At 72.0% G+C, this 221453-nt stretch carries 214 protein-coding genes, 1 tRNA gene and 1 pseudogene (2 of these 216 cut by a window edge); 98 read left to right on the top strand and 118 right to left on the bottom strand.

Translation table 11 applies throughout. The annotated features are described in order from the left end of the window. The 7 genes from ACFVTH_RS05730 to ACFVTH_RS05760 all read left to right on the top strand — a co-directional run. Window positions 1–484, top strand: the end of a protein-coding gene (locus ACFVTH_RS05730) for an Nramp family divalent metal transporter (protein WP_387087585.1). Its footprint begins 950 nt before the window's first position; only the last 484 of its 1434 coding nucleotides appear in the window; its start codon lies beyond the left edge, outside the window; its stop codon occupies window positions 482–484. A 138-nt stretch (window positions 485–622) separates the two neighbouring features. Continuing rightward, window positions 623–1924, top strand: coding sequence for an ATP-binding protein (locus tag ACFVTH_RS05735; RefSeq protein ID WP_387087587.1), 1302 nt, complete (start codon window positions 623–625; stop codon window positions 1922–1924). A gap of 36 nt (window positions 1925–1960) precedes the next feature. Then, entirely contained in the window at window positions 1961–2662 is a 702-nt protein-coding gene (locus tag ACFVTH_RS05740; protein WP_387087589.1) for a metal-dependent transcriptional regulator, read from the top strand. Between the two features lie 131 nt (window positions 2663–2793). Then, complete coding sequence (locus ACFVTH_RS05745; protein WP_387087591.1) at window positions 2794–3198, top strand: RidA family protein; 405 nt, start codon at window positions 2794–2796, stop codon at window positions 3196–3198. Between the two features lie 127 nt (window positions 3199–3325). Beyond that, window positions 3326–4690: a serine hydrolase domain-containing protein gene (locus tag ACFVTH_RS05750; protein WP_387087593.1), complete on the top strand. Its 1365-nt coding sequence runs from the start codon at window positions 3326–3328 to the stop codon at window positions 4688–4690. Window positions 4691–4814: 124 nt separating this feature from the next. Further along, a complete protein-coding gene (locus tag ACFVTH_RS05755; protein ID WP_387087595.1) occupies window positions 4815–5609 on the top strand; it encodes an HAD-IIA family hydrolase in 795 nt (264 codons plus the stop codon). A 41-nt stretch (window positions 5610–5650) separates the two neighbouring features. Further along, the gene (locus ACFVTH_RS05760) at window positions 5651–6139 is read left to right on the top strand and encodes a hypothetical protein (RefSeq protein WP_387087597.1); all 489 of its coding nucleotides are present in this window, start codon (window positions 5651–5653) and stop codon (window positions 6137–6139) included. Window positions 6140–6166: 27 nt separating this feature from the next. Here ACFVTH_RS05760 and ACFVTH_RS05765 read toward each other — a convergent pair whose 3' ends face one another. Then, a complete protein-coding gene (locus ACFVTH_RS05765; RefSeq protein WP_387087599.1) occupies window positions 6167–7174 on the bottom strand; it encodes an aldo/keto reductase in 1008 nt (335 codons plus the stop codon). 107 nt (window positions 7175–7281) lie between these two features. Here ACFVTH_RS05765 and ACFVTH_RS05770 point away from each other — a divergent pair, with 107 nt between their 5' ends. Next, window positions 7282–8766: a PLP-dependent aminotransferase family protein gene (locus ACFVTH_RS05770; RefSeq protein WP_387087602.1), complete on the top strand. Its 1485-nt coding sequence runs from the start codon at window positions 7282–7284 to the stop codon at window positions 8764–8766. A gap of 66 nt (window positions 8767–8832) precedes the next feature. Here the strand turns inward: ACFVTH_RS05770 and ACFVTH_RS05775 are convergent, their stop codons facing one another. From ACFVTH_RS05775 to ACFVTH_RS05825, 11 genes are all read right to left on the bottom strand, one after another. After that, on the bottom strand, window positions 8833–9018 hold the full coding sequence (locus ACFVTH_RS05775) for a hypothetical protein (protein ID WP_387087604.1): 186 nt from the start codon (window positions 9016–9018) through the stop codon (window positions 8833–8835). A 68-nt stretch (window positions 9019–9086) separates the two neighbouring features. Further along, window positions 9087–9224, bottom strand: a complete 138-nt coding sequence (locus tag ACFVTH_RS05780) for a hypothetical protein (protein WP_387087607.1) — start codon at window positions 9222–9224, stop codon at window positions 9087–9089. 78 nt (window positions 9225–9302) lie between these two features. After that, window positions 9303–10007 (bottom strand): NUDIX hydrolase, encoded by a 705-nt coding sequence (locus ACFVTH_RS05785; RefSeq protein WP_387087609.1) that lies wholly within the window; start codon window positions 10005–10007, stop codon window positions 9303–9305. Between the two features lie 46 nt (window positions 10008–10053). Continuing rightward, the gene (locus tag ACFVTH_RS05790) at window positions 10054–10986 is read right to left on the bottom strand and encodes a nucleoside hydrolase (protein ID WP_387087612.1); all 933 of its coding nucleotides are present in this window, start codon (window positions 10984–10986) and stop codon (window positions 10054–10056) included. Then, the gene (locus ACFVTH_RS05795) at window positions 10983–11936 is read right to left on the bottom strand and encodes a ribokinase (protein ID WP_387087614.1); all 954 of its coding nucleotides are present in this window, start codon (window positions 11934–11936) and stop codon (window positions 10983–10985) included. Before ACFVTH_RS05795 ends, ACFVTH_RS05790 begins: the two co-directional genes overlap by 4 nt. Window position 11937: 1 nt before the next feature. Then, the gene (locus ACFVTH_RS05800; protein ID WP_387087617.1) at window positions 11938–15537 is read right to left on the bottom strand and encodes a septum formation family protein; all 3600 of its coding nucleotides are present in this window, start codon (window positions 15535–15537) and stop codon (window positions 11938–11940) included. Beyond that, the gene (gene pyrE, locus ACFVTH_RS05805) at window positions 15537–16097 is read right to left on the bottom strand and encodes an orotate phosphoribosyltransferase (protein WP_387087620.1); all 561 of its coding nucleotides are present in this window, start codon (window positions 16095–16097) and stop codon (window positions 15537–15539) included. The genes ACFVTH_RS05800 and pyrE overlap by 1 nt, the downstream gene beginning before the upstream one ends. Before the next feature lie 10 nt (window positions 16098–16107). After that, a complete protein-coding gene (locus ACFVTH_RS05810) occupies window positions 16108–17550 on the bottom strand; it encodes a threonine/serine exporter ThrE family protein (RefSeq protein ID WP_387087622.1) in 1443 nt (480 codons plus the stop codon). A 13-nt stretch (window positions 17551–17563) separates the two neighbouring features. Then, complete coding sequence (locus ACFVTH_RS05815; RefSeq protein ID WP_387087625.1) at window positions 17564–18919, bottom strand: anaerobic C4-dicarboxylate transporter family protein; 1356 nt, start codon at window positions 18917–18919, stop codon at window positions 17564–17566. Continuing rightward, on the bottom strand, window positions 18916–19656 hold the full coding sequence (locus ACFVTH_RS05820) for a Type 1 glutamine amidotransferase-like domain-containing protein (protein WP_387087628.1): 741 nt from the start codon (window positions 19654–19656) through the stop codon (window positions 18916–18918). Before ACFVTH_RS05820 ends, ACFVTH_RS05815 begins: the two co-directional genes overlap by 4 nt. A gap of 321 nt (window positions 19657–19977) precedes the next feature. After that, on the bottom strand, window positions 19978–20100 hold the full coding sequence (locus tag ACFVTH_RS05825; protein WP_281349888.1) for a hypothetical protein: 123 nt from the start codon (window positions 20098–20100) through the stop codon (window positions 19978–19980). Window positions 20101–20239: 139 nt separating this feature from the next. On the opposite strand from ACFVTH_RS05825, the gene ACFVTH_RS05830 reads away from it, so the two are divergent. Next, complete coding sequence (locus tag ACFVTH_RS05830) at window positions 20240–21157, top strand: LysR family transcriptional regulator (protein ID WP_387087631.1); 918 nt, start codon at window positions 20240–20242, stop codon at window positions 21155–21157. A 10-nt stretch (window positions 21158–21167) separates the two neighbouring features. Here the strand turns inward: ACFVTH_RS05830 and ACFVTH_RS05835 are convergent, their stop codons facing one another. Next, a complete protein-coding gene (locus ACFVTH_RS05835; RefSeq protein ID WP_387087634.1) occupies window positions 21168–21758 on the bottom strand; it encodes a dihydrofolate reductase family protein in 591 nt (196 codons plus the stop codon). A gap of 69 nt (window positions 21759–21827) precedes the next feature. Here ACFVTH_RS05835 and ACFVTH_RS05840 point away from each other — a divergent pair, with 69 nt between their 5' ends. From ACFVTH_RS05840 to ACFVTH_RS05850, 3 genes are all read left to right on the top strand, one after another. After that, a complete protein-coding gene (locus ACFVTH_RS05840) occupies window positions 21828–22667 on the top strand; it encodes a helix-turn-helix domain-containing protein (protein ID WP_387087637.1) in 840 nt (279 codons plus the stop codon). A 160-nt stretch (window positions 22668–22827) separates the two neighbouring features. Next, complete coding sequence (locus ACFVTH_RS05845) at window positions 22828–23601, top strand: enoyl-CoA hydratase/isomerase family protein (RefSeq protein ID WP_387087640.1); 774 nt, start codon at window positions 22828–22830, stop codon at window positions 23599–23601. Between the two features lie 110 nt (window positions 23602–23711). Beyond that, window positions 23712–24218, top strand: a complete 507-nt coding sequence (locus tag ACFVTH_RS05850; RefSeq protein ID WP_387087642.1) for a CinA family protein — start codon at window positions 23712–23714, stop codon at window positions 24216–24218. On the opposite strand, the gene ACFVTH_RS05855 is transcribed toward ACFVTH_RS05850, so the two are convergent. The 9 genes from ACFVTH_RS05855 to ACFVTH_RS05895 form a co-directional block, all read right to left on the bottom strand. Continuing rightward, window positions 24215–25708, bottom strand: a complete 1494-nt coding sequence (locus ACFVTH_RS05855; protein WP_387087644.1) for a CoA-acylating methylmalonate-semialdehyde dehydrogenase — start codon at window positions 25706–25708, stop codon at window positions 24215–24217. The two genes, ACFVTH_RS05850 and ACFVTH_RS05855, sit on opposite strands and share 4 nt — an antisense overlap. Window positions 25709–25733: 25 nt before the next feature. Beyond that, the gene (locus ACFVTH_RS05860; RefSeq protein ID WP_387087647.1) at window positions 25734–27056 is read right to left on the bottom strand and encodes an aspartate aminotransferase family protein; all 1323 of its coding nucleotides are present in this window, start codon (window positions 27054–27056) and stop codon (window positions 25734–25736) included. Window positions 27057–27129: 73 nt separating this feature from the next. Further along, on the bottom strand, window positions 27130–28281 hold the full coding sequence (locus ACFVTH_RS05865; protein ID WP_387087650.1) for an ABC transporter substrate-binding protein: 1152 nt from the start codon (window positions 28279–28281) through the stop codon (window positions 27130–27132). 18 nt (window positions 28282–28299) lie between these two features. Then, on the bottom strand, window positions 28300–29139 hold the full coding sequence (locus ACFVTH_RS05870; RefSeq protein ID WP_387087652.1) for an ABC transporter permease: 840 nt from the start codon (window positions 29137–29139) through the stop codon (window positions 28300–28302). Next, a complete protein-coding gene (locus ACFVTH_RS05875) occupies window positions 29139–30059 on the bottom strand; it encodes an ABC transporter ATP-binding protein (protein ID WP_387087655.1) in 921 nt (306 codons plus the stop codon). The genes ACFVTH_RS05870 and ACFVTH_RS05875 overlap by 1 nt, the downstream gene beginning before the upstream one ends. Next, window positions 30056–30937, bottom strand: a complete 882-nt coding sequence (locus tag ACFVTH_RS05880; protein WP_387087657.1) for an ABC transporter permease — start codon at window positions 30935–30937, stop codon at window positions 30056–30058. Before ACFVTH_RS05880 ends, ACFVTH_RS05875 begins: the two co-directional genes overlap by 4 nt. Beyond that, entirely contained in the window at window positions 30934–31950 is a 1017-nt protein-coding gene (locus ACFVTH_RS05885) for a TIGR03842 family LLM class F420-dependent oxidoreductase (protein WP_387087660.1), read from the bottom strand. The genes ACFVTH_RS05880 and ACFVTH_RS05885 overlap by 4 nt, the downstream gene beginning before the upstream one ends. A 45-nt stretch (window positions 31951–31995) precedes the next feature. Next, window positions 31996–33438: a dihydropyrimidinase gene (hydA, locus tag ACFVTH_RS05890; RefSeq protein ID WP_387087663.1), complete on the bottom strand. Its 1443-nt coding sequence runs from the start codon at window positions 33436–33438 to the stop codon at window positions 31996–31998. A 40-nt stretch (window positions 33439–33478) separates the two neighbouring features. Next, window positions 33479–34327: a nitrilase-related carbon-nitrogen hydrolase gene (locus ACFVTH_RS05895; protein ID WP_387087666.1), complete on the bottom strand. Its 849-nt coding sequence runs from the start codon at window positions 34325–34327 to the stop codon at window positions 33479–33481. Window positions 34328–34587: 260 nt separating this feature from the next. Here ACFVTH_RS05895 and ACFVTH_RS05900 point away from each other — a divergent pair, with 260 nt between their 5' ends. From ACFVTH_RS05900 to cofD, 5 genes are all read left to right on the top strand, one after another. Beyond that, entirely contained in the window at window positions 34588–35997 is a 1410-nt protein-coding gene (locus ACFVTH_RS05900; RefSeq protein ID WP_387087669.1) for a PLP-dependent aminotransferase family protein, read from the top strand. 95 nt (window positions 35998–36092) lie between these two features. Continuing rightward, window positions 36093–36482 (top strand): MmcQ/YjbR family DNA-binding protein, encoded by a 390-nt coding sequence (locus tag ACFVTH_RS05905; RefSeq protein ID WP_387087671.1) that lies wholly within the window; start codon window positions 36093–36095, stop codon window positions 36480–36482. Between the two features lie 82 nt (window positions 36483–36564). After that, the gene (locus tag ACFVTH_RS05910; protein WP_387088753.1) at window positions 36565–37626 is read left to right on the top strand and encodes a DNA polymerase IV; all 1062 of its coding nucleotides are present in this window, start codon (window positions 36565–36567) and stop codon (window positions 37624–37626) included. Window positions 37627–37653: 27 nt separating this feature from the next. Beyond that, window positions 37654–39813, top strand: coding sequence for a bifunctional lysylphosphatidylglycerol flippase/synthetase MprF (locus tag ACFVTH_RS05915; RefSeq protein WP_387087674.1), 2160 nt, complete (start codon window positions 37654–37656; stop codon window positions 39811–39813). A gap of 22 nt (window positions 39814–39835) precedes the next feature. After that, the gene (cofD, locus tag ACFVTH_RS05920) at window positions 39836–40849 is read left to right on the top strand and encodes a 2-phospho-L-lactate transferase (RefSeq protein ID WP_387087677.1); all 1014 of its coding nucleotides are present in this window, start codon (window positions 39836–39838) and stop codon (window positions 40847–40849) included. A 290-nt stretch (window positions 40850–41139) separates the two neighbouring features. Here cofD and ACFVTH_RS05925 read toward each other — a convergent pair whose 3' ends face one another. Further along, window positions 41140–41526 carry a VOC family protein gene (locus tag ACFVTH_RS05925; protein WP_387087680.1) on the bottom strand — a complete coding sequence of 129 codons (387 nt, stop codon included), beginning with the start codon at window positions 41524–41526 and terminating at the stop codon, window positions 41140–41142. An 87-nt stretch (window positions 41527–41613) separates the two neighbouring features. On the opposite strand from ACFVTH_RS05925, the gene ACFVTH_RS05930 reads away from it, so the two are divergent. The 4 genes from ACFVTH_RS05930 (at window position 41614) to ACFVTH_RS05945 (ending at window position 44492) form a co-directional block, all read left to right on the top strand. Next, window positions 41614–42354 (top strand): TetR/AcrR family transcriptional regulator, encoded by a 741-nt coding sequence (locus ACFVTH_RS05930; protein ID WP_387087683.1) that lies wholly within the window; start codon window positions 41614–41616, stop codon window positions 42352–42354. A gap of 239 nt (window positions 42355–42593) precedes the next feature. Beyond that, a complete protein-coding gene (locus ACFVTH_RS05935; protein WP_387087686.1) occupies window positions 42594–43076 on the top strand; it encodes a hypothetical protein in 483 nt (160 codons plus the stop codon). Window positions 43077–43121: 45 nt separating this feature from the next. Beyond that, complete coding sequence (locus ACFVTH_RS05940) at window positions 43122–44126, top strand: EamA family transporter (RefSeq protein ID WP_387087689.1); 1005 nt, start codon at window positions 43122–43124, stop codon at window positions 44124–44126. Window positions 44127–44249: 123 nt separating this feature from the next. Further along, window positions 44250–44492: a hypothetical protein gene (locus ACFVTH_RS05945; protein ID WP_387087692.1), complete on the top strand. Its 243-nt coding sequence runs from the start codon at window positions 44250–44252 to the stop codon at window positions 44490–44492. Window positions 44493–44540: 48 nt separating this feature from the next. Here ACFVTH_RS05945 and ACFVTH_RS05950 read toward each other — a convergent pair whose 3' ends face one another. The 5 genes from ACFVTH_RS05950 to ACFVTH_RS05970 are packed head-to-tail and all read right to left on the bottom strand — an operon-like array spanning window position 44541 to window position 48802. After that, window positions 44541–44888, bottom strand: a complete 348-nt coding sequence (locus ACFVTH_RS05950) for a hypothetical protein (RefSeq protein ID WP_387087695.1) — start codon at window positions 44886–44888, stop codon at window positions 44541–44543. After that, on the bottom strand, window positions 44885–45727 hold the full coding sequence (locus ACFVTH_RS05955; protein ID WP_387087698.1) for a hypothetical protein: 843 nt from the start codon (window positions 45725–45727) through the stop codon (window positions 44885–44887). Before ACFVTH_RS05955 ends, ACFVTH_RS05950 begins: the two co-directional genes overlap by 4 nt. A gap of 9 nt (window positions 45728–45736) precedes the next feature. Continuing rightward, window positions 45737–46600: an amidohydrolase family protein gene (locus ACFVTH_RS05960; protein ID WP_387087701.1), complete on the bottom strand. Its 864-nt coding sequence runs from the start codon at window positions 46598–46600 to the stop codon at window positions 45737–45739. After that, complete coding sequence (locus ACFVTH_RS05965; protein WP_387087704.1) at window positions 46597–47793, bottom strand: CaiB/BaiF CoA transferase family protein; 1197 nt, start codon at window positions 47791–47793, stop codon at window positions 46597–46599. Before ACFVTH_RS05965 ends, ACFVTH_RS05960 begins: the two co-directional genes overlap by 4 nt. Next, a complete protein-coding gene (locus tag ACFVTH_RS05970) occupies window positions 47783–48802 on the bottom strand; it encodes an alcohol dehydrogenase catalytic domain-containing protein (protein ID WP_387087707.1) in 1020 nt (339 codons plus the stop codon). The genes ACFVTH_RS05965 and ACFVTH_RS05970 overlap by 11 nt, the downstream gene beginning before the upstream one ends. Window positions 48803–49064: 262 nt before the next feature. On the opposite strand from ACFVTH_RS05970, the gene ACFVTH_RS05975 reads away from it, so the two are divergent. Both ACFVTH_RS05975 and ACFVTH_RS05980 read left to right on the top strand, forming a co-directional pair. After that, complete coding sequence (locus tag ACFVTH_RS05975) at window positions 49065–50144, top strand: ABC transporter substrate-binding protein (RefSeq protein WP_387087710.1); 1080 nt, start codon at window positions 49065–49067, stop codon at window positions 50142–50144. A gap of 217 nt (window positions 50145–50361) precedes the next feature. Continuing rightward, entirely contained in the window at window positions 50362–51216 is an 855-nt protein-coding gene (locus ACFVTH_RS05980) for a CPBP family intramembrane glutamic endopeptidase (protein ID WP_387087713.1), read from the top strand. A gap of 100 nt (window positions 51217–51316) precedes the next feature. Here ACFVTH_RS05980 and ACFVTH_RS05985 read toward each other — a convergent pair whose 3' ends face one another. The 7 genes from ACFVTH_RS05985 to ACFVTH_RS06015 form a co-directional block, all read right to left on the bottom strand. After that, complete coding sequence (locus ACFVTH_RS05985) at window positions 51317–51727, bottom strand: RidA family protein (protein ID WP_387087716.1); 411 nt, start codon at window positions 51725–51727, stop codon at window positions 51317–51319. Window positions 51728–51740: 13 nt separating this feature from the next. Beyond that, window positions 51741–52580, bottom strand: coding sequence for an ABC transporter permease (locus ACFVTH_RS05990; RefSeq protein WP_387087718.1), 840 nt, complete (start codon window positions 52578–52580; stop codon window positions 51741–51743). Beyond that, window positions 52577–53410 carry an ABC transporter permease gene (locus ACFVTH_RS05995; protein WP_387087721.1) on the bottom strand — a complete coding sequence of 278 codons (834 nt, stop codon included), beginning with the start codon at window positions 53408–53410 and terminating at the stop codon, window positions 52577–52579. The genes ACFVTH_RS05990 and ACFVTH_RS05995 overlap by 4 nt, the downstream gene beginning before the upstream one ends. Continuing rightward, window positions 53407–54246, bottom strand: a complete 840-nt coding sequence (locus tag ACFVTH_RS06000; RefSeq protein WP_387087724.1) for an ABC transporter ATP-binding protein — start codon at window positions 54244–54246, stop codon at window positions 53407–53409. The genes ACFVTH_RS05995 and ACFVTH_RS06000 overlap by 4 nt, the downstream gene beginning before the upstream one ends. A 135-nt stretch (window positions 54247–54381) precedes the next feature. Next, a complete protein-coding gene (locus ACFVTH_RS06005) occupies window positions 54382–55374 on the bottom strand; it encodes an LLM class flavin-dependent oxidoreductase (protein ID WP_387038338.1) in 993 nt (330 codons plus the stop codon). Between the two features lies 1 nt (window position 55375). Then, window positions 55376–56818: a dihydroorotase family protein gene (locus ACFVTH_RS06010; protein WP_387087727.1), complete on the bottom strand. Its 1443-nt coding sequence runs from the start codon at window positions 56816–56818 to the stop codon at window positions 55376–55378. After that, window positions 56815–57789: an alpha/beta hydrolase gene (locus ACFVTH_RS06015; protein ID WP_387087729.1), complete on the bottom strand. Its 975-nt coding sequence runs from the start codon at window positions 57787–57789 to the stop codon at window positions 56815–56817. Before ACFVTH_RS06015 ends, ACFVTH_RS06010 begins: the two co-directional genes overlap by 4 nt. A gap of 283 nt (window positions 57790–58072) precedes the next feature. On the opposite strand from ACFVTH_RS06015, the gene ACFVTH_RS06020 reads away from it, so the two are divergent. The 7 genes from ACFVTH_RS06020 to ACFVTH_RS06050 all read left to right on the top strand — a co-directional run bounded on the left by ACFVTH_RS06020 (window position 58073) and on the right by ACFVTH_RS06050 (window position 65523). After that, complete coding sequence (locus tag ACFVTH_RS06020; RefSeq protein ID WP_387087732.1) at window positions 58073–59092, top strand: putative F420-0 ABC transporter substrate-binding protein; 1020 nt, start codon at window positions 58073–58075, stop codon at window positions 59090–59092. Further along, window positions 59092–60219 (top strand): putative F420-0 ABC transporter permease subunit, encoded by a 1128-nt coding sequence (locus tag ACFVTH_RS06025; protein WP_387087735.1) that lies wholly within the window; start codon window positions 59092–59094, stop codon window positions 60217–60219. Before ACFVTH_RS06020 ends, ACFVTH_RS06025 begins: the two co-directional genes overlap by 1 nt. Beyond that, window positions 60216–61040: an ABC transporter ATP-binding protein gene (locus ACFVTH_RS06030; RefSeq protein ID WP_387087738.1), complete on the top strand. Its 825-nt coding sequence runs from the start codon at window positions 60216–60218 to the stop codon at window positions 61038–61040. Before ACFVTH_RS06025 ends, ACFVTH_RS06030 begins: the two co-directional genes overlap by 4 nt. 122 nt (window positions 61041–61162) lie before the next feature. Beyond that, on the top strand, window positions 61163–61642 hold the full coding sequence (locus ACFVTH_RS06035; RefSeq protein ID WP_387087741.1) for a hypothetical protein: 480 nt from the start codon (window positions 61163–61165) through the stop codon (window positions 61640–61642). Window positions 61643–61727: 85 nt separating this feature from the next. Continuing rightward, entirely contained in the window at window positions 61728–63563 is a 1836-nt protein-coding gene (ggt, locus tag ACFVTH_RS06040; protein WP_387087744.1) for a gamma-glutamyltransferase, read from the top strand. Between the two features lie 149 nt (window positions 63564–63712). Further along, window positions 63713–64954: a hypothetical protein gene (locus tag ACFVTH_RS06045; RefSeq protein ID WP_387087746.1), complete on the top strand. Its 1242-nt coding sequence runs from the start codon at window positions 63713–63715 to the stop codon at window positions 64952–64954. Window positions 64955–65028: 74 nt separating this feature from the next. Continuing rightward, entirely contained in the window at window positions 65029–65523 is a 495-nt protein-coding gene (locus tag ACFVTH_RS06050) for a hypothetical protein (RefSeq protein WP_387087749.1), read from the top strand. Between the two features lie 55 nt (window positions 65524–65578). Here ACFVTH_RS06050 and fgd read toward each other — a convergent pair whose 3' ends face one another. The 5 genes from fgd to cofE all read right to left on the bottom strand — a co-directional run bounded on the left by fgd (window position 65579) and on the right by cofE (window position 70128). Next, window positions 65579–66607, bottom strand: a complete 1029-nt coding sequence (fgd, locus tag ACFVTH_RS06055; RefSeq protein WP_387087751.1) for a glucose-6-phosphate dehydrogenase (coenzyme-F420) — start codon at window positions 66605–66607, stop codon at window positions 65579–65581. Further along, window positions 66604–67371 carry a 2-phospho-L-lactate guanylyltransferase gene (gene cofC / locus ACFVTH_RS06060; protein WP_387087754.1) on the bottom strand — a complete coding sequence of 256 codons (768 nt, stop codon included), beginning with the start codon at window positions 67369–67371 and terminating at the stop codon, window positions 66604–66606. The genes fgd and cofC overlap by 4 nt, the downstream gene beginning before the upstream one ends. Next, the gene (locus ACFVTH_RS06065) at window positions 67368–68366 is read right to left on the bottom strand and encodes a TIGR03557 family F420-dependent LLM class oxidoreductase (protein ID WP_387087757.1); all 999 of its coding nucleotides are present in this window, start codon (window positions 68364–68366) and stop codon (window positions 67368–67370) included. The genes cofC and ACFVTH_RS06065 overlap by 4 nt, the downstream gene beginning before the upstream one ends. Before the next feature lie 142 nt (window positions 68367–68508). After that, window positions 68509–69267: a GntR family transcriptional regulator gene (locus ACFVTH_RS06070; protein WP_387087760.1), complete on the bottom strand. Its 759-nt coding sequence runs from the start codon at window positions 69265–69267 to the stop codon at window positions 68509–68511. A 66-nt stretch (window positions 69268–69333) separates the two neighbouring features. Then, window positions 69334–70128 (bottom strand): coenzyme F420-0:L-glutamate ligase, encoded by a 795-nt coding sequence (cofE, locus tag ACFVTH_RS06075; RefSeq protein WP_387087764.1) that lies wholly within the window; start codon window positions 70126–70128, stop codon window positions 69334–69336. 107 nt (window positions 70129–70235) lie between these two features. Between cofE and ACFVTH_RS06080 the strand changes: the two genes are divergently transcribed. From ACFVTH_RS06080 to ACFVTH_RS06105, 6 genes are all read left to right on the top strand, one after another. Continuing rightward, entirely contained in the window at window positions 70236–70751 is a 516-nt protein-coding gene (locus ACFVTH_RS06080) for a DUF6328 family protein (RefSeq protein WP_387087767.1), read from the top strand. 81 nt (window positions 70752–70832) lie between these two features. After that, window positions 70833–71669, top strand: coding sequence for an exodeoxyribonuclease III (locus tag ACFVTH_RS06085; RefSeq protein WP_387087770.1), 837 nt, complete (start codon window positions 70833–70835; stop codon window positions 71667–71669). Between the two features lie 58 nt (window positions 71670–71727). Further along, window positions 71728–73068, top strand: a complete 1341-nt coding sequence (locus ACFVTH_RS06090; RefSeq protein ID WP_387087773.1) for a serine/threonine-protein kinase — start codon at window positions 71728–71730, stop codon at window positions 73066–73068. 80 nt (window positions 73069–73148) lie between these two features. Beyond that, window positions 73149–73589 carry a hypothetical protein gene (locus ACFVTH_RS06095; protein ID WP_387087776.1) on the top strand — a complete coding sequence of 147 codons (441 nt, stop codon included), beginning with the start codon at window positions 73149–73151 and terminating at the stop codon, window positions 73587–73589. Between the two features lie 76 nt (window positions 73590–73665). After that, window positions 73666–74484 carry an alpha/beta fold hydrolase gene (locus ACFVTH_RS06100; RefSeq protein WP_387087779.1) on the top strand — a complete coding sequence of 273 codons (819 nt, stop codon included), beginning with the start codon at window positions 73666–73668 and terminating at the stop codon, window positions 74482–74484. A gap of 102 nt (window positions 74485–74586) precedes the next feature. Next, the gene (locus ACFVTH_RS06105) at window positions 74587–74730 is read left to right on the top strand and encodes a hypothetical protein (protein WP_387087782.1); all 144 of its coding nucleotides are present in this window, start codon (window positions 74587–74589) and stop codon (window positions 74728–74730) included. Here ACFVTH_RS06105 and ACFVTH_RS06110 read toward each other — a convergent pair. Together ACFVTH_RS06110 and ACFVTH_RS06115 are read right to left on the bottom strand one after the other, a co-directional pair. Continuing rightward, window positions 74694–75533, bottom strand: a complete 840-nt coding sequence (locus tag ACFVTH_RS06110) for an SDR family oxidoreductase (RefSeq protein WP_387087785.1) — start codon at window positions 75531–75533, stop codon at window positions 74694–74696. The genes ACFVTH_RS06105 and ACFVTH_RS06110 overlap by 37 nt on opposite strands. A gap of 37 nt (window positions 75534–75570) precedes the next feature. Then, window positions 75571–76191 (bottom strand): TetR/AcrR family transcriptional regulator, encoded by a 621-nt coding sequence (locus ACFVTH_RS06115; RefSeq protein WP_387087787.1) that lies wholly within the window; start codon window positions 76189–76191, stop codon window positions 75571–75573. A gap of 71 nt (window positions 76192–76262) precedes the next feature. On the opposite strand from ACFVTH_RS06115, the gene ACFVTH_RS06120 reads away from it, so the two are divergent. Then, window positions 76263–77702 carry a DHA2 family efflux MFS transporter permease subunit gene (locus ACFVTH_RS06120; RefSeq protein WP_387087790.1) on the top strand — a complete coding sequence of 480 codons (1440 nt, stop codon included), beginning with the start codon at window positions 76263–76265 and terminating at the stop codon, window positions 77700–77702. Then, window positions 77702–78415, top strand: a complete 714-nt coding sequence (locus ACFVTH_RS06125; protein ID WP_387087794.1) for an NAD(P)H-dependent oxidoreductase — start codon at window positions 77702–77704, stop codon at window positions 78413–78415. Before ACFVTH_RS06120 ends, ACFVTH_RS06125 begins: the two co-directional genes overlap by 1 nt. On the opposite strand, the gene ACFVTH_RS06130 is transcribed toward ACFVTH_RS06125, so the two are convergent. After that, window positions 78397–79161, bottom strand: a complete 765-nt coding sequence (locus tag ACFVTH_RS06130) for a DNA alkylation repair protein (RefSeq protein WP_387087797.1) — start codon at window positions 79159–79161, stop codon at window positions 78397–78399. The genes ACFVTH_RS06125 and ACFVTH_RS06130 overlap by 19 nt on opposite strands. 96 nt (window positions 79162–79257) lie before the next feature. Here ACFVTH_RS06130 and ACFVTH_RS06135 point away from each other — a divergent pair, with 96 nt between their 5' ends. Continuing rightward, complete coding sequence (locus ACFVTH_RS06135) at window positions 79258–79758, top strand: GNAT family N-acetyltransferase (protein WP_387087800.1); 501 nt, start codon at window positions 79258–79260, stop codon at window positions 79756–79758. A gap of 97 nt (window positions 79759–79855) precedes the next feature. Here the strand turns inward: ACFVTH_RS06135 and ACFVTH_RS06140 are convergent, their stop codons facing one another. Then, a complete protein-coding gene (locus ACFVTH_RS06140; RefSeq protein WP_387087803.1) occupies window positions 79856–80380 on the bottom strand; it encodes a hypothetical protein in 525 nt (174 codons plus the stop codon). A 366-nt stretch (window positions 80381–80746) separates the two neighbouring features. Between ACFVTH_RS06140 and ACFVTH_RS06145 the strand changes: the two genes are divergently transcribed. Together ACFVTH_RS06145 and ACFVTH_RS06150 are read left to right on the top strand one after the other, a co-directional pair. Then, the gene (locus tag ACFVTH_RS06145) at window positions 80747–82201 is read left to right on the top strand and encodes a DUF6421 family protein (RefSeq protein ID WP_387087806.1); all 1455 of its coding nucleotides are present in this window, start codon (window positions 80747–80749) and stop codon (window positions 82199–82201) included. 99 nt (window positions 82202–82300) lie between these two features. Beyond that, a complete protein-coding gene (locus ACFVTH_RS06150; protein ID WP_387087809.1) occupies window positions 82301–82966 on the top strand; it encodes an SDR family NAD(P)-dependent oxidoreductase in 666 nt (221 codons plus the stop codon). A 54-nt stretch (window positions 82967–83020) separates the two neighbouring features. On the opposite strand, the gene ACFVTH_RS06155 is transcribed toward ACFVTH_RS06150, so the two are convergent. The 3 genes from ACFVTH_RS06155 to ACFVTH_RS06165 form a co-directional block, all read right to left on the bottom strand. Beyond that, the gene (locus tag ACFVTH_RS06155) at window positions 83021–83782 is read right to left on the bottom strand and encodes a hypothetical protein (RefSeq protein ID WP_387087812.1); all 762 of its coding nucleotides are present in this window, start codon (window positions 83780–83782) and stop codon (window positions 83021–83023) included. Window positions 83783–83910: 128 nt separating this feature from the next. Beyond that, window positions 83911–84579: a DUF4232 domain-containing protein gene (locus ACFVTH_RS06160; RefSeq protein ID WP_387087815.1), complete on the bottom strand. Its 669-nt coding sequence runs from the start codon at window positions 84577–84579 to the stop codon at window positions 83911–83913. A 105-nt stretch (window positions 84580–84684) separates the two neighbouring features. Further along, entirely contained in the window at window positions 84685–85977 is a 1293-nt protein-coding gene (locus ACFVTH_RS06165) for an MFS transporter (RefSeq protein ID WP_387088756.1), read from the bottom strand. An 88-nt stretch (window positions 85978–86065) separates the two neighbouring features. Between ACFVTH_RS06165 and ACFVTH_RS06170 the strand changes: the two genes are divergently transcribed. From ACFVTH_RS06170 to ACFVTH_RS06215, 10 genes and pseudogenes are all read left to right on the top strand, one after another. Then, entirely contained in the window at window positions 86066–86449 is a 384-nt protein-coding gene (locus tag ACFVTH_RS06170) for a phage holin family protein (protein WP_387087818.1), read from the top strand. Window positions 86450–86636: 187 nt separating this feature from the next. Continuing rightward, a complete protein-coding gene (locus ACFVTH_RS06175; protein WP_387087821.1) occupies window positions 86637–87479 on the top strand; it encodes a PIG-L deacetylase family protein in 843 nt (280 codons plus the stop codon). 43 nt (window positions 87480–87522) lie between these two features. Beyond that, window positions 87523–88173, top strand: a complete 651-nt coding sequence (locus ACFVTH_RS06180; protein WP_387087824.1) for an HAD-IA family hydrolase — start codon at window positions 87523–87525, stop codon at window positions 88171–88173. 82 nt (window positions 88174–88255) lie between these two features. After that, the gene (locus ACFVTH_RS06185) at window positions 88256–88735 is read left to right on the top strand and encodes a hypothetical protein (protein WP_387087827.1); all 480 of its coding nucleotides are present in this window, start codon (window positions 88256–88258) and stop codon (window positions 88733–88735) included. Window positions 88736–88801: 66 nt separating this feature from the next. Next, a pseudogene (locus ACFVTH_RS06190) lies at window positions 88802–88897 on the top strand (DNA alkylation repair protein); the annotation flags it as partial. A gap of 75 nt (window positions 88898–88972) precedes the next feature. Beyond that, window positions 88973–90364 carry a sensor histidine kinase gene (locus ACFVTH_RS06195; protein ID WP_387087830.1) on the top strand — a complete coding sequence of 464 codons (1392 nt, stop codon included), beginning with the start codon at window positions 88973–88975 and terminating at the stop codon, window positions 90362–90364. Next, window positions 90361–91122, top strand: a complete 762-nt coding sequence (locus tag ACFVTH_RS06200) for a response regulator (RefSeq protein WP_387087833.1) — start codon at window positions 90361–90363, stop codon at window positions 91120–91122. Before ACFVTH_RS06195 ends, ACFVTH_RS06200 begins: the two co-directional genes overlap by 4 nt. 219 nt (window positions 91123–91341) lie before the next feature. After that, entirely contained in the window at window positions 91342–91680 is a 339-nt protein-coding gene (locus ACFVTH_RS06205; RefSeq protein WP_386941246.1) for an ArsR/SmtB family transcription factor, read from the top strand. After that, entirely contained in the window at window positions 91677–92189 is a 513-nt protein-coding gene (locus tag ACFVTH_RS06210) for an SRPBCC domain-containing protein (protein ID WP_387087836.1), read from the top strand. Before ACFVTH_RS06205 ends, ACFVTH_RS06210 begins: the two co-directional genes overlap by 4 nt. Continuing rightward, entirely contained in the window at window positions 92189–92767 is a 579-nt protein-coding gene (locus ACFVTH_RS06215) for a dihydrofolate reductase family protein (RefSeq protein WP_387087839.1), read from the top strand. The genes ACFVTH_RS06210 and ACFVTH_RS06215 overlap by 1 nt, the downstream gene beginning before the upstream one ends. Before the next feature lie 28 nt (window positions 92768–92795). Here ACFVTH_RS06215 and ACFVTH_RS06220 read toward each other — a convergent pair whose 3' ends face one another. Beyond that, window positions 92796–93458 (bottom strand): dihydrofolate reductase family protein, encoded by a 663-nt coding sequence (locus ACFVTH_RS06220; RefSeq protein ID WP_387087842.1) that lies wholly within the window; start codon window positions 93456–93458, stop codon window positions 92796–92798. A 93-nt stretch (window positions 93459–93551) separates the two neighbouring features. After that, entirely contained in the window at window positions 93552–94952 is a 1401-nt protein-coding gene (locus ACFVTH_RS06225) for an MFS transporter (protein ID WP_387088759.1), read from the bottom strand. Window positions 94953–95183: 231 nt separating this feature from the next. On the opposite strand from ACFVTH_RS06225, the gene ACFVTH_RS06230 reads away from it, so the two are divergent. The 3 genes from ACFVTH_RS06230 (at window position 95184) to ACFVTH_RS06240 (ending at window position 98449) form a co-directional block, all read left to right on the top strand. After that, window positions 95184–96068: an ABC transporter ATP-binding protein gene (locus ACFVTH_RS06230; protein WP_387087845.1), complete on the top strand. Its 885-nt coding sequence runs from the start codon at window positions 95184–95186 to the stop codon at window positions 96066–96068. After that, the gene (locus ACFVTH_RS06235) at window positions 96065–97213 is read left to right on the top strand and encodes an ABC transporter permease (protein ID WP_387087848.1); all 1149 of its coding nucleotides are present in this window, start codon (window positions 96065–96067) and stop codon (window positions 97211–97213) included. The genes ACFVTH_RS06230 and ACFVTH_RS06235 overlap by 4 nt, the downstream gene beginning before the upstream one ends. A gap of 159 nt (window positions 97214–97372) precedes the next feature. Further along, window positions 97373–98449: a threonine aldolase family protein gene (locus tag ACFVTH_RS06240; protein ID WP_387087851.1), complete on the top strand. Its 1077-nt coding sequence runs from the start codon at window positions 97373–97375 to the stop codon at window positions 98447–98449. A 66-nt stretch (window positions 98450–98515) separates the two neighbouring features. Here ACFVTH_RS06240 and ACFVTH_RS06245 read toward each other — a convergent pair whose 3' ends face one another. The 4 genes from ACFVTH_RS06245 to ACFVTH_RS06260 form a co-directional block, all read right to left on the bottom strand. Then, entirely contained in the window at window positions 98516–99853 is a 1338-nt protein-coding gene (locus tag ACFVTH_RS06245) for a flavin monoamine oxidase family protein (protein ID WP_387087854.1), read from the bottom strand. A 71-nt stretch (window positions 99854–99924) separates the two neighbouring features. After that, on the bottom strand, window positions 99925–101451 hold the full coding sequence (locus ACFVTH_RS06250) for an APC family permease (protein WP_387087857.1): 1527 nt from the start codon (window positions 101449–101451) through the stop codon (window positions 99925–99927). Window positions 101452–101509: 58 nt separating this feature from the next. After that, entirely contained in the window at window positions 101510–102064 is a 555-nt protein-coding gene (locus ACFVTH_RS06255; RefSeq protein ID WP_387087860.1) for a TetR/AcrR family transcriptional regulator, read from the bottom strand. 114 nt (window positions 102065–102178) lie between these two features. After that, window positions 102179–103957, bottom strand: a complete 1779-nt coding sequence (locus tag ACFVTH_RS06260; protein WP_387087863.1) for a S8 family serine peptidase — start codon at window positions 103955–103957, stop codon at window positions 102179–102181. 202 nt (window positions 103958–104159) lie between these two features. Here ACFVTH_RS06260 and ACFVTH_RS06265 point away from each other — a divergent pair, with 202 nt between their 5' ends. Beyond that, a complete protein-coding gene (locus ACFVTH_RS06265; RefSeq protein WP_387087866.1) occupies window positions 104160–104753 on the top strand; it encodes a nitroreductase family protein in 594 nt (197 codons plus the stop codon). A 214-nt stretch (window positions 104754–104967) separates the two neighbouring features. Here the strand turns inward: ACFVTH_RS06265 and ACFVTH_RS06270 are convergent, their stop codons facing one another. Then, a complete protein-coding gene (locus ACFVTH_RS06270; protein WP_387087869.1) occupies window positions 104968–106437 on the bottom strand; it encodes an MFS transporter in 1470 nt (489 codons plus the stop codon). A gap of 143 nt (window positions 106438–106580) precedes the next feature. Here ACFVTH_RS06270 and ACFVTH_RS06275 point away from each other — a divergent pair, with 143 nt between their 5' ends. Beyond that, entirely contained in the window at window positions 106581–107087 is a 507-nt protein-coding gene (locus tag ACFVTH_RS06275; RefSeq protein WP_157423635.1) for a MarR family winged helix-turn-helix transcriptional regulator, read from the top strand. A 16-nt stretch (window positions 107088–107103) separates the two neighbouring features. Here the strand turns inward: ACFVTH_RS06275 and ACFVTH_RS06280 are convergent, their stop codons facing one another. Next, a complete protein-coding gene (locus ACFVTH_RS06280) occupies window positions 107104–108543 on the bottom strand; it encodes a cellulase family glycosylhydrolase (RefSeq protein WP_387087874.1) in 1440 nt (479 codons plus the stop codon). A 43-nt stretch (window positions 108544–108586) separates the two neighbouring features. Here ACFVTH_RS06280 and ACFVTH_RS06285 point away from each other — a divergent pair, with 43 nt between their 5' ends. Beyond that, window positions 108587–109144, top strand: a complete 558-nt coding sequence (locus ACFVTH_RS06285; RefSeq protein ID WP_387087877.1) for a hypothetical protein — start codon at window positions 108587–108589, stop codon at window positions 109142–109144. A gap of 18 nt (window positions 109145–109162) precedes the next feature. Here ACFVTH_RS06285 and ACFVTH_RS06290 read toward each other — a convergent pair whose 3' ends face one another. The 4 genes from ACFVTH_RS06290 to ACFVTH_RS06305 are packed head-to-tail and all read right to left on the bottom strand — an operon-like array spanning window position 109163 to window position 113011. After that, window positions 109163–109573, bottom strand: a complete 411-nt coding sequence (locus ACFVTH_RS06290) for a TIGR03667 family PPOX class F420-dependent oxidoreductase (RefSeq protein ID WP_387087880.1) — start codon at window positions 109571–109573, stop codon at window positions 109163–109165. Window positions 109574–109602: 29 nt separating this feature from the next. Further along, complete coding sequence (locus ACFVTH_RS06295) at window positions 109603–110652, bottom strand: zinc-dependent alcohol dehydrogenase family protein (protein ID WP_387087883.1); 1050 nt, start codon at window positions 110650–110652, stop codon at window positions 109603–109605. A 9-nt stretch (window positions 110653–110661) separates the two neighbouring features. Then, window positions 110662–111378 carry a TMEM175 family protein gene (locus tag ACFVTH_RS06300; protein WP_387087885.1) on the bottom strand — a complete coding sequence of 239 codons (717 nt, stop codon included), beginning with the start codon at window positions 111376–111378 and terminating at the stop codon, window positions 110662–110664. 55 nt (window positions 111379–111433) lie between these two features. Next, complete coding sequence (locus ACFVTH_RS06305; RefSeq protein WP_387087888.1) at window positions 111434–113011, bottom strand: carboxylesterase/lipase family protein; 1578 nt, start codon at window positions 113009–113011, stop codon at window positions 111434–111436. A 189-nt stretch (window positions 113012–113200) separates the two neighbouring features. Here ACFVTH_RS06305 and ACFVTH_RS06310 point away from each other — a divergent pair, with 189 nt between their 5' ends. After that, window positions 113201–116920 (top strand): discoidin domain-containing protein, encoded by a 3720-nt coding sequence (locus tag ACFVTH_RS06310; RefSeq protein WP_387087891.1) that lies wholly within the window; start codon window positions 113201–113203, stop codon window positions 116918–116920. A 43-nt stretch (window positions 116921–116963) separates the two neighbouring features. On the opposite strand, the gene ACFVTH_RS06315 is transcribed toward ACFVTH_RS06310, so the two are convergent. Beyond that, window positions 116964–117437: a heme-degrading domain-containing protein gene (locus tag ACFVTH_RS06315; RefSeq protein WP_387087894.1), complete on the bottom strand. Its 474-nt coding sequence runs from the start codon at window positions 117435–117437 to the stop codon at window positions 116964–116966. On the opposite strand from ACFVTH_RS06315, the gene ACFVTH_RS06320 reads away from it, so the two are divergent. Continuing rightward, a complete protein-coding gene (locus ACFVTH_RS06320) occupies window positions 117436–118797 on the top strand; it encodes an MFS transporter (RefSeq protein ID WP_387087897.1) in 1362 nt (453 codons plus the stop codon). The genes ACFVTH_RS06315 and ACFVTH_RS06320 overlap by 2 nt on opposite strands. A gap of 10 nt (window positions 118798–118807) precedes the next feature. Here the strand turns inward: ACFVTH_RS06320 and ACFVTH_RS06325 are convergent, their stop codons facing one another. The 3 genes from ACFVTH_RS06325 to ACFVTH_RS06335 form a co-directional block, all read right to left on the bottom strand. After that, window positions 118808–119275 (bottom strand): aromatic ring-opening dioxygenase LigA, encoded by a 468-nt coding sequence (locus tag ACFVTH_RS06325; protein ID WP_387087900.1) that lies wholly within the window; start codon window positions 119273–119275, stop codon window positions 118808–118810. Window positions 119276–119403: 128 nt separating this feature from the next. Beyond that, a complete protein-coding gene (locus ACFVTH_RS06330; RefSeq protein WP_387087903.1) occupies window positions 119404–122661 on the bottom strand; it encodes a M36 family metallopeptidase in 3258 nt (1085 codons plus the stop codon). A gap of 223 nt (window positions 122662–122884) precedes the next feature. Next, entirely contained in the window at window positions 122885–125113 is a 2229-nt protein-coding gene (locus tag ACFVTH_RS06335) for an ATP-dependent Clp protease ATP-binding subunit (RefSeq protein ID WP_387088763.1), read from the bottom strand. Between the two features lie 225 nt (window positions 125114–125338). Here ACFVTH_RS06335 and ACFVTH_RS06340 point away from each other — a divergent pair, with 225 nt between their 5' ends. Continuing rightward, on the top strand, window positions 125339–126364 hold the full coding sequence (locus ACFVTH_RS06340) for an LLM class flavin-dependent oxidoreductase (RefSeq protein ID WP_387087905.1): 1026 nt from the start codon (window positions 125339–125341) through the stop codon (window positions 126362–126364). A 21-nt stretch (window positions 126365–126385) separates the two neighbouring features. Here the strand turns inward: ACFVTH_RS06340 and ACFVTH_RS06345 are convergent, their stop codons facing one another. After that, window positions 126386–126970 carry a hypothetical protein gene (locus ACFVTH_RS06345; protein WP_387087908.1) on the bottom strand — a complete coding sequence of 195 codons (585 nt, stop codon included), beginning with the start codon at window positions 126968–126970 and terminating at the stop codon, window positions 126386–126388. A 120-nt stretch (window positions 126971–127090) separates the two neighbouring features. Here ACFVTH_RS06345 and ACFVTH_RS06350 point away from each other — a divergent pair, with 120 nt between their 5' ends. Beyond that, the gene (locus ACFVTH_RS06350) at window positions 127091–127798 is read left to right on the top strand and encodes a YceI family protein (protein ID WP_387087910.1); all 708 of its coding nucleotides are present in this window, start codon (window positions 127091–127093) and stop codon (window positions 127796–127798) included. A 16-nt stretch (window positions 127799–127814) separates the two neighbouring features. Here ACFVTH_RS06350 and ACFVTH_RS06355 read toward each other — a convergent pair whose 3' ends face one another. Next, window positions 127815–129224 (bottom strand): PLP-dependent aminotransferase family protein, encoded by a 1410-nt coding sequence (locus ACFVTH_RS06355; protein ID WP_387087913.1) that lies wholly within the window; start codon window positions 129222–129224, stop codon window positions 127815–127817. Between ACFVTH_RS06355 and ACFVTH_RS06360 the strand changes: the two genes are divergently transcribed. Continuing rightward, window positions 129223–130158 (top strand): DMT family transporter, encoded by a 936-nt coding sequence (locus ACFVTH_RS06360; protein WP_387087915.1) that lies wholly within the window; start codon window positions 129223–129225, stop codon window positions 130156–130158. The genes ACFVTH_RS06355 and ACFVTH_RS06360 overlap by 2 nt on opposite strands. 51 nt (window positions 130159–130209) lie before the next feature. Here ACFVTH_RS06360 and ACFVTH_RS06365 read toward each other — a convergent pair whose 3' ends face one another. Continuing rightward, a complete protein-coding gene (locus ACFVTH_RS06365) occupies window positions 130210–131583 on the bottom strand; it encodes an APC family permease (RefSeq protein ID WP_387088766.1) in 1374 nt (457 codons plus the stop codon). Between the two features lie 131 nt (window positions 131584–131714). Further along, the gene (locus ACFVTH_RS06370) at window positions 131715–132812 is read right to left on the bottom strand and encodes an alcohol dehydrogenase catalytic domain-containing protein (protein WP_387087918.1); all 1098 of its coding nucleotides are present in this window, start codon (window positions 132810–132812) and stop codon (window positions 131715–131717) included. A gap of 117 nt (window positions 132813–132929) precedes the next feature. On the opposite strand from ACFVTH_RS06370, the gene ACFVTH_RS06375 reads away from it, so the two are divergent. Together ACFVTH_RS06375 and ACFVTH_RS06380 are read left to right on the top strand one after the other, a co-directional pair. Next, window positions 132930–134366, top strand: coding sequence for a PucR family transcriptional regulator (locus ACFVTH_RS06375; protein ID WP_387087921.1), 1437 nt, complete (start codon window positions 132930–132932; stop codon window positions 134364–134366). Between the two features lie 96 nt (window positions 134367–134462). After that, window positions 134463–135176 carry a type 1 glutamine amidotransferase domain-containing protein gene (locus ACFVTH_RS06380; protein WP_387087924.1) on the top strand — a complete coding sequence of 238 codons (714 nt, stop codon included), beginning with the start codon at window positions 134463–134465 and terminating at the stop codon, window positions 135174–135176. A 9-nt stretch (window positions 135177–135185) separates the two neighbouring features. Here the strand turns inward: ACFVTH_RS06380 and ACFVTH_RS06385 are convergent, their stop codons facing one another. Then, window positions 135186–136085: a LysR family transcriptional regulator gene (locus tag ACFVTH_RS06385; protein WP_387087927.1), complete on the bottom strand. Its 900-nt coding sequence runs from the start codon at window positions 136083–136085 to the stop codon at window positions 135186–135188. Window positions 136086–136119: 34 nt separating this feature from the next. Continuing rightward, a complete protein-coding gene (locus ACFVTH_RS06390) occupies window positions 136120–136608 on the bottom strand; it encodes a DUF1877 family protein (protein WP_387087930.1) in 489 nt (162 codons plus the stop codon). 160 nt (window positions 136609–136768) lie between these two features. On the opposite strand from ACFVTH_RS06390, the gene ACFVTH_RS06395 reads away from it, so the two are divergent. Then, window positions 136769–137209, top strand: coding sequence for a nitroreductase family deazaflavin-dependent oxidoreductase (locus ACFVTH_RS06395; protein WP_387087933.1), 441 nt, complete (start codon window positions 136769–136771; stop codon window positions 137207–137209). 25 nt (window positions 137210–137234) lie between these two features. Here ACFVTH_RS06395 and ACFVTH_RS06400 read toward each other — a convergent pair whose 3' ends face one another. The 5 genes from ACFVTH_RS06400 to ACFVTH_RS06420 form a co-directional block, all read right to left on the bottom strand. Continuing rightward, entirely contained in the window at window positions 137235–138362 is a 1128-nt protein-coding gene (locus tag ACFVTH_RS06400) for an FAD-dependent oxidoreductase (protein ID WP_387087935.1), read from the bottom strand. Continuing rightward, complete coding sequence (locus ACFVTH_RS06405; RefSeq protein ID WP_387087937.1) at window positions 138355–139107, bottom strand: methyltransferase domain-containing protein; 753 nt, start codon at window positions 139105–139107, stop codon at window positions 138355–138357. Before ACFVTH_RS06405 ends, ACFVTH_RS06400 begins: the two co-directional genes overlap by 8 nt. 11 nt (window positions 139108–139118) lie before the next feature. Further along, on the bottom strand, window positions 139119–140258 hold the full coding sequence (locus ACFVTH_RS06410) for a type III polyketide synthase (RefSeq protein WP_387087940.1): 1140 nt from the start codon (window positions 140256–140258) through the stop codon (window positions 139119–139121). A 158-nt stretch (window positions 140259–140416) separates the two neighbouring features. Beyond that, complete coding sequence (locus tag ACFVTH_RS06415) at window positions 140417–140770, bottom strand: SHOCT domain-containing protein (RefSeq protein ID WP_387087943.1); 354 nt, start codon at window positions 140768–140770, stop codon at window positions 140417–140419. A 2-nt stretch (window positions 140771–140772) separates the two neighbouring features. Continuing rightward, window positions 140773–141207, bottom strand: coding sequence for a DUF6325 family protein (locus ACFVTH_RS06420; protein WP_387087945.1), 435 nt, complete (start codon window positions 141205–141207; stop codon window positions 140773–140775). 249 nt (window positions 141208–141456) lie between these two features. On the opposite strand from ACFVTH_RS06420, the gene ACFVTH_RS06425 reads away from it, so the two are divergent. Then, window positions 141457–143781 (top strand): arylsulfatase, encoded by a 2325-nt coding sequence (locus tag ACFVTH_RS06425; protein WP_387087948.1) that lies wholly within the window; start codon window positions 141457–141459, stop codon window positions 143779–143781. Between the two features lie 100 nt (window positions 143782–143881). Here the strand turns inward: ACFVTH_RS06425 and ACFVTH_RS06430 are convergent, their stop codons facing one another. From ACFVTH_RS06430 to ACFVTH_RS06460, 7 genes are all read right to left on the bottom strand, one after another. Continuing rightward, window positions 143882–145102, bottom strand: a complete 1221-nt coding sequence (locus ACFVTH_RS06430; RefSeq protein WP_387087951.1) for an AI-2E family transporter — start codon at window positions 145100–145102, stop codon at window positions 143882–143884. 73 nt (window positions 145103–145175) lie between these two features. Continuing rightward, window positions 145176–146336, bottom strand: coding sequence for an AI-2E family transporter (locus ACFVTH_RS06435; protein WP_387087954.1), 1161 nt, complete (start codon window positions 146334–146336; stop codon window positions 145176–145178). Further along, a complete protein-coding gene (locus tag ACFVTH_RS06440; protein WP_387087957.1) occupies window positions 146337–147008 on the bottom strand; it encodes a GAP family protein in 672 nt (223 codons plus the stop codon). An 11-nt stretch (window positions 147009–147019) separates the two neighbouring features. After that, entirely contained in the window at window positions 147020–147190 is a 171-nt protein-coding gene (locus ACFVTH_RS06445; RefSeq protein WP_387087960.1) for a hypothetical protein, read from the bottom strand. Next, window positions 147187–148845, bottom strand: a complete 1659-nt coding sequence (locus tag ACFVTH_RS06450) for a SulP family inorganic anion transporter (RefSeq protein ID WP_387087963.1) — start codon at window positions 148843–148845, stop codon at window positions 147187–147189. The genes ACFVTH_RS06445 and ACFVTH_RS06450 overlap by 4 nt, the downstream gene beginning before the upstream one ends. 25 nt (window positions 148846–148870) lie before the next feature. Beyond that, window positions 148871–150169: an ion channel protein gene (locus ACFVTH_RS06455; protein WP_387087966.1), complete on the bottom strand. Its 1299-nt coding sequence runs from the start codon at window positions 150167–150169 to the stop codon at window positions 148871–148873. Window positions 150170–150179: 10 nt separating this feature from the next. Beyond that, complete coding sequence (locus tag ACFVTH_RS06460) at window positions 150180–151022, bottom strand: mechanosensitive ion channel family protein (RefSeq protein ID WP_387087969.1); 843 nt, start codon at window positions 151020–151022, stop codon at window positions 150180–150182. Between the two features lie 257 nt (window positions 151023–151279). Here ACFVTH_RS06460 and ACFVTH_RS06465 point away from each other — a divergent pair, with 257 nt between their 5' ends. Continuing rightward, the gene (locus ACFVTH_RS06465; RefSeq protein WP_387087972.1) at window positions 151280–151681 is read left to right on the top strand and encodes an SHOCT domain-containing protein; all 402 of its coding nucleotides are present in this window, start codon (window positions 151280–151282) and stop codon (window positions 151679–151681) included. 60 nt (window positions 151682–151741) lie between these two features. Here the strand turns inward: ACFVTH_RS06465 and ACFVTH_RS06470 are convergent, their stop codons facing one another. The 4 genes from ACFVTH_RS06470 to ACFVTH_RS06485 are packed head-to-tail and all read right to left on the bottom strand — an operon-like array spanning window position 151742 to window position 154926. Next, a complete protein-coding gene (locus ACFVTH_RS06470; protein WP_387087975.1) occupies window positions 151742–152896 on the bottom strand; it encodes a DUF998 domain-containing protein in 1155 nt (384 codons plus the stop codon). A gap of 46 nt (window positions 152897–152942) precedes the next feature. Beyond that, on the bottom strand, window positions 152943–153446 hold the full coding sequence (locus ACFVTH_RS06475) for a DUF2017 family protein (protein ID WP_387087978.1): 504 nt from the start codon (window positions 153444–153446) through the stop codon (window positions 152943–152945). Then, window positions 153443–153733, bottom strand: coding sequence for an ATP-dependent Clp protease adapter ClpS (clpS, locus tag ACFVTH_RS06480; protein ID WP_387087981.1), 291 nt, complete (start codon window positions 153731–153733; stop codon window positions 153443–153445). Before clpS ends, ACFVTH_RS06475 begins: the two co-directional genes overlap by 4 nt. Window positions 153734–153789: 56 nt before the next feature. Further along, window positions 153790–154926, bottom strand: coding sequence for a class I SAM-dependent methyltransferase (locus tag ACFVTH_RS06485; RefSeq protein WP_387087983.1), 1137 nt, complete (start codon window positions 154924–154926; stop codon window positions 153790–153792). 105 nt (window positions 154927–155031) lie between these two features. On the opposite strand from ACFVTH_RS06485, the gene ACFVTH_RS06490 reads away from it, so the two are divergent. Together ACFVTH_RS06490 and ACFVTH_RS06495 are read left to right on the top strand one after the other, a co-directional pair. Continuing rightward, window positions 155032–157782 (top strand): cation-translocating P-type ATPase, encoded by a 2751-nt coding sequence (locus tag ACFVTH_RS06490; RefSeq protein WP_387087986.1) that lies wholly within the window; start codon window positions 155032–155034, stop codon window positions 157780–157782. 77 nt (window positions 157783–157859) lie between these two features. Continuing rightward, entirely contained in the window at window positions 157860–158588 is a 729-nt protein-coding gene (locus tag ACFVTH_RS06495; RefSeq protein WP_387087989.1) for a hypothetical protein, read from the top strand. Between the two features lie 49 nt (window positions 158589–158637). Here the strand turns inward: ACFVTH_RS06495 and ACFVTH_RS06500 are convergent, their stop codons facing one another. From ACFVTH_RS06500 to dnaK, 5 genes are all read right to left on the bottom strand, one after another. Further along, on the bottom strand, window positions 158638–159273 hold the full coding sequence (locus tag ACFVTH_RS06500; RefSeq protein ID WP_387087992.1) for a hypothetical protein: 636 nt from the start codon (window positions 159271–159273) through the stop codon (window positions 158638–158640). Then, complete coding sequence (locus tag ACFVTH_RS06505; protein WP_386941301.1) at window positions 159270–159692, bottom strand: heat shock protein transcriptional repressor HspR; 423 nt, start codon at window positions 159690–159692, stop codon at window positions 159270–159272. Before ACFVTH_RS06505 ends, ACFVTH_RS06500 begins: the two co-directional genes overlap by 4 nt. A 3-nt stretch (window positions 159693–159695) precedes the next feature. Next, window positions 159696–160691, bottom strand: coding sequence for a DnaJ C-terminal domain-containing protein (locus ACFVTH_RS06510; RefSeq protein ID WP_387087995.1), 996 nt, complete (start codon window positions 160689–160691; stop codon window positions 159696–159698). A 113-nt stretch (window positions 160692–160804) separates the two neighbouring features. Then, on the bottom strand, window positions 160805–161455 hold the full coding sequence (locus ACFVTH_RS06515; RefSeq protein ID WP_387087998.1) for a nucleotide exchange factor GrpE: 651 nt from the start codon (window positions 161453–161455) through the stop codon (window positions 160805–160807). Between the two features lie 2 nt (window positions 161456–161457). After that, window positions 161458–163329 carry a molecular chaperone DnaK gene (gene dnaK, locus ACFVTH_RS06520; RefSeq protein ID WP_387088001.1) on the bottom strand — a complete coding sequence of 624 codons (1872 nt, stop codon included), beginning with the start codon at window positions 163327–163329 and terminating at the stop codon, window positions 161458–161460. Between the two features lie 260 nt (window positions 163330–163589). Between dnaK and ACFVTH_RS06525 the strand changes: the two genes are divergently transcribed. The 4 genes from ACFVTH_RS06525 (at window position 163590) to ACFVTH_RS06540 (ending at window position 166756) form a co-directional block, all read left to right on the top strand. After that, window positions 163590–164750 carry a GTP pyrophosphokinase family protein gene (locus ACFVTH_RS06525; protein ID WP_387088004.1) on the top strand — a complete coding sequence of 387 codons (1161 nt, stop codon included), beginning with the start codon at window positions 163590–163592 and terminating at the stop codon, window positions 164748–164750. Window positions 164751–164819: 69 nt separating this feature from the next. After that, a complete protein-coding gene (locus ACFVTH_RS06530) occupies window positions 164820–165260 on the top strand; it encodes a pyridoxamine 5'-phosphate oxidase family protein (protein ID WP_387088007.1) in 441 nt (146 codons plus the stop codon). A 71-nt stretch (window positions 165261–165331) separates the two neighbouring features. After that, window positions 165332–165880, top strand: a complete 549-nt coding sequence (locus ACFVTH_RS06535; RefSeq protein WP_387088010.1) for a hypothetical protein — start codon at window positions 165332–165334, stop codon at window positions 165878–165880. 117 nt (window positions 165881–165997) lie between these two features. Continuing rightward, entirely contained in the window at window positions 165998–166756 is a 759-nt protein-coding gene (locus ACFVTH_RS06540; protein ID WP_387088013.1) for a sulfite exporter TauE/SafE family protein, read from the top strand. A gap of 16 nt (window positions 166757–166772) precedes the next feature. On the opposite strand, the gene ACFVTH_RS06545 is transcribed toward ACFVTH_RS06540, so the two are convergent. Next, window positions 166773–167390: a TOPRIM nucleotidyl transferase/hydrolase domain-containing protein gene (locus tag ACFVTH_RS06545; RefSeq protein WP_387088016.1), complete on the bottom strand. Its 618-nt coding sequence runs from the start codon at window positions 167388–167390 to the stop codon at window positions 166773–166775. 110 nt (window positions 167391–167500) lie between these two features. Between ACFVTH_RS06545 and ACFVTH_RS06550 the strand changes: the two genes are divergently transcribed. From ACFVTH_RS06550 to ACFVTH_RS06565, 4 genes are all read left to right on the top strand, one after another. After that, complete coding sequence (locus ACFVTH_RS06550) at window positions 167501–169015, top strand: M1 family metallopeptidase (RefSeq protein WP_387088019.1); 1515 nt, start codon at window positions 167501–167503, stop codon at window positions 169013–169015. Between the two features lie 28 nt (window positions 169016–169043). Beyond that, window positions 169044–169745 carry a class I SAM-dependent methyltransferase gene (locus ACFVTH_RS06555; protein ID WP_387088022.1) on the top strand — a complete coding sequence of 234 codons (702 nt, stop codon included), beginning with the start codon at window positions 169044–169046 and terminating at the stop codon, window positions 169743–169745. A 169-nt stretch (window positions 169746–169914) separates the two neighbouring features. Next, window positions 169915–170832 (top strand): serine protein kinase RIO, encoded by a 918-nt coding sequence (locus tag ACFVTH_RS06560; RefSeq protein WP_387088024.1) that lies wholly within the window; start codon window positions 169915–169917, stop codon window positions 170830–170832. 233 nt (window positions 170833–171065) lie between these two features. Further along, window positions 171066–172511 carry an MFS transporter gene (locus ACFVTH_RS06565; protein WP_387088027.1) on the top strand — a complete coding sequence of 482 codons (1446 nt, stop codon included), beginning with the start codon at window positions 171066–171068 and terminating at the stop codon, window positions 172509–172511. Between the two features lie 6 nt (window positions 172512–172517). Here ACFVTH_RS06565 and ACFVTH_RS06570 read toward each other — a convergent pair whose 3' ends face one another. Then, window positions 172518–173132 (bottom strand): MarR family winged helix-turn-helix transcriptional regulator, encoded by a 615-nt coding sequence (locus ACFVTH_RS06570; RefSeq protein WP_387088029.1) that lies wholly within the window; start codon window positions 173130–173132, stop codon window positions 172518–172520. Between the two features lie 152 nt (window positions 173133–173284). Between ACFVTH_RS06570 and ACFVTH_RS06575 the strand changes: the two genes are divergently transcribed. From ACFVTH_RS06575 to ACFVTH_RS06590, 4 genes are all read left to right on the top strand, one after another. Next, entirely contained in the window at window positions 173285–173878 is a 594-nt protein-coding gene (locus ACFVTH_RS06575; protein ID WP_387088032.1) for a hypothetical protein, read from the top strand. A gap of 211 nt (window positions 173879–174089) precedes the next feature. Then, window positions 174090–175991, top strand: coding sequence for a VWA domain-containing protein (locus ACFVTH_RS06580; protein WP_387088035.1), 1902 nt, complete (start codon window positions 174090–174092; stop codon window positions 175989–175991). A 91-nt stretch (window positions 175992–176082) separates the two neighbouring features. Then, complete coding sequence (locus tag ACFVTH_RS06585; protein WP_387088038.1) at window positions 176083–177333, top strand: sensor histidine kinase; 1251 nt, start codon at window positions 176083–176085, stop codon at window positions 177331–177333. After that, window positions 177324–177968: a response regulator gene (locus tag ACFVTH_RS06590; RefSeq protein WP_387088040.1), complete on the top strand. Its 645-nt coding sequence runs from the start codon at window positions 177324–177326 to the stop codon at window positions 177966–177968. The genes ACFVTH_RS06585 and ACFVTH_RS06590 overlap by 10 nt, the downstream gene beginning before the upstream one ends. Before the next feature lie 17 nt (window positions 177969–177985). On the opposite strand, the gene ACFVTH_RS06595 is transcribed toward ACFVTH_RS06590, so the two are convergent. The 4 genes from ACFVTH_RS06595 to ACFVTH_RS06610 form a co-directional block, all read right to left on the bottom strand. After that, on the bottom strand, window positions 177986–178783 hold the full coding sequence (locus ACFVTH_RS06595) for an ABC transporter permease (RefSeq protein WP_157423687.1): 798 nt from the start codon (window positions 178781–178783) through the stop codon (window positions 177986–177988). 11 nt (window positions 178784–178794) lie between these two features. Next, window positions 178795–179727: an ABC transporter permease gene (locus ACFVTH_RS06600; protein WP_387088043.1), complete on the bottom strand. Its 933-nt coding sequence runs from the start codon at window positions 179725–179727 to the stop codon at window positions 178795–178797. A gap of 70 nt (window positions 179728–179797) precedes the next feature. Beyond that, window positions 179798–180973 carry an ABC transporter substrate-binding protein gene (locus ACFVTH_RS06605; RefSeq protein WP_387088046.1) on the bottom strand — a complete coding sequence of 392 codons (1176 nt, stop codon included), beginning with the start codon at window positions 180971–180973 and terminating at the stop codon, window positions 179798–179800. 41 nt (window positions 180974–181014) lie between these two features. Continuing rightward, complete coding sequence (locus ACFVTH_RS06610) at window positions 181015–182109, bottom strand: ABC transporter ATP-binding protein (protein WP_387088049.1); 1095 nt, start codon at window positions 182107–182109, stop codon at window positions 181015–181017. A gap of 146 nt (window positions 182110–182255) precedes the next feature. On the opposite strand from ACFVTH_RS06610, the gene ACFVTH_RS06615 reads away from it, so the two are divergent. Next, window positions 182256–183017: a FadR/GntR family transcriptional regulator gene (locus tag ACFVTH_RS06615; RefSeq protein WP_387088052.1), complete on the top strand. Its 762-nt coding sequence runs from the start codon at window positions 182256–182258 to the stop codon at window positions 183015–183017. Window positions 183018–183138: 121 nt separating this feature from the next. Further along, the gene (locus ACFVTH_RS06620; RefSeq protein ID WP_387088055.1) at window positions 183139–183930 is read left to right on the top strand and encodes a cache domain-containing protein; all 792 of its coding nucleotides are present in this window, start codon (window positions 183139–183141) and stop codon (window positions 183928–183930) included. Between the two features lie 47 nt (window positions 183931–183977). Here ACFVTH_RS06620 and ACFVTH_RS06625 read toward each other — a convergent pair whose 3' ends face one another. Beyond that, window positions 183978–185240, bottom strand: coding sequence for a glycosyltransferase (locus ACFVTH_RS06625; protein ID WP_387088058.1), 1263 nt, complete (start codon window positions 185238–185240; stop codon window positions 183978–183980). Between the two features lie 37 nt (window positions 185241–185277). Then, on the bottom strand, window positions 185278–186150 hold the full coding sequence (locus ACFVTH_RS06630) for a type II CAAX prenyl endopeptidase Rce1 family protein (protein WP_387088060.1): 873 nt from the start codon (window positions 186148–186150) through the stop codon (window positions 185278–185280). Between the two features lie 160 nt (window positions 186151–186310). Between ACFVTH_RS06630 and ACFVTH_RS06635 the strand changes: the two genes are divergently transcribed. Next, window positions 186311–187045 (top strand): sirohydrochlorin chelatase, encoded by a 735-nt coding sequence (locus ACFVTH_RS06635; protein WP_387088063.1) that lies wholly within the window; start codon window positions 186311–186313, stop codon window positions 187043–187045. Window positions 187046–187052: 7 nt separating this feature from the next. On the opposite strand, the gene ACFVTH_RS06640 is transcribed toward ACFVTH_RS06635, so the two are convergent. The 4 genes from ACFVTH_RS06640 to ACFVTH_RS06655 are packed head-to-tail and all read right to left on the bottom strand — an operon-like array spanning window position 187053 to window position 190404. After that, entirely contained in the window at window positions 187053–187610 is a 558-nt protein-coding gene (locus ACFVTH_RS06640; protein WP_387088066.1) for a hypothetical protein, read from the bottom strand. Continuing rightward, a complete protein-coding gene (locus ACFVTH_RS06645; RefSeq protein ID WP_387088069.1) occupies window positions 187594–188400 on the bottom strand; it encodes a prolipoprotein diacylglyceryl transferase in 807 nt (268 codons plus the stop codon). Before ACFVTH_RS06645 ends, ACFVTH_RS06640 begins: the two co-directional genes overlap by 17 nt. Before the next feature lie 4 nt (window positions 188401–188404). Continuing rightward, window positions 188405–188785 carry a hypothetical protein gene (locus ACFVTH_RS06650; protein WP_387088073.1) on the bottom strand — a complete coding sequence of 127 codons (381 nt, stop codon included), beginning with the start codon at window positions 188783–188785 and terminating at the stop codon, window positions 188405–188407. Window positions 188786–188793: 8 nt separating this feature from the next. Further along, window positions 188794–190404 (bottom strand): radical SAM protein, encoded by a 1611-nt coding sequence (locus ACFVTH_RS06655; RefSeq protein ID WP_387088075.1) that lies wholly within the window; start codon window positions 190402–190404, stop codon window positions 188794–188796. Window positions 190405–190618: 214 nt separating this feature from the next. Here ACFVTH_RS06655 and ACFVTH_RS06660 point away from each other — a divergent pair, with 214 nt between their 5' ends. From ACFVTH_RS06660 to fdxA, 10 genes are read left to right on the top strand one after another with little or no spacing between them, the layout of a single operon-like run. After that, on the top strand, window positions 190619–192367 hold the full coding sequence (locus tag ACFVTH_RS06660) for a nitrite/sulfite reductase (RefSeq protein ID WP_387088769.1): 1749 nt from the start codon (window positions 190619–190621) through the stop codon (window positions 192365–192367). Further along, window positions 192364–193119: a phosphoadenylyl-sulfate reductase gene (locus ACFVTH_RS06665; RefSeq protein WP_387088079.1), complete on the top strand. Its 756-nt coding sequence runs from the start codon at window positions 192364–192366 to the stop codon at window positions 193117–193119. Before ACFVTH_RS06660 ends, ACFVTH_RS06665 begins: the two co-directional genes overlap by 4 nt. Further along, window positions 193116–194036: a sulfate adenylyltransferase subunit CysD gene (gene cysD, locus ACFVTH_RS06670; RefSeq protein WP_387088082.1), complete on the top strand. Its 921-nt coding sequence runs from the start codon at window positions 193116–193118 to the stop codon at window positions 194034–194036. The genes ACFVTH_RS06665 and cysD overlap by 4 nt, the downstream gene beginning before the upstream one ends. Continuing rightward, window positions 194036–195355, top strand: coding sequence for a sulfate adenylyltransferase subunit 1 (locus ACFVTH_RS06675; RefSeq protein ID WP_387088085.1), 1320 nt, complete (start codon window positions 194036–194038; stop codon window positions 195353–195355). The genes cysD and ACFVTH_RS06675 overlap by 1 nt, the downstream gene beginning before the upstream one ends. Before the next feature lie 31 nt (window positions 195356–195386). Next, on the top strand, window positions 195387–196478 hold the full coding sequence (locus ACFVTH_RS06680) for an ABC transporter substrate-binding protein (protein WP_387088088.1): 1092 nt from the start codon (window positions 195387–195389) through the stop codon (window positions 196476–196478). A 4-nt stretch (window positions 196479–196482) separates the two neighbouring features. Beyond that, window positions 196483–197226, top strand: coding sequence for an ABC transporter ATP-binding protein (locus ACFVTH_RS06685; RefSeq protein ID WP_387088091.1), 744 nt, complete (start codon window positions 196483–196485; stop codon window positions 197224–197226). Beyond that, window positions 197216–198139, top strand: a complete 924-nt coding sequence (locus ACFVTH_RS06690; RefSeq protein WP_387088093.1) for an ABC transporter permease — start codon at window positions 197216–197218, stop codon at window positions 198137–198139. Before ACFVTH_RS06685 ends, ACFVTH_RS06690 begins: the two co-directional genes overlap by 11 nt. Further along, window positions 198136–198906 carry a uroporphyrinogen-III C-methyltransferase gene (gene cobA / locus ACFVTH_RS06695; protein WP_387088096.1) on the top strand — a complete coding sequence of 257 codons (771 nt, stop codon included), beginning with the start codon at window positions 198136–198138 and terminating at the stop codon, window positions 198904–198906. Before ACFVTH_RS06690 ends, cobA begins: the two co-directional genes overlap by 4 nt. Then, on the top strand, window positions 198903–200336 hold the full coding sequence (locus ACFVTH_RS06700) for an FAD-dependent oxidoreductase (protein WP_387088099.1): 1434 nt from the start codon (window positions 198903–198905) through the stop codon (window positions 200334–200336). Before cobA ends, ACFVTH_RS06700 begins: the two co-directional genes overlap by 4 nt. Next, window positions 200333–200674 carry a ferredoxin gene (gene fdxA / locus ACFVTH_RS06705; protein ID WP_157423705.1) on the top strand — a complete coding sequence of 114 codons (342 nt, stop codon included), beginning with the start codon at window positions 200333–200335 and terminating at the stop codon, window positions 200672–200674. The genes ACFVTH_RS06700 and fdxA overlap by 4 nt, the downstream gene beginning before the upstream one ends. A gap of 195 nt (window positions 200675–200869) precedes the next feature. On the opposite strand, the gene ACFVTH_RS06710 is transcribed toward fdxA, so the two are convergent. Beyond that, entirely contained in the window at window positions 200870–201550 is a 681-nt protein-coding gene (locus tag ACFVTH_RS06710) for a TetR/AcrR family transcriptional regulator (protein ID WP_387088102.1), read from the bottom strand. Window positions 201551–201615: 65 nt separating this feature from the next. On the opposite strand from ACFVTH_RS06710, the gene ACFVTH_RS06715 reads away from it, so the two are divergent. Beyond that, window positions 201616–202557 (top strand): alpha/beta fold hydrolase, encoded by a 942-nt coding sequence (locus ACFVTH_RS06715; RefSeq protein WP_387088105.1) that lies wholly within the window; start codon window positions 201616–201618, stop codon window positions 202555–202557. 159 nt (window positions 202558–202716) lie between these two features. Here ACFVTH_RS06715 and ACFVTH_RS06720 read toward each other — a convergent pair whose 3' ends face one another. Both ACFVTH_RS06720 and dcd read right to left on the bottom strand, forming a co-directional pair. Beyond that, window positions 202717–203352 (bottom strand): hypothetical protein, encoded by a 636-nt coding sequence (locus ACFVTH_RS06720; RefSeq protein ID WP_387088108.1) that lies wholly within the window; start codon window positions 203350–203352, stop codon window positions 202717–202719. Window positions 203353–203483: 131 nt separating this feature from the next. Then, entirely contained in the window at window positions 203484–204089 is a 606-nt protein-coding gene (gene dcd, locus ACFVTH_RS06725) for a dCTP deaminase (protein ID WP_386941340.1), read from the bottom strand. A 101-nt stretch (window positions 204090–204190) separates the two neighbouring features. Between dcd and ACFVTH_RS06730 the strand changes: the two genes are divergently transcribed. Further along, window positions 204191–204261, top strand: a tRNA-Gly gene (locus tag ACFVTH_RS06730). A 71-nt stretch (window positions 204262–204332) separates the two neighbouring features. Here the strand turns inward: ACFVTH_RS06730 and ACFVTH_RS06735 are convergent. From ACFVTH_RS06735 to ACFVTH_RS06755, 5 genes are all read right to left on the bottom strand, one after another. Next, on the bottom strand, window positions 204333–204713 hold the full coding sequence (locus ACFVTH_RS06735; protein WP_387088110.1) for a hypothetical protein: 381 nt from the start codon (window positions 204711–204713) through the stop codon (window positions 204333–204335). A 65-nt stretch (window positions 204714–204778) separates the two neighbouring features. Further along, on the bottom strand, window positions 204779–206188 hold the full coding sequence (locus ACFVTH_RS06740; protein ID WP_387088113.1) for a UDP-glucose dehydrogenase family protein: 1410 nt from the start codon (window positions 206186–206188) through the stop codon (window positions 204779–204781). Between the two features lie 52 nt (window positions 206189–206240). Further along, the gene (locus tag ACFVTH_RS06745; RefSeq protein WP_387088116.1) at window positions 206241–207287 is read right to left on the bottom strand and encodes a right-handed parallel beta-helix repeat-containing protein; all 1047 of its coding nucleotides are present in this window, start codon (window positions 207285–207287) and stop codon (window positions 206241–206243) included. Between the two features lie 41 nt (window positions 207288–207328). Continuing rightward, window positions 207329–209143: a right-handed parallel beta-helix repeat-containing protein gene (locus ACFVTH_RS06750; protein ID WP_387088119.1), complete on the bottom strand. Its 1815-nt coding sequence runs from the start codon at window positions 209141–209143 to the stop codon at window positions 207329–207331. Beyond that, a complete protein-coding gene (locus tag ACFVTH_RS06755; RefSeq protein WP_387088122.1) occupies window positions 209140–210513 on the bottom strand; it encodes a glycosyltransferase in 1374 nt (457 codons plus the stop codon). The genes ACFVTH_RS06750 and ACFVTH_RS06755 overlap by 4 nt, the downstream gene beginning before the upstream one ends. Before the next feature lie 527 nt (window positions 210514–211040). Between ACFVTH_RS06755 and ACFVTH_RS06760 the strand changes: the two genes are divergently transcribed. Beyond that, window positions 211041–211352 (top strand): hypothetical protein, encoded by a 312-nt coding sequence (locus ACFVTH_RS06760; protein ID WP_387088128.1) that lies wholly within the window; start codon window positions 211041–211043, stop codon window positions 211350–211352. A gap of 335 nt (window positions 211353–211687) precedes the next feature. Here ACFVTH_RS06760 and ACFVTH_RS06765 read toward each other — a convergent pair whose 3' ends face one another. The 7 genes from ACFVTH_RS06765 to ACFVTH_RS06795 all read right to left on the bottom strand — a co-directional run bounded on the left by ACFVTH_RS06765 (window position 211688) and on the right by ACFVTH_RS06795 (window position 219897). Further along, the gene (locus tag ACFVTH_RS06765) at window positions 211688–212068 is read right to left on the bottom strand and encodes a hypothetical protein (RefSeq protein WP_387088131.1); all 381 of its coding nucleotides are present in this window, start codon (window positions 212066–212068) and stop codon (window positions 211688–211690) included. A gap of 57 nt (window positions 212069–212125) precedes the next feature. Further along, window positions 212126–214489, bottom strand: a complete 2364-nt coding sequence (locus ACFVTH_RS06770; RefSeq protein WP_387088134.1) for a glycoside hydrolase family 3 N-terminal domain-containing protein — start codon at window positions 214487–214489, stop codon at window positions 212126–212128. Then, entirely contained in the window at window positions 214486–215508 is a 1023-nt protein-coding gene (locus ACFVTH_RS06775; protein ID WP_387088136.1) for an ABC transporter permease, read from the bottom strand. Before ACFVTH_RS06775 ends, ACFVTH_RS06770 begins: the two co-directional genes overlap by 4 nt. Window position 215509: 1 nt before the next feature. Then, window positions 215510–216493 carry an ABC transporter permease gene (locus ACFVTH_RS06780; protein ID WP_387088139.1) on the bottom strand — a complete coding sequence of 328 codons (984 nt, stop codon included), beginning with the start codon at window positions 216491–216493 and terminating at the stop codon, window positions 215510–215512. After that, window positions 216490–217296 carry an ABC transporter ATP-binding protein gene (locus ACFVTH_RS06785; RefSeq protein ID WP_387088143.1) on the bottom strand — a complete coding sequence of 269 codons (807 nt, stop codon included), beginning with the start codon at window positions 217294–217296 and terminating at the stop codon, window positions 216490–216492. The genes ACFVTH_RS06780 and ACFVTH_RS06785 overlap by 4 nt, the downstream gene beginning before the upstream one ends. Continuing rightward, entirely contained in the window at window positions 217293–218174 is an 882-nt protein-coding gene (locus ACFVTH_RS06790) for an ABC transporter ATP-binding protein (protein ID WP_387088146.1), read from the bottom strand. Before ACFVTH_RS06790 ends, ACFVTH_RS06785 begins: the two co-directional genes overlap by 4 nt. A 64-nt stretch (window positions 218175–218238) precedes the next feature. Further along, window positions 218239–219897 carry an ABC transporter substrate-binding protein gene (locus tag ACFVTH_RS06795; RefSeq protein WP_387088149.1) on the bottom strand — a complete coding sequence of 553 codons (1659 nt, stop codon included), beginning with the start codon at window positions 219895–219897 and terminating at the stop codon, window positions 218239–218241. Window positions 219898–220151: 254 nt separating this feature from the next. Here ACFVTH_RS06795 and ACFVTH_RS06800 point away from each other — a divergent pair, with 254 nt between their 5' ends. Continuing rightward, window positions 220152–220790 (top strand): TetR/AcrR family transcriptional regulator, encoded by a 639-nt coding sequence (locus ACFVTH_RS06800; protein ID WP_387088151.1) that lies wholly within the window; start codon window positions 220152–220154, stop codon window positions 220788–220790. Window positions 220791–220829: 39 nt separating this feature from the next. Here the strand turns inward: ACFVTH_RS06800 and ACFVTH_RS06805 are convergent, their stop codons facing one another. Next, window positions 220830–221453, bottom strand: the 3' portion of a protein-coding gene (locus ACFVTH_RS06805; RefSeq protein WP_387088153.1) for a DsbA family protein. It continues 108 nt past the right edge of the window; only the last 624 of its 732 coding nucleotides appear in the window; the start codon falls outside the window, past its right edge; it ends in the stop codon at window positions 220830–220832.

Here is a 221453-nt window from a genome sequence, read left to right on the forward strand (position 1 = left end):
CCTCTGCATCCTGCTGCTCGCGGCGGTGAACCTCGCGGGCGTCGAGGGCACCGACAGCCTCGAGGGCGCCTACGCCGCGCTCGGCACGGCGCTCGGGCCCGTCATCGCGACGCTGTTCGCGGTGGGCCTCCTCGCCTCGGGGCTCGCCTCGACGTCGGTCGGCGCGTACGCGGGTGCCGAGATCATGTACGGCCTCCTGCACGTGCGCGTGCCCCTGATCCTGCGTCGGCTCGTGACGCTCGTACCGGCGCTCGTGATCCTGTGGCTCGGCTTCGACCCGACGCTCTCGCTCGTGCTCAGCCAGGTGGTGCTGTCGTTCGGCATCCCGTTCGCGCTCGTGCCGCTCGTCGCGCTCACGGCGAAGGCGGGCGTGCTCGGGCGGTGGCGCAATCACTGGGCGACGACCGCGGCGGGCGTCGCGGCCTCGGTGTTCCTCATCACGCTCAACGGCGTGCTCCTCTGGCTCGTGTTCACGGGGGCGTGAGGCGGCGCTGCCGCAGAACTGCCGCAGATCTTTCCGTCGGCGCAACACTCGACGTTCTTTCCTCCGCGGGCGACGTCACATGGCCGCCGGGCGCCGGGCGGTCACCTACGCTGCTGAAACCCACGGATGGAGGACATCATGACCGGCTGGCGACTGCGCGAGTTCCACAACGACGATCTCGACGGCATCCTGCACCTCTGGGAGGCCCAGCGGCAGTCGTCGCACGAGCCCGTGTACGACCTCAGCGAGGTCATCGCCTCGTGCCAGATGGACCACGCGATCGTCGCGGTGCACGCCGACGAGGTGATCGGCGCCGCCGTCGGCCGTGCCGCGCACGACCAGGGCTGGGTCGTCTTCTTCGCCATCGACGACGACTGGCGCCACCGGGGCATCGGCTCGGCGATGCTGGCCGCCCTCGAGAAGCGCATGGCGCAGCACGGCCTCACCAAGCTCTCGGCGCTCATCCCCGAGAACGAGAGCCGCGTCGACGCGTTCGCCAACCAGGGCTTCGAGCCCAAGCACCAACTGCGCTACTTCGAACGGCGCATCCCCGTGCAGCGCCAGGAGCTGAGCTCGCTCGCCGAGCTCGGCGGTCGCCTGCTGCCGCGCACGCTCTGGGAGTCGGTGGCCGGCATGCGCCGCGAGAAGGAGATCCTCGAGCAGCGCCTCGTGCTGCCGCTCGCCGAGCCCGACCTCGCCGACCGCTACGGCGTGGTGCCGCCGCGCGCCGTCGTGCTGTTCGGCCCGCCCGGCACCGGCAAGACCACCTTCGCGAAGGCGATCGCCTCGCGGCTCGAGTGGTCGTTCGTCGAGGTCTTCCCGTCGCGCCTCGCGGCCGAGCCGGGCGGCCTGGCCGGGGCGCTGCGCGACACCTTCACGAAGATCGCCGAGCTCGAGCACGCGGTCGTCTTCATCGACGAGGTCGAGGAGATCGCCGCCCAGCGCTCGGGCGAGCCCCCATCGCCGCTGCAGGGCGTGACGAACGAGCTCCTGAAGATCATCCCCGCGTTCCGCGAACAGCCGGGCCGGCTGCTCGTCTGCGCGACGAACTTCATCCGGGCGCTCGACAGCGCGTTCCTCCGGCACGGGCGGTTCGACTACGTGATCCCGATCGGCCTGCCCGACGAGGCGGCACGGCTCGCGATCTGGCAGCGCTACGTGCCCGAGCAGATCGTCGACGCGGTCGACCTCGACGTGCTGGTCGAGCGCACCGCCGGCTTCTCGCCCGCCGACATCGAGTTCGCCGCGCGCAGCGCGTCGCAGCGGGCGTTCGAGACGGCGGTGCGCAACGGGGCGAGCGACGACGGGGATGCCGCGGCGCACACCGAGGGACCGACCACCGCCGACTACCTCGAGTCGATCGCCGGCACCCGCACCACGGTGTCTGCCGAGACCGCCGACGCGTTCCTCGAGGACATCGAGCGGCTCGCACGCGTCTGACCCGGCGCGCGGAACGGCGCGGCTAGGCTGGGGCCGATGCCGGCCAGCAAGAACCCCGCGATCGAGGACTACCTCAAGACGGTGTACTCCCACACCGAGTGGCAGCCCGACCCCATCACGCCGAAGGCGCTCGCCGACAAGCTCGGCGTCGCCCCCTCGAGCGTCACCGAGATGGTGAAGAAGATGGCGGCGCAGGGGCTCATCGCGCACGTCCCGTACGGTCCGCTGCGGCTCACCGACGACGGCCGGGAGCGCGCCCTCGCCGTGGTCCGCCGGCATCGCCTGATCGAGACCTGGCTCGTGCGCGAGATGGGCTACGGCTGGGACGAGGTGCACGACGAGGCCGAGGTGCTCGAGCACGCGCTCAGCGACCGGCTGCTCGAGACGATCGACGCCCGGCTCGGCCGCCCCTCGCGCGACCCGCACGGCGACGCGATCCCCGCGGCCGACGGCTCCCTCGCGGTCGAGCGCTTCGTGCGGCTCGACGAGGCCGCCGCCGGCCACGCCGGCCGCGTGCTGCGCATCAGCGACCGCGACCCCGAGGTGCTGCGATCGCTCGCCGCCGCGGGCGTCGCACCCGGCATGGTCGTCGTCGTCGAACCGTCGGATGCCTCCGGCGAGCGCGTGCGCATCAGGTTCGCCCCGGGCGGCGACGGCGACGCGCACGCGGTGCCGGCCGAGGCATCCCCGATCGAACTGACCACCGAGGCCGCCGCCGAGATCTGGATCACCGGCTGAGCGCGACCCGCCGAACGTCGCTCAGGGCTGGTCCCCGTGCCGACACGTCGAGCCCGGAGCATCCCGATCGGCATGTCGACCTCGAGACCAGCTGAGACCGACACCCGTCCACCCTCGAACCAGGAGCCCGAATGACCGCCGTCACCCTGATCCGTTCCGACTCGCTCTTCGCCGGAGCGCCGTACGCGTACGCGGCGACGGCTCCGGCCGGTGCGCGGCTCGTGTTCCTCGCCGGGGCATGCCCGCTGGACGAGGACGGCTCGACCGCCGGCATCGGCGACGTCTCCGCCCAGGCGGCGAAGTGCGTCGAGAACCTTCGAACGGCCCTCACCGATGCCGGTGCACGCTTGGAGGACGTCATCAGCACCCGGGTGCTCGTCGCGTCGAGCGATCGAGCCGATCTCGGCACCGCCTGGGATGTCGTGCACGCGGCCTTCGGTGAGCACGAGGTTCCGAGCACACTGCTCGGCGTCACCGTGCTCGGATACGAGGGCCAGCTCGTCGAGCTCGAAGCAGTCGCCGCGGTTCTCGACTGAGTCCCGATTCGCCTCGTCTCCCCGGCGTCGTCGGCGATCGTCGAACTCGCACATCGATCGAGCCGTTCCGCCGTGGATTTCCCCAGTTGATGAGTGAAAACGGTGACGCCGCTGTTAGCATCCCGCGGTGCGCATTCTCCGCAGGACACTGGTCGTCCTCCTCGTCGTCGTGCTCGTCCTCGTGGCGGGAGCCGTCGCCGTCTACTGGTGGCAGCGTCCGATGCTGCGCACCGGCACCGGCTACGCCGCGCACAACGCCTGTGCGGTGACCGAGGTCGCGGGTCGCGACGACCCCGCGAGCGACCTGCCGTCGAACCCCCTCGTGCCGTACCTGCAGGTCGACGTCGACCGCGAGGAGGGCGTCACCACCGGTTCGCTGCTCGGCCTGCTCGCCGCGCAGAAGGCCTGGTTCACGCCCGGCTTCGGCTGCACGCTCGCCGAGGAGGCGCCCGAGCTCGGCGAGGCGTCGACGGTGTCCGGCGAGGGCAACCCGTTCACGGATGCCGCGGCGCCGGCGCCGTCCGACGAGCTCGACGCCGCACTCGCCGCCGCCTTCGGCGACGAGCTCTCCGAGGCCGATGCCGCGGCGCTCGGCACCCGGGGCGTCGTCGTCGCGAAGGGCGGCGAGCTCGTCGCCGAGCGCTATGCCCACGGGTTCGACGCCGAGACCCCGCAGCTCGGCTGGTCGATGTCGAAGAGCGCGACGAGCCTCATCGCGGGCATGCTCGCGCAGCAGGGCGAGATCGCCCTCGACGACGCGGGCCTCCGCCCCGAGTGGAGCGACGAGCGCGCCGACATCACCGTCGAGCAGCTGCTGCGCATGACGAGCGGCCTCGAGTGGGACGAGACCTACGACCTCGGCACGCCGATCACGCAGATGCTCTACAACGAGGGCGACATGGCGGGCTACGTCGCCGGCCTCCCCCTCGAGAGCACGCCCGGCACGGTGCAGGAGTACTCGAGCGGCTCGACGACGCTGCTGTGCTCGGTCCTCGCCGAGCGCACCGGGCTCGGAGCCGACCTCCCGCGGCAGACGCTGCTCGGCGCGCTCGGGCTCTCGTCGGCGACGTTCGAGCCCGACGCGGCCGGCACGCCCGTGTGCTCCTCGTACCTCTGGGCGACGCCCCGCGACTGGGCCGCGATCGGCCAGTTCGCCCTGCAGAACGGCGAATGGAACGGCGAGCAGCTGCTGCCCGCCGACTGGATGGCGAAGAGCCTCGAGGTGCTGCCGGTCGACGCGACCGACGACCCCGGGTACGGCATGGGCTGGCGCGTCAACGTGCTCGCCGACGGCAGCCTGCGCTGGCCCGAACTGCCCGAGGACACGTACTACGCATCCGGCCACGACGGCCAGAAGGTCATCGTCGTGCCGTCGGAGGACCTCGTCGTCGTGCGCATGGGCTTCACCCCTGAGGCCGACGACGAGCCGAGCGAGGTGCAGCTCGTCGCAGACGTGATCGCGGCGCTCGGCACGTCGCCCGCCGCCGGGTAGCGCCCCCGGCAGTGCCCTCGGCAGCACCCTCGGCGGGCGTGCCGAGACCGGCCGCGGGGCATCCCGCGCGGTCTCGTCACCGGGCCGTCATCGGGGCGTGACATGCGCGGCCTAGGCTTGACCCATGGGACGACGTGACGAAGTCGAGTGCTGGCTGACCGACATGGACGGCGTGCTCGTGCACGAGAACCACGCCCTGCCGGGCGCCGCCGAGCTGCTGCAGCAGTGGGAGGACGCGGGCACCCCGTACCTCGTGCTGACGAACAACTCGATCTTCACGGCCCGCGACCTCTCGGCCCGGCTGCGTTCGAGCGGGCTCAACGTGCCCGAGGACCGCATCTGGACGTCGGCGCTCGCGACGGCCGACTTCCTCAAGCAGCAGCTGCCGCGCGGCTCGGCCTTCGTCATCGGCGAAGCGGGCATCCTCACGGCGCTGCACGACGCCGGCTACATCATGACCGAGACGAACCCCGACTTCGTCGTCGTCGGCGAGACCCGCAACTACTCCTTCGAGGCGATCACCAAGGCGATCCGCTTGATCGACAGGGGCGCGCGCTTCATCGTCACCAACCCCGACGCCACGGGGCCGAGCATCGACGGGCCGCTGCCCGCGACGGGGGCGATCGCGGCGCTCATCACGAAGGCGACGGGCAAGGAGCCCTACGTCGTCGGCAAGCCGAACCCGATGATGTTCCGCTCGGCGCTCAACAAGATCGGCGCCCATTCCGAGAACACGGCGATGATCGGCGACCGCATGGACACCGACATCGTGGCGGGCATCGAGGCGGGCCTGCACACCGTGCTCGTGCTCACGGGCATCAGCGACCAGGCCGAGATCGAGAAGTACCCGTTCCGGCCCGACGAGATCCTCTCGGGCGTCTCCGAACTCGTCGGCGAGCCCGCCGAGACCGAACTCTGACCGCCGCCGTCTCCGAACCGCTTCTCCCGAAGGGCAACGCCATGATCGAACTCACCGACATCGACCTCGACGACGACGGCGAGCTCAGCGCCGTCGTCTCCCTGCCCGGCGACCGCCAGGTGGCCGTGCTCTTCGCGCTCGACGACGACGAGCAGCTCGAGACCCCCGTCATGCTCGCGACCGCGCAGCGCGCGCTCACCCCGCTCACGGCCGAGCAACTCGACCGCCTCGAGAACGAGATCGTGCGCGAGCTCGTCGACTCGGAGTTCGAGGGCGAGGAGGAGTCCGCCGGCGACGGCGACTACGCCCTGCTCGCCGACGAGCTCGAGTTGCAGGGGGCGATCGTCTCAAGCGACGCCACGCTCGTGCTCGTCTACGAGGCCCCGACGCAGTACGCGGGCCTCGTCATCTACGCGCAGCTCGACGAGGACCTCGAGATCGAGGTGCTGAGCGTCGCCGACACCGGCGACGACGAGGACGAGCTCGACGACGAGGTCGATGCCGACGAAGAGGTCGAACAGGGCGACTGACGCCCGCCCGACCCCTTCGCACCGCGTCTACGCCGCGAGCGGCGCCTCCTCGGGGTCGGCGTCGAGCCGCGCCCGCACCTCGGGGTCGAGGTCGAGCTCGGCGGCACCGAGCACCTCCTCGAGCTGCGCGACGCTCGACGGGCCCGCCACCGGGATCACGGGCACCTCGCGCCCGAGCAGCCACGCGAGCGCGACCTGGTTCGGCGTCGCGCCGGCGTCGTGGGCGACCTCGCGCAGCAGGGCGATGCGCGCGTGCGTCGTCGGGTGGTTCACCCCGCCCCACAGGTTCTTGTCGCTGCGCGTGAACGCGCCCTGGTGCAGCGGCGAGTAGGCGGTCACCGCGAGCGGCGGCCGGCCGTCGACCCCGGTGGATGCCGCGTACGAGAGCAGCTCGGGCGTCACGAAGTTCTGCCGGCCGAGCTTCGGCGCCGGGTAGACGTAGCTGTACTGCTGCTGCACGAGCCCGTAGGGCGCGATGCCCTGGCGGATCGCCTCCTCGCGCGCCTCGACGATGCGCCAGAGCGCCACGTTCGAGATGCCGGCGACGCCGATGAGCCCCTCCTCCTGCAGCGCGCCGAAGGCGCCGACGGTCTCGGCGAGCGGGGTCTCGAGGTCGTCGACGTGGCCGTAGACGACGTCGAGGTGGTCGACCCCGAGGTGCTTCGCACTCTCGCGCGCCTCCCAGTCGATCGTCGACGCACCGAGCCCCTGGAAGTTCGTCGGCGCGGTGTTCGAGAGCGGCAGCGCCGGATCGGCCTTGGCGGCGCCGAGCTTCGTGGCGATGCGCAGCCGGTCGCGCCCGCCGCGCGATGCCAGCCAACGGCCGAGCAGGTCCTCGCTGTCGCGGCCGTACCCGCCGTCCCAGAAGCTGTAGTTGTTCGCGGTGTCGATGAAGGTGCCGCCGGCCTCGACGAAGCGGTCGAGGATCGCGAACGAGGTCGCCTCGTCGATCTTCGTGCCCATCTGCATGGTGCCGAGGCAGATCGTCGAGACGTCGAAGCTCGTGCGGCCGTTGCCGATCGTGCGGTATCGCATGGATGTTCCTCCGTTGGTGTGGGTGACGGTTTCGAGCGTAGGAATCGATCGGCTCGGGCGTACACTCCAATCAGCCCGTAGTTCACCAGACCAATCGAGACGACCCGATGCCACGATCCCGCCCCGCACCGGGCCCCGCCCTCGCCTGGGAGACCCTCATCGACCTCGGCTCCGGGCCCGAGCCGCTGCGCGACCGGCTCGAGCGGGCCCTCCGCGACGCCGTCACGAGCGGGCGGGCCCCGGCGGGCGCCGCCCTGCCGCCGAGCCGGGGTCTCGCCGAGTCGCTCGGCGTCTCGCGCTGGGTCGTCACCGAGGCGTACGGACAGCTCGTCGCCGAGGGGTTCCTCGAGGCGACGGTCGGCTCGGGCACGCGGGTGCCGGCCACCGCCGTCGCTACTGCAGGAGATCTGACGCGAGGCGGCCCCACAGCAGACCATGGAGCCCAATTTCCTGCAGAAGCAGCGCGGGGCTCCGGGCTGCGGCCCGAGTACCGGCGACCGCCGTACGACCTCGGGCCGGGCGTCGCCGACCTGCGCCACGCGCCGCGCGCCCGGTGGGCGGCCGCCGTGCGGCACGCCCTCGAGACGTTGCCCGATGCCGAGCTGACCGTCGTCGATCGGCTGGGGCATCCCAGCGCCCGCACCGCCGTGGCCGACTACCTCGCTCGCTCGCGCCGGGCGGTCGCCGCGCCGGGCGACGTGGTGATCACGCACAGCGCGACCGACGGCATGGCCGCGGTGGTCGCGGGACTCCGCGCGGCCGGGCACCGATCGATCATCGTCGAGGACCCGAGCTGGTCGCGCCTGCGCGAGGTCGCCGCGGCCGCGGGGCTCACGCCCGTACCCGTCCCGGTCGACCGCGACGGCATCGACGTGGACCGGCTCGTCGACGCCGGGGCGCGCACGGGCGCGCGTGCGGCGCTGCTCACCCCCGCCCACCAGTTCCCGCTCGGGGCGGCGCTGTCGCCCGCTCGGCGCGAGGCCGTCGTGCGCTGGGCGCGCGAGGTCGACGGCGTGCTCATCGAGGACGACTACGACGCCGAGTTCCGATACGACCGACGGCCCATCGCCGCACTGCAGAGCCTCGCACCCGAGCACGTCGTGCTCGTCGGATCGCTCTCGAAGTCGATGGCTCAGGCCTACGGACTCGGCTGGGCGCTCGCCCCGGCGACGCTCCGCGAGCGCGTGCGCCTCGCCGAGCGGCCACGGCCCTCGACGCTCGAGCAGGCGGCGCTCGCACGATTCATCGAGTCGGGCGACCTCGAGCGGCACCTGCGAGCGGCACGCGGCCGGTTCAAGCGGCGCCGGGCCGCCCTGCTCGCCGCGTTCGGGCGCGAGCTGCCCGAGCTCGAGGTCACGGGCATCGCGGCGGGCATGCACGCGGTACTCGCGCTGCCGCCCGGGGTGGGGGCGGCCGAGGTGTCGGCGGCGGCGTCCGAGCACGGCGTCGCGGTCTCCGACCTCACGCGCTACCGGGCGACGGGCGCGCAGCCCCTCCCCGAGGCGCTCGTCGTCGGCTACGGCAACCTCTCCGACGCGCTCGTCGACGAGGCCGTCGCGCGGCTCGCCCGGGTCATCCGGTCGCTCGGGTGAGCGCGGGCGCGGTCGCACGTTCACGCGGTCGCGCGGTCGCACGGGCGCGGCGCATCGTCGCCGCGCTCAGCCGCCGAACGTCGTCCAGAACGTTCCGCGCGCCTTGCCGCGCTCGACCTCGAGCATGCCGTCGGAGGCCTCGCGGTCGCGCCCACGGATCTTCTCGGAGGCGCGCCGCAACGAGAACGCCCATTGCGTCACGACCCACGCCACGACGACGAGGCCGATGAAGACCCATCCGGTCCAGTCCACGATGCCGCCCTTCCGTCGACGTCCTCCGACGGTACCGGGCGGTGCGCTCACCGGTGTTCTCGGGCGATTCACGGCCCGTCGTGCGGATGGGCCTCGGGTGCACGGCCGCGTGCACGCTCCGACTCGCGCCCGCGTGCGAAGGCCCACCGGGCGGCCGGCCAGATCACGAACAGCACGCCGACGCCGACCCAGAAGGTGAACTCCATGGCGATCACCCCTTTCGCGCCACGGTACGCCGGCCCCACGGCGACGACAACGAGGGATCGTCGTTTGAGGGACGAGTGTCAGGGCGTGAGCTCGTACTCGTGTGCCCGGTCCCACGGCTCGGCCCAGCCGAGCCGGTCGAGCATGCGGTCGAGCACCAGGGCCGTGAACCCCCAGACGAGGTGCCGACGGCCGCCGACGGTCGGCACGAAGCCCGGGCCGCGCCATTCGTCGCCGTCGCGGCGCGCCACGGTCGTGTACCGGTTGGCCGGGTCGACGAGGTCGGCGACCGGCGTGCGGAACACCGCCGACGACTCCGCGACGTCGACCACCCCGACCGGCGACGGCGCACGCCACCAGCCGAGCACGGGCGTCACGAGGTGCCCCGAGTACGGCACCGGGATCGACGGCAGCGCGCCGAGCACCTCGACGCCGTCGGTGTCGAGCCCGGTCTCCTCGCGGGCCTCGCGGAGCGCCGCGTCGACGGGCCCGCGATCGCCGGGATCGACACGCCCTCCGGGGAACGCCACCTGGCCGGCGTGCGAACGCAGCGTCTCGGCGCGGGCGAGCAGCAGCACGTCGAGGTCGCGCGAGACGGCGCGGTCCTGCGCCGCGTGATCGCTCGGCAGGTCGTCGAGCACGCCGAACAGGATCAGCACGGCAGCGTCGCGGAACTCGACGTCGCCGAACCGTTCGTCGTTCGGCCAGTCGGCGAAGAGTTCGGCGTCTCGCGCGAGCGCCTCCAGCTCCACGCGGGCGGCTCCGACTCCGGCAGGTGCAGTCACCCTCCCGAGGCTACCCCTCGCGGCGTCGGAGACGGGCGATGCGGCCTCAGGCGAGGTTCGCGACCGCCGCCTCGACGTGATCCCAGAACCGTTGGACGTCGAGGTCGACGGCGACGAGGGCATTGGGCTCGCGGCGGAGCATCCCGTCGAAGTCGACGCTCGTCGCGCCGAGCGTCTCGGTGCCCGTGAGCTCGATGTCGAGGCGGGTGCGCCGGAGGGTCACGACGTCGGGGGCGACGAGCACCGCGACCGCGACGGGGTCGTGCAGCGGGCCCTCGGGCATGCCGAAGACCTCGTCGTTCGTGCGGCAGAAGAACTCGAGCAGCTCGTCGCCGAACGCCGCGGTGCGCAAGCCGATCGCCGCGAGGCGGTCGCGCACCGCCTGCGTCACGAGCGCCCGGTGCGTGACGTTCAGGCCGACCATCGTGAAGTCGACGCCGCTCCGCACCACCAGGTCGAGCGCATGCGGGTCGACCCAGGCGTTGAACTCGGCATACGGGGTCGCGTTGCCCCGCTCGGTCGATCCGCCCATCCAGACGATCCGGCCGATGCGCGGCGCCAGCTCCGGGCGGTCGCGCAGCAGGATCGCCACGTTCGTGAGCGGCCCCGTCGCGATGATCGCGACCGGCACGTCGGCGGCGAGCAGCGTGTCGGCGATGAGCCCGGTCGCCCCGCGGGGGTCGAGCGGCACCGTCGGCTCGGGCAGCTCGGGCCCGCCGAGCCCGTTCTCCCCGTGGATCCACTCGGCCGTCTCGAGTTCGCGCTCGAGCGGAGCGGCGGCGCCCGCCGCGACCGGCACGCCCGTGACGCCGGCGACGGTGAGCGCGACGCGTGCATTCCGGCTCGTGTGCTCCAGCGCGACGTTGCCGCCGACGGTGGTCACCGCACGAAGATCGAGGGCCGGATGCCCCGCGGCCAGCCACAGCGCGAAGACGTCGTCGTGTCCCGGGTCGCAGTCGATGATCACGGGCAGGGTCATGCGGGCGGCGCTCCTTCGTCGATCCGCGCGGCGGCGAGGATCGCCGTGCGGGTGGCGTACGAGTCGACCGTGCCGCGCGCCTGCACGGCGTGCGCACCGGCCGCGACGGCGATGCGCATCGCCTCGGCGAGATCGCGGCCCTCGGCGAGGAACGCCGCGAGCGTGCCGGTGAAGCAATCGCCGGCGCCGGTCGTGTCGACGGCGACGACCTCGGGAGCCGCCTCGGCCCAGTCGCCGTCGGGCGACGCCGCGACCGCGCCCGACCCGCCGAGCGTCACCACCACCGAGCGGGCGACCCGGCCCACCGCGGCGGCGGCGTGCGCGCGCCACTCGTCGAGCGAGGCGCCGGCCGCGACCTCCGTGCCGATGCCCGCCGCCCGCGCCTCGTGCTCGTTGACGACGAGCGGATCGCACACCGCGAGCGCTGCCGCGGACACCTCGACCGGCGGCGCGAGGTTCACGACGAGGCGAACGCCGAGCTCCTCGCAGTGCTCGGCGAGCCGCTCGATCGTCGCGACGGGCAGCTCGCCCTGGGTGAGCACGAGCGCGGCCGCGGCGAGGTGCGCTCGCTCGGAGTCGAGCGCGTCGGCGTCGAGCGCAAGGTTCGCGCCGCCCGTGACGATGACCGTGTTCTCGCCCGAGTCGGCGACGGTGATCTGCGCGACGCCGGTCGGGGCATCCGCGACCCGCCCGACGCCCTCGGTCGCGAGGCCGAAGCCCTCGAGCGCACCGAGCGCGAGCGCGGCGTTCGCGTCGTCGCCGACGCGGGCGACGAGCTCGACGTCGGCGCCGGCCAGGTGCGCCGCCACGGCCTGGTTCGCCCCCTTGCCGCCGAGGGCGGTGCGGAAGGCGCGCGACGTCACGGTCTCGCCCGGCTCCGGGAACCGCTCGACGTAGCTCGTGGCGTCGACGTTCAGCGAGCCGACGACGACGACCGCGCCGCGTGCCAACTCAGGCCGCCGGACCGGGGCCCGCGATGCTCGCCGTCAACGGCTCGCCGCCCGAGCGGTTGGCGAAGCAGTAGTAGTCGCGGGCACCGGCCTCCCACTGGGCGGCCTCGGCGGGGTAGGAGGCCTGGACCTGCAGGTCGTCCATGCCGGAGGCCGCGGCCACGTCGATGACGCCGGCTGCGGTGCACAGGAGGTTCATCTGCGTGGCGAGCTCCGCCTCGCCCGGGTACGGCGCTGCGGCGTCGCCCGGAAGCGTGCCGCGGTAGACGAGCTGCGCGGCGTGCGGGGTGGCGCAGTCGACGACCGTGTACTCCTCCTGCCAGGCGTCGGTGAACGGCTCGAGGCACTCGCCGCCGAAGAGGGTGTCCCAGGCGTGGACGCCGACCGGCTGCGGGGCGGTGGGCGCAGGCGGCGGCGTCTCGCTCGCGCTGGCCGACGGGGAGCCGCTCGGTGCATCGGCGGCACTGCCCTTCGTGAACGTCGTGCCGAGGAAGAACAGCCCGACGAGCACGAGCAGGGCGACGAGGCCGCCCGCGATCCAGATGAGGGGGCGGATGCCGCCCTTGTCGCCGCCGTTGCCGTTGCCCGAGGAGCCGCGACCGGAGCCGTTGCCCGGGCCGGACGGCCCGCGGCCGGAGCCGTTGCCCGGACCCGACGGACCGCGGCCGCCGGGGCCCTGGCCGCCGCCCGGGAAGCCTCCGTTCGCGCCCGAGCCGGCCGCGAAGCCGCCGGCCCCGGTACCGGCGGCGCCGCCCACGCCGGCCCCCGTGCCGGCCGCGGCGAAGAGCTGCGCGGTGGCGCCCGTCTGCAGCAGCGCCGTCGCCGGGTAGGCCTCGGCGGGTCGGCCCGCGGAGGGGTCGACGAGACGGAGCGGGCCCGTGGCCGTCACGCTGCCGAACAACGCGGCGAGTCCGTCATCGGCCTGATCGTCGGACTCGGGGGCCGCGCCGAAGGGCTGGTCGCCGAGCACCGGCTCCGCCGACCAGGGGTCGGGGTCGACGCCGAAGCGGTCCGTACCGAAGGGGTCGGCGCCGAAGGGGTCGGTACCGAAGGGCTCGGTGCCGGAATCCTCGGCGACAGGCTCGGCGTCGAACTGCGGTTCGAACTCCGCGGTGCGCGGGGCGAACGCGTCGAAGAACCGGTCGTCGCTCGTGGTCTCCGCGGAGTCGGCGGCGAGGTCGGGCGCCGGCTCGGGCTCGGCGGCTGCGGGAGCGAACCGCACGAGCGAGCCGAGGCCGCTGCTCATCGGCTCGTCGTCGACGGCGGCGGTCGCGCGGCTCGCCGGCGCACCGCCGGCGAGGATCGCCGACACCGACCCCGGCGACTCGGCACGGGGGTCCTCGGCGGTCGGATCGGGCCGGAGGTTCCAGAGGTAGCCGACCTCGTCGGAGGCATCGTCGGACTCGTCGTCGGCGTACTCGTCGTCGGCGTCGGCGGGTTCGGTCTGCGCGACCCGTCGCTCGTTCCAGAACGGTGCGCGGCGCACCGGCTCCTCGTCGCGGTCGTCGGCGGCGTCGCCGTGGTCGTCGCCGTGGTCGTCGAAGACCAGGCCGAGGCGGTCGAGGCCGTCGGTCTCGGTGGACACGGCCGGGGCTTCGACACCGGCGGACGCACCGGTGAACGCTGCGGATGCCGCGGCGGGCTCGGGCGCGACGGCACCTCCGCCGAGCGCGGCGAGCAGGTCGTCGACCGGCGGGACCGACCCGAACGGCGACGGCTCGGGCCGGGGCGCCGCAGCGGCGAACGCGGGGAACGGCGCTCGCGGCGCAGCGAGCACGCCCTCGGCCTCGTGGTCGCGCTGCACCGGCAGCGCGGCGGTCGCGGGGTCGGATGCCTCGGCATCACGCCCATGGAACGCCTGGACGTCGACGGCCGGCTCGACGACCGGGCGTCGCTCGGCCCGCGGGGTCCATTCGAGCTCCTCGGCGAAGGCGTCGAACCGGCTCGAACGGCGGGCGACGGGCTCGGCAGCCGCGAGCGGCTCGGGAGACTCGGGCTGGAGCGCGGGGAATCCGACCGTCTCTTCGGCCTCGACGGGTGCCTGCGCGGTCTCGACGTCGGCGCCCGCAGCGAACGCGGCGGACGGCGCCGGTTCGCGGTACTCGAACGATGCTGCCGGCGCGGCGGGCGTCGCCGGGGACGGATCGGGCTCGGCCGTCGGGCCGAAGCCGGCCGTCGCCTCGGGACGCGCGGTCGCGAAGTCGGTCCACGCACGACCCGGCGTCCACGAGGGGGTCGCCGGCTCGACGTCGGCAACGGAGGCGGAGTCGGCGGAGAATGCCGGGGCGGCTGCGGGCGGCTCGGGCATCACCGATGCCGAGGGTGCGAAGGCCGCTGGTTGCGCCGGCTCGGACGTCACCGGCGCCGCCGGCGTGAATGCCGTCGGCTGCGCCGGGGCGGGCTCGGGCTCGTTGAGTGCCGCCCAGAGTTCGTCGTCGTAGCTCGCGGTGCGGGGCGCGGGTGCCTCGCCCCACCCTGCGGGCGCCTCGGGCGGCGCGGTCGGGTGCGGCTCCTGGATCGGGATGCCGCCCACCGGGGTGAACGAGCTGCGCGCCACCGCGGGCGCGGAGAACCCGGAGAACGGAGCGTCGCCGGCCGCCGGCTCGGCGAGTGCCGGATCGGGCGCGGCCGTCTCGGCGACGGGCGACTGCGGTGCAGCCGCGGGGGCTGTCTCGCCTGCCGGCAGCCCGATCGAGGCGGAGCTGTCGGAGAGCTGCTGGAATGCCGCACGCAGCGCGGCCTCCGACTCGAGCTCCTGGTCGCCCCAGGTGAGCGCGAACGATGCGGCCGGCGTGACCGGTCCGGGCGGCGCGACCGGCACGGTCGGCTCGACGGGCGCGGCGGGCGTCGTCGGTGCGGGCGGCGACGCCTGCTGGTACTGCCAGGCCGCGGCAGCGGGCTCGGCGGGAGGCATCGGGCTCGCGTCGACGACCGGGGCAACCGGAGCCGGGGCGGGCGCCGCGGGAGCGCCCCCGACGGGCGGCTCGACCTCGGTCAGGCGCACGGTCGGTGCGGGCGGTGCGACCGTGAACGGCGGGGTCCAGGCCGGAAGGCCGGATGCGGCGGGCGGCAGCGGGGTGGCACCCGGCGCGGTCGCGCCCGGAAGCGCACCGGCGGCTGCCCCGACCGCGCTCGCGGCCCCGGCGGAAGCGGAAGCCGACCCCGCGCCGGTCGCGAACCCGGCGTCGCTCCACTGCGGCGGCTGGGCCGACGCCTGCGGCGGAAGCGGGTGAGCTGCTGATGCGTCGGGTGTCATCGACGGCGTGCGGCCGGGCTCGCCGATGACGGGGAGCGCCCGGGTGGCCGTGTCGTCGCGCGCGGGCGGCTCGGCGAGCGAGAACCAGTCGAGCACCTCTTCGTGCCGCGAGGCACGTGCCGGGGCGACGGGCGCGGCGGGCTGCGCCGACGCCGGAGCGGCGGGCGGCGGGGACGCCGGAGCGGCGAACGGCGAGGCGGGGGCGGCGGGCGCGGCGAACGCCGAGGGTGCCTGCGGCTGGGATTGCGGCGGGGACGCCTGCGGCGCGGAGCCCGTGGCTCCGCCGCCCGCGAGCTGCGCGAGCAGCCAGTCGGCGCCGTCGTCGAATCCCTGCCGCTCGCTCATCAGGCCAGGCCCAGGTCTTCCAGGCCGATCGCGTACAGGTAGGGCACGCCCTCGGCCTCGATGATCTCGCGGGCACCGGTGGCGCGGTCGACGACGACCGCGACGGCCACGACCTCGGCGCCGACCTTGCGCAGCGCCTCGATGGCCTTGATCGGCGACCCGCCGGTGGTCGAGGTGTCCTCGAGCACGATCACGCGCTTGCCGGCGAGCTCGGGGCCCTCGACCTGCTTGCCGCGGCCGTGGTCCTTCGGCTCCTTGCGCACGACGAAGGCGTCGTACGCGAGGCCGCGGGCGGCGCCCTGGTGCAGGATCGCGGAGGCGATCGGGTCGGCGCCCATCGTGAGGCCGCCGACGGCGGCGACATCGGGGATGTCGGCGATGACGTCGAGCATGACCTGCCCGATGAGCGGTGCGACGCGGTGGTCGAGGCTGACCTTGCGCAGGTCGACGTAGTACGTCGCCTTCTTGCCGCTCGTCAGCGTGAAGTCGCCGTGGAAGACGGCGTCGGCGGAGATGTAGTCGATGAGCCTGCGGCGGGCGTCGGAGTCGTGCGTGGTCACCCGCAATACTTTACGGCCCACCTGCCTGAGAGGAAGGGGTGGAGCCCTCGGCCTCCTCGTCGGCGGTCCGCTCGGAGTCGTCACGGGTCCGCTCGTCCTCCCGTTCCCCGCGGTCGCGGCGCCGGCGCCCTCCCCACAGCGAGCGCGGGGTTCCCGGTACGAGTCGCGCCCAGAACGGCGGCTCCTTCTCCTCGGTGAGCGCGGCCGGCACGTCGATGTGGAAGTCGGCGAGCTCCTCGGCGCCGTGGTGGACGACCCGGTAGAGCGCCGTGCCGATGAGCACGCCGAGCGCGATCGACATAATCGAGGTGAGGGCGTCGGCGAAGTCCTCGAGCCCGTGCGTGGTGCCCATCGCCTCGGTGAACCCCACGAGCCCGGCCGCGCCGGGCACGAGCAGCCAGAACCCCGGCAGGAAGGTGAGCTGCGACGGTGCGCCGTGCCGCAACGACGCGATCCACAGCACGACCGGGGTCATCGCGAGGGCCCCGATGAACCCGCTCACGGTCGAGCCGATCAGCGCGGTGCCGAGCGCCTGGCCCGTGTACGCCACGACGAGCACGAGGAGGACCCAGCCGAAGGTGCGCCGAGGCGCCGAGAAGTGCAGGTAGTTGCCGACCGCGAACAGGAGGACCCCCACCATCGGGCTCCACCACGGGAAGGGAGTGGATGCCTCGAGCGGCGAGTAGCTCGAGCTCTCGACGCCGACCAGCGTGCCGGCGGCGAGGATCCCGAATGCGAGGAGTGCGAGCTGCACGAGGCCGAAGACGAGTCGCGAGGCACCCGAGAGCATCTGGCCGACCGCGAGCTCGGCGACGGCCGTCGTCAGCACGCCGCCGGGCAGGAACGTCGCGAGCGGCGCGATGAGCAGCTTGAGCGGGTCGCCGATCTCGACGTACGGCGCGATGAGGAACACCGCGAGCGCGCAGGCGAATGCCGCGAAGACCGGGAACACGAGCTGCAGCGTCGGCGACCGCACGAGCTTCGCGAGGCCGACGAACGCCCCGAGGCAGAAGGCGATGACCGCGCCCTGCCAGGTCGGCGACAGCAGCAGGGCCAGCCCCGCCACGAGGAGGGCGTGCCCGAACGTGCGCACGAGCCATCCGTGCCCCGGTCGCATCGCACCGATCTCGTTGAGGCGGTGGATTCCGTCGAGCGGGTCGATCTCGGCGCGCTTCGCCTCGCCGACGAGCGTGTACAGCGCCGCGATCTGGTCGAAGCGGAACGAGACGTTGACGGCCGAGCGGACGGCGACATGGGCCGCCTCGCCGTCGCCGGTCTGCACGATGACCACGGTGGGCATCACGACGACGTCGGTGTCGTCCCGGCCGTACGCCCGGGACACCTCGACCAGCGTGCTGTGGATGACGTCGACCGACTCGGCGGCCGCGTTCATGCCCTCCGCGAGCCCGAGGAGGAACTGGCGGAGGAGTGCGCGATCGGCGGTCTCGGCCATCGGCGCGCCCGGATCAGACCACCACGAACGAGAGCAGCACGCCGACGATCATCGCCGAGACGACGTACACGAGGTTCGGCAGCTGGAACGAGTGGTCGAACACGTACTTGCCGAGCTTCGTCGTGCCCGTCTGGTCGAAGGCGGCCGTCGCCACCTGGGAGCCGTTGGCCGGCAGCGTGTACATGCCCATCGCCGAGGGCCAGAGGCCGACGATGAGGGAGGCGGGCAGCCCGATCGCGAGACCGATCGGCACGATGGCGTTCGTCGCACTCGACTGGCTCGTCGTCAGCATGGCGACGAGGAAGAGCGCGAGGGCGAAGAGGAGCGCGCCGACGAACGCCGTCGACCCCGAGACGAGCGAGCCGAGGCCCTCGACGATGAGGTCGTTGTTGTTCGCGACGAAGGTGTTGGCGAGCCAGGCGATGCCGAAGAGCGCGAAGGCCCCGACCATGCCGGCGGGGAACGTCGACTGCTTGGGCACGTCGGCCGACTTGACCTTGCAGAACACGAAGATGAGCGCCGCGATGACACCCATCGTGACCTCGATGATGATCGTCACCGAGACGCGCACCGGGTCGCCGTTGTCGTCGGTGCCGATGATCGGGCGGAGGTTCTCGAACAGGCCCATGAGGACGATGAACGCGACGCCGGCGAGGAAGATCGACGCCGACAGCACCGCGGTCTTGGGCAGCTTGCGTTCGGTCGTGTCTTCGGCGGGCGGCTTCACGAGGTGCTCGGCGAGTCGTCGCTGATACTCGGGATCGTCCTCGAGGTTCTTGCCGTGCCGCACCATGACGAGCGCGGCGAGGAAGAGCCCGACGATCGAGGCCGGCCACATGATGAGCAGCACCTGGCCGAGGTCGACGCCGCTCGGGGCGAGGAGCACGACGAGCGACGCGGTCGCCGCCGAGACCGGGCTGCAGAGGATGCCGACCTGCGAGGCCACGGCGGAGACCGACAGGGCCCGCTCGGGACGGATCTTCTGGTCGTACGAGACGTCGTAGATGACGGGCAGCAGCGGGTAGAAGATGTTGCCCGTTCCCGCACCGACGGTGAAGAGGAACGACATCGCAGGGGCGAGGAAGACGACGCTCTTCGGCCTGGACTTGATCGCCTTGGCCGCCACCGACACCATCCAGTCGATGCCGCCGGCGGCCTGCATGACGGAGGCCGCCGTGATGACGGTGAGCACGATGAAGACCGCGTCGACCGGCGCGTTGCCGGGGGCGGTCTGGAAGCCGAACACGAGTACGGCGACGCCGACGAGGCCCCAGACGCCGAGCCCGATGCCGCTCGTGCGGGTGCCCATGAAGATCGCCAGGACGACGACGATCAGCTGCGCGACGAGGATCCAGACGTTGTCGTTCATGCGCTCGGCCCCTTCACGATCGGGCCGGTCGCCTCGAGCACCTGCACGGGCAGCGGCGTCTCGACGATCCGGCCGTCGATCGCCTCGACCCGGAGCGCGAGTGCGGGGTCGACGGGGCTGATCGCCGTCACGAAGTCCTGGTTCTCGAAGTGCAGCGACTGCAGGTTGCCGACGGCGTAGCCGGTCGCGAGCTCGCCGCTCTGCAGCGCGGCGTGGAAGAGCGGCTGCCGCTGGTCCTCCGCGTCGTAGTGGGGGCAGAAGCTGCCGTGCAGGAAGCCGAGCCCCTCGGGCAGCACCTGCAGGGTCGGCCCGTAACTGTCGGTCGTGCCGCCCTCGAACCAGCAGATGCCGCCGGCCGAGCCGCCCGTGAACACCACGTTCGAGCTCGGGTCCTGCCACATCTCGCGCATGATCTCGTCGAGGCCCTGTCGCTTCCACACGTCGAGCATGTTCGCCGTGTTGCCGCCGCCGACGTGGATCACGTCGAAGCCCTTCACGAAGCCCGCGAGGTCGTCGAGGTCGCGATGGAAGAGCGTGAGGTGGTGCGGCGCGCAGCGATCGGAGTCGTAGGTCTTGTAGAAGCTCAGCGTGTAGGCCTGCTCGTCACCCGTCGCGGTGCCGACGAACAGCACCCGGGGGCGCTCCTTGCCCGTGAGCTCCAGGATGTAGTCGTGCGTCGGATCGGCCCGTCGCTCCATCATGGCCTTGCCGGCCCCCGTCGCCACCACGTGCGCCATCGTTCCCCCTCGTCGCGATGTACCCCTCGCGGTCACGCTATCGGTCGGCGAGGAACGGTGTCGAGAGGTGCGTCAGCCGTGTCGTCGCGGCCGGCTCAGGCCGCCGGCGCGCCGGCCGCGGGGCATCGCGATCCCCCCAGGCTCATCTCGATGCGCTCGTCGACCGGACGCGACGGCACAGAGGAAGGGCCGCCCCGCGGGGTGTCCCTCCCCCGCGCGGCGGCCCTTACAGGGGGCCGCGCCTCATGGTTGGAGGGGTGTCCCTCCCCCGTGCGGCGGCCCTGCAGTCCCGGAGAACGGACCTCCGGGGATTCGCGGCACTCAGACGGTGCGCGCGAACGTCTCTCGCGGCTGGCGGCGGTAGCCGTCACGAGCGGTGACGACGATCGCACCGGCGACGGCGGCGACGGAAACGGTGCCGAGAAGCACGATGATGCTGATCACGATGGATCCTTTCGACGAAGACGGTGCGGGCTGGTCGAGCGACTTTGCGCCGTTGCACGTGTTCGACATGCACTATTCTTCCGCGTCGAAACATTCAGCACAAGCTCACGATCCTACAAGCACGATGTAGCATTACTACATGGATGTCCGACGGCTCGACCTGCTCCGCGAACTCGCCGAACGGGGCTCGGTGACCGCGGTCGCCGAGGCGACCGGGCGCACCCCGTCCGCGGTCTCGCAGCAGCTCAAGGTGCTCGAGCGCGAGGCCGGCATGCCGCTCACCGAGCGCAGCGGCCGCGGCGTCGTGCTGACGAGCGCGGGGCATGCGCTCGCCCGCAGCGCGACCGACGTCGCGATCGCCCTCGAACGCGCGACCTCCCTGTGGGACGAGTTCCGCAACGACCCGAGCGGCGAGGTCACGTTGATGACCTTCCCGACCATCGGCGCGGCGCTGCTTCCGGCCGTGCTGACCGAGCTCTCGCAGGTCGCGGGCCTCGTCGTGCAGGCCACCGACCTCGACCCCGAGCTCGCCGAGTTCGCCGACCTCACCGCCGACTACGACATCGTGCTCGCCCACACCATGCCGGGCGTGCTGCCGTGGGGCGGCCGCGGGCTCAGGGCGGTGCCGCTGCTCACCGAACCGCTCGACATCGGCCTGCCCGCCGACCACCGGCTCGCGGGCCGATCGCACCTCACCCCCGGCGACCTCGTCGACGAGACGTGGCTCGGGGTGCCGCCGGGCTTCCCCTTCGAGCGCATCCTCCACGCGATCGAGCAGCAGACGGGCCGCCGGGTCCAGGTGAGCCAGCGGTTCAGCGACATGCGCATCATCGAGGCGTTCATCGTGGCGGGCCTCGGCATCGCCTTCGTGCCGCGGTTCACGAGCGGCGCCGTCCCCGACTCGATCGTGCTGAAGCCGCTCCGCGGCGTGGCATCCTCGCGCCAGATCGTCGCCCTCGTGCGCCCCGACGTCGCCGAGCGCCTCGCCGTGCGCACCGTGCTCGACGTGCTGGTGTCGCAGTCGGCCCGGCTCGAGCGCGAGCACCTGGCCGACTAGTCGGCGAGCCTCATCCGTCACGCTCGAGGTCGTAGGAGAGCACGAGGCTGCCCGCCGCCGTCGTGTCGAACGCCGTGAGCACCAGGGGGCGCGGCGACTCGAGCTCGCCGAAGAGCCGCTTGCCCGAGCCGAGCAGGAGCGGGTGCACGAACAGCCGGAATCCGTCGACGAGGTCCGCCCGCAGGAGCGAGCGCACGAGGACCCCGCTGCCGAGGATCGCGAGGTCGCCCTCCCCGGTCCGCTTCAGGGCGCGCACGCCGTCGGTCGTGTCACCGGCCAGCGGTCGCGTGTTCGCCCAGTCGAACGTGGTGAGGCTGCGGCTGGCGACGTACTTCTCGGTGGCGTTCAGGTGGGCGGCCATGGGGTTCTCGTCGGGTACCGACGGCCAGAAGGCCGCCATCTTCTCGTAGGTCTTGCGGCCGAACAGGTAGGCCGTCGTGCGGCCGAGCCCCTCGGCGACGGTGGAGGCGTGGATCGCATCGGCGTATGGTGCTCCCCAACCGCCGTGCTCGAAGCCGCCCTCGCGGTCCTCGTCCGGCGATCCCAGTCCCTGCATGACTCCATCGACCGAGAGGAACTCGATCGCGATCAATCTGCGCATCAGGTTCTCCTTTCACACTCCATGCTGCGCCGCCCGGGCGGAGCAGTGCTTGAAGGAAATCGATCGGCGATGACGAACGACGCACGTCCCGAGGCATCCGCACCCGGCCCCGTCCTGGTGCGGCACCCCGTACGTCCCGAACTCGCCGGACTCGTGGCGGGCATCGTGGGCCATCACGAGCTCGTGGACCGCCCGATGGTCCGCCGGCAGGTCGCCGGGAGCCTGATCCCCCTCGTGCTCTCGTTCGGCACCCCGCTCGACGTGCTCGACCTCTCGGCCGGCGAGGGGCGCGGTCGCCGCACCTCGTTCGTCGCGGGCATCATGCCCGGCCATGCGACCACCTCGTTCGAGCACGAGCAGCACTGCCTGCAGATCTACCTCACTCCGCTCGGCGTCATGCGCCTGCTCGGCCTGCCGGGCCGCGAGCTCGCGGCGCGCGTCGTCGATCTCGCCGATGCGGTGCCCGCGTTCGACGAACGGTTCGTGGAACGGCTGCACGAGGCTCACAGCTGGCCGCGCCGCTTCGAACTGGTCGATCGGGTGCTGCTCGACCTGCTCGGGCACGGCCGCCCGGTCGAGCCCTTCGTGGGCTGGATGTGGCGGCAGATCGAGCGCTCGGGCGGGCGGGCCAGGATCGGCGAGCTGGTCGAGCAGACCGGGTGGAGCCACCGCCACGCGACCGCGCGCTTCACCGAGGAGGTCGGCATCCGGCCGAAGACGGCGGCGAGCGTCGTCCGTTTCGAGCGCGCCCTCGCCGAGCTGCGGGATCGCCCGGCCGCCGACGTCGCGGCCGCCGTCGGCTTCGCCGATCAGAGCCATCTCGTGCGAGAGTTCCGCAGGTTCGCGGGATGGTCGCCCACCGAGCTGCTCCGCACCGAGCCCACGACCGCCCAGGCCGCCATCGGCTGACGACGCGGCGACGAGCCGATCTGGAGATGGGATCCGACGAGCCGATCCATCGACGGGATTGGCGATCGGCCACCACCGGCGCGCGCAGCCCGCCGCCGCCGCGAGAGGGGGTCGCCAAAGACCCGCCCGCGCCGCGCCCGTCGCGGTAGGCTCCGGCACCATGGCCGATGACGCGATCCTCCTCGACGTGACCGACGGGCTCGCCCGCGTCACCCTCAACCGCCCCGCCCGCCTCAACGCGGTCGACCCCGACGCGATCACCCGCTGGCAGTCGATCGCGCACGAGGTCGCCGAGCGCGACGACATCGGCGCGGTGCTGCTGGATGCCTCGGGGCGGGCCTTCTGCGCGGGCGGTGACGTCGTGGCGATGTCGGAGCTCGCCGCCGCGGGCGGCGACGCCGCGACCGTGATCACGGAGCTCGCCGACCGCATCCACGACGGCCACCTGACCCTCCGCGAGAGCTCCAAGCCGATCGTCGCCGCGGTGCAGGGGCCCGTCGCGGGCGGCGGGCTCGGCTTCATGCTCGTCGCCGACTTCATCGTGGCGAGCGAACTGGCGACGTTCTCGAGCCGCTACAGCGACATCGGGCTGACGCCCGACTGCGGCGTGAGCACGCTCCTGCCCGAGGCGATCGGCCCGCGCCGCGCGCTCGAGCTCACCCTCACCCCGCGCACGATCACCGCGGCCGAGGCGCTCAACTGGGGCCTCGTCACCGAGGTCGTGCCGCACGAGGAGGTCGCCGCGCGCGCCCACGCGATCGCGCGTTCGTGGCTCGACGGCGCGACCGGCGCCTTCGGGCAGGCGAAGCGGCTGGTGCGCTCTGGGCTCTCGCGTTCGTTCGCCGAGGCGCTCGACGACGAGGCGCGCACGATCGGCGCGGCCTTCGCGACCCCCGAGGCGCAGGCCCGCATCGCGGCGTTCACGCGCCGCTGACCCGCGGCGCGGTTCCGTCGCCGTCCTCAACCCTGCCTCGCCGTCTGCGCGCTGCGGGAGGGGGTTGGCTGCGCCCGATCGACCGGAGCAGAATCGAGGCGGAGGCACAGATGCAGGATCCAGCTGACGAGTTCGCCGCGATCGCCGAGGAGGTCGCCGAACGCGCCCGAGCGGCGGGCCTCACGGTCGGCGTCGCGGAGTCGCTCACGAGCGGCGCGATCGCGAACTCCCTCGGCGCCGCGCCCGAGGCATCCGAGTGGTTTCGCGGCGGCGTGGTCGCCTACACCGAATCGGTGAAACGGCGGGTGCTCGGGGTCGAGGCCGAGCTCGTGGTCTCCGCGCAGTGCGCGAGCGAGCTCGCGACGGGCGTCGCCCGCCTGCTCGACGCCGACGCGGCCGTGGCCGTCACCGGCGTCGGCGGGCCCGATTCGGCCGACGGCGAGCCGCCCGGCACCGTCTTCGCCGCGGTCGCCGTGCGGGGCGAGGTGCACGGCGCGCGCTTCGCGTTCGACGGCGACCCCGCCCACGTCGTCCACCAGACGGTGGGGGCTGCACTCGAACTGCTGCGCGCCGCGCTGCCGCCCGCTGCCTCCTCCCAGCCGGGACCGCCGGGCTAGTCGTGCTGCGGGAACCCCAGGTTCAGCCCGCCGTGGCTCGGGTCGAGCCAGCGCGAGGTGATCGCCTTCTCCTGCGTGAAGAAGTCGAAGCCCCGGGCGCCGTAGGCCTTCGCGTTGCCGAACAGCGACGCCTTCCAGCCGCCGAACGAGTGGTAGGCGACCGGTACCGGGATGGGCACGTTGATACCGACCATGCCGACCGTGACCTCGCGCTGGAACCGCCGCGCGGCGCCCCCGTCGTTCGTGAAGATCGCCGTGCCGTTGCCGTAGGGCGAGTTGTTGATGATCTCGAGCCCGTCCTCGTACCCGTCGACGCGCACCACCGAGAGCACCGGCCCGAAGATCTCGTCGCGGTACACGGCCGACGAGGTCGGCACGCGGTCGACGAGGGTCGGCCCGAGCCAGAACCCGGCCGAGTCGCCGTCGACGACCGGGTCGCGGCCGTCGACCACGAGGCTCGCCCCGTCGGCCGAGGCCACCTCGAGGTACCCCGCGACCTTGTCACGGTGCTCGCGGGTGATCAGCGGGCCCATGTCGCAGCCGCGCGTGCCGTCGCCGGTCGTCAGGCGCGACATCCGCTCGGCCACCTTGGCGACGAACTCGTCGGCGATCGAGTCGACCGCGAGCACCGCCGAGATCGCCATGCAGCGCTCGCCCGCCGAGCCGAAGCCCGCGTTGACGGCGGCGTCGGCCGCGAGGTCGAGGTCGGCGTCGGGCAGCACGAGCATGTGGTTCTTCGCACCGCCGAGCGCCTGCACCCGCTTGCCGTTGGCGGTGGCGGTCGAGTAGATGTACTGCGCGATGGGCGTGGAGCCGACGAACGAGATCGCCCGCACGGTCGGGTGGTGCAGCAGCGCGTCGACGGCGACCTTGTCGCCGTGCACGACGTTGAGCACGCCGTCGGGCAGGCCGGCCTCCTGCATGAGTCTCGCGAGCCAGACCGCGGCCGACGGATCCTTCTCGGACGGCTTCAGCACGACCGTGTTGCCCGTCGCGATCGCGAGCGGGAAGAACCACAGCGGCACCATCGCCGGGAAGTTGAACGGCGAGATGATGCCGACGACGCCCACCGGCTGGCGCAGCGTGTAGACGTCGATGCCGGTCGACACGTTCTCGCTGTACTCGCCCTTGGTGTAGCCGGGCATGGCGCAGGCGAGCTCGACGACCTCGATGCCGCGCGCGATCTCGCCCGCGGCGTCGCCGAGCACCTTGCCGTGCTCGCTCGTGAGGATCGCGGCGAGCTCGTCGGTGCGCCCGGCGAGCAGCTCGCGGAACTTGAACATCACCTGCTGCCGCCTCGCGATCGAGGTGTCTCGCCACGCAGGGAACGCGCGCGCCGCGGCCTCGACCGCCGCGTCGACGTCGTCGGTCGAGGCGAAGTGCACCCGCTTCTGCTCGACGCCGAGCGCGGGGTTGTAGACGGGGCCGCTGCGGGCGGGGTCGCCGGCGACGGATGTCCCGTCGATCCAGTGCTCGATGAAGTCGGTCATGATCTCCTCTTTCCTCGTCGGAAGTTCAGTCGCCGGATGCGACGGTCGCCAGCACGTCGTCGTAGATCGGCATTGCCTCGGCGACCTCCTCGGCCGTCACCACGCACGGCGGCACCACGTGGATGCGGTTGTCCTGGATGAACGGCAGCAGCCCGCGTTCGACGAGCGCGGACTTGATGCGGCCCATCGCCGCGGCCGGCAGCGGCTCCCGGGTCTTGCGGTCGGCGACGAGCTCGATCGCCCAGAAGACCCCCTCGCCGCGCACCTCCCCGATGACGGGGTGCCGCTCGGCGAGCTCCTCGAGGGCGGGCCCGATCGACTCGGCGCCGATCTCGCGCGCATGCTCGACGATGCCCTCGGCGGCCATGGCGTCGATCGTGGCGACGATCGAGGCCATCGCGAGCGGGTGCCCCGAGTAGGTCAGCCCGCCCGGGAAGACCCGCTCGTCGAAGGTCGCCGCGATCTCGTCGGAGATGACCACGCCGCCCGCGGGCACGTAGCCCGAGTTCACCCCCTTCGCGAAGGTGATGAGGTCGGGCCGCACGTCGTAGCCGTCGAAGGCGAACCAGCGCCCGGTGCGCCCGAAGCCGGCCATCACCTCGTCGAGGATCAGCAGGATGCCGTGCTTGTCGCAGAGCGCGCGCATGCCGGCGAGGTAACCCGGCGGCGGCACCAGGATGCCGGCCGTGCCGGGGATCGTCTCGAGGAGGACCGCGGCGATCGAGGCCGGCCCCTCCGACTCGATCACCCGCGAGAGGTGGCGCAGCGCCCGCTCCGACTCCTCCTCGGGGGTGGCGGCCCAGAACTCCGAGCGGTAGAGGTAGGGGCCGAAGAAGTGCACGTGCCCGCGGGCGAACTCGTTGGGCACGCGACGCCAGTCGCCCGTCGCGACGATCGCCGCCCCCGTGTTGCCGTGGTACGAGCGGTACGTCGAGAGCACCTTGTCGCGCCCCGTGTGCAGGCGCGCCATCCGCACGGCGTTCTCGTTGGCATCCGCGCCGCCGTTCGTGAAGAACACCTTCTCGAAGCCGGCGGGGGCGCGCGCGACGATGCGCTTCGCCGCCTCGCCGCGGGCGAGGTTGACCGTCGACGGGGCGATCGTCGTGAGCAGCTCGGCCTGCTCGCGGATCGCGGCGACGACCGAGGGGTGCTGGTGGCCGATGTTGACGTTCACGAGCTGGCTCGAGAAGTCGAGGTACTCGCGGCCGCCGTGGTCCCAGACGCGCGCGCCGCGCCCGCTCGCGACGACGAGCCCCGACGGGTTCGCCTGCGCCGACCAGGAGTGGAAGACGTGCGCACGATCGAGCTGCCGCGCGATGTCGTCGAGGTCTTCGAGGTTCTCGCTCATGGGCTTCACTGCCTTTCGCTGGGAGTTCCGGGATGCTGCGCCGCCGTCGGCCGGCGGCGCAGCATCCGCATTGCTAGTTGCCGCCCTCTTCGAGGGTGACGTCGATGGGCGACCAGTCGGCACCCGTGAGGTCGAGGTCCTCGCCCTCGAGCTCCGCGAGCGCCTTCTCGATCCACTCGTTCGTCCAGGCCGACGCGGGCGGCGCCTCGGTGATGAGGTGGTCGCCAGCCTCGTTCACCGCGGCGAGCGCGCCGGCGACCGTCTTGTCCCAGGCGGCCTCGTCGATCATGCCGATGCCGTCGTCGGAGGGCCAGATGAGCTTGTTGGTCTCGTTCACCATCCAGAGCTCGTGGCTCGGGCCCCAGCCCGACCCGGCGGCGATCGTGATGTCGGCCGCATCTTCGGGGTTGGCCGCGGCGAACGCCCAGCCCTTGATGACGGCCTTCAGGAACTTGACCGTCGTCTCCTGGTAGTCGGTGTCGCTCTCGAGGCGTTCGGTGTCGGCCCAGATCGCGTCCTGCAGCATGGCCCCCTCGGTGTCCTCGTACGAGATAACGTTGAAGTCCTCGGGCTGGTAGAGCTCGCCGGTGTCGGGGTTCGGCGTCTCGAGCAGCTGCGCGTACTCGTTGTACGTCATCGCCTGCGCCGCGTCGATGTCGCCCTGCAGGAACGCGTTCATGTTGAAGTCCTGCGTGATGATCTCGACGGTGGTCGAGTCGAGGCCCTCCGCCGCCATCGCCGCGAAGATCTCCCACTCGTTGCCGAAGCCCCACGAGCCGATCTTCTTGCCCTCGAAGTCGGCGACCTCCTCGATGCCCGAGTCGGCCCACGAGACCTGCAGGGTGCCCGAGCGCTGGAAGATCTGGGCGATGTCGGTGAGGTTCGCGCCCTGTTCGATCGAGCCGAGCACCTTCGGCACCCACGCGATCGCGTAGTCGACGTCGCCGTTGGCGAGCGCGTCCTGCGGCACGATGTCGCCGCCCGAGGGGATGATCTCGACGTCCAGGCCCTCCTCCTCGAAGAAGCCCTGGTCGGCGGCGGCGAAGTAGCCGGCGAACTGCCCCTGCGGGAGCCACTGGAGCTGGAGCTTCACCGGGGTGAGCTCGCCGTCGGCGGAGTCGCCCGAGCTGTCGCCCGAGTCGCCGGACGAGCAGGCGGCGAGGATGAGCGCCGCCGTGACGGCGAACGCTCCGGCCGCGAGTCCGCGGCGTGTGCTGTGCTTCATGTCAGTCCTTCCCTGTTCTCAGTGCGAAACGGTGGTGCTGGTCGTGCTGACGGTGCTGGTACTGGTGGTGCGGGTTCCTGGGGTGCGGTCGGCGGGCCTGCGTCCGCGCAGCACGAGCCGCTCGAGCGCGAGCGTCGCGAGGTAGAAGAGCAGGCCCAGTGCGATGGATGCCACGACGTACGCCCAGGCGCGGGCGTACGCGCTCGACGCGGCCGAGGTCGAGATCAGGCTGCCGAGGCCGCCGCGCGGTCCGCCGAAGTACTCGGCGACGAGCGCGGAGATCACGGCGAGCGAGGAGGCGATGCGGATGCCGGTGAGGATGAAGGGTCGTGCGGTCGGCAGGGTCAGCGAGCGCAGCACCTGCGCGGGCGTCGCCGCATAGGCGCGCATGAGCTCGCGGTGCACGGGGGTCGTCTGCCGGAATCCGCGCAGCGTGTTGAGGAACACGGGCACGAATGAGGCGATCGCGGCGATCGCCTGCCGGCCGAACTGGCTGTCGGCGCCGAACATCGAGTTCAGCACGGGCGCCAGGGCGACGATCGGCACCACGGCGAGCGCGGCGATGACGGGGGCGCTCATCCGGTCGACGGCGCGCCACCTCGCGGCGAGCGCGGCGAGCGCGATGCCGAGCACCGAGCCGACGACGAGTCCGATGAGCGCGTTCGTGCCGGTGATGATGGTGGCCTGCACGATCGAGTCCCACGAGGCGATGAGGGCCTCGACGATCGACGCCGGGCTCGGCAGCAGGTAGTCCGAGACGCCGACGACGCTGACGAGGAACTGCCAGATGCCGAGCACGATCAGCCCCACCGCCACCGGTGCGACGATGCGCAGGGTCGTCTCGGTCCGCGGGCTCATCAGCGCGTCTCCACTCCGCGGGCGCCCGTGGCCACGGGGGCGCCGTGCAGCGCCTCGCGTACGGCGGTGACCATCTCGAAGAAGGAGCGGTCCTCGCGGAGGCCCTCGGTGCGGGCGGTCCTCGTGGCGACGGGTGCGCCGGCACCGGGAGCAGCACCAGCTCCCTCGGCCGCTCGGGCGCCTGCGCCCGCGCCGCCGAGCCGCATCGGCACGATCTCGCGGATGCGCCCGGGGCGCGGCGACATCACGACCACCCGGTCGGAGAGGAACACCGCCTCGGGGATCGAGTGGGTGACGAAGACCACGGCCGCCCCCGTCTCGCCCGCGATGCGCACGAGATCGGCCTGCATCTTCTCGCGCGTCATCTCGTCGAGCGCGCCGAACGGCTCGTCCATGAGCAGCAGCCGGGGCTGCTCGGCGAGCGAGCGGGCGATCGCGACGCGCTGCTGCATGCCGCCCGAGAGCTGGTCGGGGTAGCGCTCGGCGAACTCCGCGAGGCCGACCATGTCGAGCAGCTCGTCGACCTTCGCCCGCCTCGCGGCCTGGGCGACGCCGTGCAACTCGAGCGGCAGCGCGATGTTCGCGGCGACGGTGCGCCAGGGCAGCAGGCCCGCCTGCTGGAACGCGATGCCGTACTCCTGGTCGAGCCGCGCCTGCGTCGGCGTCTTGCCGAAGACGGCGATGCTGCCCGCCGTCGGCCCGTCGAGATCGGCGATGAGCCGCATCAGGGTCGACTTGCCGCAGCCGCTCGGGCCGATGAGCGAGACGAACTCGCCGGCCGCGATCGTGAGGTCGATGCCCTCGAGCGCGTGCACCCGGCCGCCCTGCGTCTCGAACACCTTGTCGACGCCGCTCACCTGCACTGCGGTAGCGGGTGCGGCGGTCGCGCCGGGGGCGGCAGTCGTCTCGGGAGCGCTCATGCGGCTTCCTCCGTTCGTCGGTAGTTCTTCAGGATCACGCCGAGCAGCGCCACCGAGCCGGCGGCCACGAGGCCGAGCACCACGGCGCCGAAGATCGGGCCCCAGGCCTTGGCCGGGTCGCCCGACGCCTGCCCGGCGAATTGGATGAGGAGTCGCCCGATCCCGCCCTGCAGGCCGGTCGACACCTCGGCGACGACCGCGCCGATGACGGCGTTGGCCGCGCCGAGCCGCAGTGCGGGCAGCAGGTACGGAACCGCGGCGGGGAAGCGCAGCTTCACGAGCGTCGCCCAGTAGCCCGCGGCATAGCTCTGCATGAGCTCCTCGTGGATGCGGTCGGGCGACTGGAGCCCCTTCAGCGCGCCGATCGCGATCGGGAAGAACGCGAGGTAGCTCGCGATCAGCGCGACCGACATCCAGTCCTGCCACTCGAAGGCGCCGATCTCGACCCGCGAGCCCCAGCTCTTCACGATCGGGGCGAACGCGATGAGCGGCACGGTCTGGCTGAGCACGATCCACGGCAGCAGGCCCCACTCGGCGATCCGCCAGCGCTGCATCACGAGGGCGAGGCCGACGCCCACGACCACGCCGACGAGCCAGCCGGCGGCCGCGATGCCGAGCGTGGTGAGCGCGCCGAGCAGGATCACGACCCAGAGCGCCTGCGCCGAGGGCGAGCGGGTCACCGGTTCGGCGAGCCGGGCGAACATGTCCCACACGTGGGGCATCGCGAGGTCGGTGGTGCGCGGCAGCACCCGCGTCTCGCCGATGAGCACGCCGTCGGCAGGAGCGAGCAGCTTGTAGCCCTCCCACAGCGCGACGAGCAGCAGTACGCCGGCCACGCCCCATCCGACGACGGCCGCTCGGCGCGCTGCGGTGCTCATGCCTTCGCCGTGATGTGCTCGGTGAGCGCCGGGATCACGGTCTCGCCGTAGACCCGCAGCGTCTCCTCCTTGTTGTCGTGCTGGAGGTAGCCGGCGAACTGGTCGACGCCGAGGTCGGCGAGCTGCTTCAGCTTCTGGATGTGCTGGTCGGCCGAGCCGAGCACGCAGAATCGCTCGACGATCTCGTCGGGCACGAAGTCGACGTGGTCGTTGTCGGCCTTGCCGTGGGTGTTGTAGTCGTAGCCCTCGCGACCGCGGATGTAGTCGGTCAGCGCATCGGGAACCGTGCCGTGCGCGCCGTACTTCGCGACGATGTCGGCGACGTGGTTGCCGACCATGCCGCCGAACCAGCGCGACTGGTCGCGCATGTGCGCCCAGTCGTCGCCGATGTACATGGGCGCGGCGACGCAGAACTTGATCGACATGGGGTCTCGACCGGCGGCCTCGGCGGCGTCGCGCACGGTCCTGATCATCCACGCGGCGATGTCGACGTCGGCGAGCTGCAGGATGAAGCCGTCGCCGACCTCGCCGGTGAGCTTCAGCGCCATCGGGCCGTAGGCGGCGACCCAGATGTCGAGCTCCGATCCCTTCGACCACGGGAACTGCAGCTGCGAGCCCTTGTACTCGACGCTGCGCGAGTTCGCGAGCTCGCGGATCACGTGGATCGACTCCCGGAGCTCGGCGATCGTGGTGGGCTTGCCGTTCGTGACGCGCACGGCCGAGTCGCCGCGGCCGATGCCGCAGATCGTGCGGTTGCCGTACATCTCGTTGAGGGTCGCGAAGATCGACGCCGTGACCGTCCAGTCGCGGGTGGCCGGGTTCGTGACGAAGGGGCCGACCTTGATGCGGTGGGTCTCGGCGAGGATCTTGCTGTAGATCACGTACGGCTCCTGCCAGAGCAGGTGCGAGTCGAACGTCCACGCGGTGCTGAAGCCGTACTGCTCGGCGAGCTTGGCGAGGTGCACGGTGCGCGAGGCGGGCGGGTTGGTCTGGAGGACGACGCCGAAGTCCATGTCGTTCCCTTCTGTCGATCGTGGGGGCTCGGTCGGTCGGGATGCTCAGATGAGGTACTGGCTGAGGCCCCGCTTGAGGTACTTCCCGTCGCCCTTGGTGCCGAGGTACTGGTCGCCCTCGACGATGACCTTGCCGCGCGAGAGCACGGTGTCGACGCGGCCGTCGATCTCGTAGCCCTCCCAGGCGGAGTGGTCCATGTTCATGTGGTGCTTGCGCCCCTCGCCGTAGCCGATCGAGGTGTGCCCGTTCGGGTCGTAGACGACGATGTCGGCGTCGGCGCCGGGCTGGATGACGCCCTTGCGGCCGTAGAGCCCGAACATGCGCGCCGGCGTCGTCGACGTCAGCTCCACCCAGCGCTCGAGGGTGATCTCGCCGGTGACGACGCCCTGGTACATGAGGTCCATGCGGTGCTCGATCGAGCCGATGCCGTTGGGGATCTTCCGGAAGTCGCCGAGCCCGAGCTCCTTCTGGTCCTTCATGCAGAAGGGGCAGTGGTCGGTCGAGACCATCTGCAGGTCGTTCGTGCGCAGCGCCTGCCACATCGAGTGCTGGTGGCCCTCCGCCCGCGAGCGCAGCGGCGTCGAACACACCCACTTGGCGCCTTCGAAGGCGCCCCATTCATCGCTGGATGCCCCGAGCTGATCTTCGAGGGAGAGGTAGAGGTACTGCGGGCAGGTCTCGCCGAATACGTTCTGCCCCTTGTCGCGCGCCCAGGCGAGCTGCTCGACGGCCTGCTTCGCCGACACGTGCACGACGTAGAGCGGAGCGCCGGTGAGCTTCGCGAGCATGATCGCGCGGTGCGTCGCCTCCTCCTCCATCTCCCAGGCGCGGGCGATGCCGTGGTAGTACGGGTCGGTGTTGCCGGCGTCGACGAGCTGCTGGGCGAGCACGTCGATGGCGGGGCCGTTCTCGGCGTGCATCATCGTGAGCATGCCGGTCTCGCGCGAGACCTGCATCGACTTGAGGATCTGCGCGTCGTCGGAGTAGAACACGCCCGGGTAGGCCATGAAGAGCTTGAAGCTCGTGATGCCCTCGTCGGGCAGCCGCTTCATCGCGGCGAGCGAGTCGTCGTTGACGTCGCCCACGATCTGGTGGAACCCGTAGTCGATCGCGCAGTTGCCCGAGGCCTTCTCGTGCCAGGCGGCCAGGCCGTCCTCGATGCGCTGGCCGTAGGTCTGCACCGCGAAGTCGATGATCGACGTCGTGCCGCCGTGCGCGGCGGCTCGGGTGCCGGTCTCGAAGGTGTCGGAGGCCTCGGTGCCGCCGAACGGCAGCTGCATGTGGGTGTGGGCGTCGATGCCGCCGGGGATCACGTACTTGCCGGTGGCGTCGATGACGCGGTCGACGCTCGCCGAGACATCCGTGCCGAGCAGTTCGCTGCCGGATTCGATGACGGCGACGATGCGCTCGCCGTCGATGAGCACGTCGGCCGCGGCGCGGCCGGTGGCGCTCACGACGGTGCCGCCGCTGATGAGGGTGGTGGTCATGGTCTCGATACGCTCCTTCGTCGCTACTCGATCGGCAGGGTCACGGCTTCGCGATCTTCGCGTAGGAGTCGGGCCGGCGGTCGCGGTAGAACTGCCAGTCGTCGCGCATCTGCTGCACCATGTCGAGGTCGAGGTCGCGCACGAGCAGCTCCTCGTGCTCGCTCGAGCCGCGGTCGCCGACGAAGTTGCCGCGCGGGTCGATGACCTGGCTCGTGCCGTAGAAGTCGACGGCGAGGTCGCCGTACTCGTTGTCCTCACGGCCGACCCGGTTGGGCTGCAGCACGAAGTAGCCGTTCGCGACGGCGGCGCACGGCCCCTCGACCTCCCACAGGCGGTTCGAGAGCCCGGGCTTGGTGGCGTTCGGGTTGAAGACCAAGTGCGCATCGTTCAGGCCGAGCTCGCGCCATCCCTCGGGGAAGTGCCGGTCGTAGCAGATGTACATTCCCACTCGGCCGACCGCGGTCTCGAAGACGGGGTAGCCGAGGTTGCCGGGGCGGAAGTAGAACTTCTCCCAGAACCGGTCGAGGTGCGGCAGGTGGTGCTTGCGGTACTTGCCGAGGATGGTGCCGTCGGCGTCGACGAGCACCGAGGTGTTGTAGTAGACGCCCGTCTCGGCCTCTTCATAGATCGGCAGCACCATGACGGTGCCGAGCTCCTTCGCGACCTCGGCGAAGCGCTGCACGATGGGCCCCTCGGCCGATTCGGCGAAGCGGTAGTACTTCTGGTCCTGCGTGATGCCGAAGTACGGGCCGTAGAACAGCTCCTGGAAGCAGACGACCTCGGCGCCCTGCGCCTTCGCATCGCGGGCGAACTGCTCGTGCTTGTCGAGCATCGAGGACTTGTCGCCGGTCCAGGTGGTCTGCGTGATGGCCGCTCTGACGATCGTCATGAATGTCTCCTGAGTCGGGCGGCGCCATTGCCGTGCACTCGAGGATCGCCTGGCGTGGTGCTCGTGTCAGGTGATCATCGGCTGCTGCTGCGACGCCGAGATGTACCGATTGAACTGCCGGTGGAACTGCCGAACGGTGTGACGAACCCGGGGCTTGTGGCCCGTTCTGTTATTGTTCGGCTTGAACATTTCTCTTCTGTTTCACTCTGTGACGCTGTGGTTACATATCTTGTCCCTTGCGCGGTTCGGAGGCAATGGTGGTGTCAGGTATTCGAATGGATGCCTCGCGATTGATCGAACTCGCCGAGTTCGCCGATGCCTCGCCGCGCACGATCGCCGGCGACGTCGCCCGGCTCGTGAACGGCGGCGAACTCGCCGCAGGCGACCGGCTGCCCACCGTGCGCGAGCTCGCCGCCGCGCTGAGCGTCAGTCCCGCGACGATCAGCCAGGCCTGGCAGGCCCTCGCCCGTGCGGGCGTCATCGAGAGCCGCGGCCGCGCCGGCAGCTTCGTGCGCGGCGCCGAGGCGCTGCGACTCGCCCCGCGCATGCGCGGCATGGCCGCCCCCGACGACCCGGTGCGCCTCGACCTCTCGCGCGGCACGCCCGACCCGCTGCTGCTGCCCGCCCTCGGCCCGGCCCTCTCGCGCGTCTCGACACGCGCCGAGACGGGCAGCTACCAGGCCGAACCCGTGATCCCCGCGCTCGCGCGCGCCCTACGCGACTCGTGGCCGAGCGACGCCGAGTCGCTCATGGTCGTCGACGGCGCCCTCGACGCGATCTCGCGCACGCTCGAGGAGCTCGTGCGCTTCGGCGACCGGGTCGTCGTCGAAAGTCCCGGCTTCCCGCCCTTCCTCGACCTGCTCGACGTGCTCGGCGCGGTCGCGGTGCCGGTGCGACTCGACGAGCACGGCATGGTGCCCGAGGCACTCGCCGTCGCCCTGCGCAAGCGGCCCGTGGCCGTGCTGCTGCAGCCGCGGGCGCAGAACCCGACCGGGGCATCCATGACGCCCGAGCGCGCCGAGGCGCTCGCCCGCACCATCGCGAACGCCGAGCGCATCGACGACCTCGTCGTCATCGAGGACGACCACTCGGGCCTCATCTCGATCGAGGGCGACGTCACGCTCGGCACCTGGCTGCCCGGCCGGGTCGTGCACGTGCGCAGCTTCTCGAAGTCGCACGGCCCCGACCTGCGCATCGCCGCCCTCGGCGGGCCGCGCGAGCTCGTCGAGCACATCGCCGGGCGGCGCATGCTCGGACCCGGCTGGACCTCGCGCATGGTGCAGACGATCCTGCTCGACCTGCTCACCGACGGCGCCTCGATCGACGCCGTCACCGAGGCGCGACGGCAGTACTACACGCGCCAGCGCATGCTCGGCGACGCGCTGCGCGAACGGGGCGTCGCCGTGCAGGAGGCCGACGGCATCAACCTCTGGATGCCGGTGCTCGGCGAGCGCTCGGCTCTCGTGCAGCTCGCCGTCGCGGGCATCAGGGTCGCCGCCGGCTCCCCCTTCCTCGCCGCCGCGAACGGCACGGATGCCCCGGGCGCGGGCCGCACGCGACGCCCGGGCGAGTTCGTGCGGGTGACCGTCGGCATGGTGCGCGACGACGTCGACGGGGTGGCCGACGCGCTCGCGACGGCAGCGAAGCACGTCGTGGCGGGCGGGTACTGAGGCCTGAGGCAGGTTCGGCGCGCTGAGGTCGGCTCGAAGCTTCCGCAGCGCGCCGAACCCACCTCCGCGACGGTGGTGCGACCTAGGCTCGGGGCATGGCCCAGCTCGACGACGTGCGACGCATCGCCGCCCGGCTGCCGGGCAGCGAAGAGCGGGCCATGACCGGCGGCGCCGCATGGTTCGTGCGCAACAAGCTCTTCGCGTGGGAGTGCCACCCCTGGCCGAGCATCCCCGAGGACATGCGCGAGGTCATCGCCGCCGAGCTCGTCGTCGGGGTGAAGGTCGGCGACCCCGTCGACGCGCTCGCGCTCCGCGAGATGCAGCCCGAGGTGTTCTTGCGCGCGACGACCCGGTGGGGAGAGCCGAAGATCGCGTTCCGCATGGCGGGCATCGCCGACGACCACCTCGAGGAGCTCGTGACCGAGGCGTGGCGTGTACAGGCGCCGAAGTACCTGCGGCGCGAGTTCTTCGGCGACGACGCGTAGGCGCGCCGCTCCACGATTCCATGCGGCATTCGCCGCGCAGTCGAGGCAGACTGGCCCCGTGAGCCAACGCAGCCACGGGTGGGTGCTGCACGTCGACCTCGACCAGTTCATCGCGGCGGTCGAGGTGCTGCGGCGCCCCGAGCTCGCGGGCAAGCCGGTGATCGTCGGCGGTCGGGGCGACCCGAACGAGCGGGCCGTGGTGTCGACCGCCTCGTACGAGGCGCGGGAGTTCGGGGTCGGGTCGGGCATGCCGTTGCGGATCGCGGCGCGCAAGGCGCCCGAGGCGGTCATCCTGCCGGTCGATCACGAGGCGTACACCGCGGCATCCGAGGCGGTGATGGCGACGCTGCGCGCGCAGCCGGGCGCCACCGTGCAGGTACTCGGCTGGGACGAGGCGTTCGTCGGCGTCGAGACCGACGACCCCGAGGCCTACGCGCACGCCGTGCAGGCCGCCGTGCTCGAGCGCACGAGGCTGCACTGCAGCGTGGGCATCGGCGACACGCTCGTGCGAGCCAAGGTCGCGACGGGGTTCGGCAAGCCGCAGGGCGTGTTCCGACTGACGGCCCAGAACTGGCTCGAAGTCATGGGCGGCCGCCCGACGATCGAGATGTGGGGCATCGGCTCGAAGATCTCTCGACGTCTGGCCGCGCTCGGCATCACCACGATCGGCGAGCTCGCCGCCGCAGACCCCGAGTCCGCGGGGCTCATGGCCGAGTTCGGCCCGCGCATGGGCCCCTGGTACGCCCAGCTCGGCCGGGGCGAAGGTGCGCGCGTCGTCGACGACACCCCCTGGGTCGCGCGCGGCCACAGCCGCGAGACGACCTATCAGCACGATCTCGTCGAGGCGTCCGAGATCGAGGGGGCGATCCGCGAGCTGGCCTCGCAGGTGCTCGCGGATGTCGCGGCCGAGGGCCGCCCGGTCGTCGGCCTCGCACTCAAGGTGAGGTACGCGCCGTTCATCACGAAGACCTTCACGAAGAAGATCGCCGAGACGGGCGACCACGAGGTCGTGCTCGCCCGCATGCTTGAGCTCGCGAACCGCATCGAACCCGGCCGGCCGGTGCGGCTGCTCGGCCTGCGCGCCGAGATGCGCATGCCCGACGAGGCGCGCGACGGGCACACGCCGACCCGCAGCGGGTGGTGAGCGAACGCCGCATGCCAGACTCGCGGCATGACGGACCGCGATCGCCCGCCGGCCCCCGGCGCTGACTCGCCCGCCCCGCCCCCGGCCGGCACGGCGAGGCGCGCCATGCACCTGCTCCGGCGCATCCCGGTGACGATCTCGGTGCTGCTCGTCCTCGTCGTCGCCGGCCTCCTGAGCGGCGGCTTCACGAGCCCGAGCGACCAGGCCCCCTGGTACGAGACCTTCGCCTACGGCCTGCCCTCCTTCGCCGACGGCCGGTGGTACACCGTCGCCACGGGTACGGTGCTCGTCGCAGTGCCGCCGGGGTACCTGCTGATCCTGCCGCTCGCCGCGCTGGGGCTCGGCTGGCTCGAGCTGCGACGCGGATCGGGCGTCACCGCCGCGACCTTCCTGATCGGGCAGGCGGTCGCCGTCATCGGCACCGCGTTCATCGTCGCCGGGTTCGCGGCGTTCGGCTCGCCGTGGGCCGACGAACTCGCGACGCAGCTCGACGTCGGCGCCTCGGGCGGCGTGTTCGCCGCGATCACGATGGCGGCGTTCTCGCTGCGCTCGCCGTGGGCGGGACGCGTGCTGCTCATCGTGTTCGCCGTGGTCACGATCGGGGTGCTCTTCATCGGCACGCTCGCCGACATCGAGCACGCCGTCGCCGTCGTCGCCGTGATGCTCGTGCAGGCGCGCGCGTTCAGCCGCCCGACGCTGCGCGAGCAGCGCTTCATCACGTGGACCGTGCTGCTCGCGGTCGGGGCTGCGCAGGTCATCCTCGTGCTCGTGCCGGCCTTCGGGCCGTTCGGCGCGAGCGACCCGGGCGGCGCCCAGTTCGTCGACGTCGCGATCGATGCGGTGATCGTGCTGCTGCTCGCCGACGGGCTGCGCCGGGGCATCCGGCTCGCTTGGATCGGCGCCGTCGTGCTGGGCGCCCTCAACGTGCTCGGCGGCGTCCTCGCCTTCCTCCTGCTGACCCTGCTCGACGCGCTCGGCTCCGACTCGGACGCCGCCGCGCTCGCCGACTCGGAATCGCGCGACGCGCTCACGCTCGCGATCACGACCTCGGTGCTCTGGCTCGGCATCCTCATCTGGCTCGTGATCACCCGGCACGCCTACCGCGCGCGGCTGCGCCGCCGCCTGCCCGGCGCCCGCGACGCGCAGAGCCCCGGCGCCCTCATCGAGACCGCGCGCGAGCTGATCCGCGAGACGGGCGGCGGCCCGCTGTCGTGGATGGCGACGTGGCCCGACAACCGCATCTTCCTCGGCTCCGACCCCGCGACCGCGGTGGCGTACCAGACGCACCAGGGCGTCGCGATCGCCCTCTCCGACCCGATCGCCCCCGACGGCCGCGTCGGCGAGACGCTCGTCGAGTTCCTCGACACGGTCGAGCGCGCCGGCTTCACGCCGTGCGTGTTCGGCGCGACCGAGCGGGCGCGAGCCGTGATCCCCGAGGGGTGGCGTGCCGTGCAGATCGCCGAGGACACGATCGTCGACCTGCCGGGGCTCGAGTTCACCGGCAAGGCGTGGTCGCCCGCGCGGCAGGCGCTCAATCGCGCCGAGCGCGAGGACGTCGCCTTCCGTATGGGCGCCCTCGCGCAGCAATCACGGCGGGTGCGTGCGCAGGTCGACGAGATCTCGGCGCAGTGGGTCGGCGAGAAGGAGCTGCCCGAGATGCGCTTCACCCTCGGCACCGTCGACGAGGCCCTCGACCCCGAGGTGCGCATGGCGTTCGCCGAGCGCGACGGGCAGCTCGAGGGGTTCCTCAGCTGGCTGCCGGTGTACGGCGCCGACGGGGCGGTCACCGGGTGGACGCTCGACCTCATGCGACGGCGGGCGGGCGGCACCTTCCCCGCCGTCATGGAGTTCCTGATCGCGTCCTCGGCGCTCGCGTTCCGCGATGAGGGGGCGGCGTTCCTCTCGCTCTCGGGCGCGCCGCTCGCCCGCTCGACGCCGGCGTCGGCCGATGAGCTGAGCCCGATCGACGGCTGGCTCGACCACCTCGGAGCGATGCTCGAACCGGCGTACGGCTTCCGTTCGCTGCACCGGTTCAAGCAGAAGTTCCGGCCGCGGGCCGAGCCGCTCTACCTGCTCTTCGCCGACGAGGGCGATCTGGCGCGCATCGGGCTCGCGCTCGCGCGCGCCTACCTGCCGGATGCCTCGATGCCCGAGCTCGTGCGCATGGGGGCGTCGCTCACCCGCTGAGCGCACGGCTAGCGTGGGAACCGTGAAGATCACGGTGCTCGCCGGCGGAGTCGGCGGTTCGAAGTTCGTGCGGGGCGTCCGCGAGGAGTGCGCGCGGCGGTGGCCGAGCGCCGACGGCGAGGCCGGGGCATCCGGCGCCGAGATCACGGTGGTCGTGAACACCGGCGACGACCTCTGGCTCTCGGGCGTGCGCCTCATGCCCGACTTCGATTCGCTGCTCTACGCGCTCGCGGGCGTCAACGACACCGAGCGCGGCTGGGGTCGCGCCGGCGAGACCGAGCGGGTCGCGGCCGAGCTGCGCGAGTGGGGCGTCGGCTGGCCGTGGTTCACCCTCGGCGACCTCGACCTCGGCACCCACCTCGCCCGCACCTCGTGGCTTCGCGAGGGTCTGACGCCGTCGCAGATCGGCGAGCGGCTGCAGCAGCGCTGGCCGCTCGGCGTCCGGCTCATCCCGGCGACCGACACCGAGGTCGACACCTGGGTGCGCGTCGCCGACGCCGAGGCGCCCGGCGGCGAGCGCGAGATGCACTTCCAGGAGTGGTGGACCCGCCACCGCGCGGCCCTGCCCGCACTCGCGTTCACGCAGCGCAACCTCGACCGTGCGTGCCCGGCGCCGGGCGTCGTCGAGACGATCGCCGAGGCCGACGTCGTGCTCGTCGCCCCGTCGAACCCGGTCGTCTCGATCGGCACGATCCTCTCGATCCCGGGCATCCGCGAGGCGCTCGCGGCGACCGCGGCCCCGGTCGTGGGGGTCTCGCCGATCATCGGCGGCAAGGTCGTGCGCGGCATGGCCGACGTGTGCCTCCCGGTGATCGGCGTCGAGACGAGCGCCGAGGGCGTGGGTCTGCACTACGGCGCGCGATCGGCCGGCGGCCTGCTCGACGCGTGGCTCGTCGACGAGACGGATGCCTCGGCCCTCGCCCCGCTCGGCGAGGCCGGCCTGATCGCCGCGGCCGCCCCGCTCTGGATGCGCGACCTCGACACCTCGGCCGCCCTCGCCGGCGCCGCGCTCGACCTGGCGGAGTCGGTCGGGTAGTCCGGCCGGGCCGGCTTCCGCTCGTTCGCTGCTCGAGCAGCTCGACTTCGCGGCCTCGAGGCAGTCACTGGGTGAGGACTCGAACGGGGAGCTCCCTCGGCGAAGGTGTGGTCGTGTGGTCATGTGGTCGCGAGCCGTGTGGTCGTGTGGCCATGTGGTCCTGCGCGCTGAGGGATCGACTCGCCCGCGCGGCGAGTCGCAGGAGCATCCGACCCGAGCGTGACGCCATCTCGGCGTGCCGCCCGAATCGTCCTGCGACTCGCCGCATCAGGAAGCGGCGGTCGAGCGGATCAGGGTTCGGCGACCCATTCGACGAGCTGCCAGATGAGGCCGTTGGGATCGGCGAACTGGCAGTAGCGCTCGCCCCAGGGCTCGGTCTCGGGCGGCGTCACGACGCGGGCGCCGGCCGCCTCGATCCGTGCGAACTCCTCGTCGAGGCGTTCGACGACGAACACGAGCAGGAGTCCCTGGCCGGCGCTCCCGGCGATCTCGCCCGGCTTGAAGGTCGACAGCCCCGTAGCGAGGAAGATCAGGTTGGTGCTCGAGGCGGCGTGCGTGAGCGAGACGAACCCGTCGGCGGCCATCGCCTCCTCGTAGCCGAAGTGCGCCTTCGCGAAGCCCGCCGAGGCCTCGACGTCGGGCACGTTGAGCGAGACGGCGGTCTGGGTGATGTTCATGGAGTCTCCCGTCGAGTTATCTCTGTACGTTGTATAGTTCAATGTACAACGTACAGTTATAGCGGATGTTCCCGAGGAGGTCCCGCCTTGCCCGAATCACTGCTCGACCTCCTCTGGCGCGACCGCGCTGCCGCGCCGACCGGCCGCCGCGGCCCCAAGGCGCGCCACACGACCACCGAGGTCGTCGCGACGGCGATCGCCCTCGCCGACGAGAGCGGCCTCGGCGCAGTCACCGTGCGCGCGCTCGCGCAGCGGCTCGAGTTGACGCCGATGTCGGTCTACACGCACGTCAACAGCCGCGACGACCTGCTCGTGCTGATGGCCGACCAGGCGCACGCGCAGATGGCGTCGACGCCGTTCGGACGTGCGGCCTGGCGCACGAACGTGCGCCGCGTCGCCGCCGACAACCTCGCGCTGCTCCGCGCGCATCCCTGGCTGCTCGACGTCGACGACCCGCGAACGGCCCTCGGCCCGGGCACCATCGCGAAGTACGACCGCGAGTTGCATGCCTTCGACGGCACCTCGCTCGGGGACGTCGCGCGCGATGCCGCGCTGACCTTCGTGCTCGACTTCACCCGCTCGGCGGCGGACAGGCTCGTCGAGCGGCCGACGACCGGGGAGTTCGGCGAGCTCTGGGCGCAGTCGACGGCGGGCCTCGCCGCCCACCTCGGCGACGACCACCCGCTCGCCCAGCGGGTCGGGCGGGCTGCGGGCGAGGCGATGGGCGGCCCGTACGATGCCGAGCGAGCCTGGGAGTTCGGTCTCGCCCGGGTCATCGCGGGGCTCGCCGACCTCGAGGGCATCGACCCGGCCCCGCATCTCGGCTGACATCGTGGGAACCGGATCGCCTCGACCGGACATACAGGTATGGCAGGGCACTCGACTGCGACCCCCAGCAGGCGGAAAGGAACCGACGATGACTCCACCCGGGCCGACCGATCCCGAGGCACGACCGATCGAGCCGACCAAGCCGATCGACTTCACGGACTTCCTCCCCGACCCGGCCGATGAGCCGACGGGCTGAGCGGTGCGTCGACGCCTCGAACGTGCCGGATCGAGACGCAGCGTTGAGTCGACCGCGCACGCTCGCGCCGCTCGTCGTCGCCTGCACGCTCATTCCGCTCCTGGCCGGATGCACCCCCGGAGATCCAGCGGCCACGGCCGCGACCGCCGCGACCACATCGCCGCCCGTGCTCGAGCTGACCGACGCCGAGGCGTGTGAGCAGCTGAGCGCGCCGATGTCGATGATCTTCAACGCGCAGGTGGCACCCGAGGGCGCGATGAGCGCCGAGACCGCGGGTGGTCTCTACTCCACGGCGTCGTGGGAGTTGAGACGCATCGACGCCGCGCTCGACGATTCCGAACTCGACGCCCCGGTCACGAGACTGGGTGAGGCGGCCACGACGATGAGCGCGCGCGTGGAGGCCTCGAGCGACCCGGCGAGCTGGGCGGACCAGCTCGAGAAGATCGAGACCGCCAACCAGGAGATCACCGCCGCGTGCAACGCAGCGGGCACCGAGCTCGTCGTTCTCGGCTGGTACGGCGGGTGAACTCGCACACTGGTTGAGGTCGCCGGTGTACGGCAGCATTGACGCGTGATCGCGATCGTGGCGCTCGCACTCGGTGCGGCACTGGCGTACGGCATCGCCGACTTCCTCGGCGGGGTCGCTGCGCGGCGTTCCACCGTGTTCGCCTCGACGACGGTGAACTACGTGTTCGCCGCGGCGCTCCTCGTGGTCGCCGTCGCACTGACCGGCGGAGTCTGGTCGACGCAGGCCGTCGTGGGCGGGCTCGTCGCCGGAGCCCTCGCGCTCGTGGGCTTCCTCGCCTTCTTCGCGGCGCTCGCCGCGGGGCCGATCTCGCTCGTGGCGCCCGTCATCGGACTGCTGAGCTCGGCGGTGCCCGTCGCGTCCGCGGTCGTGCTCGGCGACCGCCTGAGCCCCATCGCCTGGGCCGCCATCGCGATCGCCGTGGTCGGCGGAGTGCTCATCGGCATGGAGCACCGTGTGAGCGTCGCGGGCCTGAGCGCCCGCACCGTCGTCTTCACCGTGAGCGCGGGACTCGGGTTCGGCTTCGCGACGGTCGCACTCGACCGCGTGCCCGCCGACGCCGGGCTGGTCCCGGTGCTCCTCGACTCGGGCCTCGGCGCCGCGGGCCTGCTCGCCGCGGCCGCGCTCCGACCGTTCAGCGGTGGGCTGCGCCGGCTGCTCGCGCTGCTCGACCCTCCGACCCCCGCCACCGAGCCCGGGTCCGAGCCCGGGTCCGAGCCCGAGTCCGAGCCCGGGTCCGAGCCCGACCTCTCGCCCCAGGCCATGTCCGCGCCCGCCCCCTCCCCCGTGCCGACGACCATGCGCTCCCGCCTGATCACCCCGGCGTTCCTGCTCGCGGCGACCGCCGGCATCCTGACCGGGATCGCGAACGTGCTGCTCATGCTCGGCCTGCACGCCGGCTCGGTCGCGGTCGTCGCCGTGCTCACGAACCTGTACCCGCTCGCGACGATGGTGCTCGCCTGGATCGTGCTGCGCGAACGCCTCTCGCGTGTGCAGCTGCTGGGCGCCCTCTTCGCGCTCGCAGCCTCGGTGCTGCTCGGCCTCGCCTGAACCCGCTGTCAAGCCCGTTGCCGTGCGGGCGGCGCCCTGCGAGCGTGGCAGGAACGAGATCCGACGAGCAACAACACGAGATCCGACGAGCACGACGAGCAATCCGACGAGCAGGAGGCTGCCATGACCTCGATGAACGATCCCGAGACGACCGCCGACACGGAGGCGCGGCGAGCCGCCGACGAGCGCGCCGAGCGGCAGACCCTCCGCGAGGAGGAGCGCACCGGCGAACACCGCGGCGACGAGGAGCGCAGCCTCGAGGAGCGCGAGTCGGCCGCCACGCCGGGTGCCCCCGGCAACGACGAGCCGATGAGCGACTCGACCGACGGCGGGCTCTCGGGCGGCGACCCCGGCGTCGAGGAGTGAACCGGCGCGGCCGATCGAGCCGGCGGGCCGGCCGGGACTGCCGGCCCGCTACGGGATGTAGTCGACCAAGCCCTGCGGCCCGACCGCCGCACGGTACCGCTCCACGAGTTCGCGCCACCCCGCCTCGGGCGTGAACTCGTGCGCGTGGACCGCCTCGGTGAAGTGCCACAGCAGGTACGGGTGCGTGCCGAGCGCGTACAGCGCCGCGTAGTCACGCGCGGCGAACGCCGCCCGCTCGGCATCGGTCAGCGAGCGGTCGTCGGTCGCGGCCTCGGGTCCGGGGGCGGCCCCGAGCCATCCCTCGACGTACGCGGCCGGGTCGGCGACGTAGGCGGCGACCCGCTCGTCGCTCAGCTCGACCCAGCGCATGAACTTGTCGACCATGTACTTCGTCATCGTGTGCTCCACAGGAAGAACGGGCTCGACGCGAAGCGCGACTCGGCCACGTCGACGAAGTCGGCGGGCCGCCCGCCCATCGCGGCGAGCGCGGTGATCGCGTTGAGGTACTGGTAGGTCATGCAGCCGGCGTCGAGCAGGCGCTCGAAGTCGCTGCAGACTCGTATCGCGCCGTCGAGGTCGCCGTCGCGCATCCATTCGGCGGCGGCGCGGTCGAACTCTGGGTCGGGCGAGCCCGCGAAGGTGCGCGGGCCGCCGACGTCGTTGGCCATGTGGCCCGAGGTCAGCAGGGCGACGCGGGCGTCGGAATCCCATGACGAGATCGCCTGCCGCACGTGCTCGCCGAGGGCGATGAACCTCCGCACCGAGGGCACGGGCGGCATCGACGCGTTCGTGTGGATCGGCACGACCGGCAGGTCGAGCTCGGGCCTGACGTATTGCAGTGGGATGACGAAGCTGTGGTCGAGGCGCCACTCGAGGCTCACCGAGAGGTCGATCGTCTCGGGGAGCACCGTGCGACCCGTGAGCTCGTCGGCGAGCTCGCGGTGCCCGGCGACCTCGACGTAATCCATGCCGAAGGTGCGCACCTCGTTCTCCCACGTGCCGTGGTACGACTCCGCCTTGCCGACGACGAACGCCGGCGAGTTGTCGTAGAAGAACTGCCGCAGGTGGTCGGTGCCGATGACGACGATCGCGTCGAGCTCGTGCTCGGCGAACGCCCGTCGGATGTGGGCGAAGCCCGCGGCGACGCCGGCGAGGTCGTCCGGCATGGGATTGCGCATCGAGCGCCAGAGCAGCGGGTTGTGCGGCGTGGCGGCCGCGAGCACGAGTTCGGCCATGTCGTCCTCTCAGATTCCGAACAGCTTGCGGGCGTTGTCGAGCAGGATCTTCTGCCGCGACTCGGGCTTGAACGGCAGCTCGGCGAACTCGTCCATCCACCGGTCGACGGTCATCACGGGCCAGTCCGATCCGAACAGCACGCGGTCGGTGATGAGCGAGTCGGCGTAGCGCACGACCTCGGGCGGCAGGTACTTCGGCGCCCACCCCGAGAGGTCGAGGTAGACGTTCGACTTGTGCCACACCATCGCGAGGTTCTCGAGGTGCCAGGGCCAGGCCGGGTGGGCGCTGATGATCTTGAGCTCGGGGAACTCGGCCGCGACGTCGTCGAGGTAGGGAATCGGCCGGGCGTTCTCGAGCCGGTACCCGCCGCCGCCGGGGGTGCCTGCCCCGGCGCCCGGGAATCCCGAGTGGAACATCACGACGAGCCCGAGCTCGGTGCACGCCTCCCAGATCGGGAAGAAGCGGCGGTCGTTCGGCAGGAACTTCTGCCGCGAGGCGTTCAGCTCGCCGACGCCCGCGATGCCGTACTCGGCGTGCATGCGGCGGATCTCGGCGATCGCCGCCTCGCCCTTCCACGGGTCGATGCCCGCGAACGACAGGAACACGTCGGGGTGGTCGAGCTGCGCTCTGCCCAGCAGGTCGTTCGGCGCCCCCTTGATGCCCGAGGTCGTCTCGGAGTCGGAGTTCACGATGACCGCCATCATCTTGCGCTGGCGGTACTGGTCGGCCTGCTCGGCGAACGAGACCGCGGGCCGCTCGCGCCCGAAGTGCTTCGCCATCTGCTGGTGGCGCTTGCCCATCGCGGCAAGGAACTCCTCGGTCTGGGGGTGGGTGTGCACGTCGATCGCGACGAGCTCGTCGGGGCGGGTCATGCGCGGCTCCCTTCGGTGACGGTGACGGTGCCGGTGTCGAATTCGATGAGCTCGGATGCTCCGCCGAGCAGTTCGGCGTCGTGCTCGCCGAGCCCGGGGGCGGCGTGGATCGTCGGGCGTCCGCTGCGGCTGAACCGCGTGCTCGGCACGGGAACCCGCAGGGCCGTGCCGTCGTGTCCGGTGATCTCCTCGACGAGGTCCATCGCCGCGATCTGCGGGTCGTCGAACAGCTCGGCGACCGTGTTGAGCGGCCCGTGCGGGATGTCGTGGGCGGCGAGTCGATCGAGCCAGTACTGCCGAGGCATCCGCGCCGTGATCGCCTTCAGCTCGACGTCGAGCGCGTCGTAGTTCGCGACCCTCGCCTCGCGGCTCGCGAAGCGGGGGTCCTCGGCGAGCTCGGGGTGCTCGAGCACCTCGAGCAGGCCCGTCCAGAACTTCTCGGGCACCGACATGTGGATGACGAAGGCGCGCCCGTCGGAGCCGCGGCAGGCGTAGGCCTGCGCCCGGCGGGGCCGGGAGTCGGGCCCGGCGACCTGACCGGTCTCGAGGTAGGTCGACGCCGCCTCGGTGAGGAAGTCGATGAGCGAGCCGACCATCGAGACCTCGACGTGCTCGCCGAGGCCCGTCGCGTTGCGGGCGTGCAGCGCCGCGAGCACCGCCTGCGCGGCCTGCATTCCGCTCAGCAGGTCGGAGAACGCGGGGCCGAGCGGACGCAGGATGTGCTCGGGCACGACCTGGCTGTACATGCCGCCGACCGCCGAGATCACCGTGTCGTACGCGGGCCGGGCCGCGTACGGGCCGTCCGCGCCGAAGCCCGTGATCGCGCAGCTCACGAGGCGGGCGTTGCGCTCGCGCAGCACCTCGGGGCCGAAGCCGAGACGCCGGGCGACGCCCGGCCGGAAGTTCTCGATGAGGACGTCGGCGTCGTCGGCGAGGCGCAGCAGCTCGGCGAGGCCGCCCTCGCTCTTGAGGTCGAGCACGACGGCGCGCTTGCCGCGGTTGTACGCCGCGAACTGCGGGCTCATCGTGCCGTGCCCCTCCCAGCGGCGCATGGGGTCGCCGCCCGGCGACTCGACCTTCACGACGTCGGCGCCGAGGTCGGCGAGCAGCTTCGCGGCGTAGGGCCCCGAGATGTACTGGCCGAGTTCGACGACGCGGATGCCCGCGAGCGGGCCGACCTGTTCAGCTGACATCGATGATCACCTTTCCTGGGGGCGAGTCGGCGAAGCCGCGGTAGGCGCGGCCGATCTCGGCGAGCGGGTGGCGGACGCCGACGAGCGGGGCGACCGCACCCGACGCCACGAGGTCGAGCGCGCGCCGCACCTGGGCGTAATCGGCGCTCGCGACCCCGATGAGGCGCTTGCGGCGCAGGTAGAACTCGAGGGTGTCGAGCTCGAGCGTGCGATCCGAGACGGCGGCGCAGAACACCGCCCGTCCGCCCCAGGCGAGCGCGGCGACCCCGGCACCGAGCGTCGGCCCGTGGCCGCTGACGTCGATGACGACATCGAATCCGGCGGGGTGGCGCTCTGCGAGCTGCGCGCGGAGCGCGGAGGCATCCGTCGCGGCGATGCTCGTGACCCCCTCGGGCAGCTCGGAAGCCTCGAGCGATGAGCGCGACGCGGCGACGACCTCGGCGCCGAAGTGCGCCGCGAGCGCCGTCGCGGCGCGCCCCAGCGTGCCGCCGGCGCCCGTGACGAGCACGCGGTCGCCCGCGACGACCCCCGCGGTCTCGATCGCGTTGAGCACGATGGGCAGGCTGTGCACCGCGGCGGTCGCGATGGCGGCGGGGATGCCCCCGCGGGCGAGGGCGTTCTTCGCGGGCACGGCGACGAGCTCGGCCGCGCCGCCGTCGCGGTGCACGCCGACGACCGTCTGCGCGGGGCAGTCGGCCTCACGACCGCGAGCGCACGCCGCGCACGCGCCGCACGCGATGTTCGGCTTCACGACGACGGGCTCGCCGAGGCGAGCGGGGTCGACGCCCCGGCCGACGGCGACGACGACGCCCGCGGCGTCGAGTCCGAGCACGCGGGGCAGCTTGGCGGCCGCGCCGGGGCCGCGCCCCGCGATGACGTTGAGGTCGAGCTGGTTCACGCCCACTGTCTCGACGCGCACGAGCACCTCGCCCGGGGCGGGGGCCGGATCAGGGTGCTCGACGACGTCGAGCCCATCGACCCCGTGGCTCGAGAGAACCGCTGCGCGCACCGCCTGCCTCCCTCCCTCGTCGTCGAGCCGCGGGCCGTCTCCGCGATGTCTCCGGAAACGGTACCCATGCCTCCGGTGAACGGGCTAGCGCTCTGCCATGCCCAATCGGCTCTGGGTTATGCCTCTTCGCCGCCGAATCTCACCCGGCTCTGGACAAAACCATAGACACTTCCACCCGTTTTGGATACCGTATCCAGCAATTCGCGATGAGGCGAACGCTCCACGGGAGCCTCAGCGCACCACCCGTCAGGAACGGAGCATCATGCGCAGATCCATCCCCCGCTCGGGCCGCGCGGCGATCGTCGCCGTGGCATCCCTCGCGCTGCTCGCCGGCTGCGCCGCATCGAGCGGTGCCGACCCGGCCGAACCCGTCGAGCTCGCCGCCGGCGAGCCCGGCGCGGCAGAGGACACCGACATCACGGTGGCCATCCCATTCCCCGACATCACGATGTACTCGATGTACGTGCTCGCGACCGACCTCGGCTACTACGAGGAGGAGGGCCTCACCGTCGAGGTCATCACCGCCGACAACGTGACCGCGGCCGTCGCCTCGGGCAGCGCCGACATCGGCGTCGAGTCGACCGGCACCGTCATCGAGGCGATCCGCGGCGGCGTCGAGGTCGACCTGGTGAGCGGCCACTACTGCCGCCAGAACTTCGACTTCGCCGTGCAGCCCGACGTCGAGAGCGTCGAGGACCTCGACGGCACCTCGGTCGTGCTCGCCGGCACGCCCGGCGACCCCGCCGAGTTCCAGCGCAAGCGCGTGCTGAAGGAGGAGGGCTGGGACCTCGACACGGTGAACGTCGAGGTCGTCTACCCCGGCCCCGGCTCGGAGTCGTGGACGGAGTTCTTCGTCAACGACAAGATCAGCCTGCAGCCGTTCTACGGCGACGACCGGCCCGCGCTCGAGGAGCACGGCGCCGAGTTCCCCGTCGAGGCGCTGCGCAACTGGGCCAACGACGTGATGGTGTCGGGCAGCTCGTACGTCGCCGAGAACCCCAACACGATGGTGCGGTTCCTGCGCGCGACGCTCAAGGCGACCGACTACATGACCGCGCCCGCGCCCGGCGAGTTCCCCGAGAACGTCGACTCCGTGCTCGACATCTACGAGGCGAACGACTTCGACGTCTCGGCGCTCCGCGGCTCCGACAGCGTCTGGGTGCTCGACGGGCACCTCGCCTGCCAGAACCTGTACTTCGGCACCGAGGCCTGGGACACGACCGTCGAGACGCAGGAGCTCCAGCCCATCGAGTTCGACGAGTCGCAGCTCGTCTACCTCGAGAAGGCGCAGGAGCTGCTCGGACTCGACAACGAGGGGCCCGAGACCCTGCCCTACCCCTGAGGGCGGGCGGCCCCGGGCCGCACCTCGCCTCGCGACTCGAACCTCGCACCGAGAGCCCCCGCCGCAGCGCATGACGGCGGGGGCTCTCGCGCGCCGGACGGGGCGCCGGATGCGGGCTTGATAGCGTCGAACGCGACGAATTCCCACGGAGCTGGAGGACCTGACCGGTGCTGAACCTCGATGCCATCGCAGGCCCCTCGATCACGGAGCGACCCGCGTGACCGGCGTCGACCCTTCGGCGATCACGAACGAACCCGAACGCGATGCCGAGGCGGCCCCGCGGGTCGCGCGGCGTTTCTGGGTCGGCCTCGTCGCCGTCGTCGTCTACGTCGCCTTCGCCGCGGGTGTCGCGAACCTGCTGACGGCGTGGGTCGACCCCGCCGACCCGGCCGCGGCGTACGCGCTGGCGCACGTGCCGGTCCTCATCCCGCTGATCGTCGCCGGCGGGCTGTTCGTCCGCTGGGCCGGATGGAACGCCGACGTCTGGCGGACCCCGAACGCCTTCGAGGTCGCGCCGCGGCGACGATGGATGCTCGTGGTCCCGCTGCTGCTGCTCGTCCAGCCGGTCCTGACCCTCGCCTCCGCCCCGTGGAGCGCGTGGGAGGTCGCGCCGGTGCTGCTCGCGCTCGTCGTCACCGCCATGGTCGGGTTCGGTGAGGAGCTGTACTTCCGCGGCATCCTGCGCGCCTCGCTTCGCGAGAGGCACGGCGAGACCGTCGGCCTGCTCGTCACCTCGATCGCGTTCGGCCTCGCCCACTCGTTCGGCGGCTTCATCCACGGCGAGCCCCTCGGGTTCATCGCCTTCCAGGTGTTCGTCACCGCCCTCGCCGGTGCCGCGTACTACGCCGCCTTCCTCGCGACCGGGCGCCTGTGGGTCCCGATCGTCCTCCACGGGCTCGGTGACTTCTCGCTGCTCATCGGCGGCGGCGGATTCGGCGGTGCGAGCTCGGACGCGGATCCCTCCCCGGCGAACATCGTGATTCAGGCGGTGCTCTGGGGCCTCACCGCGGTCGTGCTCATCAGCTGCATCCGAGGGGACGTCCGCGCCCGGCGGAACCGCACCGCTCGGTGATCGACCCCGCAGGCCGATCGCACGGAGCCGGCCCCCGTCATCGCGCATGAGACGGGGGCCGGCGGTCTCCGGGTCTGGGCGGTGGTCTCGATACGCTGCGCTACTCGACCGACTGACGGGGCGGGACGGCGGCGATCGCCTCGATCTCGAAGCGGTACTCGGGCGAGGCGAAGCCCGCGACCTGCACGAGCGTCGAGACCGGGAAGTCGTGCGTGAAGTACCGCGCGCGGATCTCGCGCACGTCGTCGCGCAGGAGCGCGAACGACTCCCCGACGAACACGTTCACCTTCACGACGTCCGCAGGCGTCGCGCCCGCGGCATCCAGCACCTTCGCGAGGTTCGCGAACGCGAGCTCGACCTGCTCGCGCGTGCTCGACGGCATCGAGCCGTCGGGCCGCATGCCGATGATGCCGCTCACGAACACGAGGTCTCCGCCCGAGACGCGGATCGCCTGGCTGAAGTCGGCCGTCGGCGGGTAGACGCCCTCGGGCCGCACGACCTGCTTCAGCACGACGACTCCCGGCTCACGACGCCCCCGCGATCTTGCGGTCGTCGTACCAGGGCGCGAGCCGGCGGCGCAGCGTCGAGATCAGCAGCAGCGTGAGGTTCGCGATGATCACCATCACGATGACCATGGCGATCGCCTCGGCCATCTCGAACTGGTACGCGGCGTACTCGAGCAGGTGCCCGAGGCCGCCGGTGCCGCCGAGGAACTCGCCGAGCACCTCGCCCGTGAAGCCGAGCGCCGCACCGCGCTGGATGCCCGAGAGGCTGTAGGGCAGCGTCGCCGGGAAGATGACCTTCCACCCGAGCGCGAGGCCGTTCACCCCGTAGACCCGGCCCGCGTTCACGAGCGAGGGGCTGACCGTGACGGCGCCCTCCATCGTGTTGAGGATGATCGGGAACACCGCGAGCAGGAAGACCAGTGCGATCTTCGACTCGCTGCCGAGACCCAGGCCGAGGATGAACAGCGGGGCGAGCGCGACCTTCGGCGTCGAGTAGAGCAGCCAGAGGAACGGCGCGACGGTGAAACGTAGCACCGGCGACCAGCCGACCGCGAGGCCGACCACGACGCCCACCACGACGGCGAGCACGAGGCCGATCGCGACGTTGCTCAGGCTGTACGCGAACGCCGCCCAGAACTCGGGGTCGACCATGAGCCGCGCGAAGGACGCCGCGACCGCCGTGGGCGGCGGCAGGAACGCCTCGGGCACGAGGTGCAGCCAGCTGACCGCGGCCTCCCAGACGAGCAGGATGGCGGCGATGACGACGACGAGCAACCAGGTCCACTTCGCCTCGTCGCGGCGCACGACGCGGCGGGGCCGCACGATGCGCATGGTTCCGGTCGCGCTGGTGACGCTCATCGCCGGCCCTTCCTCGTCCACGGGGCGACCCATCGTTCGACGAGGGTCACGAGCTGGGCCATGCCGACGCTCCACACGACGATGATCGCGATCGCGGCGAAGGCCTGGTCGGTCTGGTACGTGTTGACCGACTTGATGATGAGGGCGCCCATGCCGATGGCCGAGCCCGAGAGCTCGGCGACGACCATGCCGATGGTCGCGAGCACGACCGCCTGGCGGAGGCCCGCGAACAGGAACGGCACCGTCGACGGCAGGTACACCGAGCGGTAGAGCTGGGTGCGGCTCGCGCCGTACACGCGCCCCGCACGGATGATCGACGGGTTCGTCGTACGCATGCCCGCCGCCACGTTGAGCAGGATGGGGAACAGCGCGCTGATCGCGACGAGGAAGACGACGGGCCCGATGCCGAAGCCGAACCACGCCTTCGCGAGCGGCTGGTACGCGATCGAGGGGGTCGCGTAGATCGTCCACGCGATGGGGCCGACGACGCGGTCAACCGGGAGCGAGGTGCCCATCAGCAGCCCGAGCGGGATCGCGATGACCGCCGCGATGACGAAGCCGATGAGCCACGCCTGCAGCGAGATGAGCAGGTTCGGCCAGAGCACGCCGCTCGAGACCAGCTCGACGAAGCCCTGCCAGATCGCGGTGGGCGGCGGCAGGAAGACCGGGTTGATCCACCCGAACACGCCGACGACGAGCTGCCAGACGACGAGCATGACGACGACCTCGACGGCGAGCACGCCGGCCTTGCCCGCCGGACTGAGCCCGGCGAGCCATGCGCCGACGCCGCCGCGGCCGAGGTTCGGCCCGCTCGCGAGGAAGGTGCTCATTTCGAGACCGCCGCCGCCGTCGCCTCGCCCTGCAGGGCGTCCCACAGGTGGTCGCGCAGCTCGAGGAACCGCGGGTCGTGCTGCACGCTGCGCTCCGAGCGCGGCCGCTCGAGGCCGGTCTCGATGACCTCCTTGATCGCGCCCGGGTGGCTCTTGAACACGACGATGCGGTCGCCGAGCAGGATGGCCTCCTCGATGGAGTGCGTGATGAACAGCACGGTCTTGCCGGTCTTCTGGATGAGCTTGTCGATCTCGTCGCGCATCACCTCGCGGGTGAGGGCATCGACGGCGCCGAGCGGCTCGTCCATGAGCAGGATGCGCGGCTCGGCGACGAACGCGCGGGCGAGACCGACGCGCTGCTGCATGCCGCCCGAGAGCTCGCGCGGGTACGACGACTCGAAGCCGGCGAGGCCGACCATCTCGATCGCCTCCTGCACCCGGTCGCGCCAGCCCTCGCCCTTCAGCCCCTTCTGCATCTCGAGGCCGAACTTCACGTTGTCGAAGACGGTGCGCCACGGCAGCAGCGCGTAGTCCTGGAACACGACCGCGCGATCGGGCCCCGGCCCGGTCACGGGCGCGCCGTCGACGTGCACCGTGCCCGTCGTGGGCTTCACGAGCCCCGCGACGACGTTCATGAACGTCGTCTTGCCGCACCCCGACGGGCCGAGCACGGTGACGAACTCGCCCTCGTGCACATCGAGGTCGACGCCCTCGATGGCGATGAGCCGCTTGCCGGTGCGGGCCACGTCGTAGCTCACCGAGAGATCGCGCACCGAGATCAGTGGGGCCGGCGGGGATGCCTCGGGGCTGCGTGGTTCGGTCGTCGGGGTCGTCATTCGCTCCTCCTCGTTGAGGTCTCGTGTCGATCTGTTCGGTCGGTGGTCGAGGAGCGAAGCGTATCGAGCCTCGTGACGGGTCTCGAGACGCCCGCTCCGCTCGCTCCTCGACCACCGGGAGTCGATCAGCGGCGTCTACGCCGCGGCCTGGCCCTGGCGGAACTTCGGCAGCACCTCGGTGCCGAGCAGCTCGATCTGCTCGAAGAAGCGGTCGAACTTGAACCGGAAGTCGAACACGAGGTGCTCGACGCCGAGCGCCTCGAACTTCCGGATCTCCTCGACGGCCTGCTCGGGATCGCCCACGATGAGCTGGCCCTCGAGGTCCTCGACGGTCTGGAAGCTGCCCGACTCGGGCTTGACCGTGAAGCGCGCCTTGTTCGCCCAGGCGAGCAGGCCGGGGATGTTCACGTGCTTCAGCGCCTCCTCGCGGGTGTCCTCGATGGAGGTCGGCGGGATCACGGCGACCGTCGGCATGGGGCGGCCCGAGGCATCCGTCATGTCGCGCATCGTGGCGATGCGCTTCTCCATCGTGCGCAGTGAGATGCGCCCGGGCATCCAGCCGTCGGCGTACTCGGCCGCGAGGCGGGCCGAGGCCGGCGTCGCGCCGCAGTACCAGAAGGGGATGCGCCCGCCGACGGGCTTCGGCTCGATCGTGACGTTCTCGAAGGAGAAGATGCCGTCGTCGTAGGTCACGTCGTTCTCGGTGAACACGCGCTTCAGGATCTCGGCGTTCGAGCGCACCATCTCGACGCGGTTGAGGTCGCCCCAGCCGACCGCCTCGAACTCGTGGTCGAAGGTGCCGGCGCCGAAGCCGAGGATGAGGCGCGGGCCGACGAGCTGGGTGATCGTGCCGGCCATGAGCGCCGTCACGAGCGGGTGGCGGAACGGGATGAGCGAGCCCGTGCCGAGTTCGAGCTTCTCGGTGACGGCGCCGATCGCGGTGAGCGTCGTGAGCGCGTCGTAGAAGGTGCGGTTCGGCTTCTCCATCTCGCCGTGCGGCTCGAACACCAGGTGGTCGCGCACCCAGACCGAGTCGAAGCCCTTGTCCTCGGCGAGCTTCGAGCCCTCGAGCAGCTTCTCGCGACTCGCCTCTTCGCCGAAGTGGGGCAGCAGCAGTCCGAACTTCATGTCAGTTTCCTTCCTGCGCGCCGCCGACGGCGAGCGCGACGCCTGCGGCCGCAGCCGCCGATTCATCGGCCCGAGCGGCCGCGAGCTTCCCGTCGCCGGGCTTGCCGACGACGACGCCGTCGGCGTAGACCTCCCGGCCGCGCACGAGGGTGCGCTCGATCCGGGCGGAGATGGTGCGGCCGTCGTACGGGGTCCAGCCGATCTTCGACAGCACGTCGTCGTTCGTGATGGTCCACTCGTGGGCCGGGTCGGCGATCACGATGTCGGCGTCGGCGCCGACCTCGAGCGTGCCCTTGACGCCCGCGAGGCCGAACTTCTCGGCGGGGATGCGGGCGACCATGTCGACCGCGCGCTCGAGGGTGAGCTGGCCGCGGTTGACGGCGTCGAGCATGAGCTCGTAGTAGTACTGGATGCCGGGGGTGCCGGTGTGGGCGCTCCACATCTCGGTCCAGCCGATCTCCTTCTCCTCGCGCGTGTGCGGCGCATGGTCGGAGCTCGCGATGTCGATGGTGCCGTCGCGCATGCCCTCCCAGACGGCGGCGCGGTTGTCGTCGGGCACCCAGTACGACAGCGCGTACGGGCCGAGCGTCTCGACGTCGTTCCACGTGGAGAGGAACGGCGCCCAGTGGTTGACCTCGCACGTCACGTCGACGCCGGCGGCCTTCGCGCGGCGCACCGCGTCGATCGAGCGGCGGGTCTGGATGTGCGCGATGTGCACGGGGCATCCGGATGCCTCGGCGAGGCGCAGCACGACGTCGATCGCCGTGTCCCAGATGACGCCCTCGCGAGCCGCGTACGCCGAGGCGTAGCCCTGCGGCGTGTTCTCGCCGCGGGCGAGCACCTCGCCCTCGATGTAGTCCATGAGGGCCTGGTCGTGCGGGTGCACGATGAAGCGCTTGCCGGTGGTGGCGATGCGGTCCATGATCTGCAGCAGGTGGCCGTGGTCGTGGATGCCGGTGCCGGCCGGGTGCGGGTAGGTGCGCCCCGTGTCGACGACCATGTAGATCTTGTACGCGCAGATGCCCATCTCGGCCATCGGCACGATGTCGTCGAACTTCGTCGGGGCCGGGTTGTGGTTCCAGTCGACGATCGAGCTCGCGGTGTAGCGGTCGAACACGTCGCGCAGGGTCGTCACGTCGACCGTCGGCGGGTTGAGGTTCGGCATGCCGAACATCGTGGTGACGCCGCCGGCGGCGGCCTGCTGCGAGGTGGTGAGGATGTCGTCCTTGTGCTCGTAGCCGGGCTCGCGGGTGTGCACGTGCACGTCGACCATGCCGGGCAGCACGAGGCGGCCGGATGCGTCGAGCTCGCGTGCCGCCGCGACCTCGACGCCGGGCGCGACGAGGCCGGCGATGCGCCCGTCGTCGCCGACGAGCAGATCGGCGGCGACCGGGCCGCTCGGGGTGACGACGATGCCGCCGGAGATTCTGAGGTCGATGCTCATCGCACGGCCTCCGTTGCTGCCTGCATGGGGGACTCCAGTCGATCGGTGAGCTCGCCCAGTCCGGGCGAGCGGGTGGTGCGGACCACGACGTCGCTCGGCCGCACGTAGCGGTCGAGCCAGTCGACGATCAGCGGGGTGGTCTCGGTCCAGTAGCGGTCGTAGGCCGCGTAGTGGGTGGTGTGCCGCTGCATGACGAGCTGCTTCGGCCCGCGCGCGGCGGCGTAGAGCTGCTCGGCGTGGTCGGTGGGGGTGGTGGCGTCGCCCTCGACGCCGATCACGAGGAGCGGGGTCTCGAGCCGGGCGGCGGCGTCGATCGGACGGTACGCGAGGATCTCCTCGGCGCACGAGAGCGGGATGGCGCTCGGGATCCTGTCGTCGACGTCGGCCTTGATGTTCGTGGCCCGGCGCTCGGGGGTCGGCACCATGATCTCCTCGCGGGGGTGCACGAGCCGACCTGCGCCGGTGGTGACGCGGAGGCGCCGGTCCTCCTCGAGGCCCGCGAGGAACGCGAGCCACTCGTGCTCCTGGCGCATGCGGTGCAGCCAGTCGGTGCCGTCGGCGACGGGCACCTGGCTCACGGCGGCCTTCACGCGCGGGTCGGCGTCGGCGAGCAGCACGGCGTTGCCGCCGCCCGTGCCGCCGGTGCCGAAGACGCCGATCGCGTCGGCCGCGACGTCGTCGCGGGTGGTGAGGTAGGTGACGGCGTTCACGAGGTCCTGCAGCTGCCGGTTCGGCGAGAGGATGCCCCGGTCGCCGCCCGAGTCGCCGAAGCCGCGGTAGTCGAAGACGAGCACGGCGAAGCCGGCGGCCGTGAGGGCCTCGTGGTAGCGCACGTAGAGCTTGGCATCCTTCAGGCCCAGCCAGCCGGGGCCCTGCACGATGGCGCGGTACGGGCCGGGGGTGTCGGGCGTGCGCCAGATGGCGGCGATGCGATCGCCCTCACTGTGGAACTCGACCTCGGTGTGCTTCATTCTTCGGGTCCTCCCGGATCTCGACGCTGCGGTGCGCACGGGCCCGGGACGGCGGGCGAACCATCGCCCCGACCCGCTTCGAATCACTCGATCCGGGCCCGCGAGGCCATCATCACTCATTTTGGATCCAGAATCCAGTATTGATTCGAAACTCGCTCCGGCGTTATGCTGGCGACGACCACCGGGCTCGATCTGCCCGGTTCGTGGTGGCCCGGGATTGGGCCGCGAGTCGCCGACCTCGTCGGAGTTGCACCCTGCACCCATCCCCGGAGGAACTCTGCCCATGCGCACCCACGCCACCCGACCCCTGCTCGCCGTCGCCGCCCTCGGCGCCACCGCCGCCGTCGCCCTGCTCGCCGGCTGCGCGAGCACCGCGGGCGCCGACCCCGCCGCCTCCCCCGCGAACGGCGCCGGCGCCGAGGCATCCGCCTACCCGCTCACGATCGACAACTGCGGTACGGAGGTGACCTTCGACGCGGCCCCCGAGCGCGTCGTCACCGTCAAGTCGTCGACCCTCGAGCTCATGCTCGCGCTCGGCCTCGAGGACACGATCGTCGGCACCGCGTTCGCCGACGGCCCCGTGCCCGAGCAGTACGCCGACGACGCCGCCGGCCTCGAGGTGCTGAGCGACAAGGTGCCCTCGCAGGAGGCGACGCTCGCCGTCGAGCCCGACCTGATCTACGCCGGCTGGGAGTCGAACCTCTCGGCCGAGGGCGCAGGCGAGCGCGACTCGCTCGCCGCGCTCGGCGTCGCGAGCTACGTCGCGCCGGCCGCCTGCAAGGGCGAGGGCTACATGCCCGACCCGCTGACCTTCGACGAGGTGTTCCGCGAGTTCGAGGAGGCCGGCGCGATCTTCGGCGTGCCCGACCGTGCCGCCGAGCTCGTCGCGTCGCAGCGCGCGGCGCTCGAGGCGATCTCGCCCTCGCAGGACGGGCTCACCGCGCTCTGGTACTCGTCGGGCGACGACCAGCCGTTCGTGGGCGCCGGCATCGGCGCACCGCAGATGATCATGGATGCCGCGGGGCTCGACAACGTCGCCGCCGACGTGCACGACACCTGGACGGCGATGTCCTGGGAGGCCGTCGTCGAGGCGGACCCCGACGTGATCGTGCTGGTGGATGCGCCGTGGAATACCGCCGACGCGAAGATCGCCGCCCTCTCGTCGAACCCCGCTACCGCCGCACTGCCCGCCGTGCAGGGCGAGCGCTACGTGATCGTCGACTTCCCCTCGACCGAGGCGGGCGTGCGCAACGTCGACGCCGTCGCCTCGATCGTCGAGCAGCTGGACGCGCTGGAGGGCTGATGTCCGCCGAGAACCCGCTGCTCGAGGAGCGCCCGACGCAGGAGGACGCGTCTGGAGACCGTGCTCCCACTGCTCCTCGCCCGGCGGGTTCGGCGCGCGTGCTGCTCTGGGGCATCGGCCTCACCGCGGTGCTCGCGGTCTCGATCGTCATCGCCGTCACCATCGGCCCCGCGGCGCTCTCCCCCGCCGACGTGCTCGCGAGCGTCGCCGCGCACCTCGGATTCGGGGAGCCGACGCTCTCGCCGCTCCGCGACGGCATCGTCTGGCAGCTGCGCATGCCCCGGGTGCTCACCGCCGCCGCGGTCGGCGCGGGCCTCGCGCTGTGCGGCGCGGTGCTGCAGGCCGTCACCCGCAACCCGCTCGCCGATCCGTACCTGCTCGGCCTCTCGTCCGGCGCCTCGGTCGGGGCGGTCGTCGTGCTGGTGCTCGGCTGGGCGCTCGTGCTGCCGCTCGCGGCATTCACCGGCGCGATCGTCGCGCTGCTCGCCACCCTCGGGCTCGCGCTCGGTGCGAGCCGGGCGGGCGGGGCCGCCGGCACGAGCGGGGCCCGCCTCTCGCCGACGGCGACCGTGCTCGCGGGCATCGCCGTGTCGAGCGTGTTCGGCGCGATCACGAGCCTCGTGATCTTCTGGAGCGCGACGAACGACAGCTACCGCGAGATCCTCAATTGGCTGCTCGGCTCGCTCTCGGGCACCGACTGGCTGTCGGTCGCGATCGCGGGCGGGGCGCTCCTCGTCGTCGGGATGCCGCTGCTCGCGAGCGCCCGCACCCTCGACGCCTTCGCGGTCGGCGAGTCGGGCGCCGCGGCCCTCGGGGTGAACGTCGCCCGCAGCCGCGTGCTGCTGCTCGGCGGCACCGCGCTGCTCACCGGAGCGCTCGTCGCGGTGAGCGGGTCGATCGGCTTCGTCGGGCTCGTGCTGCCGCATGCCGTGCGACTCGTGACCGGCCCGGGCCACCGCGCACTGCTGCCGCTGTCGGCGCTCGCCGGCGCCGTCTTCCTCGTCTGGGCCGACACGGGCGCCCGCACGCTGTTCGACCCGCGCGAGCTGCCCGTCGGCATCCTCACCGCCCTCATCGGCGGCCCGGTGTTCGCCTGGCTGCTGCTGCGCAGAAGGAGCCTCGCATGAGCCTCGACCTCTCCCGGGTGCGGTTCGACCGTGCCGGCCGCACGATCATCGACGGCGTCGACGCGACCCTGCCGGGCGGCGGACTGACCGCCCTCGTCGGCCCGAACGGCGCGGGCAAGTCGACGCTGCTGCACCTGGTCGCCGCGATCGAGCGCGCCGACGCCGGCGAGCTCGACCTCGACGGCCGATCGATCGCCCGGATGCGGCGCCGCGAGCGCGCCCGCCTGGTCGCCCTCGCCGAGCAGCAGGCCGAGGTCGACCCGCAGCTCAGCGTGCTCGCCGCGGTGCTCATCGGGCGCACGCCGCACCTCGGGGCCTTCGCCGCCGCCGGCGACCACGACCGCGCGGTGGCCGAGCACTCGCTCGCCGCGGTCGGCGCGCTCGAGTTCGCGCCGCGCCCGATCGGCTCGCTCTCGGGCGGCGAGCGCCAGCGCGTCACCCTCGCCCGCGCGCTCGCGCAGGAGCCCGAGCTGCTGCTCGTCGACGAGCCCACGAACCACCTCGACCTCGCCGCCCAGCTCACGGCGCTCGAACTGCTCTCGGGCCTCGCCCGCGACGGGCTCACGGTCGTCGCCGCGCTGCACGACCTCTCGCACGCGGCCGCGTACGCCGACCACGTGATCGTGCTCGCCGCCGGGCGCGTGGTCGCCGCGGGCGACCCGCGCGAAGTGCTCACCGCGTCGCTCGTCGAGCACGTCTACGGGGTGCGCGCGGAGGTCGTCGAGCACCCGCTGACGGGGAGGCCGCTCATCGCGGTCGCGGCGCCGGGCACCTCGTCGCGCGAGTCGGCGCAGGCCGCCGGGGCCTCCACCCGCGCCTGACCTCGCCAGAACTTCGGAGATCACCACGACGTCGGATCGGATCACCGCGCTTCGCCCGAGATCGTGGCGATCTCCGAGGACGTGGCGGCGCGCCGGCCCTGCGCCGGGCGTAGCCTCGAGACATGAGTCCGATCCAGACCGGGCCGCAGCCGACGATCGAGTGGGTGGCCGAGGAGTTCCTGCACAACGCCCGCCGCGGGCGGCGTCTCGTGGCCGTCGAGGGGGCCGACCCCGTGGCATCCGCCCGCCTCGCCGACGAGCTCGCCGCGGCGATCGCTGCGCGCGGCTCGAGCGTCGTGCGTCGCAGCCTCGGCGCGGTCGACGAATCGCAGCTGCGCACCGGGCTGATCGACCCGTTCCGCGCGGGCGCACTCCCGGGCGCGGAGGGCGACGACACCGTGCTCGTCGCCGACGGCGAGCACCTGCTCGACGACGCGGTGCGCGGCGTGTGGCACTTCACGGTGTGGACGCTCGCGGGCGACGAACTGCCCCACTCCGGGGCATCCGTCATCGTCGACGTCACCGACCCAGACGCGCCGACCCGTTTCTACTACGACTTCTGCGCGATCCCGTCGAGCGTGAACCGGCCCGGCCTGCACTGAGCGCTGCGCAAGGGGTTGCCGCGCACCCCACCCGGGTCTACGGTGAGCACCGAACGGGCAGGTGTCACCACTTCGGGGGGTCTCCATGGTCAACGTCGAGCGGGGCCGCGTCAGCGCGGGTCGCAGCATCATCGCCATCGTCGCCGCCGTCTCGCTCGCGGCGTTCGCCGCGCCGACGGCCGCATCGGCAGGAAGCACGGCGGCCGGCTCGGCCGCAACGGGACGCCCGGCGCCACCCGCGCCGTCGACCTCGACCGGCTTCGGGGGCGCGGTCTCCTCGGTGGATGCCTCGGCCAGCGCCGTCGGCCTCGAGGTGCTGCGCGACGGCGGCAACGCCGTCGACGCCGCCGTCGCGACCGCCGCCGCCCTCGGCGTGACCGAGCCGTACAGCGCCGGCATCGGCGGCGGCGGCTACCTCGTGTACTTCGACGCCGAGAGCGGCGAGACGACCACGATCGACGGCCGCGAGACCGCGCCCGCCGCGATGCCGAGCGACGCGTTCATCGATCCCGCGACGGGCGCACCCTACGCGTTCGCCGACGCCGTGTCGTCGGGCCTCTCGGTCGGCACGCCCGGCACGCTCGCGACGTGGGAGGCCGCGCTCGACGAGTTCGGCACGACGTCGCTGCGCGACGCGCTCCAGCCGGCGATCCTGCTCGCGACCAAGGGCTTCGTCGTCGACCAGACGTTCCGCGACCAGACGCTCGCCAACCAGGCGCGCTTCGCGGCGTTCCCCGACACGGCCGAGCTCTTCCTCCCGGGCGGCGACGCCCCGAAGGTCGGAAAGGTCTTCAAGAACCTCGACCTCGCGCGCACCATGCGGCAGATCGCGCTCGGCGGCACCGAGGTGTTCTACGAGGGGCCCATCGCCGATGAGATCGCCGCGGTCGCGCAGGAGCCGATCGTCGACGCCGATGCGACCCTGCCGGCCTACCCGGGGTACCTCACGGCCGACGACCTGGCCGACTACGAGGTGCTCGAGCAGGATCCGACGCACATCGAGTACCGCGGCCTCGACGTCTACGGCATGGCGCCCTCGTCGTCGGGCGGAACCACTGTGGGCGAGTCGCTCAACATCCTCGAGAACTTCGACCTCGCCGGCGCCGACCCGGTGCAGGCGCTGCACCTCTACCTCGAGGCGACCGCGCACGCCTTCGCCGACCGCAACGCGTACCTCGGCGACCCGGCGTTCGTCGACGTGCCGACCGAGACCCTGCTCAGCCAGGAGTTCGCCGACGCGCGGGCTTGCGTGATCGACCCCGAGGCCGCGTCGGCGAAGCCCGTTCCTCCCGCACCGCTCTCGGCGTCCGGGTGCGAGACGGCCGCGGCCGCCGAGCGTGCCGACACCGAGAACATCTCGACGACGCACCTCTCGGTCGTCGACCGATGGGGCAACGCGGTGGCGTACACGCTCACGATCGAGCAGACCGGCGGCTCGGGCATGACGGTGCCGGGGCGCGGGTTCCTGCTCAACAACGAGCTCACCGACTTCAGCTTCGTGCCGAACCCGGCCGACCCGAACATCGTCGAGCCGGGCAAGCGCCCGCGTTCCTCGATGTCGCCCACGATCGTGCTCGACGACGGCGACGTGCGATTCGTCGTCGGCTCGCCCGGCGGCTCGATGATCATCACGACGGTGACGCAGGTGCTCGTGAACCGCATCGACCTCGGCATGACCCTGCCCGAGGCGGTCGCCGCACCGCGGGCATCGCAGCGCAACACCGCGGCGGTCGCGGCCGAGCCGGGGTTCCGAGCGGCGTACGAGGCGGCGCTCGTTCCGTACGGGCACACCTTCTCGACCTCGGCCGAGATCGGCGCCGTGGCCGCGATCGAGGTCGACGCCGACGGGCTCATGACCGCGGTGGCCGAGCCGGTGCGGCGCGGCGGCGGCACCGGTCTGGTGGTCGAGCCCGCCGACTGACGGAGGATGCGCGAGCGAGCGCTTGCGCGTCGTCGCGAACGCTCACGCGTGATCGTGAGTTCGCGCGCGGTTGCGGGCGTTCGCGAGCACCCCCCGAAGGTGGCGGCGCCCTTGCGGACCCGGCGGGGCGGTCGTAAGGTGTGGCGCGTGTGACCGGGAGCTACTGGGGGGCAGCTATGTGGTCGATCATCAGGGGTTTCGCCGGCGCGGCTGCGCTCGGCCTGGGTGTGGTGCTCGCGGTGCCTGGCTCGCCGCCGACCGTCGTGACGGCGTTCGACGAGGCCGCCGCACTCGCGGGCACGGGCTGGGCGGTGCAGCCTGACGCGACGGCAGGGGCGACGCAGCAATTCGTCGAGGGGCCCGCGACGCCACCTGCCGGGCGGGGCAGCCTCGAGCTCGGCGTCGCCTCGACGAGCGACCGCGCCCGGGTGTTCAGCGCACCCGGGTTCAGCGACAACCCTGCCGAGACCTTCATGCCGTGGGACGGCCTCAGCGGTTCGTTCTCGACGTTCACGTTCACCGCGACGAACCCGGGCGACAGCCTCCCCGCGCTGCAGTTGGTCGGCTATCAGCTGCTCGACCCCTCCGCCCCGCTGCCGCAGGATCGCCTCGTCGGCTTCACCACGCTCAATTTCGAGCCGCGGTCGAACCAGCAGTCGCCCGCCGTGGCGGGCGAATGGCAGGAGTGGGTGCTCGACGCCGACTCACTCGTCTGGCAGACGAACACCTCCTCGGGCTTCTGCGTCCAGGCCACCCGCTGCACACTCGCCGAGTTCGCCGCCGAGTACCCCGACGGCGGATGGGGCGTCATCCAGCTCGGCCTCGGCAGCGGCGTCGCCGCCGACGGGCGATCGTTCGCAGACGACGTGATGGTGCGCAACGGCACCACCGACGAGTTCGCCTTCGACTTCGAGGTCGCCGCAGATCTCAACTCCACCGCAGCAGTCGCGCCCGGCGCCGCGACGGACACGGGCGGCACGGCCATCGTGACGCTCGACGCCTCGGCGGTCGCCGCCGACAGCGTCGTGTTCACCATCACGACGACCGCGCCCGACGGCTCGGTCGAATCGATCGAGGTGGAGGTGCCGGCAGGTGCCTCCGACGCGGTCGAGGTCGCGGTGCCGCACGGCACGAGCCGGGTGGCAGTGTCGGCGCAGGGCGTCGAGCTCGCTGCGGCCGACGTGACCTTCACGGCCGCGACGCCGACGCCTCCGCCGTCGCCGTCGGAGCCCGCCGCTCCGGCCGGCTCTGGCTCCGGCGATGAGCTCGCCGAGAGCGGCTTCGAGGGCGGCGCGCTCATGGCCGGTCTCGCACTGCTCATGGGCGGCGCGACGGCACTCGCCGCGTCGGCGGCCACGCGGAGGCGGCGCGCCACCGCGCACGTCGGCTGACGGGCGACCGCGGCTGCATCTCGGCGGCGCCGCGAGGCGCTATCGTTGCTCGACCGAACCCGACGGGAGCAACGATGCGCCGACTTCTCGACCTCAGGATCCCCCGCTGGGGCTGGAAGCTCGTCTATGTGGTCGCGGCCTACGTGATCGGCACGATGCCTGCCCAGCTCGGCTTGGCCCTCGGCGCCTACGAACTCGGGTTCGTCATCGGGGCCCTGGTCCGAGTCGGCTTGTTCCTGTACGCTGCGCGGATCTTCCGCGGTCGAGGCGAAGCCGTCGAACCGGCGAGACCGTGGTGGCAGATGACCGCGCGGCCGACGCTCTCACGACGCCTCGGCATCCTCTTCGCGATCCTCCTGGCACTCGACCTCCTCGGCTCGGCGCTCGCGGCGGCCGGCCTCTACGACTCGGGCGCGCTCCCGCTCGTGGTGTCGATCGTCAGCGTTGTCGAGACCGGCCTCATCGCCTTCCTCTATCTCAACTCCGCCGTGCGGCTTCGCCGGGCCGGAGTCGGGTCGACCGAACCAGTCCGACCCACCTTCAAGCCGAAGAGGCTCAAGGTCGACTGAGCGGCCGACCGCCGCCGCGGGCCCGCCCGACACAGCGGGCCCGCGCCGCCCCGTACTACCCGCGCGCCCGCAGCCGCGGCGCGAGGTCGCGCTCGAACAGCTCGAGGAACCGGCGCTGGTCATGCCCCGGCGCGTGGAACACGAGGTGGTTGAAGCCCCAGTCCATGTACTGGCCGATCTGCTCGACGACCGCGTCGGGGTCGGTGCCGACGATCCAGCGCTTCGCGATCTGCTCGATCGGCAGGGCGTCGGCGGCGCGCTCCATCTCGACCGGGTCGGTGATGTCGTGCTTCTGCTCCTTCGAGAGCGAGAGCGGCGACCAGAACCGGGTGTTGTCGAGGGCGGTGTCGAGGTCCTCCTCGTACGAGAGCTTGATCTCGATCATGCGGTCGTACTCGTCGAAGGTGCGGCCGTCGTCGCGGGCGGCGAGGCCCTCCTTGACCGCCGGCATGAGCTGGTCGGCGTAGAGCTCGGCGCCCTTGCCCGAAGTGCAGATGAAGCCGTCGCCGGCGCGGCCGGCGTACTTCGCCACCTGCGGCCCGCCGGCGGCGATGTAGACCGGCACCGCGACATCCGGGCGGTCGTAGATCGAGGCGTCGTGCGTCGAGTAGTACTCGCCGTCGAAGCTGACCTGGCCCTCGTCCTTCCAGAGCGCGCGCATGAGTCGCACCGACTCGCGCAGGCGCGCGTAGCGCTCGCGGAACTCGGGCCACTCCTGCTCGCCCGCGCCCTGGAATCCGGTCGCGATCTCGTTGAGCGCCTCGCCCGAGCCGAAGCCCGCGATGATGCGGTCGGGGTAGAGCACGCCGAGCGAGGCGAACGCCTGCGCGAGCACGGCGGGGTTGTAGCGGAAGGTCGGCGTCATGACGCTCGTGCCGATCTTCACGGTCGAGGTGCGCTCGCCGACCGCGGCCATCCACGCGAGCGAGAACGGCGCGTGCCCGCCGGTGTGGCGCCACGGCTGGAAGTGGTCGCTCGTGAACACCGACTCCATGCCGTGGCCTTCGGCGGCGACGGCGATCTCGACGAGCTCGCGCGGGTCGAACTGCTCGGCGCTGGCCTTGTATCCGAGGGTGAGGGTCATGGGTGGCTCCTTCTTCGAGGGTCGGTGGGGTGAGTCGGCGGGTTCTGCGAGTTCGACGGGTTCTGCGGGCTCGACGGGCTGAAGGCCGTGTGCGGCAGCGCGCCATCGGCCAGGGCGGCGACGGTCTCGGCGGTGCGCGCGCCGACGCCGAGTCGCAGCGACTGTTCGAGCGCCTCGATCGTGTCGACGTCGCGACGGAGGCTGGCGAAGGGCGCATCGCCCGCGAGGTCGGCGAAGCCCGCCTCGCGGTGCCGGGCTGCCGACTGCTCGCCGAAGGCCGGGCGCATCGGCGCCCCCTCGGCGGCGGTCGCGAGCGTCGTGCCGGTGCCGTCGGCGTCGGCGATGAAGGCGAGCGGATGCCGCGACGCGGCCTCGAGCGCGAACTCGAGCTCGCTCGTGCGGAGCGAGGGCAGGTCGCCGAGCAGCACCGCGACGGGCACGAGGCCGCCGGCACGGGCGACGCGGATGCCGTCGTCGATCGCTGCGGTGAGGCCGCCGGGGCCGTCGCCCACGCCCGGGGCTTCGCGCACGAGCTCGACGCCGGCCGGCAGCGGCGAACCGAGGTCGACCTCGCCGGTGACGACGATCACGCGCTCGACGCCGCGCGCGGCGCGCGCCGCGGTGATCGTGTCGAGGGCGAACGCCCGGGCGAGGGCGGCGCGGGCCTCGGCGGGCACGGCCGGGCCGAGACGGGTCTTCGCCGCGGAGAACGCCTTCACCGGCACGACGAGGGTCCAGCCGATCGCCCCGGCGCCGCCCGTCATGCGCGCAGCCCCGGCAGCACCTCTCGACCGAAGACCTCGATCCACTCGGCCTGGTTGCGGCCGACGTTGTGCAGGTAGATGCGGTCGAAGCCGAGGTCGAGGTGCCGCTGGATCTCGGCGCGGTGCCGGTCGGGGTCGGCCGAGACGACCATGCGGCCGTCGAAGTCCTCGGGGCGCACGGTGCGGGCGAGCTGCTCGAACTCGAACGGCGAACGGATGTCGCTCCGCCCGAACCGCATGCCCGCGATCGGCCACTCGGTGAGCGCGTTGCGCATGGCCTCCTCGTCGGTCGCGGCCCACGAGAGGTGCAGCTGGAGGATCTTCGGCATGCGCCGCACGTCGCGGCCGCCGTCACGCGCACCGTCGGCGAAGCGGGCGAGCAGCGCGTCGAGGCGTTCGGCCGGGCCGCTCGTCGTGATGAGGCCGTCGGCGACTCGGCCGGCGCGGCGCGCGGTCACGGGGCCGGCGGTGGCGACGTAGACCTCGGGGGCGACGGCCGGCATCGTCCACAGGCGGGTGGTCTCGAGCTTGAAGCTCGGCCCCGAATGACGCACGTCGCGCCCCGCGATCGAGGCGGCGAAGAGCTTCTTGATGAGCTCGACGGCCTCGAACATGCGGTTGATGCGGTCGGGCGCCTCGGGCCAGTACTGGCCGACGACGTGCTCGTTGACCGCTTCGCCCGAGCCGATGCCGAGCCAGTGCCGCCCCGGGTACATCGAGGCGAGGGTCGCGCTCGCCTGGGCGACCACCGCGGGGTGGGTGCGGAAGGTCGGCGTGGTCACGCCCGGACCGAAGTCGCCCCGCGTGCGCTCGGCGAGGGCGCCGAGCACGCTCCAGACGTGCGACGCCTGCCCGAGGCGGGGCGTCCACGGCTGGAAGTGGTCGGTCGCCATGACCCCGGTGAAGCCGTGCTGCTCGGCGAGCGCGGCGAGCGCCACCGCCTCGGCGGGAGGGAACTGCTCGAGCATCGCGGCGTAACCGATGTGCACTGACACTCCTCCATCCTCCCTGCTCGGCGGGGCGCCGTCACCTCGACGGAATCGAGCCGCGGCGCCGCCTTCACATTATTTCGGATACTGGATCCAAAACGCAAGCAGACCGCGGTGCTCCGGTGATCGAGGGCGGATGCCTCGGGCGTCAGCCGCGCGACGCCGACCCCGCGGACCCGGCCGCCTCCGCCTCGACGAGGAGTTCGAGCACCCCGTCGCGCACCCGCTCGAGGTGCGACCGCAGCACGCCGGTCGCATGCTCGACGTCGCCGCCCTCGACGGCGGAGACGAGCTGCTCGTGGGAGTGGCCGTGCTCGGCCCCGTCCACGAGGCGCCAGCCCAGCACGTAGCGGCCGACCTTGAGCCGCAGCTGCTCGATCATCTCCCACAGCACCGGGCGGTGCGCGGCGCCGTAGAGCTCGGCGTAGAACTCGGTGCGGGCGTCGACGAAGTCGGCGCCCTCCTCCTCGGCGTCGGCCGTGCGACCCAGTTCGCGCAGCCGGGCGACGCGCTCGGCGGTCATCTCGGCCATCGAGAGGCGCAGCGCCTCGACTTCGAGCAGCGTGCGGATGTCGTAGACCTCGCGCGCCTGGTCTGCCGAGAGCGACTTCACGACGGCACCGCGACGCTCATGGAACTCGACGAGCCCGTCGGCCTCGAGCTGGATGAGGGCAGAACGCACCGGCAGTCGCGAGACGCCGATCGACTCGGCCAGGGTCTCCTGGCGCAGTTTCTGCCCGGGCGGCAGGGTGCCGGTGAGGATGGCGTCCTTCAGGATGTCGTAGACCATCACGCCGACCGAGCGATACCCGGTCTGGTGCTTGCCCGCCAGCTGCTGCAGCGCGTCGGAGTTCAACCCTGACCCGACGGATGCGCGGCGCGCGCCCTCGGCGATCTGTTCGCTCATGGCACCCGAATGTACCGTCAAACCCCGCTCGTGGCACGCATTCTGGATCCAAAAATCGAAGCGCGGCTACTCGAAGTCGCTGGTCTCCCGCAGCGGCCCCTCGGCCTGCGCCTCGTCGAACCCGGCGCGATAGCCGTCGTCGTAGGCCTCGTCGGCGCCCTGGCGGAACAGGTCGCGCTCGCTCGGTCGCTGGATCGACCGCGCACCCGGCAGGTCGAGATCGCCGACGTAGCGGCCGAGCCCGCGGACGATCGCGAGCGGCACGCCCGACGACTTGCCCTTCACGAGCTCACCCGCTCCGGCGATCTCGTCGGCCACGCACGGCATCGTCACCGAGAGGGGCTTGCCCGAGGCATCCACCCCGCCGCGGAGGTCGTCGAAGACGTGCACCCCGGCCGCGCCGATCGCGATGTCGGTCTGCCCCTCGCGCCACGGGCGGCCGAGCGTGTCGGAGAGGATCACGCCGACCCGCACGCCCGTCAGGGCGCGCAGCCCGGTCGCGAGGTCGCGCGCCGAGGCGTCGGGGTCGACGGGCAGCAGGAGCACGGTGCCCTCGGGAGCGTTCGAGGCATCCACCCCGGCGGCGGCACCGACGATGCCCTGCCGGTTCTCGACGATGCGCGTGACGCCGCCCTCGTACTCGCGCGTCGCGATGACGCGCACCGTCTCGGCGGTGATCGCGTCCTCGCGATCGGATGCCCGGACCACGCGCCCCTCGGCCTTCGAGACGATCTTCGAGGTCACGACGAGGATGTCGCCGTCGACGAACTCCGCGGCGCCCGCGATGATCGCGGCGAGATCGTCCCCGGTCGAGATCTCGGGCAGGCCCTCGACGCCTACGACACTGAATCCTGCGGCCATGATGCTCCCCTGTTGAACACGACGGGCTCCATTCTGGCAGCTACGACGGGTGTGCGGCGGGTGCGCAAGCCCCCGGGGCGGCGCAGGGAGCGGCGGTACGATCGCGTATGGCCACCGACCCAGCCCCGCAGGACATGCCGGCCGACGCCGATGCCGACGACCGCAGGGACGGTCGCGACGAGACCCGCACCGAACGCCTCGACCGCAACTGGGGCGACATCCTGCAGGAGCTCCGCGCGGTGCAGACCGGCACGCAGATCATCACCGGCTTCCTGCTCGCCGCGGCGTTCCAGCCACGTTTCACCGAGCTCGACGCCTACGAGCTGGGCCTCTACCTCGTGCTCGTGTCGCTCGCGGGACTCGCCACCGTGCTGGGCTTCGCCCCCGTCATCCTGCACCGGCAGCTGTTCGGGCGGCAGCAGAAGGACCGCCTCGTGCACATCGCGAATCGCATGCTCTTCGGACTCCTGGTGGTCGTCTCCCTGCTCGCGGCCGGAGTGACGAGCCTCATCTTCGACGTCGCCGTCGGCCGCACGGCGGGCTACATCGCGCTCGGGGTCGCCCTCGCCGTCGTGCTCGCCGTGTGGATCGTCGTGCCGGCGATCGCACGGCGCAACCGCTGATCGGACGGATGCCTCGCGGCCGACCGCCGGACCTCCGCCGCCGTGCTCGGGGTGTCGTCCGCCTGACCTACGCTGGATCCCATGCGCATCGCCACTTGGAACGTCAACTCGATCCGCACCCGCGTCGGCCGCGTCGTCGACTGGATGGTGCGCGAAGACGTCGACGTGCTGGCCATGCAGGAGATCAAGTGCAAGCCCGAGCAGTTCCCGCACGAGGCCTTCGAGGAGGCCGGCTACGAGCTCGCGATCCACGGGCTGAACCAGTGGAACGGCGTCGCGATCGCGAGCCGGGCGCCGATCACCGAGGTCGAGACCGAGTTCCCGAACATGCCGGGGTTCCTGAAGGGCCATGACGGCCCCGACCTCCCGAAGGAGGCCCGTGCGATCGGTGCGACCGTCGACGGCGTGCGCGTGTGGAGCCTGTACGTGCCGAACGGCCGTTCCCTCGGCGACCCGCACCTCCACTACAAGCTCGACTGGTACGCCGCGCTCACCGACTACGCCCGGGCCGAGACGACGGCGCACCCCGAGCGCCCGTTCGCCCTCATGGGCGACTTCAACGTCGCCCCGCTCGACATCGACAACGGCGACCCGACCGTGGTGGTCGGGCAGACCACGCACGTCTCCCCCGAGGAGCGCGCCGCGTTCTTCGCCCTCGAGAACGCCGGCGTCACCGACGTCGTGCGCGCCCGGGTGCCCGAGGGGCTCTACACCTACTGGGACTACAAGCAGCTGCGCTTCCCCCGCAACGAGGGCATGCGCATCGACTTCATCCTCGGATCGGCCGCGTTCGCGGAGGCCGTCACCTCGGCGTCGATCCACCGCGACGAGCGCAAGGGCGACGCCCCGAGCGACCACGTGCCGGTGCTCGTCGAACTCGCCCTCGGCGACGACGACGACCGGCCCATGATCTTCTGAGTCGGGCGGCGACGCAACCCCCGGCTCGATCCCAGCCCGGCGGACTACCCTCTGAGGGGTGACGAGCATCTCCGATCGCGATCGCACCGAGCCGACCACCGGTCGGACTCTCGGCGGGCGCTACCGACTCGACGCGCTCATCGGGCGCGGCGGCATGGCGAGCGTGTATCGCGGATTCGACGAGTCGCTCGGCCGGCCGGTCGCGGTGAAGGTGTTCAGCGAGGCCGCCGAGGGCATCGACGACGCGGGCCGGCGCGCCTCCGAGATCGCGCTGCTCGCGAGCGTCGAGCACCGGGCGCTCGTGCGCCTCTACGACGCCGCGCGCGACGCCGACAGCGACCGCGAGTACCTCGTGATGGAGCTCGTCGAGGGGCACGACCTCCGTGTCGCACTGCAGCACGGCCCGCTGGACGCCGCCGACGCGGCCGGGCTGCTCGCCGATGTCGGCGAGGCGCTCCACGTCATCCACTCGCGCGGCATCGTGCACCGCGACGTGAAGCCGGCGAACGTGCTGCTCGAGCCCGCGCACCTGCCGAGCCGGCGCTGGAACGCGAAGCTCGCCGACTTCGGCATCGCGCGGCTGATCGACGACGCGAGGATCACCCGGACCGGGCTGCTGGTCGGGACTCCCGGCTACCTCAGCCCCGAACAGGTGAGCGGCGTCGCCCCCGGCAGCGCGGCCGACGTCTACTCGCTCGGACTGCTCGTGCTCGAGGCGCGCACGGGGCGGCGAGCCTTCCCGGGCCCGGCCGTCGAGGCCGCGAGCGCGCGGCTGGTGAACGATCCCGAGATCCCCGACGAGCTCGGTGCGGCCTGGGCCGAGCTGCTCACCCGGATGACGGCGCGGGAGCCCGGTGTACGGCCGACGGCGCTCGAGGTCGCGGTCGCCGCCGCCGCGCTCGCAACGGCGCCGGAGGGCTCGTCGCCGGCCTCGGCAGCGCCGTCGGCCCCCGCTTCGGCCTCGGCCTCGCCGACGCCGTCGCTCATCGCGGTGAACGACCCTGCGCCCACGGCTCCTCACTCCGGCGACTCGACGGCTGCGCTCGGAGCGACCGCCCCATTCGGCGTGCTGCCCGATCGCGAGCCCACCGCGCCCACCCGGGTCCTCCCCGCCGACGGAGCACCGATCGGCACGCCCGACTCCGATCCCCCGGCGACCGCGCCATCGGGCCCCGCCCCGGCCACGAGGCGCCGTGCTCGTCGCACGACCCCCGCCTCCCGAGGCCCGCTGCTGGTCGTGCTGCTCGCGATCGCGGCGGTCGCCGTGGTCCTGGGGGCGCACGCCGCGATCACCGCGGTCACCGACAGCGGGTCCGAGCCCGCACCGCTGCCCTCGATCCCCGCCGAGCTCGATCCGCTCGGCGAACACCTGCGACAACTCGACGAGGCGGTGCGATGATGACCGGCCACCGCGCACAGCGCCCGCCCGCGCAGTGCCCCCCAGCACGGCTCCGCCCCGCATCGCGCCGCCTGCGCTCCATGGCACTCGCCGCGGTCATCGCCCTCGGAGCCGGGCTCGGACTCGCCGGCTGCGCGACCGACGACGGCACCGGCACCGCCGACGCGCTGCACGCGTCGGTCGTGCGCGTGGCCGAGCGCTCGGCCGACGAGGACTTCGCGGGCGCCCTCGCCGCGCTCCTCCTCCTCGAACGCGACGTCGACGACGCGGTCGCCGCGGGCGAGGTCGCCGCCGCGCAGGAGTCCGAGATCCGCACCGCCATCGAGCTCGTGCGCGCCGACCTCGAGGCCGCGCAAGCGCGCACCGACCCGGCATCGACCCCGACTCCGACGCAGGCCCCCGCAGACGACGACGGTGACGACGACGGTGACGGTGACGGTGACGACGAAAACAGCGGCCCCGGCAATAGCGGCGGCAATCGCAACGACGGCGACAAGGGCAAGGGGAAGGGCGAGGGCTGAGCCGGCTCCGCCCGCCGGTGCGCAGGGCCCGACGTCGCGTCGTCGCCGGCAAGCCGAGAGTGCGTAGTCTCGTGACGTGCCCCACCTCGACCTGCCCGGAGCCGAGCTCTACTACGAGACGTCCGGCCCCGCCTCCGCGCCCGCCCTGCTGCTGATCCCCGCCGGCATCGCGACCCTCCGCATGTGGGACGAGCACGCCGAGACGCTCTCCGCCGACCGCTTCGTCGTGCGCTTCGACCCGCGCGCCTTCGGCGGCACCCGGCACGACGAGTCCGCGCCGTTCTGGAACCACCGCGACGCCATCTCGCTGCTCGACCACCTCGGCGTGGCACGCGCCACCGTGATCGGGGCGAGCCGCGGGGGCGCGATCGCGATCGACGTCGCACTCCACGCGCCCGACCGGGTCGCGGGGCTCGTCACCGTGTCCGCACGCGTGGGCGGCCACCACGAGGTGCCGCTCGACGCCGCGACGCAGGCGCGGTTCGACGAGGTCGAGTCGGTCGATCCCGCCGTCGACGCGGCCGGGATGCTGCGGCTCGAGACCGACCTCTTCGCGATCGGGGCGGGGCGTGGGGCCGAAGCGGTCGATCCGGCCTTCCTCGCCCGCGCCCGCGAACTCGCGCTGCCCAACATCGCGCACGCCCTCGACGACGGCGACATGCGGCCGCTCGAACCAGCGGCCGCCGGCCGACTCGGCGAGATCGGGGCGCCGGCGCTCGTGCTGGTCGGCGAACACGACCTGGCGCCCTTCCTCGTGCAGTTCGAGACGCTCGCGGCATCGCTGCCCGCGGCGACCGCGCACCGGCTGGCCGGCACGGCGCACCTGCCGAGCGTCGAGCGACCAGGCGAGTTCTCACGGCTGCTGCTCGCCTGGCTCGCCGAACACGGGCTCTGAGCCGGCTCGCCGAACACGAGCTCTGAGCCGGGTCGCCGACCCCGGGGCATCCTGTCGGTGTCTTCGGGGCGCGCGCTCAGGCTTCCGGGCTACGGTCGTCGCATGACCACGGAACTCTGGCTCTCGGTGCTCTGCCTGTCGGGCATCGCCGGTCCGATCGTGCTCGGCCTGCTGGCGCAGCGCCGCCGTGCGCTGCAGCCCGTCCGGGTTCAGCGCCGCCCGGTGAACCGCTGCATCGAGCGGTAGACGCCGAGGCCGTCGCCGACGACGCGGTCGAACAGTCGCGTCGGCAGCAGGGCGCGCAGCACGCGCGAGAATCGCACGCTGCCCGGCAGCTCGACGAGCGGGCGCCCGGCGAGCATCGCCTCCCAGACGCGGTCGACGACGTACCCGGGCTCGAGCACGGGAGCCAGGGCCGGTCCGCGGGCACCCGCGAACATGCCGGTCGCGACGTAGCTCGGCGTGACGGTGGTGACCGCGACGTTCCGGTGATCGGCCTGCTCGAGTTCGAGGCGAAGCGAGTCGCTCCAGGCGATGAGGGCCGCCTTGGATGCCGCGTACACGGCCATGCGCGGATTGCCGAGGGTTCCCGCGGCCGAGGCGAGGTTGACGATGCGGGCGGGACGGAACGCGTTGGAGATCATGCCCGGGAGGAACTCGCGCGTGACGTACATCGGGGCGAGCGCGTTGACCTGCATCGTCGGGCGGGTGTCCTCGCCGTTGTCGGACTGCCAGAAGTAGCCGTTGCCGCGGACGATGCCCGCGTTGTTGATCAGGACGTCGGGGTTGCCGAGCTCACGGCGCACCCGCTGCGCCGTCTTCGCGATCGCACCGAGGTCGCCGACGTCGACCACGAACGACTGCACCCTCGTACGGCCTCGCGAGACGGCGCCCAGCTCGTCGACCGCGCGGGCGAGTCCAGCCGCGTCGACGTCCCAGAGGATGACCGAGGCGGCGCCCTCGGCGACCGCCCGCTCGGCGAATCCGCGCCCCAGGCCGCCGGCGGCTCCCGTGATGAGCACCCTCGCGCCGCGCACCGTTCTCGTCATCGTCCAATCCTCGCCCACCGGGCGAAGCCCGGATGCCTCACCAGGGTTCGTCGGCGCCGGGCAGGAGCGTGCGCACCTGCTCGACGGCCCCCGGGAAGCAGGTGTCGAGCACCTCGGTCGCCGAGACCTCGTCGCCGTACGCGCCGGTGAGGCGCAGCCCGACGACGGCGTTGATGAGCATGCCGGTCGCGAAGAACTCACGCGCTGCATCGGGGGCGAACCCGGCCTCCTCGCGGAGGAAGCGCCAGATCGCACTGAATCCTCCGCGAGCCACGCGCCCGATCTCGGGTTCGCCGCCGAGTGCCGTGGAGTGCGCGATCACGGGAAGCATGCCCCGTTCGGCGAGCAGAGCGGTGTACGCGGCGCCCATCCGATCGATCCGAGTCTCCTCGGGCCCCGGCATCGCGCGCCGGAACTCGTCGATCACCCGGTCATAGGCGCGCTCGACCACCGCGATGAAGAGCTTCTCCTTCGTGCCGAAGAGGCGCACGACGTACGGCTGGCTGACGCCCGCGGCGCGCGCGACCTCGTCGGTCGTGGTGCCGACGTAGCTCTTCGCCCCGAACACGGCCGTCGCGGCGGCGAGGATGAGCTCGCGGCGATCGGCGGCCTTCATCCGGGTCGCCGTCGCCGGTGCGATGATCTCTTCGGCCGACATGCTTGACATGTTATCAGCGGATAACTAACTTACGAAGTAATCATCCGATTACAACTTCTCTGGAGATCGTCATGTCGACCACACTCGCCGCACCGGGCGCCGCGGGCGCCGCCGAGCGCGGGCCCCGCCGCACCCCGCCGCTCTGGCTCGTGCTCCTGGCCACCGCACTGCCGATGTTCATGGCGACGCTCGACAACCTCGTCATGACGAACGCGCTGCCCGTGCTGCACACGGAGTTCGGGGCATCCGTCGAAGAGCTGCAGTGGTTCATGAACGCGTACACGCTCGCCTTCGCGAGCACGATCCTCATGGCGGTCGCCCTCGGCGACCGCTTCGGCCGGCGCACCGTGTTCCTCGTCGGCATCGCCGTGTTCACCGCGAGCTCGGCCCTCGCCGCGCTCGCCGCCGACCCCGGCCAGCTGATCGCGGCGCGCGCCGCCCAGGGTTTCGGTGCCGCCGCCATCATGCCGCTCTCGCTCACGCTGCTCGCGGGCGCCGTGCCGCTCGCCCGCCGGCCCCTCGCCATCGGCATCTGGGGCGGCGTCGCCGGCCTCGGTGTCGCGACGGGCCCGCTCGTCGGCGGCGCGGTCATCGAGGGCTGGGCCTGGCAGGCGATCTTCTGGATCAACATCCCGGTGGGGCTCGCGTCGATCGCGCTCGCGCTCGCCGTCCTCCGCAACGGCTTCGGTGCGCGCCTGCGCGCCGACGTGATCGGACTGCTGCTCTCGGGGCTCGGCCTGCTCGCCCTCGTCTACGGCATCGTGCGCGGCAACGACGCCGGCTGGTCGAGCACCGAGGTGCTCGCCGGGCTCATCGGCGGCGGCGTGCTCCTGATCGCGTTCGTCGTCTGGGAGTCGCGCACGGGTGCGCCGCTGCTGCCGCTCCGGCTCTTCCGCGATCGCAGCTTCACCGTCGCGAACGTCGTCGGCTTCGGGTTCAGCTTCGGCGCGTTCGGCTCGATCTTCATCCTGATCCAGTTCCTGCAGCTCGTGCAGGGGGCGTCGCCGCTCGAGGCCGCGGTGCAGACCTCGCCGTGGACGCTCGCCCCGATGATTGTGGCTCCGCTCGCCGGCCTCATCGCGCCGCGGGTCGGCACGCGGGCGCTCATCGTCGCCGGGCTCCTCGCGCTCGGCGCCGCACTCGCCTGGCTCACGCCCCTGCTCGATGCCGGCACGGAGTACTCGGCCTACCTGGCCCCGTTCATCCTCGCGGGCGTCGGCATGGGACTCGTGTTCGCGCCGTCGTCGACCGCGGTGCTCGCTCGCATGGCGCCCGACGATCATGCCAAGGCGAGCGGCACGAACTCGATGCTGCGCGAGGTCGGCGTCGCGCTCGGCATCGCCGTGTCGACCGCCGTCTTCACCGGCGCGGGCGGCACCCTCACGCCGACGGGCTACGTCGAGGGCGCGCAGCCCGCGGTGCTCGTGGGCGCGGCCGTGCTGTTCGGCTCGGCGCTCGTCGCACTGCTGCTGCCCGCGGGGCGCTCGCAGGAAGCGGCGGGTGCGCACTGATGGCGCGGACCCTCGTGATCATCGGCCATCCCCACCGGGGCAGCTTCACGCACGCCCTCGCCGAGCGGTACGTCGCGGGCGTCCGCCTCGCCGGCGTGCACTCGGCCGGCGCTCGCTCGGCCGATGACGAACCCGACGTGCGGGTCATCGACCTCGCCGAGCGCGAGTTCGCCCTGATCCCCGACGGTCGCGAGATGCTGCGGGCGCCGGGCGGCGAGACGGGGCATCTCGAACCGGCCGTCCGCGGATTCGTCGACGACGTCGCGTGGGCCGAGCACCTCGTGTTCCTCTTCCCGCAGTGGTGGGGCACCTACCCCGCCGTGCTGAAGGCGTTCCTCGACCGGGTGATGCTCTCGGGCACGGCGTTCGCGTACGGGCGCGGGCACGTCTCGACGCGCCTGCTCGGCGGCCGCACCGCGCGCATCGTGATGACGATGGACTCGCCGCTCGCCTGGAACCGCCTCGTGTACCGCAACGCCGCCGAGACCTCGCTCGCGCGTGCGACGCTCGCCTTCTGCGGGATCCGCACGATCGGCATCTCGCGGTTCACGCCGGTGCGGTTCTCGACCGCGGAACGGCGGGCGGCATGGCTCGCCGCGGCGCAGCGGCTCGGCGAGCGGGATGCCGCGCGGCTCGCCCGCAGCCGACGACGTCGGGTGCGGCGCACGGGGGCCTTGGCGGCACGGGGGCCGGCTCAGCACATCGCGCGGTAGCGCGCCCGGTCGGCCGGGTCGAGGTGCTCGGTCGCGTAGCTCAGCATCGTGCGCGGCATGCGCGCCGCGTGCTCCTCGAGGAACCCCGTGAGGGCGGCCCGGTCGACGCGCTTGCCGACCTCGCGCAGCATCCAGCCGGCGGCCTTGTGCAGCAGCGGCTCGGGGTCGTCGAGCAACCGCTCGGCGACCGCGAGCGCCGGGCGCGGGTCACCCGCCTTGATCGCGGCGAAGGTCGAGATGACGGCGACGCGACGAGACCATAGCGAGTCGGATGCCACGAGCCCGGCGACGATCGCCGGTTCGACCTCGTCGACCGGGGCGGACGGGAACACCACCTCGCCGAGCAGGACCTCGGCGGTCGCGTCGACGAGATCCCAGTTGTCGACGTGGCCGGCCCGCACGGCGTCGAGGTAGCGCTCGTGCTCGGCCGCCCGCATGGCGTCGTCGCGAGTTCGCGCCCGACCGGCGCGGCGGAAGCGCTCGACCATGACAAGCAGCCCCGCGAGGCGCTCCTCGTGGATCGGGCTCGCGACGAGTTCGGCGACCTCGCTCGGCGGCAGCGAGAGCGAGCGCCCCACGATCGACCGGGTCGCCGGCACTGCGACCCCGATGAAGACGTCGCGCTCGGCGTAGCCGCCCGGCCCGGTCTTGAAGAACGCGGCGGCACCGCCGGCGCGTGCGGGGTCCGCCGCCGCGGCGAGCGCGGCCCGCACGTCGGCGGCGGCGTGCAGTTCGGGGTGGCCCATGGCGGTGACACTACCGGGCGGCGCCCGCGGCGGTCGCGCCGGACGGGATCGAGATCCGCCCGTGCGTCGGCGCGGGACATCCGCCAACATGGGGTGATGACCGACGACACCGCGACCGCCGAGACCTCGCCGACGGGCGACCTCGCCTTCGTGCCGATCACCGGCGACGACCTCCTGATGTGGCTGCCCGAGTCGATGGCGTATTACCAGGCGTCGAGACTGCGCGCCGGCGACACCCCCGAGCAGGCCGAGGCCGCGGTGGAGGCCTCCCGCGACCGCTTCTTCACCGACGGCGTGCTGCACCCCGAGCACGTGCTGCTCGCGATCGTCATCGACGGCGAGGACGCGGGCTGGCTGTGGCTCGGCCCCTGGGCCGAGGGCGGCGATGCGTGGTGGGTGTGGGACGTGCACGTCCGCGAGCCGTTCCGCCGGCGCGGGCTCGGGCGCGCCGCGATGCGGCACGCCGAACGGGTCGCGCGCGAACACGGGTCGCCGACGCTCGGCCTCAACGTGTTCGCCTACAACGTCCCGGCGATCGAGCTCTACGAGAGCCTCGGCTTCGAGGCGGCGTCGCTGCACATGGCGAAGTCCATCTGAACCGCGCGCCCCGACGGCCCCGGGGTGCGCGTCTCCCCCGGCGCACGCGAATCGAGAGCGGGGCCGCCGTTCGGCGTACCCCGCTCTCGTGTGGTGATCATCGGTTGCGCGGTGAGATCGGCCGGGGCTGGGGCGTCGGCGTGGGGTCGCCGTCGTCCTGCGACTGACTGAACTGCTCGGCGTACTCGGCGAGGCGCTGACCCTGGACCTCGGCCGCCGACGGGTCGACGGATTCGGCCTGCTTGGTCGCTCGCACGGTCTCCTGGACCTGCGTCGAGTTCGAGCGGGCGGCCTTCTGCGCCGCATACTCGGCCTGCTTGACGGTTCGCAGCTGCTCCTGCACCTTCGCAGAGCGTGCGGCCGACTCGACGCGCTCGGTGCGCTCGGCCTCGCGGAGGATCTCCTGCAGGGTGGTGCCCTGCGGCGAGAACTCGGGCGAGTGAGCCCGGCTGCGCTCGAGCGCGGCCTCCTTGCGAGCCGAGTCCTGCTGCGACTGCAGCGAGGTCACGGCCGCCGATCCGGCTCCGCCTTCGAGCTGGGACTGCACACCGGCGCAGCCGCTGATCGTGACGAGGAGTACGACGGCACCGATCACTGCGGCGCCGGTCCTGTTGGTGTTCATGGCCCTCTCCTGTTCATGTGGGGTTCTCGGGGATTTGAACAATCCTCAAATTAGGTTCGGCCGCGGGTGCGCGTCATCGGGACCGGCACCGGTGTTCTCCTCGGTGCCCGCCTCGCCGCGCGGTCGGGCTGACGTGGAGTGCCATCCGGGCATACGCTGAGGTATTCTCGGCTTCCAGTCGATTCGGGGGCGTGCGCATCATGCGCGATCTGCGGCGCGGTTTCGAAGCCGAACGCAAGATTCCCGCGCGACAGTGCAATCAATCGCGAGCGGATGCCTCGTAGCCTTGACTTGTACGGCGATTCCCGCCGCGCGCGGCACGGCCGCGAGCCCGCATCGACCCCTCACAGAGGAACGGAGGTTCACATGTCGAACATCACGATCGACCCCATCGTCGGAGAACCCGAGGTCCTCGAGGACACCGTCACCGCGGCCGACATCGCCCTCGCCGAGGGCGTCGAGACCGACCCGGCATGGCTCCGCCTGAAGGAGTCGGCGACGAAGCTGCAGTCGCTCCAGGTGAAGGACGGCTCGGTCCCCGCGGAGGGCGACAAGGGCGAGGCATCCGCCCTCGTCGACGCCATCGTCGAGTCGGTCGCCGCGCTCGCGCCGCGATTCCCGCACGAGGCCGCCTACCTCACCGCCCTCCAGGCCGACTTCCGCAAGTGGCAGGCCGCGGGCCTCGAGGTGCCCGACTTCCTCGACTCGCTCGTCGAGTTCCAGCCGCAGCGCCACCGCATCGACGGCATCCGCCACCTCGTCGTGTTCCCGATGTACACGCAGAACGGCTCGCTCGACCGTCACGTCGAGGCGCTCGTCGTCGAGACCATCTGGCCCGAGTTCATCGCCGCCCTCGAGGCCGGCGACTACGGCAACAAGCTCTTCGTGAGCCTGCGCCTCGTCGACTTCACGCCCGGCTACGACACCAACTCGGCCGTGCTGTTCCCCGAGACCGTCGCGATGCGCGAGATCCCGACCTTCACCTGGGGCGCCATCTTCCAGGACCGCGAGGCCGCCCGCTACCGCAAGGTCGTGCGCGCCGCGAGCGACATCACGAAGCTCGTGCTGCCCGACGACGCGGCCGAGATGCTCACCGACCAGGAGCTCACCGAGCGCACCTTCGTCATGTGGGACATCATCCACGACCGCACGCACATGCGCGGCGACCTGCCGTTCGACCCGTTCATGATCAAGCAGCGCATGCCGTTCTTCCTCTACTCCCTGGAGGAGCTGCGCTGCGACCTGACCGCGTTCCGCGAGTCGGTCAAGATCCAGCGTGCGCTCGACGCCCGTCTCGCGAAGGGCGAGGAGCTCACCGACGTCGAGGAGCAGATGCGCTCGACCGGCAAGCTCGTGCAGTACGCCGTCATCTTCGACCGCATCTTCCGCTTCTCGATCACCGGCTCGCGCGTGCGCAACTACGACGGTCTCGGCGGTCAGCTGCTCTTCGCGTGGCTCCACAAGAAGCACGTGCTCGAGTGGCGCGACGTCGAGCTCAGCTTCGACTGGGACAAGGTGGCCGACGCGGTCGTCGAGCTCGGCGACGCCATCGACCTCCTCTACTGGGAGTCCATCGACCGCCCGAAGACGGTGCACTGGCTCAAGGCGTACGAGCTCGTCTCGTCGGTCGTCACGCCGAACCCCGCGTCGGTCTGGGCCGAGGGCCTGCCCCGCGAGGTGCTCGCCGGCCCGCCCAAGGGCTACACCGACCTCGTGATGGACGACGAGTTCCCGCTCTCGATGTTCTTCGAGGCGCTCGACAAGAAGATGAAGCCCGTCATCGAGTCGACGGTCGGCATCGCCGGCACGACCGAGGCCTGACCCACCGTTTCAGGAAGACGTACGCTGCTCAGGGCGGAATCGGCGATTTCGTCCTGAGCAGCTTTCTTTTTCCTGAATCCAGCTCGAGGAGGAGCACCCATGACCGACCACCCCACCGGCGCCGCGGGGCGCACCGTGCTCATCGCCGGCGCCACGAGCGCCTCGGGCCGAGCCGTCGCCCGCGCCCTGCTCGAGGCGGGCGCCCGCGTCATCGCGGTGGGCACCGATCGCGGCCGTCTCGGCGAGCTCGCGGCCGAGCTGCCCGGCGTGATCACCGAGCAGGCCGACCTCACCGACCAGATGCAGGTGTGGCCGCTCGCGATGCGCGTGCACGGCAGGGTCGGCGACGTCGACGGCATCATCCACCTCGTCGGCGGCTGGCGCGGCGGCGGCGGGATCCCCGGGCAGACCGAGGAGGACTACCGGGTGCTCGAGCGCTCGTTCTCCGCGCTCCGCCACATCAGCCGCGCCCTCTGGGACGACCTCGTCGCCTCCCCCGCGGGCCGCATCGCCATCGTCTCGTCGACGGCCGTGGAGCGCCCGCTCGCGGGCGGCGCGAACTACGCCGCCGTGAAGGCCGCGAGCGAGGCGTGGATGCAGTCCCTCGCGCACGGGCTCGGCAAGGAGGGCACGACCGGCGCGGCCGTGACCTTCCGCGTGACGTCGCTCGCGGGCCTCGAAGAACGCCTCGCGAACGAGGTCGTCGCGCTCTGGTCGGCGGATGCCTCGGAGCTGAACGGGCGCGTCGAGACGCTGTCGGCCTGAGCCGAGCAGCAGTCGACCCGAGTCGAGGCGCACTCGATCCGAGCGGGGTGCCGCTCAGCCGGCCGAGCCGCCGACGTCGGTCGCGGTGGCGTCGGGCGGTGCAGCCTCGGGCTCGCTCGCGTCGGTGAGACCCTCGGGTTCGAGCGCCTCGGGTTCGGCCCCGGTCGCATCCTCGGGACGCTGGAGGCTCTCGTCGTCGGGCGCCGGGGTCGACGGCTCCGGTGACGGCGCGGGCGGGGGAGCCGACTCCCCGCGATCCTCCTCGGCGGCGCGTGCGAGGCATCCGGTGCCGTCGAGTCCCGGACCCTCGAGCGCCGCATGCCACGCGGCCTGCTCGTCGGGACCGAGTCCGTCGGGCATCGCCGGCGCCGTCGAGTTCGGGTTGCGCGGCTCGGTCGTCCACCACTCCCAGTGGAGGTAGTCGTACCCGGCCTCGACCATGCAGTCGCGCACCGATTGCTGGAACCCGAGCCACGCCGCCTGTTCCTCGGCGGTGGGGACCGGGTCGGCCGGCGGCGTCGAGGGCGTCGGAACCGGGGTCTCCGCGGGAGGGGCGCCGTCGGGCGGCGCCACCGGATCGGGCGACGGCGTGGGAGGCGATGCCGCGCCGTCGCCGTCGTCGGCACCGTCGGAGGTGCCGGGGGCGGTCGTGTCGGCACCGGCCTCGGGGTCGAGGTCGTCGGCGGTGCTCGCGGACTGCGGCGAGCGCGCGTCGTAGAAGACGGGTGCACCGGTCAGCGCTGCGGCGACGCCGATCGACAACGAACCGAGGAAGAGCACGGTCGCCGCACCGACCAGGACGAGGATCTTGCGCATGCCGATCCTCCTCGTCTCCCGAGGGGTTCGCTCGGGCGTTCGTCGTGCGGGCGTCCGGCAATGGTACGTGACCCCCGAAGAGGGGGCAACCCTGTGGGCCGGTTTCAGCCGTGGGTGCTCGGGGGCGTTCAGCCGGCGACGAGCGGTGAGATCCGCATCGTCGCGATCGCACCGTCGCACACCGTGATCGCGTACGGGGCGTCGATGCCATCGCCTGCTCCGTCGGAGGCGAGACGCGCGCGCAGGCCCGTCGCCTCGATCGGCGTGCAGCCGTGCGCACCCGCCTGCGAGGCACGCACGTGCGCTCGCGTGACGCCGCCGTTCGCGTCGATCACGACCGGCGAGGTGGCGGCGGGCTCGACCTGCGCGGGCCATCCCACCTCGGCGCCCTCGTCATCGATGGCGATGAGGCCCGGCCAGCCGTCGAACACGCAGGGCTGCGCCCCGGTGTTCGTGAAGACCAGCTCGAACCCGAACGACCCGGCTCCCGACTCGTCGGGCAGCGGGGTGACCGCGAGCTCGAACTGCGTGTCGTCGCAGGCGAGCCCCGCACCGTCGACGGCGTCGTCGGCGAACGGCTCCTCATCGCGAGGCGCGACCGATCCGTCGCCCGCGGGGGTCGCGCCGGCGTCGGGCGCCGCCGCCTCGAGACCGGTCGACGCCGTCGGAGAAGCGGAGGGCGAGGCATCCGGCGTGGCCTGCGACCCCTGAACCGCCGGCGAGCCCGACGCGCAGCCGCTGAGCGCGAGGGCGAGCAGCAGCGCCGCCGCCGTGGCCGTTGCACCCGCACGCACCATCGAAGCCTCCTCGTCGCGCCGGACCGTCGACCCATCAGGCTATGCCCGGCCTCCCCCGTCGCGGAAGAGGGCCTGCACCGAGGCGCTCGCACCGGGCGCCGAGCGTCAGTCGATCGGCGGCACACCCTGGACGTCGTCGGACTCGCGGCGCTCGTCGGTGACGCCGGTCGCCACGTCGGCGGGCGAATGCTGTCGCCGGCTCAGCCAGAGGAACGGCACCGCGAGCACCTGGAACCCGCTGCTCACGATGAGCGATCCCGGATACCCCCAGAGGTCGGCCGACCGCCCGAGCACCGGCTGGATCACCGCTCCGCCCGTGCTGCCGAGCAGCGAGTCGAACGACAGCACGGTCGCCCGCTGGGCCGACGGGATCATGTCGTTGAGGTACGCCTGCTGCACCGGGCCCGCCGCCGCGTCGACGAGGCCCCAGAGCACGAGGAGCACGAGGGCGAGCCAGAAGCTGCGGTTGAATCCCAGCGCGAGCAGCACCGCGGTGCTGACCACGAGGCTCAGGAGGATCGTCGTCGTGCGCCGGCGGAACCGTCGGCGCACCCACGGTGCGCACAACCCGCCGATGACCTGCGCCCCCGAGAGGATCGCCGCGGCGAGGCCCGCGATCGAGTAGGCCTCGGCGTCGCCCCAGAGCTCGACCAAGTACGGCTGCAGTGCGTAGAAGACGTAGAAGCCGACGCCCGAGGTGAAGAACGAGGCGAACATCACGTAGCGCACGGCCGGCCGGCCGAGGCCGTACCGCAGCGAGGACTGGAACACCTGCTTCGTCGCCCGGAGCGGATGCGCGCGGCCCGCCGGCGTGAAGCCGAGATCGCGCATGAGCACCGCGGCGACCACGAACATGACGATCAGGATCGCGGCGCGCAAGAGGAACGGCACTCCGAGGTCGGTCGCCTGGGCGACCACGCCGCCCGCGATCGAGCCGATGAACATCGCCGCGCCCGAGAGTGCGAGCCCGCGCCCGAAGACGCGCTCCAGGCTGCCGGTGTAGCCGGTCGCCGTCAGCGCGTCGACGAGCCACGCCTCGGTCGCGCCCGAGAAGAACGTGAAGCCCAGCCCGAGCAGCACGGAGACGACCGCCCAGCCCCAGAAGGGCGCCTCGATCACCCAGAGCCAGTAGTAGAGGAGCGTCGTGACGGCGAGCGTGACCGTGCCGAGCAGGTACGACACGCGGCGCCCGAGGGTGTCGGCGACGACGCCCGTCGGCACCTCGAAGAGCACCATGCCGATCGAGAAGAACGCGTTCGCAGCGAAGGCCTCGAGGTTCGAGAGCCCGGCGTCGAGCAGGAAGAGCGTGTTGACGCCCCAGATGAACGACGCGGCGAGCGTGTTGCCGATGAGCAGCGTGAAGTAGACGGACTGCACCCGTCGTGCCGCATGGTTCACCGCCGTCGGCTCGCTCACCCGCCCATCATCCTCCCGACCGGCCGCGCACGGAAGCGGTGGCGCGGCACTGAGGCGCTACGCTCGCGCCATGGTGCGCTTCCTCATCCGTCTCGGCGTGTCCCTCGCGCTCGCCGCCCTCGCCCTGGCCATCGCCGCGCTGCTCGTTCCGGGCATGCACCTGCACTGGTCGGGATTCCTCGTCGCGATCATCGTGTTCGCCGCCGTGCAGGCGCTCATCGAGTGGCTGGTCGAGACCCTGTTCCATCGCGGCGCCCCCGCGGTCGCGGGCGTCGCGGGCCTCATCTCGACCGCGGTCGCCCTCTTCGTCGCCTCGCTCGGCGAGGGCATCACCTTCGACGGCATCGCGCCGTGGGTGCTCGCCGCCGTCATCGTCTGGATCATCACCGCCCTGGCCGCCTGGCTCTCGGGCAAGTACCTGCTGCCGCGCATCGCGCCCGCGAAGCAGGGCTGAGCGCGCGGATACCTCGGGGCCGGCCCCGAGGCATCCGGCCGGGCAAAACCGAGCCGGATTCGGCAACGCGGAGCGAGCGGGTTAGCATGCTCGCACCCGAAACGGCGTGCGAGCCTCCCGACCCGCGCGCCACCGCCGTGCCCGAGCGAACCCGCGCTCGAGGCATCCGAACCCGAAGGCACCACCCATGCGCAAGCGCACCGTCGCGCTCATCGTCGTCGCCGCCGTCCTCCTCGCCGTCGTCGGCGGACTCTACTGGGCCGGCCGTCACCTCTTCCACGAACCCACCGCGAAGGGCGTCGACTCGGTCGTCGACGAGCTCGGCGGCACGCGAGTGCTCGGCGTGTTCGCCCACCCCGACGACGAGCAGACCGTCAACGGGCTGTTCTGGCACGCGCACGAGGGCGGCGCGTACACGGCGATGATCACCGCGACGCAGGGCGAGGCCGGGCACCAGACGCCGGTCGTCGCACGGCAGGACGACCTCGGCGACATCCGCAGGGCCGAGGCGCTGAAGAACAGCTTCAACCTCGGCGTCGACCGACACGTCGTCTGGGACTACCCCGACGGCGGCGTGCCCGACGTCGACGAGGACGAGCTGGTCGACCGCGTCGCCGACGAGATGCGCCGGGTGGAGCCCGACGTCGTCGTCGCGTTCTGGCCCGAGTCGGGCGCGACCGGCCACGAGGACCACATGCGGATGGGCGAGGTCGCCGAACGCGCGATCGCGGAGATCGAGGCGGAGGGCGGTTCGTACACCGGCCCGAAGCACCTCGTGTACACGATCAGCCCGTCGGGCGCGCTCGCGGCCTTCGGCGGCGAGACCGGCGCGTTCGTCGTCGCGAACCAGCCGAAGCCCGAGGTCGCGATGGATGCCGCGGTGCAGAAGAAGCACGAGGGATGGACGATCCACGCCTCGCAGGCGAATTTCATGCAGGAGTCGTACATCCTGCCGACGTGGCTCATCTACCTGCTCTGGGACCAGGAGTTCTACCACGTGCGCGACCTCGAGGCCGAGCCGCTGGGGTAGCGGCACCGGGCGAGCGCAGAGGTCGCGCGTGTAGCCTCCCCTGATGACCACCACCATCTCGGCCGCCGCGATCCTGCTCGACATGGACGGCACGCTCGTCGACTCGTCGGCCGTCGTCGAACGCGTGTGGACCGACTGGGCCGCGGAGCACGCCCTCGACCCGGCCGAGGTCATGAAGGTGATCCACGGCCGGCAAGGGCATGCGAGCATGGCGATCCTGCTGCCGGGACGCGCGGTCGAGGAGAACCTCGTCGACAACCGCACCATGCTCGAGCGCGAGACCGCCGAGACCGAGGGCGTCGTCGCCATCGCCGGTGCGGTCGGGCTGATGCAGGCGCTCGCCGACCTGCCGCACGCCCTCGTCACCTCGGCGAGCCTCCCGCTCGCGACCGCGCGGATGGCCGCAGCGGGGCTCACCACGCCGCCCGTCGTGGTGACCGCCGAGAGCGTGACCGCGAGCAAGCCCGACCCCGAGGGGTTCCTGGCCGCGGCCGAGGCGCTCGGCGTGCCGGCGCGCGACTGCGTGGTCTTCGAGGACTCCGAGGCCGGCATCACGGCCGCCCACTGTGCGGGGATGCGCGTCATCGGCGTCGGCCCGCTCGCCGGGCCGCACGGCGCGGATCACCTCGTGCACGACCTCGCCGCCGTGCGGGTCGCAGCTGACGGCGACACGCTCACGATCACGCTGGAGTAGGCGCGCGCACGCTGCGCGCCATCGCGAGCCGGGCGAGCCGGGCCGGAACGGAGGCCCCCCTCCGATTCACTAGGCTGTCGCTGTGAATCGCGCTCTCGCACGCGGCCTCGGTGCCGCGCTCCTCGTCTCGACCCTGACGTTCGCCCTCTCCGCCTGCTCGCCCGCGGGCGGCGGCTCCTCCGAGGCATCCGGCTCGTCTGAGCAGCCGGTGGCGGCCTCCGAGGCGCCGAGCGGCCAGTCCGAGGCGCTCGACGGCTACGTCGCGGCCGTGCAGGAGCAGATGCCCGCACTCCTCCAGCAGTTCGACGGCATGTACTCGGCGATCTCGGCCGAGGCGGTCGCGCCCGACACCATCGACTACCGCTACACCTTCACCGAGGCGGTCGACCCCGCCACCGCCGTGCCGACCTTCGAGCAGATGAAGCCGTCGCTGCAGCAGGTCTGCGACGACACGCTCTTCCCCGAGATGGAGTCCTACGGCATCACCGCGCCGAAGGTGACGTACACGTACCTCAACCCCGACGGGTCGGAGGTCTGGGCGAACACCTTCGCGTCGGAGTAGCGCGCGAGCCGGTGCGGCCCGCGGTTCGTCGACCTAGGCTGGCCGACGAGCCCGAGCACACTGGAGGAGGTGCTGAAGGACTACCCGACGCCCCCGAACTGCACCTCGCCCTACGCCCCGATCTGGATCGGCGAGATGGTGCGGCGGCAGACGGCGACGTAGGCGGCGGCCGCACCGACGCCCGATCTCCACCGCACGGCGGATCCCCGCCGTGCGGCGCGTCGCTAGCGTGGAGGGATGCCCGAGACCACCAGCGCCCCGCCCGTCGTTCCGGGCGTCGAATGGGTCAGGCCGCGTCCCGGGCGGCGCGGCTACCGCAACGACCTCCTGCTCGCCCTGGTGCTCGCCGTGGGCACGGCGGCGAGCGTCGTGCTCTACCGCGCGACCGGCTGGGGCGAAGGCACCCCGTGGTGGGGCGCAGCACTCTGGACGGCCGGGATGACCCTGCCCCTCGCCGCGCGGCGCCGCTGGCCCGAGATCGTCGCGCTCGTGGCATCCGCCGTCTTCATCGTCGGCGCCGTCGCCGTCGTCGGCGAGGCGCTCTTCTCGAACATCGCGCTCTTCGTCGCGATCTACACGGTCGGCGCGTGGGGCCGCAGCCGGCGGGTCGCCACGATCGTGCGCGGCGCGATCGTCGTCGTGATGTTCGCCTGGCTGTTCTGGGGCCTCATCTACTACTCGGCGATGGCCGACCACCTGCCCGAGCTCTCGCGCGAGGGGCTGCTCTCGCCGTACCTCGCCTACGGCTTCATCAACGTGCTCACGAACCTGCTGTACTTCGGCGGCGCCTGGTACTTCGGCGACACCGCCTACCGCTCGGCCCGGGCGAGGGCCGAGCTCGAGCAGCGCACCGCCGAGCTCGCGGCCGAGCGCGAGCGCACCCGGGTGCAGGCGGTCGCGATCGAGCGGCTGCGCATCGCGCGCGAGCTCCACGACGTCGTCGCCCACCACGTCTCGGTCATCGGCGTGCTGGCGGGGGCGGCGCGGCGGGTGCTCGCCAAGGACCCGGCGGCGGCCACCGCCTCGCTCTCGGCGATCGAGTCCAGCGCGCGCGAGGCGGTCGATGAGCTGCACGGGCTGCTCGGCACGCTCCGCGGCGACGGCGACACCGGGCCGATCGTGCTCGAGGACGGCCCATCGTCGGCGGGCGCGGCGACCACGAGCACCTCGACCCGCGGGATCGCCCGCCTCGACGAGCTCGTCGCCGAGTCGGCCGACGGCGGGCTCCCGGTGACGCTCGCCGTCGTCGGCGAGGCACGGCCGATCTCGCCCGTCGTCGAACTCAGCGCCTACCGCATCACGCAGGAGGCACTGACCAACGTGCGCAAGCACGCCGGTGCCGCCGCGACTGCGGAGGTGCGGGTGCGCTGGACCGACACGGCGCTCGAGGTCGAGATCACGAACTCGGGCAACGCGACGTCGGTCGCCGGCACGGCGCGGAGCGCCGACGGCTCGAGCGGCGGTCTCGGCCAGCTCGGCATGCGCGAGCGGGTCGCCGCCGCGGGCGGCACGATCGAGCTCCGCCCTCGCGCACGGGGCGGCTACCTCGTGCGGGCGAGCTTCCCGCTCCGCCGCGACGACGTGGCGCGGGCCGTCGCGACCGCCCGGTCCGCGGAGGCGGGCGCATGAGCATCCGCGTGCTCGTCGTCGACGACCAGAGCCTCGTGCGCGCCGGCTTCCGCACCATCCTCGACTCGGAGGACGGGATCGAGGTCGTCGGCGAGGCCGCCGACGGGCAGGCGGCGATCGACCAGGTCGCGGCGCTCGCGCCCGACGTCGTCTGCATGGACGTGCAGATGCCCGGGATGGACGGCCTCGAGGCGACTCGCCGCATCACCGGCGACGCGGCGACGCAGGCGGCCGTACTCGTGCTCACGACGTTCAACCGCGAGGACTACCTGTTCGCCGCGCTCGACGCCGGTGCGAGCGGGTTCCTGCTGAAGAACTCGAGCCCCGAGCAGCTGATCGAGGCGGTGCAGGTCGTCGCGCGCGGCGACGCCCTGCTCTCGCCGGATGTCACGCGCCGCGTCATCGAGGCGGCCGCGGGCCGCTCGGGGCCGGGCGCACCGGGCGGGCACGGGGCATCCGTCGCCGCACCCGGCCCGGACGGCGCGGCACCCGGCGCTGAACCCGGCACCGCAGCTTCGCCCGGCACCGCCGCCTCGCCCGCACCCGCCGAGCTCGCGACGCTCACCGAGCGCGAGCGCGAGGTGCTCGAACTGCTCGCGCTGGGCATCTCGAACGCCGAGATCGCCGAGCGGCTCTGGGTCGGCGAGGCGACGGTGAAGACGCACGTCTCGAAGGTGCTGATGAAGCTCGGCCTCCGCGACCGGGTGCACGCGGTCGTCTACGCGTACGAGCACGGCGTGGTGCGTCCGCGCGGGTGACCGCCGAGCCGCCGACCGACTCGCCCCGTCCGTTTCCCATGACGAGTCGTCGGCACGCTCGGCCGACACGCCGTTCGGACGCCCGGATATGCGGCGTGTCGCCCACCGTCTCCGACGACTCGTCGATATCGGCGACGATCCGATCCTCCGAAGAGGGGTTGACGAGGCCGATCGGCCGACCTATGGTTAAGCAATTCATTAATTAAGGAGTTGCTTACATTGGGTGATGCGCAGGACGAGCTGAGCGCGGTGTTCCAGGCGCTCGCCGACCCGACCCGCCGTGCGATGCTGTCGCGCCTCCGGGTCGGGCCCGCGACCGTCGGCGAGCTCGCCGAGCCGTTCGCCATGAGCCGCCCCGCGATCTCGCAGCACCTCAAGGTGCTCGAGCGGGCCGGGCTCATCGAGCGCACCGCGACCGCGCAGTGGCGCACCTGCACACTGCGCACCGAACCCCTCGACGAGGCATCCGCCTGGGTCGAGCACCACCGCGGCGAGTGGAACGAGCGCTTCGACCTGCTCGCCGAGCACCTCCGCACCATGAAGGAGAATCCGGAATGACCGAGCACGACACCGCGACGTCGCCCGCCTCCGCGGACACGACGCACGCACCGCAGTTCACCATCACCCGCATCTTCGACGCCCCGCGCGAGCTCGTCTGGCGAGCGTGGACCGAGCAGGCCGACGCCGCCGCCTGGTGGCACCCGCGCGACATCGAGATCAAGCCCGGCAGCGTCGACCTCGACACCCGCGAGGGCGGCAGCTACCGGTACACGATGGTGGCCCCCGACGGCAGCGAGTACCCCACCGCGGGCACGTACCGCGAGCTCCGCGAGCCCGAACGCCTCGTCATGACGTGGGGTTCGCCCGGCGACGACGACGATCGCGTGCCCGTCATCACCATCACCCTCCGCGAACTCGACGGCGGCCGCACAGAGATGCTGTTCCACCTGCTCGGCATCGACGCCGCCCCCGGCGACGACGACGTCTACGACGGCTGGAGCTCGGCCTTCGACATGCTCGACGAGCACCTGGCCGCGACGGCCGGGGGCCCGAGCGAGGTGCGCTGATGGGCCGGCTGATCGTCGAGCAGGTGGTCACCGCCGACGGCTACGCCGCCGACCCCGACGGCGGCATCGACTTCTTCGAGGCGCTCGTGCGCCCCGACGAGCACGGTGCCGTCGACTTCAACGACGCCGAACAGCTCGAGTACGTCTCGCAGGCCGACGCGATCCTGTTCGGCGCGACGACATATCGGATGTTCGCCGACTACTGGCCGGGCGTCGATCCCGAGGTCGAGCACGTCGCAGAGCTCATCAACCGGGTGCCGAAGTTCGTCGTCTCGAACACGCTGGAGGACGCCCCGTGGGGCGGCGGCACCATCGAGATCCTCCGCGGCGACGGGGCCCAGCAGGCCGCCGCGCTGAAGGAGAGGTTCGGCGCCGTCATCGTCTGGGGCAGCCTCGTCCTCACCGACGCGTTGTTCGCGGCCGGGCTCGTCGACGCGCTGCACCTGCGGGTCGTGCCGACCCTCCTCGGCGACGGGCGGTCGTTCACGCCCCCGCAGCTCGGCGAGGGCCGGCTCGAGCTCGACCGCGCCTCCGCCCGGCCGGGCGGCGTCGTGAGCCTGCGCTACCGGATGGGGTGACACCGGCCCGGCCCCGGGCCCCGGTGGGTCACCGCCGGAAGGTCACGTGGACGACCCCGCTCTCGGCGGTCTCGCTCGAGACGGTGTACTGCTGCTCCAGGCCGCGCAGCTCCTGCCAGAGGTTCTGGCCGCGCCCGAGCAGGATCGGCGCGATCGCCACGTGCAGCGCGTCGACGAGTCCCGCCGCGAGGAACGAGCGCACCGTGCGCACCCCGCCGCCGATGCGCACGTCGGCACCACCCGCCGCGGCGGTCGCCTCGGCGAGCGCGGCCTCGGGCGAGGCGTCGCGGAAGTGGAAGGTCGTGCCGCCGGTCATCTCGATCGACGGTCTGGGCGCGTGCGTCAGCACGAAGACCGGCACGCGGAAGGGCGGTTCGTCGCCCCACCAGCCGCGCCAGTCGGGGTCGTCGGCGTTCAGGTGCAGCCCGAACATGCCCGCGCCCATGATCTCGGCGCCGATGTTCTCGAAGTACGCCCGGGCGTACGCGTCGTCGACGCCGGTCGTTCCGGCTCCGGAGGTGTCGCCGAACACCCGCTCGCGGAAGGTGCGCGTCGCCGAGTAGGCACCGGTCAGGCGGAACCAGTCGTCGCCCATCGGGTTCTCGGCCGTCTGGTCGGTGGTCGAGGCGTAGCCGTCGAGGGAGATGTTGAGGTCGGCGCGAACGGCCACGGGCGGAGTCCTTCCGGTCATCGATCACGACCCGGTCGGGCCGCGACGCCCACTCTTCCGGTGCTCGGGCCGACGTCGAAGGGTTTCGATGGAGATCGAAACTTCGGCCCGCGCTCAGTCGGCCTGCCGGCCTGCCTGCCCACTCGAGGCCGACTCGGCGACGGCGTCATCGGCACCCGCCGGCCCGTCGGCACCGCCGGCCACGCTGCCGGCCGCGGGAACCACGCCCTCACGGAACTCGGTCGACAGCATGCGGTACGAGCGGGTCGTGAACGCGGCGAGCGCGAGCGCCACCATGATGAGCCCCGAGAACAGGAACACGAGTGCGATGCCGCGCGCCTCGCCGTCGCCGAGCAGCCACCCCCACGTCGCCTGGCCGCCCGCCGACTCCATGTAGGGGATGATCCAGAACTCGGCGAGCGGCGCGATGAGAAACGCCGTGACGGGCGCCGCTGCGGCCTCGAAGGCCTGGGCGAAGCCGAAGACGCGCCCCTGCGTGCGGTACGGCACGACCTTCTGGATGACCGTCTGCTCTGCCGCCTCGACCACGGGGATGAGGCACATGTACGCCCAGATGCCGAGCGCGTAGAGCAGCCACCAGTCGCGGATCGTGAAGAGCGCCCCCAGCAGGCCCATGACGATGACGACGAGCAGCATCGTGCGGATGGGGTTCTCGCCGAGCCCCCACTTCGCGATCACGAGGCCGCCGATGATGAAGCCCGTCGCCGTGACGCCGAGCACGACGCCCCAGATCTCGACGGGGAACAGCTCGAGCCCGTACGGGTCCATCAGGGCCATGTACACGCCGCCGATGAGGTTGTTGAAGGTCGAGAAGAGGATGAGCGCGAACAGGCCGGGGGCGGCGCGCACCGCCGTGATGCTGCCGCGCAGGTCGATCATCGGCGCCCGGTCGGCGTCGACGACGGGCTTCTCCTCGGGGATGCGCACGAAGAGCAGGTGCACGAGGGCGACGAGCGTCAGCGCGATCGCGATGACCAGGGTCCACCCCATGCCGACGAGCCCGATCGCGAGGCCGCTGAACACGCTCGTGACCATGAACGCGAGGCCCTGCACGGTGCCGACCATGCCGTTGGCGTTGGCGTGACGCTCTTCGGGCACGAGCAGGGTGACCGTCGTCGAGAGGGCGATGTTGCGCATGTTCTCGACGACCGCGCCGAAGAGGATGACGCCCGTGAACACCCAGAACCACGGTCCGCCGAGGTCGAGCAGCGCCGCCTCGGGCTGCACCGCGTAGAGCACGCCGGCGATCGTGAACGCCGCGAGCGAGACGACGCTCGACAGCACCATGACCCGGTGCTTGCGGTGCCGGTCGACGAGCGTGCCGAAGACCATGCCGAAGAGCGCGATGAGCAGCATGTACGCGCCGCCGATGATTCCCGTGGCGAGCACGGAGCGGGTCTCGAGGTACACCCAGAAGGTGAGCGCGAACCACAGGAAGCTCGTGGTCACGTTCGCGATCATCGTGTTCGCGAGCACGTGGAGGAACGTGCGCATGCCGTTCGGCGGCGGCACGACCGTGCCCGCCTGCGGCGCGCGCGCCCCAGGCTGCCCCGCCCCCGTCGGATCGAGCCCCTCGCTCATCCTGCGAGGGTAACCGCGACCGCCGACATCCATAACCCCTGGCGAGCCCATCGGCTCTCGCCCGCCTCTCCCCCGCAGGGCGGAGCCCCGAAACCCGTCGCCCGGCGGATGACGCCGGCCGCGCGGCATCCGTACCGTGAGGGCATGCTCGAACTCAACGACGTGACCAAGCGCTACGGCGAGCGTCTCGCCCTCGACGCGGTCTCCTTCGCGGTCGGCGACGGCCGCCTCACCGGCTTCGTCGGCGGCAACGGCGCCGGCAAGACCACGACGATGCGCATCATCCTGGGCGTGCTCGCGGCCGACGGCGGCCGCGTCTCGCTCGACGGCTCGCCCATCACCGCCTCCGACCGCCGCCGCTTCGGCTACATGCCCGAGGAGCGCGGCCTCTACCCGAAGATGAAGGTGCTCGAGCAGGCCGTCTACCTCGCCCGCCTGCACGGCTGGGCCCCGGCCGCCGCACGCCGCAACGCGAGCGAGCTGCTCGAGCGCCTCGGCCTCGGCGAGCGCTTCGACGACACGATCGAGTCGCTGTCGCTCGGCAACCAGCAGCGGGCGCAGATCGCGGCGGCGCTCGTGCACCACCCCGAGGTGCTCGTGCTCGACGAGCCGTTCTCGGGCCTCGACCCGATCGCCGTCGAGACGGTGCAGGGCGTGCTCGCCGACGTCGCCGCGGGCGGCGTGCCCGTGCTCTTCTCCTCGCACCAGCTCGACATCGTCGAGCGCCTCTGCGACGACCTCGTCATCATCGCGGGGGGCCGCATCGCCGCCTCCGGTCCCCGCGATGCGCTCCGCGACGAGCACGGCTCCGAGCGCTGGGAGCTCCTGACCGACGGCGACACCGGCTGGCTGCGCGAGCGGCCCGGCATCACGGTCGCCGAGTTCGACGGCGGCTGGGCGGTCTTCGAGGCCGAATCGGATGCCGCGCGGCAGGCGGTGCTCGCCGAGGCCGTCACCCGCGGCGAGGTCGTGAGCTTCACCCGCGAGCACACCACGCTCGCCCAGATCTTCAAGGAGGTCGTGCGATGAGCACGCAGTCCCCCCAGGCGCCCTCGGCCCGCTCGGCCGAGGCACGGCCGGCCGAGGCACGGCCGGCCGAGCCGCGCTTCATCGACAGCGTCTCGCTCGTCGCGGGCCGCGAGATCACGATGCGGCTGCGCAGCAAGGCGTTCCTGATCTCGACCGGCATCCTCATGCTCGCGGTGCTCGCCTCGGTCGTGCTCGGCAGCCTCTTCGGCGGCCAGTCAGACCCCGCCAAGGTGGCCGTCGTCGGCGCGGCGGCGAGCGCGGTCGAGGGCAACCCGGCGCTCGACCCGGTGCCCGTCGACGACGAGGCGGCCGGCGAGCAGCTGCTGCGCGACGGCGAGGTCGAGGCGGTGATCAGCCCCGAGGCATCCGACCCGCTCGGCATCGCCGTGACCGGCCTCGACCAGACGCCGTCGGGCGTCGTGCAGGCGCTCGCGGTCGTTCCGACCGTCGAACTGCTCGAGCCGGCCGCGGTCGACCCCGGCCTCGCCTACCTCGTCGCCTTCGGCTTCGGCATCGTGTTCTTCATGTCGGCGATCACCTTCGGCTCGACGATCGCCCAGTCGGTCGTCGAGGAGAAGCAGACCCGCGTCGTGGAGATCCTGCTGTCGACGGTGTCGGCGCGGGCGCTGCTCACCGGCAAGGTGATCGGCAACAGCGTGCTCGCCTTCGGGCAGATCGTCGCGATCGCGGTGCTCGCGATCGCCGGGCTCATGCTCACCGGGCAGAAGGTGCTGCTCGGGGGGCTCGGCGACTCGGTGATCTGGTTCGTCGTGTTCTTCGCGGTGGGCTTCGTGATGCTCGCCGCGCTCTTCGCCGCGAGCGCCGCGATGGTCTCGCGCGCCGAGGACATGGGCTCGGTGACGACGCCCGTGACGATGCTCGTGATGATCCCGTACTTCCTGGTGATCTTCTTCTTCGACGACCCGACCGTGCTCGGCATCATGAGCTACGTGCCGTTCTCGGCCCCGGTCGGCATGCCGGTGCGCATCTTCCTCGACCAGGCCGAGTGGTGGGAGCCGATCCTCTCGCTCGCGATCCTCGTCGCGACGACGGCCCTCGCGGTGGCGCTCGGCGAGCGCATCTACCGCAACACGCTCCTCAAGACCGGGTCGCGGGTGCCCCTCGGCGAGGCGCTGCGCGGGTAGCGCGGCGCCCAGCCATCGAGCTGCGGGCGGATGCCACGGGTGGGGGACCCGGCATCCGCCCGCTTTCGCGCGTCAGACGTGCGTCCGCGGCACATATACGGCGAATCCGTGCGCCCTGCGTCACGATGTCTGCCAGCCGCCGGGTGCGAGGATGGTTCGGTGAACTCAGCGCTCCACGACACGACCTTCCGCGGCTTCGCCTCCGACAACTACTCGGGCGTGCACCCCGAGGTGCTCGCCGCCATCGCGACCGCCAACGACGGTCACCAGGTGGCCTACGGCGAGGACGTCTACACCGAGCGCCTGCAGCAGGTGTTCGCCCACCACTTCGGCGAGGGCGTCGAGGCCTTCCCGGTGTTCAACGGCACCGGCGCGAACGTGACGGGCCTGCAGTCGATGCTCCCCCGCTGGGGTGCGGTCGTCTCGGCGAAGACGGCGCACATCAACTCCGACGAGGGCGGCGCGCCCGAGCGCGTCGGCGGCATCAAGCTGCTCACCGTCGCCGCGCCCGACGGCAAGCTCACCCCCGAGCTCATCGACGAAGAGGCCTGGGGCTGGGGCGACGAGCACCGCGCGCAGCCGCTCGTCGTCTCGATCACGCAGACCTCCGAGCTCGGCACGGCGTACACCGTCGAGGAGGTGCGCGCGATCACCGAGCACGCCCACTCGCTCGGCATGAAGGTGCACATGGACGGCGCGCGCCTGTCGAACGCGGGCGCCTCGCTCGGCGTGCCGCTGCGCGACTTCACGCGCGACGCGGGCGTCGACGTGCTCAGCGTGGGCGGCACCAAGAACGGATGCCTCGGCGCCGAGGCGATCGTGGTGCTGAACCCCGAGGCATCCGAGGGCCTGAAGTACCTGCGCAAGCTCAACATGCAGCTCGCCTCGAAGATGCGCTTCGTCTCGGCGCAGCTCATCGCGCTCTACGAGGGCGACCTGTGGCTGCGCAACGCCACGCACGCCAACGCGATGGCCTCGCGCCTGCGCGACGCGCTCGACGCCGGCATCGCCGCGGGCGAGCTGCCCGGCCTGGGCTTCTCGCAGGAGACGCAGTCGAACGGCGTCTTCGCGACCCTGCCGCAGGGCATCGCCGACAAGCTGCGCGACCGCGGCTTCAAGTTCTACGACTGGGACGCCGCGCGCGGCGAGGTGCGCTGGATGGCCTCGTTCGACACGAGCGAGGACGACATCGACGCGTTCGTCGCGGGCATCCGCGAGGAGCTCGCCGGAGCGTGACCGCTCCGTCGGTCGAGGAGCGACGCAGGAGTATCGAGGCCACTCAGCAGGTCTCGATACGCTCCGCTACTCGACCGGCTGTACCAGCCGCTCGAGCGGGATCGTCTCGCCGAGGATGCGCTCGGCGGCGCGGTGCCCCGAGAGGAGCGCTCCGTTGACGGTCGCCGGGCAGTCGCTCCAGGTCGCCTCGCCCGCGAAGTGCAGCACCCCGTCGACCGGCGTGGCGATGAGGTCGTGGTCGTCGTACGAGGCGCCGCGGGCGACGTACGAGTACGAGCCCAGCGAGAACGGGTCGGAGCCCCAGCGGGTGATCCAGTGGCCGGTGGGCTCCGGCACCGCGTCGCCGTAGAGGCCCCGGAGCCCGTCGAGCACCGAGGCGACGATCTCGTCGTCGGGCATCCGCTCGACGCGACGAGCCCAGTCGCCGCCCGCGAAGGTGAGCAGCATCGGCGTGCCGCTCACGACGGACACGTCGTACCACGAATGCCAGGGCACGCCGTCGGCACCGAGCCGGCGGATCGCGTAGGCGCCGTCCTGCCAGAAGCGCTCGGGGAACTGCAGGAACACCTTGTCGAAGGTGCCCATCCCGACGCGATCGATCGCCCCGGACACCGCCTCGGGCAGCGCCGGCTCGAAGGCGATCGACCCCGCCTTGAGCACGCCGAGCGGCACCGTGACGACGACGTCGCGGGCGTCGAACGACTCCATGGCAGTGGTGACCCGCACCCCGCCATCGGCGTCGGCGCGCGACCGGTCCACCGCCGTGACGACCTGGCCGAGCCGCACGTCGAGCCCCTCGGCGAGCGCCGTCGCGAGCGCGTCGTAGCCGCCGGGGAAGACGACCTCGTCGCCGTCGATCGCGTCCTCGTCGAGCCCGTGGGCGTCGACGTCGGGGTTGTCGGCGCCGCACTGCTCCTCGGTGCGGTGACGGTGGAACGCGCGGGCGCGCTCGGCGCGCGGGCCGCTCCAGCCGAGCTCGTCCAGCACCCGCTCGACGACGTCGGCGTAGCTCTCGCCCTCTCCGGCGGCGTCGGCCGCCGCCGCGAGTCGGTCGGCGACCGCCTCGGCATCGGCGAGCCAGGCCTCCGTCGCCGCCGCGTCGAGCTCGCGGCCCGCCTCGTCGTAGTTCGCGATCGGACGGCCGCCGGCCTGGAAGCTGCCGACGGTGAACTCGGCCGACGCCATGCCGAAGGCCTCGACGAGCCCGGTGAGGGGGTTGCCCTCGATGCCGTGGATCCACGAGGCGCCCCGGTCGACGCTGAAGCCCGGCGAGCGATCGGTCCAGGTGCGCCCGCCGATGCGGTCGCGCGCCTCGAGCACCACGACGCTGCGGCCGGCGGCCCGCAGCAGCCTGGCCGCGGTCAGTCCGGCGACGCCGGCTCCGACGATGACGGTGTCGAACATGGGCTTCTGATCCATTCGTTCGGGAGGTGTGGTCGACGGCACGGGATGCCGGCGAGGCATCCGGCCGTGGCTCACTCGGGTGCGAGCACCTCGGTGTCGCGGTTGAGCGAGCGCTTCTGGAAGTAGTCGCGGGAGCCGGGGAACATCGCCCAGACGAACATGAGCACCACGCCCAGCAGGAGCGAGCCGATGCCGACGATGAAGGCGCCGCCGACGCCCGCGACCTGCGAGTAGCCGTACTCGGGATTCAGCATGTCGATCGCCGACTGCACGAACGCCCACGTCATGAACAGGCCGCCGAGCAGCGGGAAGAGGAAGCGGTAGAAGACGTTCCGGCGGCTCGCGAAGAGGGTGCGACGGAAGTACCACACGCACGCGAAGCTCGCGATGGCGTAGAAGAACGCGATGGCGAGGCCCATCGAGAGCAGCGAGTCGGCGAGCACGTCGGTCGAGACGAGGTTCATTCCCGCGTAGTAGACGATCGCGATGACGCCGACGAGCGTCGTCGAGAAGGTCGGCGTCTTCGAGGCCTCGTGCACCTTGGCGAAGCGCGCGGGCAGCGCCTGGTAGACGCCCATGGCGAAGGTGCCGCGTGCGGTCGGCAGGATCGTCGTCTGGGAGGAGGAGAGCGCCGAGATCGCGACCGCGATCACGAGGAACCAGCCCATCGGCCCCATCGCCATGCCGGCGAGCACCGAGAAGACGTCATCGGCGTTCGTCTCGTTCGCGAGACCCGTACCCGTGTCGCCGAGGCCGGCGAACATCATGGCGACGACGGTGATGCCGACGTAGGTGACGAGCAGGATCACCGTCGTGAGGGTGGCGGCGCGGCCCGGGGTGCGGCGCGGGTCCTTCGTCTCCTCGGTGAGGGCGAGGCAGGTGTCCCAGCCCCAGTAGATGAAGAGCGCGAGCAGGATCGCCTGCACCATGCCGGTGCCGTCGGCGAGGAACGGGTTGAACCAGTCGAGCGAGACCGGGGTCGCGTCGGGGGCGTTGCCCGAGAAGTAGCCGACGAGGCAGCCGATCACGAACACGGCCATGGCGAGGTACTGGATCGCGAGCAGCACCTGCTGCATGCGCTCGCCGATCTCGACGCCGCGGAGCGACACCCAGGTCATGACGGCGATGATGAGGCATCCGAACGCCGTGACGATGACCCGGTTCTCGGCGAGCGAGCCGTCGCCGAGCAGGCTGAGCAGGTAGACCGAGGCGATCTCGGCGAGGTTCGCCATGACGAGCACGCCGGCGACGGCGATGCTCCAGCCCGCCATCCAGCCGGTGCGCGGGCCGAAGGCCTTGGCGGCCCAGGTGAACACCGTGCCGCAGTCGGGCACGTCGTTGTTCAGCTCCCGGTAGGCGAAGGCGGTGAAGAGCATCGGCACGAACGCGAGGATGAACGCGACGGGCGCCTGCGCGCCGACGGCGATGATCACGTAGCCGAGGGTCGCGGCGAGCGAGAACAGGGGCGCGGTCGAGGCGATGCCGATGACGGTCGAGCCCCAGAGCCCGAGCTTGCCGATGGCGAGGCCCTTGGTGGGGGTTCCTGCGCCGGGGGTGGGGGTGGGGGAAGCGGTGTCTACCGCACGGGTGGTGCTCACGGGGACCTGCTCGTCGTCGAGGGGTGGGGGATCGCGAACATCCTACCTCACCGACCGACTAGTCGGTCGGTACTCGTCGACGCATCGCCTCGAGCGTCGCGATGAGGCCGTCGACGTGCGCGGACGTCAGCACCCCGTCGCCCTCCGGCGGGCTCATCAACGCGTTGTGGTTCATGCCGTCGCCGATGAAGAGCACCATGCGGGCGAGCCCTTCGTCGCCCGTCGCCGAGACGAGCGCCTCGAGCCAGTCGTCGCGGCAGGCGCGCAGCGCCTCGAGCGCCGCCTCGTCGCCGGTCTGCGCGACGCGGTAGCCGGCATCGATGAGCCGCTCGAGCTCGCTGTCGCGATCGAGCGACGACACGAGGTAGTAGCGCACGGCCGCCTCGGGCGCGGAGCGCATCTCGTCGGCATCGCGGCCGGCCTGCGCCCGCATCTCGACGAGGAGCGCGGCGCGCAGGGCCCCGACCGACCCGAAGTGGTGCAGCAGGCCCGACTTCGACAGGCCCGCCCGGCTCGCGATCGCCTCGAGCGTCGCCCCGCGGATGCCCCGCTCGACCAGCAGGTCGGTGTACGCGGTGAGGACTCGGGCGGCCTGCCCATCGACGGTGATCATCTGCACATCGTACGGGCGGCGGCACGACGAGGGCGCGGCACCCGTTCGTGAGAACGGATGCCGCGCCCGAGGTGTCGCGTGGCGGCTCGCGCCGTCACCGGCGCCGTGCGTGGACTACCGGCCGACGGCCCGCAGCGCGTTCACGATGCCGTCGCCGAAGAAGCCGTTGGTCTTCTTGGCGCTCTCGCACGTGTGGGTCGCCGTCGCGGTCTGCCCGGTGGGCAGGTGGCGCGTGTAGGTGAACTCGGCCGGAACCGGGCACGCCTCGTCGACCGCGGTCTTCAGCAGCTTGCTCTCGACCGCGTTCGGGTTCATGCGCAGGCCGCCCTTCAGCGGGTCCTTCGCGCCGTACTGGCTGACGATGAGCGCCGCGACGCCGGCGGCGTGGGGCGAGGCCATCGAGGTGCCCTGGATGAACTGGTAGTAGCCGCAGGTGCCCTCGTCGTCGCAGCTCTTCACGACGTTCGAGACGAGCGGGTCGCCGTTCTCGTCGATCTGGCCGTTCGCGATCGCGAGCGACTCGGGGTAGGCCGCGAGGATCGTCTTGGTGACGTCGCGCGTGCCCGCCGGGGTGTCGTACGAGTCGCCGCCGGGCGCCGCCACGTCGATGTACCCGTTGCCGTAGCTCGAGTAGTACGCCTTGCGCTCCGAGATGCCCGTGCTCGAGACCGAGATCACGCCGTCGCCCTCGGCCGGCATCGAGACGCACGAGGCCGGGTCGAGCAGGTCGCGCACGTAGGCGGCCTCACCGGGCACGCTCGCGAAGTCGGGGCTGCCCGCGTCGGTGACCGCCTTGGTGTAGTCGATCGCCTCGTTGCCCGCGGCGGCGACGAGGGTCACGCCGTGGCCGCGAGCGTAGTCGAGCGCGCGCTGCATGGCCTCGATGATGACGGCCTGCTCGGCCTGGTCCTCGGCCGAGTCGGCCGGGTGGCTCGTGCAGTTGAACAGCCACGGGTCGACGTAGTAGCTCATGTTGACGACGTCGATGCCGTTGTCGCCCGCGTAGGTGAGCGCGTCGATCGAGGGCTGGAGGAAGAAGTAGCCCGAGTCCTGACCGGCGCGGAGGTTCACGAGGGTCACGTTCGGGGCGACGCCGGCCATGCCGAGGCCGTTGATCGGCGAGCCGATCGTCGAGGCGACGTGGGTGCCGTGGCCGTTCTCGTCGACGTCGGCCGCGTCCTCGCAGGAGCCGTCGGGGTCGTCGGCGCAGGCGCCGTCGACCTCGTCGCCGTTCGCGTCGACGGGCACGTCGACCGTGAAGTTGCGGCTCAGCTCGGCGTCGAAGTTCGGTGCGATGTCGGGGTGGCTGCCGTCGACGCCGGTGTCGATGATGCCGACCCGCACGCCCTTCGAGCCCTGCTGGCGGGCGTACGAGCCGTCGGCGGTCGCGTCGATCTGCTGCATGTCCCACTGGAGGTCGGCGAGCGGCTCGGCCTCGGGCGCACCCGGACGGTGCTTCTTGCCCGAGTTCGCCGTCGCGTCGCCCTTCGCGCTGCGCGGCCCGTCGGCCAGGCCCGCCTCGCGGGTCTCCTGCTCGACGGCGTCGAGCTTGCGCGCCTCGCCGTTCGCGGCGCGCGACTCGGGAACGTCGCCGATCACCCGGTTCTCCGCGGTGCCCTCGATCGCCGCCTGCGCGTCGGCCGCAGCGGCGAAGCCGGCCCCGGCGGTGACGGTGGCCACGCCGACGGCCGCGTTCTCGGCCACGACGGTGCCGCCGGCGGCCTCGACCGCGGCGAGCGCGTCGGCGCTCGAGACGCCCTCGGCGAAGAGCACGACGTACTCGTGGTCGCCGCCCGCCTCCGCTCCGATGGCGGCGCCCGCGGGTGCCGCGGCGAGCGCGGTCAACCCCAGCGCGAACACGGAAGCTGCTGCGATGGATCGCATCTTCAGCATTGAGATTCCTTCCTCATTGATGGAACTTGCCCGGCCATGCTGTCACAGCCCGATGCCCCTCGGATAGGGGGCGCGCGGAGGGCGCGGGGCCCGGGCGGACGGCCCCCAGCGGATGCTCGGGGAATGCGGCGTAGCATCCATGCGTTTGCATTTTTCGGGGCAACGGCGACCCGGCACATCACTCGATCCAGAAGGCACCACCATGACCCTCGTCACCGATCTCACCTCGCGCAAGGCCGACACCGCCGCACCGCTCATCGACCCGCTCGCCGACCGCTGGAGCCCCCGCGCGTTCGACCCCGACGCCATCGTCGACGGCGAGACCCTGCGCACCATCCTCGAGGCGGCCCGCTGGGCGCCGTCGGCGAACAACTCCCAGCCGTGGCGCTTCATCGTCGCGCGCCGCGGCACCGCCGCGTTCGCGAAGCTGCACGACGCGATGGCCGGCTTCAACCAGGCCTGGGCCGACTCGGCCGCGGTGCTCATCGCGAACCTCGCCGAGACCGTCGACGCCGAGGGCCGCGAGCGGCCGTGGGCGCGCTACGACCTCGGCCAGGCGGTCGCGCACCTCACCGTGCAGGCGCAGCACGAGGGCCTGCACACGCACCAGATGGGCGGCTTCGACGCGAAGGCCATCCACGAGGCGTTCGACCTGGCCGACTCGCTCGAGGTCGTCTCGATCACCACGATCGGCGCGCTCGGCGACGTCGACCGCCTGCCCGAGGTGCTGCGCGAGCGCGAGGTCGCGCCCCGTCAGCGCAAGGCGCTCGACGAGTTCGTCACCGTCGGCGAGTAGTCGCCCGCGTCAGCAGAGACACGGATGCCCCGGGGTTCCCCCGGGGCATCCGTCGTCTCCGCGCGTCGCCCGCCGTCGCTGGAGCCGGTGGGAACGGCCGGCGTGACGAGTCGCAGGACGATCCGGCCGACACGCCGCGTGACCGCGGCGCGGCGCCGATGCGCTCCGACGACTCGTCAGCGCGCGAGCGACCCGGCCCGACCTCGGCCGAGGACTACGCGCGCACGAGGTCGACCGGCGTGGTCGGCGGCTCCTCACGCACGATCACGGCGGCGTCGGGCAGGGCGACGTCGGGCCCGGTGGCGTCGGGCCCGGCGACGTCGGCGGCCTCGACGGCATCCGCCGGCTCGGCACCCGCGTCGGCCGGCATCGGCGCCGAGTCGAGCGCCTTCTTGATGCGCCACGCCGCGAAGACCGCGAGCGCGCTCACCGCGACGTGCATGCCGAGGAACACGTCGGTGAGGCCCGCGCCGAGCAGCACGCCGGCGACGAGCGGGCCCGCCGCCGAGAAGGCGGTCTGCAGCGCGGCGATCGTGCCGAGGGTCTGGCCGACCATGCCCTTCGGGGCGAGTTGCGCGGTGAGCGGGTTCAGCACGGGGCTGTAGATCGTCTCGCCGACGGCGAAGATGCCGTAGGTCGTGACGAACAGGGCCGTGGCGATGCCCGGCGAGAACTGCGCTGCCGAGAGGATGAGCCACGACACCACCCAGATCGAGCCGACCGCCATCAGCAGTGCCGGGGCGCTGCGCTTCGCGGTGAGCTTCACGACGATGACCTGCAGCGCCACGATGACGAGGCAGTTGATCGCCGCGGCGAGGCCGATCGCAGAGGGGTCGACGTCGAGCACGGTGATGCCGTAGGCGGGCAGGCCCGACTCGAACTGCGCGTAGAAGCCGAGGGCGAGGGCGATCGTCACGACGGCCGTCCAGCGCATCGCGGGCTGGGCGAAGATCACGCGGAGCGCACCGCGGGAGCGCGCGGCGCCGTCGGCGTGCCCGTCGCCGTCGAGGTCGACCGCGGCGATGGCCCCGGTGGCCGCGTCGATCGCCCCGATCGAGCCGGTCGCGGTCGAGACGGAGGCGGGGCCGCCGGCCACGGCAGCCGCCCGCGCACCGCCCGCGAGCCGTCCGGCGAAGGTCAGCCGACCGGCGAGCGCGATGATCGCCGACGACAGCACGAAGCCGCCCGCGGCCATCATGAACCCGATGTCGAGCCCGTCGGCCCGGTCGAGGTCGACGACGAGCCCCGCGAGGAACGCACCCGCCGCCATGCCGAGCGCCTCGCCCGTGAACTTGTAGGCGAAGACCTTGCGACGGTCGTCGCTCGACGACCAGTTGAGGGCGAGCACCTGCTTCGCGGGCACGGCGGCCGAGAGGCCGAGCCCGAAGACGAGCATGCCCGCGAGGAAGAGCGCCGGCACGTCGGCGAAGACGAGCGAGGCGACGCCGGCCGCGCCGAGCAGCTGGGCGATGACGGCGACGCGCACCGGGTCGAAGCGGTCGGCGAGGCGACCGGCGAGCGGCGCGGCGACGAGCGCCCCGATCGAGAACAGCGACGAGGCGCCCGCGGCGACGAGGGCGCCCCAGTCGCGGGTGTCGGCCGCGTAGGCGTACTGGTACGGCAGCACCGCGCCCCAACCGAGCGAACCGATGGCACTGGCCAGGATGAGCAGTCTCGCGCGCATGATGGTGTCCTCCTCCCGAGGTCTCGACGAGCAGAGGGATGCCCCGGGCCGACGCCGGCCGCGAAGCATCCCTCTACCCTTCGAATACGAAGTCTTCGATATCGAAATATTAGCAACCGAATGATGCGTGAGAGAATTCCCGTATGGCCAAACGCACCCCGAGCGCCCAGGAGCTGCACCGGCGCGCCGTCGCGACCTACGTGAAGGCGGGCGGCGAGGAGTCGGTGCAGCGGGTCATCACCGCCGTGCAGAGCCTGACGAAGAAGCTCGACCAGTGGTACGCGCGCCAGCTCGTCGACCTCGAGGTGACGGCCGGCGAGTGGGCCGTCGTGACCTCGCTCGCGAAGGCCGGCGAGGCGCTCACGCCGAGCCAGCTCGCCGAGCTCACGAACGTCGCCCCGTCGTCGATGACGCATCGCCTCGACAAGCTCGCCGAGCGCGGCCTCATCGAGCGCACGCCCGACGCCGAGAACCGCACGCGCATCTACGTCAGCCTCACCGACGCCGGGTGGCAGCTGTTCAGCGTCGCCATCCGCGGCTCCGACGTCGTCGAGTCCGACGTGCTGCAGGACCTGAGCGACGACGAGCGGGGCGAGCTCGCCCGCCTGCTCGAGGTCGTCATCGCGCGCCTCGACGACATCGACGCGTAGAGACGCCCCCGTGGCCTCACCGCGGCGTGATGACCACCTCGGTCGCGCCGGGATCGATCTCGAACGTGAGCACTCGCGTCGCTGCATCCCACCCGACGACCTCGCCGCCGTCGACCGCGCCGCCGTCGGGGAACGCGCCGGCCGGCAGATACGCCTCGCTCGGCCCGGATGCCGCGCCCTCACCCGCGCCCTCGCCGTCGTCCGCCGCGACATCGATCACGAGCCGCTCGGGCTCGGAGTCCCAGCCGACGAGCCCGCCTGCGACTGCACGCGGGTAGGGGCGGTCGAGCGCGCCGATCAGGTTGCGCGGCGTTCCGTCGGCCTCGTACGGCCCCCAGCTGCCCGGGTCGCGAGACCAGTACGCGACGCCCATCCCCGAGGCGTCCGCCGTCTCGTAGACGAGGTCGACGTAGTCGAGCGCGCCCGGCAGCGTGGTGTCGAGGCCGAACTCGCCGAGGATGATCGGCACCCCGCCGAGCCGCTCGGCGGTGCGCAGCACGTTCGATCGCCACGCCGCGACCGTCCCCTCGACGAGCTCGCGGGAAGTGCCGCTGAAGCCGTCGCCGAGATCCATCGGCAGCGGGTAGAGGTGCGGGCAGAACGCGACGCGCGGCTCTCCCTCGCGCGGGTCGTCGACCCTGCCGAGCCCGCTCGGCAGACCCCAGTTGAAGCCCATCGCCTGCGGTTCGAGGCAGACCCACGTGTTCTCGTCGACCTCGCGGATCTCGTCGGTCACCTCCTGGTAGAGCGTCGTCAGCGGCCCCGCCTCGAACGCCGGCCCCTGCACGGTGCCGCCGTACGGCTCGTTCATGAGGTCGTAGGCGACGACCGTCGGGTCGTCGGCGAAGCGCTCGGCGACGACGCGCCAGGCGCCCGCGTAGTGCTCGGCGAGCTCGGGGTGGGCGCCGGTCGTGTTCCAGAAGTTGTCGAACGCGCGGATGACGCCCGGCTCGAGGTAGTAGAGCTCCCACATGTCGTGGTCGGCGACCGGCAGGCCGTCCAGGTACGTGGCCCACGCGGGCGCGCCGTTGCCACTCATGCCCGAGGGCGTGATCGCCGAGCCCCAGAGATCCTGGTGCATGTCGAGCATGACGTGGTAGCCGCGCTCGGCGTACCAGTCGACGCGCTCCTGCACGCCGTCGAGGTACTCCTCGGAGTATTCGCCCGGCTCGGGCTCGACCGAGCGCCACGAGATGAGGAACCGCACGAAGTTCGTGCCCATGTCTTCGACCTCGACGTCGAGCTCCTCCTCGTCGAACTCGGGGAACCCGTCGGGCGTCGACTTCGCGCTCGACGCGGTCGAGAACCCGTGCTGCACGAGGGCGCGCCCGTCGTCGTCGGTCATGAAGCCCGCGGCCGTCGCGGGGCCGGGCGTGCGCAGTGCGGCGGCGATGCCGCCGGCGACGAGGGCGAGGCCGAGCAGGGCGGCGATTCCGGCGCGGGCGGAGATCTTCATGGTCCTCCTTGACTCACGTGGTCGAGAGGCTAGCATCGATCCCATGTCGACTAGGACAGTTGACCCACTTTCGTTCCGACGGGTCCCGATCACCGTGTTCGCGCTCCTCGCGCTCACTTCCGTGCTCGCCGGTGTCTGGCCGATCGCCGGCCTCCTCGCGACGTGGGCGCCGGCGCTCATCGTCCCCGAGGCGGCGGGCCTGCCGTCCCTCATCCCGCCGCTGCGGCTCTGGCCGCTCGGCGAGACCACGTGGGCGTTCTGGCTCTCCGACACCATCGGCGCACTCGTGATGCTCGCGATCGCCGCGCTGCAGCTCCGGGCCGCTGCGCGCATGCGTCCCGATCCCGGCCCGGGTCGCGCGTTCGGCACCGCGGTCGGCGTCACGACCCTCGCGGTCATCGGCGGCAACCTCGTGCGCAGCGTCTTCCTGAGCTTCGCGGTGAGCGCCGATCTCGGCACCTACCTCGGCCAGGTCGTCGCGGGCGTCGCAGTGTCGGCGCTCACGGGCGCGCTGCTCGGATGCCTCGTCGGCGCCGTCGCGGCGATCGTCGCCGCCGTGCGCCGCGCACCGGCGACCGCGGCGGCACCGGCGGTCGAGTAGCGGAGCGTCTCGAGCCCCCTACCAGGCCCTGACCCGCTCCACCGTGACGCGCACCGGCACGGAGTACTCGGCGATGTAGCTCTCCGCCGTGAACCCGACGCGCACGATCGCCTGCGCGTACTTCTCGGCGTACTGCGCCCACTCGGGCGCATCGCCGATCTCGCCGATGCGTGCCGAGCCCGTGAACACCGCGACGTCGTCGCCCTCGGCGTCGGTGTTGAAGTGCAGCGAGGTGCGCGGGTTGCGCGCGAGGTTCGCGAGCTTCGGCGTGCCGGGCTGCGAGAGCAGCATGAGCTCGCCGTCGTTCCAGACGAACCACACGGGCGTCGGCACGGGCGTGCCGTGCCGGTTCACCGTGGTGAGCCAGATGGTCTCCTCGGCGGCGAGCCGTTCGCGCACACGGTCGCTGAGCTGCAGTTCGTCGGCCACGGACGCCCCTCCTCGTCGCTCGCCCCGCCCTACGGGCGGAGCAGCACCTTGATCGCCCGGCGCTCGTCCATCGCGGCATAGGCCTCGGCGGCCTCGGCGAGCGGCAGCTCGAGGTCGAACACGAGCCCCGGCTCGATCGCCCCCGAGAGCACGTCGGTCAGCAGCTCCTCGATGTAGCCGCGCACGGGCGCGACGCCGCCGTTGACGCCCACGTTCGTGTTGAACAGCTGGCGCACCGGCAGCTCGGGGCCGCCGTTGGGCACGCCGACGTAGCCGACCATGCCGCCGGGACGCGCCGAGCGGATCGCCTGGTCCATCGACTCCTTCGTGCCGACGCACTCGAGCACCCGGTCGGCGCCGATGCCGCCGGTGAGCTCGCGCACCCGCTCGATGCCCTCCGCGCCGCGCTCGGCGACGACCTCGGTGGCGCCGAAGCGGCGGGCGAGCGCCTGCCGCTCGGGGTGGCGGCTCATCGCGATGATCGTGCCCGCACCGAGCCGCTTCGCGGCGATGATCGCGCAGAGCCCCACGGCCCCGTCGCCCACGACGGCGACGGTGTCGCCGGGGCCCACCCCGGCCGAGACCGCGGCGTGGTGGCCCGTGCCCATGACGTCGGAGAGGGTGAGCAGCCCCGGGATCTGCTCGTCGCGCACGGGACCGGGCACGACGGCGAGCGTGCCGTCGGCGAGCGGCACGCGCACGCGTTCGCCCTGGCCGGCGTCGGCGAAGGCCCCCTTGCGGTCGTCGCCGCCCCACCACCCTCCGTGCAGGCACGAGGTCGAGACGCCGTTGCGGCAGTTCACGCAGGTGTTGTCGCACACGTAGAACGGTGCGATCACGAAGTCGCCGACCTGCACCGAGACGACCTCGTCGCCGACGGCCTCGACGACGCCGACGAACTCGTGGCCGATGCGGTGCGGCTCGTGCGTCGGGGTGACGCCGCGGTACGGCCACAGGTCGGAGCCGCAGACGCAGGCGGCGACGACCTTCACGACGGCGTCGTCGCCCGTGGTGATGGCGGGGTCGGGCACGGTCTCGACGCGGATGTCCCGGGCGGCGTGGATCACGGTGGCGAGCATGCTCCGAGCCTATGCCCCGTCGGCGCCGGCCTCGCCGCCGGGTTCGGCCTCGCCGGCGGCGCGGCCCGGCCGGCGCTCGAACGCCCGGCTCGCCAGGGTGTGCAGCGGTGAGACCAGCAGCAGCAGGAACATCGCCCAGTAGCCGATGGCCGGCACGGTGATCGAGATCACCAGGGCGAGCGCGAACAGCCCGGTCGAGATGGCGTCTGCGAGGATGCCGCGGCGCAGGCGCAGCGGCGCCGTTCCGTGCAGGCGGGGGTGGCGCAGCAGGTACCAGCGGAGCGCGAGCGAGACGAGGCTCGTCACGATGAGGCTGCCGACGTAGACGAGCTTCTGCGCGTCGTCCTCCTCCATCGACCCCAGCATCGCGGTGGGCACGGGCAGCCAGACGATCGTGAACATCCACGCGATGCTGAGCCAGAGCAGCGCGGGGGTGGTGCGCTCGAGCTGCGCGAAGACGCGATGGTTGGTGAGCCAGAACGTCGCGATGAGCACGAAGCTGAGTGCGAAGCTCATGAGCTGCCCGCTGTGCCGGTCGAACCACTCGGCGACGCCGCCGCCCTCGCCGCCGAGATCGGTCACGCTCTCCATGAGGGGCAGCACGAGCACGGTCATGGCGATCGCGACCACGGCGTCGGTGAAGGCCTTCAGCCGCTCGGCCGAGGCCTCGACCGGAGCACGGCCGTCGTCGGGCACGGGGGCCGTCGCGGGCGGCGAAGTCGACATGCGAGGAAGGGTAGCGAATCCGCCGGGGCGGCCGCGAGACCCGACCGCGCGGGGCTCACACGTGCGGCACGAAGCGCTGCCAGGCGATCCGGCGTTCCCCGCGCGGGTCGGCCTCGATGCGGTCGGGGCCGTCGAACACGAGGGTGAGCCGGCGTTCCTCGTCGTAGCGGGGCCAGTCGAGGCATCCGGCACCCTCGCCGCGCGGATCGCCGTGGTCGGCGAACGCGACCCAGTGCGCCTGCATGCGCCGCCCGACCGCGCGGAACATCCGGCCTCCGCCGAGCAGCGTGAGGCCGGCGCCGACGAGGGTGTCCGACTTCTCGAAGAGCGCGAAGAGCTCGAGCCCGTGGGTCGCGTCGAGGCCGAGCAGCCGTGCCGTGCGGGGCGCGGCGTCGAACCGGTACATGTACGTCGGCGCGAAGCGGGAGTGCCGCTCGGCGAGCTTCACGCTCGGGTACCAGAAGGTGAAGTCGCCGGCGAAGTCGGCCGCGGGCCGCCGCTCGGGCAGCCCCGGGTACTGCCGCTTGATCGCCTTGCGCGACTTCTTGCGCGTGTTCGCGAAGATGGCGCGGATGCGCGGCTTCGTCGTCGGGAGGATGTCGATGCGGCCCTCGAAGAGCGAGCCCTCGCGGTCGTTCGTGCCGATGACGAGCGGCACGCGGTGCGCCCGCCCCGCCTTGAACGCGTCGAGGGGCCGTTCGGGCAGGAACCCGCCGTCGATCACGGGCGCGAGGCTGATCGTGCCCGGGTTCTCGTCGGGGGTGCGCACCGCGAGCTCGGTGGTGGCCCGGGCGAGGAGCACGGGGTCGGCGGTGCGCAGCATGACCGACGCGTCCTGCGGCGCCTCGCTGTCGAGGTCGTCGTCGTCGACGATGCGGCTGAGGATGCGCACGTACTCCCCCGCCCAGGCCTGCGCGGTCTCGGCCGAGTAGACCGCGTTCGCGGGCGAGGACTGCGCGATCGCCCCGGCGAACAGGCCCTCGGCGGCGGGCACGGTCATGAGGGTCGTCACCGAGTTCGCCCCCGCCGACTCGCCGAAGAGGGTCACCCGGTCGGGGTCGCCCCCGAAGGCCCGGATGTTGCGGCGCACCCACTCGAGGGCGGCGATCTGGTCGCGAAGGCCGAGATTGCACTCGATCGGATGCCGCGCGCTCGCGTAGCGGCGCAGGTCGAGCCAGCCGAGCGCGCCGAGCCGGTAGTTGCAGCTGACGTAGACCACTCCGTGCCGGCGCACGAGCCGTTCGCCCTGGCGCGGGTACTCCCCCGAGGAGCCGACGCTGTAGGCGCCCCCGTGCAGGAACAGCATGACCGGGCGGCCCCGCGGCGTGGCATCCGGCTCGTCGGGTGCGATGACGTTGAGGCTCAGGCAGTCCTCGCTGCGCTCGAGCCTCGGGTGGGCGCCGATGAACTGGCCGCGCCGCAGCTGCGGGGCGACGGGCCCGAAGGCGACGGCGTCGCGCACGCCGTCCCAGCCGGGTGCGGGCCGCGGCGCTCGGAAGCGGCCGTCGCCCGCGGTCGACGCGGCGTACGGGATGCCGCGCCACAGCCTGAGGCCGTCGCGCCGGAGCCCGCGCACGGCTCCGACGTCGGTCTCGATCACCGTTCCGTCGTTCGTCGCCTCGCGTGTCGGCATGTTCGGAGCGTACGCCGCGCGGGTGAACGGCGGGCGGCGGATGCCCCGATCGCGCCTTGACGGCCCGGCCTCCCTCGGGTTACTCTGGCCGCACCAATCTGACAGCGTTGTCATTTCGAGTTCCCCAGATGTGACTCCTGTCGATCCGCACGCGGCACCCCCGTTGGCCCGCCGATTCCAGGAGACACCATGGCCCCCTCCGGCCCCATCACCGCTCGCTGCGCGAGCGCACCCCGACGGCGTCGCACCGTCGCCCTCGCCGTCGCGGCCGCCCTCGCCGCGCCGCTCGCCGGCCTCGCCCCGGCCGCCCTCGCACCCGCGGCCCCGGCATCCGCCGCCCCGTTCGCGACGACCGCCGCCTTCGGCGCCCCCGACGAGATCGCGGCCGACTACTACGCCGCCCTGCTGCGCCACACGCGGTGGGTGAACACGGTCTGGGATCCGGCGATCAACGCGTACCAGTTCAAGGACTTCAACTTCGCGGTCGTGCTCGGCAACGCCGTGATCGTCACGCACGGCGACTACGACGCCGAGATCACCGGCATATCGAAGGACGAGCTGACCCAGCGCACGATCGACACGATCCGCTACTACGCCGCCAAGAACCGCTTCGTCGACCCGAACGGCACCTGGGGCAAGCGGATGTTCTGGGACTCCACGTTCCAGTCGTACTTCCTCGACGCGGGGCGCGTGCTCTGGGATCGGCTCGACGCCACGACGCAGCAGAACCTCGAGACGATCGCCGTCGGCCAGTCGGCCTACACCTCCGACCTCGACCACGGCGACGACCCGCTCTCGGGCTCGTGGACGGCCGACTGGCCCACCGGCAAGCACGTGGGCGACACGGCGCAGGAGGAGGCGGGCGTGTACACCCAGGCGCTCGCCCCCGGTCTCGCCTGGGCACCCGACCACGCGGACGCCTCGCGCTGGTCCGAGCAGCTCGGCGACTGGGCGCGCAACGCCGCCGGCCAGCCCACCGCCGACCTCAACAACCCGGCCGTCGTCGCCGGCAAGCCGGTGTCGACGAACACGCTGCAGACGATCTACGACACGTACCTCGTCGAGAACCACGGGTCGTTCGGCCCGCACTACCAGTCCGACATCTGGCGCTCGGGCGGGCGCAACGCGATCCAGTTCATCCTGAACGACGAGCCGATCCCCGAGTACCTGAAGCACCAGCCGAACTCGGCCGAGCTCTGGCGCTCGATCGAGATGGTGATGTCGAACCAGGGCGAGCCGTTCATGCCGATGGTCAACGACCGCGAGTACCTCTACGGTCGCGACGTGATCCCGATGGCCTTCCTCGGCCAGGTGCTGCGCGACCCCGACGCCGTGCGCGCCGAGGCGAACATGGCCGCGTCGCTCGAGGCGTACCAGGCGTACAAGCCGGTCGACCGGCTCGCCAAGTTCTCGGGCGAGCCCAAGTACGAGCCCGAGGCGCGCGCCGAGATCGCGATCTCGTACCTGCTGCACGTCGAGGCCGCCGAGTCGCCGGAGGGCGTCGTCGAGCCCACCCCGCAGGACGAGTTCTTCGCCCGCCTCGCCGGCGTGCGCGACTTCGGCGCGGGGCCCGGCCTCTCGGTGCAGCAGTCCGCGAACGCGTGGGCTGCCGCATCCAGCAAGAAGGGCTTCGTGAAGTTCCCCTGGGTTCCGGGCCACGACTCGTGGCTGTTCGCCCTGTCGGGCGCCACGCCGTACCTCTACCCGAACTCGGCGGCGACCGTCGATGCCCGGAACACGAGCACCTACACCGGGCCGCGCGACGGCTTCGAGGGCACGACGTCGGTCTTCCGCATCGGCGACGAGTACGCGGGCCAGGCGACGCTGCCGAGCGGCGCGGCGCTGTACGCCACGACCGGTGCCGGCTGGCAGGACGGCACCGTCTCGGTGCGCAACCTCGACCTCGGCGGCTACAACGGCCTCGACGGCTCGCGCACCTACGCCACGGCGGAGGGATCGGCCACCGACACCCTGCCCGTCGTGACGCCGCCGAACCCGGCCGACGCGAACGCCGCCCGCATCGACGACCTGTCGTTCGCCCCGGTGCCCGCCCGCTATGTGCGCATCCAGGGCCAGCAGGGCAACGCCCGGTACGGCTACTCGCTGTACTCGCTGCACGCCTACGGGACGGGCGCCGAGGCCACGACCGACCTGGCCGCCGGACGCCCCGCGACCGCCTCGAGCGAAGACCCGGCTCGCCGGGCCTCGACCGTGACCGATGCCAGCCCGACCACCCGCTGGGCCGTCGCCGTCGCCGAGCGCACGCGCGCGGACTCGTGGATCCAGGTCGACCTGGGCGCAGAGCGGACCGTCGGCTCGGTGCGCCTGGCCTGGGAGGCGAGCGCCGGTGAGCGCTACCTCGTGCAGACCTCGGCGGACGGCGAGACCTGGACCACGCAGACCGCCTACACCGGCGGCGTCGACGCCAACGTCGCACGCCTCGACACGGTCGACCTGACCCCGGCCGGCGCGACCGCGCCGGCCCCGGTCGAGGCGAGGTTCGTGCGCATGCAGGGCGTGCAGGGCGACCCAGCCTACGGCTACTCGCTCTACACGATGCGCGCGCTGACCGCGGCCGGCGTCGACGCCGCCGCGGGCAAGCCGGCCACGGCGTCGAGCGCGGACTCGGGACGCGCCCCGTCGAGCGTGACCGACAGCGACCCCGCCTCGCGCTGGGCGGTGTCGCGCGCCGACCGCACCCGGGCCGACTCGTGGATCCAGGTCGACCTCGGCGCCCCCACCGCGATCGCGCAGGTGCAGCTGGGCTGGGAGGTCTCGGCCGGTCGCGAGTATCGCATCGAGGTGTCGGCCGACGGTGAGACCTGGCAGGATGCCGCGAGCTTCCGCTACACGGGCGACCAGGTCATCACGACCGAGGGGTCGTGGATCAACGTCGAGGGCACGGCCGGTTACGTCGTGCACGGCGGGCAGGCGCCGATCGCCGTCTCGAGCGAGAAGGAGGGGATCAACACCGTGCGACTCGGCGGCGGAGACGACCCGATGCTCGTCGAGATGGTGCCGGGCGACGCCGACGCGACGGCCGCGCAGGACGCCGCGCCGCAGCCGACCGCAGATGGGCTGCTCGTGAGCTCGCTCGACGGCTACCTCACCGCCTTCAACCTCACCGGCGCGGACGTCACGGCCGACGTGACGATCCCGTACTCCGGCGACGCCGTGGCGCTGTTCGCCGGCGACCAGGTGCTCGGGGCGGATGCCTCGACGCTCACCGTCACGGTGCCCGCCGGCGACGCCGTCGTGCTCGCCCCCCGCGCCACGGTGCCCACCGCGGCCGCGCAGGCGGCCGGCGTCACGGTGTCGGTGCTCGACGGCCGCACGGTGCGCGTCGCGAGGCACGACGGCGGGGACTCAGGCGCGAAGGGCGGCGCCCGGACGATCGACGTCACGAACGTCGAGACCGGCGAGAAGCGCACGGTGCCCGTGGGCAGGCCGGCGGCCGCGGCCCCCACGTCGTTCCCGGGCGCGACCGCGTTCCCGGTGCCCGACCTGGCGCTCGCCACGCTCACGTTCCCGGCCTCGGTGCTGCCCGAGGGCATGAGCTCGCCGCAGGCCGCGGTCGACGGCGACCCCGGCACCGCGTGGACCCCGGGTGCGGACGGCCGCATGGTCGTCGACCTCGGCTCCGCACAGGCCATCGGCGCCGTCACCACGCTGTGGGACGGCGACGACGCCCCGGCGGCGACGGTGTCGGTGAGCGACGACGGCATCACGTTCCGCGAGGTCGGCGCGGTCGAGGCCGGCGCGACGCGCGGCTCGGTGGCGGTCGACGCGACGGCGCGGTACGTGGCGCTGACCACCGAGTGGGCCGACGGCGACCCCGGCCTGATCGCGCTGCGCGCGCTCGTTCCCGGGGCGGTCGACCACCCTCGCGGCGTGCAGCTGAGTCGGTGACCGTGGGCGGCTCGGGCGGCGTCGACGCGCGCCGCCCGGGCCGTCAGCCGTCGCGGGCCTCGCCGAGCATCGCGCGGAGGTGCTCGACGACGAGCTCGTGGTCGTCGAACTGTGGCAGCCCCGAGACGCCGACGGCGCCGACCACCGCGCCCGAGACGAGCCGCAGCGGCACGACCCCGCCGTGCGCGGCGAACAGCTGCGGGTCGAGCCGGGCGTGGGTGTCGAAGTCCTCGCCCTTCGCGCGGAACTCCTCGCCGACCAGCAACGAGGACTTGCCGTAGCGAAGGACCACCCGGTGCTTGCGGTCGAGCCACCCGTCGTTGTCGGCGCTCGCGCCGGGCAGCGCCGCGTGGAAGACCCGCTGGGGCCCGAACCAGATCGCGATCGCGATCGGCAGGCCGCGTTCGGCCGCGACCGCGCGGAGCCGCGAGCCGAGGGCCCAGGCGTCGTCGAGGGTGAACGCGGCGAACCGCAACTCGTCGTCTTCGGCCGCGAGGCGGCCGAGCAGTTCGCTCATGGTCGAATCGTACCGTCGGCCCGACGCCGCCGAGCGGTTCGCCGATGTCGGCGGCGTGCGCCAAGATATCCCAGTGACCGGCATGAGAGGGTTCTGGGCTGCGCTGCCGACCGAGGGGCGCTGGCTGCTGTCGACCGTCGCCATCCAGACGCTCGGGCGCGGTCTCACGCTGCCGTTCACGATCATCTACCTGCACGAGGTGCGCGGCTTCGAGCTCGGGCTGTCGGGCGCGCTCATGAGCCTCATCGCGATCACCGGGCTCGTGGTCACGGGGCCGGGCGGCACGCTCATCGACCGCTTCGGCGCCAAGGTCGTGCTGCTCGTCGGCCTCTCGGCGATGATCGTCGGCTGCACGCTGCTCGCCTTCGCGACGACGCCCGCGGTCGCGGCCGTCGCGCTCGTGCTCATCGGCATCAACTTCGGCGTCTCGTGGCCCGGCTTCAACGCCCTCATCGCCACGATCGTCGAGGGCGAGCTGCGGCAGCAGTACTTCGGCATCAACTTCGCGCTCGTCAACCTCGGCATCGGGGTCGGCGGCATCGTCGGCGGCTTCTTCATCGACGTCGACGACCCCGGCACCTTCACCACGATCTTCCTGGTCGACGCGGCGACGAGCCTCATCCCGATGGCGCTGCTGCTCGGCCCGCTGCGCCACGTGCGCACCCACGGCGAGCACGACGCCGATGCGCCGCCCGTCGGCGGCTACCGCGAGATCATCCGGCAGCCGGTCGTGCTGTGGCTGACCCTCCTCACCTTCATCTCGGTGTTCATCGGCTACGGCCAGATGGAGGCGGGATTCCCGGCCTTCGCCCGCCAGGTCGCCGAGGTCTCGACGCAGGTCATCGGCTTCGCGTTCGCCATCAACACGGCCGTCATCGTGCTGCTGCAGTTCACCGTGCTCAAGCTGATCAGCGGGCACCGCCGCACCAGGGTCATGCAGGTCATGGCACTCGTCTGGGCGCTGTCGTGGCTGCTGCTCGGCGGCGCGGGCCTGCTGCCCGACACGCTCGCCGCCGCGATCGGCGTGCTCGCGTTCATGGGCGTCTTCGCCTTCGGCGAGACGATGCTGCAGCCGACCGTGCCCGCGGTCTACAACGACCTCGCCGCAGACCGCAATCGCGGCCGCTACAACGCGATCAACTCGGCGGCCTTCCAGGGCGGCGCGATCGCCGGGCCGGTCGCCGCGGGGCTGCTGCTCGAGCACGGGCTCGACGCGTGGTACATCGCGGTGATGGTGCTGGGCTGCGCCGGCATCGTCCTGCTCGCCCTCGCGGTCGAACGCCGCATCCCCGCGAGTGCGAACGGGGTGCCCGAGTCGGAGCCCGCGGCCGAGCCGGCACCGCCGACGACCGCCGACTGACGATCAGCAGCTAGGCGGTCTTGGGCAACGGCGGCACCATCACGCGCAGCGACCAGCCGAACAGCACGAACAACACGCCGACGCCGCCCGCGAAGAGCGCCACGCCGAACGCGACCACCGAGGTGAACAGCGAGGCCCGCAGGAACGAGGCGTCCATGACGGTGGCGCGGACCGGGTCGTCCATGTCGAGCTCGGCGTACGTCTGGCCGTCGGCCATCTCGAGGGCGTGCGTGTTGATGACCTCCGCCTGCACGTAGGCGTCGATCGGCCCGTCGACGACCTTGCCGGCGAAGATCGGGGCGTCGTCGGAGATCACGATGTTCTCGGCCCGCAACTGCGCCGACACCGCGAACCAGGCGACGACCGCCACGACGATCAGCAGGATCCCGCCGATGATGCCGGCGAGCCCCGTGAGCCGCACCACGTTGACCTGCGAGCGGCTGAGCACCGCCCCACCCGTCTCGAACTGCTCCGACATGACTCCCCCTTCGAACGATTCGGCCCTTCAGGGCCCAACCTAGCGATTCGGGCGCCGCAGCGACACGGCCGCCACGCGGCATCCGATGCCAAATCGGATGCCGCGCGGCGGCCTCGGTGGCGAAACACTCAGCCGCTCGTCGTCGCGAGCGACGCGAGCACGCCCTTCGCCTGCCGCAACTGCTGCGCGGTGGAGGCGGGGTTCGTGCGCACCGTCTCGACCTCGAGCATCGCGTCGCCCCAGGTCGTCGCCGCGCCATGCACCGTCACCGGCGTCGCGAGGCCGACCGAGCCGTTGGCGAAGTTGAGCCAGGCCGCCAGCAGGAACTGGTCGAACTGCTCGGCGGCATCGTTCTTCGGCGGCGAGTGGAAGATCGCCACGGCGTCGTCGCGGTCGAGCGACGTGTCGAACACCGTGCTGAAGAACACCGCGATGTCGAGGTAGCACTGGAGCTCCGCCGTCGTGAAGTCGTTGCCGTTCTTCACGCGCATCTGGTTCAGCCACCAGCCGTGCTGCTTCGACTTCGTGCCGTCGCCCACCACGACGATGACGGCCTCATCGGTCGCCGAGCCGCCGTCGTCGTCGGTCGCCTCGGTGACGAGCTCGTAGAGGCACGCCTCGGCGTAGACGTGGTCGGCCGAGAGGTCGACGTCGCGCGGCTGCACGGTCGGCGACTTCGGCGGGTCGAGGGCCGGCGGATTCACGAGCGAGGTCTCGTCGCTCGTGGTGCCGTCGTCCCAGTCCCACACCACCGTGAGGTCGTCGCTGCCCGGGTCGGTCGCAGTGACGGGGATCGTCACGCTGCCGCCCGCGTCGAGCACGAAGGCCTCGACGCCGTCGTAGACCTGCGTGCCCGAGGTGTCGATCGTGATCGACGGGTCGACGTTCGCGACGTCGACGACGACGGTCGCGCACGTGGTCGTGTCGTCGTCGGAGCCGCAGACCTCGACGTCGAACAGTCCGTCGTCGCCGTAGTCGAAGCTCGTCTCGAACACGAGCGTCGCGTCGGGCCGGGTGTTCTCCTCGTCTCCGCTCAGCGGCTGCGAGCCCGAGCCGTCGTCGAAGTCGATCGTCGCCGAGAGGTCGTCGAGCCATCCGGGGTCGGTGACGACGCCGGTGATCGTCGCGGTGCGCGTCGCCTCGTCGAGGGGCGGGACCGGGTCGATCGTCACCGTCGGCGCGACGTTCGCGACGTCGACCTCCGCGGTGTCGGTCGCCGTGTTGCCGTAGAGGTCGGTGACCCGCAGGCCGATCGTGAAGGTGCCGTCCTGTCCGACCCGGTCGAACGACGGGTTCAGCCCGAAGGCGTCGTCGTATTGGCCGTCCCCGTCGAAGTCCCACTCCCAGGCCGAGATCGCGCCCGCGCTCGGGTCGCTGCCCGCACTCGATCCGGCGGCGGTCACCGGGATGTCGGTGCCCTCGAGCGTCGCGTACGGTCCGCCGGCGTCGGCGGTCGGGGCGCAGGCCGCGGGCAGGGTGTTGTCGTTCACCTGGGCGGCGTGCCCGTCGGTGCCGGCCGCGACCGCGCCCTCGCCGAGCCCCCGCTGTGCGAACGCCGACCAGATGGCGCACACGTTGTCGCCGCCGTTGGTCGCGATGTCGGCGGCGAGCAGACCGTTGCGGGCGTCGACGAAGGTCGGCTTCGCACCGCCTGCCGTGTTCTTCATGCCGTCGATCACGAGCTGCTCGGTGACGGGGACCCCGAGGAAGGCGCGCACGGCGTAGACCATGGTCGCCCAGATCGTGCCGTTGCCGTGCGGCGAGGTGTTCGGTCCGGGAACGTAGTCGTCGTAGTCGGAGTAGACGAGCGGCGAGGTGTCGTAGGCGACGTTGCGCACGCCGGTGGTCGCGTCGCCGGTGGCGTACTCCCCGACGACGGCGTCGTCCCACTTCAGGTACGAGACGACATCGCTCCAGCCCTCGCCGAGGGCGCCGGTCTGGTCGTCGCCGTAGTCGAAGCTGCCGCCGCCGACGAGCCTCGTCGAGACGCCGTGACCGTACTCGTGCGCGATGACGTCGCCGTCGAGCGAGCCGTCGCGGAACGGCAGCGTCCACATGTACATCTGCATGCGGGGGCTGTCGCCGTCACCGGGCGTGCCGAAGTTCGCGTTGTTCATGCAGCGGATCGGGTTCGACGCGTTGTCGACGCAGCCGAAGTCCCAGCCGTCCTGCGCCTCGGCGAGCACGGGGTCGCCGTCGCTGCCGCCGTTGCCGAAGTTGTCGACCTGGAAGTTTCGCCACGCCTCGGTGAACCCGAGCTCGTAGGTGTAGTCGTGCATCACGTTCGTGTAATAGAAGAGCTGGGTGATGATCGCGTCGAGGTCGGCGTCGAGACTCGCCTGGCTCGAGTCGGAGTTCACCGCCCACGCGTCGGTGAACGGGTAGTCGAAGACCTGGTAGTCGGGGTCGCCCGACGCCGGGGTGTTCGGCTGGTACTCGTCGTTCGCGTCGTTGTCGTCGAGGTCGCGATAGGCGTTGACGTTGTTGCCGCTCGTGGTCGTGTCGTCGACCCAGGTGCCGTTGATTCCCGAGAACGGGTGCAGCTCGCGCGAGGCGCCCGCGGCCTCGGGGTGCTCCTCGTCGAAGACCTCGCCCTCAGGACCGACCTCGGCGTAGCGGCTCGACTCGGCGAGCACCTCTCCGGTGGACGCGTCGACGACGGACTCGACCCAGACCTCGCCCGAGACCTCGACGTCGGTGACCCACGCGAGCCGCAGGCTGCGACCTTCGTCGTCCATGTACCAGCGCTGCTCGGCCTTCAGCGGCGTCGGGTCGACGAGCCCGTCGACCGCGATCGAGTTGGGGACCTCGACGACGTCGCGGTCGGTGGTCTGTGCGGCGTCCGGCAGGTCCTCGGCCACGACGTCGGCTCCGGATGCCACCACCGCGGCCTCTGCGATCGCCTCCGCCGCGGTGACCTCGGGCGCGGCGGGCGTCGCCGGTGCGACGTCGGCGGTGGTGCCGCCGAGATGCACGAGCCGCCCGTCGGCGTCGACGCTCGCGGTGATGACGGCCTGGTGAACGGGGATGCCGTCGACGGCCTGCCGCAGCTGCACGTAGCTGACGCCGTTCGGGTCGGCGATGACCTCGTCGACGGTGAGCGACCCGAGCCCGGCTCCGTCGAGCCCGAACGCGTCGCGATGCTCGGCGAGGTAGCCGAGTGCGATGTCCTCGGCCGCGTCGCCCGACGGTTCGGTGAGCGGACCGGTGGGGTTCAGCACCGAGCGCACGTCGCCCGCTCCGTCGTACGCGACGAGCGCGGTGCCGAACTCCTCGGCTGGATCTGGCGGCGCCTCGGCCCCTGGCGCCGCGAAGGCGGCGACGGGCTGGGTGATGACGAGTGCGGATGCGGCGAGCGCGGCTGCCACGGCGAGCGGACGGGTCACGACGACCTCCGGAGGGACGCCGGGGATCCGCGGGACGATCCCCCCGGTCGCCCCGCGGCGTGGCCCTCGGACGAGCCGGCCGTCACGTTACTCGCGGGGGACACGCGACCGTGCGGAATGGGGGACGGATGGCGCTCGACTCCCCCGGACTGGGGGCAGCCGCCGCGCCCGGAGACGACGACGGGGCATCCGCCGCGATGCGATCGGATGCCCCGTTGCCGGCTCAGTCGTCGAGCAGTTCGGCGTCGACGATCTCGTCGTCGAAGCCGGCGCCCGCGGCGGTCGCGCCGGCCGCCTCATCGGCCCGGGCGACCGTGAGCGCCTCGCCGTCGGCCGAGAGCCCGACCACGACCGTGTCGCCGTCGCGCACGCTGCCGTCGAGCAGCGCCCGCGCGAGCCGGTCGTCGATCTCGCGCTGCATGAGCCGGCGCAGCGGCCGGGCGCCGTAGAGCGGGTCGTAGCCGCGCTCGGCGAGCCACGCGCGGGCGTCGGGGGTGACGCCGAGCGCGAGCCGCCGCTCGTGCAGCCGGGCCGTGAGGCGGTCGATGTAGAGGTTCACGATCTCGGCGAGGTCCTGCTCGCTGAGGGCGGAGAACACGACGAGGTCGTCGAGCCGGTTCACGAACTCGGGCTTGAACGACTGCCTGACCGTCTGCATGACGGCCTCCTCCTTCTCGCTCCAGCTGAGCGAGGGGTCGATGAGGTAGTGCGAGCCGAGGTTCGAGGTGAGGATCAGGATCGTGTTGCGGAAGTCGACCGTGCGACCCTGCCCGTCGGTGAGCCGGCCGTCGTCGAGCACCTGCAGGAGCACGTCGAACACCTCGGGGTGCGCCTTCTCGACCTCGTCGAAGAGGATCACCGAGTAGGGGCGCCGGCGCACGGCCTCGGTGAGCTGGCCGCCCTGGTCGTAGCCGACGTAGCCCGGAGGGGCGCCGACGAGTCGCGAGACCGAGTGCTTCTCGCCGTACTCCGACATGTCGATGCGCACCATGGCGCGTTCGTCGTCGAAGAGGAACTCGGCGAGCGCCTTCGCGAGCTCGGTCTTGCCGACGCCGGTGGGGCCGAGGAACAGGAACGAGCCGGTCGGCCGGTTCGGGTCGTTGATGCCCGCCCGCGAGCGGCGCACCGCGTCGGCCACGGCCGCGACGGCCCGCTTCTGGCCGATGAGGCGCTTGCCGAGCTCGGCCTCGAGGTGCAGCAGCTTCTCGGTCTCGCCCTGCATGAGCCGACCGACGGGGATGCCCGTCCACGCGGCGATCACGGCGGCGATGTCCTCATCGGTGACCTGCTCGTTGACCATGCGCGGCTCGCCCCCGACGTTGCCCGCGGCGTCGGCCTGCTCGGCGGCCTCGAGGTCGCGCTGCAGGTTCTTGATGGTCTCGTACTCGAGCTTCGACGCCTTCTGGTAGTCGCCGGCGCGCAGCGCGAGGTCGCGCTGCGTGACGGCCTCGTCGATGCGCTTCTTGAGCTCGCCGACGCGGTTGAGGCCCTGGCGCTCGCGCGACCAGCGCTCTTCGAGCTGGGCGAGTTCGCGCTCCTGGCCGACGAGCGTCTCGCGCAGCTTCGCGAGCCGCTCCTTGGAGGCGTCGTCCTTCTCCTTCTTCAAGGCGAGCTCCTCGAGCTTCATGCGGTCGACCTGGCGCTTGAGCTGGTCGATCTCGACGGGCGAGGAGTCGATCTCCATCTTGAGGCGCGACATGGCCTCGTCGATGAGGTCGATGGCCTTGTCGGGCAGCTGGCGGGCAGTGATGTACCGGTTCGACAGGGATGCCGCGGCGACGAGCGCGGCGTCGGAGATCGTGACCCCATGGTGGGCCTCGTATCGGCCCTTGAGTCCGCGGAGGATCGCGATCGTGTCTTCGACGGACGGCTCGCCGACGTAGACCTGCTGGAAGCGGCGCTCGAGCGCGGCGTCCTTCTCGATGTACTCGCGGTACTCGTCGAGGGTGGTCGCGCCGATGAGGTGCAGCTCGCCGCGGGCGAGCATGGGCTTCAGCATGTTGGAGGCCGCGACCGACCCCTCGCCGCCGCCGGCGCCCATGAGCAGGTGCAGCTCGTCGACGAAGGTGATGATGCCGCCCTCGGCCTCGTTGATCTCCTTCAGCACGGCCTTCAGCCGCTCCTCGAACTGGCCGCGGTACATGGCGCCCGCGACGAGTGCGGAGATGTCGAGCGAGACGAGCTGCTTGTCCTTCAGCGACTCGGCGACGTCGCCGGCGACGATGCGCTGGGCGAGGCCCTCGACGACGGCGGTCTTGCCGACGCCGGGCTCGCCGATGAGCACGGGGTTGTTCTTCGTGCGACGGGTCAGCACCTGGCTCACGCGCCGGATCTCGGCGTCGCGGCCGATCACCGGGTCGAGCTTGCCGGCCTTCGCGAGGTCGGTCAGGTTGACGCCGAACTGTTCGAGCGCCGACTTCTGCTCTTCCTGCGAGTTCGGCGCGCCCTGCATGTTTGCCACTCAATGCTCCCTTCGTTTCAAACTTGAGTCTACTGAACTCAACTTTGCGAAGAGGATCGATATTCCGGCTCACGGCCGAAATCTCCCCCGCCTTCACGGTAGACGGATGCCCCGGGGTGCGCCACCGTGCCCCGACGTCGCCGGCGATCGCGCGGGCCCGCCCCGAGGCATCCATGCGTAGGAATAGACGTGCGCGGCACGGCGTTCCGGTTTCACGTGGAACGCTTCGGAACGCTCTCATTCGGACACTACGGACCCCTCGGCGGCGGGCGCGAGCTCTCGGCGGCCGACTCGATGCTGCAGGCGATCGACCTCGCCCAGGGCATGGATGAGCTGGGCGTCAACGGCGTCTACTTCCGCGTGCACCACTTCGCCAGGCAGCAGGCCTCGCCGATGCCGCTGCTCGCCGCGATCGCGGCCCGCACCGAGCGCATCGAGATGGGCACCGGCGTCGTGGACATGCGCTACGAGAACCCGCTGCACCTCGCCGAGGAGGCCGCGGCGGTCGACCTCATCTCGGGCGGGCGACTCGCCCTCGGCGTGAGCCGGGGGTCACCCGAGTCGGTCGTGCGCGGCTACGAGGCCTTCGGCTACACCGGATCGCAGGACCCGCGCGGCGCCGACATCGCGCGCGCGCACTTCGCGCGGTTCCTCGAGGCGATCGAGGGCAAGGGCCTCGCCGAGCTGGATGCCTCGTCGCCGTTCGGCGGCCGCGGCATGCAGCGCATCGAGCCGTACTCCCCCGGCCTGCGCTCGCGCATCTGGTGGGGCGCCGGCAACCGCGACTCGGCCGAGTGGGCCGGGCGCGCGGGCGTCAACCTCATGTCGTCGACGCTCCTCACCGAGGACCGCGGCCTGCCGTTCGACGAACTCCAGGCGCAGCAGATCCGCGCGTTCCGCGACGCGTGGCGCGAGGCGGGGCATCCCGGTGAGCCGCGCACCTCGGTCAGCCGGTCGATCTTCCCGATCACGACCGCCGAGGACGAGCTCTACTTCGGCGGGCGCCAGGACGGCGACGGCGTCGGCATGATCGACGGCATGCGCTCGACCTTCGGCAAGACGTACGCGGGCACGCCCGACAAGCTCGTCGAGCAGCTGCTGCGCGACGCCGCGATCCGCGAGGCCGACACCCTCATGCTGACCATCCCGAGCCAGCTCGGGGTCGAGTTCAACCTGCGGCTCGTCGCCGCGTTCGCCGAGCACGTGGCCCCGAGCCTCGGCTGGCGCCCGACGACGGCGTGACCCCGCCGCTTCCGGTGGTCGCTACTCGGCCACCGGAAGCGCCTCGGGCGCGTCGCGCTCGACCGCGACCACCGTCGTGCGCATGACCCCCGACGGCGTCGGGATCTCGTAGCGCACGGGCATCCCCGGGTGATCGAGCGCGAACCAGAACCGCGACGGCTGCGACGCGTCGCCGTCTCCGTGCCGCGCCTCGTAGTGCAGGCAGTCGAGGGTTCCGAGTCCGCCGTCGTCGAGCGCGAGCGTCGCCGACGTGCGCCGGGTGTGCTCGGCGGGGAAGGCGGCGTGCTCCTGCAGCTCGCGCCAGGTCACCCGCTCGGTCGTGACCACCCCGTCGACGGCGCCGGCGGCGTCGAGCCGCCACTGCTCGAGCGTCGCGCCCTCGGCGTCGCAGTCGCTGAAGCGGTTGACCCGCTCGAAGCGCTCGCCGCCGGGCAGCTCGACGAGCAGCCGGATCGTCTTGCCGGTGCCGGCCGCCGCGCGGATCTCCTCCGCCGTGAACGGCGTCGGCAGGAGCCCCGGGCCGAGGACGTGCGGATCCGCGCCGGCCCGGTCGGGCTCCCCCGCGGCGTCGCGCGCCAACCCCGCCCCCGAAGCTTCATCGCTCATGGCGCCCAGTCTGGGCCATCCGGCGTCATGTTGGTACCTTCTCGGGCGATTCAATGCGTTCTCATACGTTCGTGCGCCATGCTCGAACTCCGACGACCCCCAGCCCCGAGCAGGAGCCGCATGCAGAAGCGCACGAAGATCATCACCGCCTCGATCCTCGCGGGGGTGCTCGCCCTCGGCGCGACGGCCGCCATCGCCGGTCCGCTCATCTATCGCGACCTCGTCGTCGGCGAGGCCGATGCGGCGCCGAGCGTGACCGCCCGTCCCACCGAGACGAGCGCGGCGGATGACTCGGCCACCCCCGCCGACCTCAGCGGCGAGTGGACCGTGGCCGACGGCTCGTTCGCGGGGTATCGCGTCGACGAGGTGCTGAACGGCACCGACGTGACCGTCACCGGCCGAACCGAGCAGGTGACGGGCGAGCTCGCGGTCGACGGGCTCACGCTCACCGCCGCGTCATTCAGGGTCGACGTCGCCTCGATCGCGACCGACTCCGGCAACCGCGACGACTACTTCCGTTCGAACGCGATGCGGGTCGACCAGTACCCGACGGCGAGCTTCGTGCTCACCGAGCCAATCTCGGTCGACACCGCCCCCACGGCAGGCGAGGTGCAGCAGGTCACCGCGACCGGCGAGCTCGAGCTCGCCGGGGTGACGCGGGCGGTCACGGTCGAGCTCGAGGCGGTGCTGAACGGCGCCGGCGGCCAGGTGGCCGGGAGCATCCCGATCACCTTCGCCGACTTCGGCGTCGAGGCGCCCGACCTCGGCTTCGTCTCGGTCGAGCCCGACGGCTTCGTCGAGTTCTCGCTCGAGCTCGAGCGCGCCTGAGCCGCCGCGCGGCCCGTCAGGCCGGGTGCGCGAGCACCTCGGCGAGGATGCGCGCGGCGTCGGGGAACCGGGCCGGGTCCTCGCCGGCGTAGTTGAGCCGCACGAACGGGCCGGCCGGCTCGGCCGGGAACCACTCGCGGCCGGGCGCGACGACGAGGCCGCGCAGTTCCGCGTCGCGCACGACGCGGTCGACGTCGGTGCCGTCGGGCAGCCGCGCCCAGACGTTCAGGCCGCCGGAGGGCACGAGCTCGAGGTGCACGGCCGGGGCGTGCTCGCCGAGGCTCTGCACGAGCAGGTCGCGCCGTTCCCGCAGCCGATCGCGCAGGCCGCGCAGATGCGTCGTCCAGGCGGGTTGGCTGACGACGTCGAGGGCGGCCGCCTGCAGCAGCCCGCTCACGTACATCGACTCGGCGGCGCGGTCGGCCAGGATGCGGTCGCGCGCCGGACCGCGGGCGATCACCGCCGCGACCCGCACCGCGGGCGACACGCTCTTCGTGAGCGAACGCAGGTAGATGACGTGGCCGTCGTCGTCGAGCGCGGCGACGGGTCGCGGGCGTGCGCCGATCGCGAGGTCGTGCGCCCAGTCGTCCTCGACGAGGAAGGCGCCGTGCCGACGGGCCGACTCGAGCACGGCCCGCCGTGTCTCGGCGGGCCAGCCCGCGCCGCTCGGATTCGCGAAGTTCGGCTGCGCGTAGAACGCCCGCGCCCCCGTCTCGGCGAAGGCGCGCTCGACGTCGACCGGATCGGGTCCAGCCGGCCCCGCGGGCACTGGCACGACCGTCACGCCCGCCTGCTCGGCCGCGAGCAGCGCGCCCCAGTAGCTCGGCGACTCGATGAGCAGGGGTCGCCCCTGGCCGGCGACCGCGCGGAAGATCGAGCTGAGTCCGCTCTGGCTGCCCGCGATGACGAGCACGTCCTGCGCCGACACCGGGGGGATGCCCGCCGGCATGTCGGCGACGAGCTCGCCGGCGAACCAGGCTCGGAGCTCCGGCAGGCCGGCCGCCGGCGAGCGGGTCATCGCGGCCGTGGTGCGCGACGCCGCCGCGATCGCCCGGCGCACCGCCCGCTCGGGCAGCAGCTCGGCGGCGGGGTACCCCGAGTGCAGGGCGATCGCGTCGGGTGCGACGATGCGCTGGGTCGACGACAGCGACCAGGCCCGCGACTGCTGCGCGCCGAGCGCGGCGGCCTGCCAGCCGTAGTCGACGGGCCGGGTCGCGCGGGGCGCGCTGACGAAGGTGCCCGCGCCCGGCCGGCTCTCGACGAGACCGAGCGCGACGAGTCGGCGCATGGCCTTCTGCACGGTCACCGGGCTCGCGCCGTACTCGGCGGTGAGCGAGCGGTTCGACGGCAGCTGCTGACCGGGCGACGCGGACGCGATCCACGCCTGCAAGCCGGCGAGGATCCGGTCGGTGCTACTCTGATTCATGTCAGTACAGAGTAGCGTTACTGCAATTCGCGCGACAGCGCTATCGCGACACGCCGGCCTCTGGTGGGGCCTCGTCGGCGTCGTCGCCTTCTCGTTCACCCTCCCGTTCACCCGCGTCGCGGTCGGCGGGCTGTCGCCCATCCTCATCGGCTCCGGCCGGGCCGTCGTCGCGGCCGCCCTCGCGGTCATCGCCCTCGCCGCGACCCGTCAGCACTGGCCGACGGCCCGGCAGTGGCTGCGGCTCTCGATCGTCGCCGGCGGCGTCGTCGTCGGGTTCCCGATGCTGACCTCCTTCGCGCTCACGACCGCACCGGCGAGCCACGGCGCCGTCGTGGTCGGGCTGCTGCCGGCGGCCACCGCCGCGATCGCCGTCCTCCGCACCTCGGAGCGCCCGCAGCGCTCGTTCTGGCTGTACGCCGGCCTCGGCGCGGTCGCGGTCGTCGTGTTCGCCTCGCTGCAGAAAGGCGGTCTCGGCACCCTGCACTGGTCGGACCTGCTGCTGTTCGGCGCCGTGCTCGCGGCGGCGATCGGCTACGCAGAGGGCGGCCTGCTCGCCCGCGAGCTCGGCTCCTGGCAGACCGTGTCGTGGGCCCTCGTGCTCGCCGCGCCGCTCATGCTCGTGCTGTCGCTCGTCTCGATCGCCGAGCAGCCGCCCGTCGAGGCGACGCCGGTCGAATGGCTGGCGTTCGCCTACCTCGCCGTCGTCAGCATGTTCCTCGGCTTCTTCGCGTGGTACCGGGGACTCGCGATCGGCCCGATGGCGCAGGTCAGCCAGGTGCAGCTCGTGCAGCCCGTGCTGAACATCCTGTGGGCCGCGCTGCTCCTGCACGAGCCGCTCGGCTGGGCCACGATCCTCGGCGGGCTCGCGGTCGTCGCCTGCGCGGGCCTCGCCGTGCGCACCCGTTCGGGGCGCCCGGGCCGGGCCCCGGCATGACGGATGCCTCCCCGCGAGGTGCGGGGAGGCATCCGTGTCGTTCGACGAGGCTCAGCCGACGCCGTCGAGCGCGTCGGTCTCGGTGTTGCCGATCGCCCTGATGACCTCGGGGCGGTGCTTCGCGAGGTGCAGGTACCAGGCGATCGCCGCGATCATCGTGATGAGGAACAGGTACGGGATGACGTTGAGCGGCCACGCGGGCACCGGCCAGACGTTCGCGAAGAACACGTACGCCATCGCCCCGACGGAGACGACCGCGCAGAGCCACACGAGGCCGTTGCGCATCTTCTCGCGGCGGGTGTACGCGACGCACGCGATCGCGACGAGCGCGTACGCGACCATGTAGCCGTAGGTCCCGTAGGTGTCGACCCAGACGACGATGTCCATCGGGTTCACGCCGATCGCGAGCAGCACGAGGTCGAGCGCGATCGCGGCGGGGCCGGCGACGAGCAGCACGCGGTGCGGCGTGAGGTGCCGCTCGTGGGTGCGGCCGAAGCGCTCGGCGACGACGCCCTCCTTGCCCATCACGTAGATGATGCGGCCGACGACGTTGAGCGGGGCGACCACGACGGCGAAGAACGAGGCGCCGACGCCGAAGGTGAGCACGGGCGCGAACCAGGCGGGCATGCCGATCTGCGTCGCGATCGCCTCGAGCGGGCTCGCCACTGTGGCGAGGTCCTCGCCGAGGATCGCGATCTGGGTGTACGCGGCGAACACGTAGAGGATGCCGACGGTGACCGCGCTCCACATGATCGCCCGCGGGATGGCGACGTAGGGGTTCTTCGCCTCACGGCCGAGCGCGTCGGCCGAGGAGAAGCCCACGAAGCCGAGGATGCCGAGCACCATGCCTGCGGCGACGCCCTGGAACGGCACCCCCTCGAACGAGAACTGCGCCGGGTCCCACGCGGCCGGGCCGGCCCAGACGAGAGCGAGCACCAGCAGCACGAGGATGATCGCGACCGAGACGAGCTCGAGCACGAGCGAGACGCGGGCCGAGAGGCGGATGCCCCGGATGGTGAAGAGCGTCGCGAGGCCGCCGAGCACGACGGCGAGCGCCATCGACCAGCCGATGCCCTCGGCCGGGATGCCGATGAGCACGAGGAACTGGCTCATGTACGAGACCGCGCCGCCGAGCGAGCCGGCCGCGATGCCCCAGCAGCCGACGAGGAGGGCGATGCCCGCGAGGTATGCGCCGAACGGGCCGAGGCCCTTGGCGACGTAGGTGTAGAGCGACCCGGCCGACGCGTGGCGCCGTGCGAACACGACGACGCAGTAGCCGACGGCGAGGATCACGAGCGTCGCGAGGATGAACGAGTAGATCGTGCCGTTGCCGGCGCCGAGGTAGATGCCGGCCGCGGTGAACGCGATGACGGCGCTCGGCGCGATGTTGGCGATGGCCTGCGCGGCCAGCTCGGGGCCGCTCATGACGCCGCGGCGGAGGCCGGCGTCGACGGGGGCCGGCGCGGGGGCGGCGGCCTGGGTGGGGGCGGTCATGTCGAACTCTCCAATGAGTCGGTGGGTCGGATGGTGCTGCCGGGGATGGCGGGAACGGCGGACTACGGGATGAGCAGCGTGCGAAGCGCCTCGCCCGATTCGAGGTCGTCGAATGCCTCGGCCGCCTCGCTGAGGGGCCGGCGGGCGGAGATGAGCGGGTCGAGCTTGAGCTGGCCGTCCATGTAGCGGTCGACGAGCGCGGGGATGTCGATCGAGGGGCGCACCGAGCCGTAGTTGGAGCCCAGAATGCGCTGGTCGGCCTCGGCGAGCACGAGCGGCTCGAACGAGGCCTTCGCGCCGGTCGGCGGCAGCCCGACGATCACGGCGGCGCCGCCGAGGCCGAGCATGCGGATCGCCTGCTCGGTGGTGACGGTGCGGCCGATGGCGTCGAAGGCGTAGTCGACGCCGTCGGGGATGAGCCCGAAGAGCTGCTCGACCGCGTCGCCCTGCGAGGCGTCGATGCGGTCGGTCGCCCCGAACTGCAGGGCGAGCTTGGTCTTCTCGGCGAGCACGTCGATCGCGATGATGCGCTCGGCGCCCGCGAGCTTCGCGCCCTGCACGACGTTGAGGCCGACGCCGCCGCAGCCGATCACGACGACGGTCGAGCCCGGCTCGACGGCGGCGGTGTTGAGCACGGCACCCACGCCCGTGGCGACGGCGCAGCCGACGACGGCGATCACGTCGAGCGGCGCGTCGTCGCGCACCTTGACCGCGCCCGACGCGGGCACGACGACCTCCTCGGCGAACGAGGAGACGCCGAGGTAGTGGTGCACCGGCTCGCCGCCCTGCTCGAGGCGCGAGGTGCCGTCGAAGAGCACGCCCTTGGGCGCGACGACCGTCGCGACCTTCTGGCAGCGCGCCTCGTGGCCCGAGAGGCAGTAGCGGCACTCGCCGCACGGCGGCACCCAGCTGAGCACGACGTGGTCGCCGACGGCGAGCGAGGTGACGCCCTCGCCGAGCTCGACGACCACGCCCGAGCCCTCGTGACCCATGACGAGCGGAGCCGGGGCGTCCCATTCCCCTCGCTTCACGTGCAGGTCGGAGTGGCAGACGCCGGCCGCGGCGATCTTGACGCGCACCTCGCCGGCCTTGGGGGCGGCGAGGTCGACGTCGGCGACCTCGATCGGCGTCTCCGGCTGCCGGAAGACGATGGCTTTCATGATGCTCCCTTGGATCTGTTGCTGGGCATGCCGATGCTAGGCAGGACCGCATCGATTCGGCACTGCGAGAAAGTGTGAACGGAATGCGCGCGAGTCGACATCTCTTACACTGCATGGATGGCTCGTCGACTCGACTCAGTGGCCTCGACCCTCGGCGCCGCGGTGGTGCCGGGCCGGGTCGAGCCCTCGCGCCCCGTCGACTCGGCGGTCGCGCTCGACGACTTCTCGGTCGTCGCGCACCCCTCCTTCGCGACCCTCGTGGTGGGCGATCGCGACGAGCTCGTCGCGGCCCTCGCCGCCCGAGACGCTCGCGCCGCGTCGCTCGCCGACGCGGTGCTCGTGACCGGTGCCGACGACCCTGCGCTCCGAGCGGGGCTGGCCGAGGCCGGCGTCACCGCCCTGGTCGGCGCACCCGGGCACCCGACCGCCGTGCTCCCGACGATCGTCGCCCTCCTCGCGGCCGACCAGGCCGCCGAGGACCGCCTCGTGACGACCGGCACGAAGGTACTCACCCAGGTCGCCCGTCGCGGCGGCGCCAAGGCGGTCATCGCCGAACTCGCCCACCGCATCGACGGCTGGGCGGTGCTGCTCGACGCGCACGGCCAGGTCATCACGACCGCGGGCGCCGGCGGCCTGCACGTGCAGGACGCGGTCGCCGTGGCGTTCAACCGCCCGGTCCGGGTGCGGCACCCCGGACTGCAGGTGCACCCGGTCGGATCCGGCGAGGACCTCACCGCCCTGCTCGTGATCGCCTCGCGCGAGAGCTCGACGAGCCGGGCGCGCGACCTCGCGTCGCAGACGGCCGCGCTCCTCGACCTCGTGCTGCGCACGCACGACCACGCGGGCACCGAGCGCCTCGGTCGCGCGATCATGGTCGACACGCTGCTCGCGGGCGGCGCAGAGGCATCCGCGCTGCTGCGCCGGTGGGGCGTGCACGAGCGCAGCCTGACCGCCTTCGCGCTCTCCAGCCGGTCGAAGGGCGTCGACCTCGAACGGCTCGTCGCGCGCTGGCTCGACGAGCTCGGTGCGGTGCACGTCATGACCGAGGCGCACGACCGCGTGCTCGGCTTCCTCCGCGACGACCAGGTCGACGCGTTCGCCCGCAGGGCGCTCGAGTTCACGCTCGACGGCAGCGCTGTGCTGCGGCTCGGACTCGGCTCGTCGGGGCCGGGCGACGCACTCGCGCGCAGCGCGTCGGAGGCGCGCCAGGCGCACGAGTCGGCCGTCGCCGACGCCCGCACGGTCGTGCGGTACCGGGCGCTGCCGACGGTCGCCCTCGTGCTCGAACGCCTCGACGCCGACGCGACCGCGGGCATCGCCGAACTCCTCGACCCGCTGCGCGGCGCCGACGGCGACCACGGCGAGCTGCTGCTGACGCTGCGGGTCTACCTCTCCGAGCACGGCGCGCTCGGGGCGACCGCGGCGTCGCTCGGCGTGCACCGCCAGACCCTCGCGGCGCGCCTCCACCGCATCGAGGAGCTCAGCGGGCTGTCGATGGCGAACCCCGACGATCGCACGGCGGCGTGGCTCGCCGTGCGCGCGCTCGAGCGCTGAGCGTGCGTTCCGCGAACGGCTGAGAGGGGGCATCGACGTTCCGATGGGCGCGACGGATGCCTCGTCGGCAGACTCGTGGGCGTCGAAAGGAACCACATGACCCGCATCCTCATGATCGTGACCGCGGCCGACGCCCTCGAACTCGCCGACGGCTCGCTGCACCCCACCGGCTTCTGGGCCGAAGAGCTCGTCGTCGCGCACCGCTCGCTCACCGGCGCCGGCGCCGACGTCGTCGTCGCGACGCCCGGCGGCGCGCCGGCCCCGGTCGACCCGGGCTCGCTGTCGGCCGAGATCGTCGGCGACGAGGCGAAGGTCGAGGAGTTCCGCGACTACCTCGACGGCATCGCCGCCGAACTCGCCTCGCCCCCATCGATCGCCGAGCTCGACGCGACCGGTTTCGACGCCGTCGTCCTGCCGGGCGGTCACGGGCCGATGGCCGATCTCGCCGGCGACCCCGCGGTCGGCGCCGCGCTCATGGCCGCCGACCGGGCCGACGTGCTCATCGCCCCCTTCTGCCACGGCCCCGCCGCACTGCTCAGCGCGACGGGTGACGACGGCGCGTTCGCCTTCGCCGGTCGCCGCCTCACGGTGTTCACCGACGAGGAGGAGCGCACGGGCGGCCTCGGCGACGGCACGCCGTGGTTCGTCGCGGCGACCCTCGCCGCGCGCGGCGCGCGCGTCGAGGGCGGTGAGCCCTGGGCGAGCCACATCGTGCGCGACGGCAACCTCATCAGCGGGCAGAACCCGCAGTCGAGCGTCGCGGTCGCCGAGGCCCTCCTCGCCGCCCTGGCCGAGCGCGCGCAGGCCTGACGCCGGGCGTCAGCCTCTCACGACGGCGACGATCGCCTCCGCCAGCGCGCGGAGGCGATCGCGGCGATCGAGCTCGCCCGTGCGCGAGACGAGGTACAGGGTGTTGAGCGGCGCCAGCTCGGGTTCGTGGAGGAGCACGAGACGGCCCTCCGCGAGCTCCGACTCGACGAGGTGACGCGGCAGCACCGACATGCCGGTGCCGGCGACGAGTGAAGCCCGGATCGCGCGGAGATCGGGGATCACCGCGATCGGGTACAGTCCGTCGGGGCGCTGCCCGAACACCGAACGCCAGTAGCGGCGCACGATCGGCAGTTCGTCGCCGTAGGCGACGAGCGGCACCTCGGCGAGCGCGGAGACGAACGCCGCGGTCTCGTCGGGCGGGGTCGCCGGACGCCAGCGGGGTGCCGCCACGAGCACGAACTCCTCGTCGACGAGCGGCATCGCGCTGAGGCCGCGCTGCGACGGACGCACCGAGCTCACGACGAGGTCGAGCGCCCCGGCGCGCAAGTCGTCGAGCAGCGCGTCGGCGAGGCCGAAGCGCAACCGCAGGCGCACCGCCGAGACCTCCGCGAGCTCGCCCAGGCTCGGTGCGAGCACCTCGCCGAGGAACTCGGCCGCTCCCCCGAGGTCGATGGTCTCGGTGCCGCCGGCCGCCGCGGGGGCGAGCACGTCGTCGAGCGCGTCGAGCGGCCCCGCGACCTCGCGGCCGAGTGCCACCGCGCGCGGGGTCGCGACGACCCCGGCCGCGCTGCGTTCGAAGAGCACGGTGCCGAGCCGCTGCTCGAGGGCCTGCACGTGCGAGCTCGCCGTCGCCTGCGAGAGCCCGAGCAGCCGCGCGCCCTCGCTCATCGACCCCGCGCGCAGCACGGTGAGGAAGGTGCGGAGGTGTTCGAGTTCGTGTGCCGCCATCGGCGCGATTCTTGCACGGCCGGGCGGAGAAGCCCTAGCCCCAGACCGTGAACACGACGTGCTGCCGATCGGCGGCGGCCGCGGCGAAGAACTCGCGCAGCCCCGCGAGCATGGCGAGCGCGTAGGCCTGCTCGTCGTCGCCGAACTCGGGGTTGCGCAGCTCGTCGGGCATCCGCCGGTAGGCGCCGGCGAACGTCGCGTCGTCGAGCGTCGCGAGATATCCCGCGACCTCGGCGGCCTCACCCGGATCGAGGTGGGTGACCCAGCACTCCTCGTCGTCGGCCTGCAGGGCACGGGCGCCGCCGATCACGCCTCGGGCCGGCCACTCGCCGTCGTCGCCCTCGGGGGCGAGCGCGCAGGCGATCGGGTCCCACGCCTTGTCGGTCTCGCAGGCGCGCTGCCAGATCGCGTCGTCGGCTTCGAGCTCGCCGATCACGTCGTGCAGGCGCTCGTCGTCGCCGGCCGCGTCGAGCACCCGCCGGGCCTCGTCGTCGTTCAGCCGGAAGTGCACCCCGAGCTCCATGCGTCCCCCATCCGGTCCGGTGCGCACGCCGCACCATGGCCGAATCTATCGGGCCCGCACGACATGAGATGATCCAGGCCGAGGCCGCCATCGCCCGCAGGCACGGGAAGAACTCGGCGGCCGCCTCGGTTGACCCGAGAAACGACTCTGAGGAGAATCCATGCCACTCGAAGGCGAGTACGCCCCCAGCACCTCCGACTGGGCCCGCAAGCAGGCCGAGGCGTACGAGGCGTCCGACGGCGCTGCGGCGAACCTGCTGCGCGGCCGCCCCATCATCGTGCTGACGACCCGCGGCGCCAAGAGCGGCAAGCTGCGCAAGACGGCGCTCATGCGCGTCGAGCACGAGGGCGAGTACGCGGTCGTCGCGTCGAAGGGCGGCGCACCCGAGCAGCCGCAGTGGTACTGGAACCTGAAGGCGCACCCCGAGGTCGAGCTGCAGGACGGCGATGAGAAGCACGACTACCTCGCGCACGAGCTCGAGGGCGAGGAGCGCGACGCGTGGTGGGAGCGCGCCAACGAGACCTGGCCCGACTACGCGAACTACCAGGAGAAGACCGACCGGCTGATCCCCGTGTTCGTGCTGCGGCGCACCGCCGCCTGAGCCGCGGCGTGGCGCGAGCACGTCGTCAGAGGCCGCGCATCGTGAACACCCGCGCGAGCACCGCGCGCGCCGGCGGCACCGCGAGCAGGCGCACGGCGGTGTTGCGAAGGGCGAGTCGGATGCCACGCGCCGGAGCCCCCATCGCCATGTTGAACCTCGCCCGCCGACAGGCCCGCACGGCCGCTCGCCTGCGGGTGCGCTCGTAGCGCCCGATCGCCGCCCCAGCACCGGGGGGATCGTCGAGCGCGGCCGGCAGCAGCTCGGCGAGCGCGAGCGCGTCGAGGAAGCCGAGGCTCATGCCCTGGCCGCCGATCGGGCTGACCTCGTGCGCGGCGTCGCCGGCGAGCACGACGCGACCCGCCGCGAAGCGCCGGGCGACGTGCTGGCTCGCGAGGAACACGCTCGGCTCGGGTACGGCCTCGAGCCGCACCCCGACCCGTTCGGCCACGATGGCCGTGAACGCGGCGGCGTCGAGCGGCGCACCGGGATCGCGGTCGGCGAGGTGCGCGACCCAGCGTCGTCCGCCGGGCAGCGGCAGCGACTCGACGACGCCGCCGGCCTCGAAGTGCAGCCTCGCGACGTCGTCGCCCGGGGCGGCCAGGTCGGCCATGGCGTACCGCGCGGCGCCGCGCCGCCGGCGCCACGGGATGCCGAGCCGCGCGCGCGTCCCGCTGCGCACGCCGTCGGCGACGATCACGAACTCCGCCTCGACCCGGTCGCCGCCGGCCAGGCGAACCCGCGCGCCGTGCTGCCCGACGCCCAGGTCGGCGACCTCGGCCCCGCGGCGCAGCCCCGCCGGTGCGAGCTCGCCGAGTCGCCGCTCGAGCGCGGCCTCGACGAGGTGCTGCGGCACCGAGAGCACGGCCGACGCCTCCGCGAAACGCAGACGCCCGAGCCGACGGCCCGCGACGCTCACCTCGCCACCGGTGATGCGGGTGCCCGCCCGCTCGAGCTCGTCGAGGACGCCCGCAGCGTCGAGGGCGCGCACGCCCGGGCCGTGCACCCCGATCGCCTTCGGCCGCGTCGACCGCTCGCGACGGCGCTCGAACACCCGCACGTCGATGCCCCGCGCGGCGAGCAGCACCGCCGCCAGCAAGCCGACCGGCCCGCCGCCGACGACGACGACCTGGGCCCGTTCGCCCGGTTCAGGCACGGGGGCGCCCCGCGGCATCCCCTTGCCAGACCACCTCGAGGCGCGACGGGAACGCCCGGCGCACCCGCCACCCCTGCGGCAGCACGGCCGCGAGCTCGCGGGCGGTGTGGCTCCGCCGGATCGACGTGAGTCCGTCGGCCCTGATGTACGAACCGCGCAGCAGGTTCGGCGCGAACGGCAACGTGCCGAGCGCGAAGCCCGCGTAGCCCAGCCGGCTGCGCTCGATGTCGCCGTGCACGACGGTGCCGCCGAACTCGGCGAGCCGTTCGCTGTCGGCGAGGAGCGCCCCGAACTCCTGCCCGTCGAGGTGGTGCAGCACGTGGTTCGAGAGCACCAGGTCGAAGTGCTGGCCCGCGTCGGCGAGCACGCGGCTCGTGGTCTGCAGGAGGGTGAGCCCGGGGGTCGGCGGCTGCGCGCGCGCCCACGCGATCGCCCGCCCGTCGGGGTCGATCGCGGTGACCTCGAGCCGCAGGCCCTCGGCGTGCGCCCAGCGCAGCAGCCGGCGCGGCAGGTCGGCGCTGCCGGTTCCCACGTCGAGCAAGCTCGTGCCCCAGACCGGCGAGAGCCGCGGACGCACCCAGTCGCGGTACACCGCTCGCTCCCCCGACACGACGGCGTTCACGAGCCGGAACCGCTCGTAGGTCTTCGCGAGCATGGCCTCGTCGGCGTCGGGAGCGTCCATCAGCTCGCGGGCGCTCTCGTCGCGCACCGCCAGCCCGGCCGCCCCGGCCCGCCCCGTCGTCACCTCGGCGCGCCTCAGCCGCTGACCGTCATGAGCGCCGACTCGACGGTGAGCCCCGGCCCGAACGCCATCGCGGCGACACGCTCGCCGGCGCCCGCGTCGCCGTCGAGGATGTGCCGCAGCACGAAGAGCACGGTCGCGCTCGACATGTTGCCGTAGTCGCGCAGCGTGTCGCGCGCGGGCACCAGCTGCGCCTCGCTCAGCACGAGCCGCGTCTCGACCTTGTCGAGGATGCTGCGACCGCCCGGGTGGATCGCCCAGTGCTCGACGGCCCGCCCCGCGGCATCCGTCTCGAGGGCGTCGACGAGCGCGGGGTCGTGCGCGAAGAGCGGCTCGAGCGCACCGGTGATGTGCTCGTCGATGAGCGCGGGAACCGCGTTCGAGAGCACCATCTCGAACCCGTGGTCGCCGATCTTCCACGCCATGTCGCCTTCGCCGGTGGGCGTGATGCGGGTCGCGAACCGGTCGAGCACGAGCGCCCGCTCACCGGGCTCGGGTGGGTGGGCGGTGACGATCGCCGCACCGGCCCCGTCGGAGAAGAGCGACGACGCGACGATCGTGTCGGGGTCGTTCGACGACCGCAGGTGCAGCGTGCAGAGCTCGACCGAGACGACGAGCACGACCGCCGAGGCATCCGCCTCGCAGAGCTGCTTCGCCAGCCGCAGCGCCGGGATCGACGCGTAGCAGCCCATGAAGCCGAGATGGTAGCGCTCGACGCCCGCGTCGAGGCCGAGCTCCCTGGCGATCATGAAGTCGGGACCGGGGGCGTAGAAGCCGGTGCAGCTCACCGTGACGATGTGGGTGACGTCGGCGGTGTCGATGCCCGGCGTGGCGTCGATCGCCGCCCGGCCGGCGGCGACGTAGAGTCCCGTCGCCTGCTGGGCGTACAGCTCGTTGCGGGCCTTCGTGCCGGGCTGCAGCAGCACGCCCGAGTCGATGTCGAAGAAGACGGGGTCGTCGGGGTGCGCATCGCGACTCAGCTCGGCGATCACGGTGTGCCGCGTCTCGATGGCCGAGACGTCGAAGCTCGTGGTGATGATGCGCTGGGCGAGGCGGTTCAGCCCCGGCTGTGCGGCGAACACGTCGCGCACCTCGGGCTGGACGAGCACGGTCGGCGGAACGACGGTCGAGAGTCCCCGCAGTGCGACGGTCATGCCTCATCGTAGGGTCGCGACCGGCCTCCACGGCAAGGGGTGGCGCCGAGCTCTCGGGTGGTTCGCAGCCCGCGTCGCCAGCGTCGAGGCCGAGTGAGGAAACGACGGATGCCGCGGGCGGCAGCCGCCCGCGGCATCCGTGCCGATCTCGCTCGGCCTCAGGCGAGCAGCTTCGCCTTCGCGGCCGCGAACTCGTCGGCCGAGAGGATGCCCTGCTGCTGGAGTGCGGCGAGCTTCTGCAGCTCGGCGACGACGTCGACGCCGCCGGCCGGGGCGGCCGGAGCGGCGGCCTGCTGCGCGGCGGCCTGCTGCGCCGCCGCCTGCTGGGCGTACGCCTGCTGCTGCTCGTACTGCTGCTGCTGCTCGTACTGCTGCGCGTCGTACTTCTGCTGCGCGCGCTCGTTCTGGCGGCGGGCGACGTTGCCGGAGACCGCCGTCGCGGTGCCCGCGACGACCGCCGTGCGCGCCGCCATCCCGATGAGACCCGGGCGACCCATACGTCCCAGAGGCATGATCAGCCTTCCTCCCCGCTCGCCTCGGCGAGCAACTGGTTCACGACCGGCGCGGGAATGCGCTCGGTCGACAGCACCACGCCGCCGCCTTCGGCGAAACGCGATGCGAGCTTCTTGGCCCAGAGCAGCTCGAACGCCGCGAGCGCGGCCGAGGTGCCCGGAGGGATGAGCTCGGCGAAGTCGTCGACGTCTTCAGCGCCGACGAGACCCGACTGCTCGAGCTCGAGCACGCCGAAGCCGTACGCCTCGCCCTCGTCCTCGATCTCGACGATGCGCACCGAGCCGTCGGGCTCGCGCGAGACGATCACGAGGTCGAGCAGGCGCACCTCGCCGCCGTCGACCAGTTCCTCGAGCGCCTCGACCGTGCCCGGATCGAGTCGGTCCCCCTCGAACCCCACCAGATACAGCTCCACCGGGCCGTATGCGAACTCCGCCATGATTCCCCTTGGCTCGAACGATGCCGGTCGGCGGTCGCCGACCACACATCCGAAGACTAACCCCGGCCCGTCGGGCGGCGCCAGAGCCGAACGGCCCCGATTCGGGGGCGAATCCGCGAGCCCGGTCCGTCGGCCGCCTCAGGCCGCCTCCGCCCGGCGCGCCGACCCTTCCCCGCTGCCCCGGCGGCCGGTAGCGTCGGGAGCGTGCGGCAGCGCCGCGCGGGTACATCGACGAGGGGAAGGCGTTCAATGTCCGCAGATTTCAGGGGAAAGATCGAGTTGGACGTGCGCGACTCGGTCGCGGACTGGGCGCCGTACGAGACGCCGAAGGCGCCGGAAGGGGCGCCGAACATCCTGGTGATCCTCTACGACGACACCGGCCAGGCGTCGTGGTCGCCCTACGGAGGCCGCATCAACATGCCGACGATGGAGCGCCTCGCGCAGAACGGCCTGACCTACACGCAGTGGCACACCACGGCGCTGTGCTCGCCGACGCGCTCGACGTTCCTGACCGGACGCAACCACCACGCCAACGGCATGGGCAACATCATGGAGGGCACGAACGGGTTCCCGGGCCTCTCGGGTCACATCCCAGCCGAGTGCGCCACGATCGGGCAGGTGCTGCAGCAGAGCGGGTACTCGACGTTCTGGGTCGGCAAGAACCACAACGTCCCCGAAGAGGACGTCTCGGCGGGCGGGTCGAAGGCGCAGTGGCCGCTCGCCATGGGCTTCGACCGCTTCTACGGCTTCCTCGGCGGCGAGACGAACAACTGGTACCCCGACCTCACCGAGGACAACCGCTTCATCGAGCAGCCGTACTCGCCCGAGGATGGCTACCACCTCTCCAAGGACCTCGCCGACCAGGCGATCCGGATGATCCGCGACCAGAAGGCGTCGAACCCCTCGAAGCCCTGGTACACGTGGTTCTGCCCGGGCGCGAACCACGCCCCCCACCATGCGCCGCAGGAGTACATCGAGAAGTACAAGGGCAAGTTCGACGACGGCTACGACGCCTACCGCACCTGGGTGCTCGAGCGCATGGTCGAGCGCGGCGTGCTGCCCGAGGGCACCGAGCTGACGCCCTTCAACCCGCTGCCCGACGACCAGGCGAACGCAGCGGACTACGTGAAGCCGTGGGACTCGCTCTCCGCCGACGAGCAGCGCCTGTTCAGCCGCATGGCCGAGGTCTTCGCGGGCTTCAGCGAGTACACCGACGCCCAGATCGGCCGCATCGTCGACTACCTCGAGGCCTCGGGCCAGCTCGAGAACACGCTCATCTTCTACTGCGCCGACAACGGCGCCTCGGGCGAGGGCTCGCCCGACGGCTCGGTCAACGAGAACAAGTTCTTCAACGGGTTCCCCGACGACCTCGCCGAGAACCTCGCGAAGATCGACGTGCTCGGCAGCGCGGAGACGTACAACCACTACCCCACCGGGTGGGCGGCCGCGTTCTCGACGCCATATCAGATGTTCAAGCGCTACTCGCAGTTCGCGGGCGGCACCTGCGACCCGATGGTCATCCACTGGCCGGCGGGCATCTCGGCCAAGGGCGAGATCCGCAACCAGTACCACCACTCGACCGACATCGTCGCCACCATCCTCGACGTCATCGGCATCGAGTTCCCCGACGAGTTCCGCGGCGTGAAGCAGCGCCCGCTCGACGGCGTGTCGATGAAGTACTCCTTCGACGCCGCGCCCGACGGCCCGACTGAGAAGCAGGTGCAGTACTACGCGATGCTCGGCACGCGTGGCATCTGGAAGGACGGCTGGAAGGCCGCCGCGATCCACGCCCCGCTGACCGGCCACGGCCGCTTCGACGAGGACCGCTGGGAGCTGTACCACGTCGAGGTCGACCGCTCGGAGTCGAAGGACCTCGCGGCGGAGCATCCCGAGAAGCTCAAGGAGCTCGTCGACGCATGGTTCGAGGAGGCGGAGAAGAACAACGTCCTGCCGCTCGACGACCGCTCGGCGCGCGACCAGCTGACGATCGAGCGCCCGCAGTCGGAGCCGCCGCGCACCCGCTACGTCTACTACCCCGACACGGGCGCGGTGGCCGAGTCGGTCGCGGTCAACGTGCGCGGCCGCTCGTTCAAGGTCATCGCCGACGTGGTGCTCGAGGAGGGCGCGGAGGGCGTGCTCTTCGCGCACGGCTCGCGGTTCGGCGGGCACTCGCTGTTCATCAAGGACGGCACGCTCAACTACGTCTACAACTTCCTCGGCATCCCGCCCGAGCAGTCGTTCACATCGGGCGCGCTCACGCCGGGCAAGCACGCGCTCGGCATGGAGTTCATCCGCGAGGGCGCGGGCGAGCACGGCGAGTCGGTCGGCACCTGCAAGCTCTACGTCGACGACCAGGTCGTCGCCGAGGGGCCGATGCGGTCGCAGATCGGCAAGTTCACGCTCTGCGGCGACGGCCTCTGCGTCGGCTACGACAGCGGCGACGCGGTGAGCAGCCAGTACACCGACTCGTTCCCGTTCACGGGCGGCAAGTTGCTGGGCGTCGCGGTCGACGTGAGCGAGGAGCAGTACCTCGACCTCGAACTCGAGGCGCTCGCGGCGCTCGCGCGCGAGTAGCGGGCGAGCACGACTGACGGATGCCTCGGCGGGAGCGATCCCGCCGAGGCATCCGTCGTTCCTGCGGCAGCGCCGGCGATGGCCGTCGCCGCTGCCTCGCCTACTCCGCGTCGCGGTCGGCGTGGCCGGCCGTGCGCTCGGTCCGCTTCTCCTCACGGGCCTGCATGCGGGCGACCTTCGCCTCGGCGTCGAGCGCGCTCATCTCTCGCTTCGCGTCGTCGACCTCCCCGAGCGCCGGCAGCACCCACGCGACCGACGGGTTCGAGTCGACGAGCATCATGCGCACGAGCAGGGTGAGCGGCACCGCGAGGATGGCGCCCATCGGGCCGAGTACGACGGCCCAGACGAGCACCGACGCGAACGTGAGCGACTGGCTGAGCGAGACCGCGTTGCCGACGACCTTCGGCTGGATGATCGACTGGATCACCGCGTTGATGAGCCCGTAGACCACGAGCACGGCGACGACCATCGGCCAGCCGCCGACGAGGGCGCCGAAGACGAGCGGCGGGATCAGCGCGATGAAGTAGCCGATGTTCGGGATGAAGCTGCAGAGGAACGACAGCATGCCCCAGAGCGCCGCACCGGGGATGCCGAGCAGGGCGAGGGCGAACCAGTTGATGAGGCCCTGCGCCACGCCGAGTCCGGTCGTGGCGACCATGTAGCGTCGCACGCCGTCGGCGAAGCGCACGAGGCCGGTCGCGACCTCGGGGCGCTTGCGGCCGATGCCGGCGACCACCGTCGGCACGTACGACGAGTCGAAGGTGATGAGGATCAGCATCGTGAGCAGGATCACCGCGAAGGAGATGAACCCCGCAGCACCGCCGAGCAGGCTGCTCACGACACCGCCGATCGCACCGACGATCTTGCCCGGGTCGAACGAGCTCATCAGCGCGTTGACCTGCTCCTGCCCGACGCCGAGGCTCTGGAGCCACTGCGCGGCCGTGGCCGCCCACGACTCGATCTCGGGCGTGTACTCGGGCAGGAGGGTCGCGAACTGCGCGAACGAGATCACGAGGGCGAAGACGAAACCGCCGAGCAGCAGCACGACCGTCAGCAGCACGATGAGGGTGGCGACCCCGCGCGGCACGCCCCGGCGTTCCAGCCCGCGCCTGACCGGATGCACGCAGATGACGAGCACGAGGGCGAGGAACACCGACGAGAAGACGTCTCGGATCGCTGCGATGCCGAACAGGGTGACCACGAGCCCGGCGAGGCCGACCAGCAGGAAGGCGTTGCGGTGCGGAATCGGCGGCGTCATGGTCACCCGGGCCTCGCCCGCGGGCGGCTGGGCGGCCTGCTCTCGCTTCTTGTTCCACCACATGGGTTCCTCCTCGATTCCGGTACCAGTATCGGGGCTCGGCCGCGGCCCGTCATCGTGTTTCTCGGGTGATCCCTCATCCCCCGTCGGCGTCGCCCTGCGGCGCGGTCGCGACGTCGGCGGGCGATGCCTCGGCCTGCTGCGCCTCGGCGGTGAGCGCCCGAACGGGCTCCCGACCGGGGGGCGACGTCGCGTCGTCGGCGCCCGACAGCCGCGCGAGCGTGCGCATCCGCGGATCGCCGTCGATGAAGAGCGCCCGCACGAGCAGTGTCAGCGGGATGCAGAGGATGGCACCGATCGGCCCGATCACGAACGCCCAGAACGCGACCGAGAAGAAGGTGAGCGTGAGGCTCAGGCCGACCGCGTCGCTCACGAACTTCGGCTGCACGAGCACCTGCAGCACGACGTTGATGACGCAGTAGATCGCGATCACGATCAGCATGAGCGGCCAGCCGCCGACGACGAGCGCGAGCACCGCGGGCGGGATGAGGCCGATCACGAACCCGATGTTCGGGATGAAGTTCGTGACGAACGCGAGGATCGCCCACACGATCGGGATCGGGATGCCGACCGCCCACAGCAGCAGGCCGTCGAGCACGGCGACGATCGCGCCGAACGTCGCGTTGACGACGTAGTAGCGGCGCACGCCGCCGAAGTAGCGGCGGGCGATGCCGTCGCCGGTCTCGTCGCCGAAGATCCGGGTGGATGCCGCGCCCGCGGCCGCGCGGAAGCGCGCCCCGTCGACCGCCATGAAGATCACGTAGGCGAGCACGAAGAAGAACGCCGCAGCGAGGCCGAGCACCCAGTCGGCGATGCCGACGGCGGCCTGCCCGAGGACGGCGGGGTCGAGCCATCCCGCTGCGGTCTCGGCCGAGGGCGCCGAGAAGCCGAGCGCCTGCAGCGAGGCGAGCACGCCGTCGGCCGTGGCGGCGAGCTCGTCGGCGTAGTCGGGCAGCACGCCCACGAACTGCGCGGCGGCGTACACGAGCATGACGGCGAGCACCGCGAGGATGAGGTAGCTCACGACGATGACGGCCGTCGAGGCCAGCCACACGGGCCAGCCGGCGCGCTCGAGCGGACGCCGTACGGGAGAGGAGATGATCACGACGACCGCGGCGACCGCGGCCGGGGCGAGCAGGTCGCGGGCGAACCAGACGCCGGCGAACACGACGACCGCGGCGGCGAGGGTGAGCAGCGTGCGCGTGCCGGGAGCCAGGGCCGCCCGCGAGGCATCCATCTAGAAGCTCCCGATTCCCTTGCCGAGCATGACGACGCCGATGACGAGCAGCAGCACGGCCATGACCGTCGCGTTGTTGTGCACGAGCCAGCCGCGCAGCGACTCGAGCGGGCCCGCCATGCGCTGCGACGCGAGCAGGTATCCGATGACGGGGATCGCGACCGAGCACGCGGCGATCAGCACGAAGACCGTGATCGCGATCGCCTGCTCGCCGCCCGACAGCCCGGCAGAGCCGATCGCGACGCCCGCACCGACGCCCATGATGAGGTTCTTCGGGTTGACCGCCGAGAGCAGGAACCCGAGGCCGAGTCCCTTGCCGAACGTCATCTGGTCGATCGCCGACATCCACTTCGGCATCGCCGGCTCCTCGCCGGGCTTCGGGCGGCTCCGCCACTGCCTCAGGGCCAGCAGCAGGAGGAGCGCGCCGAGCAGCAGCTTGACGGTGCCCGCGATCGGCTTCGCGGCATCCGGGTCGCTCTCGGGGACGACCGAGGCGAGCAGGGTGAACAGCACGACCGCGACCACGATGCCGAGCACCCATCCGATGAGGAACCCGACGCTCGTGCCCTTCGCCTTCGGCGAGAGGAGCATCAGGATGGCCGCGATGATCGGGATCGGGCTGATCGCGATCCCGACGGCGAGGGGGAGGATGTCTCCGATGACGCTGCCCATCTGCGTTCCTCTCAGGCCTTGACGAGTTCGGGGAGGCGCCAGCTGCCGTCGAACCAGGGTTCGAGGGGGCCGTAGAGCCGCAGCTCGAGCCGGCCGAAGGGCGTCTCGATCTCGTCGGGGGTGCTCACGCGGCGGATCGCCTCGGCGAGCTCATCGGGAGTCATTCCGGCGGGGTGGGTCACGCATTCTCCTTGGTCAGCGCCGCGATCGCGGCCCGGTTGGTGTCGTAGCTCGGGTGGTCGCCGAGCAGGCCGAGCTGCTCGAGCCGGCGGCGCGCGTCGGCGCGCACCCGGCTGAACGACAACTCGATCTGCTCGCGCTCGAGCCAGGTGAGCAGCGACTCGAAGCTCTCGGCGCCGGTGACGTCGACGTCGGTGACCGCCTCCATGTCGATCACGAGGTGGCGCACCGGGCCGTTGCCGGCCGAGTTCGCCCGCCGGACCGCCTTCTTCGCCGCGTCGGCGAAGACGGCCCCGTTCGCGAAGAACAGCGGTGCCGCGAGCCGCACGACGATGACGCCGGGCGCGGTGACCTCGCCCTTCGGGGCCTCGTCGAGCAGCGAGTCGCCCGGCTCGCCGCTCGATTCGAGCACGTCGATCGCCGGGTTGGCCGCCCGCTTCGCGAGGTTGACGAGCGCGAGCACGAAGGCGACGAGGATGCCGGGGATCGACCCGATGAAGAGGGTCACGAGGAAGCAGGTCGCGCCCACGAGGAACTCGAAGCGGTCGGCCCGCCACAGCTGGCGGAACTCGGCGATGCCGAGCAGCGGCAGGATCGCGACGCCGACGATCGCACCGATCGCGGGCGAGGGGATGTCGGCGAGCAGCGCGGTGCCGAAGAGGAGGAGCAGCAGGGTGCCGGCCGCGAGCACGAACGACGGCAGCTGGGTGCGCGATCCGGCCTGGTCCATCGCCGCGGTCCGCGAGGTCGACGACCCGACCGCGAAGCTGCCCGAGGCGCCGGCGGCGATGTTGCCGAGCCCGAACGCGAAGAGGTCGCGGTTCGGGCTCGTCGCGTAGCCGCGCTTCTCGCCGTAGGAGCGCGACACCAGCAGCCCCTCCGCGGTCGTCACGAGCGTGAGGGCCATGGCCGAGGGGATGAGCGCGAGCCACATCGTCCAGTCGATGACCGGCCAGGTGATGGCGGGCGGCCCGGCCGGCACCTCGCCGAGCACCGAGACCCCGAGCGCGTCGAGGTGCAGCACCACCACCGCGACCGTCGCCAGCACCAGCACGACGAGCGCCCAGGGCACCGCCCTGAGGAACCGCTTGCCGAGCAGCAGCACCGCGACGGCGAGCACCGAGATGGTGAGCGAGACGAGGTTCGTCGTGCCGAGGCCCGTGACGAGCCCGGTGACCTTGTCGACGAACTCGCCGCCCGAGTCGATCTTCACGCCGAGCATCTTCGCGATCTGGCTCACGAGGATGTCGAGGGCGAGTCCGCCGACGAAGCCCACGAGGATCGGCTTCGAGAGGAAGTTCGCGAGGAATCCGAGCTTGAACACCGCGAGCAGCAGGAACATGACGCCGCAGAGGATCGCCTGCGCGAGCGCGAGCGTCGCGTAATCGGCGCTGCCGGCGGCGGCGAGGCCGCCGATCGAGCTCGCCACGAGGGCTGCGGCGGCGGCATCGGGCGAGGCGACCAACTGCCGGCTCGAGACGACGAGGGCGTAGACGATCGTCGGCACGATGAGCGCGTAGAGCCCGGCGGTGGGCGGGAGGCCCGCGATCTGGGCGTACCCGATGTTCAGCGGAATCGCGATCGCGATGAGCGTGACGCCGGCGGTGAGCTCGCGGGCGAGGTTGCGTCGGCTCAGTCCGGCCAGCGGCTTCTGCATCGGGTTCCTTCTCGATTCCATGCGGTCACGGCCGTGCGGGCTCGGCGGGGGCTGTGGGCGGACTGGGTGCGGGCGTCTCGGGTGCCTCGATCTCGAGCGCGGGCGCCTTGGTGACGATGAGCCAGACCGGCACGATGATGACGCACAGCAGCGGCAGCACCAGCGGGTCGCCGACGAGGATCGCCGCGACGAACAGCGCCATCCAGCCGTCGCGGGTGCCGACGAGCACCGTGCCGAGCACGCCGGAGGCGATCGCGAGCGACAACGGCACGTCGGGGAACAGGCCGTGGCCGACGAGCCCGATCGCGACGCCGACGAAGACGATCGGGAAGATGCGGCCGCCGCGGAACCCGGCGCTCGCGGCGACGAGCAGCGCGATGAGCTTCACGACCGCGAACATGGCGAGTTGCGGCACCGAGTACGCCCCGGGGTCCGAGATCAGCTCGCCCGTCTCCTCGAGGCCCTTGAACATCGTGATCGGGCCGCCGATCGCACCGAGCACGCCGAGCACGAGACCGCCCAGCGTCGTGAACACGATCGGGTGCTTGAGCGCGTGGAAGGCGCGGTGCACGTAGGGGAACGCCCAGGCGATCGCGATCGCCGCCACCGCGGCGACCGCGGCGATCAGGAACCCCGAGAGGAGGTCGAACCCGTCGGCCTCCGTCATCGGCTCGACGTCGAACGCCAGCGTCGGCGCGCCGAGCAGGTGCATGGTGATGGCGCCCGCGCCGGCCGCCGCGAGCGGCAGGAACATGCGGTCCCAGAGCGAGCCGCCCGCCTTCACGGCGGCGACCATGCCGGTGAGCACGAGGGCGGCGCCCACGGGGGTGCCGAACAGCGCACCGAGGGTGCCCGCCGCCGAGAGCAGCACGACGAGCCTCGGCGGCACCGCGTTCGACAGCCGGGCGAGCGCCGCGACGGCCAGCGCGCCGTTGATCGCCATGATCGGATTCTCGGGACCGAGGCTGACCCCGCCGGCGAGGCCGAGCACCACCGCGATGAGGAGGCTCGGCAGCACGGCGATCGGGGGCGGCGGCCCCTCGAGCCCGCCCACCGCGGAGTCGGGCCCGGCGTGGCCCGGCATGAACTGGGCCACGAGTCCGACCGCGGCGCCGACGAGGGTCATCACGAGGATGATCCACCACGGCGTCGAGCCGGTCGCCCCGACGAGCGCAGGCAGCTCGGTCCACAGCTGGTCCTGGAGCCACCCCGCCCCGACGTCGAGGAGCCACAGCACGAGCGCGGAGACCGCGCCGATCACGATCGCGGGGATCGAGAGGAGCGCGAGCTGCTTGACCGTCGGCGCGGCGGTGGGATCGATCATCCGGATCTCCTCAGAGTTCCATCGGCGGGGTGAGGGGAGCTGGCGGCAGGTCGCTCGTCACGACCGCCCGCACGCCGCGCGCGGCGAGCGCCGATGCGACCGAGTCGACCACCGCATCGGTCACGGCGACGCCGTGCAGCGGGTGGTGCCAGTAGCGCACCCGGTACACGGCGCGTCCGGCGCCGAGGGTGATGGGCCGCAGCTGCACGCTTTCGTGACGGTGCACCCCCTTGGCGCCCTCGACGGCTTCGACGACGAGCGCTCGCACGGGGTCGGGAGCGGAGACGTCCTCCGCGCCCGTGCCGGGGTCCCACGGGTGCTCGACGCGGACCTCGATCTCGCTCCGCCTCGCGCCGTGCGCCGAGTTGTTGACGAAGCGCTCCCCCAGGAGCTCCGAGTTGGGCACGTGCACCGTGCGTCCGTCGACGGTGCGGATCACGACCGAGCGCCCGTTGAGCTCGGTGACCGTGCCGACGAAGCCGCCGCTCTCGATCTCCTCGCCGACCGCGACCGGGTGGCGGGTCTGCAGCACGACGCTCGCGGCGAAGTTGTCGGCGATCCCGCGCAGCACGAGCACGAGCACGACCCCGACGACGAGCGCGATCGCGAGCACGGGCTGCATCGATGCGCCGAGGAAGCTGAGCGCGATGCCGATGCCGATGAGCCAGATGCCGTAGACGACGATGCGCTCCGCGAGGCGCTGCACGCCGACGGTGAGGTTGGGGACCCTGGCCAGCGCGGCTCGCACGCCTCTGCGGGCGAGCGAGGCCAGGAGCCAGGTCGCGAGCAGGGTCGCGACGATGCCTGCGATGCTCCAGCCGTTCAGCTCGAGCGACGCCCACACATCCCCCATGCGCACCTCCCCACGGCGAGGCTATCGCGACGCGGGGCGCCCGTGCGAGCGACCCGCGCGCCATGATTCCGCGCCACGCCGTGCGTCGCAACGTGCGGGAATCCCTACGCTCGGACCCGTGCTCGCGCTAGTGTCGTGCTCAGGACGGTCACGGTCGGGGGGTACGACGTGCGAGCCAGCTCGGCCAACCCCTTCGAACACGGGGCGTCTCGGCGTCGCAACCGGCGTCGCCCCCACGTATCGAAGAAAGGCTCTTGATGAGCATCTGGGAGAATTTCTGGGACCTGATCTGGTGGTTCCTCTGGGCGTTCGCGTTCATCGCCTACCTGTTCGCACTCTTCGCGATCATCGGCGACCTGTTCCGCGACCAGAAGCTGAACGGCTGGTGGAAGGCGGTGTGGATCATCTTCCTGATCTTCGTGCCGTTCCTCACGGCGCTGATCTACCTGATCGCCCGCGGCAAGGGCATGGCCGAGCGCTCGCAGAAGGAGTACTCGCAGGTCCGGGCCGCGCAGGAGGAGTACATCCGCCAGACCGCCGGCACCTCGGCGAGCCCCTCGGACGAGATCGCCAAGGCCAAGGCGCTCCTCGACTCGGGCTCGATCAACCAGCAGGAGTACGAGGCGCTCAAGGCGAAGGCGCTCTCGCACACCGCCTGATCCCTCGCAACGAACGAAGGGCCGGATGCCAGTGGCATCCGGCCCTTCGTCGTCGTCGCGCTACTCGGCGGGCGTCGACGGCGCGAGTGCCGCGCTGTCGGCCTCCGTCGTGCCCGACGCGCTCGCGGTACGGAGGAACACGATGATCCAGCTGAAGATGAGGCACGCCGCGACGAGCTCGACCGCCGTGAGGTTGTAGTAGCCGGTCGCGAAGAAGATCGCGACGACGATGATGACGAGGACGTAGACGTAGCCGAGTCCCACGAACACCTTCGGCACACTGCGGATGAACCACGGCAGCCCGATCACGATGACGGCGAAGCACACGGCCATGCCGGTCGCGACGGTGTTGTGCACGGCGAAGAACTCGTCGACCGGGAAGATGCCGACGCACGCGAGGAAGATGCCGATCAGCACGAGGCCGACGCGGACGATGTCGCGGCCCCGCTTGTCGGGCGGAGTGCCGACCGGCAGGGTCGCCGTCGCGTAGCGCGCGACGATCGTGACGATCGCGCCGGCCACGATCAGCGTGACGTTGAACGCCATGGCCGAGATGTCGTTCGTCATGCCGAGCGCCGAGAGGTTCTCCTTCCACCAGTGCGGGTCGCTCGCCGAGAGCATGCTCGTGAGCGCGCCGACGACGAGGAACACGGCGAGCACGAGCGAGAGCAGCATCGGGGTCATCCGTGCGGAGGAGAGGAAGGCGACGTACCCGGTGAGCGCGATCGCGACGGCGGCCAGTGCGGTCGCCGGGAGGGAGAACACGACGGCGTCGCGGAAGCTCTGCTCGAGCACCGTCGACAGGGCCACCCAGCCGAGGAGCGCGATGACCGCGTGCGCGATCGCGAGGGCGGCGACGTCGAACCAGTGCAGTCGTGCGCCGGGCACCGACAGGCCCTGGCCGATCTCGCGCCGCAGCGCCGCGTTCTCGGTGCGCCGGGCGAGCACGCGGCCGAGCACGAAGGCGATCACCGCCGTCACGGCTGCGGCGATCGAGACGAACTCGCCGATCGACCCCGCGCCCGAGATGGGCAGGTCGCGCCCCCAGAACGCGATTCCGCTGACGAGGCCGCCGACCACGAAGAACGCCGCACCGACGAGCAGCGCCGCCGACTCGAGCGACTCGACGTTCTGCGCGGAATGTCGCAGGGCCGCACCGACGGCGGCGGGGCGGTGCTCGGGACGGGATGGGGCCTGGGTCGGGGTCTGAGTCACGCTGGCGCTCCGATCTCTCTGTCGGGCACCACTCTAGGGCTGCGGCTCACCCATCTGTGGGATCCAGCACCTCGAGCATCGAGCCCTGCACGAAGCCCGCCCACTCGTACGCCGCACGGAGGTAGTCGTCCCTCGTCTCGGAGTCGACATCGGGCTCGTCGTCGTCGGGGTCGTCGACGCCGACCCGCTCGGCGAGGATGAGCCGCAGGTCGGTGAGGAAGGTGAGCCAGCCCCACGCCTCGGACTGGTCGAGCTCGATCTCGACGAGACCGCTCTCGGACTGCGCGGCGGTCGCGTCGCGGACCCGCTGCGCGGCCTGCCGCTTGCCGTCGACGAGGCTCTCGCGCGTGTAGCGCGCGTACTCGGCCGAGGCCTCGACGTCGTCGGGGTAGGCGCTCGGCAGCAGGCGCCCGAGTGCGGGGTCGTCGGGCTCGCCGAGCAGCAGCACCGAGTCGACCTGGTCGGCGAGCTCGGAGAGGAGCATCGCCTCCTCGGTCTCGAGCACGAGGCGCACGCCCTCGCCGCCGCCCCCGCGGCCCGCGACGATCACCCGTCGCCCCTCACGACCGTCGCCTGCAGGCCGTACCCGTGCATCGCCTGCACGTGCCGCTCCATCGCCTCGCGGTAGCCCGAGGCGACGACGGCGCGCCCCTCGTGGTGGACGAGCAGCATGAGCCGCTCGGCCTCGTCGCGCGGGTACCCGAAGTAGCTGCGGAAGACGTAGCTCACGTAGCTCATGAGGTTGACCGGGTCGTCCCATACGATCGCCCGCCACGGCACCTCGACCACGGCGCGCAGGGCGTCGTCGAGGTCGGGCCGTTCGAGGGTCGTCGTCATTCCTCCAGCCTGACACGATGTGCGCCCGCCCGCATCCCGCGCACACCGCATCCGACTCACGCCGCCCGTCGCGACGCGGTGACCGTGAACTTCGCGTTCCGCGCGATCTGCCCGGTCGGTCCGACGACGCGCTCGAGGACCGGCCGGTAGCGGAGGTGCGAGTTCCACACGCACCACAGCTCGCCGCCGGGCGCGAGCACCCGGGCGGCGTCGGCGAACAGGTGGGCGGCGATGCCGGTCGAGATCGCCGCATCGCTGTGGAACGGCGGGTTGAGGACGATCAGCCGCTCGCTCGCGTCGGCCAGCCCCTCGAGTCCGTCGGCGCGGGTGACGTGCACCCGGTCGGCGACGCCGTTGGCCTCGGCGGTCAGCCGGGCGGATGCCGCCGCCGCCGCCGAGCGGTCGGTCGCCGTCACCTCCAGGGCGGGCCGCGCCCGGGCGAGCCATGCGGCCACGACGCCGGAACCGCAGGCGAGGTCGACGGCGGTCGCGGCATCCGGGACCGCGTCGGCGAGCTGGTCGAGCAGGAACCGGGTGCCGATGTCGACGCCGGTGCCGGCGAACACCCCGCCGTGCGCGACCACCGTGAGCGACAGCTCCGCGTGGTGCGCGCGGCGAGGCCAGTCGGCGCCGGTCGAGGCCGTCGACGACGTTCCCCCCGGCTCGCGCGCGATGAGCACCCGCGACTTCTGTCGAGCGTGCGACACGTCGAGGCGGGCGAACCGACGACGGAGCACCTCGTTCATCGCGAGCGACATGTGCTTGATGCGCCCCCCGGCGACGACGACGACCTCGGGATGCGCGTGCGCCGCGACGAGCTCGGCGACCTCGTCGAGCCGGTCGAGCGCCCTCGGCAGGCGCAGCAGCACGAGGCGCGCGTCGGCGACGAGCTCGGGCGCGAGCGGGGCCGCCGTGACGGCGTCGGCCAGGCCGAGCCGGGCCGCATTCTGCGCGAGCGCCCGTTCGCCGGTCACGAGGTCCTGGTGCACCCGGATGCCTCGTGCCCCCGCGGCGGCCGCGGCGAGCGCGAGCGCCCCGTAGGCGTCGTCGACGACGACGACTTCGCCCGGCCCCGCCGTGGCGATGAGTGCCGCGGCCTCGTCGAGGATCAGGCGGTCCGCGGCATCCGATGCCTCGAGCCCCGGCCCCTCGACGTCGGGGGTGCGCCGCAGGGCGCCGAAGTCGAAGGGCATGCACCCAGCGTACGGCTCGGTGAACTCGTGTCGACGACCTCTCCCGCTCGCGGCATCCTCCCGGCTAGCCTGTCGAATGTCGACACGACTTCTGGGGGTTACGCGATGACCATCGAAGCTCAGCACAGCGGCACCGACGACGTCCACGGCGTCGAGTGGTGGTCGCTCCCCCCTGACGACGTGCTCGCGCAGGCGAAGACGGAGGGGTCGCGCGGACTCACCGCGGCCGAGGCCGAGCGACGACTCGCCGAGGCCGGGCCGAACGCCCTGCAGAGCGCCCCGCCGCCGAGCGTGTGGCGCATCGCGCTGAGCCAGGTGCTCGAGCTCATGACCCTGATGCTCATCGCGGTGACGATCGTGTCGCTCCTCATCGGACAGGTGACGACGGCGATCATCGTGGCGATCCTGGTGCTCTTCAACGTCGTCACCGGCACGCAGCAGGAGGTCAAGGCGCGCCGCAGCGTCGACGCGCTCGCCAAGCTGCAGACGCCGAAGGCGCGGGTGATCCGCGACGGAGCGCTGATCCAGATCGAGGCGACAGGGCTCGTCCCCGGCGACATCGTCGAGCTGGAGTCGGGCGACCTCGTGCCCGCCGACGGCCGGATCCTCCGCTCGGCGAACCTCGAGACGCAGGAGGCCTCCCTCACCGGCGAGTCGCTGCCGATCCCGAAGGGTCCGGCCGAGAACACGGCCGACACGGCACTCGCCGACCGCACGTCGATGGTGTTCCAGAACACCTCGGTCACCCGCGGCACCGCACGCATCGCCGTCGTCGAGACCGGCATGCGCACCCAGATGGGCCGGATCGCCTCGCTGCTCACGCAGGTCGGCGACAAGAAGTCCCCGCTGCAGCTCGAGCTCGACGGGCTGACGAAGGTGCTCGGCATCATCGCCTGGAGCGCCGTGCTCGTCATCGTCGTCATCGGCTTCGTGCGCGGCCAGAGCCTCGACGAGCTGCTGTTCCTCGCCACGGCCGTCGCGATCTCCGCCATCCCGACGGGCCTGCCGGTGTTCGTGCAGAGCCTCCTCGCCTGGGGTGCGTCGAAGCTCGCGAAGGAGCGCGCGATCGTCGCGTCGCTGAACGACGTCGAGACGCTCGGCGCGACGAGCGCGATCTGCTCGGACAAGACGGGCACGCTCACCCTCAACAAGATGACGGTGCGCACGGCCTGGTTCGGCGGCAACAGCTACCGCGTCACGGGCGAAGGCTACTCGTTCGACGGCAAGGTGCTCGGCACCTCCGACGAGCCGCTCGACGCACCGACGCTCGGACTCGCGGTCAGCCTGCCGAACGATGCCACCGTCTCGGCGGAGGGCGAGGTGGTGGGCGACCCGACGGAGGCCGCGCTCGTGGTGCTCGGCGCGCGGCTCGGCATCGACGCCGACCAGGCCCGCAAGGACTACCCGCGCCTCGCCGAGGTCCCGTTCGACTCCGACTACAAGTTCATGGCCACGCTGCAGCGGATCCCGGTGCGGGGCGTGCAGCGACTCGTGCTGCTCGTGAAGGGGGCGCCCGACGTCGTGCTCGGGCGGTGCGCGAGCATGCTCGGCGAGTCGAGGGAGGTGGAGCCCCTCGCCGCCGGATCGGCGACCGCCGAGCTCGAGCGCATGTCGGCCACGGGGCTGCGGACGCTCGCGATCGCCGCCCGGTTCCTCGACGACGCCGACGAGGGCACCGTCGCCGCCGACCCGATGGCGTGGGTCTCGGAACTCGTACTCATCGGGATCGTCGGCATCGTCGACCCCCTGCGTCCCGAGGCGAAGGCCGCCGTCGACATCGCCCACCGCGCCGGCATCGACGTGCGCATGATCACGGGCGACCACGCCGTCACCGCGGGCGCCATCGGCGCCGAGCTCGGGCTGGGGGCGGGGGCCGTGAGCGGTGCCGACCTCAAGCAGATGAACGACGAGGAGCTCCTGCGGCGGCTGCCCGAGCTCCACGTGTTCGGCCGGGTCACCCCCGACGACAAGCTCCGACTCGTCGGGCTCCTGCAGTCGGAGGGCGCCATCGTGGCCATGACCGGCGATGCCGTCAACGACGCCGCGGCGATCAAGCAGGCGAACATCGGCGTCGCGATGGGCTCGGGCTCCGAGGTGACGAAGCAGGCGGCGAAGCTCGTGCTCACCGACGACAACTTCGCGACGCTCGTGCACGCCGTCGAGCTCGGTCGCATCGTGTACTCGAAGATCACCGCGTACCTCCGCTTCCAGATGACCCAGCTGCTCAGCCTGATCATGCTGTTCCTCGCCGCGAGCGCATTCTCGATCGCCGAGGGCGTCGCCCTGTTCCCGGCGCAGGTGCTGTTCATCAACTTCTTCGTGGCGCTGTTCGCGGTGATCGCGATCGCCGCCGACGCCAACCCGCCCGGCATCATGAACCACCCGCCGCGCGACCCGAGGATCGGCGTCGTCAACCGCGTGTCGCTCGTGGAGTGGCTCGTCTACGGCGCGGTCATCTTCCTCATCGCCCTCGTGCCGCTCGTGTGGGGACCCGACGTGCCGAGCCCCGTCGAACCGACGGCATCGATGACCATGGCCTACGTCGTGCTCGGGCTCGCCACCGTGCTGAGCGCCCTGCTCATGCGTCGCACGCCCGAGTCGGGCCTGCTGCCGCCCATCGCCGCGGTCGCGAAGATCCTGGTCTGGCCGGTCGTGCTCATCGTGGCGTCGACCGAGCTCGGACTGTTCCAGCGCATGCTCGGCACCGTGTCGCTGACGGGGTGGCAGTGGCTGCAGTGCCTCGGCCTGACGCTGGTGCTCCTGGTCGTCGTCGAGGGCGACAAGTGGCTGCGGCGGCGCCGGATCGCGAACCGCGCGGCGGTGTCGCCGGCGGTGGCGTCCACTGGCGTCCACTGAGGCGGCACCACGCGCCGATTCGCCGATCGCGTTCGCTGGGTGCGGCTCACGGACGCGTTTGCTACCCTCGGTGCCGCATGCAGGACGCACGAACCGGGGGACGGCGGGCGGCGCGGCAGGAGGTCGCGACGCCGGTGACGCGTCCCCGGGTCGGCGCACCGGCCCGATCGCGAGCACCCCGCCGTTCGCTCGTCGCGGCAGCCGTGGTCTCGGTCTTCGGCCTCCTCGCCGGCCTCGCGCTGGCGCCGCTGCCGCAGCCGGGCGGATCGCTGCCGACGGCGGCGGCTGATGCCGCGCTGCACGAGGATTCGCAGGCAGTTCGGGTCGGCGCCGACGTCGCGGCGCCGGCCGTCTCGCGGGAGTCCTACGTCGCCACCACCGGCTCGCAGACCCTCGTCGCCGGCGGCACGAACGTGGACTGGGCGAAGCTCGTGCTCGTCGAGGGCGGCTGGCCGCTGAGCGACGAGAACGTGACGTTCATGATGCGGTGGATGCGGCAGGAGAACGGCGCCGACAACTGGTGGAACCGCAACAACCCGCTGAACAACGGGCAGGGCTCCGGCGGCGGTTCGGGCCTCGGCAGCTACCCCACCCTCGTCGAGGCGGCCTACTACGCCGCTGAGAACCTGCAGTCGGGACGCTATCCAGAGGTCGACGCGGCCCTCGCGCGCGGCGATTCGGCCGACGCGACCGCCCAGGCGATCTGGGCCTCGGTCTGGGCGTCGAGCCACTACGGCTACGGCACGCACTGGAGCTCGCGCCCCTACGAGGTCATCGAGGCGCCGGCCTCGGCCTGGGGCCGCTGAGGCCGATCGCACCGCAGCACTCCGCGCGAGCCGCCCGGCTCGTGCGTGATCAGCGCGACGCGCGCTGGGCCCGGCCCGCGAAGACGCGACCGAAGAGCCACCACACGAGCCAGCCGATGCCGACGGTGACCGCCAGTGCGCACAGCACGAAGACCGTGAGCGGGGCGGGATCGCCGCCGAAGAAGACGAGGCCGGTTCCGCCATCGACGACCGCGGCGACGACGAAGGTCAGGACGAAGTAGACGACGCCGTTCACGAACAGCTGGACGACCAGGCCGATGCCGGCGGACGACCAGGTCACCGCGTGCGGGGCGGGGTGGCCGCGACGCCGCAGCGCGACGACGCTGCCGACGATGCCGGCGGCGAAGGCGACGACGCCGAGCAGCACGGGGACGACGACGAGCCAGGGCTGCGCGGCGACCGCGCCACCGCCGACGAGCGTCGTGAGGAACCCGACGATCGCCGCCCCGCCGAGCCCGCCGGTGGCGAGGCCGACGACGACGAAGACCGCGAGCACCACGACGAAGACCAGCGCGGGCAGCAGGCCGATCGAGAAGCCGAGCGTCACGAGCGGCAGCGCCCAAGCGCCGACCGGTCCGGCCGATCGCACGGGCGCGCCGGGGCCGGACGCCGTCGCCGCGCCCGCCGTCGGCGCCCCAGCCGGGGCCGGCGCGACGCCGCTCATCCGCGCTCCAGCGGGCGCCAGACGACGACCGCGTTCTCGCGGCGCACCCGGGTGCCGGCCTTGAGACTGATCACCTCGCCCGCCGAACCGGCCGCGAAGACGCGACGGCCGGGGCGGTTCAGCATCTCGTCGGCGAGCGCGCCCTCGAGCTCGCGCACCCGCGCGCGCAGGGTCGCGACCTCCTCCTCGAGCCCGAGCACCCGGCGGATGCCCTCGAGGCTCACGCCCTCGCTCGAGAGCTGCGCGATCTCGCGCAGCTGGACGACGTCGTGCATCGAGTAGCGCCGCGACTTGCCCGCCGTACGGGTGGGCGAGACGAGACCCAGCCGGTCGTACTGCCGCAGCGTCTGCGGGTGCATGCCTGCGAGCTCGGCCGCGACGGAGATCACGAAGAGCGGGCTCCTCTCGTGCACCTCCATCACCTAGCCCTTCGCCTTGGCGAGCAGCTCGTCGCGCGGGTTCTCGTCGGGCAGCGCGGCGGCGAGCGCCTCGACGGCCGCCTGCGCGTCCTTCGAGAGGTGCGACGGCACCGCGATCTGGACCACGGCGAGCAGGTCGCCGGTGCCCTTCTTCGTCTCGACGCCGCGGCCCTTCACGCGCAGCACGCGTCCGCTCGGCGTGCCGGGCGCGACGCGGAGCTTCACGGGGTCGCCGCCGAGCGTCGGCACCTGGATGGTCGCGCCCAGTGCGGCCTCGGCGAAGGTCACCGGCACGGTGACGCGGAGGTTCAGGCCGTCGCGCTCGAAGACGGGGTGCTTGCGCACGTTGACGGTGAGGATGAGGTCGCCCGCCTCGCCGCCGTCGGGCGAGGGGTGGCCCTTGCCGCGCAGCCGGATCTTCTGCCCGTCGGAGACGCCGGCGGGGATGCGCACCGTGATCGGCTTGCCCTCGGCCGTCTGCAGGGTGACCTGGTCGCCCTTGGTCGCGGTGACGAAGTCGAGCGTGGTCGTGGCGGTGACGTCGCGACCGGGAGTGGGGCCGCCGAACCCGCGGTAGCCGCCCGTCGACTGGCCGAAGCGGCCGCCGCCGAAGAGCCCGCCGAGCAGGTCGTCGTAGTCGCCGCCCTGCTGGAAGGTGTACGACTGGCTGCGGCCCGGCCCGCCCTGGCCGAACATTCCGCCGAAGACGTCGTCGAATCCGCCGGCGCCGCCCGCACCGCCGGGCGCGGTGAATCGCGCGCCCGAGCCCATCGCCCGGATCGCGTCGTACTCCTTGCGCTGCTCGGGATCGGCGAGCACGGAGTGCGCCTCGCTGATCTCCTTGAACTTCGCCTCGGCGGCGGCGTCGCCGGCGTTGGAGTCGGGGTGGTACTTTCGCGCGAGCTTGCGGTAGACCTTCTTCAGCTCCGCGTCGCTCACGTCCTTGGAGACGCCGAGCACCTGGTAGAAGTCCTTGTCGAACCAGTCCTGACTGGCCATCGGCACCTCCTCTCTCTGAGTCTGTCTGAAACGGGTCCGGTGGTCGAGTAGTGCGCATCGGGACCTGATGCTCGGTCCCGAGACGCGTCGCTACTCGACCACCGGGTGGTTCGCTACGCCGACGGGGTCGTGACGACGACCTTCGCCGCGCGGAGCTGCACGCCGCCCAGCATGTAGCCGGTCTCGACGACGTCGGCGACGGTGTCGACCTCGACGTCGGCGCTCGGCTGCTGGAAGATCGCCTCGTGACGCTGCGGGTCGAACGGCTCGCCGACCTCGCCGAAGGCCGTGAGCCCGAGCCTCTCGACGGCGCCGCGGAGCTTGGCGGCGATCGTCGCGAAGGCTGAGTCGCCCTCGAGGTCGCCGTGCTTCTCGGCCCGGTCGAGGTCGTCGAGCACCGGCAGCAGCACGGCGACGGCCGCGCCGACCGCGCGCTCGCGCTCGACCTCGCGGTTCGCCTCGGTGCGCTTGCGGTAGTTCGCGTACTCGGCGGTGACCCGCTTGAGGTCGGCGAGATGCTCGTCGCTCGGGTCCTGGACCTCGGCGTTCGCCGCGTTCAGGATGTCGTCGACCGTGAGCTCGGCCTCGTCGTCGAACGAGCCGGATGCCTCGGCGCCCGAGTCGTTCGAGGCGCCCGCCTCGGGGGCGCCCTCCTCGGGCGCCCCGTCGGCCTCCGGCTGCCGAACCTGACCGGTCTCGGGGTCGATCCTCCGCTTGTCGCGGATGACCGGCTCGTCCTTGTTCTGGTTCTGCTCGTCGGTCATGGCTACTTCTTCTCGTCCTCGTCGTCGACGACCTCGGCGTCCACGACGTCCTCGTCGGAGGAGTCGTCGGAGGCCTGGCCGGTCGCCGAGGCGTCCTCGCCGGCCGCGGCGGAGGCATCCGCCTGCGACTGGGCGTAGATCGCCTCGCCGAGCTTGGTCTGCGACTGCGACAGCTTCTCGAACGCGGTCTTGACCGCGTCGTCGTCGTCGCCCGCGAGGGCCGACTTCAGCGCGTCGACGTCGCCCTGCACCTCGGACTTGACGTCGGCGGGGAGCTTGTCGTCGTTGTCCTTGATGAGCTTCTCGACCGAGTACGCGAGCTGCTCGGCGGAGTTGCGGGTCTCGGCCGACTCGCGGCGGGCCTTGTCCTCCGCGGCGTGCTCCTCGGCCTCGCGCACCATGCGCTCGATGTCGTCCTTCGGGAGGCTCGAGCCGCCCGAGATCGTCATCGACTGCTCCTTGCCGGTGCCCTTGTCCTTCGCGGACACGTGCACGATGCCGTTGGCGTCGATGTCGAAGGTGACCTCGATCTGCGGGATGCCACGGGGCGCGGGCGCGATGCCGGTCAGCTCGAACGTGCCGAGCGCCTTGTTGTCGCGCGTGAAGTCGCGCTCGCCCTGGAAGACCTGGATCGCGACCGACGGCTGGTTGTCGTCGGCGGTCGTGAAGGTCTCCGAGCGCTTGGTCGGGATGGCCGTGTTGCGCTCGATGAGCTTCGTCATGATGCCGCCCTTGGTCTCGATGCCGAGGCTGAGGGGGGTGACGTCGATGAGCAGCACGTCCTTGCGCTCGCCCTTGAGGACGCCCGCCTGGAGGGCGGCGCCCACGGCGACGACCTCATCGGGGTTGACGCCCTTGTTGGGCTCCTGGCCGGTCTCCTTCTTGACGAGCTCGGAGACCGCGGGCATGCGGGTCGAGCCGCCGACGAGCACGACGTGCGCGATGTCGGAGAGCTTGACGCCGGCCTCGCGGATGACGTCTTCGAAGGGCTTCTTCGTGCGGTCGAGCAGGTCGCTCGTCATGTTCTCGAACTCGGCGCGCGTGAGCGTCTCGTCGAGGTTCGCGGGGCCGTTCTCGGTGAGCGAGAGGTAGGGCAGCTGGATGGAGGTCTTCAGGTTCGAGGACAGCTCCTTCTTGGCCTGCTCCGCGGCCTCCTTGAGGCGCTGCAGGGCGATCTTGTCCTTCGAGACGTCGACGCCGGTCGAGTCCTTGAACTTCTTGATCAGCCAGTCGACGACGCGCTGGTCCCAGTCGTCGCCGCCGAGGCGGTTGTCGCCGGCGGTCGCGCGGACCTGGATGGTCGAGAAGTCGTCGTCCTTGCCCACTTCGAGCAGCGAGACGTCGAAGGTGCCGCCGCCGAGGTCGAAGACGAGGATGAGCTCGTCCTCCTTGCCCTTGTCGAGGCCGTACGCGAGCGCCGCGGCGGTGGGCTCGTTGATGATGCGGAGCACGTTGAGGCCCGCGATCTCGCCGGCCTCCTTCGTGGCCTGGCGCTCGGCGTCGTTGAAGTACGCCGGCACGGTGATGACCGCGTCGGTGACGGTGTCGCCCAGGTACTGCTCGGCGTCGCGCTTGAGCTTCTGCAGGATGCGGGCGGAGATCTCCTGCGGCGTGTACTTCTTGCCGTCGATCTCGTCGGTCTTCCAGTCGGTGCCCATGTGGCGCTTGACCGACGCGATGGTGCGGTCGACGTTGGTGACGGCCTGGCGCTTCGCGGTCTCGCCGACGAGCACCTCGCCGTCCTTGGTGAACGCCACCACCGACGGGGTGGTGCGGAAGCCCTCGGCGTTCGCGATGACGACGGGCTCGCCGCCCTCGAGCACCGAGACGACCGAGTTGGTGGTTCCGAGGTCGATTCCTACTGCACGTGACATGTGTTTCTCTCCTTCTCCCGGCGGGCGGCGGTCGAGCGGGGCCGCGCGCAGCGCGACGCCCCTCGAGCCCCTTCGCCGGATACCGGTTCGGCCTTCCTGGCCCGCAACCGAAGTCAGATGCGCCAAGACTTGAGCCTTGACGACTCAAGCCTCCCAGCGCCGAATGAACGTGTCAAGTCGAGCCGGTGAAACTTGAGTGTACTTGACTCAACTCACGGCTGCCGCTCAGTATTCCACCCCGAGGCAGTAGCCTGCCGGACATGGACGCGCGCGAGCAGGACGAGCAGCTCGTCGCCGCAGAACTCGCCCGGTACGACCGCGAGCTGCGGCGCTACCGCAAGCTGCGCAGCCGGATCGAGGCCGACTTCGCGCGGCGCATCGAGGCGGCCGGCTTCCGCTACTTCCAGGTGACGGCGAGAGTGAAGTCGCGGGAGTCGTTCGAGCGCAAGGTGCGCCGCGCGCCCGACCGGGAGGTCCGGGACATCCTCGGCGTGCGCATCATCGCCCACTTCGAGGGCGACCTGCCCGGCATGGAGCAGGTCGTGCGCGAGGCGCTCATCGTCGACGACGACTCCTGGATCGACAAGTCTGCGCTGCTTCCGCTCGACGCCTTCGGCTACCGCTCGGTGCAGTTCGTCGGCCTCCTGCCCGACGGGCAGGAGGCGGGCGACGATGCCGAGCCGACCGGGACCCAGCTCGAGGTGCAGCTGCGCACCGCGCTCTCCGACACGTGGTCGGAGCTCGAACACGATTTCCGGTACAAGTCGGCCCGCCAGCTCCCGCGCGAGGTCGACCGATTGTTCGCCCTCTCGGCGGCGCTGCTCGAGCAGGCCGACGACAACCTCGACCTCATCCGCCGCCAGGTCGAGGAGGCCCGCACCGCCGCGCCGACGGGCGACGGCGGCGGCGAGCGCGGCTACATCGGCCGGTTCATCCAGTACGACGGCGACTCGCGCTCGCTCGACCAGATCATCACCGCGGCCCTCGATGTGCCCTTCGGTGCCGTGACCGGCTCGGGTCGCGAACTGCGCAGCGTCGTCAGGGCCGCGGGCTGGCTGCAGTACGACGCACTCGCCGAGGGCTTCGCCGAGTACTCCGAGCTCGGGCGGCGCCTCGCGATCGCCTGCGCGAGCAGCACCCACGACATCCTGCTCACCGACGCCGAGCCGCAGCGGCCCCCGCGCTCGTTCCGCGGCATCGGCGTCTACTGGACGGCGATGGCCGCCGCGCTCGTCGCCGGCGCCTCGCTGCGCGAGAGCCGGGTGCCCGACGGCCGACTGGCCGAGTACCGGGTCGTCGCGCGGCACCTCTTCGAGCACCCGGATGCCTCCGCCCTCGCGACCCGCAGCAGCTACGAGCGGGTGGCCGCGCCGGTCGGCACTCTCGACGACGCCGCGTTCCCGCCCATCGAGCTCGGCTGAGCCCGGCGCCTCCGCGCCGGGCCGCGCCTCGCCCTTCCCGCCGCCAGGCGAAGCGAGGAGAATCGAGGCATGAACGACACCGAAGAGGGACGCACGCCGACACGATCGCTCTCCGAGGCCGACTGCTGGGAGCGGCTCTCGCGCGCCCCGTACGGCCGCATCGCGATGGCCGCCGGCGGCGAAGTCGACATCTTCCCGGTGAACCACGTCGTCGACGCGAGCGGCGCGAGCGGGCCGGTCATCGTGTTCCGCACCTCGGCCGGCACGAAGCTCCTCGAGCTCACGATCCGCCATGGCGTCGCCTTCCAGATCGACGGGTTCAGCGACACCGAGGCGTTCAGCGTCGTGGTGAAGGGCACCGCGGAGGAGTTCGACCGCGCGAGCGAGATCGAGGCCGCCGAGGCGCTCGGCGTCACCCCCTGGGCACCCGAGTCGAAGGACCGCTGGGTCCGGATCATCCCGAGCGAGGTGCACGGCCGCGAGTTCGATCGGGCCCGCGCGGGCGACTGACGACTCGGCCGCGGTTGCGCTTCCGGGGCATCCCTGAGACATCCGGTCCCACTCGCCGATAGTGTGCCGGAATGACCCGACGATTCGTGTCGCGCGCCCTGACTGCGACGTCCGCGGTCGCGTTGCTGCTCCTGAGCGGATGCACCGCCACCACCCCGACGGCCTCGCCGAGCCCGAGCGAGACGACGACGGTCGCGGAGCCCACCGCGACGGGGACGCCCGTTCCGACGGCCGAGCCCGTGACGTGCGAGACGGTGCTGACGCCGGAGGCGTACGCCGAACTCGAGGCCGACGGGCTGACCGCGCGCGACGTCACGGCGCTGACGCCGTTCATGGGCGAGCTGCTCGACGCCGGCGCCCTCGGCTGCCGCTGGGCGAAGGACCAGACGGACATCGCGCTCTGGGTCGCCCAACTGCCGGTCGACGATGCGGCCTGGCCCGAATGGGAGGCGGCGCTCGCCGCGGCGGGCTTCGAGGCGGGCGACGACCCCGTCCCGGGGGCGTACCTCGGCACCGTCGACCCGGGCAGCGGCATCGCGCCCGTCGTGGTGCGGACCGACGACGCGATCACCTACGTGAGCGCCCCGACGTTCGCCGTCTGGATCGCCCCCGCCGGCTGACGCCCCGCCACCCGACAGTCCGTCCTCCCCGGGGCCGCATCCCGGACGCACGACGCACGGCACGGGGCATCCCGCCTGATTGAATCGAGGGATGCCCCGACTCGCCGAGACCGCCCGATGAGCCCGCTCGAGTTCGCGGCCCTGCTGCTCGGCGGCATCGCCGCCGGCGGCATCAACTCGGTGGTCGGCTCGGGCTCGCTCGTGACGTTCCCGATCCTGCTGGCGTTCGGCTACCCGCCCGTGCTCGCGAACGTCACGAACAACGTCGGCGTGCTGCCCGCCTCGCTCGTCGCCACGTTCGCGGGTCGCGCCGAGTTCCGCGGCGAATGGCGACGCCTCGGCGTCTTCCTCTGCTTCTCGGCGGCGGGCGGCGTGACGGGCGCACTCCTGCTGCTGCAGCTGCCGAGCGAGGCGTTCGACATGATCGTGCCTGCGCTCATCGTGCTCGCGCTGCTGCTCGTGGTCTTCGGCCCGCAGATCAAGCGGTGGACGGCGCGGCTGCACGGCCAGGCCGAGCACCACGACCACCCGGTCGCGACGATGGCGGTCGCCGGGCTCACGGCGGTCTACGGCGGCTACTTCGGCGCGGCGCAGGGCGTGCTGCTGCTGGCGCTCCTCTCGATCACCATGGCGGGTCCGCTCATCAGGGCGAACGCGTACAAAAACGCGATGGCCGCCACCGCGAACCTCGTCGCCGCGCTCGTGTTCGTCGCGGTCACCGAGGTCGCCTGGCTCGCGGCGCTCGCGATCGCGGTCGGCGCCTTCATCGGCGGGGCGCTCGGCGGCCGCTACGGCAGGCACATCCCGCAGGCGGCGTACCGCGTCGTGATCGTGGTGATCGGCGTCGCGGCGCTCGTCTACTTCATGGTGCGATAGCCGACGGCGCAGCGGCTCACGTCGGAGGGGGCCGAAGGCCGCCGTCGACCGCCGCGGCGACGAGCGCTGCCATCGCGGCCGGGATGCGCGTCGCCTCGAGCGCGCCGACGAGGATCGGCGCGAACTGCGCCTTGCGCCCCGCGTGGGTGCCCATGAAGCGGCGCAGCTGCGCGTCGAGCTCGCGCCCGCGCTGGAACGGCTGCCGCTGGAACGTGCGGAACCGCGCGAGCTCGCCCTGGTCGGCGAGCAGCTCCTCGACGCGGGCCGGGCCGAGCGCGCGGATCAGCTCGCCCTCGAGGTCGGGCTCGCACGAGTAGAAGCCCAGTTCGTCGAGCGGGGCGCCGACTCCCCCGAGCCCCGCGTCGTCGACGGCTCGGCGCACGTAGGCGGTCTCCGCCGCGTCGAAGAGACCGAGCACGCGACGAGCCGAGCCGCCGCCCGGGGCGTCCGCCTCCGCGGCGAGCGCGGCGAGATGGTGGTGCAGGTTCGTCACGCCGCCCATCGAGACGACGGCGGCGTCGGCCGCCGCGAGGTCGGCGCCGAGGCGCACGGCGAGCGCCTCGATGGCGAGCCGGTCGCTCTCACCCTCGACGAGCACCACGGTGGATGCCTCGGCGATGACCACGGCGCGCATGCTGCGACCCTACTCCGACACCCTCCCCCGTCTGGGTCTACCGGCGGCGCGCGTGCGCGTCTAGAGTCGGCCCGTACGCAGGCCGGACGATGGGGGGAATCGTGAACAGGATGGGCGCACGACTGCTCGGCGGCGCGACCGCCGCGGCGCTGGTGCTCGGCGGCCTGGGCGCCGTCGGCGCCGCAGCGGCACCGAAGGGACCCGGCCCCCGGTACACGGCGGGCGCTTCGGGCGCCGGTGACGCGTACTTCCCGTTCGCGGGCAACGGCGGCTACGACGTGCGGCACTACGACCTCGACCTCGACTACGCACCCCCTGCCCCGGCTCCGGCCCCGCTCGAGGGGCGGCTCGACGGCACCGCGACGATCGACCTCGTCGCGACCCGGGACCTCGACCGGTTCAACCTCGACCTCCGCGGCATGGAGGTCGAGTCCCTCACCGTGAACGGCAGGCCTGCGGCCGAGATCGCGCCGCCCGCACCCGGCGCCACGGTCGACGGCGCCGCGTTCTGGCACGTGCAGGACGACGATGCCCGCGTGTGGGAGCTCACCGTGCAGCCCCGGCCGAAGCTGAAGGCCGGCCAGCAGGTGCAGGTGGTGGTCGAGTACGGCGGCGTCACGACGCGACCGGAAGACATCGAGGAAGCGCTCTACGGCTGGGTGACGACGCGCGACGGCGCCATGGTCGCCAGCGAGCCCGACGGCTCGATGACCTGGTACCCCGTCAGCGACCACCAGACCGACAAGGCGAGCTACAGCTTCGCGATCACGGTGCCCGAGGGCAAGGTCGCCGTCGCGAACGGCATCCAGCCCCGGCCCGCCGAGACGGCGGGCGGGTTCACGACCTGGTACTGGGACGCCCCCGACGAGCAGGCGAGCTACCTCACGACCGCCTCCGTCGGCGACTTCGAGCTGCGGCCGCCGACCGCCTCGGCGAGCGGGGTGCCGATCATCGACGCCGTCGACCGCGACCTTACGCCCGGGCGCCTCGAGACGACGAACGCCAGCCTCGCCCGCCAGGCGGCGATGATCGACTTCTTCGAGAGCCGCTTCGGCCCGTACCCCTTCGTCGCGTTCGGTTCCATCGTCGACGACGACACCATCTTCTATGCGCTCGAGACCCAGACGCGACCGGTGTACTCGCGTCAGGCCGCCGAAGGCACGGTCGCCCATGAGCTCGCGCATCAGTGGTTCGGCAACGCGGTGAGCCCCGAGCGCTGGCAGGACATCTGGCTGAACGAGGGGTGGGCCACCTACGCCACGTGGATGTGGACGGAGGAGAACGGCGGCCCGACCGCGCAGCAGAGCTACGACGACTGGTACGACGAGTCCCGGGCCGCCGACTACTGGGAACTGCAGATCGGCGACCCGGGCCCGCTGGGCCTGTTCGCCGAGCAGGTCTACGATCGAGGCGCCGCGACCCTCCACGCGCTCCGCGTCGAGGTGGGCGACGAGGCCTTCTTCATCGCCACCCGCCTCTGGCTCGAGCGCTTCGACGACGGCGCGGCGACCGCCGAGGACTTCCAGGCCGTCTACGAAGAGGTGTCCGGCGAGGATCTCGACGAGTTCTTCGAGATCTGGCTGGTCGACCAGGTCAAGCCGCCCGCCGACTGGGTGCAGCCGTAGCCGCGGCGCGCAGCCGTACGATGGCGGGATGACGAGCGCCCCCGAGCCCGAGCCCGGCAGCGCCGCGGACGTCGTCCGCTCGTGGGACGCCCGCGCCGACCACTACCTCGAGCTGTTCCGCGACGAGCTCGAGGGCAAGCCGCACGATCTCGCGCTGCTGGCCGGGTTCGCCCGCCGTATCGGCCCACGCGGCAGGGTGCTCGACGTTGGCTGCGGCCCGTGCGGGCACGTCGCCGCCGCCCTCGACGCCCACGGGCTCGAGGTCACCGGCCTCGACCTCTCACCTCGATGCGTCGAGCTCGCGCGCCGCGAGCGGCCCGGGCTGCGCTTCGAGCTCGGCGACCAGCGCACGCCCGACCTCGCCGCCCTCGACGGGCGCTTCGACGGGATCGTGTCGAACTACTCGCTCCACGACCAGCCGAAGGCGATGCTGCACGGCACCTTCGCGGCGTGGGCCGCCGCGCTCAGGCCGGGCGGCCGGCTGCTGGTCGTGGCGAAGGCGGGCGCCGCCGACGGGGTCGCGGCCGACCCGCTCGGCTCGGGCATCGCCGTCTACTGGGCCGAGTTCTCGGCGGAGGAGCTCGCGGCGGCGGCGGAGGCCGCGGGGTTCACGGTCGAACGGCTCGCCGATCGCGCGCCCTACGAGCAGGAGATCGCGTCGCAGCGGCTGTACCTCGAGGCATCCCTGCCGGGGGAATCGGGTCTGGACGCGAGCCGCCGCGCCCCCTAGACTGCCCAAGCCGCGTGCAACGCGCGGTATCGGGTCCGGAGCATCCGGCTGAAGGAGAGGAGACGACCATGGCTGTCCTTGTCATGCCCCTCGACATCCCTTCATCCTGCGAGGCCCTCAGCCGCTGATCGCGGCCCGGTGGCCTCCGCAATCCTTCGGAGAAACCACCTTGCATCTCATCTCGTCACTCGACGAAACCGCCGTCGTGCGCTCGATCCACTCCGCGCGCGACGCATCGACACCTCTCACGACCCCGCGCTTCGACGCGGGCGACCTCGCCTTCCTCGACGCGGAACCCGGCGAGGGCCAACGCTGGTCCACGTGGCCGGCGACCACACCCTCCGAGCGCGGCCCCGCACCGCGCCCCGACTGGCTGGTCACCTCCGCCGCGGCGATCGACACCGAGCTCGGCGTCGTCAAGACCGGCAAGGAGGCCGACCTCTCGCTCATCGAACGCGCCGTGCCGGGCGCCGACCCGCTGGTCGCCGGCAACTCGGTGCTGCTCGCCGCGAAGCGGTACCGCAGCACCGAGCACAGCGACTTCCACCGCTCGACCGTCTACACCGAGGGCCGCGGCACCCGCCGCAGCCGTGACGCGCGCGCCCTCGCGAAGGGCACGACCTTCGGTCGCGAGGTCGCCCGGGTGCAGTGGGCGTACGCCGAGTTCGAGGCACTGTCGCGGCTGACCGAGCTGGGTGCGGCCGTGCCGTACCCGGTGCAGGTCGGCGGCACCGAGGTGCTCATGGAGTTCATCGGCGACGGCCGTGTCGCCGCGCCCCGGCTCGCGCAGGTGCGCGCGAAGCCCGACGAGCTGCGGGAGCTGTTCCACCAGATCGTCGACTTCATGCACACGCTCGCAGCGGGCGGACTCGCGCACGGCGACCTCTCGCCGTACAACCTGCTCGTGCACGACGGCCGGGTGGTCGCGATCGACCTGCCACAGGTCGTCGACGTCATCTCGAACCCGCAGGGCTTCGACCTGCTGCACCGCGACTGCGTCAACGTGTGCTCGTGGTTCACGCGGCAGCGCCTCGAGTGCGACCCCGAGGAGCTGTTCGGCGAGCTCGTCGGCATGGTCGCGATCTGATGTCGGCGGCGGTGCAGAATTCAGGATGCCTCCCGCGCCGCGCCGCGCGCGGGCGCCGACGTCTCGGCGTTTCGGCGTTTCGGCGTTTCGGCGTTTCGGCCGAGGCATCCTGAATTCTGCACGCCGGGCACCTGCCCGGGCCCGCCGCGCGGTACAGTGCAACTCGATCGACGCGGATCGGCCCCGGTGCGCGTCGTCACCACCCGTTCACCGGATGCCGGGAGACTGCCCCCATGACCGACCCGACCGAGCACGGCGCGACCCCCTCCTCGCCCGCGCCCGCCCGCAACTTCCCGCCCTCGCACCTGACGCCGCCCGACGGCGCGGCCGCGACCATCGGCGTCTCGACGAGCCAGGTCGAGGCCGTGACCGAGGCCGGCGCCCGCAAGGGCCGCATCCTCGCGTGGGGCCTGTGGGACTGGGGCTCGGCCGCCTTCAACGCCGTGGTGACGACCTTCGTGTTCACGGTGTACCTCCGAAGCGAGTCGTTCGGCCCGAGCGGCACCGTCGAGGCGCAGCTCGGCTGGGCCCTCGCGATCGCGGGCCTGTTGATCGCGGTGCTGGCGCCGATCACGGGCCAGCGCTCAGACACGAGCGGTCGGCGCAAGTTCTGGCTCGCGGTCAACACCTACCTCGTCGTCGCGATCACCCTCGCGATGTTCTTCGTACAGCCCGGCCCCGAGTACCTGCTGCTCGGCCTCTTCCTGGTGGCCGCGGGCAACGTCTTCTTCGAGTTCGCGGGCGTCAACTACAACGCCATGCTCGTGCAGGTCTCGACGCCCCGCTCGATCGGCAAGGTGTCGGGCTTCGGCTGGGGCATGGGCTACGTCGGCGGCATCGTGCTGCTGCTCGTGGTGTACTTCGGCTTCATCAACCCCGACGTCGGCCTCTTCGGCGTCACGGACGAGAACGGTCTCGACGTGCGCGTGACGATGATCGTCTCCGCCGTGTGGTTCGGCCTGTTCGCCGTGCCCGTGCTCTTCGCGGTTCCCGAGTATCGCAACCCCGCTGCCGTCGAGCGCGAGAAGGTCGGCTTCTTCGCCTCCTACGCCCGTCTCGGCCGCGACATCAAGCGGCTCTGGAAGGAGCAGCGCAACACGGTCTGGTTCCTGCTGGCGAGCGCGGTCTTCCGCGACGGACTCGCGGGCGTGTTCACCTTCGGCGGCGTGCTCGCGGCATCCGTGTTCGGCTTCTCGCTCAGCGAGGTCATCATCTTCGCGATCGCGGCGAACATCGTGGCCGGCATCTCGACGATCGCGGTCGGCGCGCTCGACGACAGGCTCGGAGCGAAGCCCGTGATCGTGACGGCGCTCATCGGCCTCGTCGTGACCGGCTTCGTCGTCTTCTTCCTGCACGACGGCGGCCAGATCGTCTTCTGGACGGCGGGGCTCGCCCTGTGCCTCTTCGTCGGCCCCGCGCAGTCGGCGAGCCGCACGTTCCTGGCACGCCTGATCCCCGCGGGGCGCGAGGGCGAGGTGTTCGGCCTCTACGCGACGACCGGCCGTGCCGTGAGCTTCCTCGCGCCGACGGCGTTCGCACTGTTCGTCACGATCGGCGGGGCGCCCTACTTCGGCATCCTCGGCATCATCCTCGTGATCGCGCTCGGGCTCGCGCTCCTCATTCCGGTGAAGGCCGGCGTCGCCGCGACCGCGGCCGCCCCGAAGGTTCCGGCCGAGTAGGCGCGGTCAGTCGCGCGGCCAGGCCGCGACGAAACGCGTGAGCAGCCGCGCGAACTCCGCGGCCTCCTCGGGGGTGAACCCGGCGAGCGCGGACTCGACCGCGCCGCGCCGAGTGTCGCGCGCACCCGCGAGCACTCTCCTGCCGGCATCGGTGAGCACGATCGCGCTGCGACGCGCGTCGGCCGGGTCGATCTCACGGCGGGCGTGCCCGGCCTCGACGGCGGCCTGCACGAGCCGGCTCGCGCGGGGCTGGTCGACGCCGATCGCGTCGGCGAGCTGGCCGACCGACGGCGGCTGCGGCGCCGCCTCGAGTGCATCGAGCAGCCGGAACCTGGCGGCCTGCGCGAGCCCCGGGCCGCCTCGGCCGCGGCGGCGGCCGGTGCCCGAGGCATCCGGCTCGTGCAGTTCGCGGTGGTCGTGATGCCCGTGATGGTCGCCGTGCTGGCGATGCCCGGGGTGCGGTGCGCCGTGCTCGGCGCGGTGCTGCAGGCGGCGACGGCCCTGGTCGCGGCGCATGGCGACGAGCGCCGCCTCGACGGCGGCGATCGGGTCGGATGCACCGTGGCCGCCGGCGCCGCCGCCTGAGCGTTCGCCGGGAGGGACTTGACGCGCATCGTTCATGTATGTAATTGTACATATACATGTCATGAGACATGCAATTGGACCCGGGTCCAGACCGCACGATCGACCGGCGCGGACGGATCCGGAGCACCGACGGCCTCCCGTGCCGTCGACCCTCCGGCGCGCCTCGCGCGCCACGAAAGGAACCACCCATGAACTCCCCCGAGAACCTTCAGCACCCCGCCCCCGCCCAGCGCCCGATCGGGTACTGGCTCCGCGTCGTCGACCGCAAGCTCGACGACGCCATGCTCGAGCTCTTCGCCGACGAGGGCATCACCCGGCGCGACTGGCGACGGCTCAACGTGATCGCCGGCACGGTCGACGACGAGCGGCTCCGCCGCAAGATCACGTCCCGTCCCGAGCGCCTCGCTCCCCTCGTCCAGCGCGGCTGGGTCACCGACGAGCCGGGCGCGCCCCGGCTCACCGAGGAGGGCGAGGCGTCGTACGCCGCGCTCCTCGAGCGCGTCACCGCGCTGCGCTCGCGCGTCGCCGGGGCGGTCTCGCCCGACGACTTCCAGACGACCCTCGCGACGCTCGAGTCGGTCGCGCGCGAGCTCGGCTGGCACGAGGGCGAGCGGATGCCTCGCCGACGCCCCGAGCGCCGCGGACACCACGGCGCGACCCGACACGACGGGCGTCGCGGGCACGGGCACGGGCACGCCGACGAGCGTCACGAGCACCGGCGTCACGAGCACCACCGCCCCGGCCACGGGGACGGCGCGGGCCAGGGGCGCCCCTGCCGGTGACCCGATCTCGGTCGAGCTCGGGCTGCGGCGGTGAAGAACCCGTTGGCGCGCGGGTCGGCGCAGGATAGTATCGCCTGACCCCCGACCCCCTCCCAGGACGCATGATGCCCGAAGCATTCGTCACCTGCGCGCCGACGCCGACGCCCCGTCCGGCGTCGACGCGACGACGTTCCGACCCCGCACCGCTGCGCGATGCGCGAGGTCACCGGCCGTGAGCGCCGACGACATGGACCGCCGCGATCGTTCGAAGCGGCAGCATCGACAGCAGCGCCGGCGCCGGGTGTGGGTGATCGCCGCCGCGTCGCTCGTGATGGTGCTGCTCGGCGGCGGCGTCGCGACCGCGGTCGTGCTCACCGGCCAGGGCGGCGCCGTCGGCTCGACGCCGACCGCGTCGGTCACGGCGTCGCCCGGCGTCTTCCCCTCCGACCATCCGTCGGCGAACGACGGCAGGAAGCCGTGCATCTCGCTCAACGTGCTCTCGTCGTACGAGAACGCCGAGCTGGTGGCGCGCCTCGTCGAGGGCTACAACGCGCGGCCGCGCAGCGTCGACGGGCGCTGCGTCGACGCCGTCGTCTCGAAGGCGGTCTCGGGCACGGCCGCGACGGCCGCGGCCGGCGGGTTCCCGGGCGTCGCCGCCGACGACAAGCCGACCGTCTGGCTGCCCGACGCGAGCTCCTGGCTCGCCGTCGCGCAAGACGCGGGCGGGGCGGAGAACGTGCCCACCGAGGGCACGAGCATCGGATCGTCGGCGATCGTGCTCGCGATGCCCCAGTCGCTCGCCGAGGCGATCGGCTGGAGCGAGGACCGCCCGACCTGGAACGAGGTGTTCAACGCGGCCCGCGACGAGGCCACCTGGAGCTGGATGGAGCACCCCGAGTGGGGCGCCTTCAAGCTCGGAAAGACGAGCCCGCTCATGGCGAGCTCGGGCCAGGCCGCCATGCTCGCCGAGTTCGGCAGCGAGGCGGGGTCCCTGGCCGAGATCACCACGAGCCAGATCCACTCGACGAAGGTCGTCAACGCCGTCCGCCAGGACGAGCTCGCCACGACCCACTACATGGCCACGCCCGAGCGCTTCCTCGCACAGGCGCGCGCCTCCGAGAAGCAGGGCTCGATCGCCGACTTCCTCTCGGCGGTCATCATCGACGAGAAGACGGTCTGGGACTACAACCGCGGCATCACGAGCCCCGACGGAGTGAGCCGTGCCGAGTCCACCCCACCCGGTGAGCAGCTCGTGCCGATCTACCCGAGCGACGGGTACTACGTCGCCGACAACCCCCTCACCGTGCTCGAGGGCCCGTGGGTCGACGCGTCCGAGAAGGAGGCGGCCCGCGACCTCCTGACGTTCGCGGGCACGAAGCAGGGCCAGCAGCTCGTGCGCGCCGCGGGCTACCACGACCTGAACGGCGCCCTCGACCCCATCGTGAGCCAGGTCGGCGGCCTGCCCGAGCGCCCGTCGGGCGCACTCGCCTTCCCGGGCCGAGAGGTGCTCGCCGCGATCGAGAGCGCCTTCCCCGAGGTGCGCAAGCGGGCCCAGGTGCTGTTCCTGGTCGACGTCTCGGGCTCCATGGAGGAGAAGATCCCGACCGGCGAGACCAAGCTCGCCGCGGCCAAGAAGGCCATAGAGCAGGCGCTCGGCCACTTCTCGAAGGGCGACAACATCGGCCTCGCCGCGTTCAGCGCCGTCGACGACGGCCCCGTCACCCCCGGGCTCGTGAGCCCGGTCGGCGATGCGCGAACCGACCGCGCCAAGTTCCTCGAGGCGCTCGGCGCGCTCAGACCGGTCGAGTTCACGCCCCTCTACACGGCGATCGACACGTTCGCCGAGCAGAGCGCCGCCGCGTGGGACCCCGAGCGCATCAACGCGATCGTGCTGCTGAGCGACGGCAAGAACGAGACGCTCGGGCCGAGCCCGACGTCGAAGAAGCAGCTGCTCGCGGGCCTCGAGCGCTTGCACGACGAGACTCCCGTGCTCGTCTTCACGCTCGCGTACGGCGCCAACGCCGACACCAAGACGCTCCGGGAGATCTCGACGGTCACGGGCGCGCAGTTCTACGACGCGACCGACCCCACGAAGATCTCGGCGGTGCTGGGCGACCTCGTCACGAGCTTCTGACCGGCGACGAGGTCCGACCCTCGCACGAGGTTCGACGAGAGGGTGGCCAGCTGTAGTGACCGACCATCTCGCTGCCGTGAGACTGGTGGACATGACGATCGACGCCACGAGCACCATGACGACACGCTTCCAGGATGCGGTGCGGAGCCTGCGCTACCTGCTGATCGGCCTCCCGAGCGCGATGGCCACGATCGTCCTCGCAATGCTCGGGGTCGTCGCCGCCGTGACGATCGCGGTCTTCGGGCTCGGGTTGGTGTTGCTGCCGTGGGCGATCGCCGGACTCGATCACTGGGCGTCCTGGCATCAGGCCGCAGCGGCGCGACTGCTCGGTCGCGGCGTCGCCCCGATCCCACCGGCGTCGATCCGCGTCGGACCCCACGCGACGCTCGCACTGCTGCGGGCACCGTCGACCCGCCGGCTCGGCACCTGGCTGTGCTCCCACTTCGCCGTCGGCACCCTGTTCGGCCTCGTCGCGTTCGTGTGCGCCGGGCTGGCCGCGATGGTGCTGCTGCTGCCGTTCTGGTGGCTCGTCCCCGGCCCGCCGCTGCAGGTGGCCGGCATCCAGGCGACGGACTGGCCCTCCGCCGGCCTCCTCATGGGGATGTGCGCCGCCGTCTCGCTCGCCCTCGCCGTCTGGGCGGTACCTGCGCTCGCCCGCGTCCATGCGCGCGGTACCCTCTCGGCGCTCGCGCCGTCGCGAGCCGAGGAGTTGGAGGGCCGAGTCGAGGCGCTCACCGCCACGCGCAGCGAGGTGGTCGACGCCCACGGCGCCGAGCTCCGGCGCATCGAGCGCGACCTGCACGACAGCACGCAGGCGAGCCTCGTGACGATCGCGATGAAGCTCGACATGGCCCGCGAGGCCGGCGAGGTCGACCCAGCCGTGGCGAAGCTGCTCGACGAGGCGCACGCCGGAACCGAACAGGCGATGACCGAGCTGCGCAGCGTGATCCGCACGATCTACCCGCCGATCCTCGCCGACCGCGGGCTCGCCGGCGCCCTCGACGCGCTCGGCGGCCGCTCGGGGATCCCGGTCTCGATCGATGCCGACGACCTCGGCCGGGTGCCTGTCGCGGTGGAGACGGCCGTCTACCACGCGATCAACGAGGCGATCACGAACGCGGCGAAGCACAGCGGAGCCACTCGCATCGAGGTCCGCCTCTACCGGGAGGGCGATCGGCTGCGCGTCGGCATCGTCGACGACGGAATCGGCGGCGTCAATGAGGGAAGAGGCACGGGTGTGAGCGGCATCCGCTCACGAGTCGCCGCGCTCGACGGCGAGGTCTCGATCACGAGCCCCGCGGGCGGTCCGACGGCGATCCGGATCGACCTCCCGTGCGCGTAGTGCTCGCGGAGGACCACGTGCTGCTCGCCGCCGGCCTCGAGCTGCTCCTCGACGGCGCGGGCTTCGAGGTGGCCGCGGTCGCGGGCGACGGACCCGCCTTCATCGCGGCGGTCGAGGAGCACGCACCCGACCTCGTGATCGTCGACGTGCGATTGCCCCCGGCCTTCCGCGACGAAGGCGTGCTCGCCGCGCTCGAGGTGCGGCGGAGGCATCCTCGACTGCCCGTGCTGATGCTCTCGCAGTACGTCGAGCGCCAGTACGCCACCGAGCTGCTGTCCGACGACCAGGGTCACGTCGGCTACCTGCTCAAGGACCGGATCAGCCGCGTGCGAGGGTTCATCGACGCCCTGCACCGGATCGCTGCGGGCGGCACGGTCATCGATCCCGAGGTCGTCGCACAGCTCCTGGGTCCGCGCCCCCAGGATCCGCTCGACCGACTGACGCCGCGCGAGACCGAGGTGCTGCAGGCCATGGCCGAGGGCGACGACAACGCCCAGATCGCCGCGCGGCTCGTCATCACCGAGAACGCGGTGCACAAGCACATCGGCAGCATCTTCGCCAAGCTCGACCTGCCCGCGACTGCGAGCGGCCACCGCCGCGTGCAGGCGGTGCTCGCCTACCTCGCCGAGCGCTGAGCGCGCCGACTCCGACGCTAGCGCCGCTGCTCCTCCCCCGAGAGCCGCTGGGCGATGTAGATCGGGATGATCGAGACGAGCACGAGCACGACCGCGATCACCGAGACGATCGGCGCCTGGTTCGGCCGGAACATGTTGTTCAGGATGAAGATCGGCAGGGTCGTCACCCCCGATCCGGCGGTGAACGTCGTCACGATGATCTCGTCGAAGCTCAGCGCGAAGGCGAGCAGGCCTCCCGCGAGCAGTGCCGAGCGCAGCTGCGGGAAGGTGACGAGCCGGAAGGTCGTCCAGACGCCGGCGCCGAGGTCGGCCGACGCCTCCTCGAGGTTGAGGCCGAGACGGCGCAGCCGCGCGATCACGTTGTTGAAGACGGTCACGATGCAGAACGTCGCGTGGGCGATCACGACCGTCCAGATCGAGAGCGGCACCCCCATGATCGTGCGGAAGAAGTTGTTGAGCGCGATACCGGTGATGATGCCGGGGAGTGCGATCGGCAGGATCACGAGCAGGCTGATCGCCTCGCGCCCGAAGAACTCGAACCGCTGCAGCGCGAGCGAGATGAGCGTGCCGAGCACGAGCGAGACGGCCGTCGCGACGAGCGCGACGACGATGCTCGTGCCGACCGCATCGAGGGCGCCGGCGCTCTGGAAGGCCTTGCCCCACCACTCGAGCGTGAAGCCCGGCGGCGGCCACGTGAGCGAGGTCGACGTCGAGAACGAGTTCACGAGCACCACGAGGAGCGGCACGTAGACGACCACGAGGATGACCGTGGTGATGACGCCGAGGGTGATGCGGAAAGGCCGCGACAGTCGCATGCGTTCGCCCCTTAGAGGTTGTCGAGGGCGCCGGTGCGACGCACGAGGAACAGGTAGCCGAAGATGATCACGATCGGGATGAGCGCGATGGCCGACGCGAGCGGGAGGTTGTTCGCCGCGCCGACGTTCGTGTAGACGAGATTTCCGAGCATCTGGTTCGCGCCGCCGACGATGTTGACCGTGATGTAGTCGCCGAGCGAGAGCGAGAAGCTGAAGATCGTGCCCGCGATGATCGCCGGCAGCACGAGCGGGAACACCACGTGACGCAGCGTCGGCCAGGTGCGTCCGCCGAGGTCCGCGGATGCCTCGAGCAACGAGTCGGGCACGCGCTCGAGCCCGGCGTAGATGGGCAGGATCACGTAGGGCAGCCAGAGGTACGACAGGGTGATGATCGTCGCCGGGAGTCCGTAGCCGATGGTCTCGCCGCCGAACGGCGCGACGAGCCACTCGAGGATCCCGTCCTGCGAGAGCACCGAGCGCCACGCGTACGCCTTGACGAGGTAGCTCGCCCAGAGCGGAGTCAGCACCATGATGAGCAGCACCCGTCGCATGCGCGGCGTGGCGACCTTCGCCATGAAGAAGGCGATCGGCAGCGCGAGCGCGACGTCGATGAGCGTGACGGCGAGGGCGACGCCGACCGTGCGCACCGTGACCGTCTGGTACAGCGAGCCGGTCAGCACCTCGATGATGTTGTCGAGCGTGAACTCGGTCGTGATGTCGCCCGTGAAGCTGTCGACCGACCAGAACGCGGTGACGAGCAGCAGCACGAGCGCCACGATGTAGACGATGCCGAGCCAGAACAGCGGGGCGCTGAGCAGCAGGGCGAGGCGGGTGCGCGGGTGCGTGCTGAGGAAGACGGAGGCCGCGCGCGCAGGCGTACGCGGCGGTCGCGGAACCGATGGGCGCGCCGGTGCGGGCGCGGTCACCCGGGTGTTCGTCGTCATGCGTGTCCTGTCGTGTCGTGCGGCGGGTGGGGCGGCCCGGCGGCCGGGCCGCCCCCATGGTCGGGCTGCGTCAGCCCTTGATCTCCTGCCAGGCCGAGGTCCATGCCGAGTAGTCGGTGCACGTGACGTCGGTGCGGCCGTCGACGCAGTCCTCGATCGGCGTCGTCCAGTACCAGATGTTCTCGGCGTACGAGGCGTCACCGGCGTGGTAGGCCTCGCAGTCGGTGCGGAATTCGCAGGCCTCGTCGCTCGACGGCGCCTCGCCGAAGTACGAGGTGGCCTGGCCGTTCGCCTCGGGGCTCGCGATGTAGTCGAGCCACGCGTACGAGCAGTTCGGGTTCTCGGTGCCCGACGAGATCATCCACGTGTCCGACCATCCGGTCACGCCCTCTTCGGGAACCGTGACGTCGGTCGGGGCTCCCTCGGCCGCGGCGACGTTCTGGATGACCTGCCACGTCGTGCCGACGACGCTGTCGCCGGTCGTGAACGCCTGGATCTCCTTGAGGTAGTCCGACCAGTACTCGCCGATGTTCTCGCGCTGCGCCTTCAGCAGGTCGACGGCGGCCGCGAGCTGCTCCTCGTCGAGGGCGTACGGGTTCTCGATGCCGAGGTCGGGCTGGGTCGCCATGAGGTACATGGCCGCGTCGGCGATGTAGATCGGCGAGTCGTAGGCCGTGACCTTGCCCGCGTAGGGGTCGGACTCGTCGAAGACGACGCCCCAGCTCGTCGGCGCCTCGGTGAAGACGTCGGTGCTGTACATGAGCAGGTTGGCGCCGTAGCCGTGGGGCATGCCGTAGTTCTCGCCGTCGACGGTGTTCCACGCCTTGTCCTTGAGGAAGTCGTAGACGTTCTCGTAGTTCGGCGTGAGCTCCATGTTCACGGGCTGCACGTCGCCGCCCGCCACGAGCCGCAGCGAGGCGTCGCCCGAGGCCGACACGACGTCGTACTCGCCGGTCTTCATGAGGTTGACGGCCTCGTCGGAGGTGCCGAAGGTCTTGACGGTGACCTCGCAGCCGGTCTCCTCCTCGAAGGGGCTGACCCAGTCGACGGCGGGGTCGTTCGTGCCGTCCTCGGCGTAGCCCGGCCAGGCGAGCACCGAGAGCTGCCCCTCCATCTCGCCGAGCTCGGTCGCGGCCTCCTCGCCGCCGCCTCCGCCGCCCGAGGTGCCGCAGGCGGTCAGCAGCGCGACCGAGGCGATCGCGAGTCCGACGGTCGCGCCTCGTCGCGCGTTCCGCATTCGCATCATGGTTCTCTCCTGTTTCTCTTGGTGGTGCAGTTCGGGATGCCTCAGCCGGCGGTGCCGGGGAGCATCGCGCCGATCGACGCGGTCGGCGTCGGGTTCTGGGGGCCGGCGACGGCGCCGTCGACGGCGACCACGTCGCCGTCGTGCCACGAGACGACGACCCGGTCGCCGTGCTCGTCGTCGTGCACGCGGCCGCGGACGTTCTGCTCGAGCACGCTCACGCGCGGGCCGGCGTCGAGATCGACGACGAGCCGCACGCCGCTGCCGAGGTAGATCGCCTCGACGACGGTGCCGGCGGCGTTCCGCACGCCCTCGCCGTGCTGCCCCTCGGCGCTGACCGTCATCTTCTCGGGGCGCAGGGAGTGGTGGCCCTCGCGCTCGAGCAGCGCGCGCGAGTGCTCGGGGTCGAAGAGGTTCGAGGTGCCGACGAAGTCGGCGACGAAGCGCGAGACGGGCCGCTCGTAGAGCTCGGCGGGCGTGCCGAGCTGCTCGATGCGGCCGGCGTTGAAGACGGCGATGCGGTCCGAGAGGGTGAGCGCCTCCTCCTGGTCGTGGGTGACGAAGATGAAGGTGATGCCGAGCTCGCGCTGGATCTGCTTGAGCTCGACCTGCATCTGCTCGCGGAGCTTCAGGTCGAGGGCCCCGAGCGGCTCGTCCAGCAGCAGCACCTTCGGCTCGACGACGGTGGCTCGGGCGAGCGCGACGCGCTGCCGCTGGCCGCCCGAGAGCTGCGAGGGCTTGCGGTCGGCCATCTGCTCGAGCCGCACGCTCGCGAGCGCCCGTCGTGCGCGCTCGTTGCGCTCCTTCTTGCCGAGCCCGCGCACGCGCAGGCCGTACGCCACGTTGTCGAGCACGCTCATGTGCGGGAACAGCGCGTAATCCTGGAACACCGTGTTCACGTCGCGGTCGAACGGGGCGCGCTTCGTGACATCCTCGCCGAACAGCTCGATCGCGCCGTCGCTCGGCTGCTCGAATCCGGCGATGAGTCGCAGCACCGTGGTCTTGCCCGAGCCCGAGGGGCCGAGCATCGAGAAGAACTCGCCGGCGGCGATCTCGAGGTCGACGTGGTCGACGGCGGTGACGGCGCCGAACTCCTTCGTGAGCCCGGTGAGCCGGATCGCCGGCTGCGCTTGGGTCATGACATCTCCTTCGATGCTGACGACGTTCAAACATCTGGTTCCAGATGTTCGTCAGTTCCAAATCATATGACTCCAGATGTAAATGTCCAGCCCCCCGTGTTACGGTCGTGTCACAGATCCGCAGCGGGACGAGCACAGGAGGTCGGATGCCACAGGCGACCAGCCGTGCCGACGCCACCCACGCGGTCGTGTTCTCACCGCTCGACGGCGCCGGGCGCGCCGAGCTCGTCGAGCAGCGGCTCACCGATGCGATCGTCGCCGGCGTGCTCCGCGACGGCGAGCGGCTGCCGAGCGAATCCGAGCTCGCGAAGCGTCTCGGCGTCGCGGTCGTCACCGCCCGCGAGGCGCTCGTCGCACTCCGCGACAAGGGACTCGTGCTCACGCGCCGGGGCCGCGACGGCGGCAGCTTCGTGACGCACGACCGCGACGCCGCAGTGCGCATGCTCGACCAGCGGGTGCGGGCGCTCAGCCGGATCGAGTTGCGCGACCTCTCCCTGCACTACGCCGCGATCGCCGGAATGGCGGCGGAGGTGGCCGCCGACCGCGCGAGCGACGACGACCTCGGGAGCCTCGCCGACATCGACGCCCGGGCCGATCTCACCTCGGCGGGGGGCGCCCGCAGGGCGATCGGCCGGTTCCAGCTCGAGATCGCGGCGGTCAGCCAGTCGCCGAGGCTCGTGCACGAAGAACTGCGCCTCCAGGCGGAGGCCGGCCCATTGCTCTGGCTGTGCATGCGGGAACAGGCGTATCGTGACCGCAGCAGGAAGGCGAGGCTCGATGTGATCCAGGCGATCCGCTCGGTCGATCCCGATGACGCACGTCGCGCGACCACCGCCCACATCGAGTCGGCGGTCGAGTGGCTCATCGACGAGAAGGCCCGCCTCGAGACCCCGGCACCGCTGCCGTAGCCTCGCCGCCACGCTCCTCGACGGCAGCCGATCGCACCGTCCGCTCCGCGACCCGCTCCTCCACCCCTCGTTCTCCGAACCCTCCTCCCCCTCACCGTCCCCCACAGAAAGGACCGAGGCCATGACCGTCACCGTCGACGTCACCGCGCTGCAGATCGCTGCGCGCATCGCCTCGACCATCGACCCCGTCTTCGCGATGATCGACGGCTGGCGCGACCGCATCGAGGCCGACCTCCTCTCCGTCGCCACCCCGAGCGCCGAACGACTCGATCCCCGCATCGCCGAGCTCGTCGGCCCGCCGCTCGAAGCACCGGGCAGCCTCATCACGGGTGCCGGATTCGTCGCTGCACCCGGCTACCTCGCCGACGCGCCCTGGCACCTGGCCTGGTGGCTCAGCGGCGCGAACACGTTCGGTGCGGGCGATCAGCCCGGGCTGCGGCGCCTCGACGCGGTCAGCGACCCCGACGCCGAGCAGTTCCGCGACTACACCGTGCTCGAGTGGTGGCGGGTTCCCGCTCGCACCGGCACGCGTCACCTCACCGGCCCGTACGTCGACTACCTCTGCACCGACGACTACACGGTGACCATCACCACTCCGGTGCGCGCGGCGGGCGAGATGGCCGGCGTCGTCGGCACCGACCTGTACGTGGCGAGCCTCGAACGGGTGCTGCTGCCGGTCGTCCGCGAGTCGGGGCATCCGTGCACCCTCGTGAACGCGTCGGGGCGCATCGTCACCTCGACCGACTCGCACCGCGCGACCGGCGCCCTGCTGCGCCTCGACGGGCTCGCGGGCGCACTCGCGCCCCTCCGTGAGCGCGAGGGGAGCGCCCCGGGCGAGAGCTCGGCGCTGCCGGGCGGCGCGACGGTCGTGCCGTGCGGCGACACCTCGCTCGCGCTCGTGTTCGAGGCGTAGCGGCGAACGTCGCGCATCACGTGGCGGCGCATCCGCGCGAGCCGTCCTCAGGGCCGGCCGGCGACCGCCGCCTCGATGAGGCTCGCAGAGGCCGCGGCCCCGTCGGCCCCCTCGTAGGCCCGCCGCACCTCGTCGGCCGCCGTGCGGATCGCCGGGTCGTCGAGCACGCGCCGCACCGCCGCGACGAACTCGGGGCGGCCGACGTGCTTCGGCGAGACCGCGATCGCGTTGCCGCGACGCTCGCAGGCGCGCACGTGCCACGTCTGCTCGGGCTGCAACCCCATGCCGACGAACGGCACGCCCGTCGCGCACGCGGTCTGCACCGTGCCCTGGCCGCCGTGCAGCACGGCGGCGTCGACGAGCCCGCCGAGCCGGTGCGCCGGCAGCAGCGGCGTGACGTGCACGTTGGGCGGCACCCGGTCGCCCGGCTCGAGGTAGTGGCCGATCGGGGCGACGGCGTTCACCGGCAGCCCGCCGAGCGCCTCGGCCGCGGCGAGCGCGAGCCGTCGGTCGGCCGACGAGCCGAGCCCGAGGTAGACGAGCGGCTCGGGCGCCGACGCGAGCTCGCCGACGATCTCGGGCAGCGGTGCGTCGAGGTGGGCGAAGATCGGCCCGACGAGCTCGAACCCGTCGGGCAGCTCGAAGCCCTCCATCTCCCACGGCATCTCGGTGACGAGGTTGCGGTCGGCCGTGAGCAGGCTCGAGACGGTGCGCAGCGGCGGCACCCCGTTCGCCTTCGCGACGCTCGTGAACGCGCGCGGCGCGAGCGGTGCCGAGTTGTAGATCCATCGGAACGCGGCCGTGGCGACGCGATCGGCGGCTCTCGCCATGCGCCCGGACCCGGTCACGAAGCCCATCCGCCTCGTCTGCGCGACCTGCGGCCGGGTGAGCGGGAACGGCACCGGGTAGAAGAGCGGCACCCCCTCGGCGCGCGCCGAGATGAACGAGGTGAGATTCGACCCCGTCACCACCGCAGCAGCACCGAGCTCGCGGATCGTTCGCCGCTCGAGCTCCACCCTCGCGCCGACGAGCTTCCGCGTGAACGGGCTGCGGAACGAGCGACCCTGGTCGAACGCGATCGCCTGGTCGCGCTCGGCGCGGCTCCAGGCGGGCGTGCCGGCACGGTACTCGAACCCCGCGTCGCGGACGAGGTCGACGAAGTCGGCCTCGTAGCCCTGGAACACCGCCCGGTGCGCGGGGTCGAGCGCCCGCGCGACCTGGATCATGCGGGTCGTCTCGGCGAGGTTGAAGGTCACCGGGCAGAACAGGACGGTCGCCATGCCGATGTGCGGGCGCGCTGCCGCGCTCACCCCTCCATCGGGGCGACGGCGCCGCGCGACGTCGTGATCACGACGCCGAGCCGATGCCCTGCGGCGTCGCGAGACCGGGAACGGCATCCTTCCGGCCGACCCGCCCGCGCACGAGGAAGATCGCGATGATCGCGAGGAGGGCGTAGAGGTAGGTCGACAGGCCGGCGAGGGTCGCGAGCTCGTTCACCGAACCGTGCACCTCGTCGAGACCGCCGACGGCGAGCATCGTGGAGGGGTCCGTGATCGCGTGCAGCAGGATCGGCCAGATCAGGCTGCCGGTGACCCGGAGCGTGAGGTACATCGCGACGCCGAAGACGAAGGTGAAGCCCATCGTGGCGAGCACGGTGAGCGGCGGCTGCCCGGTCAGCAGGTTCACCGAGTGCAGCAGCGAGAAGATGAGCGACGACAGCAGCATCACGACGCGCTCCGAGTACCCGCCCTTGCGCAGCAGGTTCACCGCGAGGCCTCGGGTGAGCAGCTCCTCGGCGAAGCCGATGCACAGTCCGGTGAGGTAGATCGCGATCACCACGCCGACCGAGTAGCGACCGTAGTCCGTGCCGAAGATCCGCAGCAGCGCGGCGGCGAGCACGATGGCCGGCGCGATCCACATCCACCAGCTGCCGCCGATCGGCTGGCGTCCGAACAACTCCCGAAGCCATCCGAGCGAACCGGAGAACAGCAGCAGGATCGCCGAGCCGACGACGATCGCCAGGGCGGTGCCGAAGAGGATCGTCGGCACGTCGGCGAGCGGGTCCCCGTCGTCGATCTGCGAGCCGAAGAGCAGCCCGACCAGCTTGCCGGTGGCGAGGTAGAGCGCGACGTACACGGCCGCGAGCAGCACCGCACGCCACCACCCGCCGCGCTCCCAGAAGCGCTTCCAGCCCGACGCGACGGCCACCTGTTCACTCATCGACACACCCCCATGACAACGGATACGAGAGAACGGTATCGAGCCGGAGCCCCCTCCGCCCGGCAACAGGCCGGGCGGATCGGCGGATCCGCGTCGGGATCGCTCGTCACGAATCGGAATCGACCGGCCCGGATGCCCCGGCGTTTGCGACGATGGTGCGATGACGGCATCCGCTCCCGCCCTGGTCGGCATCTCGCACGGCACCTCCTCGCCCGACGGGCGCCGGGCGGTGCGCGGGCTCCACGACGCGGTGGCCGCGGCGCTCGCGACGAAGCATCCGGACGCGACGCCCGCCGCGCGCCTCGGGCACGTCGACGTCGAGCAGCCCGACGTGCCGGCGGCCCTCGCATCGCTCGCCCCCGGCGAGCCCGCCGTCGTCGTGCCGCTGCTGCTGTCGGCCGGGTACCACGTGCACGTCGACCTCACGGAGGCCGTCGCGGCGACCGCGGACCGAGCCGTCGTGCTCGGGGGTGCGCTCGGGCCCGACGACCGGCTCGCGACCGTGCTCGCGCGACGGCTCCACGAGGCGGGCGTCCGCGACGACGACCTCGTCGTGCTCTCGGTCGCGGGATCGAGCGACGCGCGGGCGGTGCGCGACTGCCACGACATGCGCGAGCGCCTCGCCGCGGCGACGGGGCGCGACATCCGCATCGGCTTCCTCTCGGCGGCCGCGCCCCTGCTGCACGAGGCGGTCGCGCTCGCGAGGACGGATGTTCCGGGCGCACGCGTCGTCGTCGCGAGCTACCTGCTGGCCCCCGGGTACTTCCAGGACCTCGCCGAGGCCGCCGGAGCCGACGTCGTCACCGAACCGCTGCTCGTGCCCGATTCGCCCGCCCCGGCCGAACTCGTCGAGATCGTGCTCGACCGGTACGCCGCCGCGACGGCAACCGGGTAGCGGCCGATCAGACGTAGGACATGCCGAGGCACGGGCCGAGCACGACGATCCAGGCCGCCGCCGCGACGATGAGCATGCCGATCGCGATGCCGCGCGTCTTCACGAAGAAGAGCATCACGATCGCCGCGATCGCGACGAGCAGGAACGGCCAGATGAGGCCGATCGCCGTCGAGCCGAACATGCCGCCGAGCATGAGCGTCGCGAGCATCAGCAGGATCGCCACGACGTGCGCGCCGCAGCCGATGCCGACGCCGACGCCGATCCCGGCGCCGATGCCGAGGCCGGGCTTCGCGGCGGCCGCGGCGGTCGCCTCCGGTGATCCGTAGGGGGGCGGAGTCGCCGGGCCGTACGGCGGGATCGCAGGAGGCACCGGCGGGGGTGGCGGAGGTGACGGCACCGCCGGGGTCGCCGCCGGCTCGCGCGACGCCTCGGGCTCGCTGAGCGGAGGCTCGACCGACGAGCCCGTGGGCCCCTCGGATGTCCGCTCGTCGGGCGTCGGCACTTCGGGCCCCGGCTCTTCGGGCGTGGGCTCCTCGGGCGTGGGCTCTTCAGGATCGGGCACCATCGACGGCCATCCTCTCTCGGTTCGCGGTCAGCCGGCCGCGCGACGCCTTCCAGGCGAGGCGGGCCAGCAGCAGCGGAATCGTCACCAGCAGGAACAGTTGCGGACGCGTGAGGCCCATCCATGCGACCTCGTTGCCCCGCACGAACTCGACGAAGAAGCGGAAGATCGCGTAGGCCGCGATGTAGATCGTGAGCGTCTCGCCCGCGGCGATCGGCCGGTGCCGCAGCCAGAACCACAGCGCGACGAAGGCGACCGCCTGGAAGACGATCTCGTACACGAAGCTCGGGTGCAGCGGCACGCGGGCCGGCCCGCCGACGCGGGCGGCGGCGGCCTCGTCGAGCACGATGCCCCAGCCGGCGCCGGTCGGCGTTCCGGGCAGCTCGGTGAAGAGGCATCCGAACCGGCCGATCGCCATGGCGAGCGCGACGGCGGGGGCGAAGAGGTCGCCCGTGCGCAGCGGATACTTCACGAGCCGCTTCGCGACGTGCACGCCGAGCCACGCGCCGACGAGGGCGCTCAGCACCGAGGCGTTGCCCTGCGTGAGCTGGGTGACGAGGTCGAGGTTCTGCGAGGGGTCGAGGTGCCGCACCCAGGTGCCGAGGCGCGAGAAGATCGCGGCCCCGGCGAGCGCGCCGAGCACAAGCGCCGCGACGCGCGCATCGGTCTGCCCGCGGCGGCGCGACTCGACGACGAAGACGAGCCCCGCCGCGAGCATGGCGAGCGCCACGAAGAACGAGTGCGTGTCGATCGGCGGGCCCCAGCCGAGGAGATCGGGCAGCGTCGGGAACATGCGATCAGGCCCCGATCCCGGCGAACATCACAGCCCAGAGCATGACCCAGAAGGGGATGGCGACGAGCGCGAGCACCTCAACGACGATGAGGTAGGCGAGCACGTTGCGCGTGTCGCCCAGCTTGCACTTCGAGCGCAGGAGACCGGCCCGTCGCGCCTTCGCGTAGCCGGCGATCGCGATGCCCGCGAACACGGCGAGCGCGATCGGGCCGAGCACGCAGGTGATGAGGGCGATCGTCGTGAAGACGCAGAGGCGCAGCGGATCGTACGGCGCGGGCGCCGGGGGTGCGCCGACCGTCTCGTCGAAGCGGTTGAGCCCCGCGAACGGGTTCGAGCCCGAGGCATCCGCCGCCCCGATGCCGTTGCCGCCCGATGCGTCGCCCATGCGCCCCCCTACGCCACCGTCACCGGCAGCTCGCGCCGGCCGCCCGTGAGGGCCGCCTCGCCCGTCGCCGTCGAGATGCGGGTGCGCCCGAGCGGCGCCCACGCCTGCACCGCGCAGAACGGCGCGCACTGGTGAGCCGAGGTCTCGGCGTTGACGGTCGCGACGTGCACGCAGCACTGCGTGAGCCGCTCCTCGATCATCGTGTTGATGTCCATGAAGGGCTTCACGGTGATGCGCTTGACGCGTTCGCCGAGGAACCGCCGCAGCCGCTTGTGCTGGCCGGGCAGCGCCGAGGTCGCGAGCTGGGTGAGCGTGCCGATGCCGAGGTCGCAGCCCGTGCAGATGTCCTTCCAGAGCGTGCCGATCGACGGGTGCGAGAGCGACGACTGCTCGCTCAGGAGGTCGAGCAGCGACTGCTTGACGCTGTCTTTCAACGCCTGGTTGATGTTGCTGTCGGCGATGCGGTTCGCGATGAGGTCGGGGTTGAGGTCGAGGAACTCCTTCAAGCGGTCGTGCCCGACGAGCGCGGTGAGCGAGTTCCACGAACCCGAGTCGTCTTTCAGCAGGTAGCCGACCGAGCAGCAGTGCGGGTGGCTGCACGGCAGGGCGGTGAGGTCGCGCCAGGTGACCTCGCCGTCGGTCTGCGCCTCGAGCCGGGCGAGGACGCCCGTGTGCGTGAGCCGGTCGTTCGGGTCGATGCCCGCCGAGCGGCCCGAGCCGAACACGGGCTGGATGGTGACGCCGCCGACGAAGGGGGTCCGCATCGCACGGCGAATCACCGCGCCGATCTCGCCGTCGTTGACCCCGAGGGCCGCGGTCATCGTGAGGGTCGTGAAGACGCCCGCCTCCGACAGCCGCTCGAGCGCGCGGTCCTTGAAGCGGCGGATGTCGGCGCCGCGGTGGTACGCCGACGCCTGCGCGCTCTCCCCGTCGAACTGCAGGTAGACCTCGACGCGCTCGCGGTGCTTCTTGAGCGTCTCCACGAGGGCGTCGTCCTGCGCGATGCGGAGGCCGTTCGAGTTGAGCAGGATGCGCACGATGGGACGTGCGACGAGGTGGTCGAGCAACTGCTCGAGCCAGGGGTAGAGCGTCGGCTCGCCGCCCGAGAGCATGAGCACGTCGATGCGGTCGTTCTCGCGCGCGAGCTTCGCGTCGACCGAGGCGAGCACCTCGGCGAGCGGCGCGATCGCGGTGGCGGCGGGCCCCGACTCGGCGAAGCACGTCGGGCAGCGCAGGTTGCAGTGGTCGGTGAGGTCTTCGAGGAGGATGCACGTGTGCTGCGTCTGCATCTCGGGCAGCCCGTCCTCGTACGCCGAGGGCACGGGCTTGAAGTTGCCCGCGAGGTCGGGCGTGTGCACCTTCGTCGGCGCCGTCCACTGCTCGAGGTAGGTCAGGATCTCGGGCGACTCGTCGTACATCGTGCTCACGAGCCCGTGCGTCGGGCAGCCGCGGTCGAGCCACACCCGGCCGTCGCGGATCGCCAACCAGCCCGAGAGCCGGGCCACGTCGGCGAGCGGCCGCTCGGGATCCTCCTCGTGGCACCGCGGGCAGAACGCGTTCACGTAGCGGTGGATGCGGGAGTCCCGCAGGGGCATTCCGGTACCAGCGGCGGTCGGCATGCGCTCACGATAGCGGGCGGGATGCCTCGGGCGGGAGCCCCGCCCGCGAACCCGATGTCAAGCATGTGACGCAATGCGGCGCCGTGCGACCGCCGGTGACGCAACGTGACGGGGGCCGCCGTCACGAACGTGCCGCACGAGCATCCCTCGCCTAGCGTCGGCTCAGCGACGGGGCATCCGTCGTGATCCAGACCCCCGGGAGGCAGCCGTGACGCTGAGCGAGACGACCCGCGCGCCGCGTGCCGACGGCCGCGCCGAACGCCCCGCGCGCCCCGAGGGCCGGCCGGCCCGCCCCGGCGCGAACCGCCCCAACGGCCAGTGGAAGGTCGACGGCACCGAGCCCCTCAACGCCAACGAGCAGTGGAAGCAGGACGACGGCGGCCTCGCCGTCCGCGAGCGCATCGAGAACGTCTACGCGGCCGGCGGCTTCCAGAGCATCGACGGCACCGACCTCCACGGGCGCTTCCGCTGGTGGGGTCTCTACACGCAGCGCAAGCCCGGCATCGACGGCGGCAAGACCGCGACGCTCGAGCCGCACGAGCTCGAGGACGAGTTCTTCATGCTGCGGGTGCGCATCGACGGCGGCCAGCTCACGACCGAGCAGCTGCGCGTCATCGGCGAGATCTCGACCGAGTTCGCGCGCGACACCGCAGACCTCACCGACCGCCAGAACATCCAGCTGCACTGGATCCGCGTCGAGGACGTGCCCGAGATCTGGCGCCGCCTCGAGGCCGTCGACCTCTCGACGACCGAGGCCTGCGGCGACGTGCCCCGTGTCATCCTCGGCTCCCCCGTCGCGGGCATCGCCGCCGACGAGCTCATCGACCCGACGCCGCAGATCTTCGAGATCCAGCAGAAGTACATCGGCGACCCCGAGCTCGCCAACCTGCCGCGCAAGTTCAAGTCGGCGATCACCGGCCACCCCAGCCAGGACGTCGTGCACGAGATCAACGACGTCGCGTTCGTCGGCGTCGAGCACCCCGAGCTCGGCATCGGCTACGACGTGTGGGTCGGCGGCGGCCTCTCGACGAACGCGCACCTGGCGGTGCGGCTCGGCGCCTTCGTCACCCCCGACCGGGTCGCCGACGTCTGGTACGGCGTCACCGCGATCTTCCGCGACTACGGTTACCGACGCCTCCGCAACCGGGCGCGCCTGAAGTTCCTGGTCGCCGACTGGGGCGCCGAGAAGTTCCGCCAGGTGCTCGAGACCGAGTACCTCGACGCCCCGCTGCCCGACGGTCCCGCGGCTCCCAAGCCGCTCACCCAGGGCGACCACGTCGGCGTGCACCGCCAGCACGACGGCCGCTTCTACATCGGCGTCACGCCCTTCGTCGGCCGCATCTCGGGCACGACGCTCACCCGTCTCGCCGAGCTGCTCGAGCGCGTCGGCTCGGGGCGCCTGCGTACGACGCCGCACCAGAAGCTCGTGCTGCTCGACATCGAGGAGCAGCACGTCGAGCAGGTCGTCGCAGAGCTCGACGCACTCGGCCTGCAGGCCCGCCCGAGCCTGTTCCGCCGGGGCACCATCGCGTGCACCGGCATCGAGTTCTGCAAGCTCGCGATCGTCGAGACCAAGCAGACCGCGACCGAGGCCGTCATCGCCCTGGAGGAGCGCCTCGCCGGCATCGAGCTGCCGCACCCGATCAGCCTGCACGTCAACGGCTGCCCGAACTCGTGCGCCCGCATCCAGACCGCCGACATCGGCCTCAAGGGCCAGCTGCTGCCCGACGGCGACGGCGGCCAGACGCCGGGCTTCCAGGTGCACCTCGGCGGCGGACTCGCCTCGGCCACTCGCGAGGAGGCCGGCACCGGCCGCACGGTCCGCGGCCTCAAGGTCACCGCCGACGGCCTCGCCGACTACGTCGAGACCGTCGTGCGCCGCTTCCTCGCGCAGCGGGATGCCTCGGTCGACGAGACCTTCGCCGAATGGGCCCACCGCGCCGACGAGGACGAACTGCGATGAGCGCCCGCAACCTCGGCCCCACGACGACCTCCTCACGTGCGAAGCGCTCGCACGCCGAGCTGCGCGCCCTCGCCGAGGCGGGCAACGCCGAGCTCCGGAGCCTCGCCGACGGCGAGGCATCCGCCCACCAAGTCGTCGCCTGGGTGGCGCGTGAGTTCGCCGTGGATGCCGCGGCCGTCGCCTGCTCGATGGCCGATGCCGTGCTGCCGCACGTCGTCGCGCAGTCGCTGCCGGGGGTCGACGTGCTCTTCCTCGACACGGGGTACCACTTCCAGAAGACCATCGAGACGCGCGATCGCGTCGCCGCCTCGCTCGACGTGCGCATCGTCGACGTGCTGCCCGAGCTCACTGTCGCCGAACAGGATGCCAAGTACGGCAAGGACCTCTTCGCCCGCGACGCCGGCGCGTGCTGCGCGATGCGCAAGGTCGAGCCCCTGCAGCGTTCGCTCGCGGGCTACGAGCTCTGGTTCACGGGCGTACGCCGCGACGAGGCGCCCACCCGCACGAACACGCCCCTCGTCACGTGGGACGAGCGCAACGGCCTCGTGAAGGTCAATCCGCTCGCGGCATGGAGCTTCGACGACCTCATCGACTACGCCGGCGCGTTCGGCGTGACGGTGAACCCGCTGCTCAGCGAGGGCTACCCCTCGATCGGCTGCGAGCCGTGCACGAAGCCCGTCGCCGCGGGCGCAGACCCCCGATCCGGCCGCTGGTCGGGCCTCGACAAGACGGAATGCGGGTTGCACCTATGACCGACGTACTGACCGCCCCCGCGACGGCGCTCGACACGCTCGACCTGCTCGAGGCCGAGGCGATCCACATCATCCGGGAGGTCGTCGCCGAGTTCGAGCGGCCCGTGCTGCTCTTCTCCGGCGGCAAGGACTCGGTCGTCGTGCTGCACCTCGCGGCCAAGGCCTTCTGGCCGGGTCGCGTGCCGTTCCCGGTGCTGCACGTCGACACCGGCCACAACTTCCCCGAGGTGCTCGCCTTCCGCGATGCGACCGTCGAGCGACTCGGCCTGCGACTCGAGGTCGCGCTCGTGCAGGAGTACCTCGACGACGGCCGCCTGCAGGAGCGCGCCGACGGCACCCGCAACCCGCTGCAGACGCAGCCGCTGCTCGACGCGATCGCCGCGGGCAAGCACGACGCCGTCTTCGGCGGCGCCCGCCGCGACGAGGACAAGGCCCGCGCCAAGGAGCGCATCATCTCGCTGCGCGACGAGTTCGGCCAGTGGGACCCGCGCAACCAGCGCCCCGAGCTCTGGAGCCTCTACAACGGCCGGCACACCCCCGGCCAGCACGTGCGCGCCTTCCCGATCTCGAACTGGACCGAGCTCGACGTGTGGAGCTACATCGAGCGGGAGGGCATCGAGCTGCCGCCGCTCTACTACGCGCACGAGCGCGAGGTGTTCCGCCGCGACGGCATGTGGCGCGCGGTCGGCGAGGTCTCGCAGCCCCGCCCCGACGAGCAGGTCGAGCTGCGCACCGTCAGGTACCGCACGGTCGGCGACATGAGCTGCACCGGCGCGGTCGAATCGGATGCCGCGGACGTGACGGCCGTCGTGCGCGAGGTCGCGCAGTCGACCCTGACCGAGCGCGGCGCGACCCGGGCCGACGACCGCATCTCGGAGGCCGCCATGGAGGACCGCAAGAAGGACGGGTACTTCTGATGAGCGAGACGATCACGGCCCCGAGCACGCTCTTCCGCTTCGCGACGGCGGGCTCCGTCGACGACGGCAAGTCGACCCTCGTCGGCCGGCTGCTGCACGACTCGAAGGCGATCCTCGCCGACCAGCTCGAGGCCGTTGCCCGCACCTCGGCCGAGCGCGGCTTCGGCGCCGGCACGGGCTTCGACTTCGCGCTGCTCACCGACGGCCTGCGCGCCGAGCGCGAGCAGGGCATCACGATCGACGTCGCGTACCGCTACTTCTCGACGGGCGCGCGCAGCTTCATCCTCGCCGACTGCCCCGGCCACGTGCAGTACACGCGCAACATGGTCACGGGCGCGACGACGGCCGACGCCGTCGTCGTGCTCATCGATGCCCGCAAGGGCGTGCTCGAGCAGACCCGCAGGCATCTCTCGGTCGTCGCGCTGCTGCGCGTGCCGCACGTCATCGTCGCGGTCAACAAGATCGACCTCCTGGGCTACGACCGGGGCGCCTTTGAGGCGGTCGCGGCCGAGGTGCGCCGCGTCACCGGCGAGCTCGGCATCGACGGCGTGCACGTGCTGCCCGTCTCAGCCCTCGAGGGCGACAACATCGTCGACCGCTCGCCGAACACGGCGTGGTACGACGGGCCGGCCCTCCTCGAGCTGCTCGAGTCGCTGCCCTCGCACGACGAGCTCGACACCGAGTACGACCCGTTCCGCCTGCCCGTGCAGCTCGTGCTGCGCCCGCAGGGCGGCCTCGCGCCCGAGGTCGCAGGCGACCCCGAGCGGGCCGAGTCGTTCCGCGACTACCGGGCCTTCGCCGGTCGAATCGGCTCGGGGCGCGTGCGCGTCGGCGACCGGGTCACGGTGTTCCCCGCGGGCATCGAGACCACCGTCACGGGCATCGACCAGGCCGGGGCATCCCTCGACGAGGCGGTCGCACCCCAATCGGTCGCCCTGCGCCTCGCCGACGAGATCGACGCCGCCCGTGGTGCGGTCATCGCGGCCGCGGGCACCCTGCCCGAGGCACGGCGGGAGTTCGAGGCCGAGCTGTTCCAGCTCGACCCTCGCGCCCTCGCCCCCGGCACCCGCGTGCTCGTGAAGCACGGCACCACGACCGTGCAGGGGCTCGTGGCCTCCATCGACGCGAAGCGCGACCTCGACACCCTCGAGCACGTGCCCGCGACCTCGCTCGAGGTGAACGACATCGGACGGGCGACGATCCGCGTCGCCGCCGACCTCCCCCTCGAGCCGTACGGCGAGAACCGGCACGCCGGGTCCTTCCTCGTCATCCATCCGTCCGACGGCCGCACCCTGGCCGCCGGCATCACCGAACAGTAGGCACCAACCGATCCGTAAGGAGGCGACAACCGTGAACAGCACCACCAGCACCATCAGCAAGGCCCTGACGATCACCGCACTTGGAGTGGCGGCGATGATGCTCGCCGGTTGCTCCGCCGCCGCGGGCGCGTCTCCGAACGACGAGGCGGAGGCGAGCACCTCGCCCGCCGCCGAGCTCCGACTCGGCTACTTCGCGAACGTCACCCACGCGCCCGCCATCGTCGGGCTCGAGGAGGGGCTGCTGCAGGACGCGCTCGGCGACACCGAGCTCACCACCTCGGTGTTCAACGCCGGTCCCGCCGCGATCGAGGCGCTCTCGGCCGGCGCGATCGACGCGACGTACATCGGCCCGAACCCGTCGATCAACACCTTCATCCAGTCGGGCGGCCAGTCGGCGCACATCGTCGCGGGTGCCGCGACCGGCGGCGCCGCGCTCGTCGTGCGCGACGGCATCGACACGATCGACGACCTCGAGGGCACCACCCTCGCCACGCCCCAGCTCGGCAACACGCAGGACGTCGCGCTGCGCGCCTGGCTCGCCGACGAGGGCTTCGAGACCGACACGCAGGGCGGCGGCGACGTGCACATCACGCCGACCGAGAACGCGCAGACGCTCACCCTGTTCCAGCAGGGCGAGCTCGACGGCGCGTGGCTGCCCGAGCCCTGGGTATCGCGGCTCATCGTCGACGCGGGCGCGCACGTGCTCGTCGACGAGGCGGAGCTGTGGGACGACGGCGCCTTCCCGACGACGGTGCTGCTCGTGCGGGCCGAGTTCCTCGCCGAGCACCCCGAGACGGTGAAGGCGCTCCTCGAGGGGCACGAGGCATCCGTCGCCTGGCTCGCCGACAACCCCGATGAAGCCGCCGGCGTGATCAACGCGGGCATCGAGGCCGAGACGGGCAAGCCGCTCGCCGACGCGGTCATCGACCGCGCCCTCGAGCACGTCGTCTTCTCGGTCGACCCGCACGCCGAGACGTTCGCCGACCTCGTCGCGAACGGCCTCGAGGCCGGCACCCAGAAGGACGGCTCGATCGACGGGCTGTTCGACCTCCGCATCCTGAACGAGCTGCGCGAGGAGGCCGGCGAGGAGCCCGTCTCCTCGGGCGGCCTCGGCGAGGAGTAGTCGCATGAGCGGGCAGGCGGCCATCCGCATCGAGCACCTCGGCAAGCGCTTCGGCGCCGGCCCGATCGTGCTCGACGACGTGAACCTCGACGTCGCGGCGGGTGAGTTCGTCTGCCTGCTCGGCGCCTCGGGCTGCGGCAAGTCGACGCTGCTGAACCTCATCGCCGGGCTCGACAGGCCGACGACCGGCAGCATCACGACGCCGCCCGAGGGCGCCGCCGTGATGTTCCAGGAGTCGGCGCTCATGCCGTGGCTCACCGCCGCGCAGAACGTCGAGCTCGCGCTCCGCCTCCGCGGGGTCGGGCGCGCCGAGCGCAGGGCGCAGGCGCTCGAGCTGCTCGCGACCGTCAACCTCGCGGATGCCTCGGCGAAGCGCCCCCACGAGCTCTCGGGCGGCATGCGCCAGCGCGTCGCACTCGCCCGCGCCCTCGCGCAGGACCGCCCCGTGCTGCTGATGGACGAGCCGTTCGCCTCGCTCGACGCGATCACGCGGGACCTGCTGCACGAGGAGCTCGAGCGCGTCTGGCGCCTGACCGGTCGCACCATCGTCTTCGTCACGCACAACGTGCGCGAGGCGGCGCGGCTCGGGCAGCGCATCGTGCTGCTCTCGAGCCGGCCCGGCCGGGTCGCCGGCGAGTGGCGCATCGACGCCGCCGAGGGCCGGCGCATCGAATCGCCCGAGGTGGCGGCGCTCTCCGTCGAGATCACCGCCGAGCTGCGGAAGGAGATCCGCCGAAATGCCGCATGACACCTCCCTCCTCGACCTGCCCGGCGCCCGCGAGGGCGCGCCGTCCCGGCACGACGAGCTCCGCGCGCTGGAGGCCGGCCTCGACCGCCTCCAGACCGACGCCGACGAACGCCCCGGCCCCTGGAAGGTCTTCACGCGCAGCGTGCTGCCGCCCATCCTCTTCGTCGTCGTGCTCATCGTCGCGTGGCAGCTCTACGTCGTCATCGCGCAGCCGCGACCCGACATCGTGCCGGGACCGCTCGACGTCGCCGCGGCGCTCGGGCAGGCCTGGGAGTCGGGCCGCCTGCAGCTCGCCGTGGCGACGAGCCTCGAGCGCGGCGTCTTCGGCTTCGTCATCGCCGTCGTCGTCGGCACCCCGCTCGGACTCCTGCTCGCCGAAGTGAAGCCGCTGCGCCGCGCCGTCGGCCCGATCATCTCGGGCCTGCAGGTGCTGCCCTCGGTCGCCTGGGTGCCCGCCGCCATCCTCTGGTTCGGGCTCAGCGACGCGACCGTCTACTTCGTGGTGCTGATGGGCGCCGTGCCCTCGATCGTGAACGGACTGATCTCGGGCGTCGAGCAGGTGCCGCCGCAACTGCGGCGGGTGGGCACGGTGCTCGGCGCAGGACCGGGACGCCTCGCGACGCTCGTCGTGCTGCCCGCCGCACTCCCCGGCTACGTCGCGGGGCTCAAGCAGGGCTGGGCGTTCTCGTGGCGCTCCCTCATGGCCGCCGAGATCATCGCGATGGGCGGCACGATCGGCTTCGGGCTCGGGTCGATGCTCGACCAGAGCCGCGAGCTCGCCGACATCTCCGCCGTGCTCGCGACGATCCTCGTGATCCTCGCCATCGGCATCCTCATCGAGCTCGTGTTCTTCGCGCCCCTCGAGCGCCGGATGCTCCGCCGCCGGGGCCTGCTGCAGGGAGCCTCACGATGACCGTCGGACACGTCACCCTCGTCGGCGCCGGACCGGGCGACGCCGGGCTGCTCACCATCCGCGGGCTGCGCGCGCTCGAGGCGGCCGACGTGGTCGTCGCCGACCGGCTCGGCGCCAGGGGCGTGCTCGACGGCCTCGCGGCGGACGGCGTCGAGCTGCGCGCCGAGGTCGTCGACGTCGGCAAGCAGCCCGGCCACCACGCCGTGCCGCAGGACGCGATCAACGCGCTGCTCGTGTCGCTCGCCCGCGACGGCAAGCGGGTCGTGCGGCTGAAGGGCGGCGACCCGTTCATCTTCGGCCGTGGCGGCGAGGAGCTCGCCTTCTGCCGCGACGCCGGCATCGCCGTCGAGGTGGTGCCCGGCATCACCAGCGCGATCTCGGTGCCCGCGATCGCGGGCATCCCGCTGACCCACCGCGGCCTCGCGACGACGTTCACGGTCGTCACCGGGCACGAGCAGATCCGGGCGCTCGGCGGCGGTCGCGACCACACCGTCGTGCTGCTCATGGGCATCGGCACCCTCGCGAACTCGGCGATCACCCTCGCCCGCGGCGAGCGCGGGGGCGAATGCCCAGTCGCGATCGTCGAAGATGGATACGGCGAGAACCAGCGCGTCACCATCGGCACGCTCGACTCGATCGCACTGCAGGCGGCACGCCGTGGCATCCGCTCGCCCGCAGTGGTCGTCGTCGGCGACGTCGTGACCCTGAGCCCGTACGCGCCCGAGGCGCTCTCCCCCAGCACAACTCGAAAGGCATCGCAGCAATGACCCGTTCCCTCCGCGTCGCGATCGTGGGCGCCGGCCCCGCCGGCATCTACGCCGGCAACATCCTCCGCCGCCAGGTCGCAGAACAGGGCGGCGAGGTCGCGATCGACCTCTTCGAGTCGCTGCCGGCCCCCTACGGGCTGATCCGCTACGGCGTCGCCCCCGACCACCCCCGTATCAAGGGCATCGTCAACTCGCTGCACGAGATGCTCGACGCGGGCGACATCCGACTCATCGGCAACGTCGAGGTCGGTCGCGACCTCGAGGTCGGCGAGCTGGCCGAACGCTACGACGCGGTGATCTTCGCGACGGGCGCGCTGCGCGACGCCCCCCTCGCCATTCCGGGCATCGAGCTGCCCGGCTCGTACGGCGCCGCCGACTTCGTCGCCTGGTACGACGGCCACCCCGACGTGCCGCGCACCTGGCCGCTCGAGGCGCAGTCGATCGCGGTCATCGGCAACGGCAACGTCGCGCTCGACGTCGCGCGGGTGCTCGCGAAGCACCCGAAGGACCTGCTCTCCACGGATGTCCCGGCCAACGTCGTCGCCGGCCTCGAGGCCTCGCCCGTGACCGACGTGCACGTCTTCGGACGCCGCGGCCCCGGACACGTGAAGTTCACGCCGATCGAGCTGCGGGAGCTCGGCGAGGTGCCCGACGTCGACATCGTGGTCTACGACGCCGACTTCGAGCGTGCGGAGGGCGACGCCCACGCCGAGGCGCTGCACGCCTCGAACAACCAGGTCAAGGTCATGACCCGCACGCTCAACGGCTGGCGCACCTCGCCCGGCTCGACCGGCCAGGGCACGGCGTCGCGCCGCCTGCACCTGCACTTCCTGCACGCCCCGGTCGAGATCTCGGGCGACGGGCGGGTCGAGAACATCCGCTTCGAGCTCACCCGACCGGTCGGCGACGGCACGGTCGAGGGCACCGGCGAGTTCGTCGACTACCCCGTGCAGGCGGTCTACCGCGCGGTCGGCTACGCGAGCTCGCCGATCCGCGACGTGCCCTTCGACGAGAAGGCCGCGGTCATCCCCAACGAGGGCGGCCGGGTGCTGGATGCCTCGGGCGCACCGATTCCCGGAATCTACGCGACCGGCTGGATCAAGCGCGGCCCCGTCGGCCTCATCGGCCACACCAAGGGCGACGCGCTCGAGACGATCACGAACCTCGTCGCCGACGCGAACGACGGCGTGCTCACCGCGCCCGTGGTCGACGCGGCCGACGGCGAGGAGATCTTCGAACTGCTCGCCGCGCGCGGCGTCGAGTACACGACCTGGCAGGGGTGGCTCGGACTCGACGCGCACGAGCGCGGTCTCGGCGAGGCGTTCGAGGCGCCCGAGCAGTACGCGGGCGTCGTGCGCGAGCGCGTCAAGGTCGTGCCCCGCGAGGAGCAGGTGTCGATCTCGCGCGACGGCGCGCTCGCACTCTCGTGACGTACGTCATCGCGCTGCCCTGCGTCGATGTGAAGGACCGGGCGTGCATCGACGAGTGCCCGGTCGACTGCATCTACGAGGGCGAGCGCTCGCTGTACATCCACCCCGACGAGTGCGTCGACTGCGGGGCGTGCGAGCCCGTGTGCCCCGTCGAGGCGATCTACTACGAGGACGACCTGCCCGACGAGTGGGCCGACTACTACAAGGCGAACGTCGAGTTCTTCGAGGTGACCCCCGGCGGCGTGCCGCCGCTCGGCTCGCCCGGCGGCGCGGCGAAGACGGGTGCGCTCGCATACGACCACCCGCTCGTGGCGGCGCTCGCGCCCCAGGGCGAGTAGCCCCGGTCGGCGCGCCCGAGCGGCGCCCCCACCCGAGCGACGCCCCGCCCGAGCGGCGCCCGGCCCGAGCGGCGCCCCCACCGTTTCAGGAAATGGTCCGCTCCTCAGGACCGATTCACTCGAATCGTCCTGCGCAGCGCACCTTCTCCTGAAAGCCGATCCGCGCTCGCGCGTCGCCCGCAGGCGCTTCCCACGTCAGCGCAGCGCGGCGCCCGGCTCGAGCACGAGATCGGCGACCTCGGCCGGCGCGCCGAGCGCGACCAGTCGCGCGCGGAACGCGCGCCGGGCGCGTACGTACGGCTCGTCGGAATCTCGGATCACGGCGAGCTGGTTCATCCATTCGAAGATGCCCTGCACCTCGAAGGCGAACTGCTCGGCACCGTCGACGTCGACGACGCCGTCGAGCTCGCCGGCCGCGGCGGCGTAGCCGACCGAGACGGCGAGGTAGCCGAGCCACTCGTCGAGCTGCCCGGTGATCGCGTCGCGGACGACGCCGGGCTTGGCGTGGAAGTCGGCGGCCGCAGCCGAGAAGAAGCAGCCGCCGGGGAACACGCGCTCCTGGGAGTAGGCGACGACGCGGTCGAGCAGTGCGACGACACGGGCGAGTCCGCGGGGCTTCACCCGGGCAGGCTCGATGACGGTGGCGGTGAAGCGGTCGCGCGCGGCGTCGACGGCGGCGAGCTGCAGTCGCTCCTTGCTGCCGAAGAGGGTGGCGATGCTCGATTTGCTGACGTTCGCGGCGATCGCGATGCGCCCGATCGAGAGCTGGTCGAGCCCTTCGATCGAGGCGAGGTCGACCGCATGACCGAGCACGACTCGCCGCGAGGCGTCGCCTCGCGCGCGTCGTCCGTCCAGTGCGGTCTCGATGCGGCTCACGCTCTCGATTTTACGCACGATCGTGCGTATAGTTGGCGTACGATCGTTCGTATTTATTGATTCGGATGCCACGACGACCCCGCCCGGAGGACACCATGCACCCCGCCGTCATCGCCGCCGTCGCTGCGGCGCGCACCGCCGACCGCGTCTCGCCGAGGCTCGCCGCCCGTCTCGCGCTGCCCCTCTTCCGCCAGGCCGGGCCAGCCCTCGCCGTCCGCGAGCACGACCGTGCCGTTCACGAGAGCGCCCGTCGTTCGACCATCACGGTGCGCGGGCGGCGCGTGGCGGTCTCCGAATGGGGCACCGGCGCCGACGTCGTGCTGCTCGCACACGGCTGGCGCGGCCGCGCCTCGCAGTTCGCCCCCGTCGTGCGCGAACTTCGCGCGGAGGGCTACCGGCTCGTCGCCTTCGACGCGCCCGCGAACGGCGACTCGGGCGGGCGGCGCACCGACATCCGCGACTGGCTCGCCGCGATCGAGCTGCTGCAGGCGCAGCACGGGCGCTTCCATACGATCATCGGGCACTCCTTCGGCGCCCTCGCCGCACTCACGGCCGTCCACGAGGGCACGGCGACCGGCGGCGTCGTCGCGATCGCCGGCGTCTCGCGGGCGAAGTACCTCATCGACGCCTTCGCCGAGCGGCTCGAGCTGTCGGAGGCGGCGAAGGGCGCCCTGCGGCGGGACTTCGTACGCGGAGTCTTCCCTCAGGCGGCCGAGGAATCCGTCTGGGAGCGCTTCGACGCGGCCGCGCGACCGCTGCCCGGCGACGTGCCCCTGCTGCTCGTGCACGACGCGGCAGACCGCGAAGTGCTCGCGAGCGAGTCGCACCGCCTGCATGCCGCCCACGGCGAGCGCAGCCGGCTCGTCGTGACCCGCGGCTCGGGTCACGTACGGGTGCTGGGCGCCGACCCGACGCTCGACGCGATCGACGCGTTCGTGTCGGGCGGGCTCGCCGGGGTCGACGAGAGCGGACTCGGGCACCAGGCACGCGCCGACACCCCGGCCTGAGGCGTTCCGGCACCCGCAACGCCGCCGAACGGCGGAGCCTGCGGCCCTCGCGCCCCCGTGCCCCGGTGCCCTCGTGCCCCCGGGACGAGCGACGGGGCCCGGCACTCGGTCGGGCCTGTCACCGTCGCAGGTCTGGGCACGCGCGCTCGGCGATCTGCGTCAGCGCACCCGACCCTCGCCCGGCCCGTTGCCGCGCGGACGCTCCTGGAGCCGCGGGTCGGTCACAGGCTCGTCGCCGACGCGCTCATCGGTCACGCGATCGTCGCCCACGCGCTCATCTGCGAGGCGGGTGTCGGTCACCTGGTCGTCGCCCACGCGGTCTCCGGCCACGCGGTCGTCGGTCACCCGACCGTCGCCCAGCCGACCGTCGTGCACGCGCTCGCCGCTCGCCGTCGCCGCGGTGACCCGGTCGCGGTTCCCGTCGCGGTCGGCGTCGACGTCGGGGTCGACGTGATCGGCCTTCCTCAGGCGCTCGTCGGCCTCGGCGCGGAGCTCCTGGGCGGCGGACTGCCGCTCGGCGCTCTCCCGCGCCAGGCGCTCGGACTCGAGCCGGGCCTCGGCCGCAGCGGCCTCGGCCTGCTTCGCATCGGCCGCCGCGAGCGCGGCGTCGGCATCGCGCCGGCGCGCGGCCGCGTCGGTCTCCGCGGCGCTCTGCCGCAGCTCGGCCGCCTTGCGGCGGGCCGCTTCGGCCTGTGCCTGCTGGCGCCGCCGGTTGGTGGCCAGCACGACGATGACGACGATCGCGATGACGACGACGATTCCGACGATGATCCAGATGATGGTGCTGGTGTCCACGGGTGATCAGCCTCCTCGGCTCGATGACCCCATCGAACCCCGAGGAGCGCTGAAGGGCAACGCCCTTGCGCATCGCACCGAAGTGCGGAATGATCCGGCGCGCCGAGGCCCGGGAGAGCGCGTGAGCGGCGCTACTCGCCCTTCGCGCCGGCGTCGGTGACGCTCACGTCGCTGCGGTGGAAGTTGTGGAACGAGCGCGACGCCGTCGGCCCCCGCTGGCCCTGGTATCGGCTCGAGTAGTCGGCCGAGCCGTAGGGCTTCTCAGCGGGCGACGACAGGCGGAAGAAGCACATCTGCCCGATCTTCATGCCCGGCCACAGCTTGATCGGCAGGGTCGCCACGTTGCTGAGCTCGAGCGTGACGTGCCCGGTGAACCCCGGGTCGATGAAGCCGGCCGTCGAGTGCGTGAGCAGGCCGAGGCGACCGAGCGAGCTCTTGCCCTCGAGCCGCGCGGCGACGTCGTCGGGCAGGGTGACGGCCTCGAAGGTCGAGGCGAGCACGAACTCGCCCGGGTGCAGGATGAACGCCTCGTCGGGCTTCACCTCGATGAGGTGAGTCAGCTCGGGCTGGTCTTCGGCCGGATCGATGAAGGGGTACTTGTGGTTGTCGAACAGCCGGAAGTAGCGGTCGAGCCGCACGTCGACGCTCGACGGCTGCAGCATCGAGGCATCGGACGGCTCGAGCCTGATGCGCTGGAGGTCGAGTTCGGCCCTGATGTCACGATCCGAGAGAAGCACCCGCCCAGCCTACCGAGCGCCGACGATCGGGGTCATCGAGTAGCGAAGCGCATCGAGACCCTTGCTACGATGGTCACCGCTGCACCCTTCGGATGCCGCATGCCGATGTAGTTCAATGGTAGAACTTCTGCTTCCCAAGCAGACAGCGCGGGTTCGATTCCCGTCATCGGCTCCGATCAGGCTTCACCGCAGCTCGACCGGCTCAGGTCGATGTTCTTGCGGGTCGAGACCCCACGTCCCCGGCTACTGCGCCGGTGCCGCGACCTCCTGCACGTCGGCGCCGACGGTGACGGGCTGATCGGGCAGCGTCGCGATCGGCGACGTGTCGAGGTGCTCGGGCGTGAGCTGCACCCCACCCGTCGAGTTGGCCGACTGCATCAGCTCGTTGACCCACTGGGAGTTCAGCTCGGGCCGCTCGGGCTCGTCGAACACGAAGCGGACGGGGATCGAGGGGTGGAGCCAGATCGTCGAGCGACCGCGAGGCTGGTCCTCGGGATGCTGCCACGAGAGCGTGAAGCTCTCGCCGCGGCGCAGCTTCGTGACGAGCGCGACCTTCAGGTGCGACAGCGTGCGGTCCTCGATGCCGATCGGCGTCTGCGAATCGCCGTAGTAGAGCGTGCCCATGCGCGAGATTGTAGGCCGAATCGGCCGGCTCGAGCCAGAGCCTCGAGGACCGACCGACCGGCGCCTCAGTTCACAGCTTGGGCTTCACGCGTGATCATGCCGACCGGCTCGGTGGGCTGCCCGAGTGCACGGAAGATCCAGCCCGCCTCCCGGTACGCGTCGGCGTCGAGGGCGTGGCGCCCGTCGACGATACGGCGTGCGTTGACGAGCGCGCCGAGCTCGTTCGGGTCGGCCCGACCGAACTCGTCCCATTCGGTGAGGAGGGCGACGACGTCGGCCTTCGTCACGGCTTCCGCCAGCGATCCGGCGTAGTCGAGGTCGGGATAGGTGCGATGGGCGTTCTCGTTGGCTTCCGGGTCGTAGACGACGACATCCGCCCCCTCGAGCGCGAGCATGCGGGCGACGTCGAGCGCCGGGGCGTCGCGGACGTCGTCGGAGTTCGGCTTGAATGCGGCGCCGAGCGCGGCGACCCGGGCCCCGTGCAGGTCACCGCCGGCGAGGTCTCGGACGAGGTCGACGAATCGGAACCTGCGGCGCGTGTTGATGTCGTCGATCTCGTGCAGGAAGGCGACCGCTCGGCCGACGCCGAGCTCTTCGGCACGATGTGCGAACGCCCGGAGGTCCTTCGGGAGGCACCCCCCGCCGAACCCGAGGCCCGGCTTCAGGAACTTGCCTCCGATGCGCTCGTCGTGCGAGAGCGCCTCGGCGAGCCGGTCGACGTCGGCACCGGTCGCCTCGCAGACCTCCGCCATCGCATTGATGTACGAGATCTTCGTGGCCAGGAACGAGTTGGCCGCGACCTTGACGAGTTCGGCCGTGGCGAGGTCGGCCACGACGAGCGGGGTCCCGCGTCGCAGCATCGGGGCGTAGACCGCCCTGAGCTGGCGCTCGGCCCAGCCCGACGCGACGCCGAAGACCAGGCGGTCGGGATGCAGGGTGTCGTCGACCGCGAAGCCCTCGCGGAGGAACTCGGGGTTCCAGGCGAGCTCGAGGGCCTCTCCGATCGGCGATCGGGTGTTGACCATCGCGGTGAGGCGTTCGGCGGTCCCGATCGGCACGGTGGACTTGCCGACGAGGAGTGCCTTGCGGCGGGCGCGGGAGGCGAGTGCCTCGAACGCGCGCTCGACGAAGGTCAGGTCGGCGGCGTCGGAGTCGATCGACTGGGGTGTTCCGACGCAGATGAAGTGGACGTCGCCGAAGCGTACCGCCGCGTCGAGGTCGGTCGTGAAGGCCAGCCGGCCCGTGCGGAGCACTTCGCTGAGCTTCTCCTGCAGGCCGGGTTCGAAGAAGGGCACACGACCGGATGACAGCTCCTGGATCTTCTGCTGGTCGACGTCGACGCCGAGCACCTCGAACCCCAATGCGGCCATGCAGACGGCGTGGGTGGCGCCGAGGTATCCGACGCCGAGCACGGTGATCCTCGGATGCTCGGCGATGGGGTCGAGCTCGGTCTCGGGACTTCGGGTGGTGAACATGCGTGCCTCCTCGGGTGGGTGTGCCGGTCGTGCTCCTCGATCTGCGTGAGGGTCATTCCTTCCGGCAATCGACGTTGCTGAGTTCGGCGCCGGGGCCCGACACCGTGTTGTCGCAGGTGAGGACGTTGGCGCGCTCGGGCTGCAACGAGAAGCCCAGTCCGGAGCCCGCGAGATTCGCGGCATTCCCGCGGAAGACGTTCTCGGTTCCCCATCCGTCGACGATCTCCTGGCTCTGGAATCCATCGCCCGGCGACTGTTCGACGGTGTTGCCCTCGATGAGCCAGCCGTTGCCCTTCACGTCGACCGGGGAGTCGGCTTCGGCGATCGCCGCGCCGTCGAGATCGTTGTCTCGGAGGATGCCGTCGGAGGTGCCCTCCTTGATGTCGACGCTCTCCGCGGTGGTGGCGGAGATGTCGTTGCCCTCGATCAGGTTCCGATCGCTGGAATCGGGCTCGCATCGGCTGATCTCGCACCAGTTCGACTCGGCGCTGCCGATGTAGATCCCCTCCCCGAACTTTGGCTTCCGCAGGCCGGTATCGCTGATCGTGTTGTCCAGCACCTGGTTGTCGCTGCTTCCGGCGCGCAGGTGGATGGCCTCGTCGCCGATGCCGGAGACCTCGAGGCCGCGGATGACCGAGTCGGTGGTGGCATCCGCCATCACGCCCTTCTGGCCGTTCTGCACGCTGAAGCCGTCGAGGACCCAATGGGCGGCGCCGTCGAGGTGGACGACGTACCCGTCGTCGGTCGACGCGCCGTCGAGGATGCTGTCCGAGGTGCCGCACAGGGTGATGGGGGCGTTCGGCTCCCCGTCGGCGGTCATGCGGAAGCGGCCTTCGTAGCGGCCCGGCGCGAGCGCGATGACCTCGCCGGGGCGTGCTTCGGCGAGCGCGCGGCGAAGCTCGTCTTCGTCGCTGACGTTGACGGTCGCATCGGCGCACGCCGCGTCGCTGCCCCCGGGCGTCGCCGAACCGTTCACAGGGTTTCCGGCCTCGCCCGCTGCGTCCCGACCGACGACCGCCCATCCGAGCGCGATCGCGGCAGCGATGATCACCGCGACGACGACGGCAGCCGTCGCGACCAGCGCGAGCCGGCCGCACACGGGTGCCTTCCTCGCAGGAGTGCGAGCCGTTCGCGTGCGGTTCATCGGGCCCTTCCCCTCAGGTCCTCGACCGAGACGATTCCGGCCGTGATCTGCGTGAGCGGCCGGCGTTCGGCCTCGCGGTCCGCGCGGCCGCGATACTGACGGAACCCGGCGACGATCGTCAGCAGGAGGAGCGCGCCGAGCGCGACCCAGACGATCGTCAGCGGTTGCGCGATGGCACGGACGACGGAGTTCGGCGTGACTCGTTGCTCCCACCGGTCGACGTCGTTGCGAGCGAAGTACCCACCGGTCGCCGCGTCGTGGAACGGTGCGCTGCCGTCCCCGGCGACCGTGTTGCCGGTCACCCGGACACCGGTCGCCTTCCCGGCCAAGGCGACCGCGTGATTCGTGATGCCGGAGAACTCGTTGTCCTCGATCACGGCCGAGGCGTCCTCCACGCGGATACCGGTGTCGACCGAGTCGATGCGGTTGTCATGGATGCGGCCCTCGACCCCTCCGCGGACGGCGATCGCCTGCCTGGATTGCCCGGAGAACCGATTCGCGCCGATGTCGACTCGCGAGGAGCCGTGATCGACGGCGATCCCGACCACGTTCCCGCTGAGCTCCGAGTCGAGGAGCGCGATGCCGTCGCCGCCGTCGACCCTGATGCCGTAACCGGCGTTGTTCGCGACAGTGCTGGTCTGCAGGCGGATCTCACCGGATTCGACCGCGGGAGCGCCCGATGCGCTCGGGCCCGGAGCCAGGGCACGTGCATCGATGGACATGCCGTTCCGCCCGTTCGTCGAGGCCGTGACCCGCTCCAGCGCGATCCCCGAACAGGAGCGCTCGATCACGAGTCCGTCGACCGCGTTGCCGGTCGACTCGGTCGACTCGACCGTCGTCTCGGTGACGGAGCGGTTGAGGACGATGCCGTCCACGAGGCTGCCCTGGACGCGCAGCCCGGTGATCGCGAGCTTCGTCGCCCTGGAGACGAAGAGCCCGAACGCGTTCCCGGTGAGGCCGACGTCGGCGAGGCTGCCGCTCACCGCGCCGGGAGGCGCCGCCCCGTCGGTCAGCGCTGCGAGGTCTTCGGCGGAGAGCAGCGGTGTCGCCGACGGCTCGCCGCCTGCGGTGGCCGGATCACCGGCCGGGAAGGAGTCGGTTCCGGTGAGCGCGAGTCCGCCGGTCTCACCGCTCCAGAATCCGAGATCCCGGAATGACGCACCGTGCAGCTCGACGGTCCCCCCGACGACACGGAGGTAGGCGCGCCCGTCCGAGGTCGTCGTGTCCGGTGCTCCCGTCGCCGGATCGAGACTCGTGACGGCGACCGGGGCGTCGGCGGCTCCTGCGGCGGTGAGCGCGCCGCCGAGCGTGATGATCGAGACGAACCGGTCGGGCGCGCTGAGCATCGAGACGGCCCGGCCGTCGGCGCCCAGGTCGAGGTCGGCGCCGGCGAGCGCCACGATGTGCTCCTCCACGCGGACGGATCCCTCTTCGGCGGTGACGCTCGACGGGGAGAGCATGGCGAGCTCGGGCAACGTGTACGGGACGTCACGCGGCGGCAGCACGAGCGTCGGGACCGGCGTCGTCGGCACCCGGTAGGGCCCGTCGAGCCAAGTCATCCTCGAGGGCGCCGTCGCCGCGGCGCGCCGGACGAGGTCGAGCCGGCCGCGTTCCGCTGCGACCAGCGACGGCTCGCGCTCGGGGTCGCCCGGGTATGCGCGCCCCTGGATCGGATCGTCGGATGCCACCCCGTATCCCCCGACCGGGTCGCGCCCGCCGGGGTCGTTGAACGCGATGCCCGCGGCGATCGCCACGGCGACGACGAGCAGGCCGAGGGCGATGGTCGCCAGGAACTCGCGGAGCACGCTCATCGTCCGACCCCCTCGCCCACGGGCTCCAGGCGGTCGGGCTTCGCAAGCGGCTCGATCGAGTCAGCGGCCTGCCCGTCGCCCCCGAACTGCCCGGCGCGCCGGGTGAGCCAGCCCTGCTTGTTCATCGTGACGAACGCCAGCAGCTTGATGGGCAACGCGATGAAGATCACGGTGACCGCCAGGAGCGGAAGGATCACGAGATCCTTCGGGTTCCGCTTCAGGTGGGAGAAGCCGCGGATGCCTCGCCCGACCAGCAGCCACGATGCTGCGGCCGCGACGCCCAACGGGGTCGGTTCGAGCCTGGCGAACAGGAGGTAGAAGAGCGTCATGCCCATGGTCACGGGCGTCAGGATGATCTGCAGCACGGTCACCTGCGTCACGAACGGCACTCGCCACAACCACCCCTTGGCGACCGCGGTGAGGTAGCAGCGGTACGAGTTCCTGCTCCACCGGACGCGCTGGCGGACGAAGGCCCGCATGGTGTCGGGGAACATCGACAGCGCGCGAGCGCTCGATTGATGCACCGTCTTCCACCCCGACGCGATGACGAGCCAGGTGAGGCGGCCGTCGTCGCCGGCGATGCAGCGCCGACCGAGGAAGAACTCGTTCTCGAGCGACTCCAGCACCGGCACGACCGCGATCCGGCGGTAGACGGCGGTGCGGCCCGACAGGCAGGGAACGGCCCCGGCCCGCCCCATCGCCGGCACGTAGTCGTAGTAGCGCAGGTCGACCAGCCAATCGGCGATCCTGCGCCAGACGCTGCTGCCGCGACGGTAGACGTTCTGGTGCGTGCCGACGCCGCCGACCTCGGGATCGACGAAGGGCATCTGGACGTTGCGGAGCAGGCCCTCGGTCCATCGGGTGTCGGAGTCGGTGAGCACGAGCAGCTCGTGCCTGGCCAGGCGGATTCCCGCGCCGAGCGCCGAACGCTTGCCGACGTGGTGGAAGAGGATCGGCCTCACCCGCGGGTCGCCGAGCGCCACGATGCGGTCGTACGCCTCGAGGTCGTCGACGTCGAGCACGATGATGATCTCGTCGGGCTGTTGCGACCGCCAGGACTGGAGGCACTCCATCAGGATGTCGGGGTCCTCGTGGAAGGAGGGCACGACGACCGAGGTGCTCGCGCGGTGGTCGCTCAGAATCGGGCGGGCCCGACGCGAGAGCACGAATCGGTAGAGCCAGAGCGCCCACACGATGGTTCCCGCGATGGCGACGGGGAAGTACGGCGCGAGCGAGTCGAAGAAGTCGCCGATGGCGCCCCAGTCGATCGCCGAAGCGAACTGCTCGAGCCAGTCCACCAGGTCGTCGATGCCGGACGCGCCACTGGCTCGATCCAACGGGGTGATCGGTTCTTCGACGATGTTCGTCACGGGGTTCCTCGCCTCCCGGGTAAGCGGTCGGATCGTCGATCCGGTCGCGGTTGGGCGTGAAGCTGGTCGTCGGGGTCGCATCGGGTTTCGGGTTTCGACGCGACACCGAACAAGTCGTCAACGCTAGGTCGGTAGGGAGCCCTGCGGCAGGGGGGTTGAGGGGATCGCGGCGGCGACGTACCCTCGCGGCGCGCTTCAGCACGTGATGTCATTCGCGACCGAGGTGCTCCCAGACGGATTCCCACGCTGACCGGCCCGATTCACTCGTCTTCACGGTGGTACGGACGAGACTGGCCACCCGGGGACGGTTCGGGGGTCGCGTCAGGGGCACGCGAGATCGCGCCCGAGCGACTGGAAGCCGGGTGGCAACGTACTGGGACATGCTGGGAAACGGGGACGAGTCTCGTCCTTCCGGGAGTTCCGCGAATCCGGTGGCGCAGCGAACGGAGCGATCGCGATTTCGCGAACAGGATCGAACCTTCGCAACCCCCTCGCGTCCGGGGACGAGCGCGACGAGTATTTGCCTCATGGAAGCCCACCCCACCAACCACAGCGAGAACTCCGAGGAGATCACCCAACCCGTGTACCGGGTGAACTTCTGGGTGCAGCCGGCAGGACTCGGCTGGAACCTGGAGGCCTGGTATCTGACCGACTGCCCCTCCGTGCACGAAGCGATCGAGTGGGCGGACACCAACGCCCACTCGCGCCCGTACGAGCTCTTCGCCGAGAGTTCCGAGAACGGGCACAGCGAGCCGCGCACGGCGCCATTGGTTCGCCTCTCGGGGCAGAATCCCAATGACGGACCGCCCGCCTTCTCCATCGTCAAGGGCCTCGACTGATCGGCAGGCCCGCTACGTCCGCGCGCCGAGGAAGTGCGTCTCCTCACCTCGGCGCCGTCGCCTGACCGTTGTCAAGGGGGTGCCCGAACGCGCGCCGCTGGGGTTTGCTTGTCCCTGTCGGGCGGCGGGGGTAGTCCCGACGGCAGGCTGGTCGAGACCCGGCCGCAGCCCCCTCGGTTGCGGAACCTCCCAGGGCGAGGTCACGGCCAGCCTGTCTCGGCATCGACGCCGCCCGGCGGCCTTCCACCGACATCGACCTGGGCATCCCGACCGGCGGGCTGACCGGGGTCCGCGGTCCCCCACAGACCGCTGCGACCCGGCCAGCCCGCCCCGGGTCACTTCGAGGGCGGGTCGACCTCCTGCACGTCGGCGCCGACGCGCACCGGCTGGTCGGGCAGCGTCTCGATCGGCGAGGTGTCGAGCTGCTCGGGGATGAGCTGCACCCCGCCCGTCGAGTTCGCGGAGCGCATCAGGTCGTTGATCCACTTGCTGCTCAGTTCGGGGCGCTCGGGCTCGTCGAACACGAAGCGGAGCGGGATCGCGGGGTGGAGCCAGATCGTCGAGCGCCCGCGGGGCTCGTCGTCGGGATGCTTCCACGAGAGGGTGAAGCTCTCGCCGCGACGGAGCTTCGTGATGAGTGCGACCTTCAGGTGCGCGAGCGCTCGATCCTCAATGCCGATCGGCGTCTGCGAGTCGCCGTAGTACAGCGTGCCCATACGCCTGAGGCTACGCCCCGAACGGGCGAATGCACCCGTTCGGGGAAAGATCGTCGCTCACTCGACGACGGTGAATCCCGCCCGCAGCAACCGCTCCGCCCGCGACGACGGGCCGACGAGCAGCTCGAAGTCGCCGGGCTCGACCAGGCGCTCGCCACGGGCGTTCACGATCGAGCACTCCGCGACCGGGAGCTCGATCGCCACGGTCGCCGTGGCGCCGGGCTCGAGGTCGACCTGCCGGAACGTCTTCAGCTCCTTCTCGGCCCAGCTCACCGAGGTGACGGTGTCGCTCACGTACGCCTGCACGGTCTCACGGCTCGGCCGCGCACCCGTGTTGCGCAGCGTGATCGTTGCGCGCACCACGTCGCCCGCCCCGAGTTCGGCCGACTCGAGCACCAGGTCCGAGTACTCGACCTCGGTGTACGAACGCCCCTCGCCGAACGCCCACGCAGGCGACTGCGTCAGGTCGGCGTAGCGGGTGCCGTGCTGCCCGCGGACCTGGTTGTAGTAGGTGGGCTGCTGGCCGACGTGACGGGCGAAGGAGATCGGCAGGCGGCCGCTCGGCTCGACGAGGCCGAGTGCGAGCTCGGCGATCGCGCGCCCGCCCTCCATACCCGGCGACGCCGCCCAGATGATCGCCGACGCCCGGTGCGCCGACGGCGGCAGCACGAGCGGCTTCGAGGCGAGCAGCACGACGACGAACGGGGTGCCCGTCTCGGCGAGCGCGTCGAGCAGGGCGACCTGGCCGCCGATGAGCTCGAGCGTCGCGGTCGAGCGGCCTTCGCCGACGAGCTCGATCACGTCGCCGACGACCGCCACGACCACGTCGGCCGCGCGCGCCTGCTCGACCGCCTCGGCGATCATCGCCTCGTCGGGGGCCGACGGCACCACGATCTGCGGACGGGGCTGGCCGTCGGGGAACGTCGCCCCCGCCGGATCCTGCTCGAGGGTCAGCACATCGGCGCCGCGGGCGTGCGTGATCGTCCAGTCGCGGGGCGCGAAGCGCCGGAACCCGTCGAGCACGGTCGTGATCATGTCGCGCGGCTGGCCGTCGAGCCATCCGGCCTGGCCCGAGCTGCCCGCCCAGTCGCCGAGCTGCGTCTGCGCGTCGTCGGCGAGCGGCCCGACGACCGCGATTCTGCGCGCGGCACCCGACTCCCCGACCATGGGTGCCGATCCGGCACGAGCGCGCCCCGTGGCATCCGCCTCGAAGCCGCCGTCGAGCGGAAGCAGGCCGTCGTTCTCGAGCAGCACGAGCGAGCGGCGGGTGAGCTCGAGGTTGAGGGCGCGGTGGTCGGGCGTCGCGATCTCGGTCGCGATGCGCTCGCGGTCGGGGTGGCGCGGGTCCTCGAAGAGGCCGAGCTCGAACTTGAGCGTGAGGATGCGGGCGACGGCCGCGTCGAGCTCGGACTCGGCGAGGAGGCCCTGCTCGATCGCGTCGAGCGCGCCGCGGTAGAACCCGGGGGTGGTCATGATCATGTCGTTGCCCGCCTTGACCGTCGCCGCCGAGGCGTGGGCGTAGTCGGGCTGGATCTGCTGCTCCCAGACCATCCGGCCGACGTTGTCCCAGTCGGTGATGAGGGTGCCCGTGTAGCCCCACTCGCCGCGCAGCACGTCGGTGAGCAGCCATTCGTTGAGCGTGATCGGCACGCCGTCGGTGGTCTGGTAGCCGAGCATGAAGGTGCGGCAGCCCTCGCGGGCGACGCGCTCGAACGGCGGCAGGAACCACGACCGCAGCTTGCGCGGCGACAGGTCGGCCTCGCTCGCGTCGCGGCCGCCCTGCGTCTCGGAGTACCCGGCGAAGTGCTTCGCCGTCGCGAGGATGGCGCGGCGGTCGTCGAGCCCGTCGCCCTGGTAGCCGCGCACCATCGCCGAGGCGAGCTCGCCGATGAGGTGCGGGTCCTCGCCGAAGGTCTCGTCGACGCGGCCCCAGCGCAGGTCGCGGCTGATGCAGAGCACCGGCGAGAAGGTCCAGTGGATGCCCGTCGCCGCGACCTCGACGGCCGTCGCCCTGGCGGCGCGCTCGACGAGCTCGGCGTTCCAGGTGCCGGCCATGCCCAGCTGCGTCGGGAAGATCGTGGCGCCCTCCCAGAAGGAGTGCCCGTGGATGCAGTCCTCGCCGACGAGCAGCGGGATGCCGAGGCGCGTCTGCGCGGTGAGCTCGTGCGCGCGGTCGAGCCGCTCGGGAGAGGCATGCAGGATCGAGCCGACGTGCTTGCCGAGCACGAGGTCGTCGAGGTCGTCGCGGGCGTCGAGCTGCAGCATCTGCCCGACCTTCTCCTCGACGGTCATGCGGGCGACGAGGTCGGCGACGCGCTCGGCGATCGGCAGCGCCGGGTCGCGGAAGGCGGGAGCCGGGTCGAGCAGGGGCAGGGCGGTCACGGGGTCGGTGCTCCTCGATGGTGCGTCGGTGCTGGTCATGAGATGGTCGCCTCCGAGGCATCCCTCGTCGCCGCCGGTGCACGCACCGCGGTGACCGCGCTCGTGGCGCTCAGCCCCTGCTTGCGCAGCGCGCGGGCGCGCTCGCCCGCCGAGCGCAGGCGCGGGTTGACGTACTCGTCGATGCCGAAGTTGACGAGCGCGAGGGCGGTGCCGAGCAGGGCGATGCAGAGGCCCGCGGGCACGTACCACCACCAGTAGTCGGGGAAGGCGCCGTTCTGCTGCGCCCAGAACAGGATCGTGCCCCAGTTGAGGTTCGTGATCGGGATGACGCCGATGAACGCGAGCGTCGTGAGCCCGAGCACCGCGGCGGTCACCGTGCCGACGAAGCTCGAGGCGATGATCGCCATGAGGTTCGGCAGCATCTCGACCGCGATGACCCGCCAGAGCGGCTCGCCGTTGGCACGGGCCGCCTGCACGAAGTCGCGACTGCGCAGCGACATCGTCTGCGCCCTGAGCACCCGGCCTCCCCACGCCCAGCCGGTGATCGCGAGCACCGCCGAGATGAGCAGCAGGCTCGGGTTCTCGTACTGCGAGGCGATGATGATCATGAGCGGCAGGCCGGGGATGACGAGGAACACGTTCGTGAGCATCGACAGCGACTCGCTGCGCCAGCCCCCGAGCATGCCCGAGGTCACGCCGACGATGATCGCGATCAGGGTCGCGATGACGCCCGCGAGGAACCCGACGACGAGCACGCCGCGGGTGCCGTAGATGATCTGGCTCAGCACGTCCTCGCCCATGTGCGTCGTGCCCAGCCAGTGGGCGGGCGAGGGCGGCTGCTTGAGGGCCGTGTAGTCCTTCTCGAGCGGGCCGTACGGGGCGATGAGGTCGCCGAACACGGCGAGCACGGTGAAGAAGCCGAGGATGGCGAGGCCGGTGAGCGACTTGCCGTTGCGGAACATCGAGAACGAGGCGCCCATGCGCTTCCACATGTTGCGGCCGGGGCGCGAGCCCTCGGGGGCGGACTCGCGCAGCGCGGTCGTCGTGGGGATCGTCATGTCAGGCCTCCAGCTGGCGGGCGCGCGGGTCGAGGATCGCGTAGGCGATGTCGGCGAGGATGTTCGCCGCGAGCACCGCGAGCGTGATGACCAGGAACAGGCCCTGCATCAGCGGGTAGTCCTTGGCGTTGGTCGCGTCGAGCAGCAGCTTGCCGACGCCCGGGTACGAGAAGACGAGCTCCATCACGAGCGTGCCGCCGACGATGAAGCCGAGCGAGAGCGCGAAGCTCGACAGCTGCGGCAGCATCGCGTTGCGGGCGGCGTAGCCGGTGACGACCTCCCGCTCGGGCAGGCCCTTCGCCTGCGCGACCGTGATGTAGTCCTCGTCGAGCACCGTGATCATCATGTTGCGCATGCCGAGGATCCAGCCGCCGAGCGAGGCGACGACGATCGTGAGCGCCGGCAGGGTGCCGTGGTAGATCACGCTGCCGATGAACTCGGCGTTGAACCCGGGGGTCACGCCCTTGTCGTAGGCGTGCGAGGCGGGGAACCACCCGAGCGTCGTCGAGAAGATCGCGATCGCGATGAGGCCCATCCAGAAGTAGGGCACCGTCGAGAAGAAGGTGGCGATCGGCAGCAGGGCGTCGGCCTTGCTGCCGCGCCGCCAGCCGATGAACGCGCCCGTCGCGGTGCCGAGCAGGAACGAGATGATCGTCGCGAGGCCGACGAGCCCGATCGTCCACGGCAGCGCGACCGCGATGACGTCGGTGACGGGCGAGAGCCCGTGCGAGAACGAGCGGCCGAGGTCGCCGCTCAGCAGCAGGCGCCAGTAGTCGAGGTACTGCTGCCAGAGGGGGGTCTCCTTGTCGAGGCCGAACAGCGTGCGCAGGGCCGAGGCCGCCTCGGGGCTGATCTTGCCCTGGTTCTTCGCGAGGAACGCGGAGACGGGATCGCCCTTCATCATGCGCGGCAGGAAGAAGTTGATCGTGATCGCCGCCCAGAGGGTGACGAGGTAGAAGAGGACGCGTCGGACGATGAACCTCACGCGCGGGCTCCTTCGGCGCTCGGGGCCGCGAAGTGGCGGTCGGGGTCGGGGGATGCATCGCGCAGCGCGCGGGTGTACTCCTGCGTCGGGCGCAGGATGACGTCGTCGGCGGGGCCCCGCTCGACCACCCGGCCGTGGTGGAGCACCATGATCTCGTCGCTGAAGTGGCGGGCCGTCGCGAGGTCGTGCGTGATGTAGAGCACGCCGAGCTGCGACTCGCGCTGGAGCTCGGCGAGGAGGTTCAGCACGCCGAGCCGGATCGAGACGTCGAGCATCGACACGGGCTCGTCGGCGACGAGGAGGCTCGGTCGCGAGGCGAGCGCCCGGGCGATCGCGACGCGCTGGCGCTGGCCTCCCGAGAGCTCGTGCGGCCGGCGGTCGATGACGCGGCCGGCGTCGAGTCGAACCCGCTCGAGGAGGCGGTGCACCTCGGCGTCGACCTCGTCGCGCGGCACCACCTTGTCGAGCCGCAGCGGCCGCTCGAGGTGGTGGCGGATCGTGTGGTACGGATTCAGCGAGGCGAACGGGTCCTGGAAGACCATCCGCACCTGCGCGCGATACCGGCGCAGCGCGCGGCCCGATCGCGGGATGGGCTGCTCGTCGAGCAGCACCTGCCCGTCGCTCTGGCGTTCGAGCTGGGTGATGATCTTCGCGATGGTCGACTTGCCGCTGCCCGACTGGCCGACGAGGGCGAGGGTCTGGCCGCTGCGCAGCGTGAAGTCGACGTCGTCGAGGGCGAGCATCCTGCCGGCTCCGCGCACGCGGTAGCGCTTCGTAACGTTGCGGAATTCGAGGACGGTCATGCCGAGAGCTCCTGGGCGACGGTGGACGTGGTGAGGGGCGCGTTCGACGCGGCGCGCACGAAGTCGCCTCGGTCGCCGGTGAGGCTCGGGAACGAGCTCAGGAGGGTGCGCGTGTACTCGTGCTGCGGGTCGCGGTAGAGGCGCTCGGCGGTGTCGAGCTCGACGATGCGGCCCTCGCGCATGACCGCGATGCGGTCGGAGATCTCGAGGAGGAGCGGCAGGTCGTGCGTGATGAAGACGACCGAGAAGCCGAACGCGTGCCGCAGCTCCGAGATCTTGCGCAGGATGTCTCGTTGCACGAGCACGTCGAGGGCCGTCGTGGGCTCGTCCATGATCATGAGCTGGGGCCGGAGCGCGAGCGCCATCGCGATCATCACGCGCTGGCGCATGCCGCCCGAGAGCTCGTGGGCGAACGACTTCAGCCGGTCGCGGCCGACCCCGACGATCTCGAGCAGCTCGCCGCACTCGCGGGTGCGTTCGGCGCGGCTCATGCCGGGGCGGTGCGTCGTGAACACGTCGGCGAGCTGGCGGCCGATCGGCAGCACGGGGTTGAGCGCGTTCATCGCGCCCTGGAAGACCATCGACGCCTTGTTCCAGCGGAAGCGGCGCATCTCGTCGACGGTGAGTGCGCCGATCGAGACGTCCTCGCCGGATGCGTCGTGGAAGACGACCTCGCCCCCGGTGATGACGGCGGGCGGCTTCAGCAGTCGCTGCACCCCGTAGGCGAGGGTGGTCTTGCCGCAGCCCGACTCGCCGGCCAGGCCGAGGATCTCGCCCCGTCGGAGTTCGAGGCTGACCTCGCGCACCGCCTCGACGGGCGGGTCGCTCTCGTAGGTGACGCTGAAGTCGGTGATGGTGAGGAGGGCGTCGTCGCTCATGTGTCGTGTCTCTCACGTGGTGCGGGAGCCGGGCCGTCGCCGGCCCGGCTCCCGCTGGGGTGGATCAGTCGGCCGGCTGCAGCTTCGTCAGGATGTAGACCGCGGTCGGCTGCGTCGGGTCGGCGGGGGCGTACGGGTCGTCCTCGCCGGGCCATCCCACGTAGTTGCGGGTGTTGTACTGGCCGATGAAGGGGCGCGTGCCGACGGGGATCGTCGGCACCTGCTCGACGAAGATCCTCTGCACCGACTCGAGCGCGGCGGTGCGGGTCTCGTCGTCGGTCGCGTTCGCGTACTCGGCGAGCGCGGCCGTCGCCTCGGGGCTGTCGAAGCGGCCGAAGTTGAAGTCGGCGGCCTCGCCGATCGGCTTCAGGAAGCGGCCGTCCATCTGGTCGCTGTACAGGTCGTACGGCGTGGCGCCCGAGTCGGTCCAGTGCAGGATCGCCTGGAAGTCGCCCTCGCTCTTCGCCGCCCACCAGGTGTCGGCGTCGGGCGTGTCGACGGCCGCCTCGACGCCGAGCGCCTTGACGGAGTCGGCGATGAGGCTGATGCCGGTCACGTAGTCGTTCCAGCCCTGCGGGACGGTGAGGGTGAAGGTCACCGGCTCGCCGTCGGGGTCGACGAGGGTCTCGCCGTCCCAGGTGTACCCGGCGTCCGAGAGCACCTCCTTGGCGGCGTCGACGTCGACCTCGACCTCCTCGCCCTGGAACTCGTCGGCGATGTACGCGTCGCCGGCGGGGGTCGGCAGGCCGGTGACGCTCGTCAGCTCGGGCACGCCGCCCTCGCGGGCGATCTCCTGGTGCTTCTGGCGGTCGACGACGAGGTTGACGGCCTGGCGGAACGCGACGTCGTCGAAGGGCTTCGTCGTGGTGTTGACGAACATCGAGTCGGTGCCGAGGCCGGCCGCCGCCCAGTAGACGTTGTGCTCGGGGTCCTTGTCGAGGTACGCCGACCGCACGTTCGGGATGAAGGCCTGCGCCCAGTCCGCGTCGCCGTTGGCGAGCGCCGTCGTGAGGGCCGTGTTCTCGGCGTACGACACGTAGTAGAGCGTCGGCACGGCGACCTCGCCGCCCCAGTAGTCGTCGCGCACCGTGAGCGTGACGGCCTGGCTGTCGAAGTTGCTCAGCACGTACGGGCCGGTGCCGACCGGGTCCTCGTTGACGAACGTGGTCGGGTCGTCGACCTCGGACCAGACGTGCTCGGGGAGGATGAGCGTGTGCAGGACCTTGTCCTGCTTGACGAACATCGGCGCCGCGAACGTGACCGTCGCCACGTTGCCGTCGACCGAGACCTCTGAGATGCCGAGGGCCTTCGTGTCGAGAGCGGGGTTGCCCTTGATCAGCTCGAACGTGAAGGCGATGTCGTCGGCGGTGAAGTCCTCGCCGTCGTTCCACTTCACGCCGTCGCGGGCGGTCAGCTGCACCGAGGTGTAGTCGTCGGACCAGGCGATCTCCGACGCGAGCCACGGCACGACGTCGGCGCTCGGGTCGACGAGGTTCACGATGCCGAGGGGCTCGAAGATCGCGTTGGCGTAGCCGAGGCGCATCGCCGACGAGTCGCTGATCCAGGGGTTGTTGCCCTCGGTCGTGATCGGGCCGTCGGGCTTGGCGATGGTGAGGGCGGCGCCCGCTTCGGCACCGCCTTCGTTCGAGTTTCCGCTCGTGCAACCGGTGAGCACGAGCGCGGCCGCGATACTCGCGGCCACCAATGCGGGCTTCAGCCTCACTGCTGTCTCCTCAGGGTTCGTCGTCCGGCTCGGCCGGATCGGATGTGATCGTCACTGCGGGGCGCGTGCCGCTCTGCGCCCTGAGATGGGGCGGTGCGGACGTCGCTGTCGCAGCGTGGTGTGGTGCTCGCGATTTACCTTACTGACAAGTCAGCAAATTGCAAGCGCCAGGTCATGGCGGTGACGTGCCGCCGCTTCCGTCGACGATCATCGGCATAGACTTACCGGTCGGAAGGTCATCGAGAGGGGGCAGGATGTCGGACACCGTGAAGCGGCCTCGCTCGCGCCCCGAGACGCTCGCGAAGCGCCGCGAGATCCTGCAGGCGGCGACCGAGGTCTTCGGCAGCAAGGGCTACACGAACGGCACGCTGGTCGAGATCGCCGAACACGTCGGAATGACACACGCCGGAATCCTGCACCACTTCGGCTCGAAGGACCAACTGCTGATGGAGGTCCTCACGTATCGCGACCAGAGCGACGTCGCCGACCTCGAGGAGCAGCACATCCCGGGCGGGATCGAGCTCTTCCGCCACCTCGTGCGCACGGCGTTCGCCAACGCGCAGCGAGCCGGCATCGTCCAGGCGTTCGTCGTGCTGTCGGGCGAGTCGGTGACCGATGCCCATCCCGCCCAGGCGTACTTCTCCGAGCGCTACCGCGTCCTCCGCGGGCAGGTCGTCGAGGCCTTCGGCGTCGTCTGCGCCGAGCGCGGCGTCAGCGACACGCGCGCCGTGTCGAACGCCGCGGCCGCGATCATCGCGGTCATGGACGGCCTGCAGGTGCAGTGGCTGCACGCCCCCGACGAGGTCGGGCTCGCCGAAGCGACCGAGTTCGCGATCGAGGCGATCGTCTCGGCGGTGCTCGATCCCCGCCCGTCGCCCCTCGCGGGCGACTGAACGCTGGTCCTGGGCGCTCGGCGGCCAGGCACCGGCCCGCTACTCCCCCGCGGTCTCGAGCGCCGCCTCGATCCCCGCCTGCAGGTCGTCGTAGGCCTCGAGCCGCAGCATCTCGTCGTTCACGAAGAAGGTCGGCGTCGACTGCACGCCGAGCGCGACGCCGTCGATGCGGTCGGACTCGACGCGGGCGAGCGTGGCGGGATCCGCGACGGCCGCGTCGTACGCCGCCAGGTCGAGCCCGAGCTCGCCCGCGAACTCGCGGAAGAGCGGAGCCCGCGACTCGCGCTGCTCGCCCCATTCGGCCTGCGTCTCGAAGAGCTTCGCGTACATCGGCTCGAAGGCGCCCTGCTGGGCGGCGGCCTCGGCGGCGACCGCGGCGTTGCGCGAGTTCAGGTGGCCGTCGAGCGGGAAGTAGCGCGTGACGAACGTCACCTCGCCGGCGTACTCCTCGCGCAGCTGCTCCACGAGCGGGAAGAAGGCCCCGCACGCCTCGCACTCGAAGTCGAGGAACTCGACGACGGTGACCCCGCTCGTTCCGGGGTCGCCGAGCACGTGGCTGTCGGCGCGCACGGTGGGGGCGACGGCATCCGAGGACGACGGGCCCGCGCCGCCCGACGCCGGCGGCGCCGTCTGCGGCCGGAGCAGTGCGAACGCGAGCGCGAC

This window comes from Agromyces sp. NPDC058104 (assembly GCF_042884835.1).
GTDB lineage: Bacteria > Actinomycetota > Actinomycetes > Actinomycetales > Microbacteriaceae > Agromyces.

Excerpts from the sequence above, each read along its gene's own strand:
- ACFVTH_RS06685 (WP_387088091.1), top strand. The coding sequence starts at position 196,483 with ATGAGCGGGCAGGCGGCCATCCGCATCGAGCACCTCGGCAAGCGCTTC.
- cofC (WP_387087754.1), bottom strand. The coding sequence starts at position 67,371 with ATGACGGGCGGCGCCGGGGCGATCGGCTGGACCCTCGTCGTGCCGGTG.
- ACFVTH_RS06600 (WP_387088043.1), bottom strand. The coding sequence starts at position 179,727 with ATGACGACGAACACCCGGGTGACCGCGCCCGCACCGGCGCGCCCATCG.
- ACFVTH_RS06325 (WP_387087900.1), bottom strand. The coding sequence starts at position 119,275 with ATGTCGGAGCAGTTCGAGACGGGTGGGGCGGTGCTCAGCCGCTCGCAG.
- ACFVTH_RS06530 (WP_387088007.1), top strand. The coding sequence starts at position 164,820 with ATGAACGACACCGAAGAGGGACGCACGCCGACACGATCGCTCTCCGAG.
- ACFVTH_RS05770 (WP_387087602.1), top strand. The coding sequence starts at position 7,282 with ATGCCACGATCCCGCCCCGCACCGGGCCCCGCCCTCGCCTGGGAGACC.
- ACFVTH_RS06030 (WP_387087738.1), top strand. The coding sequence starts at position 60,216 with ATGAGCCTCGACCTCTCCCGGGTGCGGTTCGACCGTGCCGGCCGCACG.
- ACFVTH_RS06440 (WP_387087957.1), bottom strand. The coding sequence starts at position 147,008 with ATGGGCAGCGTCATCGGAGACATCCTCCCCCTCGCCGTCGGGATCGCG.
- ACFVTH_RS06455 (WP_387087966.1), bottom strand. The coding sequence starts at position 150,169 with ATGATCGATCCCACCGCCGCGCCGACGGTCAAGCAGCTCGCGCTCCTC.
- ACFVTH_RS05790 (WP_387087612.1), bottom strand. The coding sequence starts at position 10,986 with ATGACCCTGCCCGTGATCATCGACTGCGACCCGGGACACGACGACGTC.
- ACFVTH_RS05800 (WP_387087617.1), bottom strand. The coding sequence starts at position 15,537 with ATGAGCGAGCGGCAGGGATTCGACGACGGCGCCGACTGGCTGCTCGCG.
- ACFVTH_RS06155 (WP_387087812.1), bottom strand. The coding sequence starts at position 83,782 with ATGCGCAAGATCCTCGTCCTGGTCGGTGCGGCGACCGTGCTCTTCCTC.
- ACFVTH_RS06130 (WP_387087797.1), bottom strand. The coding sequence starts at position 79,161 with ATGGGCCACCCCGAACTGCACGCCGCCGCCGACGTGCGGGCCGCGCTC.
- ACFVTH_RS05965 (WP_387087704.1), bottom strand. The coding sequence starts at position 47,793 with ATGTCAGCTGAACAGGTCGGCCCGCTCGCGGGCATCCGCGTCGTCGAA.
- ACFVTH_RS05925 (WP_387087680.1), bottom strand. The coding sequence starts at position 41,526 with ATGAACATCACCCAGACCGCCGTCTCGCTCAACGTGCCCGACGTCGAG.
- ACFVTH_RS06265 (WP_387087866.1), top strand. The coding sequence starts at position 104,160 with ATGACCCTCGTCACCGATCTCACCTCGCGCAAGGCCGACACCGCCGCA.
- ACFVTH_RS06550 (WP_387088019.1), top strand. The coding sequence starts at position 167,501 with ATGGGCGCACGACTGCTCGGCGGCGCGACCGCCGCGGCGCTGGTGCTC.
- ACFVTH_RS06095 (WP_387087776.1), top strand. The coding sequence starts at position 73,149 with ATGGCACTCGCCGCGGTCATCGCCCTCGGAGCCGGGCTCGGACTCGCC.
- ACFVTH_RS06450 (WP_387087963.1), bottom strand. The coding sequence starts at position 148,845 with ATGCAGAAGCCGCTGGCCGGACTGAGCCGACGCAACCTCGCCCGCGAG.
- ACFVTH_RS06285 (WP_387087877.1), top strand. The coding sequence starts at position 108,587 with ATGTCGACTAGGACAGTTGACCCACTTTCGTTCCGACGGGTCCCGATC.
- ACFVTH_RS06565 (WP_387088027.1), top strand. The coding sequence starts at position 171,066 with ATGACCGACCCGACCGAGCACGGCGCGACCCCCTCCTCGCCCGCGCCC.
- ACFVTH_RS06310 (WP_387087891.1), top strand. The coding sequence starts at position 113,201 with ATGGCCCCCTCCGGCCCCATCACCGCTCGCTGCGCGAGCGCACCCCGA.
- ACFVTH_RS06500 (WP_387087992.1), bottom strand. The coding sequence starts at position 159,273 with ATGAGCGGCGTCGCGCCGGCCCCGGCTGGGGCGCCGACGGCGGGCGCG.
- clpS (WP_387087981.1), bottom strand. The coding sequence starts at position 153,733 with ATGACGACGACCCTCGAACGGCCCGACCTCGACGACGCCCTGCGCGCC.
- ACFVTH_RS06140 (WP_387087803.1), bottom strand. The coding sequence starts at position 80,380 with ATGAACACCAACAGGACCGGCGCCGCAGTGATCGGTGCCGTCGTACTC.
- ACFVTH_RS05850 (WP_387087642.1), top strand. The coding sequence starts at position 23,712 with ATGCAGGATCCAGCTGACGAGTTCGCCGCGATCGCCGAGGAGGTCGCC.
- ACFVTH_RS06775 (WP_387088136.1), bottom strand. The coding sequence starts at position 215,508 with ATGACGATCCCCACGACGACCGCGCTGCGCGAGTCCGCCCCCGAGGGC.
- ACFVTH_RS06215 (WP_387087839.1), top strand. The coding sequence starts at position 92,189 with ATGGGCCGGCTGATCGTCGAGCAGGTGGTCACCGCCGACGGCTACGCC.
- ACFVTH_RS06295 (WP_387087883.1), bottom strand. The coding sequence starts at position 110,652 with ATGCTCGCCACCGTGATCCACGCCGCCCGGGACATCCGCGTCGAGACC.
- ACFVTH_RS06005 (WP_387038338.1), bottom strand. The coding sequence starts at position 55,374 with ATGAAGTTCGGACTGCTGCTGCCCCACTTCGGCGAAGAGGCGAGTCGC.
- hydA (WP_387087663.1), bottom strand. The coding sequence starts at position 33,438 with ATGACCACCACCCTCATCAGCGGCGGCACCGTCGTGAGCGCCACCGGC.
- ACFVTH_RS06545 (WP_387088016.1), bottom strand. The coding sequence starts at position 167,390 with ATGCGCGCCGTGGTCATCGCCGAGGCATCCACCGTGGTGCTCGTCGAG.
- ACFVTH_RS06760 (WP_387088128.1), top strand. The coding sequence starts at position 211,041 with ATGGAAGCCCACCCCACCAACCACAGCGAGAACTCCGAGGAGATCACC.
- ACFVTH_RS06665 (WP_387088079.1), top strand. The coding sequence starts at position 192,364 with ATGAGCGCCCGCAACCTCGGCCCCACGACGACCTCCTCACGTGCGAAG.
- ACFVTH_RS06655 (WP_387088075.1), bottom strand. The coding sequence starts at position 190,404 with ATGCCGACCGCCGCTGGTACCGGAATGCCCCTGCGGGACTCCCGCATC.
- ACFVTH_RS06460 (WP_387087969.1), bottom strand. The coding sequence starts at position 151,022 with ATGGGGGATGTGTGGGCGTCGCTCGAGCTGAACGGCTGGAGCATCGCA.
- ACFVTH_RS06125 (WP_387087794.1), top strand. The coding sequence starts at position 77,702 with ATGGCGCGGACCCTCGTGATCATCGGCCATCCCCACCGGGGCAGCTTC.
- ACFVTH_RS06485 (WP_387087983.1), bottom strand. The coding sequence starts at position 154,926 with ATGCCCTTCGACTTCGGCGCCCTGCGGCGCACCCCCGACGTCGAGGGG.
- ACFVTH_RS06195 (WP_387087830.1), top strand. The coding sequence starts at position 88,973 with ATGCCCGAGACCACCAGCGCCCCGCCCGTCGTTCCGGGCGTCGAATGG.
- ACFVTH_RS05840 (WP_387087637.1), top strand. The coding sequence starts at position 21,828 with ATGACGAACGACGCACGTCCCGAGGCATCCGCACCCGGCCCCGTCCTG.
- ACFVTH_RS06415 (WP_387087943.1), bottom strand. The coding sequence starts at position 140,770 with ATGCCTCTGGGACGTATGGGTCGCCCGGGTCTCATCGGGATGGCGGCG.
- ACFVTH_RS06715 (WP_387088105.1), top strand. The coding sequence starts at position 201,616 with ATGCCACGACGACCCCGCCCGGAGGACACCATGCACCCCGCCGTCATC.
- ACFVTH_RS06465 (WP_387087972.1), top strand. The coding sequence starts at position 151,280 with ATGAGCATCTGGGAGAATTTCTGGGACCTGATCTGGTGGTTCCTCTGG.
- ACFVTH_RS06150 (WP_387087809.1), top strand. The coding sequence starts at position 82,301 with ATGACCGACCACCCCACCGGCGCCGCGGGGCGCACCGTGCTCATCGCC.
- ACFVTH_RS06315 (WP_387087894.1), bottom strand. The coding sequence starts at position 117,437 with ATGAGCGAACTGCTCGGCCGCCTCGCGGCCGAAGACGACGAGTTGCGG.
- ACFVTH_RS06645 (WP_387088069.1), bottom strand. The coding sequence starts at position 188,400 with ATGTTCCCGACGCTGCCCGATCTCCTCGGCTGGGGCCCGCCGATCGAC.
- ACFVTH_RS06420 (WP_387087945.1), bottom strand. The coding sequence starts at position 141,207 with ATGGCGGAGTTCGCATACGGCCCGGTGGAGCTGTATCTGGTGGGGTTC.
- ACFVTH_RS06615 (WP_387088052.1), top strand. The coding sequence starts at position 182,256 with ATGCCACAGGCGACCAGCCGTGCCGACGCCACCCACGCGGTCGTGTTC.
- ACFVTH_RS06180 (WP_387087824.1), top strand. The coding sequence starts at position 87,523 with ATGACCACCACCATCTCGGCCGCCGCGATCCTGCTCGACATGGACGGC.
- ACFVTH_RS05870 (WP_387087652.1), bottom strand. The coding sequence starts at position 29,139 with ATGAGCCCGCGGACCGAGACGACCCTGCGCATCGTCGCACCGGTGGCG.
- ACFVTH_RS06390 (WP_387087930.1), bottom strand. The coding sequence starts at position 136,608 with ATGGAGCTCGGGGTGCACTTCCGGCTGAACGACGACGAGGCCCGGCGG.
- ACFVTH_RS06305 (WP_387087888.1), bottom strand. The coding sequence starts at position 113,011 with ATGCCGACACGCGAGGCGACGAACGACGGAACGGTGATCGAGACCGAC.
- ACFVTH_RS06395 (WP_387087933.1), top strand. The coding sequence starts at position 136,769 with ATGCCACTCGAAGGCGAGTACGCCCCCAGCACCTCCGACTGGGCCCGC.
- ACFVTH_RS06785 (WP_387088143.1), bottom strand. The coding sequence starts at position 217,296 with ATGACCGTCCTCGAATTCCGCAACGTTACGAAGCGCTACCGCGTGCGC.
- ACFVTH_RS05855 (WP_387087644.1), bottom strand. The coding sequence starts at position 25,708 with ATGACCGACTTCATCGAGCACTGGATCGACGGGACATCCGTCGCCGGC.
- ACFVTH_RS06735 (WP_387088110.1), bottom strand. The coding sequence starts at position 204,713 with ATGGGCACGCTCTACTACGGCGATTCGCAGACGCCGATCGGCATCGAG.
- ACFVTH_RS05960 (WP_387087701.1), bottom strand. The coding sequence starts at position 46,600 with ATGACCCGCCCCGACGAGCTCGTCGCGATCGACGTGCACACCCACCCC.
- ACFVTH_RS06280 (WP_387087874.1), bottom strand. The coding sequence starts at position 108,543 with ATGAAGATCTCCGCCCGCGCCGGAATCGCCGCCCTGCTCGGCCTCGCC.
- ggt (WP_387087744.1), top strand. The coding sequence starts at position 61,728 with ATGGTCAACGTCGAGCGGGGCCGCGTCAGCGCGGGTCGCAGCATCATC.
- ACFVTH_RS05880 (WP_387087657.1), bottom strand. The coding sequence starts at position 30,937 with ATGAGCACCGCAGCGCGCCGAGCGGCCGTCGTCGGATGGGGCGTGGCC.
- ACFVTH_RS06210 (WP_387087836.1), top strand. The coding sequence starts at position 91,677 with ATGACCGAGCACGACACCGCGACGTCGCCCGCCTCCGCGGACACGACG.
- dnaK (WP_387088001.1), bottom strand. The coding sequence starts at position 163,329 with ATGTCACGTGCAGTAGGAATCGACCTCGGAACCACCAACTCGGTCGTC.
- ACFVTH_RS06350 (WP_387087910.1), top strand. The coding sequence starts at position 127,091 with ATGCAGAAGCGCACGAAGATCATCACCGCCTCGATCCTCGCGGGGGTG.
- ACFVTH_RS05755 (WP_387087595.1), top strand. The coding sequence starts at position 4,815 with ATGGGACGACGTGACGAAGTCGAGTGCTGGCTGACCGACATGGACGGC.
- ACFVTH_RS06070 (WP_387087760.1), bottom strand. The coding sequence starts at position 69,267 with ATGAGCGAACAGATCGCCGAGGGCGCGCGCCGCGCATCCGTCGGGTCA.
- ACFVTH_RS05760 (WP_387087597.1), top strand. The coding sequence starts at position 5,651 with ATGATCGAACTCACCGACATCGACCTCGACGACGACGGCGAGCTCAGC.
- ACFVTH_RS06300 (WP_387087885.1), bottom strand. The coding sequence starts at position 111,378 with ATGTCGACTTCGCCGCCCGCGACGGCCCCCGTGCCCGACGACGGCCGT.
- ACFVTH_RS06385 (WP_387087927.1), bottom strand. The coding sequence starts at position 136,085 with ATGGCGGCACACGAACTCGAACACCTCCGCACCTTCCTCACCGTGCTG.
- ACFVTH_RS05865 (WP_387087650.1), bottom strand. The coding sequence starts at position 28,281 with ATGAAGCACAGCACACGCCGCGGACTCGCGGCCGGAGCGTTCGCCGTC.
- ACFVTH_RS05765 (WP_387087599.1), bottom strand. The coding sequence starts at position 7,174 with ATGCGATACCGCACGATCGGCAACGGCCGCACGAGCTTCGACGTCTCG.
- ACFVTH_RS06570 (WP_387088029.1), bottom strand. The coding sequence starts at position 173,132 with ATGAACGATGCGCGTCAAGTCCCTCCCGGCGAACGCTCAGGCGGCGGC.
- ACFVTH_RS06015 (WP_387087729.1), bottom strand. The coding sequence starts at position 57,789 with ATGAAGCACACCGAGGTCGAGTTCCACAGTGAGGGCGATCGCATCGCC.
- ACFVTH_RS05815 (WP_387087625.1), bottom strand. The coding sequence starts at position 18,919 with ATGAACGACAACGTCTGGATCCTCGTCGCGCAGCTGATCGTCGTCGTC.
- ACFVTH_RS06235 (WP_387087848.1), top strand. The coding sequence starts at position 96,065 with ATGAGCACGCAGTCCCCCCAGGCGCCCTCGGCCCGCTCGGCCGAGGCA.
- ACFVTH_RS06650 (WP_387088073.1), bottom strand. The coding sequence starts at position 188,785 with ATGGGCGACGCATCGGGCGGCAACGGCATCGGGGCGGCGGATGCCTCG.
- ACFVTH_RS06575 (WP_387088032.1), top strand. The coding sequence starts at position 173,285 with ATGAACTCCCCCGAGAACCTTCAGCACCCCGCCCCCGCCCAGCGCCCG.
- ACFVTH_RS05950 (WP_387087695.1), bottom strand. The coding sequence starts at position 44,888 with ATGACGAAGTACATGGTCGACAAGTTCATGCGCTGGGTCGAGCTGAGC.
- ACFVTH_RS06160 (WP_387087815.1), bottom strand. The coding sequence starts at position 84,579 with ATGGTGCGTGCGGGTGCAACGGCCACGGCGGCGGCGCTGCTGCTCGCC.
- ACFVTH_RS06365 (WP_387088766.1), bottom strand. The coding sequence starts at position 131,583 with ATGAGCGGCCCCGAGCTGGCCGCGCAGGCCATCGCCAACATCGCGCCG.
- ACFVTH_RS06335 (WP_387088763.1), bottom strand. The coding sequence starts at position 125,113 with ATGCAGGGCGCGCCGAACTCGCAGGAAGAGCAGAAGTCGGCGCTCGAA.
- cysD (WP_387088082.1), top strand. The coding sequence starts at position 193,116 with ATGACCGACGTACTGACCGCCCCCGCGACGGCGCTCGACACGCTCGAC.
- ACFVTH_RS06510 (WP_387087995.1), bottom strand. The coding sequence starts at position 160,691 with ATGGCCAGTCAGGACTGGTTCGACAAGGACTTCTACCAGGTGCTCGGC.
- ACFVTH_RS06110 (WP_387087785.1), bottom strand. The coding sequence starts at position 75,533 with ATGACGAGAACGGTGCGCGGCGCGAGGGTGCTCATCACGGGAGCCGCC.
- ACFVTH_RS06170 (WP_387087818.1), top strand. The coding sequence starts at position 86,066 with ATGGTGCGCTTCCTCATCCGTCTCGGCGTGTCCCTCGCGCTCGCCGCC.
- ACFVTH_RS05945 (WP_387087692.1), top strand. The coding sequence starts at position 44,250 with ATGACCTCGATGAACGATCCCGAGACGACCGCCGACACGGAGGCGCGG.
- ACFVTH_RS06370 (WP_387087918.1), bottom strand. The coding sequence starts at position 132,812 with ATGAAAGCCATCGTCTTCCGGCAGCCGGAGACGCCGATCGAGGTCGCC.
- ACFVTH_RS06145 (WP_387087806.1), top strand. The coding sequence starts at position 80,747 with ATGTCGAACATCACGATCGACCCCATCGTCGGAGAACCCGAGGTCCTC.
- ACFVTH_RS06135 (WP_387087800.1), top strand. The coding sequence starts at position 79,258 with ATGACCGACGACACCGCGACCGCCGAGACCTCGCCGACGGGCGACCTC.
- ACFVTH_RS06225 (WP_387088759.1), bottom strand. The coding sequence starts at position 94,952 with ATGCGCACGTTCCTCCACGTGCTCGCGAACACGATGATCGCGAACGTG.
- ACFVTH_RS05895 (WP_387087666.1), bottom strand. The coding sequence starts at position 34,327 with ATGACGATCGTCAGAGCGGCCATCACGCAGACCACCTGGACCGGCGAC.
- ACFVTH_RS05995 (WP_387087721.1), bottom strand. The coding sequence starts at position 53,410 with ATGAGCACCTTCCTCGCGAGCGGGCCGAACCTCGGCCGCGGCGGCGTC.
- ACFVTH_RS06630 (WP_387088060.1), bottom strand. The coding sequence starts at position 186,150 with ATGAGTGAACAGGTGGCCGTCGCGTCGGGCTGGAAGCGCTTCTGGGAG.
- ACFVTH_RS06700 (WP_387088099.1), top strand. The coding sequence starts at position 198,903 with ATGACCCGTTCCCTCCGCGTCGCGATCGTGGGCGCCGGCCCCGCCGGC.
- ACFVTH_RS05990 (WP_387087718.1), bottom strand. The coding sequence starts at position 52,580 with ATGAGCGTCACCAGCGCGACCGGAACCATGCGCATCGTGCGGCCCCGC.
- ACFVTH_RS05745 (WP_387087591.1), top strand. The coding sequence starts at position 2,794 with ATGACCGCCGTCACCCTGATCCGTTCCGACTCGCTCTTCGCCGGAGCG.
- ACFVTH_RS05885 (WP_387087660.1), bottom strand. The coding sequence starts at position 31,950 with ATGGACTTCGGCGTCGTCCTCCAGACCAACCCGCCCGCCTCGCGCACC.
- ACFVTH_RS06555 (WP_387088022.1), top strand. The coding sequence starts at position 169,044 with ATGACGAGCGCCCCCGAGCCCGAGCCCGGCAGCGCCGCGGACGTCGTC.
- ACFVTH_RS06585 (WP_387088038.1), top strand. The coding sequence starts at position 176,083 with ATGACGATCGACGCCACGAGCACCATGACGACACGCTTCCAGGATGCG.
- ACFVTH_RS06220 (WP_387087842.1), bottom strand. The coding sequence starts at position 93,458 with ATGACCGGAAGGACTCCGCCCGTGGCCGTTCGCGCCGACCTCAACATC.
- ACFVTH_RS06675 (WP_387088085.1), top strand. The coding sequence starts at position 194,036 with ATGAGCGAGACGATCACGGCCCCGAGCACGCTCTTCCGCTTCGCGACG.
- ACFVTH_RS06025 (WP_387087735.1), top strand. The coding sequence starts at position 59,092 with ATGTCCGCCGAGAACCCGCTGCTCGAGGAGCGCCCGACGCAGGAGGAC.
- ACFVTH_RS06020 (WP_387087732.1), top strand. The coding sequence starts at position 58,073 with ATGCGCACCCACGCCACCCGACCCCTGCTCGCCGTCGCCGCCCTCGGC.
- ACFVTH_RS06000 (WP_387087724.1), bottom strand. The coding sequence starts at position 54,246 with ATGACGACCCCGACGACCGAACCACGCAGCCCCGAGGCATCCCCGCCG.
- cobA (WP_387088096.1), top strand. The coding sequence starts at position 198,136 with ATGACCGTCGGACACGTCACCCTCGTCGGCGCCGGACCGGGCGACGCC.
- ACFVTH_RS06230 (WP_387087845.1), top strand. The coding sequence starts at position 95,184 with ATGCTCGAACTCAACGACGTGACCAAGCGCTACGGCGAGCGTCTCGCC.
- ACFVTH_RS06535 (WP_387088010.1), top strand. The coding sequence starts at position 165,332 with ATGACCCGACGATTCGTGTCGCGCGCCCTGACTGCGACGTCCGCGGTC.
- ACFVTH_RS05875 (WP_387087655.1), bottom strand. The coding sequence starts at position 30,059 with ATGAGCGCTCCCGAGACGACTGCCGCCCCCGGCGCGACCGCCGCACCC.
- ACFVTH_RS05835 (WP_387087634.1), bottom strand. The coding sequence starts at position 21,758 with ATGCGCAGATTGATCGCGATCGAGTTCCTCTCGGTCGATGGAGTCATG.
- ACFVTH_RS06425 (WP_387087948.1), top strand. The coding sequence starts at position 141,457 with ATGTCCGCAGATTTCAGGGGAAAGATCGAGTTGGACGTGCGCGACTCG.
- ACFVTH_RS05740 (WP_387087589.1), top strand. The coding sequence starts at position 1,961 with ATGCCGGCCAGCAAGAACCCCGCGATCGAGGACTACCTCAAGACGGTG.
- ACFVTH_RS06430 (WP_387087951.1), bottom strand. The coding sequence starts at position 145,102 with ATGTGGTGGAACAAGAAGCGAGAGCAGGCCGCCCAGCCGCCCGCGGGC.
- ACFVTH_RS06495 (WP_387087989.1), top strand. The coding sequence starts at position 157,860 with ATGCAGGACGCACGAACCGGGGGACGGCGGGCGGCGCGGCAGGAGGTC.
- ACFVTH_RS06635 (WP_387088063.1), top strand. The coding sequence starts at position 186,311 with ATGACGGCATCCGCTCCCGCCCTGGTCGGCATCTCGCACGGCACCTCC.
- ACFVTH_RS06050 (WP_387087749.1), top strand. The coding sequence starts at position 65,029 with ATGCGCCGACTTCTCGACCTCAGGATCCCCCGCTGGGGCTGGAAGCTC.
- ACFVTH_RS06770 (WP_387088134.1), bottom strand. The coding sequence starts at position 214,489 with ATGACCAGCACCGACGCACCATCGAGGAGCACCGACCCCGTGACCGCC.
- ACFVTH_RS06640 (WP_387088066.1), bottom strand. The coding sequence starts at position 187,610 with ATGGTGCCCGATCCTGAAGAGCCCACGCCCGAGGAGCCCACGCCCGAA.
- ACFVTH_RS06010 (WP_387087727.1), bottom strand. The coding sequence starts at position 56,818 with ATGAGCATCGACCTCAGAATCTCCGGCGGCATCGTCGTCACCCCGAGC.
- ACFVTH_RS06505 (WP_386941301.1), bottom strand. The coding sequence starts at position 159,692 with ATGGAGGTGCACGAGAGGAGCCCGCTCTTCGTGATCTCCGTCGCGGCC.
- ACFVTH_RS06435 (WP_387087954.1), bottom strand. The coding sequence starts at position 146,336 with ATGGATGCCTCGCGGGCGGCCCTGGCTCCCGGCACGCGCACGCTGCTC.
- cofE (WP_387087764.1), bottom strand. The coding sequence starts at position 70,128 with ATGGCCGCAGGATTCAGTGTCGTAGGCGTCGAGGGCCTGCCCGAGATC.
- ACFVTH_RS06605 (WP_387088046.1), bottom strand. The coding sequence starts at position 180,973 with ATGATGCGAATGCGGAACGCGCGACGAGGCGCGACCGTCGGACTCGCG.
- ACFVTH_RS06120 (WP_387087790.1), top strand. The coding sequence starts at position 76,263 with ATGTCGACCACACTCGCCGCACCGGGCGCCGCGGGCGCCGCCGAGCGC.
- ACFVTH_RS06540 (WP_387088013.1), top strand. The coding sequence starts at position 165,998 with ATGAGCCCGCTCGAGTTCGCGGCCCTGCTGCTCGGCGGCATCGCCGCC.
- ACFVTH_RS05735 (WP_387087587.1), top strand. The coding sequence starts at position 623 with ATGACCGGCTGGCGACTGCGCGAGTTCCACAACGACGATCTCGACGGC.
- ACFVTH_RS06765 (WP_387088131.1), bottom strand. The coding sequence starts at position 212,068 with ATGGGCACGCTGTACTACGGCGACTCGCAGACGCCGATCGGCATTGAG.
- ACFVTH_RS05830 (WP_387087631.1), top strand. The coding sequence starts at position 20,240 with ATGGATGTCCGACGGCTCGACCTGCTCCGCGAACTCGCCGAACGGGGC.
- ACFVTH_RS06035 (WP_387087741.1), top strand. The coding sequence starts at position 61,163 with ATGAGTCCGATCCAGACCGGGCCGCAGCCGACGATCGAGTGGGTGGCC.
- ACFVTH_RS06355 (WP_387087913.1), bottom strand. The coding sequence starts at position 129,224 with ATGAATCAGAGTAGCACCGACCGGATCCTCGCCGGCTTGCAGGCGTGG.
- ACFVTH_RS06595 (WP_157423687.1), bottom strand. The coding sequence starts at position 178,783 with ATGCGACTGTCGCGGCCTTTCCGCATCACCCTCGGCGTCATCACCACG.
- ACFVTH_RS06320 (WP_387087897.1), top strand. The coding sequence starts at position 117,436 with ATGGTCGAATCGTACCGTCGGCCCGACGCCGCCGAGCGGTTCGCCGAT.
- ACFVTH_RS06260 (WP_387087863.1), bottom strand. The coding sequence starts at position 103,957 with ATGCTGAAGATGCGATCCATCGCAGCAGCTTCCGTGTTCGCGCTGGGG.
- ACFVTH_RS06270 (WP_387087869.1), bottom strand. The coding sequence starts at position 106,437 with ATGCGCGCGAGACTGCTCATCCTGGCCAGTGCCATCGGTTCGCTCGGT.
- ACFVTH_RS06375 (WP_387087921.1), top strand. The coding sequence starts at position 132,930 with ATGGCTCGTCGACTCGACTCAGTGGCCTCGACCCTCGGCGCCGCGGTG.
- ACFVTH_RS06275 (WP_157423635.1), top strand. The coding sequence starts at position 106,581 with ATGGCCAAACGCACCCCGAGCGCCCAGGAGCTGCACCGGCGCGCCGTC.
- ACFVTH_RS06610 (WP_387088049.1), bottom strand. The coding sequence starts at position 182,109 with ATGACCCAAGCGCAGCCGGCGATCCGGCTCACCGGGCTCACGAAGGAG.
- ACFVTH_RS06080 (WP_387087767.1), top strand. The coding sequence starts at position 70,236 with ATGGCCACCGACCCAGCCCCGCAGGACATGCCGGCCGACGCCGATGCC.
- ACFVTH_RS06790 (WP_387088146.1), bottom strand. The coding sequence starts at position 218,174 with ATGAGCGACGACGCCCTCCTCACCATCACCGACTTCAGCGTCACCTAC.
- ACFVTH_RS05810 (WP_387087622.1), bottom strand. The coding sequence starts at position 17,550 with ATGGCCGAGACCGCCGATCGCGCACTCCTCCGCCAGTTCCTCCTCGGG.
- ACFVTH_RS06255 (WP_387087860.1), bottom strand. The coding sequence starts at position 102,064 with ATGATCACCGTCGATGGGCAGGCCGCCCGAGTCCTCACCGCGTACACC.
- ACFVTH_RS06740 (WP_387088113.1), bottom strand. The coding sequence starts at position 206,188 with ATGTTCACCACCCGAAGTCCCGAGACCGAGCTCGACCCCATCGCCGAG.
- ACFVTH_RS06175 (WP_387087821.1), top strand. The coding sequence starts at position 86,637 with ATGCGCAAGCGCACCGTCGCGCTCATCGTCGTCGCCGCCGTCCTCCTC.
- ACFVTH_RS06245 (WP_387087854.1), bottom strand. The coding sequence starts at position 99,853 with ATGTTCGACACCGTCATCGTCGGAGCCGGCGTCGCCGGACTGACCGCG.
- ACFVTH_RS06115 (WP_387087787.1), bottom strand. The coding sequence starts at position 76,191 with ATGTCGGCCGAAGAGATCATCGCACCGGCGACGGCGACCCGGATGAAG.
- ACFVTH_RS06200 (WP_387087833.1), top strand. The coding sequence starts at position 90,361 with ATGAGCATCCGCGTGCTCGTCGTCGACGACCAGAGCCTCGTGCGCGCC.
- ACFVTH_RS06750 (WP_387088119.1), bottom strand. The coding sequence starts at position 209,143 with ATGAGCGTGCTCCGCGAGTTCCTGGCGACCATCGCCCTCGGCCTGCTC.
- ACFVTH_RS06105 (WP_387087782.1), top strand. The coding sequence starts at position 74,587 with ATGACCACGGAACTCTGGCTCTCGGTGCTCTGCCTGTCGGGCATCGCC.
- ACFVTH_RS06690 (WP_387088093.1), top strand. The coding sequence starts at position 197,216 with ATGCCGCATGACACCTCCCTCCTCGACCTGCCCGGCGCCCGCGAGGGC.
- ACFVTH_RS06380 (WP_387087924.1), top strand. The coding sequence starts at position 134,463 with ATGACCCGCATCCTCATGATCGTGACCGCGGCCGACGCCCTCGAACTC.
- ACFVTH_RS06800 (WP_387088151.1), top strand. The coding sequence starts at position 220,152 with ATGTCGGACACCGTGAAGCGGCCTCGCTCGCGCCCCGAGACGCTCGCG.
- ACFVTH_RS06345 (WP_387087908.1), bottom strand. The coding sequence starts at position 126,970 with ATGAGCGATGAAGCTTCGGGGGCGGGGTTGGCGCGCGACGCCGCGGGG.
- ACFVTH_RS05955 (WP_387087698.1), bottom strand. The coding sequence starts at position 45,727 with ATGGCCGAACTCGTGCTCGCGGCCGCCACGCCGCACAACCCGCTGCTC.
- ACFVTH_RS06525 (WP_387088004.1), top strand. The coding sequence starts at position 163,590 with ATGGACGCGCGCGAGCAGGACGAGCAGCTCGTCGCCGCAGAACTCGCC.
- ACFVTH_RS05905 (WP_387087671.1), top strand. The coding sequence starts at position 36,093 with ATGGCCCAGCTCGACGACGTGCGACGCATCGCCGCCCGGCTGCCGGGC.
- fgd (WP_387087751.1), bottom strand. The coding sequence starts at position 66,607 with ATGACCCTCACCCTCGGATACAAGGCCAGCGCCGAGCAGTTCGACCCG.
- ACFVTH_RS06360 (WP_387087915.1), top strand. The coding sequence starts at position 129,223 with ATGTCAGTACAGAGTAGCGTTACTGCAATTCGCGCGACAGCGCTATCG.
- ACFVTH_RS05780 (WP_387087607.1), bottom strand. The coding sequence starts at position 9,224 with ATGGAGTTCACCTTCTGGGTCGGCGTCGGCGTGCTGTTCGTGATCTGG.
- ACFVTH_RS05860 (WP_387087647.1), bottom strand. The coding sequence starts at position 27,056 with ATGAGCGAGAACCTCGAAGACCTCGACGACATCGCGCGGCAGCTCGAT.
- ACFVTH_RS05975 (WP_387087710.1), top strand. The coding sequence starts at position 49,065 with ATGCGCAGATCCATCCCCCGCTCGGGCCGCGCGGCGATCGTCGCCGTG.
- ACFVTH_RS06620 (WP_387088055.1), top strand. The coding sequence starts at position 183,139 with ATGACCGTCACCGTCGACGTCACCGCGCTGCAGATCGCTGCGCGCATC.
- ACFVTH_RS05915 (WP_387087674.1), top strand. The coding sequence starts at position 37,654 with ATGACGGACCGCGATCGCCCGCCGGCCCCCGGCGCTGACTCGCCCGCC.
- ACFVTH_RS06410 (WP_387087940.1), bottom strand. The coding sequence starts at position 140,258 with ATGACCGTCGCACTGCGGGGACTCTCGACCGTCGTTCCGCCGACCGTG.
- ACFVTH_RS06085 (WP_387087770.1), top strand. The coding sequence starts at position 70,833 with ATGCGCATCGCCACTTGGAACGTCAACTCGATCCGCACCCGCGTCGGC.
- ACFVTH_RS05820 (WP_387087628.1), bottom strand. The coding sequence starts at position 19,656 with ATGGCGCACGTGGTGGCGACGGGGGCCGGCAAGGCCATGATGGAGCGA.
- ACFVTH_RS06515 (WP_387087998.1), bottom strand. The coding sequence starts at position 161,455 with ATGACCGACGAGCAGAACCAGAACAAGGACGAGCCGGTCATCCGCGAC.
- ACFVTH_RS05845 (WP_387087640.1), top strand. The coding sequence starts at position 22,828 with ATGGCCGATGACGCGATCCTCCTCGACGTGACCGACGGGCTCGCCCGC.
- ACFVTH_RS06490 (WP_387087986.1), top strand. The coding sequence starts at position 155,032 with ATGACCATCGAAGCTCAGCACAGCGGCACCGACGACGTCCACGGCGTC.